The 230,686-nt window shown below is 73.4% G+C and carries 205 protein-coding genes, 4 tRNA genes and 2 pseudogenes (2 of these 211 only partly in view); 126 read left to right on the forward strand and 85 right to left on the reverse strand.

Annotation, left to right across the window (positions count from 1 at the left end; translation table 11 throughout):
* On the forward strand, window positions 1–220 hold the 3' portion of the coding sequence (locus KG102_RS01080; RefSeq protein WP_208289655.1) for a hypothetical protein. The gene continues 920 nt to the left of window position 1, outside the view; only the last 220 of its 1,140 coding nucleotides appear in the window; its start codon lies beyond the left edge, outside the window; the stop codon is at window positions 218–220.
* An 18-nt stretch (window positions 221–238) separates the two neighbouring features.
* Here KG102_RS01080 and KG102_RS01085 read toward each other — a convergent pair whose 3' ends face one another.
* The 3 genes from KG102_RS01085 to KG102_RS01095 all read right to left on the reverse strand — a co-directional run bounded on the left by KG102_RS01085 (window position 239) and on the right by KG102_RS01095 (window position 2,289).
* Window positions 239–574: a hypothetical protein gene (locus KG102_RS01085; protein ID WP_208289654.1), complete on the reverse strand. Its 336-nt coding sequence runs from the start codon at window positions 572–574 to the stop codon at window positions 239–241.
* Between the two features lie 291 nt (window positions 575–865).
* The gene (locus KG102_RS01090) at window positions 866–1,540 is read right to left on the reverse strand and encodes a recombinase family protein (RefSeq protein ID WP_322972665.1); all 675 of its coding nucleotides are present in this window, start codon (window positions 1,538–1,540) and stop codon (window positions 866–868) included.
* 308 nt (window positions 1,541–1,848) lie between these two features.
* Window positions 1,849–2,289 carry a hypothetical protein gene (locus KG102_RS01095; protein ID WP_208289653.1) on the reverse strand — a complete coding sequence of 147 codons (441 nt, stop codon included), beginning with the start codon at window positions 2,287–2,289 and terminating at the stop codon, window positions 1,849–1,851.
* A 319-nt stretch (window positions 2,290–2,608) separates the two neighbouring features.
* Here KG102_RS01095 and KG102_RS01100 point away from each other — a divergent pair, with 319 nt between their 5' ends.
* From KG102_RS01100 to KG102_RS18885, 3 genes are all read left to right on the forward strand, one after another.
* A complete protein-coding gene (locus tag KG102_RS01100; protein ID WP_208289652.1) occupies window positions 2,609–3,019 on the forward strand; it encodes a hypothetical protein in 411 nt (136 codons plus the stop codon).
* A 192-nt stretch (window positions 3,020–3,211) separates the two neighbouring features.
* The gene (locus KG102_RS01105) at window positions 3,212–3,865 is read left to right on the forward strand and encodes a hypothetical protein (RefSeq protein WP_208289651.1); all 654 of its coding nucleotides are present in this window, start codon (window positions 3,212–3,214) and stop codon (window positions 3,863–3,865) included.
* Between the two features lie 812 nt (window positions 3,866–4,677).
* Entirely contained in the window at window positions 4,678–4,803 is a 126-nt protein-coding gene (locus tag KG102_RS18885) for a hypothetical protein (protein ID WP_255547342.1), read from the forward strand.
* Between the two features lie 535 nt (window positions 4,804–5,338).
* Here KG102_RS18885 and KG102_RS01110 read toward each other — a convergent pair.
* Both KG102_RS01110 and KG102_RS01115 read right to left on the reverse strand, forming a co-directional pair.
* Complete coding sequence (locus KG102_RS01110; protein ID WP_208289650.1) at window positions 5,339–6,283, reverse strand: family 43 glycosylhydrolase; 945 nt, start codon at window positions 6,281–6,283, stop codon at window positions 5,339–5,341.
* A gap of 52 nt (window positions 6,284–6,335) precedes the next feature.
* Window positions 6,336–7,385 (reverse strand): LacI family DNA-binding transcriptional regulator, encoded by a 1,050-nt coding sequence (locus KG102_RS01115; RefSeq protein ID WP_249667412.1) that lies wholly within the window; start codon window positions 7,383–7,385, stop codon window positions 6,336–6,338.
* Window positions 7,386–7,594: 209 nt separating this feature from the next.
* Between KG102_RS01115 and KG102_RS01120 the strand changes: the two genes are divergently transcribed.
* The 6 genes and pseudogenes from KG102_RS01120 to KG102_RS01145 all read left to right on the forward strand — a co-directional run bounded on the left by KG102_RS01120 (window position 7,595) and on the right by KG102_RS01145 (window position 14,798).
* The gene (locus KG102_RS01120) at window positions 7,595–8,965 is read left to right on the forward strand and encodes an ABC transporter substrate-binding protein (RefSeq protein ID WP_208210273.1); all 1,371 of its coding nucleotides are present in this window, start codon (window positions 7,595–7,597) and stop codon (window positions 8,963–8,965) included.
* A 1-nt stretch (window position 8,966) separates the two neighbouring features.
* Window positions 8,967–9,923, forward strand: coding sequence for a carbohydrate ABC transporter permease (locus tag KG102_RS01125; protein ID WP_208210272.1), 957 nt, complete (start codon window positions 8,967–8,969; stop codon window positions 9,921–9,923).
* Window positions 9,923–10,747 carry a carbohydrate ABC transporter permease gene (locus KG102_RS01130; RefSeq protein WP_208289649.1) on the forward strand — a complete coding sequence of 275 codons (825 nt, stop codon included), beginning with the start codon at window positions 9,923–9,925 and terminating at the stop codon, window positions 10,745–10,747. The genes KG102_RS01125 and KG102_RS01130 overlap by 1 nt, the downstream gene beginning before the upstream one ends.
* Window positions 10,744–11,703 carry an alpha/beta hydrolase gene (locus KG102_RS01135; protein ID WP_208289648.1) on the forward strand — a complete coding sequence of 320 codons (960 nt, stop codon included), beginning with the start codon at window positions 10,744–10,746 and terminating at the stop codon, window positions 11,701–11,703. The genes KG102_RS01130 and KG102_RS01135 overlap by 4 nt, the downstream gene beginning before the upstream one ends.
* A 24-nt stretch (window positions 11,704–11,727) precedes the next feature.
* Window positions 11,728–13,236: pseudogene (gene gtfA / locus KG102_RS01140) on the forward strand (sucrose phosphorylase); the annotation flags it as partial.
* Window positions 13,237–13,316: 80 nt separating this feature from the next.
* Window positions 13,317–14,798 carry an RNB domain-containing ribonuclease gene (locus tag KG102_RS01145; protein WP_249667413.1) on the forward strand — a complete coding sequence of 494 codons (1,482 nt, stop codon included), beginning with the start codon at window positions 13,317–13,319 and terminating at the stop codon, window positions 14,796–14,798.
* Here KG102_RS01145 and KG102_RS01150 read toward each other — a convergent pair.
* From KG102_RS01150 to KG102_RS01160, 3 genes are read right to left on the reverse strand one after another with little or no spacing between them, the layout of a single operon-like run.
* Window positions 14,780–15,502 (reverse strand): glycosyltransferase, encoded by a 723-nt coding sequence (locus KG102_RS01150; RefSeq protein WP_249667414.1) that lies wholly within the window; start codon window positions 15,500–15,502, stop codon window positions 14,780–14,782. The genes KG102_RS01145 and KG102_RS01150 overlap by 19 nt on opposite strands.
* Window positions 15,499–16,860, reverse strand: coding sequence for a PIG-L family deacetylase (locus KG102_RS01155; protein WP_208289646.1), 1,362 nt, complete (start codon window positions 16,858–16,860; stop codon window positions 15,499–15,501). The genes KG102_RS01150 and KG102_RS01155 overlap by 4 nt, the downstream gene beginning before the upstream one ends.
* Window positions 16,854–17,873: an acyl-CoA dehydrogenase family protein gene (locus tag KG102_RS01160; RefSeq protein ID WP_208289645.1), complete on the reverse strand. Its 1,020-nt coding sequence runs from the start codon at window positions 17,871–17,873 to the stop codon at window positions 16,854–16,856. The genes KG102_RS01155 and KG102_RS01160 overlap by 7 nt, the downstream gene beginning before the upstream one ends.
* Window positions 17,874–18,019: 146 nt before the next feature.
* Here KG102_RS01160 and KG102_RS01165 point away from each other — a divergent pair, with 146 nt between their 5' ends.
* The 3 genes from KG102_RS01165 to KG102_RS01175 all read left to right on the forward strand — a co-directional run bounded on the left by KG102_RS01165 (window position 18,020) and on the right by KG102_RS01175 (window position 19,852).
* Entirely contained in the window at window positions 18,020–19,051 is a 1,032-nt protein-coding gene (locus KG102_RS01165; RefSeq protein ID WP_208289644.1) for a hypothetical protein, read from the forward strand.
* Window positions 19,052–19,103: 52 nt separating this feature from the next.
* Window positions 19,104–19,697 (forward strand): YdeI/OmpD-associated family protein, encoded by a 594-nt coding sequence (locus KG102_RS01170; protein ID WP_208289643.1) that lies wholly within the window; start codon window positions 19,104–19,106, stop codon window positions 19,695–19,697.
* A gap of 66 nt (window positions 19,698–19,763) precedes the next feature.
* A tRNA-Ser gene (locus KG102_RS01175) sits at window positions 19,764–19,852 on the forward strand.
* Window positions 19,853–19,875: 23 nt separating this feature from the next.
* Here KG102_RS01175 and KG102_RS01180 read toward each other — a convergent pair.
* The gene (locus KG102_RS01180) at window positions 19,876–21,090 is read right to left on the reverse strand and encodes a low temperature requirement protein A (RefSeq protein ID WP_208289642.1); all 1,215 of its coding nucleotides are present in this window, start codon (window positions 21,088–21,090) and stop codon (window positions 19,876–19,878) included.
* A gap of 96 nt (window positions 21,091–21,186) precedes the next feature.
* On the opposite strand from KG102_RS01180, the gene KG102_RS01185 reads away from it, so the two are divergent.
* Window positions 21,187–21,259 (forward strand) — tRNA-Arg (locus KG102_RS01185).
* A 68-nt stretch (window positions 21,260–21,327) separates the two neighbouring features.
* Here KG102_RS01185 and KG102_RS01190 read toward each other — a convergent pair.
* Window positions 21,328–21,486: a hypothetical protein gene (locus KG102_RS01190; protein ID WP_208210263.1), complete on the reverse strand. Its 159-nt coding sequence runs from the start codon at window positions 21,484–21,486 to the stop codon at window positions 21,328–21,330.
* A 203-nt stretch (window positions 21,487–21,689) separates the two neighbouring features.
* Here KG102_RS01190 and KG102_RS01195 point away from each other — a divergent pair, with 203 nt between their 5' ends.
* The 3 genes from KG102_RS01195 (at window position 21,690) to KG102_RS01205 (ending at window position 25,106) form a co-directional block, all read left to right on the forward strand.
* Window positions 21,690–23,495, forward strand: a complete 1,806-nt coding sequence (locus KG102_RS01195) for an FAD-binding protein (RefSeq protein ID WP_243884667.1) — start codon at window positions 21,690–21,692, stop codon at window positions 23,493–23,495.
* Complete coding sequence (locus KG102_RS01200; protein ID WP_208289640.1) at window positions 23,492–24,400, forward strand: LLM class flavin-dependent oxidoreductase; 909 nt, start codon at window positions 23,492–23,494, stop codon at window positions 24,398–24,400. Before KG102_RS01195 ends, KG102_RS01200 begins: the two co-directional genes overlap by 4 nt.
* Window positions 24,401–24,554: 154 nt before the next feature.
* Window positions 24,555–25,106 (forward strand): M15 family metallopeptidase, encoded by a 552-nt coding sequence (locus KG102_RS01205; protein ID WP_208289639.1) that lies wholly within the window; start codon window positions 24,555–24,557, stop codon window positions 25,104–25,106.
* 4 nt (window positions 25,107–25,110) lie between these two features.
* Here the strand turns inward: KG102_RS01205 and KG102_RS01210 are convergent, their stop codons facing one another.
* A complete protein-coding gene (locus KG102_RS01210; RefSeq protein WP_208289638.1) occupies window positions 25,111–25,503 on the reverse strand; it encodes a phage holin family protein in 393 nt (130 codons plus the stop codon).
* Between the two features lie 153 nt (window positions 25,504–25,656).
* On the opposite strand from KG102_RS01210, the gene KG102_RS01215 reads away from it, so the two are divergent.
* A complete protein-coding gene (locus KG102_RS01215; protein ID WP_208210258.1) occupies window positions 25,657–28,128 on the forward strand; it encodes a glycogen/starch/alpha-glucan phosphorylase in 2,472 nt (823 codons plus the stop codon).
* Between the two features lie 180 nt (window positions 28,129–28,308).
* Window positions 28,309–28,725 (forward strand): DUF5997 family protein, encoded by a 417-nt coding sequence (locus tag KG102_RS01220; protein ID WP_249667416.1) that lies wholly within the window; start codon window positions 28,309–28,311, stop codon window positions 28,723–28,725.
* A gap of 153 nt (window positions 28,726–28,878) precedes the next feature.
* On the opposite strand, the gene KG102_RS01225 is transcribed toward KG102_RS01220, so the two are convergent.
* Genes KG102_RS01225 through KG102_RS01235 form a run of 3 tightly spaced genes read right to left on the reverse strand, consistent with a single transcriptional unit; the run spans window position 28,879 to window position 31,207 of the window.
* A complete protein-coding gene (locus KG102_RS01225) occupies window positions 28,879–29,679 on the reverse strand; it encodes a LysR family transcriptional regulator substrate-binding protein (protein ID WP_208289637.1) in 801 nt (266 codons plus the stop codon).
* A complete protein-coding gene (trmB, locus tag KG102_RS01230; protein ID WP_208289636.1) occupies window positions 29,676–30,410 on the reverse strand; it encodes a tRNA (guanosine(46)-N7)-methyltransferase TrmB in 735 nt (244 codons plus the stop codon). Before trmB ends, KG102_RS01225 begins: the two co-directional genes overlap by 4 nt.
* Window positions 30,411–30,421: 11 nt before the next feature.
* Window positions 30,422–31,207 (reverse strand): VOC family protein, encoded by a 786-nt coding sequence (locus KG102_RS01235; RefSeq protein WP_208210255.1) that lies wholly within the window; start codon window positions 31,205–31,207, stop codon window positions 30,422–30,424.
* Window positions 31,208–31,297: 90 nt separating this feature from the next.
* Here KG102_RS01235 and KG102_RS01240 point away from each other — a divergent pair, with 90 nt between their 5' ends.
* On the forward strand, window positions 31,298–32,281 hold the full coding sequence (locus KG102_RS01240) for a cation diffusion facilitator family transporter (RefSeq protein WP_208289635.1): 984 nt from the start codon (window positions 31,298–31,300) through the stop codon (window positions 32,279–32,281).
* Between the two features lie 40 nt (window positions 32,282–32,321).
* On the opposite strand, the gene KG102_RS01245 is transcribed toward KG102_RS01240, so the two are convergent.
* Window positions 32,322–33,266 carry an alpha/beta hydrolase gene (locus KG102_RS01245; protein ID WP_208289634.1) on the reverse strand — a complete coding sequence of 315 codons (945 nt, stop codon included), beginning with the start codon at window positions 33,264–33,266 and terminating at the stop codon, window positions 32,322–32,324.
* Window positions 33,267–33,381: 115 nt separating this feature from the next.
* Here KG102_RS01245 and clpB point away from each other — a divergent pair, with 115 nt between their 5' ends.
* Window positions 33,382–35,970 carry an ATP-dependent chaperone ClpB gene (gene clpB, locus KG102_RS01250; RefSeq protein ID WP_208210252.1) on the forward strand — a complete coding sequence of 863 codons (2,589 nt, stop codon included), beginning with the start codon at window positions 33,382–33,384 and terminating at the stop codon, window positions 35,968–35,970.
* 22 nt (window positions 35,971–35,992) lie between these two features.
* Here the strand turns inward: clpB and KG102_RS01255 are convergent, their stop codons facing one another.
* Window positions 35,993–37,441 (reverse strand): outer membrane protein assembly factor BamB family protein, encoded by a 1,449-nt coding sequence (locus KG102_RS01255; protein ID WP_208289633.1) that lies wholly within the window; start codon window positions 37,439–37,441, stop codon window positions 35,993–35,995.
* A gap of 37 nt (window positions 37,442–37,478) precedes the next feature.
* Here KG102_RS01255 and KG102_RS01260 point away from each other — a divergent pair, with 37 nt between their 5' ends.
* Together KG102_RS01260 and KG102_RS01265 are read left to right on the forward strand one after the other, a co-directional pair.
* Window positions 37,479–38,540, forward strand: a complete 1,062-nt coding sequence (locus tag KG102_RS01260; protein WP_208289632.1) for a Gfo/Idh/MocA family protein — start codon at window positions 37,479–37,481, stop codon at window positions 38,538–38,540.
* Between the two features lie 5 nt (window positions 38,541–38,545).
* On the forward strand, window positions 38,546–39,163 hold the full coding sequence (locus KG102_RS01265; RefSeq protein ID WP_208289631.1) for a TetR/AcrR family transcriptional regulator: 618 nt from the start codon (window positions 38,546–38,548) through the stop codon (window positions 39,161–39,163).
* Window positions 39,164–39,205: 42 nt separating this feature from the next.
* On the opposite strand, the gene KG102_RS01270 is transcribed toward KG102_RS01265, so the two are convergent.
* From KG102_RS01270 to KG102_RS01295, 6 genes are all read right to left on the reverse strand, one after another.
* Window positions 39,206–39,745 (reverse strand): hypothetical protein, encoded by a 540-nt coding sequence (locus tag KG102_RS01270; RefSeq protein ID WP_208289630.1) that lies wholly within the window; start codon window positions 39,743–39,745, stop codon window positions 39,206–39,208.
* A gap of 153 nt (window positions 39,746–39,898) precedes the next feature.
* Window positions 39,899–42,136 (reverse strand): aryl-beta-d-glycosidase, encoded by a 2,238-nt coding sequence (locus KG102_RS01275; protein ID WP_208289629.1) that lies wholly within the window; start codon window positions 42,134–42,136, stop codon window positions 39,899–39,901.
* A gap of 63 nt (window positions 42,137–42,199) precedes the next feature.
* Window positions 42,200–42,832 (reverse strand): septum formation family protein, encoded by a 633-nt coding sequence (locus tag KG102_RS01280; RefSeq protein ID WP_249667417.1) that lies wholly within the window; start codon window positions 42,830–42,832, stop codon window positions 42,200–42,202.
* Between the two features lie 32 nt (window positions 42,833–42,864).
* On the reverse strand, window positions 42,865–44,100 hold the full coding sequence (locus KG102_RS01285; protein ID WP_208289628.1) for a DUF4190 domain-containing protein: 1,236 nt from the start codon (window positions 44,098–44,100) through the stop codon (window positions 42,865–42,867).
* A 72-nt stretch (window positions 44,101–44,172) separates the two neighbouring features.
* A complete protein-coding gene (locus tag KG102_RS01290; RefSeq protein ID WP_208289627.1) occupies window positions 44,173–44,964 on the reverse strand; it encodes an exodeoxyribonuclease III in 792 nt (263 codons plus the stop codon).
* 47 nt (window positions 44,965–45,011) lie between these two features.
* A complete protein-coding gene (locus KG102_RS01295; RefSeq protein ID WP_208210244.1) occupies window positions 45,012–45,602 on the reverse strand; it encodes a TetR/AcrR family transcriptional regulator in 591 nt (196 codons plus the stop codon).
* Between the two features lie 70 nt (window positions 45,603–45,672).
* Here KG102_RS01295 and KG102_RS01300 point away from each other — a divergent pair, with 70 nt between their 5' ends.
* Both KG102_RS01300 and KG102_RS01305 read left to right on the forward strand, forming a co-directional pair.
* Window positions 45,673–47,982, forward strand: coding sequence for an MMPL family transporter (locus tag KG102_RS01300; RefSeq protein WP_208210243.1), 2,310 nt, complete (start codon window positions 45,673–45,675; stop codon window positions 47,980–47,982).
* 10 nt (window positions 47,983–47,992) lie between these two features.
* Window positions 47,993–48,304: a hypothetical protein gene (locus tag KG102_RS01305; protein WP_208210242.1), complete on the forward strand. Its 312-nt coding sequence runs from the start codon at window positions 47,993–47,995 to the stop codon at window positions 48,302–48,304.
* Window positions 48,305–48,327: 23 nt separating this feature from the next.
* Here the strand turns inward: KG102_RS01305 and KG102_RS01310 are convergent, their stop codons facing one another.
* The 7 genes from KG102_RS01310 to KG102_RS01340 form a co-directional block, all read right to left on the reverse strand.
* Window positions 48,328–49,122 carry a hypothetical protein gene (locus KG102_RS01310; protein WP_208289626.1) on the reverse strand — a complete coding sequence of 265 codons (795 nt, stop codon included), beginning with the start codon at window positions 49,120–49,122 and terminating at the stop codon, window positions 48,328–48,330.
* Complete coding sequence (locus KG102_RS01315; protein WP_208210240.1) at window positions 49,119–49,607, reverse strand: hypothetical protein; 489 nt, start codon at window positions 49,605–49,607, stop codon at window positions 49,119–49,121. Before KG102_RS01315 ends, KG102_RS01310 begins: the two co-directional genes overlap by 4 nt.
* The gene (locus tag KG102_RS01320; RefSeq protein ID WP_208210239.1) at window positions 49,598–49,993 is read right to left on the reverse strand and encodes a hypothetical protein; all 396 of its coding nucleotides are present in this window, start codon (window positions 49,991–49,993) and stop codon (window positions 49,598–49,600) included. The genes KG102_RS01315 and KG102_RS01320 overlap by 10 nt, the downstream gene beginning before the upstream one ends.
* On the reverse strand, window positions 49,990–50,970 hold the full coding sequence (locus KG102_RS01325) for a hypothetical protein (protein ID WP_208289624.1): 981 nt from the start codon (window positions 50,968–50,970) through the stop codon (window positions 49,990–49,992). The genes KG102_RS01320 and KG102_RS01325 overlap by 4 nt, the downstream gene beginning before the upstream one ends.
* 156 nt (window positions 50,971–51,126) lie before the next feature.
* Window positions 51,127–52,650, reverse strand: a complete 1,524-nt coding sequence (glpK, locus tag KG102_RS01330) for a glycerol kinase GlpK (protein ID WP_208289623.1) — start codon at window positions 52,648–52,650, stop codon at window positions 51,127–51,129.
* Window positions 52,651–52,741: 91 nt separating this feature from the next.
* Complete coding sequence (locus KG102_RS01335) at window positions 52,742–53,428, reverse strand: MIP/aquaporin family protein (RefSeq protein ID WP_243884634.1); 687 nt, start codon at window positions 53,426–53,428, stop codon at window positions 52,742–52,744.
* A gap of 118 nt (window positions 53,429–53,546) precedes the next feature.
* The gene (locus KG102_RS01340; RefSeq protein ID WP_208289622.1) at window positions 53,547–55,355 is read right to left on the reverse strand and encodes a glycerol-3-phosphate dehydrogenase/oxidase; all 1,809 of its coding nucleotides are present in this window, start codon (window positions 55,353–55,355) and stop codon (window positions 53,547–53,549) included.
* Window positions 55,356–55,501: 146 nt separating this feature from the next.
* On the opposite strand from KG102_RS01340, the gene KG102_RS01345 reads away from it, so the two are divergent.
* Complete coding sequence (locus tag KG102_RS01345; RefSeq protein WP_208210234.1) at window positions 55,502–56,491, forward strand: sugar-binding transcriptional regulator; 990 nt, start codon at window positions 55,502–55,504, stop codon at window positions 56,489–56,491.
* A gap of 59 nt (window positions 56,492–56,550) precedes the next feature.
* Complete coding sequence (locus tag KG102_RS01350; RefSeq protein ID WP_208289621.1) at window positions 56,551–57,054, forward strand: amino-acid N-acetyltransferase; 504 nt, start codon at window positions 56,551–56,553, stop codon at window positions 57,052–57,054.
* A 122-nt stretch (window positions 57,055–57,176) separates the two neighbouring features.
* Here KG102_RS01350 and KG102_RS01355 read toward each other — a convergent pair whose 3' ends face one another.
* Window positions 57,177–57,662 (reverse strand): DivIVA domain-containing protein, encoded by a 486-nt coding sequence (locus tag KG102_RS01355; protein WP_208289620.1) that lies wholly within the window; start codon window positions 57,660–57,662, stop codon window positions 57,177–57,179.
* A 28-nt stretch (window positions 57,663–57,690) separates the two neighbouring features.
* Window positions 57,691–58,593, reverse strand: a complete 903-nt coding sequence (locus KG102_RS01360; RefSeq protein WP_249667419.1) for an HhH-GPD family protein — start codon at window positions 58,591–58,593, stop codon at window positions 57,691–57,693.
* Window positions 58,594–58,724: 131 nt separating this feature from the next.
* Here KG102_RS01360 and KG102_RS01365 point away from each other — a divergent pair, with 131 nt between their 5' ends.
* On the forward strand, window positions 58,725–59,315 hold the full coding sequence (locus KG102_RS01365; RefSeq protein ID WP_208289619.1) for a flagellar basal body-associated FliL family protein: 591 nt from the start codon (window positions 58,725–58,727) through the stop codon (window positions 59,313–59,315).
* Window positions 59,316–59,319: 4 nt separating this feature from the next.
* On the opposite strand, the gene disA is transcribed toward KG102_RS01365, so the two are convergent.
* The 4 genes from disA to radA form a co-directional block, all read right to left on the reverse strand.
* Window positions 59,320–60,396, reverse strand: coding sequence for a DNA integrity scanning diadenylate cyclase DisA (gene disA / locus KG102_RS01370; RefSeq protein WP_208210231.1), 1,077 nt, complete (start codon window positions 60,394–60,396; stop codon window positions 59,320–59,322).
* Window positions 60,397–60,467: 71 nt separating this feature from the next.
* Window positions 60,468–61,538, reverse strand: coding sequence for a LacI family DNA-binding transcriptional regulator (locus KG102_RS01375; protein WP_208289618.1), 1,071 nt, complete (start codon window positions 61,536–61,538; stop codon window positions 60,468–60,470).
* 68 nt (window positions 61,539–61,606) lie between these two features.
* Entirely contained in the window at window positions 61,607–61,831 is a 225-nt protein-coding gene (locus tag KG102_RS01380) for a hypothetical protein (RefSeq protein ID WP_208210229.1), read from the reverse strand.
* Window positions 61,832–61,982: 151 nt separating this feature from the next.
* Window positions 61,983–63,401, reverse strand: a complete 1,419-nt coding sequence (gene radA / locus KG102_RS01385) for a DNA repair protein RadA (protein ID WP_208210228.1) — start codon at window positions 63,399–63,401, stop codon at window positions 61,983–61,985.
* A 73-nt stretch (window positions 63,402–63,474) separates the two neighbouring features.
* Between radA and KG102_RS01390 the strand changes: the two genes are divergently transcribed.
* From KG102_RS01390 to KG102_RS01405, 4 genes are all read left to right on the forward strand, one after another.
* Complete coding sequence (locus KG102_RS01390) at window positions 63,475–64,119, forward strand: TetR/AcrR family transcriptional regulator (RefSeq protein WP_243884633.1); 645 nt, start codon at window positions 63,475–63,477, stop codon at window positions 64,117–64,119.
* Window positions 64,116–65,042 carry an ABC transporter ATP-binding protein gene (locus KG102_RS01395; protein ID WP_208289617.1) on the forward strand — a complete coding sequence of 309 codons (927 nt, stop codon included), beginning with the start codon at window positions 64,116–64,118 and terminating at the stop codon, window positions 65,040–65,042. Before KG102_RS01390 ends, KG102_RS01395 begins: the two co-directional genes overlap by 4 nt.
* Complete coding sequence (locus KG102_RS01400) at window positions 65,039–66,649, forward strand: ABC transporter permease (RefSeq protein WP_208289616.1); 1,611 nt, start codon at window positions 65,039–65,041, stop codon at window positions 66,647–66,649. Before KG102_RS01395 ends, KG102_RS01400 begins: the two co-directional genes overlap by 4 nt.
* Before the next feature lie 63 nt (window positions 66,650–66,712).
* The gene (locus tag KG102_RS01405; RefSeq protein ID WP_208289615.1) at window positions 66,713–67,468 is read left to right on the forward strand and encodes a hypothetical protein; all 756 of its coding nucleotides are present in this window, start codon (window positions 66,713–66,715) and stop codon (window positions 67,466–67,468) included.
* A gap of 16 nt (window positions 67,469–67,484) precedes the next feature.
* Here the strand turns inward: KG102_RS01405 and KG102_RS01410 are convergent, their stop codons facing one another.
* The 5 genes from KG102_RS01410 to KG102_RS01430 form a co-directional block, all read right to left on the reverse strand.
* The gene (locus KG102_RS01410) at window positions 67,485–67,892 is read right to left on the reverse strand and encodes a VOC family protein (protein WP_443623131.1); all 408 of its coding nucleotides are present in this window, start codon (window positions 67,890–67,892) and stop codon (window positions 67,485–67,487) included.
* A gap of 93 nt (window positions 67,893–67,985) precedes the next feature.
* Complete coding sequence (locus KG102_RS01415; protein ID WP_208289614.1) at window positions 67,986–69,479, reverse strand: sensor histidine kinase; 1,494 nt, start codon at window positions 69,477–69,479, stop codon at window positions 67,986–67,988.
* Between the two features lie 2 nt (window positions 69,480–69,481).
* Window positions 69,482–70,219 carry a response regulator transcription factor gene (locus KG102_RS01420; protein ID WP_307802843.1) on the reverse strand — a complete coding sequence of 246 codons (738 nt, stop codon included), beginning with the start codon at window positions 70,217–70,219 and terminating at the stop codon, window positions 69,482–69,484.
* Between the two features lie 63 nt (window positions 70,220–70,282).
* Window positions 70,283–70,930: a TetR/AcrR family transcriptional regulator gene (locus tag KG102_RS01425; protein ID WP_208210223.1), complete on the reverse strand. Its 648-nt coding sequence runs from the start codon at window positions 70,928–70,930 to the stop codon at window positions 70,283–70,285.
* 50 nt (window positions 70,931–70,980) lie between these two features.
* Window positions 70,981–71,601: a helix-turn-helix domain-containing protein gene (locus KG102_RS01430; RefSeq protein ID WP_208210222.1), complete on the reverse strand. Its 621-nt coding sequence runs from the start codon at window positions 71,599–71,601 to the stop codon at window positions 70,981–70,983.
* 67 nt (window positions 71,602–71,668) lie between these two features.
* On the opposite strand from KG102_RS01430, the gene KG102_RS01435 reads away from it, so the two are divergent.
* The 3 genes from KG102_RS01435 to topA all read left to right on the forward strand — a co-directional run bounded on the left by KG102_RS01435 (window position 71,669) and on the right by topA (window position 76,426).
* Complete coding sequence (locus KG102_RS01435) at window positions 71,669–72,610, forward strand: NAD(P)/FAD-dependent oxidoreductase (protein WP_208289613.1); 942 nt, start codon at window positions 71,669–71,671, stop codon at window positions 72,608–72,610.
* A gap of 83 nt (window positions 72,611–72,693) precedes the next feature.
* On the forward strand, window positions 72,694–73,635 hold the full coding sequence (locus tag KG102_RS01440) for a phosphatase PAP2 family protein (RefSeq protein WP_249667420.1): 942 nt from the start codon (window positions 72,694–72,696) through the stop codon (window positions 73,633–73,635).
* A gap of 70 nt (window positions 73,636–73,705) precedes the next feature.
* Window positions 73,706–76,426: a type I DNA topoisomerase gene (topA, locus tag KG102_RS01445; protein ID WP_208210219.1), complete on the forward strand. Its 2,721-nt coding sequence runs from the start codon at window positions 73,706–73,708 to the stop codon at window positions 76,424–76,426.
* 12 nt (window positions 76,427–76,438) lie between these two features.
* Here topA and KG102_RS01450 read toward each other — a convergent pair whose 3' ends face one another.
* Window positions 76,439–76,906, reverse strand: a complete 468-nt coding sequence (locus KG102_RS01450) for a hemerythrin domain-containing protein (protein WP_208289611.1) — start codon at window positions 76,904–76,906, stop codon at window positions 76,439–76,441.
* A gap of 354 nt (window positions 76,907–77,260) precedes the next feature.
* On the opposite strand from KG102_RS01450, the gene KG102_RS18680 reads away from it, so the two are divergent.
* The 7 genes from KG102_RS18680 (at window position 77,261) to KG102_RS01485 (ending at window position 84,337) form a co-directional block, all read left to right on the forward strand.
* Window positions 77,261–78,985 (forward strand): DUF222 domain-containing protein, encoded by a 1,725-nt coding sequence (locus tag KG102_RS18680; RefSeq protein WP_249667421.1) that lies wholly within the window; start codon window positions 77,261–77,263, stop codon window positions 78,983–78,985.
* Window positions 78,986–79,096: 111 nt separating this feature from the next.
* Window positions 79,097–80,104 carry a Gfo/Idh/MocA family protein gene (locus KG102_RS01460; protein WP_208289610.1) on the forward strand — a complete coding sequence of 336 codons (1,008 nt, stop codon included), beginning with the start codon at window positions 79,097–79,099 and terminating at the stop codon, window positions 80,102–80,104.
* Window positions 80,105–80,142: 38 nt separating this feature from the next.
* A complete protein-coding gene (gene tmk, locus KG102_RS01465) occupies window positions 80,143–80,784 on the forward strand; it encodes a dTMP kinase (RefSeq protein WP_208289609.1) in 642 nt (213 codons plus the stop codon).
* Window positions 80,781–81,920 carry a DNA polymerase III subunit delta' gene (locus KG102_RS01470; protein ID WP_208289608.1) on the forward strand — a complete coding sequence of 380 codons (1,140 nt, stop codon included), beginning with the start codon at window positions 80,781–80,783 and terminating at the stop codon, window positions 81,918–81,920. Before tmk ends, KG102_RS01470 begins: the two co-directional genes overlap by 4 nt.
* Before the next feature lie 136 nt (window positions 81,921–82,056).
* Complete coding sequence (locus tag KG102_RS01475) at window positions 82,057–83,634, forward strand: alpha/beta hydrolase (protein WP_243884631.1); 1,578 nt, start codon at window positions 82,057–82,059, stop codon at window positions 83,632–83,634.
* Between the two features lie 85 nt (window positions 83,635–83,719).
* Entirely contained in the window at window positions 83,720–84,274 is a 555-nt protein-coding gene (locus tag KG102_RS01480; RefSeq protein WP_208289607.1) for a hypothetical protein, read from the forward strand.
* Window positions 84,265–84,337 (forward strand) — tRNA-Thr (locus KG102_RS01485). Before KG102_RS01480 ends, KG102_RS01485 begins: the two co-directional genes overlap by 10 nt.
* 183 nt (window positions 84,338–84,520) lie before the next feature.
* Here KG102_RS01485 and KG102_RS01490 read toward each other — a convergent pair.
* The 3 genes from KG102_RS01490 to KG102_RS01500 form a co-directional block, all read right to left on the reverse strand.
* Entirely contained in the window at window positions 84,521–84,811 is a 291-nt protein-coding gene (locus KG102_RS01490; protein WP_208289606.1) for a hypothetical protein, read from the reverse strand.
* Window positions 84,812–84,898: 87 nt separating this feature from the next.
* Complete coding sequence (locus tag KG102_RS01495; protein ID WP_208289605.1) at window positions 84,899–85,246, reverse strand: DUF952 domain-containing protein; 348 nt, start codon at window positions 85,244–85,246, stop codon at window positions 84,899–84,901.
* Between the two features lie 25 nt (window positions 85,247–85,271).
* Window positions 85,272–85,808 (reverse strand): hypothetical protein, encoded by a 537-nt coding sequence (locus KG102_RS01500; RefSeq protein WP_208289604.1) that lies wholly within the window; start codon window positions 85,806–85,808, stop codon window positions 85,272–85,274.
* Between the two features lie 122 nt (window positions 85,809–85,930).
* Between KG102_RS01500 and KG102_RS01505 the strand changes: the two genes are divergently transcribed.
* The 4 genes from KG102_RS01505 to KG102_RS01520 all read left to right on the forward strand — a co-directional run bounded on the left by KG102_RS01505 (window position 85,931) and on the right by KG102_RS01520 (window position 89,348).
* Window positions 85,931–86,989: an RDD family protein gene (locus KG102_RS01505; RefSeq protein ID WP_208289603.1), complete on the forward strand. Its 1,059-nt coding sequence runs from the start codon at window positions 85,931–85,933 to the stop codon at window positions 86,987–86,989.
* Between the two features lie 177 nt (window positions 86,990–87,166).
* Entirely contained in the window at window positions 87,167–88,147 is a 981-nt protein-coding gene (locus KG102_RS01510) for a DUF4214 domain-containing protein (protein WP_256440404.1), read from the forward strand.
* A gap of 219 nt (window positions 88,148–88,366) precedes the next feature.
* A complete protein-coding gene (locus tag KG102_RS01515) occupies window positions 88,367–89,035 on the forward strand; it encodes a LiaF transmembrane domain-containing protein (RefSeq protein ID WP_208210208.1) in 669 nt (222 codons plus the stop codon).
* Window positions 89,036–89,039: 4 nt separating this feature from the next.
* Window positions 89,040–89,348 carry a hypothetical protein gene (locus KG102_RS01520; RefSeq protein ID WP_208289602.1) on the forward strand — a complete coding sequence of 103 codons (309 nt, stop codon included), beginning with the start codon at window positions 89,040–89,042 and terminating at the stop codon, window positions 89,346–89,348.
* On the opposite strand, the gene KG102_RS01525 is transcribed toward KG102_RS01520, so the two are convergent.
* Complete coding sequence (locus KG102_RS01525) at window positions 89,345–90,052, reverse strand: DUF5701 family protein (protein WP_243884629.1); 708 nt, start codon at window positions 90,050–90,052, stop codon at window positions 89,345–89,347. The genes KG102_RS01520 and KG102_RS01525 overlap by 4 nt on opposite strands.
* A gap of 26 nt (window positions 90,053–90,078) precedes the next feature.
* Entirely contained in the window at window positions 90,079–91,053 is a 975-nt protein-coding gene (locus KG102_RS01530; RefSeq protein WP_213363023.1) for a hypothetical protein, read from the reverse strand.
* A gap of 59 nt (window positions 91,054–91,112) precedes the next feature.
* Between KG102_RS01530 and KG102_RS01535 the strand changes: the two genes are divergently transcribed.
* Window positions 91,113–92,327, forward strand: coding sequence for a M15 family metallopeptidase (locus tag KG102_RS01535; RefSeq protein WP_208289600.1), 1,215 nt, complete (start codon window positions 91,113–91,115; stop codon window positions 92,325–92,327).
* Between the two features lie 3 nt (window positions 92,328–92,330).
* Here KG102_RS01535 and KG102_RS01540 read toward each other — a convergent pair whose 3' ends face one another.
* From KG102_RS01540 to KG102_RS01555, 4 genes are read right to left on the reverse strand one after another with little or no spacing between them, the layout of a single operon-like run.
* Entirely contained in the window at window positions 92,331–93,764 is a 1,434-nt protein-coding gene (locus tag KG102_RS01540) for a DHA2 family efflux MFS transporter permease subunit (protein WP_208289599.1), read from the reverse strand.
* On the reverse strand, window positions 93,748–94,818 hold the full coding sequence (locus KG102_RS01545) for a DNA polymerase domain-containing protein (RefSeq protein WP_208210203.1): 1,071 nt from the start codon (window positions 94,816–94,818) through the stop codon (window positions 93,748–93,750). The genes KG102_RS01540 and KG102_RS01545 overlap by 17 nt, the downstream gene beginning before the upstream one ends.
* A gap of 39 nt (window positions 94,819–94,857) precedes the next feature.
* Window positions 94,858–97,770, reverse strand: a complete 2,913-nt coding sequence (locus tag KG102_RS18940; RefSeq protein WP_307802841.1) for a helix-turn-helix transcriptional regulator — start codon at window positions 97,768–97,770, stop codon at window positions 94,858–94,860.
* Complete coding sequence (locus KG102_RS01555) at window positions 97,752–97,994, reverse strand: hypothetical protein (RefSeq protein ID WP_208210202.1); 243 nt, start codon at window positions 97,992–97,994, stop codon at window positions 97,752–97,754. Before KG102_RS01555 ends, KG102_RS18940 begins: the two co-directional genes overlap by 19 nt.
* Before the next feature lie 325 nt (window positions 97,995–98,319).
* Between KG102_RS01555 and KG102_RS01560 the strand changes: the two genes are divergently transcribed.
* From KG102_RS01560 to KG102_RS01575, 4 genes are all read left to right on the forward strand, one after another.
* A complete protein-coding gene (locus KG102_RS01560) occupies window positions 98,320–98,724 on the forward strand; it encodes an ATP-binding protein (protein ID WP_249667422.1) in 405 nt (134 codons plus the stop codon).
* 201 nt (window positions 98,725–98,925) lie between these two features.
* Complete coding sequence (locus KG102_RS01565) at window positions 98,926–100,440, forward strand: chromosome partitioning protein (protein WP_208289598.1); 1,515 nt, start codon at window positions 98,926–98,928, stop codon at window positions 100,438–100,440.
* A 95-nt stretch (window positions 100,441–100,535) separates the two neighbouring features.
* Window positions 100,536–101,123: an RNA polymerase sigma factor gene (locus tag KG102_RS01570; RefSeq protein WP_208289597.1), complete on the forward strand. Its 588-nt coding sequence runs from the start codon at window positions 100,536–100,538 to the stop codon at window positions 101,121–101,123.
* A gap of 264 nt (window positions 101,124–101,387) precedes the next feature.
* Complete coding sequence (locus KG102_RS01575; protein ID WP_208289596.1) at window positions 101,388–102,815, forward strand: hypothetical protein; 1,428 nt, start codon at window positions 101,388–101,390, stop codon at window positions 102,813–102,815.
* An 81-nt stretch (window positions 102,816–102,896) separates the two neighbouring features.
* On the opposite strand, the gene KG102_RS01580 is transcribed toward KG102_RS01575, so the two are convergent.
* Complete coding sequence (locus KG102_RS01580) at window positions 102,897–104,792, reverse strand: glycosyl hydrolase 53 family protein (RefSeq protein ID WP_208289595.1); 1,896 nt, start codon at window positions 104,790–104,792, stop codon at window positions 102,897–102,899.
* A 55-nt stretch (window positions 104,793–104,847) separates the two neighbouring features.
* Window positions 104,848–106,848, reverse strand: coding sequence for a beta-galactosidase (locus tag KG102_RS01585; protein WP_208289594.1), 2,001 nt, complete (start codon window positions 106,846–106,848; stop codon window positions 104,848–104,850).
* 195 nt (window positions 106,849–107,043) lie between these two features.
* Between KG102_RS01585 and KG102_RS01590 the strand changes: the two genes are divergently transcribed.
* The 5 genes from KG102_RS01590 (at window position 107,044) to KG102_RS01610 (ending at window position 112,357) form a co-directional block, all read left to right on the forward strand.
* The gene (locus tag KG102_RS01590) at window positions 107,044–108,366 is read left to right on the forward strand and encodes an ABC transporter substrate-binding protein (RefSeq protein ID WP_208289593.1); all 1,323 of its coding nucleotides are present in this window, start codon (window positions 107,044–107,046) and stop codon (window positions 108,364–108,366) included.
* A gap of 140 nt (window positions 108,367–108,506) precedes the next feature.
* On the forward strand, window positions 108,507–109,364 hold the full coding sequence (locus tag KG102_RS01595; protein ID WP_208211086.1) for a carbohydrate ABC transporter permease: 858 nt from the start codon (window positions 108,507–108,509) through the stop codon (window positions 109,362–109,364).
* Between the two features lies 1 nt (window position 109,365).
* Entirely contained in the window at window positions 109,366–110,268 is a 903-nt protein-coding gene (locus KG102_RS01600; protein WP_208289592.1) for a carbohydrate ABC transporter permease, read from the forward strand.
* Window positions 110,269–110,300: 32 nt separating this feature from the next.
* The gene (locus KG102_RS01605; RefSeq protein WP_208210193.1) at window positions 110,301–111,317 is read left to right on the forward strand and encodes a LacI family DNA-binding transcriptional regulator; all 1,017 of its coding nucleotides are present in this window, start codon (window positions 110,301–110,303) and stop codon (window positions 111,315–111,317) included.
* 98 nt (window positions 111,318–111,415) lie between these two features.
* Window positions 111,416–112,357, forward strand: a complete 942-nt coding sequence (locus tag KG102_RS01610) for a 5'-3' exonuclease (RefSeq protein WP_208289591.1) — start codon at window positions 111,416–111,418, stop codon at window positions 112,355–112,357.
* A gap of 98 nt (window positions 112,358–112,455) precedes the next feature.
* On the opposite strand, the gene KG102_RS01615 is transcribed toward KG102_RS01610, so the two are convergent.
* Window positions 112,456–112,971 carry a hypothetical protein gene (locus KG102_RS01615; RefSeq protein ID WP_208289590.1) on the reverse strand — a complete coding sequence of 172 codons (516 nt, stop codon included), beginning with the start codon at window positions 112,969–112,971 and terminating at the stop codon, window positions 112,456–112,458.
* A 114-nt stretch (window positions 112,972–113,085) separates the two neighbouring features.
* Here KG102_RS01615 and KG102_RS01620 point away from each other — a divergent pair, with 114 nt between their 5' ends.
* The gene (locus KG102_RS01620; protein ID WP_208289589.1) at window positions 113,086–113,664 is read left to right on the forward strand and encodes a ribonuclease H family protein; all 579 of its coding nucleotides are present in this window, start codon (window positions 113,086–113,088) and stop codon (window positions 113,662–113,664) included.
* Window positions 113,665–113,723: 59 nt separating this feature from the next.
* On the opposite strand, the gene KG102_RS01625 is transcribed toward KG102_RS01620, so the two are convergent.
* The 4 genes from KG102_RS01625 to KG102_RS01640 form a co-directional block, all read right to left on the reverse strand.
* Complete coding sequence (locus KG102_RS01625) at window positions 113,724–114,191, reverse strand: DUF3806 domain-containing protein (RefSeq protein WP_208210189.1); 468 nt, start codon at window positions 114,189–114,191, stop codon at window positions 113,724–113,726.
* A gap of 155 nt (window positions 114,192–114,346) precedes the next feature.
* Window positions 114,347–118,492: a S8 family serine peptidase gene (locus tag KG102_RS01630; protein ID WP_208289588.1), complete on the reverse strand. Its 4,146-nt coding sequence runs from the start codon at window positions 118,490–118,492 to the stop codon at window positions 114,347–114,349.
* Between the two features lie 151 nt (window positions 118,493–118,643).
* Window positions 118,644–119,228: a protein-L-isoaspartate O-methyltransferase family protein gene (locus KG102_RS01635; RefSeq protein ID WP_208289587.1), complete on the reverse strand. Its 585-nt coding sequence runs from the start codon at window positions 119,226–119,228 to the stop codon at window positions 118,644–118,646.
* A gap of 41 nt (window positions 119,229–119,269) precedes the next feature.
* Window positions 119,270–119,623 (reverse strand): hypothetical protein, encoded by a 354-nt coding sequence (locus KG102_RS01640; RefSeq protein ID WP_208210186.1) that lies wholly within the window; start codon window positions 119,621–119,623, stop codon window positions 119,270–119,272.
* A gap of 128 nt (window positions 119,624–119,751) precedes the next feature.
* Between KG102_RS01640 and KG102_RS01645 the strand changes: the two genes are divergently transcribed.
* From KG102_RS01645 to KG102_RS01665, 5 genes are all read left to right on the forward strand, one after another.
* Window positions 119,752–120,939 carry a M15 family metallopeptidase gene (locus tag KG102_RS01645; protein WP_208289586.1) on the forward strand — a complete coding sequence of 396 codons (1,188 nt, stop codon included), beginning with the start codon at window positions 119,752–119,754 and terminating at the stop codon, window positions 120,937–120,939.
* 55 nt (window positions 120,940–120,994) lie between these two features.
* Window positions 120,995–122,176 (forward strand): AAA family ATPase, encoded by a 1,182-nt coding sequence (locus KG102_RS01650; RefSeq protein WP_208210184.1) that lies wholly within the window; start codon window positions 120,995–120,997, stop codon window positions 122,174–122,176.
* 65 nt (window positions 122,177–122,241) lie between these two features.
* Window positions 122,242–122,679: an OsmC family peroxiredoxin gene (locus KG102_RS01655; protein ID WP_208210183.1), complete on the forward strand. Its 438-nt coding sequence runs from the start codon at window positions 122,242–122,244 to the stop codon at window positions 122,677–122,679.
* Window positions 122,680–122,895: 216 nt separating this feature from the next.
* Window positions 122,896–125,856, forward strand: a complete 2,961-nt coding sequence (locus KG102_RS01660; protein WP_208289669.1) for an FAD-binding and (Fe-S)-binding domain-containing protein — start codon at window positions 122,896–122,898, stop codon at window positions 125,854–125,856.
* Between the two features lie 208 nt (window positions 125,857–126,064).
* Window positions 126,065–127,459 carry a restriction system modified-DNA reader domain-containing protein gene (locus tag KG102_RS01665; protein WP_208289585.1) on the forward strand — a complete coding sequence of 465 codons (1,395 nt, stop codon included), beginning with the start codon at window positions 126,065–126,067 and terminating at the stop codon, window positions 127,457–127,459.
* A 4-nt stretch (window positions 127,460–127,463) separates the two neighbouring features.
* Here the strand turns inward: KG102_RS01665 and KG102_RS01670 are convergent, their stop codons facing one another.
* From KG102_RS01670 to KG102_RS01690, 5 genes are read right to left on the reverse strand one after another with little or no spacing between them, the layout of a single operon-like run.
* A complete protein-coding gene (locus tag KG102_RS01670; RefSeq protein WP_208210181.1) occupies window positions 127,464–128,432 on the reverse strand; it encodes an alpha/beta hydrolase in 969 nt (322 codons plus the stop codon).
* A gap of 10 nt (window positions 128,433–128,442) precedes the next feature.
* Window positions 128,443–129,399 (reverse strand): zinc-binding dehydrogenase, encoded by a 957-nt coding sequence (locus KG102_RS01675; protein WP_208289584.1) that lies wholly within the window; start codon window positions 129,397–129,399, stop codon window positions 128,443–128,445.
* 29 nt (window positions 129,400–129,428) lie between these two features.
* Window positions 129,429–130,136 carry a maleylpyruvate isomerase N-terminal domain-containing protein gene (locus tag KG102_RS01680; RefSeq protein ID WP_208289583.1) on the reverse strand — a complete coding sequence of 236 codons (708 nt, stop codon included), beginning with the start codon at window positions 130,134–130,136 and terminating at the stop codon, window positions 129,429–129,431.
* 40 nt (window positions 130,137–130,176) lie between these two features.
* Window positions 130,177–131,448, reverse strand: coding sequence for a homoserine O-acetyltransferase MetX (gene metX / locus KG102_RS01685; protein ID WP_208289582.1), 1,272 nt, complete (start codon window positions 131,446–131,448; stop codon window positions 130,177–130,179).
* A 4-nt stretch (window positions 131,449–131,452) separates the two neighbouring features.
* Window positions 131,453–132,772: a bifunctional o-acetylhomoserine/o-acetylserine sulfhydrylase gene (locus tag KG102_RS01690; protein WP_208289581.1), complete on the reverse strand. Its 1,320-nt coding sequence runs from the start codon at window positions 132,770–132,772 to the stop codon at window positions 131,453–131,455.
* Between the two features lie 458 nt (window positions 132,773–133,230).
* Here KG102_RS01690 and KG102_RS01695 point away from each other — a divergent pair, with 458 nt between their 5' ends.
* Window positions 133,231–134,622, forward strand: coding sequence for a C40 family peptidase (locus KG102_RS01695; RefSeq protein WP_208289580.1), 1,392 nt, complete (start codon window positions 133,231–133,233; stop codon window positions 134,620–134,622).
* Window positions 134,623–134,732: 110 nt separating this feature from the next.
* Here the strand turns inward: KG102_RS01695 and KG102_RS01700 are convergent, their stop codons facing one another.
* Together KG102_RS01700 and KG102_RS01705 are read right to left on the reverse strand one after the other, a co-directional pair.
* The gene (locus tag KG102_RS01700) at window positions 134,733–135,719 is read right to left on the reverse strand and encodes a hypothetical protein (RefSeq protein WP_208289579.1); all 987 of its coding nucleotides are present in this window, start codon (window positions 135,717–135,719) and stop codon (window positions 134,733–134,735) included.
* A 176-nt stretch (window positions 135,720–135,895) separates the two neighbouring features.
* Window positions 135,896–136,393, reverse strand: coding sequence for an inorganic diphosphatase (locus KG102_RS01705; protein ID WP_056085756.1), 498 nt, complete (start codon window positions 136,391–136,393; stop codon window positions 135,896–135,898).
* Between the two features lie 163 nt (window positions 136,394–136,556).
* Here KG102_RS01705 and dacB point away from each other — a divergent pair, with 163 nt between their 5' ends.
* The 20 genes from dacB to KG102_RS01815 all read left to right on the forward strand — a co-directional run bounded on the left by dacB (window position 136,557) and on the right by KG102_RS01815 (window position 159,867).
* Window positions 136,557–137,969 (forward strand): D-alanyl-D-alanine carboxypeptidase/D-alanyl-D-alanine endopeptidase, encoded by a 1,413-nt coding sequence (gene dacB / locus KG102_RS01710; protein WP_208289668.1) that lies wholly within the window; start codon window positions 136,557–136,559, stop codon window positions 137,967–137,969.
* Between the two features lie 9 nt (window positions 137,970–137,978).
* A complete protein-coding gene (locus KG102_RS01715; RefSeq protein WP_208210174.1) occupies window positions 137,979–139,028 on the forward strand; it encodes a zinc-dependent metalloprotease in 1,050 nt (349 codons plus the stop codon).
* Window positions 139,025–140,017 (forward strand): tRNA lysidine(34) synthetase TilS, encoded by a 993-nt coding sequence (gene tilS, locus KG102_RS01720; protein WP_208289578.1) that lies wholly within the window; start codon window positions 139,025–139,027, stop codon window positions 140,015–140,017. Before KG102_RS01715 ends, tilS begins: the two co-directional genes overlap by 4 nt.
* A 55-nt stretch (window positions 140,018–140,072) precedes the next feature.
* Window positions 140,073–140,627: a hypoxanthine phosphoribosyltransferase gene (hpt, locus tag KG102_RS01725; RefSeq protein WP_208210172.1), complete on the forward strand. Its 555-nt coding sequence runs from the start codon at window positions 140,073–140,075 to the stop codon at window positions 140,625–140,627.
* A gap of 109 nt (window positions 140,628–140,736) precedes the next feature.
* On the forward strand, window positions 140,737–142,764 hold the full coding sequence (ftsH, locus tag KG102_RS01730; protein ID WP_208210171.1) for an ATP-dependent zinc metalloprotease FtsH: 2,028 nt from the start codon (window positions 140,737–140,739) through the stop codon (window positions 142,762–142,764).
* Between the two features lie 10 nt (window positions 142,765–142,774).
* Entirely contained in the window at window positions 142,775–143,419 is a 645-nt protein-coding gene (gene folE, locus KG102_RS01735) for a GTP cyclohydrolase I FolE (protein ID WP_208210170.1), read from the forward strand.
* Between the two features lie 104 nt (window positions 143,420–143,523).
* A complete protein-coding gene (folP, locus tag KG102_RS01740) occupies window positions 143,524–144,396 on the forward strand; it encodes a dihydropteroate synthase (RefSeq protein WP_208289667.1) in 873 nt (290 codons plus the stop codon).
* 2 nt (window positions 144,397–144,398) lie between these two features.
* Window positions 144,399–145,685 carry a 2-amino-4-hydroxy-6-hydroxymethyldihydropteridine diphosphokinase gene (gene folK, locus KG102_RS01745; RefSeq protein WP_208289666.1) on the forward strand — a complete coding sequence of 429 codons (1,287 nt, stop codon included), beginning with the start codon at window positions 144,399–144,401 and terminating at the stop codon, window positions 145,683–145,685.
* The gene (locus tag KG102_RS01750) at window positions 145,685–146,176 is read left to right on the forward strand and encodes a DUF3180 domain-containing protein (RefSeq protein WP_208210169.1); all 492 of its coding nucleotides are present in this window, start codon (window positions 145,685–145,687) and stop codon (window positions 146,174–146,176) included. The genes folK and KG102_RS01750 overlap by 1 nt, the downstream gene beginning before the upstream one ends.
* 19 nt (window positions 146,177–146,195) lie before the next feature.
* Window positions 146,196–146,705: a PH domain-containing protein gene (locus KG102_RS01755; protein WP_208289577.1), complete on the forward strand. Its 510-nt coding sequence runs from the start codon at window positions 146,196–146,198 to the stop codon at window positions 146,703–146,705.
* Window positions 146,702–148,297, forward strand: a complete 1,596-nt coding sequence (locus KG102_RS01760) for a PH domain-containing protein (protein WP_249667424.1) — start codon at window positions 146,702–146,704, stop codon at window positions 148,295–148,297. The genes KG102_RS01755 and KG102_RS01760 overlap by 4 nt, the downstream gene beginning before the upstream one ends.
* Window positions 148,297–149,262 carry a Rossmann-like and DUF2520 domain-containing protein gene (locus KG102_RS01765; protein WP_208289664.1) on the forward strand — a complete coding sequence of 322 codons (966 nt, stop codon included), beginning with the start codon at window positions 148,297–148,299 and terminating at the stop codon, window positions 149,260–149,262. The genes KG102_RS01760 and KG102_RS01765 overlap by 1 nt, the downstream gene beginning before the upstream one ends.
* Window positions 149,259–150,137 (forward strand): pantoate--beta-alanine ligase, encoded by an 879-nt coding sequence (gene panC / locus KG102_RS01770; protein ID WP_208289576.1) that lies wholly within the window; start codon window positions 149,259–149,261, stop codon window positions 150,135–150,137. Before KG102_RS01765 ends, panC begins: the two co-directional genes overlap by 4 nt.
* Before the next feature lie 29 nt (window positions 150,138–150,166).
* Window positions 150,167–150,598 (forward strand): aspartate 1-decarboxylase, encoded by a 432-nt coding sequence (gene panD / locus KG102_RS01775; protein ID WP_208289663.1) that lies wholly within the window; start codon window positions 150,167–150,169, stop codon window positions 150,596–150,598.
* Entirely contained in the window at window positions 150,535–152,289 is a 1,755-nt protein-coding gene (locus KG102_RS01780; RefSeq protein WP_208289575.1) for an L-aspartate oxidase, read from the forward strand. Before panD ends, KG102_RS01780 begins: the two co-directional genes overlap by 64 nt.
* 190 nt (window positions 152,290–152,479) lie before the next feature.
* Window positions 152,480–156,763: an endo-1,4-beta-xylanase gene (locus KG102_RS18695; protein ID WP_249667427.1), complete on the forward strand. Its 4,284-nt coding sequence runs from the start codon at window positions 152,480–152,482 to the stop codon at window positions 156,761–156,763.
* Between the two features lie 74 nt (window positions 156,764–156,837).
* Window positions 156,838–157,743, forward strand: coding sequence for a carboxylating nicotinate-nucleotide diphosphorylase (gene nadC / locus KG102_RS01800; protein ID WP_208289574.1), 906 nt, complete (start codon window positions 156,838–156,840; stop codon window positions 157,741–157,743).
* 9 nt (window positions 157,744–157,752) lie between these two features.
* The gene (gene lysS, locus KG102_RS01805; RefSeq protein WP_208289573.1) at window positions 157,753–159,273 is read left to right on the forward strand and encodes a lysine--tRNA ligase; all 1,521 of its coding nucleotides are present in this window, start codon (window positions 157,753–157,755) and stop codon (window positions 159,271–159,273) included.
* A complete protein-coding gene (locus KG102_RS01810) occupies window positions 159,270–159,467 on the forward strand; it encodes a hypothetical protein (RefSeq protein WP_208210163.1) in 198 nt (65 codons plus the stop codon). Before lysS ends, KG102_RS01810 begins: the two co-directional genes overlap by 4 nt.
* A 67-nt stretch (window positions 159,468–159,534) precedes the next feature.
* A complete protein-coding gene (locus tag KG102_RS01815; protein WP_208210162.1) occupies window positions 159,535–159,867 on the forward strand; it encodes a histone-like nucleoid-structuring protein Lsr2 in 333 nt (110 codons plus the stop codon).
* A 59-nt stretch (window positions 159,868–159,926) separates the two neighbouring features.
* Here the strand turns inward: KG102_RS01815 and xylB are convergent, their stop codons facing one another.
* A complete protein-coding gene (gene xylB, locus KG102_RS01820) occupies window positions 159,927–161,330 on the reverse strand; it encodes a xylulokinase (RefSeq protein WP_208210161.1) in 1,404 nt (467 codons plus the stop codon).
* A 97-nt stretch (window positions 161,331–161,427) separates the two neighbouring features.
* Complete coding sequence (xylA, locus tag KG102_RS01825; RefSeq protein WP_208210160.1) at window positions 161,428–162,615, reverse strand: xylose isomerase; 1,188 nt, start codon at window positions 162,613–162,615, stop codon at window positions 161,428–161,430.
* Between the two features lie 77 nt (window positions 162,616–162,692).
* Here xylA and KG102_RS01830 point away from each other — a divergent pair, with 77 nt between their 5' ends.
* The 7 genes from KG102_RS01830 to KG102_RS01860 all read left to right on the forward strand — a co-directional run bounded on the left by KG102_RS01830 (window position 162,693) and on the right by KG102_RS01860 (window position 174,050).
* The gene (locus KG102_RS01830) at window positions 162,693–163,907 is read left to right on the forward strand and encodes an ROK family protein (RefSeq protein WP_208289572.1); all 1,215 of its coding nucleotides are present in this window, start codon (window positions 162,693–162,695) and stop codon (window positions 163,905–163,907) included.
* A 41-nt stretch (window positions 163,908–163,948) separates the two neighbouring features.
* A complete protein-coding gene (locus tag KG102_RS01835; protein ID WP_249667429.1) occupies window positions 163,949–165,016 on the forward strand; it encodes a lactonase family protein in 1,068 nt (355 codons plus the stop codon).
* A gap of 40 nt (window positions 165,017–165,056) precedes the next feature.
* Window positions 165,057–165,386, forward strand: a complete 330-nt coding sequence (locus KG102_RS01840; protein ID WP_249667430.1) for a YciI family protein — start codon at window positions 165,057–165,059, stop codon at window positions 165,384–165,386.
* Entirely contained in the window at window positions 165,383–166,648 is a 1,266-nt protein-coding gene (locus KG102_RS01845; RefSeq protein ID WP_208289571.1) for an RNA polymerase sigma factor, read from the forward strand. Before KG102_RS01840 ends, KG102_RS01845 begins: the two co-directional genes overlap by 4 nt.
* A gap of 111 nt (window positions 166,649–166,759) precedes the next feature.
* Window positions 166,760–171,811 carry a glycoside hydrolase family 3 N-terminal domain-containing protein gene (locus KG102_RS01850; protein WP_208289570.1) on the forward strand — a complete coding sequence of 1,684 codons (5,052 nt, stop codon included), beginning with the start codon at window positions 166,760–166,762 and terminating at the stop codon, window positions 171,809–171,811.
* Window positions 171,812–171,945: 134 nt separating this feature from the next.
* On the forward strand, window positions 171,946–173,256 hold the full coding sequence (locus KG102_RS01855) for a glycosyltransferase (protein ID WP_208289661.1): 1,311 nt from the start codon (window positions 171,946–171,948) through the stop codon (window positions 173,254–173,256).
* 53 nt (window positions 173,257–173,309) lie between these two features.
* On the forward strand, window positions 173,310–174,050 hold the full coding sequence (locus KG102_RS01860; RefSeq protein ID WP_208210155.1) for a phosphoglyceromutase: 741 nt from the start codon (window positions 173,310–173,312) through the stop codon (window positions 174,048–174,050).
* Between the two features lie 66 nt (window positions 174,051–174,116).
* On the opposite strand, the gene phoU is transcribed toward KG102_RS01860, so the two are convergent.
* Window positions 174,117–174,782 carry a phosphate signaling complex protein PhoU gene (gene phoU, locus KG102_RS01865; RefSeq protein WP_208210154.1) on the reverse strand — a complete coding sequence of 222 codons (666 nt, stop codon included), beginning with the start codon at window positions 174,780–174,782 and terminating at the stop codon, window positions 174,117–174,119.
* Window positions 174,783–174,992: 210 nt separating this feature from the next.
* On the opposite strand from phoU, the gene KG102_RS01870 reads away from it, so the two are divergent.
* The 7 genes from KG102_RS01870 (at window position 174,993) to pstB (ending at window position 181,592) form a co-directional block, all read left to right on the forward strand.
* The gene (locus KG102_RS01870; RefSeq protein ID WP_208210153.1) at window positions 174,993–175,475 is read left to right on the forward strand and encodes a DUF1269 domain-containing protein; all 483 of its coding nucleotides are present in this window, start codon (window positions 174,993–174,995) and stop codon (window positions 175,473–175,475) included.
* A gap of 99 nt (window positions 175,476–175,574) precedes the next feature.
* Complete coding sequence (locus KG102_RS01875) at window positions 175,575–176,774, forward strand: sensor histidine kinase (protein WP_208210152.1); 1,200 nt, start codon at window positions 175,575–175,577, stop codon at window positions 176,772–176,774.
* Window positions 176,771–177,490, forward strand: a complete 720-nt coding sequence (locus KG102_RS01880; RefSeq protein WP_208210151.1) for a response regulator transcription factor — start codon at window positions 176,771–176,773, stop codon at window positions 177,488–177,490. The genes KG102_RS01875 and KG102_RS01880 overlap by 4 nt, the downstream gene beginning before the upstream one ends.
* 126 nt (window positions 177,491–177,616) lie before the next feature.
* Entirely contained in the window at window positions 177,617–178,726 is a 1,110-nt protein-coding gene (gene pstS, locus KG102_RS01885; RefSeq protein ID WP_208289569.1) for a phosphate ABC transporter substrate-binding protein PstS, read from the forward strand.
* Between the two features lie 120 nt (window positions 178,727–178,846).
* Window positions 178,847–179,848 (forward strand): phosphate ABC transporter permease subunit PstC, encoded by a 1,002-nt coding sequence (gene pstC / locus KG102_RS01890; RefSeq protein WP_208210149.1) that lies wholly within the window; start codon window positions 178,847–178,849, stop codon window positions 179,846–179,848.
* Entirely contained in the window at window positions 179,848–180,801 is a 954-nt protein-coding gene (gene pstA / locus KG102_RS01895) for a phosphate ABC transporter permease PstA (RefSeq protein WP_208289568.1), read from the forward strand. The genes pstC and pstA overlap by 1 nt, the downstream gene beginning before the upstream one ends.
* A gap of 11 nt (window positions 180,802–180,812) precedes the next feature.
* The gene (gene pstB / locus KG102_RS01900) at window positions 180,813–181,592 is read left to right on the forward strand and encodes a phosphate ABC transporter ATP-binding protein PstB (protein ID WP_208210147.1); all 780 of its coding nucleotides are present in this window, start codon (window positions 180,813–180,815) and stop codon (window positions 181,590–181,592) included.
* 56 nt (window positions 181,593–181,648) lie between these two features.
* Here pstB and KG102_RS01905 read toward each other — a convergent pair whose 3' ends face one another.
* Window positions 181,649–182,152, reverse strand: coding sequence for a hypothetical protein (locus tag KG102_RS01905; RefSeq protein WP_208210146.1), 504 nt, complete (start codon window positions 182,150–182,152; stop codon window positions 181,649–181,651).
* 276 nt (window positions 182,153–182,428) lie between these two features.
* On the opposite strand from KG102_RS01905, the gene KG102_RS01910 reads away from it, so the two are divergent.
* From KG102_RS01910 to KG102_RS01920, 3 genes and pseudogenes are all read left to right on the forward strand, one after another.
* Entirely contained in the window at window positions 182,429–182,911 is a 483-nt protein-coding gene (locus KG102_RS01910; RefSeq protein ID WP_208210145.1) for a CarD family transcriptional regulator, read from the forward strand.
* Between the two features lies 1 nt (window position 182,912).
* Entirely contained in the window at window positions 182,913–183,659 is a 747-nt protein-coding gene (gene ispD, locus KG102_RS01915) for a 2-C-methyl-D-erythritol 4-phosphate cytidylyltransferase (RefSeq protein ID WP_208289567.1), read from the forward strand.
* Between the two features lie 32 nt (window positions 183,660–183,691).
* Window positions 183,692–184,087: pseudogene (locus KG102_RS01920) on the forward strand (2-C-methyl-D-erythritol 2,4-cyclodiphosphate synthase); the annotation flags it as partial.
* On the opposite strand, the gene KG102_RS01925 reads toward KG102_RS01920, so the two are convergent.
* Window positions 184,009–185,064: an EamA family transporter gene (locus tag KG102_RS01925; protein ID WP_443623130.1), complete on the reverse strand. Its 1,056-nt coding sequence runs from the start codon at window positions 185,062–185,064 to the stop codon at window positions 184,009–184,011. The pseudogene KG102_RS01920 and the gene KG102_RS01925 sit on opposite strands and share 79 nt — an antisense overlap.
* A 195-nt stretch (window positions 185,065–185,259) precedes the next feature.
* On the opposite strand from KG102_RS01925, the gene KG102_RS01930 reads away from it, so the two are divergent.
* Window positions 185,260–185,484 (forward strand): hypothetical protein, encoded by a 225-nt coding sequence (locus KG102_RS01930; protein ID WP_208289565.1) that lies wholly within the window; start codon window positions 185,260–185,262, stop codon window positions 185,482–185,484.
* Window positions 185,485–185,621: 137 nt separating this feature from the next.
* On the opposite strand, the gene KG102_RS01935 is transcribed toward KG102_RS01930, so the two are convergent.
* The 3 genes from KG102_RS01935 to KG102_RS01945 all read right to left on the reverse strand — a co-directional run bounded on the left by KG102_RS01935 (window position 185,622) and on the right by KG102_RS01945 (window position 189,980).
* Window positions 185,622–186,572 carry an NADP-dependent oxidoreductase gene (locus KG102_RS01935; RefSeq protein WP_208289561.1) on the reverse strand — a complete coding sequence of 317 codons (951 nt, stop codon included), beginning with the start codon at window positions 186,570–186,572 and terminating at the stop codon, window positions 185,622–185,624.
* Between the two features lie 87 nt (window positions 186,573–186,659).
* Window positions 186,660–188,552, reverse strand: coding sequence for a glycoside hydrolase family 127 protein (locus tag KG102_RS01940; protein ID WP_208289560.1), 1,893 nt, complete (start codon window positions 188,550–188,552; stop codon window positions 186,660–186,662).
* A gap of 78 nt (window positions 188,553–188,630) precedes the next feature.
* Window positions 188,631–189,980: a D-arabinono-1,4-lactone oxidase gene (locus KG102_RS01945; protein WP_208210139.1), complete on the reverse strand. Its 1,350-nt coding sequence runs from the start codon at window positions 189,978–189,980 to the stop codon at window positions 188,631–188,633.
* Window positions 189,981–190,147: 167 nt separating this feature from the next.
* Between KG102_RS01945 and KG102_RS01950 the strand changes: the two genes are divergently transcribed.
* The 5 genes from KG102_RS01950 to rlmB all read left to right on the forward strand — a co-directional run bounded on the left by KG102_RS01950 (window position 190,148) and on the right by rlmB (window position 195,838).
* Window positions 190,148–190,777 (forward strand): TetR/AcrR family transcriptional regulator, encoded by a 630-nt coding sequence (locus KG102_RS01950; protein WP_208210138.1) that lies wholly within the window; start codon window positions 190,148–190,150, stop codon window positions 190,775–190,777.
* Entirely contained in the window at window positions 190,774–192,024 is a 1,251-nt protein-coding gene (locus KG102_RS01955; RefSeq protein ID WP_208289559.1) for an MFS transporter, read from the forward strand. Before KG102_RS01950 ends, KG102_RS01955 begins: the two co-directional genes overlap by 4 nt.
* Window positions 192,021–193,205, forward strand: a complete 1,185-nt coding sequence (locus KG102_RS01960; RefSeq protein ID WP_208210136.1) for an alanine racemase — start codon at window positions 192,021–192,023, stop codon at window positions 193,203–193,205. Before KG102_RS01955 ends, KG102_RS01960 begins: the two co-directional genes overlap by 4 nt.
* Before the next feature lie 177 nt (window positions 193,206–193,382).
* Entirely contained in the window at window positions 193,383–194,828 is a 1,446-nt protein-coding gene (gene cysS / locus KG102_RS01965; RefSeq protein WP_208289558.1) for a cysteine--tRNA ligase, read from the forward strand.
* 2 nt (window positions 194,829–194,830) lie between these two features.
* A complete protein-coding gene (gene rlmB / locus KG102_RS01970) occupies window positions 194,831–195,838 on the forward strand; it encodes a 23S rRNA (guanosine(2251)-2'-O)-methyltransferase RlmB (RefSeq protein WP_208210134.1) in 1,008 nt (335 codons plus the stop codon).
* Here rlmB and KG102_RS01975 read toward each other — a convergent pair.
* The 5 genes from KG102_RS01975 to KG102_RS01995 form a co-directional block, all read right to left on the reverse strand.
* Window positions 195,835–197,142: a DUF4032 domain-containing protein gene (locus KG102_RS01975; protein ID WP_208210133.1), complete on the reverse strand. Its 1,308-nt coding sequence runs from the start codon at window positions 197,140–197,142 to the stop codon at window positions 195,835–195,837. The two genes, rlmB and KG102_RS01975, sit on opposite strands and share 4 nt — an antisense overlap.
* Window positions 197,143–197,240: 98 nt before the next feature.
* The gene (locus tag KG102_RS01980) at window positions 197,241–198,368 is read right to left on the reverse strand and encodes an ABC transporter ATP-binding protein (RefSeq protein ID WP_208210132.1); all 1,128 of its coding nucleotides are present in this window, start codon (window positions 198,366–198,368) and stop codon (window positions 197,241–197,243) included.
* A 185-nt stretch (window positions 198,369–198,553) separates the two neighbouring features.
* Entirely contained in the window at window positions 198,554–200,176 is a 1,623-nt protein-coding gene (locus KG102_RS01985) for an outer membrane protein assembly factor BamB family protein (RefSeq protein WP_208289557.1), read from the reverse strand.
* Window positions 200,177–200,230: 54 nt separating this feature from the next.
* Window positions 200,231–201,004: a trehalose-phosphatase gene (gene otsB / locus KG102_RS01990; protein ID WP_208210130.1), complete on the reverse strand. Its 774-nt coding sequence runs from the start codon at window positions 201,002–201,004 to the stop codon at window positions 200,231–200,233.
* On the reverse strand, window positions 200,997–202,445 hold the full coding sequence (locus tag KG102_RS01995) for an alpha,alpha-trehalose-phosphate synthase (UDP-forming) (RefSeq protein ID WP_249667432.1): 1,449 nt from the start codon (window positions 202,443–202,445) through the stop codon (window positions 200,997–200,999). The genes otsB and KG102_RS01995 overlap by 8 nt, the downstream gene beginning before the upstream one ends.
* 95 nt (window positions 202,446–202,540) lie before the next feature.
* On the opposite strand from KG102_RS01995, the gene KG102_RS02000 reads away from it, so the two are divergent.
* The 4 genes from KG102_RS02000 (at window position 202,541) to KG102_RS02015 (ending at window position 205,907) form a co-directional block, all read left to right on the forward strand.
* A complete protein-coding gene (locus KG102_RS02000; protein ID WP_208289556.1) occupies window positions 202,541–204,268 on the forward strand; it encodes a serine/threonine-protein kinase in 1,728 nt (575 codons plus the stop codon).
* A 62-nt stretch (window positions 204,269–204,330) separates the two neighbouring features.
* Window positions 204,331–204,828, forward strand: a complete 498-nt coding sequence (locus KG102_RS02005) for a hypothetical protein (protein ID WP_208289555.1) — start codon at window positions 204,331–204,333, stop codon at window positions 204,826–204,828.
* A gap of 41 nt (window positions 204,829–204,869) precedes the next feature.
* Complete coding sequence (locus KG102_RS02010) at window positions 204,870–205,775, forward strand: DsbA family protein (protein ID WP_208210127.1); 906 nt, start codon at window positions 204,870–204,872, stop codon at window positions 205,773–205,775.
* 55 nt (window positions 205,776–205,830) lie between these two features.
* Window positions 205,831–205,907, forward strand: a tRNA-Thr gene (locus KG102_RS02015).
* 22 nt (window positions 205,908–205,929) lie between these two features.
* On the opposite strand, the gene KG102_RS02020 is transcribed toward KG102_RS02015, so the two are convergent.
* The 3 genes from KG102_RS02020 to KG102_RS02030 all read right to left on the reverse strand — a co-directional run bounded on the left by KG102_RS02020 (window position 205,930) and on the right by KG102_RS02030 (window position 209,108).
* Complete coding sequence (locus tag KG102_RS02020) at window positions 205,930–206,550, reverse strand: pentapeptide repeat-containing protein (RefSeq protein WP_208210126.1); 621 nt, start codon at window positions 206,548–206,550, stop codon at window positions 205,930–205,932.
* A 62-nt stretch (window positions 206,551–206,612) separates the two neighbouring features.
* Complete coding sequence (gene phoA, locus KG102_RS02025) at window positions 206,613–208,325, reverse strand: alkaline phosphatase (RefSeq protein ID WP_208289554.1); 1,713 nt, start codon at window positions 208,323–208,325, stop codon at window positions 206,613–206,615.
* A gap of 111 nt (window positions 208,326–208,436) precedes the next feature.
* On the reverse strand, window positions 208,437–209,108 hold the full coding sequence (locus tag KG102_RS02030; protein ID WP_208210124.1) for a response regulator: 672 nt from the start codon (window positions 209,106–209,108) through the stop codon (window positions 208,437–208,439).
* A gap of 102 nt (window positions 209,109–209,210) precedes the next feature.
* On the opposite strand from KG102_RS02030, the gene KG102_RS02035 reads away from it, so the two are divergent.
* The 4 genes from KG102_RS02035 to KG102_RS02050 all read left to right on the forward strand — a co-directional run bounded on the left by KG102_RS02035 (window position 209,211) and on the right by KG102_RS02050 (window position 212,530).
* Entirely contained in the window at window positions 209,211–210,377 is a 1,167-nt protein-coding gene (locus KG102_RS02035; protein WP_208210123.1) for a sensor histidine kinase, read from the forward strand.
* 206 nt (window positions 210,378–210,583) lie between these two features.
* Entirely contained in the window at window positions 210,584–210,997 is a 414-nt protein-coding gene (locus KG102_RS02040) for a hypothetical protein (RefSeq protein ID WP_208210122.1), read from the forward strand.
* A gap of 31 nt (window positions 210,998–211,028) precedes the next feature.
* Window positions 211,029–211,703 carry a S24/S26 family peptidase gene (locus KG102_RS02045; RefSeq protein WP_208289553.1) on the forward strand — a complete coding sequence of 225 codons (675 nt, stop codon included), beginning with the start codon at window positions 211,029–211,031 and terminating at the stop codon, window positions 211,701–211,703.
* Complete coding sequence (locus KG102_RS02050; protein ID WP_208210120.1) at window positions 211,700–212,530, forward strand: hypothetical protein; 831 nt, start codon at window positions 211,700–211,702, stop codon at window positions 212,528–212,530. Before KG102_RS02045 ends, KG102_RS02050 begins: the two co-directional genes overlap by 4 nt.
* Window positions 212,531–212,537: 7 nt before the next feature.
* Here the strand turns inward: KG102_RS02050 and KG102_RS02055 are convergent, their stop codons facing one another.
* A complete protein-coding gene (locus tag KG102_RS02055) occupies window positions 212,538–213,335 on the reverse strand; it encodes an SGNH/GDSL hydrolase family protein (RefSeq protein WP_208289552.1) in 798 nt (265 codons plus the stop codon).
* Window positions 213,336–213,520: 185 nt separating this feature from the next.
* Here KG102_RS02055 and KG102_RS02060 point away from each other — a divergent pair, with 185 nt between their 5' ends.
* A complete protein-coding gene (locus tag KG102_RS02060) occupies window positions 213,521–213,928 on the forward strand; it encodes a hypothetical protein (protein WP_208210118.1) in 408 nt (135 codons plus the stop codon).
* 50 nt (window positions 213,929–213,978) lie between these two features.
* On the opposite strand, the gene KG102_RS02065 is transcribed toward KG102_RS02060, so the two are convergent.
* Window positions 213,979–214,656, reverse strand: a complete 678-nt coding sequence (locus tag KG102_RS02065; RefSeq protein ID WP_249667433.1) for a uracil-DNA glycosylase — start codon at window positions 214,654–214,656, stop codon at window positions 213,979–213,981.
* A 169-nt stretch (window positions 214,657–214,825) separates the two neighbouring features.
* Here KG102_RS02065 and KG102_RS02070 point away from each other — a divergent pair, with 169 nt between their 5' ends.
* Both KG102_RS02070 and KG102_RS02075 read left to right on the forward strand, forming a co-directional pair.
* Complete coding sequence (locus tag KG102_RS02070) at window positions 214,826–215,173, forward strand: DUF3263 domain-containing protein (RefSeq protein ID WP_208210116.1); 348 nt, start codon at window positions 214,826–214,828, stop codon at window positions 215,171–215,173.
* Between the two features lie 96 nt (window positions 215,174–215,269).
* Window positions 215,270–215,848: a LytR C-terminal domain-containing protein gene (locus KG102_RS02075; RefSeq protein ID WP_208210115.1), complete on the forward strand. Its 579-nt coding sequence runs from the start codon at window positions 215,270–215,272 to the stop codon at window positions 215,846–215,848.
* A 57-nt stretch (window positions 215,849–215,905) separates the two neighbouring features.
* Here the strand turns inward: KG102_RS02075 and KG102_RS02080 are convergent, their stop codons facing one another.
* Window positions 215,906–217,396, reverse strand: a complete 1,491-nt coding sequence (locus KG102_RS02080; RefSeq protein WP_208210114.1) for a glycoside hydrolase family 15 protein — start codon at window positions 217,394–217,396, stop codon at window positions 215,906–215,908.
* Between the two features lie 248 nt (window positions 217,397–217,644).
* Here KG102_RS02080 and groL point away from each other — a divergent pair, with 248 nt between their 5' ends.
* The gene (groL, locus tag KG102_RS02085; RefSeq protein WP_208210113.1) at window positions 217,645–219,273 is read left to right on the forward strand and encodes a chaperonin GroEL; all 1,629 of its coding nucleotides are present in this window, start codon (window positions 217,645–217,647) and stop codon (window positions 219,271–219,273) included.
* A gap of 174 nt (window positions 219,274–219,447) precedes the next feature.
* The gene (locus KG102_RS02090; protein WP_208210112.1) at window positions 219,448–221,031 is read left to right on the forward strand and encodes an OmpA family protein; all 1,584 of its coding nucleotides are present in this window, start codon (window positions 219,448–219,450) and stop codon (window positions 221,029–221,031) included.
* A 3-nt stretch (window positions 221,032–221,034) separates the two neighbouring features.
* Here the strand turns inward: KG102_RS02090 and KG102_RS02095 are convergent, their stop codons facing one another.
* A complete protein-coding gene (locus KG102_RS02095; RefSeq protein ID WP_208289551.1) occupies window positions 221,035–222,261 on the reverse strand; it encodes a pyridoxal phosphate-dependent aminotransferase in 1,227 nt (408 codons plus the stop codon).
* Between the two features lie 215 nt (window positions 222,262–222,476).
* On the opposite strand from KG102_RS02095, the gene urtA reads away from it, so the two are divergent.
* The 6 genes from urtA (at window position 222,477) to KG102_RS02125 (ending at window position 228,030) form a co-directional block, all read left to right on the forward strand.
* Window positions 222,477–223,736, forward strand: coding sequence for an urea ABC transporter substrate-binding protein (urtA, locus tag KG102_RS02100; RefSeq protein WP_208210110.1), 1,260 nt, complete (start codon window positions 222,477–222,479; stop codon window positions 223,734–223,736).
* A 70-nt stretch (window positions 223,737–223,806) separates the two neighbouring features.
* Window positions 223,807–224,691, forward strand: coding sequence for an urea ABC transporter permease subunit UrtB (gene urtB, locus KG102_RS02105; RefSeq protein WP_208210109.1), 885 nt, complete (start codon window positions 223,807–223,809; stop codon window positions 224,689–224,691).
* The gene (gene urtC, locus KG102_RS02110) at window positions 224,688–225,794 is read left to right on the forward strand and encodes an urea ABC transporter permease subunit UrtC (protein WP_208289550.1); all 1,107 of its coding nucleotides are present in this window, start codon (window positions 224,688–224,690) and stop codon (window positions 225,792–225,794) included. The genes urtB and urtC overlap by 4 nt, the downstream gene beginning before the upstream one ends.
* Window positions 225,791–226,615: an urea ABC transporter ATP-binding protein UrtD gene (gene urtD / locus KG102_RS02115; protein ID WP_208289549.1), complete on the forward strand. Its 825-nt coding sequence runs from the start codon at window positions 225,791–225,793 to the stop codon at window positions 226,613–226,615. The genes urtC and urtD overlap by 4 nt, the downstream gene beginning before the upstream one ends.
* Window positions 226,608–227,303 (forward strand): urea ABC transporter ATP-binding subunit UrtE, encoded by a 696-nt coding sequence (urtE, locus tag KG102_RS02120; protein WP_208289548.1) that lies wholly within the window; start codon window positions 226,608–226,610, stop codon window positions 227,301–227,303. Before urtD ends, urtE begins: the two co-directional genes overlap by 8 nt.
* Window positions 227,304–227,325: 22 nt before the next feature.
* Window positions 227,326–228,030, forward strand: a complete 705-nt coding sequence (locus KG102_RS02125) for a GntR family transcriptional regulator (protein ID WP_208210105.1) — start codon at window positions 227,326–227,328, stop codon at window positions 228,028–228,030.
* On the opposite strand, the gene KG102_RS02130 is transcribed toward KG102_RS02125, so the two are convergent.
* Complete coding sequence (locus KG102_RS02130; protein WP_208210104.1) at window positions 228,031–228,594, reverse strand: hypothetical protein; 564 nt, start codon at window positions 228,592–228,594, stop codon at window positions 228,031–228,033.
* A gap of 286 nt (window positions 228,595–228,880) precedes the next feature.
* Between KG102_RS02130 and uca the strand changes: the two genes are divergently transcribed.
* Window positions 228,881–230,686 carry the start of an urea carboxylase gene (gene uca, locus KG102_RS02135; protein ID WP_208289547.1) on the forward strand. The gene runs 1,812 nt beyond the window's last position, so the window shows 1,806 of its 3,618 coding nt (coding positions 1–1,806); it begins with the start codon at window positions 228,881–228,883; the stop codon falls past the right edge of the window.

Here is a 230,686-nt window from a genome sequence, read left to right on the forward strand (position 1 = left end):
CTGGCTCCGCCTGCCGACGAAGGGCAGCGCGCAGGTGTACTACGACTCCGACGCGCCTTCGGCGAAGGCGCTTGCACGCAACGCTGCGAGCTGGGTCAAGACGAAGGACAACCCCGCACTTGCCGTGAGCCTCATCCGCAACGGTGTCACGGCTCTGAATGCCAACTTCCTCGTGGGCGGCCAGTCAGGGTCACGCTTCAACTGGGTGGGCTCCTGGTAGCACGTGCCGGTGGCGGCGTCAGCGGTAGGTCGGCTGCGTGCTCCACCACCGCTCGAGGAGCTCGTGGATCAGAGCGTCGTTCGGCTCGAACCGGACGCCGACCTCCGCGCCCCACGCCTCGGCGTAGCGCTCGAACTCGCGTATGGCCACCCACCCATCCACCAACGACGGTAGGAGCGAAGTCGTGGCAGCCGCCGGTGCCGCCATTGGCGACTTTGCCATCTTCACGCCACGGCGCAGAAGGTCGGCCTCGAATCTAGCGGTCTCGTCACCACCGGCGAACCTCACGCGGCCGACCGACCAAGGACAGTCGGCGGGGATCGGTCGGGGCCGGATCTCGTAGTCGTCGGTCACGGATCTGCTCCTCAGGTCTGGTCAGGGGACACGGAGACTGGTCAGCGCGCGGGCGGCGTCCTGGTTCAACCAGGGTGCTCGAGCGAGCTGCGGATGCGCGCGGCATCGGCGTCGGCGATCTCGTCGGTAAGGGTGATCGGCTCGGCGGCCGCGTTGTACATCGTCATGAAGGCAGGCCCGAACTCGTACGGAGCACGGCCTGCCGCGCTGACGTCAATGTCGTAAGTGTCCCGCCGTCGTCGTGCACCGTGACGAAGACGGGCAGCCCGACCGTGTAGGTGCGAGGCGCGGTCATGAACGGGCCTCCGGCTCCGTGCCGCTCGCAGTAGGTGCGAGCACCGGACACGGCGGCAGAGCGCGATACAAGGTCGCAGTGCCAACACCCAGCTCTTTCGCAATGTCCGGTACGGTCCGCTCGAGGGGGTCCCGCAGGTGTGCCGCATAGGCGACCTGGTCGTCGGACAGTGCCCGAGGACGACCCACGCCGCGACCGTCGCCCTTCGCCTCACGAACAGCGCGGGCGTGAGCTATACGTTCAGCGTTATAGACCCGCTCAAGCTCTGAGAAGAGGCCCAGGAGAGCGAGCGCTAAGCGTGCCGTCGCCGAGTCGTCGGCGGTGTTGATGGGGATCGGGTCCGCGAGCGTGCGCATCCCGATACCCCGCTCGCGCAGGTCGTGGACGATGTTCAAGGTGTCGCGAAGACTTCCACCCAGGCGGTCAAGCGTGTAGCACAGCACCAGATCCCGAGGGCGCGCGTACGTCAGCAGCGCCTGAAGGCCAGGACGGGCGGTGTGCGCACCGGTGGCCTTGTCGACAAAGACGCGCTCCGGCGCGACGCCCGCGGATTCGAGCGCGGCGATCTGCCGGTCGAGGTGCTGGGCGGTCGTTGACACTCGCGCATAGCCCAACAGTGCACCGTGGTCGTGTCCAAGGACACGGCGATGCGGTTCCGCCCGCGGGCTCAAGGCGGAGGAGCTGCCGGTCTAGCTTCGTGGTCGCCTCGTGGGAGCCATCGTCTGCCGCTCTGGCACGCCGAAGTGCCAAAGACGGGGCGTTTCGGGTCCTAGTCGCGGAGGACGAGAGAAGGTGCGATTCGGAAGCAGGGATTGCGGCGCGACAGCCTCGCCCAGCACAAGACGCTGCCGCGCAGCACGTTTTCGGCGGCACACCCAGACGGATCGGCCGTGCACCCGTTGACAGAGGCGCGCGAGGTGCTCGCTGAGCTCAACGCGGAGCGGGTCATCGCTCGTAAGTCGGCGCGTTTCGCGGGACCTCAGGGGTGCTCCGCCATCACATCCTCGAGAACGGCCTTCCAGACGAGGGCGCCCGGCCACGCCCAAATCTCCGACGTCGGGTGCAGCCCCAGCAGCGTTGGGTAGCGCTCTTCAAGGGGGTTCGTGCCGAGTCCGACAAGTGGCTGGTCGAACCTGGCGTGCTGGTGCGCTGTCAGGTCGAGGAACAGGTCGTCACGGACCAACCAGTCGTGGCGAGGCATTCCCTCGAGCGTTGATGCGTTCCACAGCGTCCACTCTCCGAGGCCTGCTTCTCGCAAGAGCTCGTCGCCGGCAAATGACGCCCACGTGCATGACCCCCGCGGGAAGGACTTCACACCTTCGACGTTCCGAGACCGGTCGGTAGACGCCGCCGCAACGAACGCCGTTGCAAAGGCGTCCAGTCGCCGTAGCTCGTCGTTGTCGCCACCGGACCAGATCACGATCGCGACCCTAGCGCCCGACCCTGCACTCGCCCCTGTGATGGCGCTTACTCCTTGAACGGGCAGGACGGCGCGAGTCGGGCGGCGCGCCGGCGGTCCCGCTTCGGGAGATTGACCCGTGCGCCGGGTCGCGGCGTGTCTATCAACTGGACCACCTTCCCGGCAATGACGCAGGAGTCGGCGACGGTCGCACGCAACGGTCGCTGCCTTGGCCCAACTCGCGACCGCACGCCCCGGCGGCGCACCTCCTGCCCCTTCGCTGCCTGGCGTTGCCAGCGAGACGTCGACACGGCCCGTGCAGCGGAGTACAAAACACCTCATGACCGACCTTTCGTATCCGCCGGCGACTGTCACACGTCGTGAGTTCTTCGTACCCCCGGGCAGCACCGGCGCGCACGCGCTGGAGAAGTGGGAGGCGTTCAAGGAGGGTGGAGGATTCTTCCCGACGACCGAGCGGAAGATTCAGCGCTTGGTGTACTCAAACTGGCGCGGGGAGACGACGTCGGAGGTCGGCTACCTCGAGAACGACGACATAGCCGAGTGGTTGACAACCGCGATCTACGAACCTGATGGCGATTACCCGTTCATGGTGTGCATCATCCGGATCGCGAGTGGGACTGTCGTTCAGCGCAACCCTCCGATCCTCATCAGCCGAGGCGACATTCACGAGGTAATCGACTTCCTCGATCAAACGCCCGCCGCCACGCTCGACGACACCGATTCAGCCTGAACCCGACCGAACGAGCCGCAGGGCCAGGACCTCGCTGGTACGCCCAGAACCACCTGGACTCGCGGCGCAACATCTACAGGGGCGGCGGCGGTACCCGCGCCGGTCAGGCAGTCGCAGCCGATCTTCGGGTGTCCCGGCTCCGGTTGTAGGTGAGAGGCACATCGGTGTTGACATCTCCGAGACGATGTCTGCGTGATCCCGACCGTCTTCGATCCACTAGAGCGTCCGACGCCACGCCTGGTGCACTTCACGGGCCGGCCGCGCGGCGACTCACCGCTGCCAGGGGACGTCGCACATCTGAACGCTGAACAGCGTCTCGCCTCGATTCTCGTGTCTGGGCAACTGCGGGCGTTCCCGGTGTACGGCACGGTTGACGTTCCTGTCATCGGCGCGTCGGACATCTCGCCGGCGGACCTCGAAGCGGCATTCCGAACCGGCCTCAGCACCCGCGGCCCCTTCGAGCCCTGGGCGCTAGTCCTCAGCCGAACATCTATGTGGGTCTCAGGTGCGCGACCGGTTCTTTATGCGGACTACGCGGAAGCCCCGAAGATCCGCGCGGCGCTGGATGAGCGTTCGCCAGGCCGTAGTGCGCTCGTCCAGCGCATCGACCTCATCATGTACAGGTCCGACTGGACGCACGAGCGTGAGTGGCGCTGGATCGCGGGCGCTGCACGCGAACGAATCCCTGTGTGGCCTCAGCTCGACGCAGTCATCGTCGCTCAGAAGGGCTGGCAGCCTCCTGGGCTGGGGGCACGCCCTGACGCTGCGAAGGTGCAGCGCTGGTGGTGGTCTGGGACCCACCTCATCGACGACGGCCTGATCACCGAGCCCTCGCCGTACGAGTAGGACGCCCTCGTCCGATCAGGTAGACGAGTCGGACCGCGAGGATGCTGGATGCGCCCCTCTCGCTACCAGGACTCTGAGAGCGGCGCCGCGCTAACGATGCTCCATCGCACCATTAAGAGAGCGCGGATGAGCGAGCGGACGAAGAGCAAGGGCGCACGCTTCCGTGAGTGGATCGCCGGCGAGAAGACGTTTTCCGTGCTCATCCTGTTGCTGTCGGCCTTGCTTGGCTTTGCTCTCGGTCTCATTCCGGGGGCAGTCGAGCGCTCCGACGATGCTCGTGCGCGAGAGATAGCCCCAGGGGTTAGAGATCACTGGGTTCGACTTCGCCGACGCCGACGCGCTGGCCCTCGCCGCCGGCGCCGACACGGACGCTTCGGGGCTCGCCGCAAGCATGTTGCTCACGAACCGTGCCGAGCAGGCGGTAACGGTAGTTCGACTCTCATTCGCACGCGGCGACGACGAGTACACCGTCCGATTCGCGACGCGCCAAGATTGCAAGGGCGGATCAGTCACGCTCGCCCCGGGCGGCGCGTCCGCAGTTCAAGTCTTCGTGGAGGTGCCCGGGACTGTGCTTCAGACATCGCTCAGAGCAAGGTCTACGGGAGCCTGATCGCAACGACGGCCACCGGAGAGGAGATCGTCGTGTTGCAGGGCGCTGCCGTCATTCCTCGGGGTGAAGATGAGGACTTAGGGACTCTGTCTTTCGATTGCTCGGCCGACTGGATTTACGGCTGATGTCTCGAGGGCGAGCCGGGCTCTTCTAGCGACAGCGCCGAGGTGGGGACGGCACCACCGAGCACATCACCCTGACGGTGCTGTTCGGCCAGGAAGCCGACTGGGATGCCATCGACGACGTCGCCCTCGACGCCCTGCCCGATGGCGATCTGGATGCCGCACCCATGGTGCGTGTGTGGGTGGCGCCCTGGCAGACGTGCTAACAATGCCACGAGCCCAGGCCGCTGGCTGAGTCCACTAGTTCGGCTTGAAGCGGAGGTCCCGTGCAGACGCCCTGGGAGTCACAGCTCATACCGCGACGTTTTCTTCAAGCCTGAGCCCCGCCCTGGGGCTGAGCTGCGCGTCGCGGGCCTGTACGGGAGTGCAGCTCGTTTGAAGGCGGGACATTCCTGAAAGGCTTGGCTGATCGGTGGTCGACGGTGCGGTCGACGTGCCGGACGTGCTCCAGCTGTCAAGGTGCAGGTCAGCCGTGGGACACGGTAACGATCGGGAAGTGCAGGGCCTCGCATCTAGCCACCTGGTGCCGGTGTCAGCGGGCGCCGGTGCACTGGTCGGATGAGCAATCCCCGCCGACCCCGACCCCAGTGGTGTGCCCGTGCGCCACGATGGTGCCCGCTGATCGGCCGCGCCAGCCGGCGCCCCTGGATCTGCCATCTGTGCCGAGCCGGGAAGGCCCCGGCATGAGCCCTGAACAGATCGTGCTCCCGTGGCTTTCGGCGCACCCTGATCGCGAGTACGTCAGGGCGTCACGACGAGCGAGGTCCCGGCCCAGCTCACCGCCATGGGATCGCTGATGCTGCCCACGAAGGTCCCGTCAGCGGCGTCGTTGTGGAACGCGAGCAGGAGCCAGCGGGCGCTGTCCCGGCGCCGCACGAGCCGGCCGCTGTACAGGTCGCTCCCCGTCAGCGGTTGCGCGTTCGCGATGTCGAAGGGACCCAGCGGGCCGGCGCCGCGTGCGACCCAGACACCGGCCGATGTCCCGTTCGTGCGGGTGTCCGCAGACGTGGCGAGGCACGAGAAGACGACCACCCACGTGCCGTCGACGTCCTCGACCTGGGCGACCTCCAGGTGTCCGAAGCCGTCCTCGGGCGCGGTCAACGGTGCGCGCAGCTCCCACCGGCGCAGGTCCGGCGACCACGCGTGCCCGAGGGCTCCCCGGGAGTCGGCCGGACCGGTGCGGGCGCGAGCCGTGACGAGCATGTGCCAGCCGTCGCCGTCCGGGTCGGCGAACACCCACGGGTCGCGGAACGCCTCCTCGGCCCACTGGCCGTCCTCGAGCAGCTCGTACCAGCGGGGGTCCGCGCGCAGGACCGGGTTGTCAGGGCTCTTGGTCCAGGTCGTGAGGTCGGCCGACGTGGCGTAGCCGATGGTCTGGACATTGCCCCCGAGGGTCATCGTCGCCCCGGTGTAGAACATGAACCACGTGCCGTCCGGGTGCCGAACGACCGATCCCGTCCAGGTGGCGAGGTCGTCGAACGCGGGGGAGTCGCCGCGCACGAGGGCATCCGCGACCCGGGTCCAGCTGGTCAGGTCGGTCGAGACAGCGTGCCCGACGGACGCGCGGTGGTGCCGTGCGTCGGGGTCGCCCAGCGCTCGCGAGGCGTAGAGGAAGAACAGGTGGTAGCTCTCGCCGTCGTCCGCGAGCCAGAAGTCCCACACCCACGAGTCCGGAAGCTCGAGCACGGTGGAGATCCTCTCGGACTGGAGGAGACGGGTGCGGGGGCGGGCGACCTGGCTAGCGACGGGCGGCGACGGATCCTCTGGCGTGCAGCGGCAGGGGGTACCGGTGAACCGCAGCGGGCACCGTGCCGGGCCCGTCCCGCACCACCTCGATGAGGAGCTCGACCGCCCGGCGTCCGAGCTGCTCGTGAGGGATCGCGAAGGACGACAGGCCCGGGCGGAGCCATTCGGCCATCGGGTAGTCGTCGAACGACACGACCGACACGTCGTCCGGGATGGCCAGGCCGGACTCCTGGAGGGCCTGGTAGGCGCCGAAGGCCAGCCGGTCGTTGAAGCAGATGAGGGCGCGCGGGTGGGGATGTCGATCGAGCAGGTCGCGGGTCGCCTGCCAGCCCTGCGGCGGCAGCCAGTCCTGGCAGAGGTGCGCGGAAGCCGGTTCGAGACCGGCGGCGCCCAGGACCTCGCGGATCCCCGCGAGACGTTCGACGCCGGCGACCGTGTCGGGGGGCACGTCGTCCGGCGTCGGTCCGGCGCCGATCAGGTGGATCTCGCGGTGTCCGGCCTCCAGCAGGAGGCGAGCGGCGGCCCGACCGGCGTCGACCTCGTCCGGAACCACGGCCGGAGCAGCCGTGGGCTCGGCGGCGAGCATGTTCAGCAGAACCGTGGGGACGCGGTCCAGCAGCTCCGGCACGGATCGGGTCCGTGTGAACATCGAGGTCAGGATGATGCCGTCGACCTGGCGGTCGTGCATCGCCTCGAGCAACGCCACCTCGATCTCGGGGTCGCCCTCGGTCTCACCGATGAAGAGCATGAAGCCGTGATCACGGGCGGCTTCGATCGCGCCCTTGATCATGTCGCCCGCGAGCTGGGAGGTGGCCACGGTGTCGGAGACCAGGCCGAGGGTCCGCGTCGTGCCTTTGCGCAGCCCGATCGAGACGATGTTGGGCCGATACGCCAGCTCGGCGGCCGCACTGCGCACGCGCTCCTGGACCGCCCCGGAGATGCGCAGCTCGGCGCCGCGGCCCGACAGCACGAGGGAGGCGGTCGTGGACGAGACGCCCGAGGCGCGCGCGACATCCGCCAAGGTCACGCGCGTGCGGCTCACCACTGACTCCTCTCGTCGCCACGGATCCTAGATGTGTGACGAGCGTGACCTGCGACGTCGCTCAGCCGGGCGCATTCCGGGCGTGATCGATCTGTAACCGCGTCCCGCTTGACATCCCGTCGGCCGGATCGCAAGTATCGGTCGTGCTAAGCCGATTTAGCAACCGGTGTGATTCCCCCCGGACCGCTTCGTAGAAGAAGGAGACACCGTTGTCTCGAGCCAGTCAGAGGACGCGCCGCCTCACGGCCGCAGCGTCCCTGTGCCTTGCGAGCCTCATCACCGTCACCGCGTGCAGCGCCCCCGGCGGCACGACGAGCGACGACCCGGAGCCGACCGCTGGCGGCACGAACGCAGCCGGTGCACCGAGCTGCGGCGAGGACGACGTCGTCCTCAGCACGTACATCGAGACGGGCTTCCCCCTGCCCAAGGCTCTCGCCGACGAGTTCACGGCCCAGTACCCCAACGTGACCTTCGACATCCGCGAGGACCAGTTCGCGGTCATCACGCAGAACGCACCCCGCGTCCTGGCCGACTCCCCGCCGGACCTGATGCGCCTGCCGCAGGTGTCGGAGCTCGCGACGGACGGCCTGCTGCTGGACCTCGACCCGTACGCCGAGGCGTTCGGGTGGGACCAGTGGCCGGCGTCGCAGCTCACGCAGATGCGCGTCGACGAGGACGGCCGACGCGGCAACGGCCCGCTGTACGCGATGGGCCTGAACCAGTCGATGACCGGCATCTTCTACAACAAGGACCTCGCGGCGCAGATCGGTATGACCGAGCCGCCCGCGACCCTCGCGGAGCTCGACGCCGTCCTGCAGAAGGCCAAGGACGCGGGCATCACCCCGATGGCGCAGTTCAACGGCGGTGCCACCGGCGGGTTCGCGTTCCCGCTGCAGGGCCTCATGGCCTCGTACGGAGACCCGGCCGCGATCAACGACTGGACGTTCCAGCAGGCCGACGCGCGGATCGACACCCCGGAGAACCTCGAGGCCGCCGAGCACCTCGACTCGTGGATCAAGGCGGGCTACTTCGCGGACGACGTGAACGCCATGGACTACGCGACGATGATGAGCCGGTTCATCGACGGCAAGTCGCTGCTCATGTTCAACGGCGACTGGGAGTCCGGGAACCTCGACGCCCAGATGGCCGGCAAGGTCGGGTTCTTCCTGGTCCCGCCCGTCGAGGCGGATGGCGAGGTCGGCGCGATGTCCGCCCCGCTGACCTACGGCGTCTCGTCCCAGGCCAAGAACCCCGACTGTGCCGCCTTCTTCCTGGACTGGATCGCGACCAACGAGGAGGCGCGCACGATCGGCGTCGAGATCGGTGGCTCACGCCCCATGGGTCCCGCCGACGGGTTCATGCCCGAGGTCGACGAGACCTCGGTGACCGCCCAGACGCTGGCGGCCGGTACGACCATCGGCGAGGACGACGGGGCGATGGAGTTCATCGCCAACGCGACCGGTGAGATCTACGCGAAGAGCTGGACTCCGAACCTGCAGAAGCTCGTCGCCGGCGAGCAGACGCCCGAAGGCCTCCTGACCGCCGTGCAGGCCGACTACGAAGCACAGATCGGCGGCTGACATGACAGCGACGACCGGGACAGCCGGTCGCCGCGAGACGGTCGAGCAGTCGACCAGCATCGACGGCAGGCGCCGCGCCCTCAAGGCGCGGCGCCTGCGCCGAGGCTGGATCGCGCTCTCCCTCGTGGCACCAGCGGCCCTGTTCTACGGCGTGTTCGTCCTGCGGCCGCTCGTCCTGACCTTCCAGTACTCGTTCTACGACTGGAACGGTGTGGGACCCGCGACGTGGGTCGGCGCCGACAACTACACGCGGCTCCTGCGCGACGAGGCCATGCTCGGCTCGATCGTCAACGCGCTCGAGCTCATCATCTACTTCTCGTTCGTGCCCGTCGTCCTCGGGCTGTTCACCGCGGCGACGATCCGCAAGTTCGCGGCGAGCCGACTGGCGGTCGTGTCCCGCACGGTGCTCTTCCTCCCGCAGGTCATCCCGCTGGTCGCGGCCGGCATCATGTGGACCTGGCTGATGGCCTCCGACGGCGTGGTCAACCAGCTGCTGCGCGCGGTCGGGCTCGGGGACCTGGCGCGGCCGTGGCTCGGCGACTTCGACGCCGCCCTGCCGGCAGTCGGGGTCATCGGCGCCTGGGTGGCGCTCGGCCTGTGCATGCTCCTGCTGCTCGCCGGCATGACGAAGATCGACCCCGCGCTGTACGAGGCGGCCCGCATCGACGGCGCCGGCGCGATCCGCGAGTTCTTCTCGATCACCCTGCCGAGCCTGCGCCAGGAGATCGGCGTGTGCGTCACCGTCACCGTGATCGCCGCCCTCGCGAGCTTCGACATCATCTACATCTCCACCCAGGGAGGTCCGGGCAACAGCACCCTCGTGCCCGGGCTCGAGATCTACTACCTGGCGTTCTTCAGCCGCGAGATCGGACAGGCCTCCGCGCTCGCCGTGGCGTTCATGGTCCTCGTGCTGGCCATCGTCCTGCCCATCCAGCGACTCACGAAGGACAGTGACTGATGGTCGTCTCCCGTCGCGAGAAGTGGGTCGGCAACGCCCTTCTCGTCCTGCTCATGGCCGTGACGATCCTCCCGTTCTTCACGCTCCTGATCACCGCTCTGCACCCGTCCGGCACGTACCCGTCGGGCCTCGAGATCCCCGAGACCCTGCACTGGGAGAACTTCGCCGCCGCCTTCCAGTCGGCGCACATGGAGAAGCTGCTCTGGTCGAGCGTGCTCATCGTGATCGGCGTCGTGCCCGTCGCCCTGCTCATCTCCACGCTCGCCGGGTTCGCGCTGGGTCACCTGCGCCCGCCGGGGCACCGCTGGATCTTCCTGGCGTTCCTGCTCGGCCTGACGCTGCCGTTCCAGGGCGTCATCGTCCCGCTGTACTTCCAGATGCGTGACTTCGGCCTCCTGAACACGCGGTGGGCGATCATCCTTCCGTTGATCGGCCTCTACATGCCGTTCGCCGTCATGTGGATGCGGGCGCACTTCGTGAACATGCCGCAGGACCTGTCCGAGGCCGCGCGGATGGACGGCGCGAGCACGTGGGCGCTGTTCTCCAAGATCCACCTGCCGCTGTCCATGCCGGCGCTGTCGTCCCTGGCGATCCTGCTCTTCCTGTGGACGTGGAACCAGTTCCTCCTCGCCGTCGTGCTCGTCGACGACTCGACCAAGCGCACGATGGCCGGTGCGCTCGGTGCGTTCCAGGGCCAGTACGGCACCGACATCCCGCTGCTGTGCGCGGGGTCCCTGCTCATCCTGACGCCGACGCTGATCGTCTTCCTGGTCTTCCAGCGACAGTTCGTCTCCGCCCTGCTCCAGGGCGCGGTCAAGGGATGAGCGTTCGCCTGCCCCCGTTCGACCCCGAGATCGCGGCAGTGATGCTGGACAAGGCGGAGCTGGTCGTCACCGCGCTCGCACCGGACGAGATCGGTGCGCTCCGCGCCCGCGCGACGCCACCCGACATCCAGGCCGTGGTGGCGGCCGCCGCGTGCACGGTCAGCGAGCACCACGCCCCGGGCCCGGACGGTGACGTCCGGGTGCTGGTCGTGCGTCCGGAGGGGGTGCCGGAGCCCGTCCCCGTCCTGCTCCACCTGCACGGCGGGGGACTGGTCGTCGGGGACGTGGCAGACAACGTCGACATGGCGCTGGACGTCGCACCCGGGTGGGCCGTCGCGTCGGTCGAGTACCGGCTGGCACCGGAGAGCCCGTATCCGGCGGCCGTCGAGGACGCGTACGCGGCGCTCGTCTGGCTCGTCGCCAAGGCGTCGGACCTGGGAGTCGACCCGCAGCGAGTCGTCGTCACGGGCGTGAGCGCCGGCGGTGGCCTCGCTGCGGCTCTGGCGCTCCTGGTGCGCGATCGTGGTGGCCCCCCTCTGCTCGGCCAGCTGCTCGTGTACCCGATGCTCGACGACCGCAACGACAGCCCGTCCACGCACCAGATGGCAGGTGCCGGGTCGTGGGACCGGACGGCCAACGCAACGGGGTGGGGCGCATACCTCGGCGCAGCCGCGGGCGGACCCACCACACCCCCCTACGCGTCCGCGAGCAGGGCCGACTCGCTCGGCGACCTGCCCCCCGCGTTCATCGACGTGGCCTCGACCGAGACGTTCCGGGACGAGTGCGTGCAGTACGCCGCCAGGCTGTGGGCCGACGGTGGTGACGCCGAGCTGCACGTCTGGCCCGGTGGGTGCCACGGGTTCGACGGCCTGGTGCCCACGGCTCGGCTGTCGCGCGCGGCCCGCGCGGCGCGCGCGAGCTGGCTCACGCGCCTGCTGGCCCGCAGGCACGGCTGACCACGTGCCGCGTACCCAGATCGGACAGACAATGCCAGTACCGACCCCGACGGAGTCCCGCACGTGAGCAACCACGGTCCTCAGCTCATCACCTACGCCGATCGGCTGGCGGGGGACGTCGCCGGCCTGACCGCGCTGCTCGACGGGCCGCTGGCCGGGGCGTTCGACGGCGTGCACGTCCTGCCGTTCTTCACCCCGCACGACGGTGCCGATGCGGGGTTCGACCCGAGCGACCACACGATGGTCGACCCGCGCCTGGGGACGTGGGAGGACCTGCGCCTGCTGGCGCAGGGCCGGACCGTGATGGCCGACGTCATCGTGAACCACGTGTCCGCCCTGTCCGAGCAGTTCCTGGACGTGCGCGAGCGCGGCGACGCGTCGCCGTGGGCGCCCATGTTCCTCACCCTGTCGTCGGTGTTCCCCGACGGAGCGACCGAGGCCGACCTCGCGCGGATCTACCGGCCCCGGCCCGGGCTGCCGTTCACGGCCATGCGGCTCGGGGGCGAGCGCCGGCTGGTGTGGACGACGTTCACCCCGGACCAGATCGACATCGACCTGCGGTCGACGGAGGCGTGGGACTACCTGGACTCCGTCGTCGACGCCCTGCTCTCGGCCGGCGTCACCCAGCTCCGGCTCGACGCGGTGGGCTACACCGGCAAGCAGGCGGGGACCGACTGCTTCATGACGCCGGCCACGGACCTCTACACGGACCGGATCGTGCAGCGGGCGCACGCCCAGGGCGCGACCGTGCTGGTCGAGGTGCACGGGCACCACACCCAGCAGATGGAGATCGCCCGCAAGGTGGACCTCGTCTACGACTTCGCCCTGCCGCCGCTGGTGCTGCATGCGCTCACGGCGAGCGACCTGGCGCCGCTGGCGCACTGGCTGCACATCCGCCCGACGAATGCGGTGACGGTCCTGGACACCCACGACGGGATCGGGATCGTGGACGTGGGGCCCTCCGACCTGCGTCCCGGCGAGCCCGGCCTGCTGACCCCGGAGCAGATCGACGTCCTGGTGGAGTCGATCCATGACAACAGCGGCGGCACCTCGCGCATGGCGACGGGTGAGGCGGCGTCGAACCTCGATCTGTACCAGGTCAACTGCACGCTCTACGACGCGCTCGGGCGCGACGACCGCCGCCACGTGCTGGCCCGCTTGATCCAGCTCTTCGTGCCCGGAACCCCGCAGGTCTACTACGTCGGCCTGCTCGCCGGCGCCAACGACATCGACCTGCTCGAGCGCACGGGGGTGGGCAGGGACGTCAACCGCCACCACTACACGGCCGACGAGGTGGCGACGGAGCTCACCCGCCCTCCGGTGCGCGCCCAGCTGGAGGCGCTGCGGGTGCGCGCCACCCATCCCGCCTTCGGGGGCTCCTTCTCGTGGGAGACCCACGGCACCGGGGCGTCGCTGCGCTGGACGTCCGGCGACGACTGGGCCGAGCTCGACCTCGACGTCGCCGACGCCTCCTACGCCATGACGGTGAGCGAGGGGGACGGCGCGGTGCAGGTGCTCGCGGCGGGCCGGTAGCGCGTACCGGGTGCTCGCGCGGGCACCGGGCGCAGGGCGCCCGGCGGGCATCCCGGCGACCGGGCACCTAGGCTCACGGCGTGCCCCGACGACACGTCCAGCTGCCCGCCCGCCCGCCGCAGGAGGCGCAGGGCGAGACGGTCGACGTCCTGGTCCGGCGGGGTCTGGACGACCTGCGCCGCGAGCTCGACGTGCCCGCGGAGTTCCCCGCGGACGTGCTCGCGGAGGCCGCGTCCGCGGCCGCCGGTGGACCGGCGGGCGAGCGGTCCGACGCCACGGACATCCCGTTCGTGACCATCGACCCCGAGGGCTCCAGGGACCTGGACCAGGCGGTCCACATCGAGCGTCTCGGTGACGGCTACCGGGTGCGGTACGCGATCGCCGACGTCGCCGCGTGGGTGCGACCCGGCGGGGCGATCGACCGCGAGGTCCGCGAGCGCGTCGAGACCCTGTACGCGCCGGACGGCCGGACGCCGCTGCACCCGCCCCTGCTGTCCGAGGGTGTCGCGAGCATCCTGCCCGACCAGGTGACCCCGGCCCTGCTGTGGACGATCGACCTGGACGCGGACGGTGCACCGCAGGACGTCACCGTGCGACGCGCGTCGGTGCGCAGCCGCGCGCAGCTGACGTACACGGGTGCGCAGGCGGCTCTCGACGACGGCTCCGCGGACGAGTCCCTGCAGCTCCTGCGCGAGGTCGGCACGCTGCGGCTGACCGCGGAGGTGGCGCGCGGCGGCATCACGCTGCCGACGCCCGAGCAGGAGGTCGAGCAGGGTGCCGACGGGGTCTGGACCCTCACCAGCCGCGCGCCGCTGCCCGTCGAGGAGTGGAACGCGCAGATCTCGCTGCTCACGGGCATGTGCGCCGCCCGGCTGATGCTGGACGGACGCGTCGGCATCCTCCGGACGCTCCCGGAGGCGGACCCCCGCGACGTCGAGCGGCTGCGCCGGTCGGCGCGTGCGCTCGGGGTGCCGTGGCGTGCGGGGGTGACGCCCGGTGACGTCATCCGGGACCTCGACGCGGCCGACCCCGCACACGCCGCACTGCTCACGGACGCGACCGCCCTCCTGCGCGGGGCGGCGTACGTGGCGTTCGACGGCGAGCTGCCGGCGTTCGTCGCGCACACCGCGATCGCGGCGCCGTACGCGCACACCACCGCCCCGCTACGCAGGCTGGTCGACAGGTTCGTCGGCGAGACGTGCGTGGCGCTCTGCGCCGGTGAGCCGGTCCCCAGTTGGGTGCGCGACGCCCTGCCCGAGCTGCCCGGGCTGATGGCCGGTGGCGACAAGCGGGCCGCCGAGTACGAGCGCGGGTGTCTCGACCTGGTGGAGGCTGCCCTCCTGGCCGGGCACGTCGGCGAGGTGTTCGACGGTGCGGTCGTCGATGTCCGGGAGGACCGGGACGCGGGCGTCGTCCAGCTGCGCGACCCGGCGGTGCGCGGTCGCATCGAGGGTGTCGGGCTTCCGCTGGGCGAGCACGTCCGGGTCCGGCTGACCGAGGCGTCCGTCCCGCAGCGCACCGTCCGGTTCGAGCTCGCCGAACCTCAGGCCGACTCGGCCTGATCCTCCGGGGAGCCGAATCGCGACCGCAGGTAGCCCGCGTAGCCGCCGGGGGTGCGGCCGACCAGGCGCCCCGAGGTGAGCACGTCGCAGGCGTCCGTCGCGACGACCCGCGCGCCGTCCCGGACCAGCGCGGCCACCAGGTCGACGTCCTCGTGCTCGGGCAGGTCGGGGAAGCCGCCCGCCCGCAGGTAGGCGTCCGCCCGGACGCCCAGGTTGGCGCCGTGCACGTGGCCGTTCGGCCGACCGCGCACGCGGGTGGCGCGCCACGCGGCCAGCTGGCTCGCGGTGAGCTCGGCCGGATCCGGGCGCACGGTCCCGACCACCACGTCGGCGCCGGCGTCGGCCAGCCGGACCTGCTCGAGGATCCACCCCTCCGGGACGGCGGAGTCCGCGTCGGTGCTGGCGACCCACGTCCCTCGCTCCGGGGCGGCGGACCGTGCGAGCGCGTCGCACACCCCGGCCGCCCGCGCCGCTCCGGCGCGTCCGGCGCCGAGCTCGACCAGCCGCAGGTCCCGGTGCCCGAGCGCCACCGTGCGGGTGCCGTCGGTGCACCGGTCGAGCACCAGCACCAGGTCGACCGTCAGGTCCGGGCGCGCCAGCCGGGCGGCCCGCCGGGCCACCTGCAGCGCGTCCAGGCACCTGCCCACCAGCTGCTCCTCGTCCCGGGCCGGGACGACGACCGCGACGTGCTCGATGCGCCTCACGCGAGGCCCGTCCGCTCGGCGACCGAGCGCGGGTCGTCGCCGTACACGTCGAGCAGCAGGTCCGCCTCGCGGTGCTCGGCCAGCAGGCTGAGGTCGAGGGTGCGACGCAGCACGCGGTGCACCTCGTCACCGCCGAGCGGGTAGGCCTCCACCGGATGACGCCAGTGGCACGCCAGGAGCGTGCCGCCAGGGGCGAGCGTGGCCCGCAGGTCCGCCAGCACCCGCTCCAGCGTCGGGCGGGAGAAGTAGTAGCCGACCTCGGACAGGACCACCAGGTCGAACGGACCCGCCGGGACGGCATCCGCGACGTCCGCGACCTCGACGCGTACGTGGGGCAGGCCGGCGACCCGGGTGCGGGCGCGCGCGACCGCCTCCGCGGACACGTCGACGGCCAGCAGGTGGTCGGCCCGCCCGGCGAGCTGCTGCGTGAGCACCCCGATGCCGCAGCCGATCTCCAGCACCCGCCCGTACCTCGCCGCCGGCAGCGCGGCGAGGGTCAGCGCGCGCTTGCGCTCCTCGTACCAGCGGTCGGTGTACCCCCAGGGGTCCTCGTGCCGGTCGTACGTCGCGTCGAAGAACTCGCCCGGCAGCGTGTCCCGGGCCTCGCCCGCCGCGACGACCACCTCGACGTCACGGTCGAACGTCCGCAGGAACGCCGGGTGCAGCGTCGGGGCGTCGCGCGGGTCGGACGACAGCGCGGTCACCTGCGTGACGTGCGCGGCCACCGCGCGCTGCTTGCGGACCACCGACCGGTCCGAGAGCTCGACCACCCGCATCCGGTCCCAGGGCACCCGCGCGTCGTCGGGCGTCGCCCAGTGCCACAGCCACAGCGGGTACTCCAGCAGCGTGCACCCCAGCTCGTCGGCCAGCGCCGCGCAGATCTCGCCGACGATCCGGTGGTCCCGGTGCCCGTCGCCGCGCCACGGAGCCACGAGCTGGTCGACCTGCGCGCCGTCGGACAGCAGGCCGCGCAGGTCGTCCTCGATGGCGTCACGGGCCTCGCGCAGGCCGCCGTCCGCGTGCCCGAGCATCGTGATCGCCGAGTCCGGCGACAGCAGGTGCACCGCCTCCACCACCTCGGCCCAGCGACGGGTGGCCAGCGCGTCCGGGTCGAGCGTGGGCGAACCGGGGTGGGAGGCGGCGCCGTCGGACACGATCACGACGTCGGCCGGGTGCCCGGCGTCGGCCAGCTCCGCGAGGATCCCGCCCGCGCCCAGCGTCTCGTCGTCGGGGTGCGCCGCGACCACGACCGTGCGGCCCGTCCGGCGCAGCGCGAGCGCGGGGAGGGCGCCCAGGCGCGGGTCGGCGGACCACCGACCGGCGGGCGTGCCGGGCGCGCGGCCGTCGAACGTCACCACGGTGCCTCCCGTGACGCGAGCGCCGTGCCGAGGGACGCGTCGTCGCGCTCGGCGTGCTGCTGGCGCACGTAGACCTGCAGGTCGGCGACGCGCTTGGCGTGCTCCTCCTCGAGTGCGAGCGGTGCCGGGCCGAGGGCGTGCCCGACCCGGGCGACCACGTCCTCGCACACGAGGGCCACCGTCGCGCGGACGCGCTTGGCCAGCAGACGCCCCTCGGGGGCGCCCAGGGTGTGCGCGTCGACCAGGGCCGCCGCCTCGGCCAGTGCCCGCCGGGCGTCCTCGAGCCGGTGGTCGACCGCGCCGAGGTGCATGGCGAGGAGCGGGTCGTCGCGCCGCGCGGCCTCCGCGTGCAGGCGCCGGCCGAGGCCGACCGCGCCCCCGAACCAGCACGCGGCGACGCCGATGCCACCCCACCAGAACCCGGGCCGCTCCAGGTACCAGCCGGGACCGCCGACGGGTTTCGCGGGCACGTCGTCGAACGCCACGGGGGTGCTCGGGATCTCCGCCAGGCCCCGGGAGACCCAGGCCTGGTCGACCAGGCGCACGCCGCTCTGGCGCAGGTCGACCGCGAACAGCCCGCGCCCGCCGTCCGGCAGGTGCGCGGTGACCAGCGCCGAGTCCAGCACGCCGGCCAAGGAGCACCAGGGCTTGGTGCCGCGCAACCGCCAGCCGTCGTCGCGCTCGGCGTCATCGCGCCCGGCGTCGACCCGCACGCCCGGACCTTCGGCCGCGAACACGCCCCAGGTCCCGCCGCTGTCGGGGATGCCGGCCTGGGCGAGGATCGCGCGCGCGTCCAGGTGCGGCTCGACCGCCCGCGCCACGCCGAGGTCGGCGGCGCCGAGCGTGGCGAGCAGCTCCCAGAGCCGCGCCGTGGCGCCGCCGCCGGGCACGAGGTCGGTGGACCAGGTCGGGACGACGCGCAGCGCCTCCTCGACCGTCCCGGGCACGTCGGCGACCGCCGGAGTCGCGAACGGGGACAGGCTCACGTGGCCGGACAGGCTCGTGCCGACCATCGTTGCCGCTCCGTGGTGCCAGGTCGGTCCGCTCGTCGATCCGACGTGACAGGATCATCACCGCGACCCGCCGATCGCGCGAGCCGAGCCGTACGAGCGGCGCCGTGGCAGGGTCGGAGAGTGCACCCCGGCGCAGGGCGGAACCGATGAGCGAGCTCGACGACGTCGCCGACGACCTCTACTCCGGGCCACCCGCCGAGTTCGTCGCCCGCCGCGACGCCGCGGTCAGGGCCGCCCGCGCCGACAAGGACCGGGAGCTGGCCACGGCCATCGGCGAGCTGCGCAAGCCGACCGTGTCCGCCTGGCTGGTCAACCTCCTCGTGCGCAGCGACGCCGCCCTCCCCGCGCAGATCGTCGCGCTCGGTGAGGGGCTGCGTGATGCGGAGCGGTCGCTGGACGGACCCGCCCTGCGCGACCTGTCGAAGCAGCGCCGCCAGCTGGTCCGCTCCCTGGTCGCGCGCGCCCGTGGCCTGGCCAAGCCGTCCGGTCAGAAGATCGGCGATGCGGTCGTGCAGGAGCTCGACGCCACCCTCACCGCCGCGCTGGCCGACCCCGCCGTGGCCCGCGACGTCCTGTCGGGACGCCTCACCGCCGCGCGCGAGTACGCGGGGTTCGGCGCCGCGGACTCGGCAGAAGGGGACGCGGCTGCTCCGGCCCCTGCCCCGAAGCCGCCCAAGCCCGCGAAGAGCGCCCCGGCGCGCGGGAAGCTGCGCCTCGTGGGGGAGTCGGAGCGTGCCGAGCCGACGAAGGAGACGGGTGAGTCGGCCGCCGAGCGGGACCGCCGCCGCCGCCGCGAGGAGCGTGAGCAGCGAGCCCGCGATGAGGCGCAGGCCGCGTGGGAGCAGGCCGAGCGCGCGGCGGCCGAGGCCCGGCAGCGTCACGACGCCGCGGTCGCGGCCCGCGAGGAGAGCGCGGCCGAGGTGGCTCGGGCCGAGGAGGCCGCCGCCCGCGCCCACGAGGAGGAGGACGACCTGGTCCGCGCGCTCGCGGAGGCCCGGCGCCGCCTCGCCGCCGCCGGCAAGGCCGCGACGATCGCGGACAAGGAGGTCGGGACCACGCAGCAGACCCTGCGGGCCGACGAGCGCGAGCTCGCGACCGCCGAGCGTGAGCTCCACCGCGCCGAGCGCGCCCGCGACTCGGCCGCCGCCACCCGCGACGCGGTCACCTCCGAAGCCTGACCCCCGGCCACCCCACGGTCGGGAAGGATGGTCGGCGACGTCAGGAGGAGCCATGGCAGGCAGGGACGACGCTCCGCGGGTGCACGTGGAGTCCGTCGAGGAGTGGCGCGACTGGCTCCTGGCTCACCACGCGACCGAGCCGGGGGCCTGGTTGGTGTCCTGGAAGGCGTCGACCGGTCGGCCCTGCGTGCAGTACGAGCGCGCCGTCGAGGAGGCGCTCGCCGTCGGCTGGATCGACTCCGCCGGCCGCACGCTCGACGACGAGCGCCGGATGCTCTGGTTCACCCGCCGCAAGCCCGGCAGCGGCTGGGCGCGCACCAACAAGGAGCGCATCGTCCGGCTCGAGGCCGAGGGGCGCATGACGCCGGCCGGCCGGGCGGTCATCGACGCCGCCAAGGCCGACGGTTCCTGGACCCTCCTGGACGACGTGGAGAACCTCGTCGTGCCCGACGACCTGGCCGCGGCGTTCGACCGGCACCCGGGGTCGCGGCAGAACTTCGACGCGTTCCCCCCGTCGGCGCGTCGCGCCATCCTCGAGTGGATCGTGCACGCCAAGCGTGAGGCCACCCGGACGGCCCGGCTCCAGGAGACGGCGCGGCTGGCGGCGCAGAACCTCCGCGCCAACCAGTGGAAGCCCAAGGAGTAGGCATCGCCGCAGGTCAGCGACCGCTTTGGTAGTGAGCCTCCGGCGCAGGTACCCTGTGCTGGACCTGGAGACGTCGCATAGCCCGGTCTAGTGCGCGACCCTGCTAAGGTCGTGAAGGCGCAAGCCTTCCGTGGGTTCAAATCCCACCGTCTCCGCTCAACAGTTCAGCTCGAACCCCTCAGGGTTCGGGCTGTTGCTGTGTACGGGCCCGCACGACGTCGCCGACGATCACCGCGAGCAGCACGCCGTTCGACAGCCAGTTCAGGCCGAGCGGCGTCAGCACATCGCGTAGGCCGAACAGCGCCAGCACCAGCACGACGCCGGCCAGGTGCGCCGCGGACCACCGGCCACCGGTCGCCCGTCGGAAGAACGCGTTGCCCAGCAGGTACACGGCCGCGGCTCCGCAGATGAGCCCGGCGGTCCACGTGTCGGTGTGCCCGACGGGGTGCAGGAGCACGAGCTCGTCGGCGACGGCGGTCAGGACGATGCCCGCGATGAGCAGGAACGGGACGTAGGTGTAGGCGGTCTGGGCGACCATCCCGGGGTCGGCGCGGGAGGACAGGTAGGCGGTGGCCGAGTGCTCCGACCGGTCGAAGAACAGCAGCCACATGAGCACGGTGCTGGCGAACGCGGCGAGGAACGCGAGCAGCGTCGTCGCGTCGAGCTCGAGCTCTGCGAACGCGGTGCCGGTGACGATGATCGACTCGCCCAGGCTGAGGATGAGGAACAGCGACACGCGCTCGGCCATGTGCGACCCGCGCACGGCCCACGTGGTCGGGTCCGTCGGCCCCATCCCGGGCACCCAGAACAGGGCACGCGGACCGGCGGCGTCCAGCAGGGCCGCGACGGCCCAGAGCGCCAGCCGCGTGGTGTCGTCGGCGAGCGCACCCGCGATCCAGAACGCCCCGGACACGCTCACCCACACCGTGATCCGCACGAAGTTGACCGCGTTCTCGGGCCAGTGCCGGCCCATCGCCCACACGGTGAACAGCGTGCGACCCACCTGGATGAGCACGAACGGGACCGCGAAGAGCAGCGCCTTCCCGTCGAACGCCTCCGGGATGGCGCTCGACATGAGCAGCCCGAGCAGCATGAGGACCAGCAGCATCGTGCGGACCGGCACCTTCTCCGGGTCCAGCCAGTTGGTCACCCACGTGGTGTCGATCCACAGCCACCACACCGCCCAGCCGAGGACCAGCGTGTGCAGCAGCGTGGTCAGGTCCGGGTGGGCGATGAGACCGTGCGACAGCTGCGTGATGGCGAACACGAACACGAGGTCGAAGAAGAGCTCGACGTACCCCACCCGGCTGCCGTCGTGGGCGTCCCCCTGCCGCAGCACGTTCGCGCGCATGCCCCACCGGCCGCCACCGGTGCGCTGCGAGCTCGACGCCATGGGCGCGATCCTGTCACGGGACGTGCGCCGCTTCACGGCCCGGTTTGGGGGAGCGGCCACCGACCTGTATCGTCATCTGCGGCCCTGCGGGGCCATGCGCCCGTAGCTCAATGGATAGAGCATCTGACTACGGATCAGAAGGTTGGGGGTTCGAGTCCCTTCGGGCGCACAGCGAAAGAGGCCCGGTCCGCTCAGCGGATCGGGCCTCGTTCTGTCTGCTGCCTGCTGCCTGGGGGGCTACCGGCGGGCGCGCAGCGGGTGCAGGTGCGGCCGGTGACGGTGGGGGGCTCGCGCCGCCTTCCCGGACTTCTCGAGGTGGGTGCGGTGCTGCTCGAGGCGCACCTCCAGCTCGTGTTCCTGGTGGCGGTACATGGCGATGGCGAGATCGGGGTGCACGGGGGTTCTCCTCATTGAGCAACCGGTGGTGATGACGTGGCTCGTGGCCGACACCCACTGTCCTCGCTCCGGGCGGTCGGCGCAGCAATCCGCACCGCGTGTCACCCGGTCGCCGCGCCGGCGCCGTCGGCAGGGGGAACATCCAGGCTCGGTCCTAGGTTCAACATATCGTCTGTGCAACATACGATATGGGAGTGGCCGATATGGAGCTCGAGCTCGGGATCGCCGTGGACGCGGGGCCCGACGCGGGGCCGCTCGCGCAGCGGGCGGAGGCGGCAGGTCTGGACCTGGTCGTGGTGCGCGAGGGCGCGGCCCGCCTGGACCCCTGGACGACGGCGGCGTGGGTGGCGGGCAGCACGGGGCGGATCCCGGTCGGCGTGTCCCACGGCCCGGCGGGTCCGGCGGGGTACCCCGCGGTGGTGGCCAAGGCGCGGCAGAGCCTCGACGTGCTCTCGGGTCCCCGCCTGATCGACGCCGAACCCGGCTGGGTCGTCGCCCCGGCGGGTGCGCACGTCGCCGAGCTGCGGGACCTCGCCCGGACCGGGCTGCCGGTGGTCGTGCCGGTGACCGCCGTCGAGGACGTCGACCGCGTGGCGGCGCTGGCGGGGGACCGCAGCGGCGGTCCGCGGCGTTCGGCGGCGGCACGGTCCCGCCGCCGGGACGGCATCGACTACGACGGCGTGCCGGAGACGCTGCGCGACACCGCGGTGGAGCCGGGGGACCGCGGCTACCGCGCGGTGAGCTCGAACTACCTGCGCGGGGGCGCGCCCGGACTGGTGCTGCGGCCGCGCACGCCGGAGCAGGTCGCGGACGCGGTCGCGTTCGCGCGCCACCACCCGCACGTGCCGCTGGGCGTCCGCAGCGGCGGGCACGGCATCAGCGGCCGGTCGACGAACGACGGCGGGTTGGTCATCGACGTCGGCGCGATGAGCTCGATCGAGGTGCTCGACGTCGATCGCCGGCTGGTGCGGATCGGTCCCGGCGCCACCTGGAAGCAGGTGGCGGCCGCCCTCGACCCGTACGGGTGGGCGCTCGGCTCGGGCGACTACGGCGGTGTCGGGGTGGGCGGGCTGGCCACGGCGGGCGGGATCGGGTACCTGTCGCGTGCGCACGGGCTGACGGTCGACCACCTGCGCGCGGTCGAGCTGGTGCTCGCCGACGGCAGCCTGGTGCGCGCCGCCGCACACGAGCGCCCCGACCTGTTCTGGGCGGTCCGGGGCGCGGGTGCGAACTTCGGCATCGCCACCGCGTTCGAGTTCGAGGTCGACGAGGTGGGCGATGTCGGCTACGCCATCCTGGCGCTGGTCACCCCCGACATCGAGGCGTCGCTCCTGCGGTTCGGGGAGCTGGCCACGCAGGCACCCCGGGACACCACCGTCTTCCTGGTCACCGGCCGGCCGCGTCACGGCCAGTCCGTCATCCAGCTCTATGCCATGGTCGACTCGTCGGACGCGGACGTCATCGTCGGGCGGCTCACGCCGTTCCTCGAGCTCGGTGACCTGGCGCAGCAGGAGGTGGCCGTGACGCGGTACGCGGGCGTGATGGCCCGGGCGCACGACGTCGGCCCGGACGGCCACCAGGGCACGGGCGAGCCGGTCTCCCGGTCCGCGTTCGCGCCCCGGATGACCCCGGAGCTCGCGCACGACCTCGGGGAGCTGCTCCGCACCGGACGCGTCTTCTTCCTCCAGCTGCGCACCATGGGTGGGGCCATCGCCGACGTGCCGTCCGCCGAGACGGCCTTCGCCCATCGTTCGCCGGACTTCCAGCTGACCGCGATGGGCACCGAGCACGCGTCCCTGGACCCGGCCTTCGACCGGCTCGCCCACCACTTCGACGGGCTGTACCTCAGCTTCGAGACCGACCTGCGACCCGAGCGCCTCGCCGACGCGTTCCCGCCGCTGGTGCTCAGCCGACTGCGCGACGCCAAGCGGCGCTACGACCCCGACAACCTCTTCCGTGACAACTTCACCGTCGACCCGCTCGGCGGGCGACCGAAGGAGAGCTCATGACCGACTACGGGCACGACCTGCTGTTCGGCACGTTCACGACCCCGAGCGTGGCCGGCGCGCAGCAGGTGATCGACCTTGCCGTCACGGCCGACCGCGCCGGGCTGGACCTGGTCACCTTTCAGGACCACCCGTACCAGCCGGCGTTCCTGGACACCTGGACCCTGCTGTCCTACGTCGCCGCCCGCACGAAGAGCGTGCGCCTGAGCGGCAACGTGCTGAGCCTCCCGCTGCGCCCGCCGGCGGTGCTCGCCCGGGCCGTCGCCTCGCTGGACCGCCTCAGCGGCGGGCGGATCGAGCTCGGCCTCGGCGCGGGAGCGTTCTGGGACGGCATCCAGGCGATGGGCGGACGCCGGCTCACCCCCGGTCAGGGCGTCGACGCGCTGCGCGAGGCGGTGACGCTCATCCGCGACACCTGGGACACCGACACGCGCGGCGGCGTGCGGCTCGACGGCCGGTACTACCAGGCCGCCGGCGCCAAGCGCGGTCCGGCGCCCGCGCACGACGTCGACATCTGGCTCGGTGCCTACAAACCGCGGATGCTGGCGCTGACGGGGGAGGTCGCCGACGGGTGGCTGCCCACGTTCGAGTACCTCGACGACGGGCTCGCCTCCCTCCCGGAGCTCAACGCGCGGATCGACGACGCCGCGCTCGCCGCGGGTCGCGCACCGCAGGACGTCCGCAGGCTGATGAACGTCATGCGCGTCGAGTTCGCGCCCTCGGGTCGGGGGCTGCTCGCCGGGCCACCGGCGCTGTGGGTGGAGCAGCTCACGGACCTGGCCCTGACGCACGGCATCACGGCGGTCCTGATCGGGGGCGACGACGCCGTCACCCTCGAGCGGTTCGCCGCCGAGGTGGTCCCCGCGGTGCGGGACCAGGTCGGTCTGGAGCGGGCCGCGACGACCTGACGTCCGGTGCGGGTGGCGCGACGGGATCGAGGGACCCGCGTCGGGGGCCCGCCCGGGGGCGGAGCTCCCTAGGTCGGCGGGGCGACCTCACGCCGCCGGACGTCAACCCGTGGGTCCACGCGCGCCGGCCGCCCGGCTCCGCACAGTGGCGACCATGACTCGCTCCCTCGGCCCACGTGCCGCACCGGACCGCCGCCGCCGCACGCGATGGGCGGCCCTGGCCCTGGCCGGCACGCTGGCCGCCGGGGCCGCGTTGGTCGTGCAGGACCTCGGCGGCGCGTTCCCCACCGATCCGCCCCCGCCCCCGTCGGCCATGTCCGCCACGACTCCCACCGGCCTCGACCCCGAGCTCGAGCGGCGGTTCGGGGACGCCCAGGGGGCCGCTGCGGCCGACGGGGTGACGCTGACCCTGACCTCGGGCTGGCGCTCCGCAGCGCAACAGCAGGCGCTGGTCGACGACGCGATCGAGCGGCACGGGTCGCTCGAGGAGGCACGCCGCTGGGTGCTGCCGCCGGAGTCGTCCGCGCACGTGCAGGGGACGGCGATCGACGTCGGTCCGACGGAGGGAGCGCTGTGGCTCGGCGAGCGCGAGGTCGAGTTCGGCCTGTGCCGGACGTACGCCAACGAGCTGTGGCACTTCGAGCTGCTCGCCGACGGGGCCGACCGCTGCCCGGACCAGCTCCTGGACTCGTCTGGCGGCTGGTGAGGCGTCAGGCCGTCGCGTCCTTCTTCTGCACCCGGTTGCGCAGGAAGATCAGCGGGAGGATCAGCGTCGCGAGCATCGTGACGATCCAGACGGTGAGCGAACCGAGCACCCAGGCGGTCGCGCCGTCGATGGTCAGCCCGTCGCTGATGAGCGACGCCACGAACAGCGCCACCACGGTGGAGACCAGGCCGACCGCACCGGTCAGCGCGTTGGCGTACTTGCGCGACATCACCAGGAACCAGGGCGTCAGGACGCTCTGCAGGACCGCGAACACGACGACCGCCACCACGAAGCCGGACGCCCGGACGGTGAAGCCGTCGACGACGAGCGACGCGATCCACAGGCCCAGGGCTGCCGAGGCCAGGAAGATCAGGGCGCGGATGAGAAAGACGACCATCGGACGCACCCACTTCGTCGTCGGTGACGGGCGCAGGACGGCTCCGGGGCCCTCTTGTCACCCTAGGGAGCAACCCCGCGTGTGACCAGACCGTTTGTTACGAGTGGTCGCATCGCGCTGGACCTCTCCGGGGAGCCCGCTAACGTGAGGAGGGTGACGGACAACAAGACACTCATCGCCACCCCCGAGCACACCGTGGACGGCTTCGTCCGCGAGTTCTTGCGGGAGCTGAACTTCGGTCAGGGCACGGACCTCGCGCGGGCGTCGGTGAACGACAAGTACCTCGCCATGGCGCGCACCGTTCGCCACTACCTGATGGTCCGGTGGCTGGCCACGCTGAAGCGGCAGGGTGAGCTCCAGGCGAAGTCGGTGGCGTACCTGTCGGCGGAGTTCCTGCTCGGCCGGCAGCTGGACAACGCGCTGCTGGCCGCGGACCTCGACGAGGTCGTCGAGGAGGGTCTGGCGTCGCTGGGCATCGACCTCGCCGAGCTGCGTGAGGCGGAGGTCGAGCCGGGTCTGGGCAACGGCGGCCTCGGCCGGCTTGCGGCGTGCTTCATCGACTCGCTGGCGACGATGAACGTACCGAGCATCGGCTACGGCATCCGGTACGAGTACGGCATCTTCCGGCAGACGTTCGTCGACGGCTGGCAGGTGGAGAAGCCCGACAACTGGCTGGCGCTGGGGTCCCCGTGGGAGTTCCCGCACCCCGAGTCCGCCGTGACGGTCGACTTCGGCGGGCACACCGAGCACTACGAGCAGGACGGCGTCACGCGCTCGCGGTGGGTGCCGGGCTGGAGCGTCCTCGGTGTCCCCTACAACTACATGGTTCCCGGGTACGAGAACGGCCGCGTGAACACGCTGCGGCTGTGGAGCGCCCGTGCCACGCGCGCCTTCGACCTGGAGATCTTCAACGCCGGCGACTACGCGCAGGCGGTCCGGGCGCAGACGTTCGCGGAGAACATCTCCAAGGTGCTGTACCCGGAGGACTCCACGCCGCAGGGCAAGGAGCTGCGCCTCCAGCAGCAGTACTTCTTCGTCGCGTGCTCGCTGCGGGACTTCATCGAGCAGGTGCTGCCCGAGGACTTCGACCTGCACAAGCTGCCCGACCGCATCATCTTCCAGCTCAACGACACCCACCCCGTCATCGCGATCCCCGAGCTCATGCGGCTCCTGGTCGACGAGCGCGGCTGGGACTGGGACGAGGCGTGGGCGGTCACGCAGAAGTGCTTCGCCTACACGTGCCACACGCTGCTGCCGGAGGCCCTGGAGGTCTGGTCGGTCGAGCTCCTGGGCAAGCTGCTGCCCCGCCACCTCGAGATCATCTACCGGATCAACGAGGGCTTCATGGCCGAGCTGCGCGAGGCGTACCCGGACGACGAGCTGCGCGTGCGTCGCATGTCGATCATCGCGGAGTACCCGGAGCGGGCCGTGCGCATGGCGTACCTGGCCACCGTCGCCGGCTCGAAGGTCAACGGCGTCGCCGCCCTGCACTCGCAGCTGCTCAAGGACAAGGTCCTGCGCGACTTCTCCGAGTTCTTCCCGGACAAGTTCACCAACGTCACCAACGGCATCACCCCGCGGCGGTTCGTGCGGCTGGCCAACCCCGGCCTGTCGGAGCTGATCACGTCGGCGATCGGTGACGGCTGGGTCACGGACCTGGACCGGCTCAAGGAGCTGGAGCCGCTTGCCGACGACGCCGGCTTCCGGGAGGCGTTCCGCGCGGTCAAGCGCGCGAACAAGCTGCGCCTGGTCGACGTGCTCGCGGAGCGCGACGGCATCCGGGTGGACCCGGACACGATGCTGGACGTCATGGTCAAGCGCCTGCACGAGTACAAGCGCCAGACGCTCAAGCTCCTGCACGTGGTCACGCTGTACGACCAGGTGAAGTCCGGTGCCGTGCGGATCGAGGACATCACCCCGCGCACCTTCGCGTTCGGCGCCAAGGCAGCCCCGGGGTACCGGATGGCCAAGCAGACGATCGGCCTGATCAACGCGGTCGGCCGCACGGTCAACAACGACCCCGCGCTGCAGGGCCGGCTCACGGTCGCGTTCCCGGCCAACTACAACGTCACGCTCGCGGAGAAGCTCATCCCCGCGGCGGACCTGTCGGAGCAGATCTCCCTGGCCGGCAAGGAGGCGTCGGGCACGGGCAACATGAAGTTCGCCCTCAACGGCGCCCTGACCATCGGCACCGACGACGGCGCGAACGTCGAGATCCGTGAGCTGGTCGGCGACGACAACTTCTTCCTGTTCGGGCTGCTCGAGCCGGAGGTCGCGCAGATCGTCGAGGCCGGGTACCGCCCGAGCGCCTACTACGAGGAGAACCGCTCGCTGCGGCACGCCCTGGACCTCATCGCGTCCGGTGAGTTCTCGGGCGGCGACCGCGCGACGTTCGAGCCGATCGTGTCCAACCTGCTGTCCGAGGACCGGTTCCTGGTGCTGGCGGACTACCAGGCGTACATCGACGCCCAGGCCCGGGTCGACGAGGCGTACGCGGACACCGACGCCTGGACGCGCTCGGCGGTGCTCAACGTGGCCCGGTCCGGCTTCTTCTCCTCGGACCGCAGCATGCGCGACTACATCGACCGCATCTGGCACACGTACCCGGTGCCCCCCGAGCGCTGACGAGGAGTGCATCGGAGGGTGGGGGCGCGCCAGCGCACCCGCCCGCAGCGGAACGCATCGGCAGCGCGACCATGAGAACGAAGCGCTGACCCTCTCCACCCCCAGCGTCCGAGCAGATGGCGGTCATAGCCCACATCTGCTCGGACGCTGTGGTGTCTCGGCGGGGCCTACCCTGGTGCAGTGACACCGCCCAAGAAGTCCCAGGAGATGAAGGCGTCGACCGCCGCCGCCAAGCTCGACGTGTACCTGCCGGCGACCCCGGAGGACTTCCAGAACCGGATGATCACGCGCGAGGAGCTCACGGAGCTGCAGCGCAACCCTCCGCAGTGGCTGGTGGACCTGCGTCGTGAGGGGCCGCACCCCCGCAGCGTCATCGCCGGTCGGCTGCGCATCTCCATCAGCGGGCTCGCGCGCGGCGGGATCACCGAGGCGCTGACCACCGAGCAGATCGAGGCCCTGCAGGCCGACCCGCCCAACTGGCTGGTGCGCGAGCGCGAGATCGCCGCGCAGGTCCGGCTCGAGGAGCGGCTGCAGGAGTCGCGCGAGGCCGATCGCAAGGCCGAGGCGGACCGCAAGGCCGCCAGCGGCAAGGGCTGATCAGAGCCCGCCGCGGGGCGGGTACCAGCACGGGGGTGTCGCGGTTGAGCGACTCCCCGCGGAAGTACGGCCGCAGGGACGCCCTGGCGCATGCGACCGCCCAGAACAACCTGGGTCGCGTTTCGACCCTGCCAGACGCGACTGGTGTTGTTCTCAGCGGCCGGGGCGAGGGCGACGGGGGTTGGGCTTCTTCGACGACGTGCCCTTCGACGAGCTCTTCGACGAGCTCGGTGCCGATGTGCCCTTCGACGACGAGCTGCCCGACGCGCCCTTGCCCGACGCTCGTGCGCCCGAGGCACCGCGCTGCTTCGGCGGCTCCGGAGGTGGTGGTGCGCCGCGGCCGCGCGAGCTCGTCGCGGTGCGGCCGCGGACGATGCCGATGAACTCCTCGGTGAGGTCGTCGTACCGGTCGGTCACCCACGCGAGCCCGATCGCCGACCCGGGAGCGTCCCGCACGGGACGCGCGACGAGCCCGCGGCGCTGGTGCAGCCGACCCAGCGACTGCGGGAGCACCAGGACGCCGACGCCGGCGGCGACCAGGTCGACCGCGTCGGCGGTGGTGTCGACGGCTCCCCCCGCGAACCGGGTGCCGGGCGGGTCCGTCCAGCGCAGCTGGTCGTCGAGGGGCACGACGAGGGTCTCGTCCTCCAGGTCGGCGGCGTCGACCTCGTCGACCACGCTGATCACGTGGTCCTTGGTCACCATGACGACCGTGGCCTCGGTGTACAGGGGGATGGTCGACAGGTCGTCGCCGTCCGCGGGCAGGCGCACCAGCGCGGCGTCGGCGGCGCCGGCACGCAGCAGCGGCACGGCCTGGTCGGGCGAGGTGTGCACGAGCTCGATCGGCACGTCGGGCAGCCGCTCCTGCCACACGCGCAGCCACCGGTCCGGGTTGACGCCGGGCACCAGGGCGATGCGGAACGCGGGCGCGGGGCGGTCCGGGGCGGTGCTCATCGGACCCTCCGGAACACCAGGTCGCGGACCTCGTGGCCCAGGTCCAGACCGCGCTGCTCGAACTTGGTGACGGGGCGGTGCGCGGGGTGCGGCGCGAAGCCGTCGGTCGTGTTCTCCAGGAACGGGTCGGCCGTGAGCACCTCGAGCATCGCGTCGGCGTAGTCCACCCAGTCGGTCGCGCAGTGCAGGGTGCCGCCGATCCGCAGCCGCGAGCGCAGCAGCGCCACGTGCGACGGCTGCACGAGGCGGCGCTTGTGGTGCCGGGCCTTGGGCCACGGGTCGGGGAAGAACGCGTGCACGGCGTCGAGCGACTCCTCGGGGAGCACGCTGCGCACCAGGTCGAGCGCGTCGCCGTGCGCGATCCGGACGTTGGTGAGGCCGGCCCGGTCGATCAGCCCGAGCAGGTGCGCGACACCGGGCAGGTGCGCCTCGACCGCCAGGTAGTCCCGCGCCGGGTCCGCGGCGGCCATCGCGGCGGTCGTCTCGCCCATGCCTGAGCCGATCTCCAGCACCACGGGCGCCGACCGCCCGAAGAGCGCCCGGGTGTCCAGAGCGCCGTCGCGCAGCGGGACGGGTGAGCGCGGGTCGTGCACCGAGAAGCCGAAGCGCGGCCACAGCCGGGCCAGCGCGTCCTCGCGCCCGGCACTGAGCGGCGCGCGGCGGGGATGGAATGTGCGCAGCGGCTCGTGCGGGCGGGAGGCCACGTGCCGGAACGCGTCGGACGGGGTCACGAGGGTCCAGCCTAGGCGCCGCCGGCCACCGGACCCATCAGCGCGAAGACCTCCCCGAACGGTCCGGCCACGATCGCCATGCGGCCGAACGGCGTGTCCGTGGCCGGGCTGACCACCGTGCCGCCCAGCTCCGCCACCTGCGCGGCCGACACCTCCGCGTCGGCGACGCCGAAGTAGAGGGTCCACGCGGCCGGCGCGTCGGCCCCCGCCTGCGGGCCGTAGCCGCCGACGCCGGCGAGCGGTTCCCCCTCCAGCGACACGGACGCGTACTGGAACCCGGGCGCGCTCAGGTCCTCGACCGTGTACCCGAACACCCGCTGGTAGAAGGCGAGCGCGCCGGGCTGGTCGTGCACCATGACCTCGCACCACACCACCGCGCCGGGCTCGTCCACGACGTCCCAGCCGGTGTGCGTGCCGGGCTCCCAGACGCCGAACACGGCCCCGGCGGTGTCGGCGAAGAGCGCCATGGCGCCGAGGTCCATGATCCGCATCGCGGGAACGATCTCCTTCCCGCCCGCCTCGGTGATGGCGGCCGTGGTCGCCGCGAGGTCGTCGGCGGCCAGGTACACGCACCAGGCGGGCGGCCCGGGCGGGTCCGCCTCCATGGGCTCGCCCATCCCGACGACCCGTCGGCCGCCGACGTGCGCCTGCGTGTAGAAGCCGAGCTCCGGGCCGCCCACCTCGAACTCCCACCCGAGCAGCGGCCCGTAGAACGCGCGGGCGGTCGTCAGGTCCGGGACGGTGATGTCTGCCCAGGCCGGGGTGCCGGTCGGCCAGGCGTCGTGATGAGTGGTCATGGACCCACCCAACACCCCACCACCGGCCGGTGCGCGTCGACCGGCGGCCAACCAGAGACAACCGGGTGACGCCTGTGGTAGCCACGTCTCATGGCCGACGCACCGGACGGCGAGTCACCGGTCGACATCACCGGGCAGCCCCCCGGTCCGGACACCCACGCGGAGAGTGCGCTCACGGTGGCGGTCGCGTTCGGCGCCAACCTGCTGATCGCGATCGCCAAGACCGGCGCAGCCGTCGTCACGGCGTCGGCCTCGATGCTCGCGGAGGCGGCGCACTCGTGGGCGGACACCGGCAACGAGATCTTCCTGATCATCGCGCAGCGCCGTGCCGCCAAGGCCGCGGACGCCGACCACCCGTTCGGGTACGGGCGGGAGGTCTACGTCTGGTCCCTCTTCGCGGCGATCGGCCTGTTCGCGGTGGGGGCGGGCGTCTCGATCACGCACGGGATCTCCGAGCTCGCGGACCCGGAGCCGGCCAGCGACTTCGGCGTCGCGTACGCGGTGCTCGCGGTGGCGTTCGTCCTCGAGGCCATCTCGTTCCGGCAGGCGACGCGGCAGGCCCGGCAGGGGGCCGCGACGCAGCACCAGGACCTGCTCGACCACGTCCTGGCGACCTCCGACCCGACGGTGCGCGCCGTGTTCTTCGAGGACGCGGCGGCGCTGGTCGGCGTGGTCGTCGCGGCAGCGGGGATCGGGTTGCACCAGGTGACCGGGTCGCCCGTGCCGGACGCGGTGGGCTCGATCCTGGTGGGGATCCTGCTCGGGGTCGTCGCGGTCGTGCTGATCGACCGGAACCGCCGGTTCCTGGTCGGCCAGGTGGTGGACCCGCAGGTGAGGGCAGCCGCGGTGCGGTCCCTGCTCTCGTTCACCGAGGTCGAGCGGGTGACCATGCTGCGGCTCGAGTTCGTCGGCGCCCGGCAGGTGTACCTCACCGGCGCGGTGGACCTCGCGGGGAACATGACCGAGACGGACACGGCACGCGTGCTGGCCTCGCTCGAGCGCCGCCTGGCCCGGTCGCCCGCCGTGGTGGGCGCGACCCTGACGCTGTCCCTGCCCGAGGACCCGGCCCTGTGAGCGAGGGGGTGCGCGTCGCGGCGGACGGCCGGTCCCCCGATCAGGGCAGGCGGGCGTCCAGGAACGCCAGCACCTCGCCGACGTAGGTGTCGCGGGCGGGCGCCGGGGACAGCGCCAGGTCGTGCGCGCCACCGGGGATCTCGACGAACGTGACGTCCGGGCCGAGCAGAGGTGCGCGCTCCTTGATGTGCGCGACGTCGAGCACCGAGTCGGTGGTCACCAGGGCGTCGTGCCACGCGTCGTCCGGACCTGACGCGTCGGACGCCAGCACGAGCACGGGGACGTCGATGTCCAGCCCGCGGGCCACCCTGGCGTGCCCACGGCGGACCGTCCGGGCGAACCCGGCCCGTGCCGGGAACCCGTCGAACGGCTTCCACGCCAGGTCGTACGACCACTCGCCGCCGGTGCTCTGGTGCAGGGCGCGGCCGTAGTACGGGTCGATCCCGCTGACGACGAGGTTCGGGGCGACCTTGCCGACGACGTCCAGCACGCCGGTGAACACGGTGCGCTCGAACCACGAGCCCCGCAGGTCGAGCCATGGGCTGTTCAGCACGAGCGCGTCGATCAGGCCCTCGCCGCGGCGGGAGTCGGCCCACAGGGACGTGACGAGCCCGCCCATCGAGTGGCCGAGCAGGACGACCTCGTCGTGGTCGGCGCGCAGGAGGCGGATCGCGGCGTCGAGCTCCTCGGCGAACGCGCCCAGGTCCGTGACGTGGTTGGGCGGTCGGCCGTCGCGGATCGAGCGCCCGTAGTCGCGCAGGTCGAGCGCGTAGACGTCGTAGCCGTGCGCGGCCAGGGCGTCACCGAGCGCGGCGTGGAAAAAGTAGTCGACGAAGCCGTGCACGTACAGCAGTGCGCGTCGCGAGGGCGATCCGGTCCGGTGCACGAGCGTCGCGACGGGGTCCGGGGAGCCGCCGTCGGGACGCAGGGGGAGGGTGCGCGCGGTCCAGCCCGCACCGAGCACGTCGAGGGCGTCGTCGGTCATGGCGCGAATCGTGCCACGGACCCGCCCCACGGGTGGCGGGCAGAGTTGAGTGGAATAGACTCAACTTCGGCCGTCGTTGCGATGAGCAGACACGACACACTTCTCAGGAGGTCATGTGGACGCCAAGTTCACCACCAGGTCCCAGGAGGCACTGGGCGACGCCATCCAGCAGGCGTCGGCCGCCGGCAACCCGCAGCTCGAGCCGGCGCACCTGCTCAACGCACTGCTCCAGCAGGAGGGCGGTGTCGCGAACGGTCTGCTCGACGCGGTCGGTGCCGACCGCGGCGCACTCGGTCGCGCCGTGCGCGGCATGCTCGTCAACCTGCCCACCACCAGCGGCTCCACCGTCGCGCAGCCCACGGCCTCGCGGGCCACGTCGACCGCGCTGGAGGCCGCCTCGTCCGAGGCGCGCTCGCTGGGCGACGACTACATCTCCACCGAGCACCTGCTGCTCGGTCTGGCCGCCGGCCAGTCCGGCGTCGCCGACGCCCTGCGTGCCCAGGGCGCGTCCCGAGACGCGCTCGCGGCCGCGCTGCCCGCGGTGCGCGGCTCCGCGCGCGTCACCACGCCGAACCCCGAGGGCACCTACAAGGCGCTCGAGCAGTACGGCGTGGACCTGACGCAGCGCGCACGCGACGGCAAGCTCGACCCGGTGATCGGCCGTGACGCCGAGATCCGCCGCGTCGTGCAGGTCCTGTCCCGGCGCACCAAGAACAACCCCGTCCTCATCGGCGAGCCCGGTGTGGGCAAGACCGCCGTGGTCGAGGGGCTCGCCCAGCGGATCGTCGCGGGCGACGTGCCCGAGTCCCTGCGCGGCAAGAAGCTGGTCGCGCTCGACCTGGCCGCGATGGTGGCCGGTGCCAAGTACCGCGGCGAGTTCGAGGAGCGGCTCAAGGCCGTGCTCTCGGAGATCACCGGCTCCAACGGCGAGGTCGTCACGTTCATCGACGAGCTGCACACGGTCGTCGGCGCGGGCGCCGGCGGCGAGGGTGCCATGGACGCGGGCAACATGCTCAAGCCCATGCTGGCGCGCGGCGAGCTGCGCCTGGTGGGCGCGACGACGCTCGACGAGTACCGCGAGCGCATCGAGAAGGACCCCGCGCTCGAGCGGCGGTTCCAGCAGGTCTTCGTCGGCGAGCCGTCCGTCGAGGACACGATCGCCATCCTGCGTGGGCTCAAGGAGCGCTACGAGGCGCACCACAAGGTCACCATCGCCGACTCGGCGCTGGTTGCCGCCGCGACCCTGTCCGACCGGTACATCACCGGTCGCCAGCTTCCGGACAAGGCGATCGACCTGGTCGACGAGGCCGCGTCGCGCCTGCGCATGGAGCTGGACTCGTCGCCGATCGAGATCGACGAGCTGCAGCGCGCCGTCACCCGGCTCGAGATGGAGGAGGTCGTGCTCTCCGAGTCCGACGACCCCGCCTCGGCCGAGCGCCTGGAGCGGCTGCGCAAGGACCTGGCCGACCGGCGCGAGGAGCTCGCGGCGCTGACCGCGCGGTGGGAGAAGGAGAAGGCCGGGCACAACCTGGTCGGTGACCTGAAGGCCCGCCTGGACACGCTGCGCTCCGAGGCCGACCGGCTGCTGCGCGAGGGCGACCTCGCCGGTGCGGCGCGCATCCAGTACGGCGAGCTGCCCGCGCTCCAGCAGGAGATCGCGGCGGCGGAGGCGGTCGAGGACGCGGTCGACGCCGCCCCGGACGGCCCGCCGATGATCGCGGAGAAGGTCGGTCCCGACGAGGTCGCCGAGGTGGTCGCGCAGTGGACCGGCATCCCCGCCGGGCGGCTGCTGGAGGGCGAGACCGCCAAGCTGCTGCGCATGGAGGAGGTCATCGGCCAGCGGCTGATCGGGCAGCGTCCCGCCGTCGCGGCCGTGTCGGACGCGGTTCGCCGGTCGCGCGCGGGCGTCTCCGACCCCGATCGGCCCACGGGCTCGTTCCTCTTCCTCGGCCCCACCGGCGTCGGCAAGACCGAGCTGGCCAAGGCGCTCGCGGACTTCCTGTTCGACGACGAGCGCGCGATGGTCCGCATCGACATGTCCGAGTACGCCGAGAAGCACTCGGTCGCCCGGCTCGTCGGCGCGCCCCCCGGTTACGTCGGCTACGAGGAGGGCGGCCAGCTGACCGAGGCCGTGCGGCGCCGGCCGTACTCGGTGGTGCTGCTCGACGAGGTCGAGAAGGCGCACCCCGAGGTGTTCGACGTGCTGCTGCAGGTGCTCGACGACGGGCGCCTGACCGACGGCCAGGGGCGGACGGTCGACTTCCGCAACGTGATCCTGGTGCTCACGTCCAACCTGGGCTCGCAGTTCCTGGTGGACCCGATGCTGTCCGACGAGGAGAAGCGCGACACGGTGATGGCCGCCGTGCGCGCGGCGTTCAAGCCGGAGTTCCTCAACCGGCTCGACGACGTGGTCCTGTTCGACCCGCTGTCGCTGGAGGAGCTCGGGCAGATCGTGGAGCTCCAGGTCGCCGCGCTGGCCGCGCGGCTGAAGGGCCGTCGGCTCACGCTCGAGGTCTCACCGGCCGCCCGCGAGTGGCTGGCGATCGAGGGGTTCGACCCCGCGTACGGTGCCCGTCCGCTGCGGCGGCTGGTGCAGCGCGAGATCGGCGACCGCCTCGCCCGGCAGATCCTGGCCGGGGAGATCAAGGACGGGGACACCGTCGTGGTCGACCGCGGCGAGGACGGGCTCGTGGTCGGGCGCTGACCGGCCGGGCTGGGCTGACCCGTCAGCCCAGCCCCACCATGCCCTGCTCGCCGGCGCCGACCAGGTAGCGGCCCGCCGCGAGGGCGAGGTAGACGCCGTCGGGCGTCGCCAGGCGACGCACGAGCGTGCCGTCCCTGCGGTCCAGGACCGTCACCGTCGCCGCGCCGTCCTCCGCGTCGGCGGACTCCACCAGCAGGATGTGCGCCCCGTCGGTCAGCAGCTCGGCGGAGCTCCCGTCGGCGACCCCCGGAGCGGTCCAGCGGCTGGCGCCGGTGCGCGCGTCCAGGGCGACGACCCGCTCGCCAGCGCTCAGGTAGACCGTTTCCTCGAGGATGAGCACGGTCTCCCGCCAGCCGGACGAGGCACCGACGTCGGCGGCCCAGAGCCGCTCACCGGTCCGGCCGTCCCAGCCGTACGCCTTGTCACCGATCGACACCTCGAGCCCGGGCACGCTGCCGTCGTCGACTGCCCGTTCGAGCAGCTGGCCGCGCACCTCGAGGGGTGGCCGGCCCGGGCGGAACACCCGTTGGAGCCGCCCGACACCGTCCGGATCCGGGCGGTCCAGGTAGAACCGTCCCTGCGACGTCATCCCCCAGCTGTCCGTCTCGGTGTCCTCCTCCACCCGCTCGCCGGACGCGGACACGAGCACGGCGCCGCCGGTCAGGTTGAGCACGACCGCCAGGTCGCCGATCCCCGTGATGAACGTGCTCCCCGGGTCCACCACCCCGCGCACCGGGTCGGCGTGCCGGTACCGCCAGAGCTCCTCGCCGGTGAGCGGGTCGGTCGCGACGACGACGAGGTGGCGGTCGTCGCCGATCGTCGCCGCGGCGACCAGCCCCGGCAGGACCGCGATCGAGACGGTCGGGATGATCGGGTGGTCGGCGAGCACGCGTCCGTCGGCCAGGTCCAGGACCACCACCCGCGACCCGGTGGGCATCTGCGCACCGTCGCCACCGTTCTCGGAGCTGCTCAGGTCGCCCTCGATCACGAGGCAGACCACCCGTTCCGGCTCGACGCCGGGGTCCGCGGTGCACATCGCCCCGCCGGGCGTCGGCGGGTCCGCGTCGGGACCCGTGAGGGGCGTGGACCAGGCGCGCTCGCCGGTGCGCAGGTCGAGTGCGTCGTAGGACGTGGCGCCGCCGGCCGACCCCACGGCGCCGTGCAGGCGGTCGTTCGCGACGGGGCCGTCCACGGCGGGCGCGGTCATGCCGTCCGCGAGCCGCCACCGGACCTCGAGCCTCTCGCCCAGCGGGGCGATCGCCCCCGGCAGCGCCGCGATCCGCGCGTCCGCGGCGCGGGACCGGGCGTCGGCTACCTGCTGTACCCCCAGGGCGATGCCCACCGCCGCGACCGGAACCGCCCACAGCCACCACCGGCGGCCTCGTCGGGCGGCCGGTTGCGGCGCCGGCGACTCGGTCGGTTCGTCCGACTCGACAAGGTCGACCGGGGTGAGGGGGCCGCGACGCGCCATGGCCGGAGAGTACCGCCGCGCCTGGCAGGCTGCGGGCATGTCATCCGACCTCCTCCTGCCCGAGCCGCGCGTCGCCGACCCCCGGGAGGCACCCCCGCTGCGCTGGGGCGTGCTGGCGCCCGGGTTCATCGCCGGCCGGTGGGCGCACGCCGTCCGCACGCACACCTCGCAGCGGGTCGTCGCCGCGGGGTCGCGGTCGCTCCCACGGGCGCAGGAGTTCGCCGACGCCCACGGGATCGACCGGGCGTACGGGTCCTACCAGCAGCTGGTCGAGGACCCCGACGTCGACGTCGTGTATGTCGCCAGCCCGCACAGCCACCACCGCGACCAGGCGCTCCTGGCGATCGAGGCCGGCAAGCACGTGCTGGTCGAGAAGGCGTTCACCCGCAACGCCGCCGAGGCGCGCGAGCTCGTCGACGCGGCCCGGGCCGCCGGCGTGCTGCTCATGGAGGCCATGTGGACCCGGTACCTGCCGCACACCGACGTGATCCGACGCCTGCTGGCGGACGGCGCGCTGGGCGACGTGCACCGCGTGGCCGCCGACTACGGCGTCCGCACCGCGCCGGACCCGTCGCACCGGCTCCTGGACCCGGCACTGGCCGGTGGCGTGCTGCTGGACCTCGGGGTGTACCCGCTGGCGTTCGCGTCGTTCGCCGCGTCGGCCGCGCGCCCCACGAGCGTCCAGGCGACCGGGGTTCTGGCGTCCACCGGCGTGGACGCCCAGGTGTCGGCGATGGTCGGGTACGGACCCGACCTGCAGACCTCGGTCTTCACGTCGCTGCTCGCCGCGACGCCGCACACCGCCCAGATCGCCGGCTCGGCCGCGCGCGTCGAGGTGGGGGAGCAGTTCTACCTTCCGACGACCGTGACGCTCGTGCGCGACGGGCAGCGGGCCACCTGGGACGACAACCGCATCCACGGGCACGACGGCCTGTGCTTCCAGGCGGCGGCCCTCGCCCGGTATGTCGCCGAGGGCAGGACCGAGTCCCCGTGGCAGCCGCTCGACGAGACGGTCGCGATCCTCGAGACCGCCGACGAGATCCGCCGACAGCTCGGCGTGGTCTACCCCGGGGAGGACGCGACCGGGCTGGCATCCTGAGGCCCATGACCACCGAGGCCGGCTCCCCGCGGTCGGGCGGCTACGCCAGGGGTCGCGCCACCCGCGCGGAGATCCTCGACGCCGCCATGCGGCTGTTCGGCGAGGTCGGGTACCGCACGGCCTCCCTGCGGGAGGTGGCCGCCCGCGTCGGCATCTCCCACCCCGGCCTGCTGCACCACTTCCCCAGCAAGGCGGCGCTGCTCGCGGCGGTCCTGGAGCGGCGCGACGAGGTCGACGAGGCGGCGTTCCAGGCGGACCTGGCCGCCGGGCACGAGTACGTGGAGGCGCTGACCCGGGTGATCGAGCGCAACGCGTCGCGCCCCGGCATCGTCGAGCTGTACGCGACGCTCTCCGCCGAGGCCACGTCGCCTGGGCACCCCGCGCACGCCTACTTCCAGGAGCGCTACCGGCGCGTGGTCGACCGAGCGGTCGGCGAGTTCGAGCGCTGGCGCGACGAGGGTCGGCTGCGGCCCGGTCTGGACCCGGAGACCGCCGCCCGGCTCACCGTCGCGGTCCTGGACGGCATGCAGATCCAGTGGCTGCTGACGGCGGACGCCCCGGACGCCCGTCCGGACATGGCGGCCGCCCTGCGGGCCCAGCTCAACGCGGTGCAGGCCCCCTGAGGTCGGTTGTTGCAACCACCGAGCTGGGCCGCAACCACGGCCTCAGACGCCGTCGACCAGGTCGGACCAGAACGGGATGCCGTGAGTCGCGGGCGGGACGGGGCCGGAGCGGCCCAGGAACTCGCGGGCCAGGTAGTCGGCGAGGTCGGAGCCGTAGTGGATGACGTCCGTCCCGTAGACCGAGAACACCGGCACGCCGCGCGGGGCGGGAGCTGCCGGTAGGTAGCGGTGGCCCCAGACCGGGACCATCCGCGGGACCGCGGCAAGGTTCTCGCGGGCCGCGGTCTCCCGGTCGGCCGGTGCGTCGCCCCACGACGCCGGCCAGAAGTCGCCGCTCAGGACGTCGGAGATGACGCTCTCGACGGGCCACGCGAGGCTCTGCCGCAGCGGCTCCTCGTCGTCCGACAGCCAGTCCGGCCAGTGGTCGCCGACGGGGACCGCGAGCTCCAGCAGCGCGCGGTGGTCGGCGCAGAACGTGAACCCGAACCGCCGCTCCACGTCGGCGATCTCTTCGGCGGTCAGCGCCGGGTCGAGCCACACACCTGCGGCGTCCAGGTCAGCCAGCACGCCCTCGAGATCCATGCCCCGAGTGTCCCAGCCGCCGACGCCGACCCCTGCCGCTGGCCGCTGCCACCGGCCCGCTGCCACCGGCCGCGTCGCCGAGATCGTGGGTTCCGCACGAGATCGTCAGCTCGGAGTGTCGTTCTCACGCCGAAGCCACGATCTCGCGGGCGGTCAGCTCGCCGCTGCCTGGGCCACCAGGGCGTCCAGCCGGGCGCGGTCGAAGCCCGGGATGCCGAACTCGGCGATGACCTTGGCGGGCATCTGCAGCATCATCGCCGCCATCGTGTCGTCCAGGGGCAGGTCGGCCGGCGGCACCAGGGCGGCCTGCATCAGCGGTCCACCGACGGGGTGGGCGAACCACTCCTCGATCGTCGACATCGAGGTGAGCGGGCTCCACAGCGGCTCGCCCTCGACGTGGAGCGAGACCGACCCTCGGATGTCGCGCGACGACGCACCGGCCTCCACGACGAACTCGCCGCCCTCGACCACCCAGCGCCGCAGCCCGGGGTGCCAGTACGACAGGTCCCGGGCGGTCAGGGCGAATGCCACCTCGCGCGACTCGCCGGGCTCAAGCGCCACCTTGGCGAACGCCTTGAGCTCGCGCGTCGGGCGCAGGACAGCGGCCCGTGGGTCCCGCAGGTAGACCTGGACCACCTCCGCGCCGGCGACCGGCCCCGTGTTGGTGACCGTCACGGTCACGGTGACGTCGGACCCGTCGACCGTCGCGTCCAGGGAGTCGTAGGAGAACGTCGTGTACGACAGCCCGTGGCCGAACGGGTAGGCCACGTCCATGGCACGCGTGTCGTACCAGCGGTACCCCACCAGCACGCCCTCGCCGTACCGGACGACACCCGCCTCGCCGGGGAAGTTCCCGAACGCCGGGGTGTCCTCGATCCGGTGGGGGATCGTCTCGGCCAGCCTGCCGGACGGGGTGCGGATGCCGAGCAGCAGGTCGGCGACCGCCGATCCGCCCGCCTGGCCGCCGAGCCACGTCTCGAGGATCGCCGGGACGAGGTCGTGCCAGCCGGACACGCCGACCGCAGACCCGTTGGCGAGCACGACGACGACCCGGGGGTTGACCGCGGCGACCGCCCGCAGCAGGGCCACCTGGTTGTCGGGCAGCTCGAAGCGGGGCCGGTCGTAGCCCTCGGACTCGTCGGGCGCGGGCAGCCCGACGAACGCGACGACGGTCCCGGCGTCACGGGCCACCGACACGGCCTCCGCCAGGAGGTCGTCGTCGTCGCCGGCCGGACCGCCCGGGATCGTGAAGCCCGCCGCGAACGGGACGTCGTCGCCGACCGAGCGCAAGGCGTCGAGCGCGGCGTCGAGCCGCGTCGGGTTGACCTGCGACGACCCGGCGCCCTGGTAGCGGGGGGTGCGGGCGAACTCGCCCACGACCGCGACGCCGTCGGTGGACGGGAGCGGGAGCAGCGCGCCCTCGTTCTTGAGCAGCACCGAGCCCGCGGCCGCGGCCTCGCGGGCCAGGTCGTGGTGGGCGTCGACGTCGAACGAGGCTGCCGACGAGACAGCGGGCAGGCCCCTGGCGACGAGCCGGAGCACCCGTCGCACGGACGCGTCGAGCACGGACTCGTCCAGCGAGCCGTCGCGGACCGCCGCCACGATCTCGTCGTCGGGACCCGGACCCGCGCCGGGCATCTGCAGGTCGAGCCCCGCGGCGAGCGCGGGGACCCGGTCGTGCACCGCCCCCCAGTCGGACACGACGAGCCCCTCGAACGCCCACTCGTCGCGCAGGATCTCCGTGAGGAGCCAGTGGTTCTGGGACGCGTACGTGCCGTTGACCTTGTTGTACGCGCACATCACGGTCCACGGCTGCGCGTCCTTCACGACGCGCTCGAACGCCGGCAGGTAGATCTCGCGCAGGGTGCGCTCGTCCACCTCGGCGGACACGCGCATGCGGTCCGACTCCTGGTTGTTCGCGGCGTAGTGCTTGAGCGACGTGCCGACGCCCTGGCTCTGGATGCCGCGCACCAGCGCGGCGCCCAGCACGCCGGCCACCACCGGGTCCTCGGAGACGTACTCGAAGTTGCGACCGCACAGCGGCGTCCGCTTGAGGTTGACCCCCGGGCCGAGCAGGACGGCGACGTCGTTGGCCCGCGTCTCGCGGCCGAGCGCCTCTCCGACGCGCGTCAGCAGGTCGGCGTCCCAGGACGAGCCGAGGGCCGCCGCGGTGGGGAAGCAGGTGGCGGGCACGGACTCGCCCAGGCCCAGGTGGTCGGGGTTGTCCGACTGCTTGCGCAGGCCGTGCGGGCCGTCCGAGACCATGACCGCGGGGATGCCGACGCGCTCGACGGCCGTCGTGTGCCAGAAGTCGGAGCCGGACGTCAGCGACGCCTTCTCCTCCAGCGTCAGCTGGGCCAGTGCGCGTTCGACATCGAAGACCTGCGTCATCGCGGGTCCCTCCTCGTGGGTCGGTAGGGACACGCTAGCCGATTACCTACCGCGTGGTAAGTGTCACGGCTGGCTCACTGTGCCGTCGAGGAACGAGCCGGTGACCTGACCGTCGACGAACGCCAGGCAGAGCCCCACCCGGTCGCCGTCGGCCCACGAGCGCTCGGTCGGCGCCCACGTCACGGTGCGGACCCCGGCGGCCACCTCGGTGTCGTCGAGCACGCACGCACGGGCCACCCGGGCGTCGGCGGCCTGCTGGCCGGGCCACACGGCGTCCTGCGCGAAGAGGAACTCGGTGATGACCTGGGCCTGGTGCGGGTCGGCGCACGGCACCACCCGCACGGTCCCGACCGACCCGTCGGCGGGCAGCGTCTGCACGCAGCTGCCGGTGACCAGCTGCTGCGCGTGCGCGTCACGAGGGGCGGACAGATCCGCAGGCAGCGGCTGCGTGCCCCGCCACGTCAGCACCGCGGCGGTCCCGACCACCGCGAGCGCCACGGTCCCCACGAGGCCCAGGACGCCGCCGGCCAACGCGATGCCGCGACCACGGGTGTGCCGCGCCGCCGTGCGACGCAGGGCGACGACGGCGAGTGCGACGGCCACCGGCCCGAGACCCAGCAGAGCGACGACCAACGACCAGACGGCCGTCGGCTCCAGTCGCGCGCGCGGTTCCACCCACCCCGGTGCGTAGTGCACCGGTGGGTGGGTGTACGGGTCCGCCGGGTCGCTCAGGACTGGGTCCCGGCGAGCTGGAGGGTCTGCGTCACGGCCGAGCCGGTCATGCCGGGCTCGTCCCCGTAGAAGACGCAGTAGGCGGTCACGCGGCCGGCGGAGAAGTCGTCGGGGTGCGGGTAGTAGACGTCCATGGTGCCGTCCGAGAAGTAGAACGGCAGCAGGCCCTCGGTCAGCTGGTCGCACTCCGTCCAGGCGGCGTCGTAGGCCGGGTCCGTCACCTCGAGGTCTAGGCTGACCGGCCCCGACATCGTGACCGTCCCCACGACCTCCGCGTCGTGCGGCGCGGCGCAGTCGACGGGGTCGGTGTCCGCCATGTCGTACTGCAGCGGGTAGGTGGTCAGGCACGTGCCGACGGCCAGGTCGGTGCGCAGCGTGTAGTCGGGCAGCGCGGAGCCGGCGTCGGGCGCGGCCGTGCTCTCGGTTCCCTCCTCGATCCCGCTGGCGGGGTCGTCCCAGAAGTCGTCCTGCGAGCCGCTCGTGCCCGCGATGAGCAGGACGAAGAACACGATGTACGCGAGGATCGCGAGCATCGCCAGGACGCCGACGGCGCCGACGGCAATACCGGCGATGGCCCACCCGCGGCCCGCCTTGCCCGAGGTCTTGATCCGACGCAGCGCCGCGATGCCGAGCCCGATGCCGACGGGACCGGGCAGCCCGCCGAGGAAGAACAGGCCCGCGGCGCTCGTGACGAACGACGCGATCGCCATGCCCTCGGTGGGCGGTGTCGCGTAGGGCTGGCCGTAGCCGTAGGGCTGGGCACCGTACGGCGTCTGGCCGTACCCGGGTGCCCCGTACTGAGGTGCGCCGTACTGGGGCGACCCGTACGGCGGTGCGCCCTGAGATGCCCCCTGCGGAGGTGCTCCGTACTGCGGTGCGCCGTACTGGGGTGCTCCCTGCGGTGCCCCGTACGTGGGCCCCGTGTACTGCGGCGCTCCGTACTGCGGCGCTCCGTACTGCGGTGCCCCCGGCTGGGGGGCGCCGGGCGCGGCGGGTGCCCCGCCGGGCTCTCCGTCGGGGGTCGGCGCCGGGACCGTGTACGGCGACGCCGCCGAGGTCGGCCCGCCGTACGGGGCGGTGGGGGCCGTCTCCCCGACCGGGGTGCGCACGGCCTCGTAGCCGCTGGGCGGCACGGCCTCGTAGCCGCTCGGGGCCGGCGAGGGATCGGTCGAGGTCGACTCGGGGGGTGCGTAGGGGTCCGGGACTGCCGGCCCCCCGGTCTCGTTGCTCATGCGCGAACGCTAGCCCACAGCGCGACCACGAGGTCCGGCCAGCCCGCGGAGATCACCCGCGCGCGAGCCGCCTCAGTCCGCGATCTCGAGCACGACCGGCACGTGGTCGGACGGTGCCTTGCCCTTGCGCTCGTTGCGCTCGATGGTGGCGCCGGTGACGCGTGCGGCGAGCGCGGGCGTCACGTAGGTCAGGTCGATCCGCATGCCCTCGTTCCGGGGGAACCGCAGCTGCTGGTAGTCCCAGTAGGTGTAGGTGTGCTCGGCCGGCAGGTGGACGCGGGACACCTCGGTGTACCCGGCCTCGGCGATCGCGGTGAACGCCTCGCGCTCCGCGGGGCTCACGTGCGTGCTCCCGGCGAACCGGGCGATGTCCCAGACGTCGGTGTCCAGCGGCGCGATGTTCCAGTCGCCGACGAGCGCGACCTGCGCCTGCGCGTCCGCCGCGAGCCAGCCCTGCGCGGCGTCCCGCAGGCGCGCGAGCCACTCCAGCTTGTACGCGTAGTGCGGGTCCGCCAGCTCGCGACCGTTCGGCACGTACAGGCTCCACACCCGCACGCCGCCGCACGTGGCTCCGATCGCCCGTGCCTCGGCCGCCGCGGGGTCGCCCCAGGTCGGCATGCCCGGGAAGCCGATCTCGACGTCCTCGAGGCCGACCTTGGAGATGATCGCGACGCCGTTCCACTGGCTGTGACCGGCCGTCGCGACCTGGTACCCGAGCGCCTCGAAGCCCTCCCGCGGGAACTGCTCGTCCTTGCACTTGGTCTCCTGCAGAGCGAGGACGTCGACGCCCGTCCGCTCGAGGAAGGCGAGGGCGCGGTCCGCTCGCGCGCGGATCGAGTTGATGTTCCAGGTGGCCAGGCGCATGGGGCAGGACGCTACCCGGCCACACCCACCACCCCGTGCCGGGGTGGTCAGCCCTGGGTCGGCCAGCCGGCGACCGCCGACCACGCCCAGTCGGCGACCTCCTGCGGCGGGGGCAGCGGGTCCCGCTCCAGCCAGGCGACGAACACGCCGATCACCGATCCCGCGATCGCGGCCGCCGCGATCGGGCGGGGGATGGCCGCGAGCGCAGGAGGGGCGCCGTGCCGCTCGAGGCCCTCGAGGGCCAGCGCACCGATGCGGCGGCGCAGCCGGCTCACGGCGACGGGGGAGCCGTGCTCGCCCAGGACGCTGCGGTACAGCGCGAGGTTGTCGGCGACGTGGGTGGCGTACCGGACGAGCACCTCGGGGGTCTCGCCGCTGACCAGGCTCGGGTGGATGGTGCTGAGGTCCGCACCCACCAGCGCGGCCTGCGCGTCGAGCGCGTCGGACAGCAGCGTGTCGGTGTCGGTGTAGTGCTGGTAGAAGGTGCTGCGGTTCACGGTCGCGCGGTCGGCGACGTCTGCGACGGAGATCTCGTCGAGGCTCCGTTCCCGGGCCAGCGCCAGCAGTGCATCCTGGAGGAGCCGGCGGGTGCGCAGCACGCGGGGGTCCACCCGGGCGCCGTCGTCCTGGCTCGTCACGGGTCCATGATGCCACCGGCGTCTAACCAACACGTGTCGGGTAGAATGCAGCGTCAACCGAGGAGTGAACATGGCACGCGTGCTGGACCGTCTGGGCCGGGGAAGCTACCGCCACCGTTGGATCGTGCTCGTCGCGTGGCTCGTGGTGCTCGCCGCGGCCGGCGCCGGTGCGCTCGCCTCGGGGCTGAGCCTGTCGAACTCGTTCACGATCCCCGGGACCGAGTCGGACCGTGCGCAGGCGCTCGTCGCCGAGCGCCTCGGCGACCAGGCCGCCGGGGTCGGGTCCAGCAGCAGCGCGCAGGCCGTGCAGGAGGACGAGCCGTCCAGCGCGCGCGTCGTGGTGGCCGCGCCGGAGGGGGAGTCGTTCCTCGAGGGCACCGGGATCCCGGACGTGCTGACCGCGCTCGCGCCGATCTCCGCCGCGCAGGACGTGGTCGGCGTGTCCGACCCCGTCACCAGCCAGGCCGTGGCCCCGGACGGCAGCGTCATGTACGTCGACGTGCAGTTCGCCGTCGGCCCGCAGGACGTGCCGACGGCGACCACGGACGTGTTCGAGGACGTCGCCGACGCGCTCGAGGCGGAGGGCTACGAGGTCGCCCTGTCCGGCGGCCCGTTCACCGCGCCCCTCAAGCTGGTCGGTCCCACCGAGGCGCTCGGCCTCGTCGTCGCGCTCGTCGTCCTGGTGGTGACCTTCGGGTCGCTGCTCGCGGCCGGCATGCCCATCCTCACCGCCCTGCTCGGCGTGGGCATCGGCGTCGCCGGCGTCCTGGCCGTGGTCAGCGACGTGTCGTCGGCCACCCTGACGCTCGCGCTGATGCTCGGACTCGCGGTGGGCATCGACTACGCCCTGTTCCTGCTCTCCCGGCACCGCCAGCAGCTGGCCGACGGGATGGACCCGATGGTGTCCGCCGGTCGTGCCGTGGGCACCGCGGGCAGCGCCGTCGTGTTCGCCGGCATCACCGTCGTCATCGCGCTGGTCGCGCTCGTCGTCACCGACATCCCGTTCCTGGCGACCATGGGTCTGGCCGCCGCGGCCACCGTCGTCATCGCGGTCCTCGTGGCCATCACGCTCCTGCCCGCGATCATGGGCTTCGCCGGCGAGCGGCTGCGTCCGCGGGGCCGGGCGCAGCGGCAGGCCGAGCGCTCCCGCGAGGGCCGCAACCGGTGGGGCGTGCTCGTCACCACCCACCCGATCGTCACGCTCCTGGTCAGCGCGGCGGTGCTGCTCACGATCGCGGTCCCGGCGCTCAGCATGCGGCTCGGCCTGCCCGACGCCGGCCGCGAGCCCGAGGGGTCGGGCGACCGCCGCGCGTTCGAGCTGCTCGCCGAGGGCTTCGGCCCGGGCTTCAACGGCCCGCTCGTCGTGCTCGTGGACGCGGCCGAGGACCCGAGCGCGCTGCCCGGTGCGGTCCAGTCCGTCGTCGCGACGGTCTCCGAGCTCCCCGACGTGGCCTACGCGTCCCCGGTCGCGGCCCCCGGTGCCACGGCCAGCGAGGGCGCCGACGCGGCGCTCGTGATCGTCATCCCGACCGGCGCCCCGGACTCGGAGGAGACCGCGGAGCTGGTGCACGCCATCCGCGACGCGCGCCCGGACCTCGAGGCGTCGACCGGCACCCAGCTGTGGGTCACCGGCTCCTCCGCCGCCAACATCGACATCACCGAGAAGCTGGCCGACGCGTTCCCGGTTTTCCTGCTCATCGTGGTGGGGCTCGCCTTCGTCCTGCTGCTGGTCGCGTTCCGCTCGCTCCTGGTCCCGGTCACCGCGGTGCTCGGGTTCCTGCTGACGATCGCGGCGGCGTTCGGTGCGACGACGGCCGTGTTCCAGTGGGGCTGGCTGGCCGGCGCCTTCAACGTCGACTCCTCCGGCCCGCTGCTCAGCTTCCTGCCGATCCTGGCCGTCGGCGTGCTGTTCGGACTGGCGATGGACTACCAGGTGTTCCTGGTGTCCCGGATGCGCGAGGAGCACGTGCACGGCGCCGACCCGCTGACGTCGGTGCGCCTCGGGTTCGCCCACGGCTCGCGCGTGGTGCTGGCGGCCGCGCTGATCATGATCTCGGTGTTCTCCAGCTTCGTGTTCACCGGCTCCGCGACGATCGGCCCGATCGCCTTCGCGCTCGCGATCGGCATCCTGTTCGACGCGCTCGTCGTGCGGATGACGATCATCCCCGCCGTGATGGCGCTGCTGGGCGGCTCGGCGTGGTGGCTGCCGCGTTGGCTCGACCGCATCATCCCGAACGTCGACATCGAGGGTGCGGCGCTGGACCGCGCGGGCTCGCACGCCGCGGCCGCCCCGGTGGACGAGGTGCCCGAGGGCACGCACTCCGGGTCCCACGCAGCTCACGGTGCCCATGCCGAGACGGGGACGCCTCCGCGCGGCTAGCCTGCTGCGCGTGGCCGATCCCGAGGTTCTCCGGGCGGAGGCGCGCCAGCTGCGCGCCGCCGCGACACGCATCCGTCAGCAGGGCTTCTCCCTCGACGACGATGTCCAGTCGATCCAGCGGAACTATCCGCTGCCGTCGGAGAGGCTGTGGAAGTCCCCGCACGCGACGCGGTACGCCGAGGAGCTGGTCAAGGCCGGCACCGACCTGGCGACGGTGGGACGTGACGTCGACCGGTTCGCCGACGACTGCGAGGAGGAGGCCCGCCGGCGGGACCGCGAGGCCGACCGGCTCGAGGCGGAGGCGGCGGTACCGCCGGCGTAGCTCAGGTCAGGACGGCGACCGGGTCAGCCCCGGACGGCCACGGCGGTCTGCTCGACCAGGTGCGCCCACAGCTGTGCGGCCGGGATGCACTGGAAGCCGACGTGCCCCGGCTCGTCGGCGCTCATCAGCAGGAAGTGCCCGGCGGCGCCCGCGTGCACCACGGCGAGCCCGTCCGGCGAGCCGCTCGACCGCAGGGTCCACAGGAACCACGGCTGGCTCCACACGTACTGCAGGTGCGCGTCCGCGCCGGGCGGCGGCGGCGTCTCCGGCTCGTCGACCCGGGTCAGGACGGTCTCCTCGAGGATCGTCTCCGGGGCGGTCGCCAGGCTCCAGGCGGGAGCCAGACCCACCCAGGACGCCACGAGCGCCGGGATGCCCGAGGAGTCGACGAGGTCCAGCGCCACGGAGCCGGCCGCCTCGAGGATGGCCTCGCCGTGCGGGGTGTCCTCGATCGACGCGGGGGACGCGGTCGCCACGGCGAGCCCCAGCCCACCGCCCAGGTAGACGTCCAGCGTCAGCGGAGCCCGGCCGCGTCCCGACTCGACCCGCATCCGCGCCTCGGCCTGGGTGAGCAGCCCGGCGACCATGCGCCCGTCGGACGTCAGCTCGGTGCCCTCCATCAGCCCGGCCTCGGTCAGGGTCGGTGTGGCCGTGACCTTGCGCAGCCGCGCCGTGGCGGCCCGCGCGAGCACCTCGAGGTCCTCCCGCGGGAGCGACGGTCCGCTCGGGCGGTACGGCTGTCGCGCGCCGATGCGGGAGAGGTCCTCGAGCTCCTCGCCGATCGAGAGCAGGTACGGGTCGAGCCGGGGGAGGGTCATCGCGTCTCCTGGGTGGCCAGGGCCGTGCCGGCCAGGTGCTCGAGCACGGGCCCGACCTGGGTCAGGTGGGCGACGTCGCACGTCGCCGTCAGGGTGACCACCTCGCCGCCGCGCAGCGCGACCCACTGCCGGACGCACAGCGGCACCGGCCCGGCCTGGTAGGTGAACTCGAGCCGCCGACCGGTGGTCCCGTCGGGCAGCGGCCACAGGTCGTAGGCCACGACGTGCACGTCGTCGGCGACGGACATCGCGGCGGCGACCGCCTCGGTGCCCAGCAGCCGGATGTCCGCGTCGTCGGCGGCGTCGACGACGATGGCGCTCAGCGAGGGCCGGAACGTCGTGCCGTCCGCGACGGCGGTGCCGGCCGGTCCGGCGACCGTCAGGCTCAGGCCCGGCTGGTCGACCACCTCCCACCCGTCGGGCACCGGCACGACCACGCCGTCGATGCTCTCGGTGCGCCCCGTCGTCGCCTCCGTCATCGCCACGCCTCTCCCTCGAGCTCGCCCGCCGTGCGTCGGGCCATCAGCTCCCGCATCCAGCGGGGCCGGAGCCGGGTCGGCATCCAGAACAGACCGACGATCCCGACGGCCCACGACAGGAGGCCCGAGACCGCGACCGCGAGCCCGACCGCGTCCCAGACCGTCCAGCCGAGGCCGGTCAACCATAGGCCCGCGACCACCAGCAGGGTCCCGCCGCCCAGCCACGCCAGCGCGAGGGCGACGAAGGGGCTGAGGATGTACGCCGTCGCGATGGACCGGCCGTACCCGGCGTAGTTGGCCAGGCCGAGCGCCAGGAACACGGCTGCGCACGCCAGGACGACGGCCAGCCCGGGGCCGGACACCGACGCGGGCAGGTCCGCGGCGGCGGTCACCCGAAGACCGACTTCCACGCGCTGCCGATCTTCTCGCCGACGACCTCGGCGCCCTCCTTGAGCCCCTGGCCCACGGCCTTGCCCGCCTTGCTGCCCACGAACGCACCGATCGCGCCGCCGACGATCGCCCCGCCGACCGTGCCGACGAAGGGGATCGGGACGAAGGAGCCCACGGTGGCGCCGAGCTGGGCGCCCAGGAGCCCGCCCGCGACCGCACCGCCGCCCTCGGTCGCGGCGTTGTACCCCGCGCTGGCCACTCGCTGACCGGTGCTCCACTCGGGGTGGTACTTCTCGTCCTGCTCCCACTGCGACATGTAGGAGTCGTACACGGTCAGGCCGGCGCCGAGGGCGCCGAGCGTCCTGCCGCCGATCTTCGCCCAGGTGGGCGGGCGACCCAGGCCCGGGTTGGTGACGAACGTCGGCTTGCCCGGCTGGTGCCAGTCGTCGGCCAGCTTGGCGAGGCGCTTCACCTCGGGGTCCGCCATGCTCCCCTGCGGCACGACGAGCCCGTTCGGCAGCGTGACGAACGGCTTGCCGCGCCACTCGACGTCCGGTCGCGGCAGGTTCAGCGACGGCAGGGGCGAACCGTGGCGCGGCACGTGGAGGGAGAACCGCCGGTACCGCTCCATGAGGGCGCCGGCCGTGCCGAGGACGAACGCGCCGAACTCGTCGGAACGCGCCGTCTTCTCGAGGTTCTCGCCGGCCGTCTTGTTGCCGTCCCAGCCGAGCTTGCTGAAGTCCGGCAACCAGAACCCCTTGGTCGCCAGCTGCTGGATCGGGCGCTCGTCGTCGACGTAGGTGATGACCAGCTCGCGTGCCCAGCCGGCCAGCTCAGCCAGGTCTCCGGCGGTGGCGTCCACGCGGCCGGTGAACACGGGACGCCGACCCACCAGGTGGTCAACGGCGTCGATCTCGCTCTGCAAGGTGGCGGCGCTGCGGGACAGTCCCTGCGCGACGAGCAGCGTCGCAGCACTCATGGCCAGGACCTTGTCAGGGTCGATCGAGACGACCACGCGCGGCTCCCTTCGGGGCGATGATCAACGGCTCGGAGGCTAGCGGACCGGACGAGCCCGCGTGGGGGAACGACGAAGGCCGGGGGACACTGCCACCCCGGCCCCCGTCGTAGACCCGCGTCAGACGACGTCGTCGTCGACCCAGTCGAAGGTCTTGGTGACGGCCTTCTTCCAGAGCCGGTACTGCCGGTCGCGCTCGTCGGCGTCCATCGTCGGCTCCCAGCGCTTGTCCTCGGCCCAGTTGTCGATGACGTCCTGCTCGCCGTTCCAGAACCCCACCGCGATGCCGGCCGCGTAGGCCGCGCCGAGCGCGGTGGTCTCCGCGATCTTGGGCCGGATGACCGTGACGCCGAGGATGTCCGCCTGGAACTGCATGAGCAGCTCGTTCTGGACCATGCCGCCGTCGACCTTGAGCTCCGTCAGGTCGACCCCCGAGTCGGCGTTCATGGCGTCCAGCACCTCACGGGTCTGGAACGCCGTGGACTCGAGCGCCGCACGCGCGATGTGCCCCTTGTTGACGAACCGGGTCAGACCGACGAGCGCACCGCGGGCGTCGGAACGCCAGTACGGGGCGAACAGGCCGGAGAACGCCGGCACGAAGTACGCGCCGCCGTTGTCGTCCACGGTCGCCGCCACCTTCTCGATCTCCGGCGCCGTCTTGATGAGCCCGAGGTTGTCGCGCAGCCACTGGATCAGCGACCCGGTCACGGCGATCGACCCCTCGAGCGCGTACACGGTCGGCTGGTCGCCGATCTTGTAGCAGACGGTGGTCAGCAGGCCGTTCTTCGACGGGATGGCCTCCGTGCCGGTGTTGATCAGCATGAAGTTGCCGGTGCCGTAGGTGTTCTTGGCCGTCCCGACCTCGAAGCAGGCCTGCCCGAACGTGGCCGCCTGCTGGTCACCCAGGATGCCCGCGATCGGCACGCCCGGCACCATGCCGCCGGCCCGGCCCACGCCGTACACCTCCGACGACGACCTGATCTCGGGCAGCATCGACATGGGGATGCCCATGTCGGCGGCGATCTCCTCGTTCCACGTCAGCGTGTCGAGGTTCATCAGCATCGTGCGGGACGCGTTCGTCGGGTCCGTGACGTGCACGCCGCCGTCGACCCCGCCGGTCATGTTCCACAGCACCCACGAGTCGGTGTTGCCGAACGCGAGGTCGCCTGCCTCGGCCTTGGCGCGGGCACCCTCGACGTTGTCCAGGATCCACTTCACCTTCGGACCCGAGAAGTAGGTGGCCAGCGGCAGACCGACCTTGCTCTTGTAGCGGTCGGCGCCGCCGCCGAGGGCGCCGAGCTCCTCGGCGATCTTCTGCGTGCGGGTGTCCTGCCAGACGATCGCGTTGTAGATCGGCTTGCCCGTGGTGCGGTCCCAGACCACCGCTGTCTCGCGCTGGTTGGTGATGCCGACCGCCGCGATGTCGCGGTAGGTGAGGTTGGCGCGGGTCAGGGCGAGGCCGACGACCTCGCGGGTGTTCTTCCAGATCTCCTCTGCGTCGTGCTCGACCCACCCGGCGCGCGGGAAGATCTGCTCGTGCTCGGTCTGGCCGGTCTGGACGATCTGGCCGGAGTGGTCGAAGACGATCGCTCGGGTGCTGGTGGTGCCCTGGTCGATGGCGAGGACGTACTTGGTGTCGGGCATGGCGGGAGTTCCTCCGGGGAGTCAGGCACTGTCCGGGCGACGCTCGTCGACGCTGACGAGGCCGCCCGGACGGCGATGGCAGGTACGGGTGTCAGACGATGTAGACGGAGGCGACCAGGCCGCCGATCGCGCCACCGACGAGGGGGCCGAGGAACGGCACCCACGAGTACGCCCAGTCGCTCGACCCCTTGCCGCGGATCGGCAGCAGGGCGTGGGCGATGCGCGGACCGAGGTCGCGGGCCGGGTTGATGGCGTAGCCGGTGGGGCCGCCGAGGCTGGCGCCGATACCGACGACCAGGAGCGCGACGGGGAGCGCGCCGAGCTCGGCCGGGGTCTGGGCGAACGCGAGGATGACGAACACCAGCACGAACGTGGCGATGACCTCGGTGATGAAGTTCCACGCGTACGAGCGGATCGCGGGGCCGGTGGAGAAGACCGCGAGCTTGGTGGCGGGGTCGGCGTCCTCGTCGAAGTGCTTCTTGTAGGCGAGGAACGCGAAGGCCGCGCCGAGGGCGGCACCGGCCATCTGGGCGACGACGTAGAGGAAGCCGTTCTGCACCGTGACGTCGATGCCCGGGGCGAACTCGTCCGCGCCGCTCGTCCAGATGCCCATCGTGACCGCGGGGTTCAGGTGCGCCCCGGACTTGTAGGCGGTGTACACACCCGCGAAGACCGCGAGGCCCCATCCGAAGTTGATGAGGAGCCATCCGCCGTCGAAGCCCTTGTTCCTCGGAAGCACGACGTTCGCGACGACGCCGGCGCCGAGCAGGATGAGCATGCCGGTCCCCATCACTTCCGAGAGGAACGCGTCTCCTATTGTGTAGTCCACTGTCGACCCTTTCTGACGGACGTCGTTGTCACGTGCGCCCCGCGGATGGCCACGGGGAAACCTGCGGTCAGGTGCCGGCCGGCCCCGACGCCCCCCTGTCGTCCGGCGACCCGGGCTTGGTGCCGCCCGCCACGGGTGCGTCGCCGAGCATCGGGGCGATGTCCGCGGCTCGCAGTCGGACCTTCTCCGCCTCCGCGTCGTCCACCTCCAGCGCGGCGTCGTCCTCGGCCTGCGCCCGCGCGCGGTACGCCTCGATCTCCCGGGTGCGCCGGCTCTCGTCCCAGCCGAGCACGGGCGCGATGAGGTCGACGATCTCCTCGAGGGCGCCGACGCCCCGGTCGGCCTGCTCGTAGTTGAGCCGCGTGCGGTGCATGAGGACGTCATCGAGGTGCAGCGCGCCCTCGTGGCTCACCGCGTAGACGATCTCGGCGCCGATGTACGCGTCCGCGTGCGCCAGCGGCTTCGCCAGCGCGGGGTCCGCCTCGACCAGGTCGATGAGCTCGCCGAGCAGGGAGCCGTACCGGTGCAGCAGGTGGTCCATCCGCGGGCGGCTCCACCCGAACTTCTGGGCGATCGCGCGCGCCTGGCGCTGGAACACGGCCAGGCCCTCGGCCCCGACCAGCGGCAGGTCGTGCGTGATGGACGGCAGGGTCGTCGCGCGGCTCCCGATCGCGAAGTCGACCGCGTCCTTGGCCATCACGCGGTACGTGGTGAGCTTGCCGCCCGCGATGACGGTGAACCCCGGGGCGGGTGCGGCGACGGTGTGCTCGCGGGACACCTTGGCCGAGCTGGTGCCCTCCTTGACCTGGGGCTGCAGCAGCGGGCGCAGGCCGGCCCAGGTGCCGATGATGTCCTCGCGGGTGATCGGCCGGGACAGCACCGTGTTGGCGTGCTCGATCACGTAGTCGATGTCGGCGCTCGTCGCGACCGGGTGGGTGAGCTCCTGCTCCCACGGGGTGTCCGTGGTGCCGATGACCCAGTACCGCGACCACGGGATGATGAACAGGACCGACTTCTCGGTCTGCAGGATCAGCCCCACGTCGCCGGAGATGCGGCTGCGCGGCACGACGATGTGCACGCCCTTGCTGGCCAGCACCCGCAGGCCGCCCTCCGCACCGGCGAGCGACTCGGTCTGCTCGGTCCAGACGCCCGTCGCGTTGATGACGGACCGGGCGCGGACGTCGATCCGCTCGCCGGACTCCAGGTCCATCACCTCGGCCCCGGTCACCGCGCCACCCTTGGTCGTCTGCAGGTCGAGCACCTGCGTGCGCGACGCCGCCTGCGCGCCGTAGCTCACCGCGGTGCGCACGAGGGTCTCGACGAGCCGGGCGTCGTCGACCGTCGCGTCCCAGTACTTGACCGCGCCGATGGCGGCGTCGTGCCGCAGGTCGGGGAACAGCCGCTCCATGCCCTTGCGGGTCAGGTGGCGGTGGATCGGCAGCGCGCGCTTGGAGCCGTTCACGGACGCGAGGGTGTCGTAGAGCGCGACGCCCGCACCGACGTAGGCGCGTTCCCACACGCGGTGCTCCAGCGGGTACAAGAAGCTCACGGGCTTGACCAGGTGCGGCGCGAGCCGGTTGATCAGCAGGTCACGCTCGGTGAGCGCCTCACGCACCAGGTGGAAGTCGAGCATCTGCAGGTAGCGCAGGCCGCCGTGCACCAGCTTGCTGGACCGGCTGGACGTGCCGCTGCCCCAGTCCTGTGCCTCGACGATCGCGGTGGACAGGCCGCGGCTCACCGCGTCGAGCGCGATCCCGGCGCCGGTGACGCCACCGCCGATGACCAGGACATCGAGCTCGTTGCCCCGTTCGGCGCTCGCGCGCATGGCGTCGAGCGCGTCCTGTCGTGCATGGGCCGTCAGCGGCGCAGTCCTCATCCGTCTACCCCCGGTGGTTCTGGTCTGTCGTCGCTCTCGTCCGCTCGCCCGGTACGGGCCCGCTCGCTATCGTCGTCATCAGGCGAACGAACGCGCAACCGGACTGCACATATGTGCACCGAACCGTTCGCGAGAGGGGGCGCGAGATGTACATGGAGCGCGAGCAGGACGTGTTGCGGGCGGCGTCGATGTACTACCTGCAGGACATCAAGATGGAGGTCATCGCCCGGCACCTCGGCACCTCCCGGTCCACGGTGTCGCGCCTCATCAAGCGCGCCCGGCAGTCGGGCCTGGTCGAGATCACGCTGCGCCCGGCGAGCACCCGTGCACCGGGGCTCGGGCGCACCATCGCCGCGACCTTCGGCATCGACACGTACGTGGTGCCGGTGCCGGACTCCGCGAGCCACATCGAGCGCCTCGACCAGGTCTCGATCACCGCCGCGCGGCTGCTGTCCTCGTGGTTCGACTCCGACATGGTGCTCGGCGTGGCGTGGGGCACCACGCTGGCGTCGGTCTCGCGGTACCTGGCCCCCAAGCCGACCCGCGGCTCCGCCGTGGTCCAGCTCAACGGCGCCGCGAACATGCGCACCAGCGGGATCGAGTACGCCAGCGACCTGATCTCGACGTTCGGCACCGCGTTCGGCGCGGCCGTGCACCACTTCTCCGTGCCCGCGTTCTTCGACTACCCGGACACCAAGGCGGCCATGTGGCGCGAGCGGTCCGTCCGGCGGGTGCTCGACATGCAGCGGCGTGCGGACATCGCGGTGTTCTCGGTCGGGGCGGTCGCCGGGGCGGTGCCGTCGCACGTGTACTCGGCGGGCTACCTCGACGAGGCGGACGTGCTGAACCTGCACGACGAAGGGGTCGTCGGGGACGTGTGCACCGTCTTCCTGCGGGCCGACGGGTCCTGGCAGGACGTGCACCTCAACGAGCGCGCGACCGGTCCGACGCCGGTGGAGCTGCAGCGGATCCCGCGCAGGGTCTGCGTGGTGGCGGGCGACAACAAGGCGGCGCCGCTGCTCGCGGCGCTGCGGGCGGGCGTGGTGACGGACCTGGTGGTCGACGAGATCACCGCCACGGGGCTCCTGGAGGCGGCCGACCCGCCCCAGCCCCGGCGGCTGCGCACGCGGGTGTGACGCGTCTCGGGAGCCGAGCCGTCCCGGGCGCCCGGCCGGCACGCCAGTAGGTTGGCGGGATGTCCTACCGTGTCCGCCCCGCCCTGCCGGTCGACGTCCGCGACATCCGTGCACTCGTGGAGCCCTACGCCGCCGAACGCATCCTGCTGGCCAAGGAGTGGGTCGGCTACTACGAGGCCGTGCAGGAGTTCGTGGTCGCCGAGGCCGACGACGGGTCGATCATCGGCTGCGGTGCCCTGCACGTGATGTGGCAGGACCTCGCCGAGATCCGCACGCTCGCCGCCGACCGGGCCCACCGCGGCACCGGGGTCGGGCACACGCTGCTCGATGCGCTGCTCGAGCGCGCGCGGGAGATGGGTCTGCGCCGGGTCTTCTGCCTGACGTTCGAGGTGCCGTTCTTCCAGTCGCACGGGTTCCACGTCATCGAGGGCACGCCCGTGACTCCCGACGTGTACCTGGAGCTGCTGCGCTCGCACGACGACGGTGTCGCCGAGTTCCTCGACCTGGCCAGCGTCAAGCCGAACACCCTGGGCAACACGCGGATGCTCATCGAGCTGGCCTGAAATCACCCGGGGTGCCCGGCGCCGCGTCGGGCACGCTGAGCCGGTGAGCACCTACCTGGCGACCGAGCGCCCGACCCTGCGTCCGTCTACCGCCGACGAACCAGCCGCCGGACCTCGCGCGGTCAGCCCAGGACGAGCTCGATGCCGGTCGCGGTGCTGCGGACGTCCGCGACGCTGTGCGTCCGACCGTCCGGGAGGCGCACGACGACGGCGTCGGGCGCGCCGGCCGGGCGGCGGGAGTGGGCCATCTGGACCTCCATGACCAGGGCGGACGTGCTGATCACGGGAGCGGTTCGGACCGTCGCCATGGCCGACGGCGCGTCCACGACGACGTCGGCGGGGGGCGCCTGCGTCAGCCGCTCGCGCACCCGCGCCAGGAAGTCGTCGACCTGGTTCTGGTCGTACCCCTCACGGAACTTGGTGGGCTGGAAGCGCACGGTGGCCAGCTCGTCGGCGGTGACGGCATCGTCGGTGAGCTGCCCCGTCTCGAGCGCGCCGAGGGTCCGGGTCACGCGGTCGAGGAAGTCGTCCACCTCGTCCTGGTCGTAGCCCTCCCGGAACTTGGTGGGCTTGAACTTCTGGTTGACGACGTCGGTGGCGCTGAGCATGTCGCGCATGCTGTCACGGCGCGCGGCGTCAGGCCGGCAGGCGGTACGTCGGTGCGTCGTCGTCGCTGGTCGCGGGGTCCCGCGCGACCAGACCGTCGATGACCAGGGCGTCGACGCAGCGGGCCAGCTGGCGGGCGTCGGGCCACACGGCGTCGACCGCCGCGGCCGGCACGGGTCCGAGGGCCTCGCGCAGCAGGGCCATCACCCGGCCCCGCACCTGGCGGTCCGTGCCCGTGAACGCCTGGGTCCGGCGTCGTCCGGCGAGCTCGTCGGCGGGCCGGCCGGCGCGGTACCAGGTGCACACGTCGCGCACGGGGCAGGCGTCGCAGCGGGGGGACCGGGCGGTGCAGACGAGGGCCCCGAGCTCCATGGAGGCGGCCGCCCAGCGGGCCGCGGTCGCGTCGTCGTCGGGGACGTACCGGGCCGCCGCGCGGACCTCGCCGACCGTCTGGCTCGGCGCGGGCAGGGCGACGCCCTCGACCGTCCGAGCCAGCACGCGGCGCACGTTCGTGTCGAGCACCACCGAGCGGCGGCCGTACGCGAAGGCCAGCACGGCGGCGGCCGTGTAGGAGCCGACGCCTGGCAGGGCGAGCAGCTCGGGTTCCGACGAGGGGACGACGCCGTCGTGCCGCTCGACGACCGCCCGGGCGCACTCCTGCAGGCGCAGCGCCCGGCGCGGGTAGCCGAGCCGGTCCCACGCCCGCAGCACGTCGGCCGTGGACGCCGCCGCCAGGTCCGCGGGCGTCGGCCAGCGCGCCATCCACGACCGCCACGCCGGCTCCACGCGGACCACCGGCGTCTGCTGCAGCATCACCTCGCTGACCAGGACACCCCACGCGGTGCGGTCGGGCGCGCGCCACGGCAGGTCCCGGGCGTGCACGTCGAACCAGGCGAGCACGGGCTCGCGCAGCTGCGTCGGGGTGGGTGGCACCGCAGCATCCTGCCTCACCCGGCGCGCGTCCGGCCGCCCACCGCGCGTCGGCCGGGCAGGCGGGTGGGAGTGCCTCTACGGTGGTCGCGCCGCGGTTCGCGCGGTGCAGCCGAACGGTCGTGGGGGGATGCATGAGCCAGCCAGGACGCCTCCCCGCGCGCGTCTACTGGGTGCGCCGGCTCGTGGTGCTCGGCATCCCGCTGGCGATCATCGCCGTGGTCGTCTGGCTGCTGGTGGGGCGCGGATCGGACGAGGACCCGGCACCCGTCGGGCAGACGCCGTCGGCGCCGGCGCAGGAGCCGCAGAGCGAGACGCCGGCCGAGGGCGGCGTCCCCGACTGCGACGCCTCCGGCCTGGTCCTGGCGATGACGCCGGACGCCACGTCCTACGCCCCCGGGGTGAGCGCGACGTTCAGCGTCTCGATCACCAACAGCGGCGCGGACCCCTGCCTGGTCGACGCGGGGGAGGTGCAGCGCGAGATCGTGATCACCTCGGGCACGGACCGCATCTGGTCGAACCGCGACTGCATCGTGCCGGGGACCGAGACCCGCACGCTCCTGCTGCCGGGCGGCGGCACGGACACCACCCCGTTCGCGTGGAACCGGGTCCGCTCGGCCGAGGGCTGCCCCACGGGCCTGCCGACGCCGGGCGCCGGGACGTACTCCGCGCAGCTGAACTTGGCCGGGGCGGGCGCACCGGCAGCGGTCTTCGGGCTCGGCTGAGCGGCTAGACGTACCGCTCGAGGATGCTGGACTCCGCGAGCCGCGACAGGCCCTCGCGCACGGCGCGGGCGCGCTGCTCGCCGACGCCGTCGACGGCCATGAGGTCCTCGATGCCCGCCGCGAGCAGCTTCTGCAGGCCGCCGAAGTGCGCGACGAGCCGGTCGACGATGGCGCCGGGCAGGCGCGGCACCTTGGACAGCAGCCGGTACCCGCGGGGTCCGGCGGCCGCGTCGAGGGCGTCTCCGCCGCCCGGCAGGCCGAGGACGCTGGCGATGCGCGCGTTGTCGAGCAGCTCGGTCGAGTCCAGCTCGGCCAGCGCGTCGAGCACCGTGTCGACGTCGCGCCGGCTGGTGTCGACGTAGTCGCGGATGATCAGCGCGCGGTCCGAGCCGATGCCGCCGACCAGCTCGTCCAGCTGCAGGGTGAGCAGGCGGCCGTCGGTGCCCAGCTCCACGACGTAGCCCTCGATCTCCTCCGAGATCCGGCGCACCATCTCGAGGCGCTGCACCACGGCGGAGACGTCGCGGACGGTGACCAGGTCCTCGATCTCGAGCGCGGACAGCGTCCCGCTGACCTCGTCGAGCCGTGACTTGTACCGCTCGAGGGTGGCCAGGGCCTGGTTGGCGCGGGACAGGATCGTCGTGGAGTCCTCGATGACGTGCCGCTGGCTGTCGACGTACAGCGCGATGATCCGCATGGAGGCCGACACCGAGATGACCGGGAGGCCGGTCTGCTTGGCGACGCGCTCAGCGGTGCGGTGCCGGGTGCCCGACTCCGACGTCTCGATGGTCACGTCCGGCAGCAGCTGGACGGCCGCGCGCAGGATCCGGGAGATGCCCGCGTCGACGACCACCGCGCCGTCCATCTTGGCGAGCTCGCGCAGCCGGGTGGCGGAGAACTCGACGTCGAGGACGAAGCCGCCGGAGCAGATGCTCTCGACCGTCTGGTCGAAGCCGAGGACGATCAGCGCGCCGGTGCGACCGCGCAGGATCCGCTCCAAACCGTCGCGAAGCTCGCCGCCCGGGGCGACGGCGGCGAGGGTCGACCTCAGAAGGTCGTCAGGGGCGTGCGGATGCGGCACGGTTGCATCGTAACGACGTGCGGGGACAGCGGTCGCCGCGACCCGCGCGCCGGGCCGCGGGTCTGCCGGCTTCACCCGCTCCGTCCGCCGTGCGCGGGCGGCGCGGTGCTCTCGCGGACCACGAGGTCGACCGGGATCTGGTGGTGCTCCGGGATGGGCGGCTCGCCGGCGCGGAAGCGGGCGATCGCGGCGGTCAGGGCGCCCGCCGCGGCCTTGCCCTTGGCGGCGAAGTCCTGGTGCACCGTGGTGAGGGCGGGGCGCAGCCGGCGGGCGAGGGGCGAGTCGTCGTAGCCGACGACCGAGACGTCCTCCGGCACGCGCAGCCCCAGCTCGTCCGCGGCGTGCACGACGGCCGCCGCCATCAGGTCCGAGAAGCACAGGACCGCGGTCGGCCGGTCGGGTCCGGCGAGCACCGCCCGGGCGCCCTGCGTCACGTAGGGCTCGACGTTGTCGTGGACCTCCATCGTGGCCGGGGTGACGCCCGCCGCCTCGAGCGTCTCCACCCACCCGGTCTGGCGCTCGCGCCCGACGTACCCGGATCCGGCGGTCCGGGTGTCGGGCGCCCATCCGGGGGGCGCGGTGGAGTTCATCGTGAGGATCGTGATCCGGCGGTGTCCCAGGTCCAGGAGGTGCTGGGCGCCGAGCCGGGCACCCTCCCGCTCGTCGAGGTGCACGCTGGAGGCATCGCCGACCGCGTCGCCGTCGACGAACACGAGCGGCAGCCGGCGGCGGACGAGCCAGTCGACCGCCGGGTAGTCGCCCGCGCACCCGTAGACCAGGGCGCCGTCCATCGGGATGTCGCGGGCGGGGACCATGCCCTGGCTGATCGACGGCAGCAGCACGACCGCCGTGCCGGTGGGGGCCAGCTCCTCGGCGACCGCCCCGAAGAAGGCGGCCGCGATCGGGTCCAGGAACGCGGTGCCGAGCGACTCGGTCAGCAGCACGCCGACCGCGCCGGTGGTGCCGCGCGCGAGCGCGCGGGCGGAGGGGTCCGGCCCCACGTACCCGAGGTCGGCCGCGGCCTCCAGGATGGTCCGACGCATCTGCGCGGAGAGCTGGTCGGGCCGGGAGAACGCGTTCGAGACGGTCATCCGGCTGACCCCGACCCGGTCCGCGATGGTCTGCAGCGTCACGCGGGACACGACGCCACCCTGTTCCGCTCCATGCGGGACAGGGTAGGTCGCCGGGGCCGGTCCCGGCGGGGCGACGGTCATCGGGCCGGGTGACCGACCTCGCCGCCCGCGGGCGCGACCGCGTCCGCGAGGTGGTGCAGCGCGCCGGCCAGGGTGCGGCGCGTGCGCGGGGCCCGCGTGCGGCGGGCTCGCTGCCGAGGTTCCGGCTCGGGCTCCTGCGGGGCCCATGGGCGAGCGCTCTCGGCCTCGCGCCGCGCGGCCGTCACGCCGAGCAGCAGCCCGAGGTGAGGGGTGTCCATCATGGGGGTTCTCCTGCCGATCGCTGGGTTCTGTACCGCTAAAGTAGCGCCGCGTTCTATACCGGTCAAGAGATTAATGAGACCTGGAGCACGACCCGTTGGCGGTGAGGGCTGGGCCGCGCGGGCTCAGCGGAGCGGGCTCGGCGGCGCGGGCTCAGCGACCGGCCGGCACCATGTCCGGCACCAGCCCTGCGGCGGTCACGGCCTCGCCGAGGTCCGCCGCCGTCAGCACCGTCAACCCGGCCGGCGGAGTGGCCCCGTCGAGGGCGCCCGCGGGCACGATCGCGCGCGTGAAGCCGAGCCGTGCCGCCTCGGCGAGCCGCCGGCCGACGCCCGACACCGTCCGGATCTCCCCGGCCAGCCCGACCTCCCCGATGGCCACGAGCCCCCGGGGCAGCGGCACGTTCTCCCGCGAGCTCACCGCGGCGAGGGCCAGCGCGAGGTCCGCCCCCGGCTCCACCACCCGGGCGCCGCCGATGGTGGAGACGTACACGTCCTGGTCCGCCAGCCGCGCGCCCAGCCGGCGCTGGAGCACGGCGAGCACCATGGCCAGGCGGCTGCTGTCGACGCCGCTCGTGGTCCGCCGCGGGTTGGGCACCGCGCTGGGCGCTACGAGGGACTGCACCTCGACCACCAGCGGCCGGCGCCCCTCGAGCGTGACGGTCAGGCAGGTGCCCGGCACCGCGTGCAGCGCCTGGGAGATGAAGAGGCCGCTCGGGTCGGCCAGCCCGACGATCCCCGACTCCGACAGGTCGAAGCAGCCGACCTCGTCGGTGGGGCCGTAGCGGTTCTTGGTGGCGCGCAGCATCCGCAGGCGGGAGTGCCGCTCGCCCTCGAACTGGCAGACGACGTCCACCAGGTGCTCGAGCGTGCGGGGTCCCGCGACCGAGCCGTCCTTGGTGACGTGCCCGATGAGCACGACGGGCAGGTCCCGCGCCTTGGCCGCCTGGATGACCGCGCTCGCCACCTCGCGGACCTGCGAGACACCACCGGCCGTGCCCTCCACCTGCGCGGACGCGATCGTCTGGATCGAGTCGAGCACGAGCAGGTCCGGGTCGACCAGCTCGATGTGGCCCAGGACTGTGCCCAGGTCGGTCTCGGCGGTGAGCAGCAGCTGCGGGTCGAGCGCGTGGATCCGGCCCGCCCGCAGCCGGACCTGCGCGGTGGACTCCTCGCCCGTGACGTACAGGACCTTGCGCCCGGTGCGTGCCGCGCGCGCGGCGACGTCGAGCAGCAGCGTCGACTTGCCGACCCCCGGCTCGCCCGCCAGCAGCACCACGGCGCCCGGCACGAGCCCGCCGCCGAGCACGCGGTCCAGCTCGTCGACCCCGGTGGGCCTGGCACGCGCGGACTCGACGTCGATCTGGTCGATCGGCCTGGCCGGCGAGCGCATCGGGGAGGTCGCCACCGTGCGGGGCGCGCCGCCACCGGGGCCGGTGTCCTCCAGGACCGAGCCCCACGCCTGGCACTCGCCGCACCGGCCGACCCACTTGGTCGCGGTCCACCCGCACTCCGAGCAGCGGAAGGCCGGGCGGGCGGTGCGGTCGGGCCGCTTCGAGGAGGTCGAGGTCACGCAGGCACGCTAACCGCAGGGTCTGACACAAAGCTCTTGCACCCAGGCTGAACGCATGTTTAGTCTGCTAAACATGCGTTCAGACGACCTCACCGCCCGGGCCCGGATCCGCGATGCCGCCATCGCGCGCTTCAGCAAGGACGGCTTCCGGGCGCCGGTGCGCGCCATCGCCGACGATGCGGGGGTCAGCCCGGCCCTGGTCATCCACCACTTCGGCTCCAAGGACGCGCTGCGCGCCGAGTGCGACGAGCACATCCTGACCGTCATCCGCGAGGACAAGGCGGCGGCCCTCACCCACCTGTCGCCCGGCGAGACCATCGGCCTGCTGGCCCGGGTGCCCGAGTACAGCCCGCTGTTCGCGTACGTGGTGCGCAGCCTGCTGGACGGCGGCGAGCTCGCGGCGCACTTCGTCGACGGCATGGTCGACGACGCCGCGGCCTATCTCGAGGCGGGCGAGGCGGCCGGGACCGTCCGGCCCTCCGCCGACCCCCACGGGCGCGCCCGGCAGGCCGTCGCGGCGCAGGTCGGCCTCATCGTCATGGCGCAGCTGGACGCGGCCGCGGGTCGCGGCGTCGCGCCCACCGATGCGCCCGCCGAGGCGATGGAGGCGATGTTCGACCAGCAGATGCTCGCCGGTCTGGAGCTCTACACGCACGGGCTGTTCACGGACAGCTCGTACCTGGATGCCTACCTGGAGTACAAGGAGAAGAAGCCATGACCGACGCCATCGTGGTCAGCGGGCTCGTCAAGACGTTCGGCGCCAAGCGCGCCCTCGACGGGTTCGACCTCACGGTCCGCACAGGGGAGGTGCACGGCTTCCTCGGTCCCAACGGGGCGGGCAAGTCGACCACCATCCGCGTGCTGCTCGGGCTGCTGCGCGCCGACGCGGGCGACGTGCGCCTGCTGGACGGCGACCCGTGGCGGGACGCCGTCGCGCTGCACCGCCGGCTGGCGTACGTCCCCGGTGAGGTCAGCCTGTGGCCCAACCTGTCCGGCGGTGAGGCGATCGACGTGCTCGGGCGCCTGCGCGGTGGGCTGGACCCCGCGCGGCGAGACGCTCTCATCGACCGGTTCGAGCTGGACCCCCGCATCAAGGGCCGCGCCTACTCCAAGGGCAACCGCCAGAAGGTCGCGCTCGTCGCGGCGCTCGCGGCGGACGCCGAGCTGCTGGTCATGGACGAGCCGACCAGCGGCCTCGACCCCCTGATGGAGGTGGTGTTCCAGCAGGTGGTGCAGGAGGCCGCCGCCGAGGGGCGCACCGTGCTGCTGTCGAGCCACATCCTGGCCGAGGTCGAGGCGCTGTGCCGGCGCGTGACGATCATCCGGCAGGGCCGCGCCGTGCAGAGCGGCTCCCTGGAGGAGCTGCGCAGCCTGACGCGCACCACCGTGACTGCCGGGCTGCGCGACGCCGACGAGGCGGAGCGCGCCCTGGCCGGCGTCGAGGGGGTGCACCACGTGCAGCGCGACGACAGCCGCGTGACGGTCGACGTGGACACCGCCGCGCTGAACGAGGTCCTGGCCCGGCTGACCGCCTTCGGGGTGCAGTCCCTGACCGCGCACCCCCCGACGCTGGAGGACCTGTTCCTGCGGGAGTACAGCGACGAGCTCGCGACGCTCGGGCTGGGGGGCGGGTCACGATGAGCACCGTCGCCGCGCCGTCGAACGAGCTCGCCGGGACCGGCGCGCTGGTCCGGGCCGCCCTGCGCGCCGACCGGTGGCGGACCGTCGTCTGGGCAGTCGCGGTCGCAGGGCTCACCCAGGTCTCGGTCGCCTCGCTCGCCGAGCTCTACGTGACCCCCGAGTCGCGCGCCGGCCGCGCCCAGCTGATCTCCTCGCCCGCCGCGACCGCGCTCGCCGGACCGGGGTACGGCCTGGACGACTACACCGTGGGCGCGATGACGGCCAACGAGCTGGGCCTGTGGGTCATGCTCCCGGTCGCGATCATGGCGCTGCTCACCGTGACCCGGCACCTGCGTGCCGCGGAGGAGAGCGGTCGGCTCGAGCTCGTGCGGTCGGGTCCGGTGGGCCGGGACGCCCCCGTGGTCGCCGGGCTCGTCGCCGCCACGGTGGCGACGCTCGTGGTCGGCGGGCTCACCTTCGTCGCGCTGCTCGCCGCCGGGCTCGACGTCGTCGGCTCGCTCGCGCTCGCGGGCGGCATCGTCATGGTCGGGCTGGTGTTCGCCGGCGTCTGCGCGGTCACCTGCCAGCTGACGGCGCACGCCCGCACCGCCAGCTCGCTGGCGATGGCGGTGCTGGGCGTCGCGTTCCTGCTGCGGGCGGTCGGGGACGTCCGGGGTCCCGAGGGGACGAGCGCGCTGACGTGGCTGTCCCCGTTCGGCTGGGCCCAGGCCACGCGCGCCTACGTCGACGAGAGGTTCTGGCCGCTCGCGATCGGCGTCGTGGTCGCGGGTGCCCTGGTGGTGCTGGCCTTCTGGCTGGTGGGCCGGCGTGACCTGGGCACGGGTCTGCTCGCGGAGCGGCTGGGCCGGCCGCGGGCGTCCGCGCGGCTCACGGGGATGGTCGCGCTGACCGTGCGCCGCCAGCTCGGCGCCATCCTGTCCTGGGGCCTCGGGATCGTCGTGATGGGCGCCTTCATCGGTCTGCTGGCGGGCGAGCTGGTGGACTTCATCGCCGAGGAGACGCAGGTCGTTGAGCTCTTCCCGACGGGTCCGAACGGCGCCGCGGCGTCGGCCTTCGCGCTCTACATGGTGGTCCTCGCCGTCGCGACCGGTGCGTACGTCGCGTCGTCGGTGGGCGCCGCGCGGGCCGAGGAGACGGCCGCCCGGGGCGCGATCGTGCTGTCCGGGCCGGTCTCGCGCGTGCGGTGGCTGGGGTCCCAGGTGGCGGTGGGCGCGGCCGCGGCCGTCGTGATCCTGGTGCTGACCGGGCTGGTCATGGGGCTGACCGCCGCCACGTCGATGGGCGACGCCTACGTGGGGAAGCTGGTGGGTGCCGCGGCGGTGACGCTGCCTGCGGTCGGCGTCGTCCTCGGGGTCGCGGTCGTGGTGATGGGCGCGGCTCCCCGTGCCTTCGGGCTGGTCTGGGCGTACGTCGCCTACGTCGGGGTGGTCGGCCTGTTCGCCGAGCTGCTGCCCGACGGTTCCGACGTCCTGTCGCCGTTCGCGTACACGCCGCGGCTCCCCGCCGAGGCCATGGACTGGCCGCCGGTCCTCGGGCTCACGGCCGTCGCGGTCGCGCTGCTGGCGCTCGGGCTGGGCGCTTTCCGGCGTCGCGACGTCGTGGGATGACCATCCGTCGGTAGGCTGCGGGCGTCCGGCGAGGGGCCGGGCGACGTGAGCAAGGGATCCTCGATGAGCGACACCGGCCGTCCCGGCCCCGACCGACCCGCCGTGCCGCCCATCTCGAGCTGGCAGGCACCGCAGCGCACGACCCCGACCGGTGCGGCGGACGGCGCCGAGGGTGACCAGCCGGGTACCGAGCAGACTGCCTCGTCCGGCCGCCCGGCCTGGCTGGTCCCGGTCGCCATCGGCGCGGCCGTGCTGGTGATCGCCGCGATCGTCATCGCGATCGTCCTGGGTTCGAACGGCGACGGTGACGACGCGGAGCCCGCGGCCGGTTCCACGGTCCAGCTACCGTCGCCGACGCCGACGGTCGCACCAGCGGCCCGCCCCGCGACCACGGCCTTCGCCGCCGCGCTGCCGCCGACCGTCCTCCAGTACGCGCTCGCGACGTCGGTGCCGGACACCGACTGGCAGGCCGCAGGTGCGCTCGAGGCCTACACGGAGACCTACACCGACGGCGCCAGCGGCACCGTCACGGTCCGCAGCGGCCAGTGGGAGACCCCGGAGGAGGCCGCCGCGTTCGCCGCGACGCTCGTCGCCGCCCTCCCGGCCGCTCCTACGCCGGACCCGTCCGCGTCCCCGACCGGCCCGGCCCTGCCGCAGACCGGCGAGGTCACCGCGGCCGGCGCCGCCGCCGGCACCTACTCCATCGCCGACGCCGGCGACGGGACGGGACTCGCGGTCTGGACCAACGGGACGACCGTGTTCCAGGCGACGGCACCCCTCGCGGACGTCGTCGACCTGTACAACGCGTTCCCGCTCTGAGCGACGGGCGCGCGGCTCAGCTGGCCTCGACGACGGACAGGATGTTGCCCGCGGGGTCGGTGAACCAGGCGATCAGCGGACCGCCGCTGCGCAGGACGTAGTCGTCGTCGGTCTGCGCGGGCGTGCCCTCGTACCGCTCGAACTGCACGCCGCGTTCCCGCAGCTCACCGACCGTCCCCGGCACGTCCTCGACGGGGAAGTTGAGGACCGTGTACGTCGCGGGCGTGTGCCCGCTGCCCTTGGGGTAGATCAGCACGTCGTGGCCGTCGAGGTGCACGAAGAGCATCCCGTTCTCCTCGGTGACGTCCAGCCCGAGGAGGTCCGAGTAGAACGCCTTCGCGGCCGGTACGTCGTCGGTCGAGAACCCGCTGAAGGCCCTGCTGAGATCCGCCATCACCACTCCCTCGTCGGTGCGCTGCTTCATGGGTGCGCTGCTCGTGCTGCCGAGCCCCCAGACTCCCGCGCCGCCACGCCTCCTGGCCACCCCCCACGTCCGCGCAGGGCGCGCAGCGGGACGTCAGGACGCGGTGGCGGGGAGGGTGACCGTGAACGTGGTGCCGGGGTCGCTGGCGACCGTGATCGTGCCGCCGTGGGCGGTGACCACGGCGTGGGCGATCGCGAGGCCCAGGCCGGTCGAGCCGGTGGCGCTGTTGCGTGACGCGTCGCCGCGGGTGAACCGCTGGAACAGGCTGTCGCGCAGGGTTGGTGGGATGCCGGGGCCGTCGTCGGCAACCTGCACCACGACCTGGTCGCCGCAGCGGTGGACGCCGACGGTCACGGTCGTGCCGGGGGGCGTGTGCAGGCGCGCGTTCGACAACAGGTTGGCCAGCACCTGGCGCAGGCGGTGCTCGTCCCCGGTCACGACCGCCTCCTGCGACGGCAGGTCGAGGTGCCAGTGGTGGTCGGGGCCGGCGGCGTGCGCGTCGGCGACGGCGTCGACGGCGAGCCCGGTGAGGTCCACCGGCTCGGCCCCCAGCGGCCGGCCGGCGTCCAGGCGGGCGAGCAGCAGCATGTCCTCGAGCAGCGCGGTCATCCGCTCCGACTCCGACTCGACGCGGGCCATCGCCTGCAGCGCGCCGGGCGGCAGCTCGTCCGGACCGCGGCGGACCAGCTCGGCGTACCCGCGGATGGAGGCGAGCGGCGTGCGCAGCTCGTGGCTCGCGTCGGCGACGAACTGGCGCACCTGCGACTCCGACTCGTGCCGGGCGGCGAGGGCTCGCTCGACGTGCCCGAGCAGCTGGTTGAGCGCGGCGCCCACCTGACCGACCTCGGTGTCCGGATCGGTGTCCTCGGCGGGCACGCGCTCGGCGAGGACCACCTCGCCGCGGTCCAGGGGCAGCTGCGTCACCCGGTTCGCCGTGCCGACCACGCGGTCCAGCGGTCGCAGCTCGCGACGCACCAGCACCAGGCCGCCCGCCGCCGCGGCCAGCAGCGCGAACGCGGCGACGACCGTCTCGACGGCGACGAACGAGGCGAGGGTGCGGGTCACGGAGGCCGCGGGGAGCCCGGTCACGTCCGTGCTGCCGTCCGGGGCGGTGGTCGCCATCACGCGGTACCGGCCCAGTCCGGGCAGCGTGATCGAACGCGCCTCGCCGTCGGTCGGGACCGCGAGCAGCTGCTCCGTCTGTGCCTCGTCGAGCGCGACCAGCGCGCCGTCGTCGGCGACATGGCTGGCCTGCGCCGGGGTGAGGTCCGTCGGGTCGGCACCCCGCGGCACCTGGGCGGTGACGGTCCCGGCGTCCTGACCGGGCCGGAACGGGCCCGGCTGGTCAGCGGGCTCGCGGCCGTCGTCGGACCTGCCGCGGGGCAGGTCCACGCCGCCCTGCCGGACCGGGCCCTCGACCGTGCGGCGGTGGGTCGCGGCGAGCCTGTCGTCGAGCTGGGTGAGCAGGGAGCCGCGCAGCGCCAGCGTGGAGATCGTCCCCATGGCCGCCGCCACGACGGCGACGAGCACGACGACGATGGCGACCAGCCGTCGACGCAGGGTCCACCGCCGGCGGGTGGCGGCCATGCTCAGGTGGCGGGCTTGAGCACGTACCCGACGCCGCGCACGGTGTGCAGCATCGGCTCGCGGCCCTTGTCGATCTTGCGGCGCAGGTAGGACACGTACAGCTCCACGATGTTCGCCTGGCCGCCGAAGTCGTACTGCCAGACGCGGTCGAGGATCTGCGCCTTGGACAGGACACGCCTCGGGTTGCGCATGAAGTACCGCAGCAGCTCGAACTCCGTGGCGGTGAGGTGGATGTCCTCGCCCCCGCGGCTCACCTCGTGGCTGTCCTCGTCCATGACGAGGTCGCCGACGACGAGGGTGGCCTCGTCGCGCGAGGACACGGCGCCGGCGCGGCGCAGCAGGGCGCGCAGGCGGGCGACGACCTCCTCCAGGCTGAACGGCTTGGTCACGTAGTCGTCCCCACCGGCGGTCAGACCGGCGATCCGGTCCTCCACCGCGTCCTTGGCGGTGAGGAAGAGCACGGGGACGTCGGGGTGGGTGGCCCGGACCCGGCGCAGCACCTCGATGCCGGACAGGTCCGGGAGCATGACGTCGAGGATGATGACGTCGGGGTCCAGGGTGGTGGCGGCGCGGATGGCGGCGTGGCCGGTCAGAGCGTGCTCCACCTGCCAGCCCTCGAAGCGCAGGGCGGTGGACAGCAGCTCGGCGAGGGTCGGCTCGTCGTCGACCACCAGCGCGCGGACGGGGGTGCCGTCAGCTCGGGACAGCACCTCGGGGCGGCGGGTCGCGGTCGTGGTCATGCCCTCAAGGGTGGCGGGCGTACCTGCCGAGTCGCTGGAGCCGTCCTGTGAACTTGCTGAGGATCAGTCCAGCGGGCGGGGCCGGTCGGCGCCGAGCAGGGCGGCGGCCAGGATCGCCTCGATGGCGAACTGGGTGGACGTCGGCAGGTCGACGTCGTCGTCGAGCAGCCACTGCACCTGGAGCCCGTCCATCACGCCGATGATCGCGCTGGCGGCGGACTCCGCGGTCTCCCGGGGCACGTCCGGGCCGACGGCGACGATGGCGGCGGCGATCTCCGCGCGCAGCACCTGGAAGCGGTGGGTGACCCAGCCGCGGGCGGGGTGGTTCTCGGTCACGGACTCGCCGGTGAGGACCGAGTAGCCCTGCACGATCCCGCGGCGCTCGACGTTCTTGCGCGCCGTGCGCACGAGGTGGCGGAAGAGCGCGATGCCGTCGGGGATGTGCTGACCCTCGAGGTCGCGGACGTCCTCCTTGTCGCGGTACTCGAGGACCTCGACGAGCAGCTGCTCCTTGGACCCGAAGTGGTGCAGGACGCCGGCGTGCGTGATGCCGACCTGCTCGGCGACCTCGGCCAGGGAGCCGTTCTTGTACCCCTTGGAGCCGAACGTGTTCGCGGCGGCCCGCAGGATCTCCGCCCGCCGCTCGGCCGTGGCCTGGCGCGGCTGCCGCACGCGGCGCTCGGGCGCGGCGGGACGGGCGACGTCTTCCATGACGAAAACCCTACTGTGATCAAGCAAACTTACTGACTGGTCAGTAAGGCCTATGTTTCGTCGGGCCGCTGGCCGGGGGTGGGGGAGCCCTGTGTGCTGCGCGGACGTGCGCGCAGGTGCACGCGCTCGCCCTGGGTCCCGAAGATGCTGAGCAGCTCGACCGGCTCCGCCGTCTCGTTGCCGAACCAGTGGGGCACCCGGGTGTCGAACTCGGCGGCCTCGCCCGGCGGCAGGACCAGGTCGTGCTCGCCGAGCACCAGGCGCAGGTGGCCGTCGATGACGTACAGCCACTCGTAGCCCTCGTGGGAGTTGAGCTCCGGGTCGGGGTGGGGACCGCCCGGCGCGATCACCATCTTGTAGACGAGCATCCCCCCGGACCGGCGGGACAGGGGGATGACCGTCATGCCGAACTCGGTGACGGGCCGCGGGTGGATGCGGGGGTCGCCGGTGGCCGGGGCGCCGACCAGCTCGTCCAACGGCACGCGGTACAGGCCGGCCAGCGGCACCAGCAGCTCCAGCTGCGGGCGTCGTGAACCGGACTCCAGGCGGGACAGCGTGCTCACGGAGATGCCGGTGGCGTCCGATGCCTGCGCGAGCGTGAGCCCGCGCTGCCGACGGACCGCCCGCAGGCGTGGGCCGACCGTGCGCATCATCCGATCGACGTCGTCCATGCCCGACAGTTTGCCACTTCGGCAACGATGCTTGCCGGTCCTTCGCTGCCCGGCTGAGCATGGCGGCATGAGCGAACAGGTGGATGTCGTGGTCGTGGGTGGCGGTGCCGCGGGGCTGAGCGCGGCCGTGACTCTGGCGCGGGCTCGCCGCTCGGTGCTGGTGGTCGACGACGGCACTCCGAGGAACTCATCCGCCGCCGGGGTGCACGGGGTGCTGGGGCAGGAGGGCGTCCCGCCCCTGGTGCTCCTGGAACGCGGCAGGGCCGAGCTGGCCGGGTACGGCGGGTCCGTGCTGGCGGGCCCGGTGGTGGCGGCGCGGCGAGCGGACGGCGGGTTCCTCGTGACCCTCGCCGACAGGACGTCCCTGCAGGCGCGACGGCTCCTCGTGGCCACCGGCCTGGCGGACGAGCTGCCCGACGTCCCCGGCCTGCGCGAGCGGTGGGGACACGACGTGCTGCACTGCCCGTACTGCCACGGTTGGGAGGTGCGCGACCAGCCGATCGGCGTGCTCGGCACCTCCGAGCGGTCGGTGCACCAGGCCCTGCTGTTCCGGCAGTGGTCCGACGACGTCGTCCTGCTCCAGCACACCGCCCCGGACCCGACGCCTCAGGAGGCCGAGCGCCTCGCCGCGCGCGGGGTGCGCGTGGTGCCCGGGCGCGTCGTGGAGGTGCTCGTGAGCGACGGGCGGCTGTCCGGCGTCCGGCTGGAGTCCGGCGAGGTGGTGGCGCGGTCCGCGCTGACGGTCATGCCGCGGTTCGCCGCGCGCCTCGACGGGCTGACCGGTCTCGGCCTGACGGCGGTGCCGCACGAGACGGGCGTCGGTCAGCACATCGCGTCCGACCTGATCGGGGCGTCGTCCGTGCCCGGCGTCTGGGTGGCCGGTAACGCGACGGACCCGATGGCGCAGGTGACCTCGGCGATGGCGGCAGGCACGAGGGCCGCCGCGGCGCTGAACTGGGACCTGATCTCCGAGGAGACGGACGGTGCGGTGACGGCCGCCGCGCGCTGACGGCGCCGCGCGGTCTGTCGACGAACGGACGCGCGTCCGGCACGACGCGTCACGGACGGGCGTGTGTGACCTACCGTGGTCCGGTGAGCGACACCCTGCCTGACACCGTGCGACCGACCCCCGACACGGGGGACCGCCGGGGGTCCGTCGTCGCGGTCTCGTTCGTCGTGGCGGTCCTCTCGTTCGCGGGGGTCTTCGCGCTGTGGCGCGTGTTCGTCGACACGCTGGCCGGCCAGCAGGTGGAGAACGCGGCGCTGCAGGGTGCGCTGTACGGGCAGACGCAGCTGTGGCGCGTCGCCGAGCGCGTGCTCGACGTGGTGTCGGTCGGGTTCATCGCGATCGTCCTCATCGCCGCCATGCTGATCGCCGCGGTGCGCCGCCGCTGGTCGCTGGCCATCCAGGTCGCTGTCCTGATGATCGGCGCCAACCTCACCACCAGGGTGCTCAAGAACTGGATCTTCGACCGCCCCGACATCGGCATCGAGGCCAGCTACGGCAACACGCTGCCCAGCGGTCACACGACGGCCGCCGCGTCGGTCTCGGTCGCGCTGCTGCTCGTCGTCCCGCCCCGGGTGCGCCCGTGGGCGGCGGTGCTCGGCGCCGGCTACACGACCGCGACCGGCGTCTCGACGCTCATCGGCCAGTGGCACCGGCCGTCGGACGTGGTGGCGGCGGTGCTCGTGGTGCTCGCGTGGACCGCGATCGCCTCCGCCCTCGTCGCGCGGGCCCCCGCCCGGGCGTCGACCGCGACCGGTCAGCTCCGCCTCGGCGGGGACCCGATGGCGGCCGCGGCGACGATGCGGGCGGTGCTCGCCGGGCTCGTCTCGGTCGGAGTCGTCGCCGGCGCGGCGTCGGCGTTCGCGCTCTCGCACACGTGGGACAACCGGGCGGACCTCGATGCCAAGACCGAGCAGGTCACGGCCTATCTGGGGGGTGCGGCGGGCACGCTGACCGCGTCGTGCCTGGCGTTTGCGGTCATGCTGGTGCTGCGGCAGGCCGCAACATCGCGATTGCCTCGTGGTTGACGCGACACCGTAGAGTCCCCCACGTCGCCCGGGTCGACCGACCCGGCGAAGTCTGAGAAGGGCCTGATCGATGTCTGCAGGGCGCAAGCTCGTGATCGTGGAGTCGCCTGCCAAGGCGCGCACGATCGCCGGGTACCTGGGCGAGGGGTACGACGTCGAGGCGAGCGTCGGGCACATCCGCGACCTCCCCCAACCCTCCGAGCTGCCGGCGGACATGAAGAAGGGTCCCTTCGGAAAGTTCGCCGTCGACGTCGACAACGGCTTCGCCCCCTACTACGTGGTCGACGCGGACAAGAAGAAGAAGGTCAGCGAGCTCAAGAAGCTCCTGAAGGACTCGGACGAGCTCTTCCTGGCCACCGATGAGGACCGCGAGGGCGAGGCCATCGCCTGGCACCTGCTGCAGGAGCTCAAGCCCAAGGTCCCGGTCAAGCGCATGGTGTTCCACGAGATCACCCCCGAGGCCATCCAGCGCGCCCTGGCCAACACCCGCGAGCTCGACGACCGCCTGGTCGACGCCCAGGAGACCCGCCGCATCCTCGACCGGCTCTACGGGTACGAGGTCAGCCCCGTGCTCTGGCGCAAGGTCCGCCAGGGGCTGTCCGCCGGCCGCGTGCAGTCCGTCGCCACGCGCCTGGTGGTCGAGCGCGAGCGCGAGCGCATGGCGTTCGTCGCCGCCGACTACTGGGACGTCACCGGCACGTTCGCGGTCGAGGACTCCGCCGAGCCGGCGTTCACGGCACGGCTCACCTCGGTCGACGGCCGTCGCGTCGCCACCGGTCGGGACTTCGCCGACGACGGCCGCCTCCGCTCGGCCGACGTCGCCCACCTCGACGAGGCCCGCGCCACGTCGCTCGTGTCCGGCCTGGCCGAGGCCGACTTCTCCGTCGCGAGCCTCGAGACCAAGCCCTACACGCGCCGGCCGGCCGCGCCGTTCACCACCTCCACGCTCCAGCAGGAGGCGTCGCGCAAGCTGCGGATGGCGTCGCGCCAGACCATGCGCACGGCGCAGAGCCTGTACGAGAACGGCTACATCACCTACATGCGTACGGACTCGTCGTCGCTGAGCACGCAGGCGATCGACGCCGCGCGCCGGCAGGCGTCCGAGCTGTACGGCGCCGAGTACATCCCGGACGCACCGCGCGTCTACGCGAGCAAGGCCAAGGGCGCCCAGGAGGCGCACGAGGCCATCCGGCCCGCCGGCGACCACTTCCGGACCCCCGCGCAGGTGGCCAAGGAGCTGTCGGGCGACCAGTTCCGGCTGTACGAGCTGATCTGGAAGCGCACCGTCGCCTCGCAGATGGCCGACGCCCGCGGGCAGACCGCGTCCGTCCGGCTCGGTGCCAGGGCGGCCGACGGCACCGACGTGCTGTTCTCCGCCTCCGGCACGGTCATCACGTTCCGCGGCTTCCTCGCCGCGTACGAGGAGGGCCGCGACGTCTCGCGGTACTCCGAGGACGCGGAGGCTCCCGCCGAGAAGGAGGACGCGCGGCTGCCGAAGATGGCCGAGGGCGACCCCGTCTCGGCGTCCGACCTGAGCGCCGACGGCCACCGCACGTCCCCGCCGCCGCGGTACACCGAGGCCTCGCTGGTCAAGGCGCTCGAGGAGCGTGGCATCGGTCGACCGTCCACCTACGCGGCGACGATCTCCGTCATCCAGGACCGTGGGTACGTGACCGGCCGCGGGCAGGCGCTCGTGCCGTCGTGGCTCGCGTTCGCCGTGACGCGGCTGCTGGAGGAGAACTTCGACTGGCTGGTCGACTACGACTTCACGGCCGAGATGGAGGAGGACCTCGACGCGATCGCGGCGGGGGACAAGGACCGCGTGGCGTGGCTGTCGCGGTTCTACTTCGGCGACGGGTCGGGCGACGAGGAGGGCGAGGGCCTGCGGGACCTCGTCGCGAACCTCGGCGACATCGACGCCCGCGAGGTCAACTCGATCCCGATCGGCGACGGCATCGTGCTTCGGGTCGGCCGGTACGGGCCGTACCTGGAGGACTCCGCCGCGGAGCCCGGCGAGGACGGCAACCCGCGCCGCGCGTCCGTGCCGGAGGAGCTCGCTCCCGACGAGCTGACGGTCGAGAAGGCCCGCGAGCTGCTCGAGACGCAGCCCGAGGGTGACCAGGTGCTCGGCACCGACCCGACGACCGGAACAACGATCGTCGCGCGCAACGGCCGCTACGGCCCGTACGTGACCGAGCTCCTGCCCGAGCCGGAGATCGACCCGTCGCTGTCTGCGGCCGCCCAGAAGCGCGCCCTGGCTGCCGCTCCGAAGCCGCGGACCGCGTCGCTGTTCAAGTCGATGTCGCTGCAGTCGGTCACCCTGGACGACGCCCTGATGCTGCTGTCGCTGCCGCGCGTGGTCGGCGTCGACCCCGAGACGGGCGTCGAGATCACCGCCCAGAACGGCCGCTACGGCCCGTACCTGAAGAAGGGCACCGACTCCCGCACGCTCGCGTCGGAGGAGGCGCTGTTCACGACCACGCTCGAGGAGGCGCTGGCCATCTACGCGCAGCCGAAGCGCGGTCGCGGGGCCACTGCCGCGCCGCCGCTGCGCGAGCTCGGTGACGACCCGACCTCCGAGAAGCCGATCACGGTCAAGGAGGGGCGCTTCGGCGCCTACGTCACGGACGGGGTCACCAACCGGACCCTGCCGCGCGACCTGACGCCCGAGACGATCACGCGCGAGCAGGCCATCGAGCTGCTCGCCGAGAAGCGCCTGTCCGCTCCCGCCAAGAAGAAGGCGCCCGCCAAGCGCGCCCCTGCCAAGAAGAAGGCGACCGCCAAGAAGTAGCCGCGACGTCGGTCAGACGTCGCGGCCGAACAGCTGCTCGGCGATGAGTGCCGGTCCGGCGAGCCCGTCCAGCGCGGCGACGACGGTGCGTTCCTCCCAGCGGAAGTGGGACTCGAGGATCGCCGCCAGTCCGTCGATCTGGCCGCGCACCCGCGTCGGGTCACCGGCGGGGTTGGTGAGTACCTCGTCCAGTCGCTGCAGGATCTCCGCGACGACGGCGTGGTCGCGCGCGAGCCCGTCGAGCGTGTCCCGCAGCTCCGGGTACTGCGCCGCCAGCGCCGGGAACGCGGTCCGGTCCTCGCTCGTGTGGTGGCGGCTGATGGCGCCGCAGAACGCCGCGCAGTGCAGCCGGAGGTCCGGCGTCAGCCCGGGGCTCTCGTCCAGGCCGTCGAGAAGCCGGTCGAGCTCGTCCCGCAGGCGGTCGTGAACCTCGACGAGCTCCTGACCCCAGGCGGCGAGGCGGTCAGGGACGGGCGGCACCCGGATATCCCACAGCGTGCGGGGTGAATGTGTCAATGGGCACTGCAGAATAGCCGTCGCAATCGGGCAGGTACACGGGCTCCTGTGGAATTCCGGGGCTGTGGGCGGCTCGATGGAATGTCCTTTGCTGCGACGCGTCATTGTCGTCCCTGCTGGCTGACGCCCGCCTGCAGAGCGGGATCCCGGGGTCGGCGCCTCGAGCAGCACGCGTCGACCCGTGTAAACGCCCCTGCGCGCGGACGCCTTCTGTCGACGACCGATCGCATTCCCGGGGCACGCCCCTCGCGCCCGAATGAATGTCGGTGGTCGATGCAATGCTTGCCGAAGCAGAGACATTCCCGGTGGAGGTGAACGGTGTCGATCGACGAGGTGTCCTCAGGTGCCGGACGCACCCCCGCCCGCACCGCCGCCCGCACCCCCGCCCGCACCCCCGCCCGCTCCGCCACCCGCACCCCCGCCACCGGTTCCCAGGGCAGTGCGCGCACGCCGGAGCACGATGCTGTCGCTCGCAGTGCTGGTGCTGGTTCTGTTGGTGTGGTTGCTGACGGGGCGGACGGCGACGGCGGCGCCGATGCTCCTGGGGTCACTGGTGGTCAGGTCGCTGGCGGTGGGACGGTCGCTGGGGCGGTGGCGGCACTGGCGGCGTTGACGGCGGCGGTCGATGCGTTGGCGGCGGTGTCGGATCCGACCGTGCCGGGTGGCCGGTTGGAGGGTGCGGCGGCGGTCGACGTGGTGCGTGAGGCGTTGGCGTTGGCGGGTCGGTTGTCCGCGATTGCGGCGCGGGTGGTGCCGGTGGTGGAGGCTGACGGGTGGTGGGCGGTGGACGGTGCCCGGTCGATCACGACGTGGGTCGCGGCCCAGGGGCGTTTGAGCCATGGGCAGGCGGGTCGGGTGGTGGCCCTCGGGCGGGCGTTTCGTGATGACCTGCCGGCGACCGCGCGGGACGCGGTCGCCGGGGTGGTGGCGCTGGAGGCCGCGCACGCGATCGCGGCCGCCGCCAACACCCCGGTACGCCGCGCCGCGTTGGGCGCACCGGTGGGGCAGTGCGGTGAGGAGTTCCTGGTGGCCCAGGCCCGGGCGCTGCCGGTGGCCCAGTTCCGGGTGCTGGCGCGTCGGTGGGCCGCGGCGGCGGACCCGGCCGCGGACGAACGCGGGTATGCCCAGGCGGTGGACCGGGAGTTCCTGGAGCTGTCCCAGACCGTCGAGGGGTGTCACCTGGCCGGGTTCTTGACCAGCGAGCACGGGCACGCCCTGGCCGCGGCGTTGCACGCGCTGGGCGGCCGGTCGGCGGACCAGGCCGGTCAACCCGCGGCGCGGCGCCGGGCCGGGGCGTTGGTGAACCTGACCCGCCTGGTCCTGGACCGGGACCTGACCGGCGCCACCGGCACCCACCGCCCGCACATCACCGCCGTGGTCGACTACCCCACCTTGCACCGCGCCCTGGACCACGCCCCCGGCGCCCCGGCAACACCGATCCCGCCGGCGGAGGAAGGAGGGACGGCCGTCCGAGACGCGACGGCACGAGACGCGACGGTCGGGGACGCGATCCCCGCGGACACGGGGCTACCTGATCCGGCGGACGACCAGTCAGCCACTGGGTTGCATGGCGCAGCCCTGCCCACGCCCCGGCCGGCGCCGACCCGGGACCGAGCCCCGGCGCCGGTCGCGGAGCCCGACCGGTTCGCGGTCGCCGACCTGGTCGGCACCGGACCCATCCCCGACACCGTCCTGGCCCGACTGGCCTGCGACTCGGCGATCACCCGCGTCGTGTTCGGACCTGCTTCCCAGATCCTGAACGTCGGGCGCACCGAACGCACCTACACCGGACCCAAACGCACCGCGATCATCGCCCGCGACCAGCACTGCCAATACCCGACCTGCGACGCCCCACCCGCCCTGTCCGAGATCCACCACACCCACCACTGGCACCGCGACCACGGCACCACCGACACCCACACCGGCATCCTGCTGTGCTGGCACCACCACACCACCGTCCACGACCGAGCCATCGAGATCACCCGCCACCCCCACGGCCACTGGACATTCACCGACCGCCACGGCCACCCGCTACGCACCTGAGGCTCGACGTCCGGCGGGACCCGCCCGCTGACCCGGCGCGGCCGGGCGCGACGTTCGTGACCCCGGGTGACAGGTCATCGCGGCGGCGTCGTGCGCGCTAGGTTGTCGCCCATGGCAGACCGCGCTGAAGACCCTCGTTCCGCTCCGCCTATCCGCTGGGGGATCCTCGGCGCCGGCAACATCGCTGCGACGTTCTCGTCGGCCGTCAACGCGCACACCCGCGCCCAGCTGGTGGCCGTGGGGTCGCGCAACCGCGACCGCGCCGAGCGGTTCGCCACGGCGCACCACATCCCGACCACGCACGTGGGCTACCGCGAGCTGGTCGAGGACCCGCAGGTCGACGCCGTGTACATCGCGACGCCGCACTCCGAGCACAAGGAGCAGGCGCTGCTCGCCATCCGCGCCGGCAAGCACGTGCTCGTCGAGAAGGCGTTCACGCGCAACGCGGGCGAGGCCGAGGAGGTCTTCGCCGCGGCCCGCGCCGCCGGGGTGTTCGTGATGGAGGCGATGTGGACGCGGTTCCTGCCGCACGTCTACGCGCTGCACCAGGTGATCGACGCCGGTGAGATCGGCGAGATCATCAACATCACGGCGGACCACGGGCAGGCGTTCACGTTCGACCCCAAGAGCCGGCTCTTCGACCCCGCCCTCGCGGGCGGTGCGCTGCTGGACCTCGGGGTGTACCCGGTCTCGTTCGCGCACGACTTCCTCGGCGTCCCGGACGTGGTGCAGGCGGTCGGGCAGCTGACCCAGACCGGTGTCGACGGCCAGATCTCGATGGTGCTGTCGTACGGGGAGCGCGCGCAGGCGACGCTCTCGACCACGCTGTGGTCCAAGACGCCGACGACCGCGAGCATCTCCGGCACTGACGGTTTCATCGCCGTCCGCGGCGGATTCTTCACGCCGACGTCGTTCCGGGTGCAGCGCCTCGACGGCCGGGTCTGGGAGTTCGACCAGCCCAGCGCCAAGGGCCTGCAGTACGAGGCCGCGGAGGTCGCCCGGCAGGTGGCCGCCGGGGCGACCGAGAGCCCGCGACTCACGTGGGCGAACACCGTCGAGGTCATGCGGACGATGGACACGGTCCGGGCCCAGATCGGCGTGGCGTACCCGGGGGAGTAGGGCCGGGCGTGTCCCCGGCGGCGGCTACCCTGACGCACGTGAACCCGCCCGACGCTGCCACCCCTCCGGGGCTGTTCCTCTCCTTCGAGGGTGGCGACGGCGCCGGCAAGTCGACGCAGGCTCGACTGCTGGGGGACTGGCTGACGTCGCTCGGGCGTGAGGTCGTACTGACGCGCGAGCCGGGCGGGACCGAGCTCGGCGTGCTGCTGCGCGACGCGGTCCTGCACGGCGACCACGTCGACGCCCGCACCGAGGCGCTCATCTACGCGACGGACCGCGCGCACCACGTCGCCTCGCTGGTCCGCCCGGCGCTGGCCCGCGGGGCGGTGGTCGTGACGGACCGCTACCTCGACTCGTCGGTGGCCTACCAGGGCAGCGGCCGGGACCTGGGCGCCGACGAGGTCGAGCGACTGTCGCTGTGGGCGGTCGACGGTCTGCTGCCGGCGGTCACCGTCCTCCTGGACCTCGATCCGGTCGCCGGCAAGGCGCGGCTGACCGGGGACCCGGACCGGCTCGAGCGGGCAGGCGACGACTTCCACCGCCGGACGCGCGAGGCGTTCCTCGGACGCGCCGCGGCCGAACCGGCGCGCTGGCTCGTGCTCGACGCGACGAGGCCGGTCGACGAGCTCGCCGCCGCCGTCCGCGATCGGGTCGCACCGCTCCTCGGGGTCGCGCCGTGACCAGCGTCTGGGACGACGTCGTCGGGCAGGAGCCCGCGGTCGAGGTGCTGCGGCACGCGATCGAGGACCCCGCCGCGATGACGCACGCGTGGCTCCTGACCGGTCCGCCCGGCTCCGGGCGGTCCAACGCGGCGCGCGCGTTCGCCGCGGCGCTGCAGTGCGCGTCCGGTGGCTGCGGCGTCTGCCACGACTGCACGACCACCCTGCGCGGGCTGCACCCGGACGTCACGGTCGTGGCCACGGAGGGCGTCTTCATCCGTGCGGAGACGGCGCGCCCGCTGGTCGAGCTCGCGCAGCGCTCGCCCTCGCAGGGCCGGCACCGCGTCATCATCATCGAGGACGCCGACCGGCTGAACGACACCAGCGGAAACTCGCTGCTCAAGGCGATCGAGGAGCCGGCGGGCCGCACGGTGTGGATCCTGTGCGCCCCGAGCCCGCAGGACGTCCTGGTCACCATCCGCTCCCGCAGCCGGTCCGTCGCGCTGCGGGTGCCGCCGGTCGACGCCGTCGCGGCGCTCCTGGTCTCGCGCGACGGCATCGACCCGACCGTCGCGGCGATCGCGGCGCGGGCCGCGCAGAGCCACGTCGGGATCGCCCGTCGGCTCGCCCGGGACCCGGATGCGCGGGCGCGGCGGTCGGCGGTGCTGGGCATCGCGGCGAAGATCCGCGGCGTCGGCGATGCCGTGCTGGCGGCCGGTGAGCTCGTCGAGACGGCGCAGGCCGACGCCAAGGCGGCCACCGAGCAGCGGGACGCCGAGGAGAAGGCGGCACTCCTGCGGTCGATGGGCGCCGAGGGCGCCGCGACGCTCCCGCCGACGCTGCGCACCCAGGTCCGGCAGCTGGAGGAGGACCAGAAGCGTCGGGCCACCCGGGCGCAGCGCGACGTGCTCGACCGCGCGATGGTCGACCTGCTCTCGCTCTATCGCGACGTGCTGGTGGTGCAGCTGGGCGCGGGTGTCGAGCTGGTGAACATCGAGCACGAGGCGTCCGTGCGTGCCCTGGCCGAGGCGAGCACACCGGAGCAGACGCTGCGGCGGATGGACGCCGTCGGCCAGGCGCGCACCCGGCTGGCCGGCAACGTCGCCCCGCTCCTCGCGGTCGAGGCGATGGCTGTGGCGCTGCGGCCGCAGGGATAGCAGCGGCGCCGTCCGCTCCGGTCCGGACGTACCGAGAGGGACCGTGCGGATCGAGGACTGTGCAGATCGGGTGATGGTCGGACCGTGCGCGCGGACCGGGCAACGGGCCTTCAGCATCGGCGGCTACCGTGGGGGCATGCCGCTTTCCGACCGCCTCGCCATGCCCGCGCGCGCGGCACGCGACCCGCGGCACCGCCCCGCCGTCGCTCTGTCCGCCCTCCTGGTCTGCGTGCTGCTGCTCGCCGGGTGCGTGCCACCCAAGAACCAGGCGGCCGGCCCGACCCCGGGAGCAACCTCCGAGGCGCCGGGGGCTCAGGGACCGGCCGAGCTCGCGCGGTTCTACGGGCAGGAGCTCGAGTGGACCACGTGCGCGCAGGGCGAGTGCGCCACCGCGCAGGTGCCGATGGACTACGCGGACCCGGATGGGCCGTCGATCGGGATCGCCCTCGCGCGTGCCCGGGCGACCGGCGGAGAGCCGATCGGCTCCCTGCTGCTCAACCGCGGTGGGCCGGGAGCGTCGGGCGTCGACTTCGTGCAGCAGGTCTCGGGCATGGTCGGCACGGAGGTCAAGCGGCAGTACGACCTGGTCGGGTTCGACCCGCGCGGCGTGCAGCGCTCCAGCCCGGTCGAGTGCGTCGACGGGCCGGGTCTCGACGAGATCCTCGCGTACGACGCGGACTACTCGACCGACGCCGGCATCCAGGACGTCATCGACATGTACGGGGAGCTCGGTGCCGCCTGCCTGGAGAACACGGGCGAGGTGCTGGGTCACGTCGACACCGTCAGCGCGGCGCGCGACCTGGACGTCCTGCGCGCGGTGCTCGGTGACGACACGCTGGCCTACCTCGGCTTCTCCTACGGCACGGCGCTCGGCGCCACCTACGCGGCGCTCTTCCCGCAGACTGTCGGCCGGCTGGTGCTCGACGGTGCGCTCCCGCCCACGCTGACCTCCGCGGAGGCGTCGCAGGGTCAGGCCGTCGGCTTCGAGAACGCGCTGCGCGCCTACGTCGCCGACTGCCAGGCGGGCCCGCGCTGCCCGCTGGACGGTTCGGTCGACGACGGACTCGCTCAGATCCGGGAGATGCTCGACCGGGCCGAGGCCAACCCGCTGCCGACGGGCTCCGCGCGCGACCTGACCCGGTCGCTCGCCTTCTACGGCGTCGCGCTGCCGCTGTACGCGCAGTCCCTGTGGCCCTACCTGACGCAGGCCCTGACGCTGGCCATCGACCAGAACGACGGGTCGGCGCTGCTGCAGCTCGCGGACCAGTACTCGGACCGCTCGCCCGACGGCACGTTCAGCACCAACTCCACCGTCGCGTTCTACGCGATCAACTGCCTGGACAGCCGCGACTCCGCGGACGTCGCCACGATGCGCGCCGAGGCGGCCCAGATCGAGGACGCCGCACCGACCGTCGGGTACTTCTTCGGGTACGGCGCCACCGTGTGCGCGCAGTGGCCGGTCGCCGAGGTGGGCGGTCTCGAGTCGTACGCCGCCGAGGGCGCGGCCCCCATCCTCGTCGTCGGCACCACCAACGACCCGGCGACGCCCTACAGGTGGGCCGAGGAGCTGGCCGACCTCCTGTCGTCGGCCGTGCTGCTGACGTACGAGGGCGAGGGCCACACCGCGTACGGCTCCTCCAACGCGTGCACCGACGATGCCATCGACGCCTACCTGCTCACCGGGACGGTCCCCGCGGAGGGCACGCGCTGCTGACCGCGCGTCCAGTTGCTGCTCGCCACCCGGCGGGCGACAGTGGCTCGATGGCAGCCATCACGCGCGGACTGATCGCGGGCACGGCGTGCTGACGCGCCTCGACGACGCCCCCGCGCGACGGCGGCCCCGTGCCGGCCTGGTGCTCCGGTCGCTGCTGCTCGGGTGGGCCGCAGGCGCCCGCTCGTCCCTCGGGCCGGCGGCCCCGACGATCGCCGGTGACCATCACCCGGTGCTGCGCGCCGGGGCGGCGACGGCCGTCGCGGGGGAGCTGCTCGTCGACAAGCTGCCCGTCGCACCCAGCCGGCTCGCGTACGGCGGAGCGTTCGTCCGGGCAGCGTCGGGGGCCGTCGGCGCCACCCTGCTCGCCGCGCGGGACGGGTCCCGCCCGTTCGCTCCCGCGCTCGCGGGCGCCGCGGGCGGTCTGGCGGGCGCCTACGGCGGCGTGGCGTGGCGCGGGTGGGCGGCCGGGCACGTGCCCGACTGGCAGGCAGCCCTCGCCGAGGACGTCGTCGCCCTGACCGCGGCAGCGCTCGCGTGCGCTCCCGGCCGGCTCCGACCGCCCGCTTTGGAGGGCCGGGGGTCCTCCGGGTACAGTGGGCGGGCTCGCCGGGGTCCGCGGACCGCGACGACGCCGCCTTAGCTCAGTCGGCAGAGCGTCTCACTCGTAATGAGAAGGTCAAGAGTTCGATTCTCTTAGGCGGCTCAGACGGAAAAGGCCCCGCCACCAGCCAACCGGCTGGGGCGGGGCCTTCGCTATGTGAAGCGCCGGGGTGAGATTTGTAGCCAAGTCTGTAGCCGATCCGTTCCGGGCGTTCTGAATAGGTCGGCCGGACGCGGTCGGCCGGAACCCACCCAAAAGCCACTCGCGGTCGTTCCCGAGGGTCTGCTACCGGTCGGAGACTTCCCAGAGCTCGAGCACGACGTCGTAGCCTCGGCCTAGTGCATCCTGCAGGGCGCCCCGCAGGCGCACCGCTTCTTGTGCGTGCCCCTCAGCTACTGCCGGGTCGTCCCAGCCGCGCTTCCAGTCGTAGTGCTCGTTAAACACGCGCGCCCATGTCTTGAGTTCCGTCGCGAGAGGTTCGTCGATCGGTACGTCGCCTTCCTGCGCCGGGCCATCGGAGACCCACAGGGGCCAGTCGACGGTGTACTCGTTCATCAGCCGGACACGCACCGTCATTCTCAGCATCCTCCCCCGGGGAACGACGTGATGACGAGGGTGTTATTGCGCGAGATGATGACTCATGCCGCTCGTGCCGCGTCCCGGTCAGAACCGGAACGCACCCGAGGCGTCGACGGCCGCCGGGCGCACCGCCGTCACGAAGCCCGGCTCGATCGGGCCGTAGACGTGGGGGTAGAGCTCGCCGTCGCCCCCGTCCTCGTCCACCACCCGGGTCCCGGCCGCTCGGATCCTCTCCGGGTCCAGCACGAGGACGCACAGGTCGGCGTCGTCGTCGCCATGGACCGCCTTCGCGACGGCACTGATCTGGTGCGGGTACGAGGCGTGGATGAAGCCGACCTCGTCGAGAAAGGCACCTCGGGTGGACACTCGGTAGGTGCCGGAGGCCAGGGCGGCCTCCCAGTCGTCCCGGTGCGCGACATGCAGGATCTCCATGCCGGAAGTACACCAGGCGTCGACCTCAGGACGTCGGGCGCGCCCACTGCGCCGGCCGCAGGTACCACCACGACGAGACGGCGAGGACCACCGCGGACGCGACCACCGGCGTCGCCACCGGCCCCAACCACGTCACCGGGATCAGGAAGAACACGTCGGTGTCGGCGAGGCTCGTCGGCCAGCCGGTGAGCACCCGCAGGAAGAGGTAGTAGGTGAGGTCCCACACGGTGAACGCGATGAAGAACGCGGCCACGCCGTGCCAGAACCCGCGACCGGCCAGCACCGCGACCGCGGCCAGCATGAGGATGGTCGCGGCTTCCCGCACCGTCTCGGCGCGGGCCAGGTCGGGGTCGACGAGCATCGGCTGCACGGGGTCGACGAAGCGGATCACGCCCAGGTCGAGGTACACCCGCCGCACGGGGGCGTCGTAGTCCAGCTGTGGGCCGAGCACCAGGCGCAGGTAGTGGACGACCGCGGCCTCGACGTAGCCGAACCCGATCCCGAACGCGACGACTGCGCCGTAGCGCACCCAGCGAGCCCGCGAGATCCCGGCCGTCCCCATTCGCGCATCGTGCCCGCTGCCCGTGCCGAGCGCGAGACGGCACCGCGCCGCACGCGCGTCGGCTCCCCGCGGCGCCATCCATTCCCGGGACGGAGAGCCCTGTGACCTGCCAGAATTCGGCCGTGACCGTCGCGCCGGTGCTGCCTGCGGACCCCGTTGCGCCCGCCGACGCACCGCCGCTCGCCCCCTGGTCCCGCCGGGTCGTTGCCGCCCTGCTCGACGGCTCGATCCTGGGCGGCGCGACCTGGGTCGTGCTGGGAGCCGGCGGCCTGGCGCCGGACCTGACGCCCACGTTCACGCAGGGCCCGGCCGGCGACGTCGACGCGGTCGCCTGGTTCACGAGCCCGTGGCTCGTCGCGCTCCTGCTCGGGATGCTCGCGCTGCAGGGCTGGACGGGGGCCACCCCCGGCAAGCGGGTGGCGGGTGTCGCGGTCGTGCGGGTGTCCGACGGGCTGCCGGCGGGTGTCCTCGTGTCGGGCGTGCGCGTGGTGGCACACGTGCTCGATGCGTTCCTGATGATCGGGTACCTGCGGCCGCTGTGGCACGAGCGCAGGCAGACGTTCGCGGACTCGATCGCCGGGACCGTGGTGATCCAGACCCGCGAACCCCCGGCCCACCCCTGGTTCGCCCCGGTCCGGCACGCGCCCTCGGCGCTCGGCTCGACGAGCGTGAGCGTGCTGGCGCTGGCCGCGTGCGCGCTGGGCGTCGGCTTCTCCATCACGTCGACGTCGACGTCGACCGGCAGCTCGTGGGAGTCGACGGTGCCCTGCGTCGCGGACGGCACGGTCGCGACGCGGTCCGCCGTCGCGGTCGTCTCGCGCACCGGCGGCAGCACCACGCGCGAGCACCGTCTGTGGATCAGCAGAACGACCGACTCCGACGAGGAGTCCGCGCTGGCCGTCCGGTGGACGTGGACCGCCACGGACCGGGACCTGGTCGGCGCGTTCTACGAGACGGACATCCGGCGGGCCGACGGGTCGACGATGGAGGTGTCGCAGGAGCTGCCGTCGACCGGCTCGGCGTCCGAGGTCCTCGGGGTCGCCCCCGCGACCATCGAGGCGGACGACCTGCAGAACGCCGGCTCCGGGTGGACCGCGCAGACCCGGCTGGTCGTCGGCGGCGAGGTCGTCGGATCCTGCACGTTCGACAGCGCCGACTGGGACGCCATGAGACGCGGCTGACGCGGACACGCCGTGCCAGAACCTGCGCATCGCAACCGGCCCACGAGCGGTCGAGGACTCGATACGCTCCCCTCACGTCATGGGCCCGAGGCAGTGCCCGCGGTAGCGGCTGCGGAAGGGTCCGGCGTCGGACACGGTGACACCGCCGCGCCTGCTCCTGCTCCCCCTGGAGTCCACGTGCGTCTCGCTCGCCCGGCCGTTGCGCTCGTCGTCGCCAGCCTGCTGCTTCCCGGCGCGGCAGAATCGGCTTCCGCCTTGACCCTCGAGGGCGCCAATGCCAACGAGAAATACGTGATCTCCGTGTACGAGGACCTCTTCGGTCGCGCGCCGGACCCGACGGGCCGGACGACGTGGACGACCGCGCTGGGAGCGGGCACGCCTCGCATCGCGGTCGCCAACTCGATCACGTCGTCGGTGGAATTTCGGTCCGGGTTGATCATCGACGCGTACGAGGAGTACCTCGGCCGTGGACCCGACGCCCCGGGGCTGCAGTTCTGGCTCCGGAACATGGCCGGGGGTATGACCATCGAGCAGCTGCACTCCGGGTTCATCGCATCCGACGAGTACTGGGCGCGCGCCGGTGCGACCGGTGCAGGCTGGGTCAGTGCGCTGTACGTCGATGTCCTCGGCCGTGAGGCGGGCGGCTCGGAGGTCGCCTTCTGGCTGGACGAGCTGAACCGGGGAGCGACCCGTGCGCAGGTGGCGATGGGCTTCCTGCTGTCGACCGAGTACCTGTCGTCGGTCGTCGACGGCTACTACTGGTGGCTGCTGGGCCGCGGCCTGGACCCGAGCGGTCTGGGGACGTGGGTCTCTGCGATCCAGCAGGGTGCACGCGACGAGCAGGTCATCGGCGGGATCATCGCCTCCGAGGAGTACTGGGCCAACGAGACGTCCCGTCCGTTCGTCGGGTACATCATCCTGTCTCCGAGAGAGGAGACGAGCGTGCCCCTCGGTACCGGGTGGACCTACACCGTCGAGGCGTACGAACCGAACGGTGCGCCCATCGGCGACGTCACCGACGAGGCCCACATCACGTGGGACGGCCAGCCGTGCACCCTGGGGTACTGCCAGCCCACATCGGTGGGCCCGCACGAGATCCACGCGGTGCACCGGGGCGTGAACGCCCGGTCGACGCTGACGGTCGTCCCTGCCCAGTGACCCGCGGGCCGTCAGCGCCGGGCTCCCGGGCGGTGAGCGGGAGACGGCGTCCGGAAGATCGTCGTGTCCGGCATGGGTGTGTGCCCGGCTCCGGGTGGACCGCGCAGACCCAGCTGGTCGTCGGCGGCGAGGTCGTCGGATCCTGCACGTTCGACAGCGCGACCGGGACGCCACGAATCGCGGCTGACCTGCGCCTGCGGCACCAGTACCGTGGCTCCCATGGATCGTCGTCGCCCTCCCGTGCAGGTGCTCCTCGGTGTGCTCATCGTCGCGGTCGGGGTGATCGCACTGCTGACCCAGCTCGACGTCCTCAGCGTGGACCTGGGTCAGCTGTTCTCCGACTGGTGGCCGCTGATCATCATCGGCGTCGGCCTGGCTGCGCTGATCGCCGCCCCGCGCGCGTGGTTGGGGCCGACCGTCATCATCGTGGTGGGACTGCTCTTCCTGCTGCAGTCGCTCGACGTCCTCGACGTGAACTTCTGGGAGATCCTCTGGCCGGTCGCGGTGATCCTGGTGGGGCTCTCGCTGATCACGAACTTCGGCAGCCAGTCGGTCGATGACGACGTCATCAACTCCACGGTCTTCTGGTGGGGGTCGGACCGCAAGACGCGCTCGCAGCAGTTCAAGGGCGGGACGCTGACCGCCATCATGGGTGGCATCGACGTCGACCTGCGCGAGGCGGACATCGTCGACCGGGCCGAGATCTCGATCTTCACGTTCTGGGGCGGGGTCGAGCTCAAGGTGCCGCCGACGTGGCGCGTGCGGACCAGCGGGCTGCCGATCCTCGGCGGCTGGGAGGACAAGACGACGCTCCCGCTGCAGGACGGCGCCCCGGAGCTCGTCGTGCGCGTGACCACCATCATGGGCGGGGCCGAGATCAAGAGCTGAGACCGTGCCCTCCTACCGGGTGGTCGCCGCGATCGGCCTGCTGCAGCCGGGCGTCGCCGCCCCCGACGTGCTCCCTCAGGCCGTCGCCGTCGCCGAGGCGATGACGACGGTCGAGGCGTTCGACGTCGCGGTCGTGCGCGGCCAGGCACGGGTGACCGTGCGGTACCAGGCCGACGACGACCAGAGCGCCCGACGCATCGGGTGGGCGGTGCTCGCGCGGCTGGACGAGCTGGCGGACATCAGCGGGCGCAGCGTCACCCGGCGGTTCGGCTCGCGGTGGTACCCGGTGCGCGCGCAGACGGGCAGCGGCTAGGCCGCGAGCCGGTCGGTGGCCGACGCCGAGCCGAGCCACGAGTGCGGGTTGCGGTCCCAGCACCAACCGAGCTTCGGCCGGCGCTCGCTGATCCAGACCGCCGGCACGCGCTGGTTGCCACCGGTGCGTGAGGCGAGCAGGGAGAAGCACTTGTTCGGCCGCAGCATGTCCGGCCGCACGACGACCAGCGCGACGCCCTCGGCCATGGTCAGCGGCGTGCGTCCCCGCGCCGTGATGGTGGCGAGCGCCTGCTCCGGCGGCACACCGCAGAACTCCGAGCCGGTGTCGATGCCGCGCAGGAGGTACGGCCCGGCGGGGACGTCGACGCCGGGGATCGGCCGATAGGTGGGGGCCTCGACGCGGTCGATGACGCTGATCCCGAGCTGTCGGCCGCGGCGCATCGCGGGTACGAGGTCGTTCACGTCGAGCCCCGGGATCACCAGGACGAACGGCACGGCGTCGCCCTCGACCGCCGCCGGCACCGCGGGGGCGTCCGCCGCGCCGGCCAGCGGCGCCAGCCGGTCGCGGAACGCCGTCGCGTCCTCGCCCAGCAGCGCCGGGATGCCGAGGTCGACGTAGGCGGCGATCTGGCGCTCCAGCTCCGCGCGGGGGTCCGCGGTCGGGTCGAACGCGGTGGCCGCCGCCGACGGGGGAGCGGTCGCCGTGGGGAGGTTCGGGTCGATCGCGGTGACGGGGACACCCATGGGTGGATTCTCGCGCACGACCGGCGTCAGAGCAGCGGGTCGCCCTGCCCCAGGACCAGCGGCTCGCCGACCGCGCGCGCGGGCCGGGCGCGTCCCGCGCCTCCCGAGGTGGCCGCCGAGTAGCGGTGGGCGACGAGCAGGCTGGGCGCGCCCGCGTCGGACGCCTCGACGAGGACGGCGCGCTGGCCGACGGAGGCGGGCTCATCGTCGCCCGGGAGGCGGCCCGACCACGCCACCGCGGCACGGGCTGCTCCGGTGCTGCGCACCCAGGCCCGCGCGGCGCGCAGCGCCTGCGTGGGATCGCCGCCGAAGCGGCGCACGTCCGGACCGTGCGTGGGGGAGCCGTCGACCACCGCGAACGGCGCCGTGCCGTCGCCCGACGCGAGCGTCGCCTCGAGCGCCTGGTCGAGCACCCCGAGCGCGATGTCCTGCGCGGCCGGGGACGGGGGACGGGGAAGGTCGGCAGGCGTCCGGAAGACCGGCGCGGCGGCCGCCGCGACTGCAGCCCCCGGCGGGGTCCGCGGGCTCGGCACCTCAGTGCCGGACTCGGGCGTCAGGTGCGCCGCGGCGGCGGCGACGTACTCGGCCACCCACTGCGGGCCGCAGCCGGCCTGCCAGCGGGCCGCCACGTCCGCCAGGGGCAGCGCCGCGTCCTGCCCCGAGGCGGACACCACGGCGGGGGTCGGCGCGTCGCCGGCCGTCCGCAGCGCCCAGCGGGCACCGGGCACGCGGGCCACGACGAGGTCGCCGACGCCCACCCCCAGGGCCATCACCATCGCCTGCGGAACCGGCGCCGGTGGTCCGGCGGCCCACCCGCTGCGCGCCCCGTGCAGCAGCGTGCCGACGGCGTGCGCGTCCGCGACGTCGGTCCCGCTGGAACGCAGGTAGGTGCGGGCGCGGTCGAGATGAGCCAGCTCGTCGGCGGTCAGCGGGCGCACACCCGGGACCGTGCCGTGAGTGTCGGACGCAGCACGGGCCAGCGTCGGACGCACCTCGTTCATGGGGTCGGGATCGGCCGCGGGCGGGGTGTTCTTGAGCGTGGCGCGGGGGGTTCCACCGGATGGCGGCGGCCGCGTCGGCGGCTACCCTGGCAGGCGATCCGCACGGGTGCGCCCGTCCACCGCTGGTTCCTGGAGCAGTCACCATCCGCCGACCGTCACGCAGCATCGTCGCCGCCGCCACCGCCGTCCTCCTGGTCGGCGGGGCGGGGAGCGCCTGGGCCTGGACCGAGCGCGAGGACCGGGCCGCGGCCGCCCTCGCCGCCCAGGAGCGCGCGGCCGACGCCCGCGAGGTGCTGGCGCTCGACGCCGCTGCGGCTCGCGCGCAGACCGCGGCGGCGGCGCGGTTGCAGGCCACGGTCGTGCTGACCGACGCCCGCAGCGTGCTCTCCGCTGCCGCCGAGCAGGCGCGCACGACGCTCGCGGCGACGCAGGACGCGGTCCCCGACGACGCGGTCCGGCAGGAGCTGGCGGCCGCGCTGGCGACGGTGGACGCGACCCTCGCGGCCACGGATCCCGCGACGACCGACGCCACCGCCGGCGACAGCGCCACGGCCGGCGACAGCGCCACCACCGGCGACAGCACCACCGCCGGCCACAGCGCCACCACCGGCCACAGCGCCACCGCCCTGCGCACGCTCGCCGCCGCGCTCGCCGCCGCGGAGGTCGCCGTCTCGGCCGCGCACCAGGAGTGGCAGGCGCAGGAAGCCGAGGCCGCCGCCGCCGCCGCGGCGGCTGCGACGACGCCGACCCCCAAGCCCGCCGGAAAGCCCAGCAGCGGATCGGCCCCGGCGGCACCCTCGTGCGGGACCACCTACACCGGCCCGCCGTTCTACACCTCGCCCGCGACCGTGGGCGGCGACGGGTCGAACGGCAGGCTCTCGCCGGACGCGCTGACAGCGATCTCCTGGGACGTCGACCCCCGCGGCACGCCCTACTACCTGACCAACGCGGCCGCCGCGGCGCTCGAGCGGCTGAACGGGGCGTTCCGCGCGGCCTTCGGTCACAACCTCGACCTCGACCTCACCTACCGCGACTACGACACCCAGGTGGCCATGCGCGAGGCGCTGGGCTCGGTCGCCGCCAAGCCGGGCACGTCGACGCACGGCACCGGCCTCGCCCTCGATGTTCCCGAGCTGCCCTGCGAGTACGGCTGGGACACCCCGCAGCGGAACTGGCTGGTCAGCAACGGACCCTCGTACGGGTGGGTCTCGCCGTCGTGGGCGGGCCGCAACGGCTCCAACCCGGAGTACTGGCACTTCGAGTTCCGCGGCTGAGCGTCACGTCACGTCGACCGGCCGCACGGCGTCGGTGCGGGACGGCACCGTCAGCAGCGAGATCACCCCGCCGCCCGCCAGCAGGCCCGCGCAGACGAGCATTGCCGTGCGGTGGGCCGGCTCGAGCGTGCTCGGGTCCGTCAGCGTCGCGCCCACCCCGGCGACCAGCGGCAGCACCGCGATGGCCAGGAGGCCCGCCACGCGCGCGACGGCGTTGTTGACCCCGCTGGCGACGCCCGCGAGGTGGTCCGGCGCAGCGGCCAGCGCGGTCGTGGTGAGGGGGGCGACCGTCGCGGACAGGCCGAGCCCGAACACGAGGATGCCCGGGAGCACGTGGCTCAGGTAGGGCGAGTCCGGTCCGATGCCCGCGAGCAGCACCGCGCCGACCGCGCACACCAGCGGCCCCACGGTCATCGGGATCTTCGGCCCCATGGTCATGCCCAGGGCGCCGGCCCGCGGAGACAGCAGCAGCATCAGCACGGTCACCGGCAGGGGCGCCAGGCCGGCGGCCAGCGGTGAGTAGCCGGCCACCACCTGGAGGGTCACGACGAGGAAGAAGAACAGCCCCGACAGCGCGGCGTAGATCAGCAGCGTGGCGGCGTTGGTGCCCGCGAACGGGCGCCACCGGAACAGGCCGGGAGGCAGCAGGGGAGCGGTGGCCCGGGACTCGGCGACGAGGAACGCGGCCATCGCGAGGACACCGGACGCCAGGGCGCCGACGACCAGCGCGTCGGCCGTCCCCCTCTCCGTCCACGCGGTGAACCCGTAGGTCAGCCCCGCGAGCCCGAGCGCGCCGAGCACCGTGCCGGCCACGTCGAGCGTGGTGGCCGCGTCGGCGTCGGCGCTCTCCGGCACGTGTCGCACGGTCACCGCGACCACCACGACCGCGAGCGGCAGGTTGATGCCGAAGATCCACCGCCACGTGGTGACCTCGACGATCCAGCCACCGAGGAACGGTGCCACCGCGCCCGCGATGCCGCCGAGGCCCGACCACGCACCGATCGCGCGGCCGCGGTCGGGGCCGCTGAACGTCGACTGGAGGATGGCCAGGGAGCCCGGCGTGAGCAGCGCGCCGCCGACCCCCTGGAACGCGCGCGCCGCGTTGAGCACCCCGATCGTCGGTGCCACGGCGCACAGCACGGACGCGACCGCGAACCACACGACGCCCACCAGGAAGACCCGCCTGCGGCCGAACCGGTCCCCGAGCGAGCCGCCCAGCAGCAGGAACGCGGCGAGCGTCAGCGCGTAGGCGTTGACGGTCCACTGCAGGTCTGCCGTGGTGGCGCCCAGGTCGTCGGCGATCGTGGGGAGCGCGATCGTCACGACCGTCGCGTCGATGAACGCGATCGCGGAGCCGAGCACGGTGGCGAACAGGACCCAGCGCCCGCGCGCGGAGGCGTAGACGATGCCGTCCGCAGGGTCAGCGGGGGCGGTCACGGTCCTTGCTCGGCTGCACGCGCTTGGGCTCGCCGGGCATCTTCGGGTACTCGGGCGGGTAGGGCAGGTCGCCCTCGCCGTCCTCGCGCTCCTGGCGCTCGGCCAGCTCCAGCAGCGACTCGATGGACCCGCGCGGGGCCGCGTGCCCCACGAGCGCGGCGAACAGGTCGCCCACCTGCGCGAACCTTTCGGGCATCGTCGTCACGTCGAAGTCGTTCGGGTGCACGTCCGCGACCTCGTCCCAGCGCAGCGGTGCGGAGACGGTGGCGCGGGGGTTGGTGCGGATCGAGTACGCCGAGGCGATCGTGCGGTCCCGGGCCATCTGGTTGTAGTCGATGAAGATCTTGCGGCCGCGCTCCTCCTTCCACCACTTCATCGTGACCTCCTGCGGCATCCGCCGTTCGAGCTCGCGACCGAACGCGATCGTGGCGCGGCGGGCGTCGACGAACGACCAGCGGGGCTCGATCGGCACGAACACGTGGATCCCGCGCCCACCGGACGTCTTGGGGGTCCCTTCGAGCCCGTGCTCGGCCAGCAGCTCACGCACGCGGGGCGCGACGCGGGCGGCGTCGTCGAAGTCGGTGCCCGGCTGGGGGTCCAGGTCGATGCGCAGCTGGTCGGGGGCGTCCACGTCGTCGCCCAGCACGGGCCACGGGTGGAACGTGAGCGTGCCCAGGTTGGCGGCCCACGCCACGACGGCGAGCTCGCTCGGCGCCACCTCGTCCGCCGTGCGACCGCTGGGGAACGCGATCCGCGCGGTCCGGACGTACTCCGGTGCGCCCTGCGGGACGCGCTTCTGGTAGAACGCGTCGCCCGTGGAGTCCATCCGGGTGGCCAGCTTGGCGCCCTCGAACACGCCCTTGGGCCACCGCTCCAGCGTGGTCGGCCGGTCCAGCAGCGCTCCGAGGATGCCGTCGCCGACGGAGACGAAGTACTCGACGACGTCGAGCTTGGTCAGGCCGCGCTCGGGGAAGTAGATCTTGTCCGGGCTGCTGACACGGACCGTCCGGCCGCGCACGTCGAGCTCCACCGCAGGCGTCTTCGTCGGAGACATGGCTCTCAACCTAGGGGCTGGGATCCGGCGCTGCCCAGGTCAGCCCGCACCGAGCAGCCCTCGCTGGTGCGCGACCGAGACGGCCTCGGCCCGTCCCGAGACGCCCAGCTTGGCCAGCAGGTTGGAGATGTGCACGGAGACCGTCTTGCCGGAGATGAAGAGCTTCTCGCCGATCTGCCGGTTGGACAGCCCCTGCGCCACGAGGGCGAGCACCTCCGCCTCGCGGGGGGTCAGCACGTCGACCCCGCCCACCCGGACGCCCGGCAGGTCCAGCCGGCCCCGGCGCGCGAGCCCTCGCACGGCGGTCGCCAGCGGCACGGCACCCATCGCGTCGGCGTCGCCCAGGGCGAGGCGGGCCTCGTCGCGGGCCGCCTCGCGATCTCCCGCCTCCAGGAGCGCCTCGGCGAGGCGGAACCGGCTGCGGGCGATCTCGTAGCGGTACCCGTAGTCGAACTCCGCGACGGTGGCCCGCCACAGCGCGACGTCGTTGACGCCCGTGAGCCGCGAGTGCTCGGCGTGCGCGCGCGCCAGCCAGGCCCGCCCCTCGGGGCCGAGCCGCCCACCGCGCGGCCGGCCGCGCTCCGCGGTCGTCCGCGCGCGCTCCAGGAGGCGTTCCCCCAGCGCCAGCCGCTCGGAGACGTCGCGTCCCAGGAGCCGTTCCTGTGCGGCGGCGTCCGCCAGCGCGCTCATGGCCAGCGCGACCAGCCAGATGCCGCCGAGGAAGTAGTCCGACCACGCCCGCCACAGGTGCTCCAGGAGCCGGAGCGCGAGCGTGATCGCCTCGTCGAGCTCCCCGCGCCAGGTGTGCGCGTCGATGGTGCAGCCGCCGGCCACCAGGGCGATCAGCCCGTCGCGGGACCAGCTGGGCTCCAGCGCGTTCCCGCGCTCCACCACGTCGTCGTCCCCGCGGGCCGCGGCCGCGTACAGGTTCATCGCGATCAGCGTGTCCGCCAGCTCCTCGGGCACCCCGCCGATGGCGGCGGGGGTCAGGTCGCCGGAGACGTACCCGATGAGCTGCGTGAACATGCGCAGCTCGACGCCGTAGACGCTCCACGTCATGCCCAGGGACCGGGCACGCTCGACGCCGTCGGCGGTCACCTGGCGGGCCGCCGTCAGGTCGCCCGCGTAGTACCGGTTGCTCGCCAGGTTGTACATGGTGCGCAGCTCGGTGGCGTAGTCGCGGGCTTCCCGGGCGCGGCTCAGCGCGGTGGTCAGCAGCCCGGCCGCCCGTTCCTCGTCGTCGACCACCAGCACCGCCAGGGTGGTCAGCGCGTCCGACTCGGCATCGGCCGCCCCCGCCGACCGTGCCAGCTCGACGGCGAGGGTCGCGCTGGCCTCCGCCTCGTCGTCGAGGTCGGCGTTCAGGGCGCTGCGCGCGTACGTGGCCAGCGCCCAGGCGCGCGCGGGCGTGGGGCTGTCCGGCAGGTCCGCGAGCGCCCGCGACGACTGCTCGAGCGCGTCGTGCACGTCCTCGACCCCCAGCAGGTACCGCGCGAGGACGGTGCGCAGCTGGGCCTGACGGGGGACGTCGGACGCCGTCTCCTCGACCGCGGCACGCGCCAGCTGCACCGCCCGGTCCACCTGCCCCGCGCGGCTCGCGGCCGCGGCGGCGGCCACGAGGACGTCGACGTGGTCGCTGCCCAGGGACCCGGCGACCTCCGGCACCGCCGCCCAGAGCCGCAGCACCACCTCGAGATGGCGCAGCTCCTCCGCCGGCGCGAGCACCTCGCGCGCCTGGTCGGCCGCCTCCAGGGACGCCTGCAGCGCGGTCGGCAGGTCCGGTGCCTGCAGGGCGTGCGACGCCAGCTGCGACGAGGGGCCCAGGCCCGGGTCGTCCCGCAGGACCCGCAGGTAGGCCCGGTGCAGCGCCGCCTGCTCGCCGGGGAGCAGGTCGGTGTACACCGCCTCGGCCAGCAGGGCGTGCCGGAACGCGATCAGGCCGGCCTCGCCGACCAGCACGTGGTGCGCGACCGCCTCCCGTAGCGCCGCGTCGACCCCGCCGGGGGCGGCGAGCTGAGGATCCCCGTCCGCGGCGACGGCCGCACGCAGGAGCGGCTCGGACACCCGCCGCCCCGCCGCCGACGCGATGCGGGCCAGGCGCTGGACCGTCGGGTCGAGCACCTCCAGGCGCGCGCGCAGGATGTCGGCGAGCGACCACGGGAGCTCGTCGGCCCCGGTGCCGGCCTCCAGCAGCTCCTCGGCGAAGTACGCGTTGCCCTCGGACCGGTCGATGACCCGGCGCAGCGTGGACTCGGGCAGCGGGGAACCGTGCAGGGCTGTGGTGAACTCGCGGACCTCGTCATCCGTGAACGGCGACAGGTCCAGACGCTCGACGCGGGCGTGCCGGCCGAGCTCCGTGGCGACGGGCCGCCACGGGTGGCGCCGGTGCAGGTCGTCCGTGCGGTAGCTGGCCACGACGAGCAGGTGCTGGTCGCGCAGCCGCGAGACGAGGAAGCGCAGCACGTCCCGGCTCGACGCGTCGGCCCAGTGCAGGTCCTCCAGGATCAGCAGGAGGGGGTGCCCGGGGCGGCCGACTGCGCCCAGCACCTCCACCAGGCCCTCGAACAGCTGGAGCCGGTTGGAGTGGTCGTCGGGAGCGCCGCCCTGCCCCGCCGGGCCGGGCAGCAGGCGGGCGAGCGCCGGGCGGTTGGCCACGACCGCGTCGACCGCGACGGGGTCGAGCGCCTGCAGCTGCGAGAGCGCCTCCGCGAAGGGCAGGTACGGGAGGCCGATCTCTCCCAGGTCGACGCAGTGGGACAGCACGACTCGGGCGCCCGCGGCCTCCGCCTGCTCGGCCACGTGCCGGAGCAGCCGGGACTTGCCGACGCCCGCATCGGCGCCGATCAGGACCGCCGTGGGCTCGTTGACGCCCGCGCGCTGCAGCGCCAGCGTGAGCTGGTCGACCTGCGCCGCGCGGGCGACGAACGGTGTGCTCATCGAGCCGCGTGCCATGTCTCCGATCCTCGCAGCAGCCACCCACGCGCCGCACGCACCGATCGGCGACGCTGGGTGGGCTGCGAGTCGTCGACGCGGGCGTCGACGCCGGACCGGTCGCCCGGCTCGTCGCGGGGCTCGTCGAGCTCCTCGGCGGGCGGGATGCGGCGCAGCGCCGTGAACAGGCGCTCGTGGCGGTAGGCGAGCTCGGCGTCGAGGGCGGGTCCCCAGAAGTCGGCCATGGTGTCCTCCTCATCGCGCCGGACGACCTGCCCGGCTCTCGTTGTCGAGTACGACACTCGCCGTGAGGGGCGTACCCCCGGATCGGTCGGTCGACCGGTCCTTCGCCGCGGCCTCGCCGCAGATCGGTCTGAGGTGGGCTCCCTGCCGTCTGAGGAGCCTCAGATGCCGATAGATACCCGTGACCTGCGGGGGAGCGACCCCGTCGGCGCCTCGTGCCGCCGGGTCGTTCACCCGGACGCGTGGCGTTCCCCCGGGCGAGAAGGCGCCGTGTCGGGCAGGCTGGGGCGCGTGGGAGACGTCCGAGACCTCCGGAGTGCAGCCAGCGTGCGTCGTCGCGACGCGCGCGCCGTCGACCGTGAGCTCGTCGTCGAGGCGGGCCGCACGGCCCCCCGGGCTGCCCGGCACTGGGTGATGCGGACCATCGCCGAGGCCGGGATCGGCGGAGCCTCCAACCAGGTGATCGAGCTCCTCACGGGCGAGCTGGTGTCCAACGCGGTCGTGCACGGGCCCGAGGCCGCACAGATCCGCATCCAGCTGCACATCGACGGGCAGGACGTGCGCGTCGGCGTGCGCGACACGGGTGGCGGCACCCCCACGGTCGGTCATCCCGAGCCGACCGCGCCGAGCGGACGTGGCCTCGCCCTGGTCGAGGCGCTGTCCTCCGACTGGGGCACCCAGCTCCACGACGACGGCAAGACGGTCTGGTTCGAGGTCCGCGGCGACGAGTGACGGGCCGACACGCCCGGGACGTCCGAGTGTGTCCGAACTCGCGTCCGCCCGTCCCCGTCCCGTCCTCGTCCCGTGCCCGCCCGGCGCGCTGAGCCGCCCCCCGCAGTCGGCAGCGCGCTGGCCTGCGTCTGCGCGATGCGCGCGAGGCCCGTGCGGCGTAGTTTCGGGGGCGGACGATCGGGAGCGAGGGGCAACCACACCATGAGTGACGCCAGCGACGGCAGCGACGGCACGCCAGTGACGACGAAGATGCCGGACATCCGCGCGGAGGTGCGGGACGACGGCACCGGAGAGATCTCGATCGACGGCGTCGTCGAGCGGGTGCGGATGGCGAACCTCGCCGAGGCGGGTGCGGCCATCACGACGCGCATCGCCGCGCTCGCGGGCACCGTCGGACGGCCCGTGCCCGTGCAGGTCCGCGACCCCGACGGCGTCTGGTCGCTGATGATCCACCCCGACGGCCTGGTCGACGAGGCACCCGCGCTCATCGACGGCGACGGCTCTGCCGACGGTCCGGCCGACCGCGACGGATCCACCGGTGCGGTGTCGTCCTCGCAGCAGGCGGCGTTCACCGGCGGAGACTCGGCAGCGCCGAGCGTGCCCGCCACGCTCCCCCCGCTCGCGGAGGGCACCCCCAGCACCCCGGCCCGAGGACCCGCGGCGACGCGGGGCAGCACGTCCCGGCCGACGGGCGCGTCGGCCGACGAGGACGGCGTCCCGGCGTCCGGTGGCGCCGGTGGCCCCGCCGCGACCGTCGGGACCGGATCCGGATCGACGCCGCTGCCGACGCTCGACGACCTGCTGGCCGCGCGCCACCCCGTCCCGGCCTCCGGTCCCGCCGAGCACGGGTGGCGTGCCGGGGTCCGACGGCTGACGTTCGGAGTGGTCTCGCCGGCACCGGGGCCCGTGGAGCGTCGTCGGCGGGTCGACTCGGCCTCCGTGCGCCGCACGCTCGACGGCCCGAAGACGGTCGTCGTGATCAACCCCAAGGGCGGCGCCCACAAGACGACGGCGACCATGCTGCTGGCGGCCACGTTCGGCCTGCAGCGCGGCGGGTACACCCTCGCGTGGGACAACAACGAGACGCGCGGCACGCTCGGCTGGCGGTCGTCGCACGCCGACCACACCCGCACGGCCGTGGACCTGCTGAACGCCCTGCCGTCGCTCGGTCCGCAGGGCACGGTCCGGATCGGTGACCTGGACGGCTTCGTGCGCACGCAGCCCAGCGAGCAGTTCGACGTGCTGGCGTCCGACGAGAACTCGGCGTCGGCGTCGTCCGTGGACGCGGACTCGTTCACCGCCCTGCACCAGGTGCTCTCCCGCTTCTACCGGGTGCTGGTCATCGACACGGGCAACAACATGCGCGCCTCGAACTGGCAGGCGGCCGTCGGGGCGGCCGACCAGATCGTCGTGGTGTCCACCGTGCGCGAGGACACCGCCCAGTCGGCCGCGTGGGCGCTCGACGCCCTGCGTGCCACCGGCCACGAGGAAGCGGTCCGCCGGGCCGTCACCGTGCTGTCCGCGCCGGAGCCGAAGGTGGACAAGGACCTGCAGAAGCGTCTGCGGTCCCACTTCGGCGCCCTCACCCGCGCGGTCATCGACGTGCCGCACGACCGGGCGCTGGTCTCGGGCGGACCCATCGACTACGACTCCCTCGACCTGACCACGCGTGACGCCTGGCTGCGGGTGACCGCCGTGGTGGCCGACGGGCTCTGAGCCGTTCCGGGCACGCGGGCGCCCGGGTCGTGCAAGAAGCGGGACGGTCGCGACAGAGTGCAGGTGTAGGCCACCCGACCAGACCAGGGAGCACCGTGCCGTCGCGGACACCGAGCACGCCGAACGGCGAGACCACCCTCTCGCCCGACGCCCCGCCGGACGACACGGACCCGGCGGAGGCCGGCGCGTCCGGTCCCGACCCGTCGCACGACGCCGTCTGGTTCGAGGCGCTCGTCCGGCAGCACGCCACCGCGGTGCACCGGTTCGTCGTGCGGCGCGCCGGCCGTGACGAGGCGGAGGACCTGGCCGCCGACGTGCTCACGGTGGCTTGGCGGCGCCGGGCCGACGTCCCGGACGGCGCCGAGCTGCCCTGGCTGTACCGCACGGCCGGCTTCGTCGTCGCGAACCACCGTCGCAAGGGTCGCCCTGTCCCGGTCGGCGACGTGCCCGAGGAGCTCGACTCCGACGACCCCGCGGTCCGGGCGGTCCAGGAGGAGCGCGTCCGCGAGGTGCTGGGCGCCCTCAGCCCGCGGGACCGGGAGATCCTGCTGCTCAACGCGTGGGAGGGCCTGTCCGGCGAGGAGCTCGCCCACGTGCTCGGCATCGGCCGCGGCGGCGCGGACGCCGCGCTGAGCCGCGCCCGGGCCCGCCTCCGTGAGGTCTGGGCGGCCGCCGAGGCCTGAGCCGGACCGGCGGCCGGCGGCGGCGCGCGGCGGCGGCAGGCGGCTGGCGGCGGGCGGCGGGCGGCGGCCGCGAGATCGTGGGTTCGGCGCGAGATCGTGGCTGCGAACCCCCGCGCTCGTGCCGAACCCACGTTCTCGCGCCCGGAGCGGGAGCGGGGACGGCCGGGCGAGCGGTGCAACGCGGGGTGAACCCGTGCAAGCGCGGAGGCCGCCGGGACACATGAGGGGTAGAGAGCGATCCACCCAGGACCAGGAGGCAGGACCGTGGACGACCGCACCGAGAACGGGACGACCGACGGCATCCCCGACGGCACCGCCGACGACACGGCGTTCGCCCGCCTGCAGGCGGCCGACCCCGCCGCGGGTGCGACCCCGGACGTGCCCGCGCTGTACGCCGCCGTCACCCAGCGCACCGGCGTCCCCGTGGCCGCGCCTGCCGACGAGCTCGCCGCCCGCCGCTCCCGGCGCGCGCCACGCTGGCTGCAGGTCGCGGCCGCGGTCGCGGGCGTCGCGGTGATCGGCGGGGGCGGCTACGCGTACGGCGTGAACAGCGCGCCGACCCAGGCGGTGCTGCCGGCGATCACGCTGGAGAGCGCCGCCGGCGGCCGCGCGGACACGGCCCCCCAGGCGGCGTCCATGGCGGGCGGCGCGGTCGACACCAAGATGATGTACCCCTGGTGGGGCGGTCGGACGGTGTTCGCGGCCAGCGGGCTGTCCGGCGAGGGTGGCTCGGGCGGCGCGTGGGGCTTCGACGCCGCAGGCGTCTACTCCGAGGCGACCGCGGCGGCGGCAGCCGCGGCGCTCGGCGTGCCCGGGCAGCCGAGGCTCGAGTACGGCACGTGGTCGGTGGGTCCGAACGACGGCTCCGCGGCGTCCGTGTCGCTGTCGGCGGACGGCCTCGCGAGCCTGTCCTACTACGACCCCACCCGGGACCCGTGGAACTGCGTGCGCTCGGCGCCGGACAGGATCGAGGAGCCGAGCACGGGCGGGGCCGACGAGCCGAGCACGGGCACGGCCGAGGAGGGGTTCGCCGTGCCGGAGACCGGCATCGTGGGCGGTCCCGGGTGCAGCACCGCGGCGCCGGCGCCGACGGGGGACGCGGCGATCGACCGGGCGAAGGAGGCGCTGTCCGCCGTCGGCGTCGACCCCGCCGGGTACGAGCTCGCCGCGTCGACCGACCCGGGCAGCCCGCAGGTCACCAACGTGTCGGCCAGCCAGGTGCTCGACGGCCAGCTGACCGGCGTGACGGCGAGCGTGACGGTCGTGGCCGACGGCGTGCAGTCGCTGTACGTGCCGCTCGCCCCGCTGGTCGAGCTGGGCAGCTACGACGTGGTGAGCCCGACCGACGCGGTCGCCCGGCTGGACGACCCGCGGTTCGGTGCCTCGGGGGGCGGCGGGGTGATGCCGCTCGCGGCCGGGGGTATGCGCACCGCCGACGACGCGGCGTCGTCGTCGGAGCCGCAGGCCGCGGTGGAGCCGACCGTCCCGGCCACGCCCCAGGCGGGCAGCCCGCTGGCGTGGCCGGTGCAGGAGGTCACGCTCGTGTCCGCCCGGCTCGGGGTCGCCCTGACCACCCTGCCGACCGGCGCGTCCGTGCTGGTGCCGACGTATGAGCTCGCGGACGCCGACGGCGCCACGTGGAGCGTCATCGCGGTGGTCGACGACCAGCTGGACTTCTCCGCGGTGGGCTGACCGGCACGACGAAGGCCGGCCGACGTCGGAGGGGACGTCGACCGGCCTTCGTCGTGCCCGCGGGTCCGCGCGGTCCGACGGCTACCGCCGGACGGTCAGCGGTCGGGACGTCGACCCGAGGACCGACAGGTCGCCCGCGTACTGCGCCGTGAGCACGTGGGTGCCGCGAGGGAGCGGACCGAGCCGGACGTCGACGGCTCCGCGGTCCCGCGCCCGCAGCAGTGCGCGCCCGACCTCGACGCCGCCGTCCCGGACGACGACCAGCCCGGTCGGCGCCGTGCGGCCCGCCCGGACCGACACGTGTGCCACCGTCGCGGCCGCGTGCTGCCCGCGCCCGCGTGCCACACGCAGCGACGTGGTCGACGCCGCCCGCGCGGCGGGCGCCACGGGATCGGCCTGCAGCTCGGCCGCGACGGGCAGCAGCCGCCCGTCGAACCCGAACATCGCCTGGTTCTCCCAGGCGTTCCCGGACGTGGGGTCGGCCGGGTCCCAGCCGTTGCCCGCGACCGAGGTCCACGCCGGCTCCCAGTAGACGGTGCCGAGGCCGCGTCCGCCGGGCGCCGAGGCGACCACGTCCTGCACGGCCCGCAGCGCGGAGGCCTGACCGGCCGGCGTGGCCGGGTAGCCGGCGACGAGCTCGTCGGGGGTGTTGAGGATGTTCTCCCAGGCCGGGGTGTCGTCGTCCAGGGTGAACGGGTACGCGGTCTCGACGACCACCACGTCGCGGTCGTACCGGTCGGACAGCGTGGTGACCGCCTCCTGCAGGTCCGCCAGCGACCCGTGCCAGTACCCGTAGTAGGACAGCCCGATCACGTCGAACGGCACGCCGCGCGCGGTGACCTCGTCGAACCACCAGGTCAGGGAGCCGATCCCGTTGTTGATGTTGGTCAGGTGCAGGATCGTCCTGGTGGTGGGGGAGACCTCCTTGACCGCGTCGTGGCCGGCCGTCAGGAACGCCGCGAGGTTGTCCCACTGGGCGCCCGGCACGTCGTCCGACGGGTCGACGTCCCACGTCTGCCCCCACGGCCACAGCATCCCGGGATTGATCTCGTTGCCCACCTGGACGTAGTCCGCGGTGATCCCCGCCGACTTCAGGGCGGTGAGCACCTCGACGGTGTGGTCGTGCACGTCGACGGCCAGCTGGGCGGCGTCATGGGTAGCCCAGGCGGCGGGCACGCCCTGCGCGCCGGGGTCGGTCCAGCGGTCGGAGTAGTGGAAGTCGACCATCAGCGCCATGCCCGCGGCCTTGATCCGCTTCGCGGTGGCGACCACGTGCGTGACCTCGTTGTACCCGTCGGCGGGGTCGACCCAGACCTTCAGCCGGCCGAGGTTCATGCCGGCGTCGGCGAGCAGCCGCACGGGGTCCCCGGGCGCGCCCGTGGCGGAGGCGTAGGTGGCTCCGGCGTCCTCGTTCTTGGCCAGCCCGGACAGGTCGCCGCCGCGGATGGCGCGCGTCACCTGCCCGGGGGCGAGCGAGACGTCGTCGACGCTCGCCCACGCGTTCGCGGGTCCGTCGGTGTCCACGGAGATGGTGCACGCCCCGCCGACCACGTAGGCGGACACGGACAGCCGGACCCACGCGTCGTCCTGCAGGGTGCCCGGCAGCGTGGTGGCGTCGTCGACGCCGCAGCCGGTCAGCCGCAGCGACGTGGCGTCCAGCCCGCCGGACTTGACCCACGCGCTCACGGTCCACCAGCCGTCGGCCAGCCCTTCGACGCGCTGGGACGTGCTCACCCGGTACCGCGACGCCGACCAGTGCGTGAGCCGCGAACCGTCGCGCCCGCCGCTCTCCACGGCGGCGCCCGTGCCGGTGACCGTCCAGCCGGTCAGGCCCTGCTCGAACCCGGCGTTGTCGACGACCCCGGGCGTCGGGTCGGCGGCGGGGACCGGCGCGGGGGGCGGCGAGCCGGCGGTCAACGCCAGCACCGTCCCGAGCGCCGCGGCGCAGGACCACCAGAACCGTGCATGAACCCTCATCCTCGTCCTCCTTGACGTGGTGGCGGCCGACGGGCGGGAGCGCCCGCGGGGTGGTTCAGCTGGTGCGGCCCTCCTCGACGACGACGACGCCGCCCGCGGGGACCTTGACCGACCCGTGCGCGACGTCGCCGGTGAGCAGCAGGACGCCGTCGGCGGGGATCGCGACGGGCTCGTCGCCGTGGTTGATGGCGATCACGTAGTCGGCGTCGGCGCCGTGCCGGCGGACCACCTCGACCTCGTCGGGGAGCCCGCTGGGGGCCAGCCCGGCGTCGGCGTAGACGGGGGCCATGACGGTCTCGAGCGCGTCGGCGTCGAGCGCCGTCGACACGTACCACCCGACGCCGTCGCCGTGCTGGTGCCGGGTGATCGCGGGTCGGCCGGCGGCGGGGCCGTCCGCGTAGGCGGAGACCACCCGCGCACCCTCGAGGGCCAGGTCCTCGGTCCAGGTCCTGGCGACGAGACCGTTGTCGAGGTGCACCCGGCCGCCCTCGCGCAGCGGCAGGAACTCCTCGACGGTCAGGCCCAGCGCGTCGCGCAGGGGAGCGCCGTACCCGCCCACGTGCACCGCGTCGGACTCGTCGACGATCGCGGAGAAGTACGAGGTGAGCAGCGTGCCGCCGCCGGCCACGTACCGCGTCAGGTTCTCGCTGGCGGCGGTGCTGAGCAGGTAGGAGGCCGGGGCCAGGACGAGCCGGTACGGCGCCAGGTCGGCGTCCGGCAGGACGAAGTCCACGGTGAGCCCGTCGCGCCACAGCCGGTCGTAGTACGCCATGACGCGCTCGCGGTGGTCGAGGTCCACGCTCGGGCGCCACTCGAGGTCCTGCGCCCAGAACGACTCCCAGTCCCACAGGATCGCGACGTCGGCGTGCACGCGGGAGCCCAGCACCGGGGTGAGCCGCTGCAGGTCCGCGCCGAGCGTCACCACCTCGCGCCACACCCGCGACGACGTGCCCGCGTGCGGCAGCATCGCGGAGTGGAACTTCTCCGCACCCGAGCGCGAGGCGCGCCACTGGAAGAACAGGATCGCGTCGGCCCCGCGCCCGAGGTGGCTGAACGCGTTGCGGGCCATCTCCCCGGCGCGCTTGGCGACGTTGCGGGGCTGCCAGTTGACCGCCGACGTCGAGTGCTCCATGAGCATCCACGGCCGGCCCTGCGCGACGGACCGCGTGAGGTCGGCGACGAAGGCCAGCTGCACGTGGCCGCGCTCGTCGGCGGCCGTGAGGTAGTGGTCGTTGGAGACGACGTCCACCTCACGGGCCCACTTCCACAGGTCGATCGACGGGCACGACCCCGCCTGGAAGTTGGTGGTGACCGGGATGTCGGAGTGCGCACGGATGGCGTCGCGCTCGGCGACGAACGCCTGCCGCAGGGCGTGGTCGCTGAACCGGGCGAAGTCGAGGCGCTGCGCGGGGTTGACCACACTGGGGGCTACCGACGGCGGGTTCACGTGGTCCCACGACCCGTAGCGCTGACCCCAGAACGCCGTTCCCCACGCGTCGTTGAGCGCGTCGAGCGAGCCGTAGCGCTCCTGCAGCCATCCGCGGAACGCGACCGCGGCGGACGCCGAGTAGTCCTCACCCACGGGTGCGCCGTACTCGTTGTGCACGTGCCAGAGCGCGACCGCGGGGTGCCGGCCGTAGCGCTGCGCCAGCTCGGAGGCGATCCGGGTGGACGCGCGCAGGTAGGCGGGGTGGCTCGGGCCGGCCAGGCCGCGTGACCCGAAGCCCAGGACGGTGCCGTCGCGCGTGACGATCCGCGCGTCCGGGTAGGTGGCGAAGAACCAGGCGGGCGGCGACGCCGTCGGCGTTCCCAGGTCGACCCGGATGCCGTTCTCGTGCAGCAGGTCGATCAGCCCGTCCAGCCAGCCGAACTCGAAGACGCCCTCGGTCGGCTCGAGCAGGGCCCAGGAGAAGATCCCGATGCTGACCAGGTTGACGCCGGCCTCGCGCATGAGGGCCACGTCCTGCGCCCAGACCTCCTGCGGCCACTGCTCCGGGTTGTAGTCGCCGCCGTAGGCGATCCCGTCGAGGCCGAGAGGCCAGGGGTAGTCAGGCATGACGCTCCATCGGGTCGAAGTCCTTGTGCACGGTCCCGGTTCTGCGACGCCGTACAACGAGGAGATAACACCACCTTCCTCCCTGTTGACAAGGCGCGAACCGGGTTGACTACTGTGAGCGTGCACAGCCAGAGGCGACCGTCAGAGGGCGCCCGTCCGGCGCGACGACGCGGCGGACCATGACAAGGAGGTCAGATGCGCCTGCACCATGGCATGAGGCTCGCGGCCGTCGTCGCGGCGACGGCCCTGCTCGCCACCGCGTGCTCGTCGGGGGACGACGGTGGTTCGGACGACACCGAGAGCGCCGGCGGGAAGGTCGAGCTGACGTTCTGGACCTGGGCGCCCGGGATGGACGAGGTCGCTGCGGCCTGGAACGCGGCCAACCCGGACATCCAGGTGACCGTCAACAAGCAGGACGGTGGCGACCCGGCGGTCACCAAGCTGCTGACCGCCATCAAGGCCGGCTCGGGAGCCCCGGACATCTTCCAGACCGAGTACCAGAAGATCCCCACGCTGGTCTCGTCGGACGCACTCCTGGACATCGCGGACGTCCTGCCCGAGGGCACGGCCGACCACTTCGCCGACGGCACCTGGGAGTCGGTGACCCTCGGCAGCGACGCCGTGTACGGCGTGCCGCAGGACTCCGGCCCCATGGAGCTGTACTACCGGGCCGACATCTTCGAGCAGTACGGCCTGGAGGTCCCGACGACGTGGGAGCAGTACGCCCAGGTCGCCGAGCAGCTGCACACCGCCGACCCGACCAAGTACCTCGGCACCTTCTCCGCGACCGACGCCGGCTGGTTCACCGGCCTGGCGCAGCAGGCCGGCGCCTCGTGGTGGGGCATCGACGGTGATGCCTGGTCGGTCGAGATCGACGCCGAGCCGACGCAGAAGGTCGCGCAGTACTGGGGCGACCTGGTGGAGCGGGGCGTCATCGACAACAAGCCGATGTACACCCCCGAGTGGAACGCGGCCCTCAACGACGGCACGCAGGCGGCCTGGGTCTCCGCGATCTGGGCGCCCGGGGTGCTGGAGGGCAACGCCCCCGACACCGTGGGCAAGTGGGCCATGGCGCCGCTGCCGCAGTGGAACGAGGGTGACGAGGCCACCGGCAACTGGGGCGGCTCGGCGTCGTCCGTGACGTCGCAGTCGAAGCACCCCGAGGAGGCCGCGGAGTTCATCGCCTGGATGAACACCAGCCAGGAGGGCGTCAACATCCTGGCCCAGGAGGGGGGTCTGTACCCGGCCGACATCCCCGGTCAGGCCGAGGCGCTCGCGGCGCCGCCCGCGTTCTTCCCCAACCAGGCGGACTTCTACACCGTGGCGTCGCAGATCGCCGAGACGGTGCAGCCGTTCACCTACGGCCCGAACGTCAACGTCGCCTTCTCGGCGTACAACGACGAGTTCGCCAAGGCCGCGGAGTCCCGGAAGGCCTCGGCGTTCGTGGACGCGGTCGCCAAGATGCAGAGCACCACGCTCGGCGACCTCGAGAACGCCGGGTTCACCGTCACCGAGTGACCCCACCCGCGGCCGCCCGTCGATCCCCGGCGGGCGGCCGCGCGCACCCTCGATGGAGAGGAGAGGCTGTGACCACCGTCGCCGCCGTCCCGAAGAAGCGCACCGGGCGGGCCGCCCCGTACGTGTACCTCGCCCCGGCGATGGTCCTGTTCACGCTGTTCCTCGCGCTGCCCATCGGGTACGCGTTCTACCTGAGCCTGCGCACGGTCAAGGTCAGCGGCCTGGGACTGGGCAAGGGCGCGCGCACCGAGGTCTGGGCCGGCCTCGACAACTACGCGCGTGCGCTCTCGTCTCCCGACTTCGTCGCCTCGGTCGGCCGGGTCGCCGTGTACGGCCTCGTCCTCGTGCCGACGATGCTCGGCCTCGCGCTGCTGTTCGCCCTGCTGCTCGACTCGCGCCGCACCCGCGCCACGGGGTTCTCGCGGACCTCGATCTTCCTGCCGTACGCGGTGCCCGCCGTGATCGCGTCGCTGCTGTGGGGCTTCCTCTACCTGCCGCGGGTGAGCCCGTTCTACTACGTGTTCGACCGGCTCGGGTGGGAGGTCCCCGACATCCTGGCGCCGGGCCTGGTGACGTTCGGGATCGCGAACATCGGCCTGTGGGGCGGGGTCGGCTTCAACATGGTCGTCATCTACACCGCGCTCAAGGCGATCCCGACCGAGCTGTACGAGGCGGCGCGGCTGGACGGTGCCTCGGAGGTGGCGACCGCGCTGCGGATCAAGATCCCGATCGTCATGCCGTCCCTGATCCTCACGTTCCTGTTCTCGATGATCGCGACCCTGCAGGTGTTCGCCGAGCCGATGACGCTGCGGCCCCTGACCAACACGATCTCCACCACGTGGAGCCCGCTGATGCTCGTCTACCGCGACGCCTTCACGCGCGGCGACATCTACTCCGCCGCGGCGACGTCCGTGGTGATCGCCGTGGCCACGTTCGCGCTCTCGTTCGGCTTCCTGCGCCTGGTGCAGGGGCGTGCCTTCAGCCAGGAGAACAACTGACATGGCCTCGACCCTGACCTCGTCGCCCGCGTCGGTGCGCCGCCCCGCCGGCCCGCCGGCACCGCGCCCGCGACGGGTGCGTCCGTCGGTCCTGTCCACCGCGGTGCTGCTCGTCGGCGCCGCCTACTGCCTGCTGCCCGTGGTCTGGGTGCTGACCGCCTCGTCGAAGAGCGCGGCCGAGCTGTTCACCACGTTCACGTTCGCACCCTCGACCCACCTGTGGGAGAACGTCCAGGACCTGTCCGCCTACCGCGGCGGCCTCTACTGGCGCTGGATGCTCAACACGGCGCTCTACGCGGGCGTCGGCGCCCTGCTGTCGACGGTGGTGTCCGCGATGGCGGGCTACGGCCTGGCCAAGTTCTCGTTCACCGGCAAGGAGCTCATCTTCAACATCATCCTGGCCGGGGTGCTGGTGCCGGGCGTCATCCTGGCGATCCCGCAGTACCTGCTGCTGGCCGAGGTGGGGCTGACCAACACCTACTGGTCGGTGCTGCTGCCCAGCATCATCAGCCCGTACGGCATCTACCTCGCGCGCATCTACGCCGCGTCGTCGGTGCCGGACGACATCGTCGAGGCGGCCCGCACCGACGGCGCCCGGGAGTGGCGGATCTTCACCGGGATCTCGGTGCCGATGATGGTGCCCGGCCTGGTCACCGTGTTCCTGTTCCAGTTCGTCGGCATCTGGAACAACTACATGCTGCCGTTCATCATGCTCGGCGACGACAAGCTGTTCCCGATCACCGTCGGCCTGTCGGGCCTGCTCAACCAGGGGGCGTCGCAGCCCGCGATGTACACCTCGGTGATCACCGGGGCCCTGCTGTCGATCATCCCGCTGGCCGCGCTGTTCCTGACGCTGCAGCGCTACTGGCAGGTCGACCTGGCCGCCGGTGCGGTCAAGGCCTGAGCGTGCCGCCGGGCGCCCTAGAGTTCCGTTCGATGGACCCCACCCCTCAGCCGCGCAGGCGCCCGACGATCCGTGACGTCGCCGCCGCCGCCGGCGTGTCCCGCGGCACGGTCTCGCGCGTGATCAACGGCGGGCACTGGGTGTCGCCGGAGGCGCTCGCCGCGGTCGAGGAGGCCATCCGCACCACGGGCTACTCGGCGAACCAGCACGCCCGCTCCCTGGTGACGGGTCGCTCCAACTCGGTCGCGTTCCTGCTCACCGAGCCGCAGCACCTGCTGTTCGAGGACCCCAACTTCTCGATCCTGCTGCGGGGCGCCGCGCAGGCGCTGGCCCTGCGCGGGATGCCGTTGCTGCTCATGGTCGCCGGCACCCCGGAGGAGCAGCGGCAGGTCTCGACGTACGTCGGCGCCGGGCACGTCGACGGGGTGCTGGCCATCTCCTCGCACGCCGGCAACAAGCTGCTGGACGAGCTGGTCCGCCAGGGCATCCCGATGATCGCGTGCGGGATCCCCCTGGGCTACGAGGGCAGCGTCGGCTACGTCGCCGCCGACGACCTGGCGGGGGGCCGCCGGATGACGCGCCACCTGCTCGAGCGCGGGCGCACCCGCGTCGCGACGATCACCGGTCCGCTGGACACGCCGGGCGGCCGGCTGCGGCTCGAGGGGTACCGCCAGGAGCTCGGGGCCGCGTACGACGAGTCGCTCGTGGCGCACGGCGACTACTCGCGCGACGGGGGAGCGGCCGCGATGCGCGTGCTCCTCGACCGGCGCCCCGACCTCGACGCGGTGTTCGTCGGCTCCGACCTCATGGCCGCCGGCGCCCTCCAGGTGCTGCGCGAGGCCGGCCGGTCGGTCCCCGGTGACGTGGCCGTCGGCGGGTTCGACGACTCCGGCCTGGCCGCGACCCTCGACCCACCGCTGAGCACCATGCGTCAGCCGCTGGAGCGGATCAGCGCGGAGATGGTCCGCCTGCTGATCGAGGTCATCGAGGGCGGCGAACCCGCCGCGATCACCCTCCCCACGTCCCTGGTGGTCCGCGCCAGCACCTGACGGCACGCGCTCGCGGTCGAGAACACCGTGGGTCGCGTTCTGGCCCGCCGGAGCGCGGCCCAGGTTGTTCTCGCGCGGTTGCTGACAGACTCCCACCCATGGCCGAGAAGCTGCTGCTGCTGGACACCGCCTCGCTGTACTTCCGGGCGTACTTCGGGGTCCCCGACTCCGTGAAGGCACCGGACGGGACACCGGTCAACGCCGTCCGCGGGCTGCTGGACATGATCGCCCGCCTGGTCACCGACCACCGCCCGACGCGGCTGGTCATGTGCTGGGACGACGACTGGCGCCCGCAGTTCCGCGTGGACGCGATCCCGTCGTACAAGGCGCACCGCGTCGCGGCCGAGGTGCCCGGTACGACGGGGGCCGAGGAGGTCCCGGACACCCTGGCCCCGCAGGTCCCGATCATCGTGGAGGTGCTCGCCGCCCTGGGGATCGCGCGGGTCGGCGTCCCGGGCTACGAGGCCGACGACGTCATCGGCACCCTGGTCGCCCGCGAGGTCGCCAAGGCGCACCCGGCCCCGGTCGACGTCATCACGGGGGACCGGGACCTGTTCCAGCTGGTCGACGACGCCGTCCCGGTGCGGGTGCTCTACACGATCCGCGGCATCAAGGACCTGCTGGCCGTCGACCAGTCGGTGCTGAAGGAGAAGTACGCCGTCGCGACGGGTGCCGGGTACGCCGACATGGCCGTGCTGCGCGGGGACCCGAGCGACGGGCTGCCCGGCGTCGCCGGGATCGGGGAGAAGACCGCGGCGCAGCTGGTGCACCGGTACGGCTCCCTCGACGGCATCCTCGCCGCGCGCGACGCCGGCGACCCGGGGCTGACGGCGACGCAGCGCAGGCGGCTGGTCGAGGCGGCGGACTACCTGGCGGTCGCGCCAGCCGTCGTCCGCGTGGCACCCGACGCGCCCGTCGGCGACGTCGACGACCGGCTGCCCGGCGTCGTCGCCGACGCCGACGCGCTGGTCTCACTGGCCCAGCGCTGGGGACTGACGTCCAGCGTGAAGCGCGTGGTGGACGCCCTCGCGCTCGGCTGAGCCCGCGGCGCGGCGGGCCAGGGCGCGGCCGCGCGGGTGCCGTCATCGGCGCCGCGGCGCTCGGTGCGCGCCTGCGCCTGCCGCGCGCGTGACCCGCGTCAGTCCTTCAGGAACACGTTGGGGCCAGCCTCGTGCCAGCCGGCCGGGGCGGGCTCTCCCGCGCTCAGCAGCATGAGCTCGTCGTCGACGGTCAGGTTCACCACGCCGTCGTCGGTGGGCGCGCACCCCGTCGAGGGCAGGTCGCCGGCGGGCACGGTCAGCACGCACAGCAGGTGGGTGCGGGAGACGCCGGCGTAGTAGCGCGCGTCGGCGGTCTGCGCGACGAGCCGCGTGCTGGCCGGATCGATCAACGTCCCCGCCACGTCGTCGGCGGCGACCACGTCCGCCGGACCCTGCGGGCGGCCGAACACGGCGAGGGTCGTCGCCGGATCGACCGCGACGACGTCGGCCGGCACCTGGGCGAGCCGCACCCAGACGACGCCGCCCGCGACGAGGGTCGCGGCGGCGACGAGTGCCAACCCCGTGAGCAGGCTCGAGCGACGGCGCGCGCCGCTCTCGTACCCGAACTCGGTGAAGGTCTCGGCGAAGAAGTCCGCGTCCTCGAACGTCGTCATGTCGACACATCGGCGCGCGTCGCCGACGACGTGAGCGGGTGCACACCGGATGACTCCGTTCGGGCCAGCGCGACTGGTCGGGCAGGCACCCCCGGCGAGGCAGAATCAGGCCCCGTGATCACGGTCAGCACGGACGGCTCCTGCCTGCGCAACCCGGGAGGGGCGATCGGGTGGGCGTGGGCCAACCACGACGGGACCAGCGCCAGCGGCGGCCACGCGTCCGGGACCAACCAGATCGCCGAGCTCATGGCCGTCCTGGAGGCGATCCGCTCGCACCCGGGCGACGAGCCGCTGGTCATCCAGGCCGACTCGCAGTACGCGATCAAGTGCGCGTCGGTGTGGGTGCACAGCTGGAAGCGCAAGGGCTGGCGCACGGCGAGCGGCGGGCCGGTGCAGAACCTGGCCCTGATCCAGTCCATCGACGCCGCGATCGCGCAGCGGTCCGGCGCGGTCACGTTCGTCTGGGTGCGCGGGCACCGCGGTGACCAGTTCAACGAGCGTGCGGACGAGCTCGCGGGCATCGCCGCGCGCGGCGTGCGCGACGGCGACCCGGCGCCCGCGAACGCCGCCCCCCTCGTCACCGCCCAGCCGACGCCGGCCGCGGAGCTGACCACGGCCGCCCAGCCGACGCCCGCCGCCCAGCCGACGCCCGCCCAGCCGACGCCGGCCGCGGAGCCCGACGTCCTGTTCTGAGTCGGGCCGCGGCTACCGTCGACGGTCGTCGTCGGCCGCCTCGGAGTGCGGGCCGACCGTCAGTGGTCGGTGGGCTGCGCCGCCGCCGCGAGGATCGCCGCGGCGCCGGAGGAGGCCTCGCGGACGTACTGGCCGATCCAGCCGACCGGCGCGCTTCCCCAGACCTGCGCGACCGCGGCCAGGGGGAACACCACCAGGTCGTGGGTCGGGTGCGTGAGGACCAGCTCCGGGGAGGAGTCGTCGCGCGCGGAGCCCCACACGAGGCCCGGAACCTGCCGCGCGACGAGGTCGCCGACCGACACGCCGAACGCGTGCACCAGCGACTCAGGGTCGGTGCGGTCGGTCGACTGCAGCCAGATGCCCTGGACGCGGTCGAACAGCTCCCCGAGGGTCGTGGTGTCGACCGTGCCGGCGCACAGGCCGGAGATGATCTCGCGGTGCTGCGCGGCCCACACCAGCTCGGCACTGTTCAGCGGCTCGACCTCGACGGAGCGGCCCTCGTCCGCCGGCGTGTGCGGCTGCGGCACCACCGACCCGTCGGTCGGTCTGGAGGCGCGAGAGAAAGGTCCCATGCCGTTACGTCGGCGCCGACGACCCCGCACTTGAACTCCCTTCCCACACCCGTGCGAGGGCCGCGCCGACCCGGAGGTCGACGCGGCCCTCACCGCCGGAGCCTGGTGGCTCAGCGCCTGATGAGCAGCGTCTGCGCCGCGAGCGTACCGAGGTAGCCCTTGTCACCGCTGTAGTACGCCAGCACCACGGCCGAACGCTGCGCCGCGGGCAGTGTCACGGTCGCCGTGCCGTTGGTCAGCGGCACGGTGGCCACCCGCTGCAGCCCGACCGTGAACACGACCGACCCGGTCGGCGCCGGGGCGCCGGTGGGTCCGGTCACCGTGGCGGTGACCGTCGCCCTGGTGCCCTTGGTCACCGTCCACGAGTCCGCGGACAGCGCCGCCGACGACACCGCCGGGAGCACCCGGTACGACCGCTGGCTCGTCGAGCCCGTGACGTCCGCACTGCCGGCGTACACGGCGGTCAGCTGGTGCGTGCCCGCGGCCAGGTCGGCCGGGAGGGCGATGGTCGCGGTGCCCTTGAGGCCGGAGACGGTCAGCGGGCCGGACGCGAGCGTCACACCCTTCTCCTTGATCTCGACCGTGCCCGTCGGCGCCGCGGACGCGCCCGTGACGACGACGGTCGCCGTGGTGACCGTGCCGTACGTGGCCGAGTTCTTCGACAGCGTGATCGCCGTCGTGGAGCTCGACGCCGTGACGGTCACGGGAACCGCGGCGGAGGTGGACGGCGCGTACAGCCCGCTGTCCGGGGTGAACGTCGCGGTCAGCGAGTGCTTGCCCGCGCCGAGCTTCACCTTCACGCTCGCCGTGCCCGCCGAGACGGCCGCCGAGCCGATCTCGGTCTCCCCGTCCAGGAACCTCACGGTCCCGGTGGCCTCGGCCGGCGCGACGGTGGCCGTGAGCGTGAGCTCCTGGCCGGCCTTCTTCCCGCCCGTGACCGCCAGCGTCGTGGTCGTCGGCGTCGCCGCCGGGACCGTCACGTCGACCACCTGCACCCGGGAGACCGGGTCGGCGTTGTGGTGCTGGAACACCAGCAGCTTGCCGTCGGTCGCGCCGGTCCCCTTGTGGACGCCGATGGTGGCGCCGTCGGCCCCGAGCGAGGAGAACGAGCCCGGGATGTCGTTGTCGAACCAGAACGGCGGGTCGTACGGGTTCACCGTGAACGACTCGGCGGTGTCGAGGACGTTGTCCTGCGCCGCGTAGTTCGAGTAGGTCCAGACGTCGATGGTCGGGGTCGACCCGGCGGGGATCCCCGCGGTGCCGAGCCTGATCGGCGCCACCAGCACGTTGCTGTCGAACACGCCGGCGTCGATGCTGCCCGAGAACCCGTTGATGAGCTGCACGCCGACGTTCCTGCCGCTCTCGTACTCGAACGTCGCGGCCACGGTGACGTCGGAGTCGGCGTTGAGCTTCTGCACCACCGTCTCGAGGTCGTAGGCGCCGTCACCGTCGACGTCGATGTCGATGATCGGGATGACGTAGCTGCCGAGCGTGGACCACTCGCCGTCGGTCGCGATGCCGATGCCGAGCAGACCCGTCGACGGGTCACCCCCGGCGGCGGCGACGACCGGTGCGGTCGAGGCCCAGCCCACGTAGCGGATGTCACCGGCGGCGGCTGCCGACGGCGAGGTGACGAGCCCCGGGACGTCCTCGAGCTTCGGGCTCGTGACGGCGAGGTTCAGCGGCGTGGTCAGCGAGAACCAGCCGCCCGACGCGACACCGCGGCCGGTGATCGCCAGGTCGGCGGTCTGCGCAGCGGCGTCGGCGAAGGTCACCGGGCTGGCCGAGAGGTCGGAGACGAGCCTCGGGGCGGCCTGGAGCGGGACGCGCAGCTCCTGGGCGCCGGACGTGAGGACGAGCCGACCGGAGACCTGGGCGACGTACTCGCGCGGCACGCCGGCCTGGAGCTCCACCGACGTCGGGTCGAGCTCGCGCTCGAGCGTGGCCGGGTCGGCCGTGAGCGTGAGCGTGACGACGGCCGAGCGGCCCGGCGCCAGGGTGATCGAGGCCGGGCTGGCCGTGATCGTGGCGCCGCCGGCGGTCGACGAGCTGGACACCGACGTGGCGTACCGCTTGCTCGTCGTGCCGAAGTTCTTCACGGTCACGGTCTTCTTGGCGACCACCGTGGTGTCACCCACCGGCACGACGCCCCAGGTGACCGAGGTCTGCTCCGGGTTCTGCGTGTTGTAGGCGATGACGTCCGTCGTGACGGCGTCGAACGCGTCGACCCGGCCCGACCCGACCCGCTCGGGGCCGTACGCCGTGCCCGTGCCGCCCGGGCCCGTCCAGATGTCGTGCGTGGCGGTGTTCACCACGGCCGACTTGACCTGCGCGGCCTCCCAGCTCGGGTGCGCCGCGCGCACCAGCGCCGCGATGCCGGCGACGTGCGGGCTGGACATCGAGGTGCCGGACAGGGAGTGCGGCTCGTTGCCGGCGCCCGAGGCGGCGGACAGGATCTGCGTGCCGGGGGCGGCGACGTCGGGCTTGCCGTGGCCGAGGGAGCCGTGGACGCCGCGCGACGAGCCCGAGTTGAGCATGTCGCCCGCGATGTCCTCGATGACCGTGGCGGCGAGCGACGGGCCGATGTGGACCGTCAGCGTGCCGGCCTCGATCTGCGGCAGCAGCCGGTCGGTGGTCGCGGCGGTCATCTGGAAGCCGGGGATCTGGGCGTTGCCGGCGATGCCCGCGGCGAACGGGGTCAGCTCCGTCGGGAGCAGCACGCCGACCGCACCGGCGGCCGTCGCGTTGTTGAACCGCACGGCCGAGCCGCAGCCCCGGGCCGTGTCGTCGTCGTTCCACCACAGGTAGGCGATCTTGCCGGCGACGGCAGCGGCCTGGGTGGGCGTGAACGGCGTGCAGCCGTCGAAGTTGCCGCCGGGGTTGCCGACCGGTGCCGTCACGTCGGGACCGCCGTAGGCGACCGAGTTCTGCCCGGAGTGCAGGCCGACGAGCGTCGGGTCGGCGGACTCGACGACCTCCAGGCCGTCGTACGTCTGGGGTGCGCCGACCGAGTTGGCGACGGTCAGGGAGCTCGCGGAGTTGCCCGGGCTGCCGCCGATGTCGGTGACGTCCCCGGCGTTGCCCGACGAGATCACCATGAGGGTGCCCAGCGCGCTCAGCTCGTCGATCAGGAGGTTGTCGGGGTCGTCGGCGGGGGAGCCGTCGCTGCCGAGCGACATGTTGACGATGTCGAGGCGGTCGCCCAGGTCGCCGTCACCGTTCGGGTCCGCTGCGCGGTCCAGCGCGAGCGAGGTGAGGTTGGTCGATCCGCCGATGTCACCGAACACCTTGAGCGCGTAGATGCCCGCGCCGGGTGCGGTGCCGGGGCCGACGACCCAGTCGGACACGTCCGTCAGGTCGCCGTAGTCGCCGCGGAAGGTGGTGCCGTCCGGCTGGACGCCGAAGCCGGCCGCCGTGCCGGCGACGTGCGTGCCGTGCCCGCTGTTGGGCGACAGGTAGCTGGAGTCGATCGGGTTCTCGTCGGGCGTCGGGATGGGGCTCGAGCCGGGGAACTCCGACTGGGGGTCCGCGTCGTAGATCGGGCCGGCGAAGTCGTAGCCGCCGATGAACTTGGTGGGGTCGAAGGTGCCGGCCGGGGCCGGGGCGGAGCCGTCGGCGCCGTACGCCTGCTCGTACGCCTCGACCGTGCCGGGGCCGCCGAAGTCGGCGTGGGTGTAGTCCAGGCCGGTGTCGATGATGCCGATGCGCACACCCTCGCCGGTCTGGCCCGTGTCCTGCCACACCTGCAGCGCGCGCGTGAACTCGACGTTGTGCGCGTTGGTCACGGTCTTGGTGCTCACCCGGTAGACGGCGACCACCTCGGGGGAGTCGGCCAGGGCCCGGATCTGCGCGGCGTCGCCGGTGACCAGCGTGCCGGCGACGAGGTTGGTGAGCGTCGCGATCTTCTTCGGCGCGGCCGACCCGGCGGAGCGGGCGCTGAGCTGCTCCGGGACGACGGCGTCCGCGATCGCCTCGGTCTCCGCGGCGGCCGCCTTGACCTCTGCGGGCGAACCGCCGTCGGCGGTCACGTCGCTGGCCGACCGGGCGTCCAGCTGGACGAACGCCGTCACGGGCCCGTCGGCGTCGGCGAGGCCTCGGGCGAGCTTGCCGTCGAGCCGGCCGTCGATGGCCTGGGAGTCGCCCGCGGTCGGGCGGTCGGGTGGCGGTGTTGCCGATGCGCCCCCGGCGCCCAGCAGTGCAGTGCTGACCGCGACGGACAACGCGGTGACGGCGGCGAGGACGGGTCGACGTGGCATGTGCGCATCCCTGGCTTCGAGGAGGACCGGGCGCGTGTGCAGCGGCGTGACGGCAGTCACAGGGGAGCACACGCTCGGTGCACGTTACTGGTAGGTACGCCGATTCGTCACCCCTGTGCCGGAAGGTTCGTTTCGCCGGTGCGGGGAGCGCTCAGCGCAGGGGCACGAACGAGTACGAGCCGTGGGTGCTCACCTCGGTCAGGTCGCCCCGCCGGACCACCAGGTGCATGGTCGAGGCGACCGGGATCACGAGGCGCCCACCGTCGGCAAGCTGGTCCACCAGGACGGTCGGCAGCGCCCGCGGAGCGGCCGAGACGAGGATCCGGTCCCAGCCGCCGGGGACGGGTCGACCGAGCGTCCCGGGGGCCGCCGTCGCCACGTGCGCCCACGGCAGGTCGCAGGCGTCGACGTTGCCGGCACCCCAGGCGGCGAGCTCCGGGTCGAGCTCCAGCCCGAGGACGGAACCGTCGGGTCCGACGAGCCGCGCGAGCAGCGCCGTCGTCCAGCCGGAGCCCGCCCCCACGTCGAGCACCCGTGCGCCGACGGGGACCTCCAGCAGCCTGAGCATCGCTGCGACCGTGCTCGGCTGCGAGCCCGTCTGGCTGTGCCACAGCGGGAGCGCGCGGTCCTCGTGCGCGTGGGCGCGCTGCTCGGGTGGCAGGAACCGCGCGCGGGCGAGCTCGCGCATCGCGTCGGCCACGTCGGCGGCGCGCCCGGGGTCCGCACCCTCGCGCATGGGTCGAGCCTACGGGCGGGAGCGCCCCTGGGCTCGAGGCCCTAGCTGCCGGAACGCGCCCCGGTGGGCATGGGCACCACGGGGATCGCCCCCGTGCGGGGGACGTCGGCGGCGGACGGGGCGGGGATGAACTTCGGCTTCCTGCCGGGGCGGCCCCGCTCGCGGCGCAGCTCGATGCCCTCGAGGGTGGTCGCCCGCCAGACGGCGCCGCCGTTGAGCCGTCCGTCGGGCGGCGGCAGCCACGGGACCTTGCGCGACAGCCACACGCGGATGGTGGCGTGCTCGACGCCCAGGCGGTCGGCGATCCTGGCGATGTCGTAGAGGTCGTCGAGGCCGCGGACGGGCGGCTGGGGGGCGCCCGCGGCGGGCGGTTCAGGCGGGGGGTCGGACGGCACGGGGGAATCGTAACGGGCCCACCCTGTGGATCCTGTAACGGAGCCGTGACTGGATCCACACGAGATCTCCTCCCCCCAGAGGCCTCAAGTGTCCTGGACGGCCGTCCGAAGAACTTAACGTGTTACGCGTGAGTAACAATTTCCCGTCTCCCGCCCGGCAGCCCGCCGGTCGGCACGCCGTCGAGCGCCCCGCACCCGTGCGCACGTCGAGTCGTCCCGCCCGGCTGGCGAAGGCGGCGGTGCTGACCGCGCTCGCCCTCAGCATGGGCGCCGTGGTCACCACCGCTGCGGCGAACCCGCAGGGTGATGGGAGCGAGACCATCGCGGCCGCACAGTCCCGACCGTCGACCGCGGCTCGCCAGGTCGAGGAGGCCCGCGCCGGTGCCGTCGACGTCGCGACCGACGCCATCGCCGTGGCCGAGACGGTCCAGGCCGAGGCGACGCAGGTGGCGATCGACGCGGCGCAGCTCGAGGCGCTCGACGCCGCCACCGCGCGGCTGGACGAGCTCGTGGTCGAGGCGACCGGTGACGAGGCCCGCGGCGCCGCGGCGACCCGCTCCGGCGACCGGGACGCCACCGCCGACACGGAGGGCGCCGTCGTCGTCCCGCCCGCCGCCGTGGCGAGCCCGGACGCGATCCCGGACCCCGCAACCGTCTTCGAGCAGACGCCCGCACCCCCGCAGGTGCGGACGATCCCGCCCACCACGGGCAAGGAGGACGCGACCACCGCGGAGCTGCGTGAGGCCGTCGCCGCCGTGGCCACCCTCGCGACCACCGTGCGACAGAGCGCCGAGGCCAAGAAGGTGGCGGACGCGGACGCCGCGGCAGCCGCCGCGGCCGCCGAGGCAGCAGCAGCCGCCGAGGCGCAGGCCCAGGCCACCGCCCAGGCGCAGCGCGCCGCGTGGAAGGCCTCACTGCTCGGGTACGCCAACGGCCGGATCCCCGACTCCGCACTCTGCAGCGCGAACTTCGACGCGTCGGCGCTCCTGCGCTGCGACGCGGCCGAGCAGCTCAACCTCCTGAACGCGGCCTACCGCGCCCACTTCGGCACCGACATGGTCGTCAGCGACTCGTACCGCTCGTACGCGGGCCAGGTCGCCTGCAAGCGCACCAAGGGCTACCTGTGCGCGGCACCGGGGACGTCGAACCACGGCAGCGGCGTCGCGATCGACTTCGGTGGCGGCATCAACGCGTTCGGCACCGCCCAGCACGCCTGGATGGTCGCCAACGGCCCGGGGCTCGGCTGGACGCACCCGGCCTGGGCGCAGCGCGGCGGCAGCAAGCCCGAGGCGTGGCACTGGGAGTACGTCGGCTGATCTCGCCGCGTGCGGATCGGACCGCGCACCGCGTCGCGGCTCTACGATCGGGCGCATGAGCACCTCGGCCGGGCCGGGACGGACGTGGCCCCTGGTGGGCCGCGCCGCCGAGCTCGACGACCTCGACGACCTGCTGTCGACCGCCGCCGACGGCGTCGGCGTGACGGTGCTCCTCGAGGGTGAGGCCGGTGTCGGCAAGAGCAGCCTGGTCGAGGCGCTGCGCGGCTCCGCTCGCCTGCTCGCCGTCGAGCTGCGCACGGCGCACGCCTCCGCGCTGCGGGCGGCACCGTTCGCGCTTTTGTCGGACGCGTTGCTGGTCCGCCCGAGCGGCGTGGGCCGCGGACCCGAGCGGGCCGTCGGGCGCGGGCAGGTCGAGGCGGAGCTGGCCGACCTGCTCGACGCCATCGCCGCGGACCCCGCGTCCTCGGTCGCCCGGCACGACCGGGCCGCCGAGCTGTTCGCCGCGCTGCTGCGCCGCCACGGGGACACCCACCCGTGGGTGCTCGTGCTCGAGGACGTCCACGAGGCGGACGCGCCCTCGCTCGAGGTGCTGCTGCGGCTGGCGCACGAGGGAGCGGTGCCCCGGGCGCTCGTCGTGCTGACGATGCGCCCGGTCCCGTACCGCCCCGAGCTCGCCGCGCTGGTCGCCGCGTGGACCCGTGCCGGAGCCCGGTACCTGGAGCTGCGGCCGCTGACCGCGCGCGCCACCGTGGAGCTGGCGGAGAGCCTGGCCGGCGGTCCGGTCGGCCCGTCCCTGCGCGGCACGCTCGCGACGGCCGGCGGGAACCCGCGGCTCATCGCGGACGTCGTGCGGACGGCGCGGTCCGCGGGTGCCCTGGTCACCGCCGACGGCGTGCTCGACCCGGCCGGTGCCCAGTGGCTGGAGCCGCTGGACGAGGTGGTCCGGGAGCGCGTGGCGTACCTGGGTCCGGAGGTGCTCGCGCTGCTCGGTCAGGCCTCGGTGCTGGGCACGTCGTTCGTGATCGCGGACCTGGCCGCGATGGCGGGGGACCCCGTCGCCGACTGCTGGCGAACCCTGCGGCACGGCCTGGCCGCGGGGGTCGTCCGTGCGCGTGGGGACCGGCTCGTCTTCGGCCACGACCTGGTGCGTGGCGCCCTCTACAACGGGCTCGAGCCCGACCACCGCCGCGCGCTGCACGCCCGCGCCGCGTGGGCCCTGCGGAGGGCCGGCGCGCCGTCGCGGGTCGTCATGGGGCACCTCGAGCGCGCGCGCTGACCGGCTCCGCGCCTAGCGTGGGGGTGGCGGGCAACCAGCCCGTGCTGCCCATGACAAGGAGCACCATGCCTACGCGCACCGCACGCACCGCCTGGAACGGGACCCTGCAGGAGGGCGGTGGCCAGGTCGAGCTCACCAGCTCCGGCGCCGCCACGTTCGACGTCTCCTTCCCCAAGCGCGCGGCCGAGAACGCCGACGGCACGACGAGCCCGGAGGAGCTCATCGCCGCGGCCCACTCGTCCTGCTTCGCCATGCAGCTGTCGGCCGTGATCGCCGAGGCCGGTGGCACCCCGGTGTCCCTCGAGGTCGGCGCCGACGTCACCCTGCGGCCCGACCCGGCCGGCGGGTTCCGCATCTCCGGCATCGCCCTGACCGTGCGCGGCGAGGTCGAGGGTCTCGACGCCGACGGCTTCCGCGCCGCCGCCGAGAACGCCAAGGCCACGTGCCCGGTGAGCAAGGCCCTGACGGGCACCGAGATCACCCTGGACGCCTCCCTCGCATGACCCACCCCGCCCATCGCGGCGTCCGAGCATGTGGCTGCCCCGGCGCTCACGTCCTCGGACGCTGCGCGGGGGGGCCCGTGACCATCCCTCGGTGAGGTGTGCGGGGGAGCGGGGTCGCGGTGGGAGACTGCCCGCGTGGTGGCCGTGACCGAGACAGTGCCCGGGGATGTAGGTAGCGCCGACGTCGTGCGGGCGCTGCGGTCCGCGCTGCGCGGGATGGTCGACGACAGCACGCGCCGACGCGCCGAGTACTCCACCGACGCGTCCAACTACCGGGTCGTGCCGCAGGTCGTCGCGTTCCCGCAGGACCCCGACGACGTGCTCGCCGCGCTGGAGGTCACCCGGGCGCTGGGCGTGCCGCTGACCGCACGCGGCGGCGGGACCTCGGTGGCGGGCAACGCGGTGGGCACCGGCGTGGTGCTCGACTTCTCCCGGCACGTCAACCGGATCCTCGAGATCGACCCCGACGCCCGGACCGCCCGGATCGAGCCCGGCGTCATCATGGCCAGCCTGCAGAAGGCCGCGGCTCCGCACGGCCTGCGGTTCGGCCCCGACCCGTCGACGCAGGCGCGCGCGACGCTCGGCGGGATGATCGGCAACAACGCGTGCGGACCCCGCGCGGTCGCCTACGGCAGGACCGCCGACAACGTGCTCGCGCTCGACGTGGTGGACGGCACCGGCCGGCGGTTCGAGGCCGGTGCCGGTCCCGGCGCGCTCGACGTCGTCCCGGGTCTCGACGCGCTCGTCCGCGCGCACCTCGACGTCATGCGCACCGAGCTGGGCCGTTTCGGCCGGCAGGTCTCGGGGTACTCGCTCGAGCACCTGCTGCCGGAGAAGGGCACCGACCTGGCCAAGGCCCTGGTCGGGACGGAGGGGACCGTCGCCACCCTGCTCGGTGCCACCGTGCGGCTGGTGCCGGTCGCCGCGGCGCCGGTGCTGGTGGTGCTCGGCTACCCCGACATGCCGTCGGCCGCCGACGCGGTCCCCGCCCTGCTCGCGCACGCGCCGCTCGCGATCGAGGGCATGGACTCCCGGCTGGTGGACGTGGTCCGGCGGGTGCGTGGCGCGGCGGCCGTCCCGCAGCTGCCGGCGGGCGGCGGCTGGCTCATGGTCGAGGTGGGCGGTGACACGCTGGACGAGGCCCTGGGCCGGGCGCACGCGCTCGCCGCCTCCTCGGGGACGTCGGCCGTCGGCCTGTTCCCGCCCGGACCCGAGGCCGCCGCGATGTGGCGCATCCGCGAGGACGGGGCGGGTCTGGGCGGGCGCACACCGTCCGGGGAGCAGGCGTGGCCGGGGTTCGAGGACTCGGCCGTGCCGCCGGAGCGGCTCGGCGCGTACCTGCGCGAGCTCGAGGCGCTGATGGCGTCGCACGCGGTCGACGGCCTGGCGTACGGGCACTTCGGCGACGGGTGCGTGCACCTGCGTCTCGACATCCCGCTGGAGCGCTCCGGGGACCCGCTGCGCGCGTTCATGACCGACGCGGCGACGCTCGTGGCGAGCCACGGGGGCTCGCTGTCCGGCGAGCACGGCGACGGCCGCGCGCGCTCGGAGCTGCTGCCCGTCATGTACTCCCCGCAGGCGATCGACCTGTTCGGCGCCTTCAAGGACCTGCTCGACCCGCGCGACCTGCTCAACCCCGGGGTGCTGGTGCGTCCGCGCCCGCTCGACGCCGACCTGCGCCGACCGTGGGCCCGCCCGCTGCTGGCCGACGGTCACGGGTTCTCGTTCGCGCACGACGCCGGCGACCTGACCACGGCGGTGCACCGGTGCGTCGGCGTCGGCAAGTGCCGCGCGGACAGCACCGCGACCGGCGGGTTCATGTGCCCGTCGTACCTGGCGACGAAGGACGAGAAGGACTCCACCCGCGGCCGCGCGCGCGTGCTGCAGGAGCTGGCCAACGGCACCCTGGTGACGGGCGGCTGGGGCTCGCCGGAGGTGCACGAGTCGCTCGACCTGTGCCTGTCCTGCAAGGCGTGCTCGTCGGACTGCCCCGCCGGGGTGGACATGGCGCAGTACAAGTCCGAGGTGCTGCACCGCACCTACCGCGGGAGGCGCCGCCCGATCACCCACTACCTGCTCGGCTGGCTGCCCCGCTGGGCGCGTCTGGTGACCGGCGTCCCCGGCCTGGCGGCGCTGGCCAACGCGGCGCTCGGCGTCCGCCCGGTGGCCAAGGTCGTGCTGGCCGGCGGTGGCATGGACGCGCGCCGCCAGATGGTGACGTTCGCACGGCAGCCGTTCCGGGCCTGGGTCCGCGCGCAGGGCCGCGGCAGCGTCACCCTCACCCGCAGCGCCCGAGGAAGTGAGCGCCGGGACGACCAGATGCTCGGACACAACGAGGTCGAGAGCGCGGACGTCCGAGCGGGCGAGCGCCCCGACGACCACGTCCTCGGACGTCCGGGCGAGGGGCCCGGGGGCACGGGGACCGGGGGGCGCAAGCCGCAGGTCGTGCTGTGGACCGACTCGTTCTCCGACACGCTCTCGCCGTCGGTGGCCCAGGCGGCGGTCGCCGTGCTCGCCGACGCGGGCTACGAGGTGCTCGTCCCGCAGGAGAACGCCTGCTGCGGGCTCACCTGGATCACGACCGGCCAGCTCGACGGGGCCCGGCGCCGGCTCACGCACCTGCTCGGCGTGCTCGGCCCGTTCGCGGTCAACGGCATCCCCATCGTCGGTCTGGAGCCGTCGTGCACCGCGGTCCTGCGCTCCGACCTGCGCGACCTGCTGCCGGACGACCCCCGTGCGGTCGCGGTCGCCCGGGAGACCCGCACCCTGGCCGAGCTCCTCACCGCGCCCAGCCCCATCGGCCCCGGCGACCGCTGGCGGGTGCCGGACCTGTCCGACGTCACCGCGGTCGTGCAGCCGCACTGCCACCACCACTCGGTGATGACGTGGACCGCCGACCGCCGGCTGCTCACCGACGCGGGCGCCCAGTTCTCCGCGCTCGCGGGCTGCTGCGGGCTGGCCGGGAACTTCGGCATGGAGAAGGGGCACTACGAGGTGTCGGTCGCGGTCGCGGAGAACGCGCTGCTGCCCGCGCTGCGTGCCGCCGGTCCGGGCGACGTCTACCTGGCGGACGGCTTCTCGTGCCGCACGCAGGCCGACCACCTGGCCGGCGTGCAGGGTATGCACCTGGCCGAGCTCCTCGCCGCGCACCTGCCGGCCCGCACGCCCACCGCCTGAGCCCTGGACGCGGTCGCAGGTGGGCGCGCGGTGCACCGGCGGCGCGGCATCCGGGTGATGTGACCGATCTGGGACAGGCCGCTGCGATCGACGGGCTGACGTGCTCGGCACGCTGTGGGACAGTGTGGGTCGCAGGCGCGCCGGACCGGCGCGCGGGCGACGACGGGATCGTGCAGCGCGCGGCGGCGTGCCAGGAAGGCCGGGACAGATGCCTCTCTTCGAGCTCGACGACGGCCGACCGCGCCTCGTCCAGCCGATGCAGCCCCTGACCGGATCGTTCGCGCAGGAGTGCGCCGCCCTCCTGACCCACCACCTCGCCGCCCTCGCCGGTGAGCCGCTCTTCGCGGTCCGGTCCCGCACGGGTGCGCCCGACCACGCGGACCTTCCCGAGCTGCTCGCGCTCGACGCCGCGGGGCACCCCGTGGTCATCGACGTGGCGCAGGTGGTCGACGACGACGCGGTCATCTCCGCCCTGCGGCACGCCGGCGCGGCCGCCCGGATGACGACCACGGACCTGGCCCGCGCGTACCACCCCGACCCCAGCCGGTTCGCGGTCGACTTCGCGGCGTTCCGCGAGCAGGCGGCGTTCGGCACGCACACCACCCGGCGGGAGGGCGTGCGCCTGGTGCTGCTGTGCTCGGAGGTCGCCGCCGAGGCGGGCGACACGCTCGGCTTCCTGCGCAGCCCCGGCCGGCACGTCGACGTCCTGCAGGTCGGCGTGGTCCGCGGGGTCGACGACCGACGCCTGCTCGACGTGTCGCCGCTGGCGACGTACGAGGGCGCCCGGCGCTCCGTGGAGCCGACGGCACTGCGGCTCGTCCGTTCGAGCGAGGGGTTCACCGCGGGTGTGCCGTACGAGCCGCACGTGCCCGCGGGACCGACTCGCACGCCGGCGACGGGGGAGCTGCGCGCCGTCACGCCGCCGCCGGCCACCCCCGAGCCGCCCGCTCCCACCCGCCTGCGCGCGCCCGCGACCGAGCCGACGCCACAGCCCGCCGCCGACAAGCCACGAGGGTCCACGACCGTGCACGAGGCGCCGACCACGCTGACGCCCGTGGTCGGGCTGCGGTCCGCCGCCGACCAGACGACGCCGCGCACCCCGCCCAGAGACCGCGACGACGTGCTGGGCGCGCGGCCGTCCGCGGCGCCGTCGCCGCCGCTGCCCATCTCCTCGAGCTTCCCGACGATGAACCCGCCCCGGCTGCGACCGCCGGCGCCCACCACGACGGCCAACCCGAGGGTCCCGCCGCCCGCCCCACCGGCACCCACACCCCAGGCGGCGCAGACGCAGGTCTTCGCCCCCGTGCGCGAGCCGCGGTCCGATGTCGTCCCGCAGGCGGTCCCGGAGCTGGCCACGCTGGCCAAGAGCCGCCGTGCGATCACGACCCTGGTCTGGGTCCGCGCGCGCCGCGGTCAGCGGCTGCTTGCCGTGCTGCGCACCGACGGGCTGATCGAGCTGCCGTCGGGTGAGGTGTTCGCCGATCCCGACGAGGCCGCGTCGGCCGCCGTGACCGCCGAGAACCCGGTCGACGGCTGGCGCACGTGGCGGCTCGGCGAGGGCGGCCCGACCCTCGCGGAGGCGACCGGCATCCTGCGTCCCTGACCGGTCAGCCCCACCCGTACGCGGCGACCCAGCGGTCGATCTCCGCGTAGAACCGAGTGCGGACGGGCTCCGGGGACAGGGTCAGGTCGTGCACGCCGCCACGGATCCGCACGATGGTCACGCACGGTCCCAGCTGCACGGCCCGGCGCGCCAGCAGCTCGACGTCGAGCACGACGTCGGCGTGGCGCATGTCCTCGCTCCAGCGGGGGCTGATCACGGACCGGCTCGACGCGCACATGAGGATCGGCTGCGGGATCGACAGCCCCCGCGCCACCCGCGCGTGCCCCGCCATCACGGCGAGCAACCACCCGGCCCGGACCGGGAACGACGGCGTCGGCCGCCACGCCGTGTTGTAGGTCCACTCGCCCCCGCTCTGGCTGCTCAGGGTGCGCGAGTAGTAGCCGGGATCGATGTTGGGCAGCGGCGCCTTGGGCTGGAACCGGGCGATCTGCGCGATCGCGGGGGCGCTGATGTGGCGCACCGCCGACGACCCCTGCAGCTCGAGGTACGGGCTGTTGAGCACCAGGCCGCTGAGCGCTCCGGGGTGCCGGTCGGCCCACAGCGCCGCGACCAGGCCACCCGTCGAGTGCGCGTTGATCATCACCCGCGCGCGCGACCCGAGGTCGCCGGCGATGACGTCGAGCGCGGCCTCGATCTCCTCGTCGTAGGTGGCGAGGTCGTCGACGTACCCGGGCGTCTGCCCGGGCCGCAGGCTGCGACCGTACTTGCGCAGGTCCAGGGCGTAGAACGCGGCTCCCCGGCTCTGCCAGTACTCGGCCAGCCCGGTCTGGAAGAAGTAGTCCGACCAGCCGTGGATGTACAGGACGGCGCGGGAGGGGCGCACCGGGTCGGCGAGCGGGGGTGCGTACCGGACCAGGCTGGCCACGACGTCGCCCTCGTCGTCGGGCCTCAGCTCGAGCGTGCGGACGCGGTAGTCGGGGCCCAGGATGTCGGGGCCCCACTCCGCGCTCACACCGGTCCCCTCACGGCTCCAGGACGATCTTCCCGAACTGGGTGCCCTCGACCATGCGCCGCACGGCGTCGCGGGCGTCGGCCAGCGCGAACGTCGAGTCGACGAGCGGCCGCACGCCGGTGCGCGCCAGGAACGCGAGCAGGTGCTGCAGGTCGTCGCGCGTGCCCATCGTCGTGCCGACGACCGTGATCTCCTGGAAGAAGATCCGCGTCAGCTCGGCGGGCTCGGCGTCGCCGCTCGTGGCGCCCGCGACGACGATCCGCCCGCCCGGCCGCACCGAGCGCACCGAGTGCGACCAGGTCGCCCTGCCGACGCTCTCCAGCACGACGTCGGCCCGGGGGACGCGCGCACCGGGCTCCACCGCGGCGGCGGCGCCGAGCGTCAGCGCGCGGGCCCGCCGGTCCTCGGACCGGCTGGTCACGATCATCTCCAGACCGGCCGCCGCACCGAGCAGGACGGCCGCGGTGGCGAGACCCCCGCCGGCCCCCTGGACGAGGACCCGCTGCCCGGGCGTCGCGCCGCCCGAGCGGAACAGCATCCGGTAGGCGGTGAGCCAGGCCGTCGGTAGGCACGCGGCCTCGACGAAGGAGAGCTCCGCCGGCTTGTCGACGAGGTTCCAGGTGGGCACGGCGACCTGCTCGGCGAGCGTGCCGGGGTAGCGCTCGGAGAGCAGGCTGCGCGGCTCGTCGGGACCCACGCCGTGCCCGCTCGCCCCGCCGATCACACCGTGCACGACGACCTCGCGCCCGTCCGCGGTGACCCCGGCGGCGTCGGTGCCCAGGATCATCGGCAGCCGCTCGGCGCGGATTCCGACGCCGCGCAGGGTCCACACGTCGTGGTGGTTGAGCGCGGCCGCCCGCACGTCGACCACCGACCAGCTCTCGCGCGCCTCCGGTGCCGGTCGCTCGCCGACCTCCAGCCCGCTCACGGGATCGTCGGAGAAGCGGGCGGCGTAGGCGGCGATCACCGGCCCAACGTATCTGGCCCGCGCGCCGGCTACAGGATGGGCAGCATCCGCCCGAGGTCCGGCACCGCGTCGGAGGTGTAGCGCGGGTGCAGCGCGACGGCCAGCTCGTCGACGTCGTACGGCTGCCGGCCGGCGGCGAGCCGGACCCAGGTGCGGGGGTCGGCGACCTCCAGGCTCCAGCCGCCGCGCGCGACGACGATCTCCAGGAGCGCGTCGGCGACGAGCTGCAGGGCGCCCGGGTCGACGGGGTCCGACCCGCGCGGCACGGACCTCGCCAGGTCGTCGGCGTGCACGACGAGCTCGAGCACGCGCGAGACGGCCATCGTGCTGAGCAGCACGGGGCCGCGGCGTGCCTGCACGACGAGGTCGTCGGGACCCAGCTCGTCGAGCCGCTCGAGCGCGGCGAGGGCCCGCGCGTCGACCTGTCCCAGCGGGTCGTCCGCGATCTCGACGGCCAGCGCCCGCGTGGTCTGCGCGATGTCCGCCGCCCGGTCGGCGTACGTGCCCACGTACTCGCCGAGCGTCAGCGGGACGGTGCCGTCCGGCAGCGGGACGCAGACGGCGAGCGCCTCCATCGCGCGGCCCAGGTGCGCGACCAGCTCGGCCACCGTCCAGCCGTCCAGCACGGAGGGATCGTCCGCGACGTCGTCGTCGACCACGTCGGTCACCCAGGACCGCAGCAGCGTCCACTGGGCGTGCAGGGCGGCGCGGGCGTCGGCGAGCTCGGCGGAGGGCATGGCGACATGGTGCCGCAGTCGTCCGGCCGGGCACAGCCGGTTACGGTCGGGCGCTCCGCTGCAGGAACTCGTGCACGAACGCGCCCACCACGTCCTCCTCGATGAGGAAGCCGTCGTGGCCGTAGGCGGAGTGGATGGTGCGCAGCGGCTCGGCGCCGGGGATCCCCGCCGCGATCCGCTCCGACTGGGCGGGCGGGAACAGCCGGTCGGAGTCCACCGCGACGACGAGCGCGCGCGCGGTGATCGACCCGAGGGCGGCGTCGACCCCGCCGCGGTCGCGGCCCAGGTCGTGCGTGATCATCGTGCGGGTCAGCACCACGTAGGTGTTGGCGTCGAAGCGGCGGCTCAGCTTGTCGCCGTGGTGGTCCAGGTACGACTGCACCGCGAACCGGCCCCCCTCGAGCGGCTGCTCGCCGCCCTGCGGGATGCGGCCGAACCGCTGGTCCAGCTCCGCCGCGCTGCGGTAGGTCTGGTGCGCGATCTGCCGGGCCAGACCGAGGCCGGCGTGCGGTCCGTCGCCGTCGGGCGCGTCGTAGTAGTCGCCGTCGCGGTAGCGCGGGTCGGCGCGGATGGCGGCGAGCTGCGTGTGGAAGCCGGCGATCTGGTCCCCGGACGTCTGCGCGGCGGTGGCGATCGCGGCGATGGACTCGACCCGCTCGGGGGCGCCGGCCGCCCACTCCAGCACCCGCAGCCCGCCCAGCGACGCCCCGATCACCAGCGCCCAGGCGTCGATGCCCAGCAGGTCGGACAGCCGGATCTCCGCGGCGACCTGGTCCCGCACGGTCAGCAGGGGGAACCGGCTGCCCCAGGGGCGGCCGTCGGGCGCGGGGGAGGCGGGTCCGGTCGAGCCCTGGCAGCCGCCGAGGACGTTGGGGGCGACGACGAACCAACGGTCGGTGTCGATCGGCGCACCGGGCCCAACCATCGACGACCACCAGCCGGGCGTCGGGTGCCCGTCGCCCGCCTCACCGGTGACGTGCGAGTCGCCGGTGAGCGCGTGCAGCACCAGGACCGCGTTGCTGGCGTCCTCGTTCAGCTCACCCCACGTCTCGTACGCCAGGCGCACGGCCGGCAGCCGGCCGCCGGACTCCAGCTTGAGCGGTCCCAGGTCCGCGAGCTGCCGACGCCCCATCGGGTCACCGTCGCGCCAGGCCGCGCTCGCCGGGACGGGCGGCTGGTCGGCCTGCGGTGGGCGGGATCCGAGGGTGCGCGGTCGGGCCGGGGAGAGCGTCACGTCGGGGCTCCTCGTGGGGCGCGCCGCCGGGCCGCCGGTGCCCGTCCTGGGCTCCGACGGCGTCGGCGGCGTGCTCATGCGGTCAGGCACTCTTCGCGGCGCGGAAGCCGGCGTCCAGGTCGGCCAGGATGTCGTCGATGTGCTCGATGCCCACCGCGAGCCGGACCAGACCGGGGGTCACCCCGGACAGCGCCTGCTCCTCGGGTGTCAGCTGGCTGTGCGTGGTCGACGCGGGGTGGATGACGAGGGAGCGCACGTCGCCGATGTTGGCCACGTTCGAGTGCAGCTCGAGCGCCGACACGAACGCCTGGCCGGCCTCGGTGCCGCCGTCGAGCTCGAACGCGAGCACCGCGCCGGCGCCGCGCGGCGAGTACTTCAGCTGGGCGGCGTGCCACGGGCTCGACTCCAGGCCGGCGTAGTGCACGGTGCGCACGTCGTCGCGCGCCTCGAGCCACGCGGCGACCTTCTCGGCGTTCTGCACGTGGCGCTCGATCCGCAGCGACAGCGTTTCGATGCCCTGCGCGATGAGGAACGCGTTGAACGGCGAGATGGCGGAGCCCAGGTCGCGCAGCAGCTGCACGCGCGCCTTGAGGATGAAGGAGAGGTTGACGCCGAACGCGCCGCCGACGCCGAGGTCCCGCGCGAACACCAGACCGTTGTAGGACGGGTCCGGGGTGTTGTAGTTGGGGAACCGCTCGGGGTGCTGCGCGAAGTCGAACGAGCCGCCGTCGACGATCGCGCCGCCGATCGCGGAGCCGTGGCCGCCCAGGTACTTCGTCGCGGAGTGCACCACGATGTCGGCGCCCCACTGCAGCGGGTTGATCAGGTACGGCGTCGCCACGGTGTTGTCGACGATGAGCGGGACACCGGACGCGTGCGCGACCTCGGCGACGAGCTCGATGTCGAGGATGTCGGCCTTCGGGTTGGGGATCGTCTCCGCGAAGAACAGCTTGGTGTTCGGGCGGACCGCGTCCCGCCACGCCTGCGCGTCGTGCGGGTCGGTGACGAACGTGGTCTCGATGCCCAGCTTGGGCAGCGTGTAGTGCAGGAGGTTGTACGTGCCGCCGTACAGGGACGGGCTGGCCACGATGTGGTCGCCGGCCTCCGCGATGTTGAGGATCGCGAGCGTCTCGGCCGCCTGGCCCGACGCGACGAGCAGCGCGCCGACGCCGCCCTCCAGGTTGGCGATGCGGTTCTCGACGACCTCCTGCGTGGGGTTGCCGATGCGCGTGTAGATCGGGCCGAGCTCCTTGAGGGCGAACCGGTCGGCGGCCTGCTGGGCGGAGTCGAACACGAAGCTCGTCGTCTGGTAGATCGGCAGCGCGCGGGCGCCGGTCGCGGGGTCGGCGCTCTGGCCGGCGTGGATCTGGCGGGTCTCGAAGCTCCAGCTCTCGTTGCTCATGGTGCTGCTCTCCGTCGTCGATAGGTCTGTCAGGGATCGATAGATCCGCGGAGGGCCTCGGGCAGCCGACATCCGTCCCGCGGAAGGGGTGGGAGTGGCGCACGGGTCGAGCCGTGGCGGGTGTCAGGGCCGTCCGACGAGGACGGCACGCTGCCCGCGGGGACAGCCGAGCGTGCGCTGGGTCAGCGACACATTCGGCGGGACATGGGCCGACGATAGATCGATGTGTCCGAGCAGTGGAACCGCCGTCTCAGCCATTGGTACGGCGGTCGGGTGATGTGCCGGTCGTCGCGGCGAACGGGTGATCTCGCCGGGATGTCGCCCGGTTCGTCCCGAACCACATCCGTGTGACTCATGTGACTGATGTGACAGATGTTCTCTTATGAGGTTTGCGCAGGTAGCGTCGCTGGAGGACGGTCGCCACGGACCGTCCGCCGAACGTCGGGGAGGACGTCCAGGTGAGCAACCGCACGAAGCGCAGGGCCTCGCGGGGCCTGGTCGCCGGCGCGCTCGTCGCGACCCTGCTCGTCGTCGGGGCGCCGAGCGCGCTCGCGGACCCGACCCCGCCCTCCGGGCAGGACGTGCAACGGGCGCAGGGCGCGGTGCGGTCGGCCGAGCGCTCCGTGGCCGCCATGGAGGTGCGCCTCGCCCAGCTGAGCGCCGAGACCGACGCCGCCCAGGTGGCCCTCCTGCGGGCCGGCGACGCCTACACCCGTGCCATCGCCGATGCCGATGCCGCCCAGCACGCCTCCGACGACGCCGTCGTCCGCTCGAAGGACGCGGCCGCGAGCGCCGAGGACGCGCGCCGCCAGCTCGTGGCGATCGCCCGCGAGCTGGCCCGCTCGGGCGGGTCGACCGACCTGCTGCAGGCGATGCTGTCGTCCGACGGCTTCCAGGACGTCGCCCGCCGCAGCACCTCGCTCGACCGCATCAGCGGCAAGGCCGACGAGGCCGTGCAGAAGTACCGGGCGACGCAGCTGGTCGCCTCGACCCTCGCCGCGCGCGCCGCCGAGGCCGCCGCCGAGGCCACGGCCACCAAGGCCGCCGCCGCCGACGCGCTCGCTGCTGCCGAGCAGGCGCAGCAGGACGCCGCCGACGCACAGACCTCCGCCGCCGCCGAGCGCGACGGACTCATCACCTCGCTGGCCGCCGCCCGCCAGACGAGCGCCGAGGTCGAGCGCGCCCGTCAGGACTTCGTCGACCAGCAGCGCCGCGACCGCGAGGAGGCCGCCGCCCGCGCCGCCGCCCTGCGCCCCGTCGCCGCGCCGCCGACCGCCACCGCGCCCGGCGCCACCACCCCGCCCGCGACGACGACCCCGCCGGCGACGAACAACCCCGCTCCGGCCCCAGCACCAGCACCAGCACCTGCACCGGCCCCTGCACCTGCACCTGCCCCAGCACCTGCACCTGCACCTGCCCCCGCTCCGGCCCCGGCGCCGTCGAACCCCTACGGGCTCGGCACCGGCCGCTCGCGCGGCTCGGCCGATGCCGGCGCCGCGGCGCTTGCCTGGGCGCAGACGAAGACCGGCCTGCCGTACATCTGGGCCGCGGCCGGACCCGACGGCTACGACTGCTCCGGCCTGTCGATGAGCGCCTGGCGCGCGGCCGGGGTCAACCTGTCGCGGACCACCCGCGACCAGTACAAGCAGGTCCTCAAGATCAGCTACAACGACCTGCGGCCGGGCGACCTCGTCTTCTGGTCCGACGACCCCAACGACCCGAACGACATCTACCACGTGGCCATCTGGGCCGGGAACGGCAAGATCATGGAGGCCTCCAAGCCGGGCGACCCCCTGCGCACCACCTCGATGCGCTGGTCCAAGACCATGCCGTTCGCCGGCCGCCCGTAACCCCTCCCGCACCTCCCCAACGTCCGAGCAGATGTAAGCCCTGACCTCCATCTACTCGGACGTTGCAGCTCAAGACCCCTCAACGTCCGAGCAGAAGTAGGTCCCGGCCTCTATCTGCTCGGACGTTGTGGTGCGTCGGGGCGCCAGCCGGCTCGTTGCAGGGCTCGGTCGACGGCGTCGAGGTACGGCGCCGGGTCGATCCGGAGGCCGAGGCTCGGGACGCGCAGCACCACGTCGCCGCTGAGCGCGATCTCGTTGTGGCGCAGGCTGTCCTCGACCCACCGATCCGGTCGTAGATGGCCGACTCCGTCGATCTCCACAGTCACCCGCCAACGCCGCCATCGGACGTCGAGAAACGCCCGTCCGCCGGGGTGCGAGACGACAACCTGGCGGTCTGGCTCCGGAAGACCGCGGCGACGGCACAGCGCAGCGAAGTCGAGCTCGTTGAGGGAGTGCACCCCGTCGCGCACCTCCTCGACGACGGACCGAAGCAGGCACCGCCGCTTGTCGCGCTGCACACGTTCCAGTACCTCCCCGATCGCCTCGGCGGTCGTCAGCCGCTGCTGGACGGCGGCAACGAGGTAGAGGGACGCCTCCCGGTCGCTACGTGCCCAGAGGGACGCCTGGACGGTGGCCACCTCCGGGCGCGTGCGGACGATGCCCGAGGTGAGTGCGTCCTCGTCGCGCCATCGCCTCGTCTCGTGAACCCGGACACCGGGCGGGGGAGGGAGGGGTCGAGAGGACTTCGGAGCGGCGACGTGGATGAACCCGTCGTCGACGATGCCCCGCAGCCCGGCGGCCTGCAGTGCTGTCACTCCGGCCAGCGCCGCTCGTGGAACGTCATCTCCGGCGCACCGGGGCGAGCACTCGAGCACCGCCAGCCACCAGTCCGCCCTGTCCTGGGGCCCGGGTGGCGCAACGGCGAGCGTGTACCGGCCGACGGGTCGCCACCGTTCGGCGCTCATCTCCGCGTGCATCTGTGCCGTCGTGATGCCGAGGCCGCGGACCTGGGACATCGTCAGGAGACCGGCCTGGTGGGCGGCGCGTCCGGCGACGAGCGCACGTCGCCGAGCGCGCGCTGAGCGGTCCGGAACCATGCACGTACCGTCCGCGCCTCGGTGTCGGGGGTGGATCCACCGGGTGCGGTCTGTGCATGCGGCTGCCGCCACAGGGGCTGTGGGCGGCGAGAGAGACACCAACGTCCGAGCAGATGAGGCCCAGGGCCTACATCTACTCGGACGTCAGCGAAGAGAGTTGGGGAGAGCGGGGACGCTCAGTGGCTGTAGTAGTTCGTGTCGATGGCGCGCTGGCGGCTGCGCTCGATCTCCGCCTCCGCCTCCGAGCGACCGACCCAGTGCGCACCCTCGACCGACTTGCCGGGCTCGAGGTCCTTGTAGACCTCGAAGAAGTGCTGGATCTCCAGCCGGTGGAAGTCGGACACGTCGTCGATGTCCTGGCGCCACGCAGCGCGCTGGTCGCCCGTCGGGACGCAGAGCACCTTGTCGTCGCCGCCGGCCTCGTCGCGCATGCGGAACATGCCCAGCGCGCGAGCGCGGATCAGGCAGCCCGGGAACGTCGGCTCCTCCAGCAGGACCAGCGCGTCCAGCGGGTCGCCGTCCTCGCCGAGGGTGCCCTCGATGAAGCCGTAGTCGTCGGGATAGCGGGTCGAGGTGAACAGCATCCGGTCGAGGCGGATGCGCCCCGTGGCGTGGTCCACCTCGTACTTGTTGCGCTGGCCCTTCGGGATCTCGATCGTGACGTCGAACTCCACAGCTCTCCTCCGCCCCACGTCCGCGCCCAAGATCCGGGACCGCCGGTCGCGACACTCGTCGTCGTGCGGCGCGCCGGGGTGTCTGGGCGCCATTGTCTCGGACAGTAGTCTGACGCACCGCGGGACGGGGCGTCCCACGGTGCAACGAGCGAGGCGGGTGACGATGACCACAGCGGCGAGAGTCATCGGCACGTGCGTGCTCGTCGTGGCGCTGGCCGGCGGGGCGTACGTGACCGCCGACGCGTACGACGTCGTGCCCGGGATGGTCACCCTCGAGGACCCGCCGCCCGACCCCCTGCCGTTCCCGACGGCACCGGGCGCGGTCGAGCCGGTGGGCGCGGCGTCGGCGCTCGCGGACCTGGACCCGCAGGCCCCGCTGCCCGCGGCCGCGAACGTCCAGGCGCTGGTCGACGGCCTGGTGCGCGACCCGCGCATGGGCCCGAGCGTCGGGGTGGTCGTCGCCGACCAGCTCACCGGTGACGTGCTCGGCGCGCACCTGCCCGCGGAGGGCCGCACGCCGGCGTCGACCGCCAAGCTGGTCACCGCGGTCGCGGCGCTGAGCACGCTCGGCCCCGACGTCACACTGCCGACCAGCGTGGTCCGCGGACCGGGCAGCAGCATCGTCCTCGTCGGTGGCGGCGACATGATGCTGGCCGCCGGGTCGGGCGACCCCGACGCGGTCGTGGGGCACGCCGGCCTGGCCGATCTCGCGGCGCAGACGGCCAAGGCGCTGCAGCTCGAGGGGGTCACCACGGTGAGCCTCGGCGTCGACGACTCGCTGTTCGCCGCTCCGGCCCTGAGCCCCACGTGGAGCCCCGCCGACATCGCCGCAGGGTTCGTCGCGCCCGTGACGGCGCTCGCCGTCGACATCGCCAAGATCCGCCCGGGTGAGTACCCGCCGCGCCACGGCGACCCGTCGCTCGCGGCCGCGGTCACGTTCGCCCAGCGGCTCGCCGAGGTCGGCATCACGGTCGACGGCTCCCCGCGGCGCGCGGGCACGCCGGAGGGCGGGCGGGAGATCGCCGTCGTGCGGTCGGCGCCGCTGGACGGCATCGTGCACTACTTCCTCGACACGTCCGACAACACGATCACCGAGGTGGTCAGCCGCCTGGTGGCGGTCGACCAGGGGCTGCCCGCCTCGTTCGAGGGCGCCACGGCAGCCGTGCTGCACGCGACCGCTGTCGCGGGGATCGACACGACCGGGGCCCGGCTGTCGGACGCGTCCGGCCTCGGCGCCGGCTCCGTCCTGCCGCCCGACCTGCTGGCCGGGCTCCTGCGACAGGTCACCGATCCCGCGCACGGCGTGCTGCGCGACGTCGCCACGGGCATGCCGATCGCGGGCCTGACGGGCACGCTGTCGGACCGCTACACGCAGTCGTCCGCCCGCGGGCTCGTGCGCGCCAAGACGGGCAGCCTGCCGCACGTGACGTCCCTCGCGGGCACGGTGCTCGACGCCGACGGCCGCCAGCTGGTCTTCGTCGTGCTGGCCGACGCGACACCCGACGGGGGTCAGTGGGGGCCGCGCGCGGCGATCGACTCGTTCGTCACCGCGTTGTCCGGGTGCGGCTGCGGTTAGTTTGACCGGGTGGACAACCCCCGAGGACTCGTCGACTGGGAGCTCGCCGCCCGCATCGCCGCGCGGCTGGCCGCTCCGGGGCCTGTCGCGGGCCGCACGGAGCTCACCGAGCTGGTCGACGAGCTGCGTGACGCCGCCGGCCGCGCCGCCGGGCACGCGTCCGCGATCACCGGCCTGAGCGCGGCGGACGGCCGCCCGCCCGAGGAGGTCTCCACGGTGCTCGTGGTGGACCGGCCCGGCTGGGCGCGGGCCAACGCCGAGGTGTTCGCCGCCATGACCGGCCCGCTGGCCGCGACCCCGCAGCGGTCGGGTGCGGCGCGGGCGTCGGCCGTCCAGGTCGGTGGGGTCCTCGCCCTTCTGGCGGGCAAGGTGCTCGGGCAGTTCGACCCGTTCACGTCCACCAGCGGTCACGGCCGGCTGCTCCTGGTCGCGCCGAACGTGCTGCACCACGAGCGCAGGCTCGCGGCGGACCCGAGCGACTTCCGGCTGTGGGTCGCGCTGCACGAGCAGACCCACGCGTTGCAGTTCGCGGCGGCCCCCTGGCTGGCGGCCCACCTGCGGGGCAGGGCCGGGGAGCTGATGGCGGACCTCGCGCAGGACAAGGGGGCGCTGCCGCGCCTCGGGGACCTGGCGCAGGCGGTCACCCGCGCCGTCACCGGCTCCCAGGACGGCGTCGGGGTCCTCGACCTGCTGTCCGTCGGGCAGCGCGGCGTGTTCGAGGAGGTCGGCGCGGTCATGGCGCTGCTCGAGGGCCACGCGGACGTCGCGATGGACGAGGTGGGACCGGGCGTGGTGCCGAGCGTGCGCGCGATCCGCGCGGGCTTCGAGGCGCGGCGCGACGAGGCGGCGAGGGCGCGTGGGGCCGACCGGCTGCTGCGCCGGCTGCTCGGCCTCGACACCAAGCTGGCCCAGTACCGCGACGGCGCGGCGTTCGTGCGCGCGGTGCGCAAGGACGTGGGCCTCACCGGGTTCAACGCCGTGTGGACCTCCGCGGAGCACCTGCCGCTGCCGGGGGAGATCGCGGACCCGTCGGCCTGGGTGCGTCGGGTGCACGGATGACGGGTCCGGCCCGGCCGGTCGCCGCGGTGCGCTCCGCGGTCGCCGCAGCGGTCGGCGACCTGCCGCCGGGCGCGCTGGTGCTGGTCGCGTGCTCGGGCGGCCCGGACTCCCTGGCGCTCGCGGCCGGGGCGGCGTTCGTGGCGGAGCGGTCCGCGCGCACCGGGTCGCCCTGGCGGGCGCGCGCCGTGGTGGTGGACCACGGGCTGCAGGGCGGGTCCGCCCACGTGGCCGACGAGGCCGCCGCTGCGTGCCGGGGTCTCGGCCTGCCCGCGGACGTGGTCGCGGTGACGGTCGACGGCACCGGTGAGGCCGCGGCGCGGACCGCGCGGTACGCGGCCCTGGAGCGGTCGGCCGACGCGCTCGGCGCCTCCGCGGTGCTGCTGGGCCACACCCTCGACGACCAGGCCGAGACCGTGCTGCTGGGCCTGGCCAGGGGGTCCGGTGCGCGCGCGCTCGCGGGCATGGCGCCCGCCCGGGGGCGGTTCCGTCGGCCGCTGCTCGGCCTGCGCCGGACCGACACCCTCGGCGCGTGCGCCGCGCTGGGGCTCACGCCCTGGCACGACCCCACCAACGACGGCACGCACGCCGACGCCGCGCTGCGCAGCCGCGTCCGCACGGAGGTGATGCCGGTGCTCGAGCGCGTGCTCGGCCCCGGGGTGGCCGAGGCGCTCGCCCGCTCGGCGGACCAGCTGCGCGCGGACGCGGACCTGCTCGACGTGCTCGCCCAGGACCTGCTCGCGTCGGCGCGGGCGGCCGACGGGCTCGACGTCGACGTGCTGACGGCCGCCGCGCCGGCCCTGCGCACGCGCGCGCTGCGGTCGGCCGCGATCGCCGCCGGCAGCCCTGCCGGAGCGCTGGGTCACGCGCACGTGCAGGCACTCGATGCGCTGATCACGCGCTGGCACGGGCAGGGCCCCGTGGCGCTCCCCGGCGGCATCGCAGCCCACCGGTCGTGTGGCAGGCTTGCCCTGGGCCCGGCTCCTGGTTGATCGGCGGGCGCGCTGTGGCTGGCACAGTACGGGCGGAACAAGAGGAGCAACTGCGGTGGACCCTGCGGACATGGGCGACGACCTCGAGCGCGTGATGCTCTCCGAGGAGCAGCTGCACCAGCGGCTCGACGAGATCGCGGCGCAGATCGACGCCGACTACGCCGGCAAGGACCTCCTGCTCGTGGGTGTGCTCAAGGGCGCGGTCATGGTCATGGCCGACCTCGCCCGGCGCCTGCACTCGACCGTGCAGATGGACTGGATGGCGGTGTCGTCGTACGGCTCCGGGACCAAGTCCTCGGGCGTCGTGCGGATCCTCAAGGACCTCGACGCCGACCTGACGGGCCGGCACGTGCTCATCGTCGAGGACATCATCGACTCAGGGCTGACGCTGTCGTGGTTGCTGTCGAACCTGCGCTCGCGCGGTCCGGCGTCGGTGGAGATCGCGACCATGCTGCGCAAGCCCGAGGCGTCCAAGGTGGAGGTCGACGTGCGCTACGTCGGCTTCGACATCCCCAACGAGTTCGTCGTCGGGTACGGCCTGGACTACGCCGAGAAGTACCGCAACCTGCCGTTCGTCGGCACGTTGGCCCCGCACGTCTACGGGGCCTGAGAGCAAGTGCGCCCTCGGTGAACACGTCCGGGGTTCCCCAGGAACTCCGTGTAACTTCGAGGCCACCTGTCCCGCGAGTGGAGGTTGAGGGGCTGCGCCCCTATCGCCCATGAATGTCAAGCGACTAGCCCGTGGCCCCATCCTGTGGGTCGTCATCGCCGTCATCCTGCTCTACATCGGCGCGTCCACGCTGGCGGCCCCGAAGATCAGCAAGATCGACACGTCGGTCGGCCTGTCGCTGATCACCGAGGGCAAGGTCGAGCAGGCGAAGATCACCGAGGGTGTCCAGCGCGTCGACCTGACGCTCAAGGACGACCTCGAGCAGGGCGAGGACAACCTCGGCAAGCTGGTCCAGTTCAACTACGTGACGCCGCAGGGCGAGTCGGTCGTGAACGCGATCGCGGACGCCGACCTCGAGGGTGGCTACACCTCGGTCGTCCCGCAGACGCCGTGGTGGGCGAGCCTGCTGAGCTTTGCGCTGCCGCTGCTCATCCTCGTGGGCATCTTCTGGTTCCTGATGTCGAGCAGCCAGGGCGGCGGCTCGCGGGTCATGAGCTTCGGCAAGTCGAAGGCGAAGCTCGTCAGCAAGGAGTCCCCGCAGGTCACGTTCGAGGACGTCGCGGGCGTCGACGAGGCGGTCGAGGAGCTCCAGGAGATCAAGGAGTTCCTCGCGGAGCCGGCCAAGTTCCAGGCCGTCGGCGCCAAGATCCCCAAGGGCGTCCTGCTGTACGGCCCGCCGGGAACCGGCAAGACGCTGCTCGCCCGGGCGGTCGCCGGCGAGGCGGGCGTGCCGTTCTACTCGATCTCCGGCTCGGACTTCGTCGAGATGTTCGTCGGCGTGGGTGCCTCCCGCGTCCGGGACCTGTTCAACCAGGCCAAGGAGAACGCCCCGGCGATCATCTTCATCGACGAGATCGACGCCGTCGGCCGCCACCGCGGCGCGGGCATGGGCGGCGGTCACGACGAGCGCGAGCAGACGCTCAACCAGATGCTCGTCGAGATGGACGGCTTCGACGTCAACGCGAACGTCATCCTCATCGCGGCCACCAACCGGCCCGACATCCTGGACCCCGCGCTCCTGCGCCCCGGCCGCTTCGACCGCCAGGTCGCCGTGGACCCGCCCGACCTCAAGGGCCGCGAGCGGATCCTGCGGGTGCACTCGCAGGGCAAGCCGATGGCGCCGCACGTGGACCTGGGCGTCGTCGCGCGCCGGACCCCGGGCTTCACGGGTGCCGACCTGGCCAACGTGCTCAACGAGGCCGCGCTGCTGACGGCCCGCACGGGACAGCAGACGATCACGGACCACACGCTGGACGAGGCGATCGACCGCGTCATCGCCGGTCCGCAGAAGCGCACGCGGGTGATGAACCCCAAGGAGATCAAGATCACCGCGTACCACGAGGGCGGTCACGCCCTGGTCGCGGCGGCGCTCCGGTACACGGACCCGGTCACCAAGGTCACGATCCTGCCGCGTGGCCGCGCGCTCGGGTACACGATGGTCATGCCGACCGAGGACAAGTACTCGACCACCCGCAACGAGCTGCTGGACACGCTGTCGTACGCCATGGGCGGGCGGGTCGCCGAGGAGCTCGTCTTCCACGACCCGACGACGGGCGCCAGCAACGACATCGAGAAGGCCAGCTCGACGGCCCGCAAGATGGTCACGCAGTTCGGCATGAGCACCCGGCTGGGCGCCATCAAGCTGGGCCAGGAGTCGAACGAGGTGTTCCTGGGCCGCGACATCGGCCACCAGCGCGACTACTCGGAGGACGTCGCGGCGGCGATCGACCTCGAGGTGCGCGCGCTGATCGAGCAGGCGCACGACGAGGCCTGGGAGATCCTGGTCCAGTACCGCGACGTCCTGGACGCGCTCGTGCTGGAGCTGCTCGAGAAGGAGACGCTCAACCAGGAGGAGCTGGCGACGATCTTCAAGCCGATCACCAAGCGCCCCCCGCGCCAGGTGTGGCTGTCCAGCGACCAGCGCGCCGTCTCCGACCGCCCGCCGGTCATGACGCCCGCCGAGCGGGCCGCGCAGAACGGCCACCCCGTCATCCCTGAGGACGAGGCCGCCGCGGCGACCGCGCACCCGACGGAGAAGATCATCGAGGTCCCGCCGTCGCAGACGCCGGACGTGTAGGGCCGTCGGCATGGAGGCGCAGGCGCAGGCGCACGGGGACGGCGTCCCCTCGACCATCGGTCCGGTGACGTTCACCGGTGCGGCCATCGGCGAGTACGACGAGGCCCGGGTCGCGGCCGCCGTCCGCGAGCTCCTGCTGGCGGTGGGGGAGGACCCCGACCGCGAGGGTCTGCGGGAGACTCCTGCGCGGGTCGCGCGGTCCTACCGGGAGATCTTCGCGGGGCTCTACCAGGAGCCGGCGGACGTCCTGACCACCACCTTCGACATCGGTCACGAGGAGATGGTGCTGGTCAAGGACATCGAGGTGTACTCGACCTGCGAGCACCACCTGGTGCCGTTCCACGGCGTCGCGCATGTCGGCTACATCCCCGCGACGGACGGGCGGATCACGGGCCTGAGCAAGCTGGCCCGGCTGGTCGACGTGTACGCCCGACGCCCGCAGGTGCAGGAGCGGCTGACGGCGCAGATCGCGGACGCCCTGGTCAACGAGCTGCGGCCGCGCGGGGTGATCGTCGTCGTGGAGTGCGAGCACCTCTGCATGTCGATGCGTGGCGTGCGCAAGCCCGGGTCGCGCACGGTGACCTCCGCGGTGCGCGGACAGATGCGGGACGTCGCGACGCGGGCCGAGGCCATGAGCCTCGTCCTGGGTCGCTGACGCCTTCGCGGACACCCCCTAGGCTCGGCACCGTGACAGCCCCCGGTCCCTCCCACCCGGCACCGCTGCCGGCCCGGGTGCGCAGCCTGGACCGCACGCTGGTCATGGGCGTCGTCAACGTGACCCCCGACTCCTTCTCCGACGGCGGCCGGTGGTTCACGCCCGGCGCCGCGGTGGCACACGGTCTGCAGCTGCTCGCCGACGGCGCCGACGTGCTGGACGTGGGCGGCGAGTCGACCCGGCCGGGTGCGCGCCGCGTCGCGGTGGACGACGAGCTCGCCCGCGTGCTGCCCGTGGTCGAGGAGCTGGTGGACCGCGGTGCGGTCGTGAGCGTGGACACCACCCGCGCGGTGGTGGCGCGGGCGGCCGTCGCGCGTGGCGCCCTGATCGTCAACGACGTGTCGGGCGGTCTGGCGGACGAGGCGATGCACGCCGTCGTCGCCGAGACCGGTGCGGTGTACGTCGCCATGCACTGGCGCGGTCACGCCGACGTGATGGACGACCTCGACGACTACGACGACGTGGTGACGGACGTGCGCCGCGAGCTGGCGCAGCGGGTCGACGCGCTGCGCGCGGCGGGCGTGCGGGACGAGCAGGTGGTGCTGGACCCGGGCCTGGGCTTCGCGAAGGCGGGCAGCAGCAACTGGCCGCTGCTCGCCCGGCTCTCCGAGCTGGTGGCCGACGGGTTCCCGGTGATGGTCGGTGCTAGCCGCAAGCGCTTCCTCGGCCACCTGCTGGCGGGCCCCGACGGCGAGCCGGTGCCGCCCCTGGCGCGCGACGGCGCCACGGCCGCGGTGACGGCGCTGGCCGCCGCCGCGGGAGCCTGGTGCGTGCGCGTGCACGAGGTGGCAAGCTCCGCGGACGCGGTGCGTGTGGCGGCGGCGTGGCGGGGTGCGCGGGCGACCAGCACCGTGAGCACGGTCGAGGACGAGCTGCCCGTGGACGAGGACGCACGAACCGGATGGAGCACGCGGTGACCATGAACGACGAGGGCCGGCAGGACGTGCTGGACACCAGCGGGCGTCGCCTCGACCAGATCAAGCTGTCGGGGATCACGGCGCGCGGCTACCACGGCGTGTTCGAGCACGAGCGGCGGGAGGGGCAGACGTTCGTCGCGGACGTCGTCGTCCACCTGGACACCCGGCGCGCCGCGGCGCGGGACGACCTCGCGCACACCCTGGACTACGGCGCGCTGGCCGAGCAGGTGGCCACGGTGCTGGCCGGCGAGCCGGTGGACCTGGTCGAGACGGTGGCCGAGCGCATCGCCGCGACCGTCATGGCGTCGAGCATCGTGCAGGCCGTCGACGTGGCCGTGCACAAGCCGCACGCGCCCATCGAGGTGCCGTTCGGCGACGTGGTGGTCGCCATCCACCGCGACCGCACCAAGCTGCCGGCCGCCGAACCGTACGCGCCGCGGCCGACCGAGGCGCCCGCGCACCCGAGGTCCGTCCCGCCGTCGACCGCTACGCTCCCGGTCACCCCCGCGCCCGGCGCACCCGCGGTCACCGCCGGCGTGGTCGCCTGGACCGAGGCGGGTGTCCCCGCGCCCGGCGGGCTGTCCGAGCAGGGTCCCGACACCCCGTCGACCGAGCCGCCGGCGTCGTCGACGGACGCGACGGTGGTCGTCGGTGAGCTCGTCACGGACGTGCTCGACCAGGCGCCCGACGGTCCGGTCGACGTCGTGCTGGCCCTCGGCGCCAACCTCGGTCCGGCGCAGGAGACTCTGCGCGAGGCCGTGACCGAGCTCGCGAGCACGCCGGGCATCGAGGTGGTCGACGTCTCGCCGTTGGCGCGCACGTCCGCGGTCGGCGGTCCCGACCAGCCGGACTTCCTCAACGCGGTCGTGCTGGCCTCGACGACGCTCGCCCCGCGCGAGCTGCTGCGCGCCACGCAGGCGATCGAGCTGGCGCACGGGCGTGAGCGGCACGAGCACTGGGGACCGCGCACCCTGGACATCGACATCGTGGTGTACGGCTCGGTCCTGGCCGTGACGGACGACCTCGAGCTGCCGCACCCGCGAACGCACGAGCGCGCGTTCGTGCTGCAGCCGTGGGCGCAGGTGGACCCGGACGCCGTCCTGCCGGGGCTGGGCGGGGGACCCGTCGGCGCGCTGGCCGCGACGGCGCCCGACCGCGACGGTGTCCGTTGGCTCGCGCTCGACTGGCTGACCAACGCCATCCCGGCGGTAGGCAACGACACGGGCGCCGTTCCCGCCGGGCCGGCGTGGGACCGGGTCCGGACCGGGCCGGACGCCCCGGACGCCTGATGCAGCGCACTCGCTGGCAGACGCTCCTGCTCGTGACGGTCGTCGCCGCCGCCGTCACGTGGATCCTGCTGCGCGCGATCGCGGGGCGAGGCGGGCTGCCGCCGTCGGTCCCGCCGCTCGTGGTGGTCGTGGAGCTGCTCATCGCTGCCGTGGTGTTCGGGCTGGGCTGGACGGTGCGTCAGTTCCTGCGCGGCAAGCGCCCGCTCCTCGACCCCATCCGGGCCGCCCGGACGGTGGTCCTGGCCAAGGCGTCGTGCTACACCGGCGCTCTGCTGGCCGGCTGGTACGGCGGGCAGGTGCTCGTCCTCGTCGGCGAGCTCGATGTGCCGGGCAACGGCGGCCGCGCGGTCGCGGCCGGCGTCGCCACCGGGGGGGCCGTCGTGCTGGCCGTGGTCGGCCTCGTGGTCGAGTGGTTCTGCCGGGTGCCCCCGCCGGAGGCCGGCGAGCAGAGTGCCGGTGAGCACTCCGCGACCGATCCCAGTGCAGGTTGAGCGGTGGGAAGATGTCCGCATGACATCCGACGCCGTGCCCGGCACGAGTGAGCCGTTCGACCCCGCCGACGTCACGTGGACGCCGGTCTCGCGTCGGCTCATCGGCGCCCGGCTGACGGTCACCGCGATCTGGCTGACACCGGTCCTCCTGCTGACGGTGCTGCTCGCGGTCCTCGTCGGCGGGGCGTGGCTGTGGGTGTTCCCGGCGCTCGTCGTGGTGCTCGGCGCCTGGATCGCCTGGGTGGTCCGCCGGCAGGTGGGCGCGATCGCGTACGCCGAGCGCGCCGACGACCTGCTGGTGCGGCGGGGGATCGTGTTCCGCTCGCTCGTCGTGGTGCCCTACGGCCGGATGCAGTACGTCGACGTCAACGCCGGCCCGCTCGCTCGCCGGTTCGGGATCGCCTCCGTGCAGCTGCACACCGCGTCGCCGGCCACGAGCGCGTCCATCGACGGCCTGCCGCCGCGCGAGGCGGCCCGCCTGCGCGACCGCATGGCGTCGCGCGGCGAGGCGCGGCTGGCGGGGCTGTGAACGACGCGGCAGACCTGGACACCACCAGCGACGAGGAGATCACCGGCTGGCGGCGCATGCACCCGGTCACGCCGGCGCTCAAGGGCTGGAAGGTCCTGGTGGCGGTCCTGGCCGTCGCCTGGTTCCAGGTGGGGGAGAACCTCGACCAGGCCATCGACCTGCTGCAGGGCAGAGCGTTCCTGGTCCTGATCGGCGTCATCGTGCTGATCGCCCTCATCGGGTTCGGCTACTCGGCGATCGCGTGGCGCATGACGCGGTTCGCGGTCACCGACGAGGCCGTCCACCTGCGCACCGGCATCCTGTTCCGCCAGCAGCGCCAGGCCCGGCTCGACCGGTTGCAGGCCGTCGACGTGGTCCAGCCGCTGCTCGCGCGGCTCGTCGGCCTCGCGGAGCTGCGGCTCGAGGTCGCCGGCGGTGCCGGGTCCGCGGTGTCGCTCGCGTTCCTGCGCGAGTCCGAGGCGGAGGCACTGCGTGCGGAGCTGCTGGCGCTCGCCGCGGGGCTGCGCCGGCCGGTCGCGGCACCGGTGACCCCGGCGTCGCCCGGGATCGAGCAGGCGCCCGGGGCCGAGCCGGACGTCGCAGCCCCGGCCCCGGTCGCGCCGCCGCAGCCCTTCGAGGTGGCTCCCGAGCGTCAGGTCTACGAGCTGCCCATGGGCAGGCTCGTCATGGCGACCCTGCGGTCGGGCACCGTGCCGATGCTGTTGCTGGTCGTGGCGGGCGCGGTCGCCACGGCGATCGCGGCGCAGGACCTCGGAGCCGCGTTCTTCCTCGTCGCTCCGCTCTTCGGCCTGGTCACGTTCCTGTGGAGCCGCATCAACCAGGGCGCCAACTTTCGCGCCGCGATCTCCCCGGACGGCATCCGGCTGCGGCACGGGCTCACGGAGGCCCGCGCCCAGACCGTGCCGCCGGGCCGCGTGCAGGCGATCCGCCTGCGGCAGGGCCCGCTGTGGCGCGGCCCGGACTGGTGGCGGGTCGAGATCAACGTGGCCGGCTACGCCAGCGACACCGAGCGCGAGGAGCGCGGCACGGTGCTGCACCCGGTCGCCACGCGCGGCGAGGCGATGACCGCGCTGTGGCTCGTGCTCCCGGACCTCGGGGTCGACGACCCGACGGCCCTCGTCGAGGCGGCGATGAGCGGCTGGGACGACGACGGCGGCTTCACCCCGGCTCCGCGGCGAGCCCGCTGGGTGGACCCCGTCGGCTGGCGCCGGCACGGCGCCCGCGTGACGCAGCGGGCGCTCGTGACCCGCTCGGGTCGGTTCTGGCGCAGCATCGACGTGGTGCCGCACGAGCGGACCCAGTCGCTCGGGCTCGCGCAGGGACCGATCCAGCGCCGGCTGGGGCTGGCGTCGTTCGTGCTGCACTCCACCCCCGGACCGGTGTCCCCGCGCGTCCGGCACCTGGACGGCCGCGTCGCGGCCGCCCTGCTCGACGAGCAGGCCGAGCGCGCCCGCAGCGCGCGGGCGACCGCGACCCCGGAGCAGTGGATGCGCGCGGTCGGCGTGCCCGCGGCACCCGCGGTTCCCCGAGACCCAGAGACGCCCGCGGCTCCCGCCGTGCCCGCTGCGCCGGTCACCGGAGCGGACGCGTGATCCCACCGGACCCGGCGAGCCGTCCGGGACGGCTGGGCGTGGGCGTGGTCGGACCCGGCCGCGTCGGCGCGGTGCTCGGCAGCGCCCTGCGCGCGGCCGGCCACCCGGTGGTGGCCGTCTCGGCCATCTCCGAGGCGTCGCGCGAGCGCGCGCAGACCCTGCTGCCCGGGGTGCCCGTGCTCGACGTCCCCGAGGTGGTCCGGCGCTCCGAGCTCGTCCTGCTGACGGTCCCGGACGACGCCCTGCCCGACCTCGTGCGCGGGCTGGCGGACCTCGGCGCGTGGCAGGTCGGCCAGATCGTCGTGCACACGTCGGGGCGGTTCGGCGTCGACGTGCTGGCGCCGGCGCGTGCCGCAGGGGTCATCCCGCTCGCGCTGCACCCCGCGATGACGTTCACCGGTACGTCCCTCGACCTGTCCCGGCTGGTCGGCTGCTCGTTCGCGGTGACGGCGCCCGGCCCGGTGCTGCCCATCGGCCAGGCCCTGGTCGTGGAGATCGGCGGCGAGCCGGTGGTGCTGGCCGAGGAGGCCCGCGGGCTCTACCACGCGGCCCTCGCGCACGGCGCCAACCACCTCGTCGTGCTCGTCGCCCAGGCCGCCCAGGCGCTGGCGGCGGCCGGCGTGGCCGATCCCGGCCGCATGCTGGCTCCGCTGCTCGAGGCGGCGCTGGACGGGGCGCTGCGCGCGGAGTCGACAGGTTCGGGCGCGATCGCCGCCCTCACGGGTCCGGTGCGGCGGGGGGACGCCGGGACGGTCCGCGAGCACGACGCGGCGCTGACGGCGTTCGCCGCGCAGAGCGGGGCCGTCGACGTCGTCGCGGCCTACCGGGCCCTGTCCCGCTCCGCCACGGGGCGGGCGCTCGCGGCGGGCCTCATCTCGCCCACCGCCGCACAGCAGCTGCTCGACGGCATCACCGACGACCCCGGCCCGGCACACGGCGGACCGGCCGCGCAGGAGGACGAATGACCACCCAGACCTCGACGCCCACGCTCGCGCACACGCGCGACGAGCTGGCTGCGGCGCTCGCGGAGCAGGACGGGCGCCCGGCACCGGGCTCGTCGCGGCCGTACCGGCGCGCGGTGGTCATGACGATGGGTGCGCTGCACGCCGGCCACCTCTCGCTCGTCGCCCGGGCCCGCGAGCTGGCCGACGCGGTGGTCGTGACGATCTTCGTGAACCCGTTGCAGTTCTCCCCGTCGGAGGACCTCGCCCGCTACCCCCGGGACCTGGACCGCGACGTCGCGCTGCTGTCCGGCCCCGGGCTGCTGCGCCCCGAGGACGTCGTGTTCGCCCCCGACCCGCAGGTGGTCTACCCGGACGGAGACCCGGTGGTCCGCGTCAGCGCGGGGGCCATCGGCGACGTGCTCGAGGGCGTGAGCCGTCCCGGCCACCTCGACGGGGTGCTCACGGTGGTGCTCAAGCTGTTGCACCTGACCCGCCCGGACGTCGCCCTGTTCGGGGCCAAGGACGCGCAGCAGCTGGCCGCGGTGCGACGGATGGTGCGCGACCTCGACGTGCCCGTCGCGGTGCACGGTGTGCCGATCGTCCGCGACGACGACGGGATCGCGCTGTCCAGCCGCAACGCCTACCTCGGCGGCGAGGAGCGCCGTCGGGCGCTCGCCCTGTCCCGCGCGCTGCGGGCCACCGGCACCGCCGAGCAGATCCGCGCCGCCGCACGCCAGGCCCTGCAGGAGACCGACGTCGACTACGTCGCCCTGGTCGACCCCGAGACGTTCGCCGAGGTGCCCGCGGACTTCGTGGGCGAGGCGCTGCTGCTCGTGGCGGCGACCGTCGGGACCACACGGCTCATCGACAACGCACTCGTGGAGGTGGGCGCGTGACGGCGTCGAGGAGCACGCTCGTGCGGACGATGATGACCGGCAAGATCCACCGCGCCCGCGTCACGGCGGCCGACCTGCACTACGTCGGGTCCGTCACGGTCGATGCGGAGCTGCTCGCCGCCTCGGACATCCTGCCCGGCCAGCAGGTGGACGTCGTCGACGTCACCAACGGCGCCCGCCTGACCACGTACGCGATCGCGGGCGAACCGGGGTCCGGGCAGGTCTGCATCAACGGCGCCGCCGCGCACCTGGTGCACCCGGGCGACGTCGTCATCCTCATCGCCTACGGCCAGCTGTCCGACGAGGAGGCGCGGACCTACCAGCCGCACGTCGTCCTGGTGGACGACGCCAACCGGATCGCGGATGTCGGGGACGACCCCGGCCAGGTCCCGGACGGATGGGACGGGCTGGAGCCGAGCGGGCTCCCGCTGGCCGAGGGCCGCGCGACGGTCGGACGGTGACGCGCCTCGCGTCCCGGCTGGCGGCACCGGAGCCCGGCTGGACGGTCGAGGCCGACGCGGTCGTCGTCGGCTCCGGCATCGCGGGGCTGACGGCCGCGCTCGAGCTGCGCACCCGGGTGCCGCGGGTCCTCCTCGTCACCAAGGACGTCCTGGCCTCCGGGTCGACCGTCTGGGCGCAGGGGGGCATCGCCGCCGCGCTGCACCCGGAGGACTCCCCGGCCGCGCACCTGCAGGACACCCTGGTCGCCGGGGCGGGGCTGTGCGACCCGCGTGCGGTCGAGGTGCTCGTGACCGAGGGCCCGGCCCGGGTGCGCGAGCTCGTGGCACGCGGCGCCGTCTTCGACACGGGCGCGGACGGCAGCATCTCGCTCACGCGCGAGGGTGGGCACCACGCCGACCGGATCGCGCACGCCGGCGGGGACGCGACGGGCGCGGAGATCTCCCGGGCGCTGGTCGCCCAGATCGAGGCGGTGCGCGACGACCCGGGCATCGAGGTGATCGAGCACGCGCTCGTGCTCGACGTGCTGACGGGTCCGCCGGGACCGGACGGTTCCCCCGGCCGCGCGTGCGGCGTGACGCTGCACGTGATCGGCGAGGGGCAGCGGGACGGCGTCGGTGCCGCGCTGGGCCGCGCGGTCGTGCTGGCGACCGGCGGCATCGGCCAGGTCTTCCGGTCGTCGACCAACCCGGTGCAGGCGACGGGCGACGGGATCGCCGCGGCCCTGCGCGCGGGAGCCGTGCTGGGCGACATCGAGTTCGTCCAGTTCCACCCCACGGTCCTGTGGCTCGGCTCGGGCGTGAAGGGCCAGCTCACGCTGGTGTCCGAGGCGGTGCGCGGCGAGGGTGCGCTGCTGGTGGACACGGACGGGTTCCGGTTCATGCCCGACGTGCACCCGATGGCCGAGCTGGCGCCGCGGGACGTCGTCGCCCACGCGATCGTGCGCAGCATGGCCCAGACGGGTTCGGACCACGTGTGGCTGGACGCGCGGCACCTGGACGCGGAGTTCCTCCGGCTGCGGTTCCCGACGATCAACGACCGGCTGCTGGAGCACGGCATCGACATGGCCACCGACCTGGTCCCCGTCGCGCCCGCGCAGCACTACCACTCGGGCGGCGTCGTCACGGACCTGCTGGGGCGCAGCAGCGTGCCGGGCCTGTACGCCGTGGGGGAGGTGGCGTGCACGGGGGTGCACGGCGCCAACCGGCTGGCGTCGAACTCCCTGCTGGAGGGCCTCGTGTTCGCCACCCGCGCCGCGCGGCACATCGCCGCCCAGGTCACCGACGGCGCGCTGCCGCCGCTCGCGCCAGTGGCGCGGCCGGGTGCCGAGGCGCTCGTGGCCGCCGCGGCGCGTGCGCGGGTGCAGCGGATCGCGTCGGAGGGCCCCGGGCCGCTGCGCTCCGGCGACGGGCTCGGCCGCGCCATGACCGCGCTCGGGGCCGTGCCCACGGACGCGCACCTGCGCACCGACGACGGTCGCCGGCTCGCCGCGCCGCAGGTGGCCGAGTGGGAGACGACGAACGTGCACCAGGTGGCCACGGTCCTGACCGCAGCGGCGCTGGAGCGCGAGGAGAGCCGCGGCGGGCACGCGCGCAGCGACCACCCGCTCCCCGTCGACGCGTGGCAGGTCCGGCTGGACATGTCGCTGAGCCCGGACGGGACGCTGGTCTCGCGGCGGTCGTCGCCCGCCTGAGGCGTTCCCCGACACTATCGGTGTCGCCAGCGATATGTCCGGAACTTTCGATAGTTCCAGGTCTGGTATTGCGCCCAGAGCGTGCTTAACCTGCTCAGGATCCCAGAGCAGTGGTCCTCGCCCGCGCAAAGGAGCGTTCATGAGGCACGCACGAGTTCGACGTCGGCCCCTCGAAACTATCGGGGTCGCGGTGACCGCGCTCGTGCTCGCCGCGGTCCCCGCCGTCGTGGTCAGCTCCGCGACGCCGGCGGCTGCGGTGGACACGACCCTGATCTCGACCGACTTCACCGACGGCACGCTCGGTGCCTGGGAGGCCAGCGGCCTCGGCGCCGAGCAGCTCACGGTGGTCGACGTGGAGGGCGACAACGCCCTCCAGGTGGCCGGCCGGTCCGAGGACTTCCACGGCATCCAGACCCCCGCCGGCCTGTTCACGGACGTGGAGCCGGGCACCGAGCTGACGTTGTCGATGCGCGCACGGCTGGCGCCGGGGACGGCCGGGTCCGCCGGGGTGCGCCTGGTGGTGAAGCCGGCGTACACGTGGGTGGGCAACACCACGATGACCGCGGACGCGTGGACGACCGTCACGGGCACGTACACCGTGGCCGCCGACGCGGACACCGCGGCGCTGCAGGTGTACGTCGGCACCGGCGCCCTCGACGCGCCGTACACCTACCTGCTCGACGACATCGTGATCACCGGCAGCACCGGTGAGGGCCCGGGCGAGACGCCGGACGTCCTGCCCGGTGGCGCGCTGAACCCGACGCCCACGCCCGTCACCGGGGCGCAGGGCACGGGCGACCGGGCCGCGCTGACCTTCGACGACGGCCCCAACGGCGCCGACACCACCGCGCTGCTGGACTTCCTGGCGGAGCGGGAGCTGCAGGCGACGTTCTGCGTCATCGGCCAGAACATCCAGGCCCCGGGCGGGGCCGACATCCTGAAGCGGATCGTGGCCGACGGGCACACCCTGTGCAACCACGGCACCTCGTACGAGCCCTTGGACGGCACGCAGGCCGAGGTCGCGGCCGACCTGGCCGACAACCTGACGATCATCCGGACCGCGCTGGGCGACCCGTCGGCGCAGGTCCCGTTCTTCCGGGCCGCCAACGGCGTCTGGACGACCGCCAACCAGAATGCGGCCGTCGCGCTCGGCATGCAGCCGCTGGCCGTCATCAACACGATCAGCGACTGGGAGACGCAGGACGAGGCGACGCTGACAGCCAACCTGCGCTCCGCGATGGTGAGCGGTCAGCTCGTGCTCGTGCACGACGGCGGGGGGAACCGCGCGGCCTCGGTCGCGGCCACCAGGACCGTGGTGCAGGAGCGTCTCGACGCGGGCTGGACGTTCACGCTGCCCGCCGTCACGCTCGCGCCCAGCCAGCCGCCGGGTACCGCCGTGATCAGCGCCGACTTCGAGGACGGTCTGCAGGGCTGGGCCCCGCGGGCCACCGACACGGGCCAGGGCACCCTCGCCGTCACCGACGAGTACGCGCACGGCGGCGCGCAGGCCGCGCTGCTGACCGAGCGGACCTCCCAGGGCCACGGCATCGGCTTCGACGCGACCGGCGTGCTCATCCCCGGCACCCGCTACGAGTACTCGGCGTGGCTGCGGTTCGCGCCCGGGCAGACCGTCGACGACATCTGGCTGAGCATGGCCCGGACGGTCGGCGACAGCACGTCCTACGACACGATCGCGCAGTTCACCGGCATGTCGGACGGCGAGTGGGTCCAGGTCTCCGGGAACTTCCAGATGGCGGCGGCCGACTCGGCGCTGCTGTACTTCGAGACCGCGTACGACGGCGGGGACACCGGCAACACGTCCGACTTCCTCGTCGACGACATCGAGGTCAAGGTCCAGGACCCGCTGCAGGTCGAGGACCTGACGCCCATCAAGGACACCGTCGACTTCGCGGTCGGCGCGGCGATCGACAGCCGTGAGCTGACCGGGGCGCCGTCGGAGCTGCTGCTCAGGCACTTCGACCAGGTCACCTCCGAGAACTACATGAAGCCGGAGGCCTGGTACGACGCCGAGCAGACGTTCACCCCGCACCCCGAGGCCGACGCGCTCATGCAGTACGCGCAGGACAACGACGTGCGCGTCTACGGCCACACCCTCGTGTGGCACAGCCAGACCCCGGCCTGGTTCTTCCAGGACGCGGCCGGCGCGCCGCTGACCACGAGCGCGGCGGACCAGCAGGTGCTCAGGGACCGGCTGCGGACGCACATCTTCGACGTCGCGCAGCACCTGAGCGACACCTACGGCGAGTTCGGCAGCGACACCAACCCGCTGGTGGCCTTCGACGTGGTCAACGAGGTGGTCAACGACGGCGGCGAGTTCGCCGACGGGCTGCGCCGCAGCGAGTGGTTCCGCATCCTGGGCGAGGACTTCATCGACCTCGCCTTCCAGTACGCGGACGAGGCCTTCAACGACGAGTACGCCGCGGCGGGCACCGACCGGCCGATCACCCTGTTCATCAACGACTACAACACCGAGCAGGGCGGCAAGCAGGCCCGCCTGCACGCGCTGGTCGAGCGGCTGCTCGCCCGCGGCGTGCCGGTCGACGGCGTGGGCCACCAGTTCCACGTGAGCCTGGCCATGCCCGTCGAGGCGCTCGAGGCGGCGCTGGTCGCGTTCGAGGACCTCGGGCTGACGCAGGCGGTCACCGAGCTCGACGTCACGACCGGGACCCCGGTGACGGACGGGAAGCTCATCGAGCAGGGGTACTACTACCGCGACGCGTTCCGGGTCTTCCGGGAGCACGCCGACGACCTGTTCTCGGTCACCGTCTGGGGCCTGACCGACGGACGCAGCTGGCGTGCGGACGCCGGGGCACCCCTGGTCTTCGACGACCTCCTGCAGGCGAAGCCCGCCTACTACGGGATCGTCGATGCCGAGCTCCCGGCCCGGCAGCGTGCGGCCAACGTCTTCCAGGACGACGTCCCCCTGGACGACGACGTCACGACCGACCTGCGGTGGTCGCAGCTGCCGCTGCACACGATCGACGCCGGGACCGCGTTCCAGCTCCGCTGGGCACCGGACCACCTGACGGCGTTCGTGCAGGTGGACGACGCCACCGTGGAGGCGTCCGACGGCATCGAGATCGAGTACGCCGGCCGGACCGTCACCTTCGCGCGGGACGGGTCGGGCGACGTCGAGGGGGTCGTCACGGAGCGCGAGGGCGGCTACTCGGCCGTCGTGCGGCTGCCGCTGGCCACCCCCGTGGCGGAGGGCGGCACGGTGCCCTTCGACATCCGGGTCACGGACGGCACCGAGACGACGCCGTGGAACACGCCGGGGGCCATCGGCAACCTCACGCTCGTCGAGCCGCTGTCGTACGCCGAGGTCACCGAGGCGGGCACGGCACCGGCGATCGACGGCGACGAGGACGCCGCCTGGGCCGACGCGGGCACCGTCCGCACGGAAAAGCAGACCAACGGCACCGGCGGCGCCGTGGCCGAGGTCCGCACGCTGTGGCAGGACAACACGCTGTTCGTGCTCGCCGAGGTCACCGACCCGGTCGTGGACGTCTCGGGCTCCGACCCGTGGATCCAGGACTCCGTCGAGATCTACGTCGACCCCGGCAACTACAAGAACGGCGCCTACCGGTACGACGACACCCAGATCCGGATCAGCGCCGCCAACGCGGTCTCGTTCGGCACCGGTGACGAGGCGTTCCAGCGCAACCGGGTGGTCAGCGCCACCCGGCTCACCGAGACCGGCTACGTGGTCGAGGCGTCCATCAGCCTGCTCGAGGACGGTGGCGCCGGGAGCTTCCACGGCGTGGACTTCCAGGTGAACGACGCCAGTGGTGGCGCCCGCACCTCGATCCACAACTGGGCCGACCCCACCGGCGCGGGGTACCAGAGCACCGCGCGCTGGGGTGTCGTGCGGCTGGTCGAGGCCGAGCCGACCATCCCGTCGTCCACCACCACGCTGACGGCCTCCCGGTCGAGCCAGGTCTTCGGCTCCTCCAGCCGGGTGGTGCTCACCGCGACCGTGACGGCCGACGTGCCGGTCGCGGGGACGGTCGAGTTCGTCTCGGGCACCACGGTGCTCGGCACGGGGACGTTGCAGGGCGGCACGGCCACGCTGCGGCTACCGGCCTCCACGCCGGCCGGTAGCTACCAGGTGGTCGCCCGGTTCGCCGGCGACGCCGGGGTGACGGGCTCGGAGTCGGCGCCGGTGACGGTCGTGGTGGCCAAGGTGACCACGACGACCGGTCTCACGGTGACCCCCGGCTTCCTGTTCATCCCGTCGTTCGCGGTGGTCACCGTCGCCGCGGACAACGGGAAGGCGCCGTCGGGCACCGTCGAGATCCGTGAGGGCGGCACGGTCGTCAAGCGCCTGAAGGTGGTGCTGGGGATCGCCGTCGGCACGGTCCCGTCGGGCCGGCACACGTACACGGCGACGTTCGTCCCCAGCGACGCCGCCAACGTCAGCGCCAGCACCAGCGCACCCGTGCGCACGCGCTGACGGCCGGCACCGAGGCCCGCGTCCCCCCTCCGGGCGCGGGCCTCGGTCGTGTCCGCGGCCGGTAGCGTGACGCCGTGATCGCGCCGACTGCTGCCCTGGACCCTGCCTGGATCGCCCGCACGGTCGCGGTGGCGCTCGACGAGGACCTGGGCCTGGAGCCCGGTCGGGACGTCACCACGCAGGCCACGATCCCGCCCGATGCGACCGGCGCCGCCGACCTCGTCGCGCGTCAGGACGGTGTGGTGGCGGGCCTCGTGGTGGTGCCCGAGGTCGTCGCGCAGGTGGCCGGCCGGCTCGGGCTGCCGGTCCCGACCGTGGACCAGCGCGTCCCCGACGGCACCCGCGTGGCCCGGGGAGACGTGCTGGCGGTGCTGCGCGGCCCCGTGCAGGTGCTGCTCGTCGCCGAGCGCACGCTGCTCAACCTGGCCTCCCGCGCCTCGGGCGTCGCCACCCACACCCGCCGCTGGGCCGACGCCCTCGACGGCACGGGCGCCCAGGTGCTCGACACCCGCAAGACGACCCCCGGCCTGCGCGCGCTGGAGAAGTACGCGGTGCGCTGTGGCGGTGGCACCAACAAGCGCATGGGCCTGTTCGACGTCGCGATGGTCAAGGACAACCACGTGGTGGCGGCGGGATCGGTGTCGGCGGCGATCGCGGCGGTCCGGGAACGGTTCCCCGACGTGACCGTCCAGGTCGAGGCGGACACCCTGGACCAGGCGCTCGAGGCGGTCGCCGCGGGCGCGCGGTTCCTGCTGCTGGACAACATGGCGACGCCGCTGCTGGCCCAGGTCGTCGCGGCGGTGCGCGCCACGGCGGACGGCGTCGAGCTGGAGGCGACCGGCAACCTCACGCTGGACCGCGCGCGGGAGGTGGCGCAGACGGGGGTCGACTACCTGTCCGTCGGCGGCCTCACGCACTCGTCGCCGATCCTCGACCTGGCCCTCGATCTGTCGCCGGGGCTCACAGGAGCGCGCCGGTAGGATCGTGGGGTGAGCGAGACGCCCGAGAGCACCCCTGCAGCCGACGACGCCCCCGAGCAGATCCGGGTCCGGCGCGAGAAGCGGGACCGGCTCCTGGCGTCGGGCGTCGAGGCCTACCCGGTCGGCGTCCCGCGCACCCACACGATCGCGCAGGTGCGCGCCGAGCACCCGGACCTCGAACCGGGCCAGGAGACGGACGACGAGGTCGGCGTGGCCGGCCGCGTCGTGTTCATCCGGATCGGCGGCAAGCTCTGCTTCGCCACGCTGCAGGACGGCGAGGGCAACCGGCTGCAGGCCATGTTCAGCCTGGACGCCGTGGGCCAGGAACGCCTCGCGGCGTTCAAGACCGACGTCGACCTCGGCGACCACCTGTTCGTGCACGGCCGCGTCATCAGCTCGCGCCGCGGCGAGCTGTCCGTCCTCGCCGACTCGTGGCAGCTGGCCGCCAAGGCGCTGCGGCCGCTGCCCAACCTGTACGACGGCGTGGAGCTGTCCGAGGAGGCGCGCGTCCGGCAGCGCTACGTCGACCTCATCGTGCGCCCGAAGGCCCGCGAGACGGCCCGGCAGCGGCCCGCGGTGCTGCGCTCGCTGCGGGACAACTTCCACCGCCGCGACTTCATCGAGATCGAGACGCCGATGCTGCAGACGCAGCCCGGCGGTGCGGCGGCCCGGCCGTTCGTCACGCACATGAACGCCTTCGACATCGACCTGTACCTGCGGATCGCGCCGGAGCTCTTCCTCAAGCGCGCGCTGGTGGGTGGGCTCGAGCGCGTCTTCGAGATCAACCGCAACTTCCGCAACGAGGGCGCGGACTCCACGCACTCGCCCGAGTTCGCGATGCTCGAGGCGTACGAGTCCTACGGGGACTACAACACCATGGCCGCGCTGACCAAGGACCTGGTGCAGACCGCCGCCCAGGACGTCCTGGGCACCACGGTCGTGGTGATGCCCGACGGCGAGGAGTACGACCTCGGCGGCGACTGGACCGAGCTGACGATGTACGGCTCGCTGTCGGAGTCCCTGGGGGAGCAGATCACGCCGGAGACCAGCCTGGACGCGCTGCTGGCCTACGCCGACAAGCTCGGCGTCGAGACCGACCCCGCGCGGGTGAGCCACGGCAAGCTGGTCGAGCAGCTGTGGGAGCACCAGGTGGGCGACCATCTCTTTGCACCCACATTCGTGCGTGATTTCCCGGTGGAGACGAGCCCTCTCACGCGTGATCACCGCACTATCCCCGGAGTCGTCGAGAAGTGGGACCTGTATGTGCGCGGGTTCGAGCTCGCGACCGCCTATTCCGAGCTGGTCGACCCGGTCATCCAGCGCCGCCGGTTCGAGGCGCAGGCGCTGCTCGCCGCCGCCGGTGACGACGAGGCGATGCGCGTGGATGAGGACTTTCTCACGGCGGTCGAGTACGCCCTGCCACCCGCGGGTGGGCTCGGCCTCGGGATCGACAGGTTGCTCATGGCACTGACCGGCCTGGGTATCCGCGAGACCATCCTGTTCCCGCTCGTGAAGCCGCTGAGCTCATGAACACGCTGCTCACCGCGCTGATGGCGCTGCTGCCCTCGATCGGGGTCGGCCTGCTCTTCTGGTTCGCCATCCGGGCTCTCGTGAATGCAGACCGCACCGAGCGGGCTGCATTGGCCAAAATGGATGCCGAGGAACGCGAGGCAGAACGCGCCGCTTCGCGCAACAATGCCGAGGATTCTCGTCCCCCCGTTTGACGGACATATCGCCTGGTGCGATAGTGAACGCGACAGCATTCCTCACATCTGCCAGATGGAGCACGCAATGGCGCAGAAGGTTCAGGTCCTGCTGGTCGACGACATCGACGGCGGAACCGCCGACGAGACCGTGACGTTCGGGCTCGACGGTGTCACGTACGAGATCGACCTGACGACCGATCACGCGACCGAGCTGCGTGACGCGCTGGCTCAGTGGGTCGGGCACGCCCGCAAGGTGGGCGCCCGCACCGGTGCACGGTCGACCCCCAGCCGCGGGCGGCGTTCCTCCACGGGGGACGCGCAGGCGATCCGCGAGTGGGCCAAGGAGAACGGGCACCACGTCTCCGAGCGTGGGCGCATCTCCGCGGAGGTCAAGGCCGCGTACGACGCGTCGCACTGACGCATACCCAGCACGCAGCACGAGAGCCCGGCACCCACGGTGCCGGGCTCTCGTCATGCTCAGGCGGGTCGGGTGCCCGTGAGCTCGCGCACGGCGGCGTACTGCTCACGGATCCGCGGCACCGGGTCCCCGGTGCACGTGGTGGCCTCCGTGCCGGAGCTCCACGCGGGGGGCGTCGCGTCGCCGGAGAGCACCCAGGCCGCCTGTCGGGCGGCGCCGTCGGCGACGTACTCGCCCGGTGTGGGCACGCGGACGTCGAGGCCGAACACCGAGGGGGCGATCGCGCGCACGGCGGCCGACTGCGCACCGCCGCCGATCAGGAACAGCCGCTCGACCGCGACCCCCTGTGCGCGCAGCGCGTCGATGCCGTCGGCGAGCGCGCAGAGCATGCCCTCGACGGCTGCCCGCGCCAGGTGCGCCGGCGTGGTGTTGGCCAGCCGCATGCCGTGCAGGGCCCCCGTCGCGTCGGGCTTGTTCGGCGTGCGCTCGCCCTCCAGGTAGGGCACGAGGACGAGCCCGTCGGCACCGGCGGGTGCGGACAGCGCGAGCGCGGACAGTCCCGCGTGGTCCACGCCGAGCATCCGCGCCGCGGCATCCAGCACCCGCGACGCGTTGAGGGTGCACGCCAGCGGCAGGAACGCGCCGGTGGCGTCGGCGAAGCCGGTCACCAGGCCGGAGCCGTCGGCCGTGGCCCGCGACGCGATCGCGGAGACGACGCCGGAGGTGCCGATCGAGATCGCCACGTCGCCGGGCTGCAGCCCCAGGGCGAGAGCCGCGGCGGCGTTGTCCCCGGCACCCGGACCGAGCACGGCGCCGCCGGCGGTGCGGGGGCCGCGCTCGTACGGACCGAGCACCCGGGGGACCAGGGCGTCGTGGCCGAGGGCGAGCTGGAGCAGGTCCGGCCGGTAGTCCTCCGTGGCGGGGGACCAGTACCCGGTGCCGGAGGCGTCCGAGCGGTCGGTGACCAGGGCGTCGAGCCCGGTCGCGCCCGCCAGGCGCCAGGTCAGCCAGTCGTGGGGGAGCGCGACGGCCGCGACGCGCGCGGCGTTCTCGGGCTCGGCGTCCCGCAGCCAGCGCAGCTTGGTGACGGTGAGGGAGGCGACGGGCACGGAGCCGACGGCGTCGGCCCACGCCTGCGGGCCGCCCAGCTCACCGATCAGGTCCAGCGCGGCCTGGGCCGAGCGCGTGTCGTTCCACAGCAGCGCGTCACGGACCACCTCGCCCCGCGCGTCGAGAGCGACCATCCCGTGCTGCTGGCCGCCGACGGAGATCGCCTCGACGTCGTCGAGGCCCCCCGCCCGGACGATCGCCGACTGCAGGGCGTCCCACCAGTACCAGGGCGCCACCTCCGTGCCGTCCGGGTGGGCCGCGCGCCCGGAGCGCACGAGGGCTCCGGTCTGCGCGTCGCGGACGACGACCTTGCAGGACTGCGTCGACGAGTCGATGCCGGCGACGAGAGCCATGGTCTACCTCCAGGGTGAACCCGCAACGTCCGAGCAGAGGAGGCCCAGGGCCTCCATCTGCTCGGACGCAGGGAGTGAGTGGTGCGGGTGGGACAGGTCAGCGGGCGCCGAGCGCGTGCTCGAGGGCCAGCTGGTTGAGGCGGACGAAGCCGAAGCCGCGCGCGCCGACCGCGTCGACGTCGAGGTCCTCGTACGCGGAGCGGTCGTTCAGCAGGTCGGACAGGGTCTCGCCCTCAGACAGCGTCGGCTGCGCGAGCTCGAGCACGCCGGCCTCCTCGAGCGCGGCCTGCACCTCGGGGTCGGCGCGGAAGGCCTGCGCGCGCTCCTTGAGCAGCAGGTACGTCGACATGTTCGCCGCGGCCGAGTCCCAGACGCCCTGGAAGTCCTCGGTGCGCGACGGCTTGTAGTCGAAGTGGCGCGGGCCGTCGTAGCGGGGGCCGCCCGACGGGAAGCCGTTCTCGACCAGGTCCACCGTGGCGAACGCGGAGAACAGGTCGCCGTGGCCGAACACCAGGTCCTGGTCGTACTTGATGGACCGCTGGCCGTTGAGGTCGATGTGGAAGAGCTTCTCCGCCCACAGCGCCTGCGCGATGCCCGACGTGTAGTTCAGGCCGGCCATCTGCTCGTGACCCGTCTCCGGGTTGAGGCCGACGATGTCGCCGTGCTCGAGCTTGGAGATGAACCCCAGCGCGTGCCCGACCGTGGGGAGCAGGATGTCGCCGCGGGGCTCGTTGGGCTTCGGCTCGATGGCGATCCGGAGGCCGTAGCCCTTCTCCTTGATGTACGCCGCGACGGTGTCGATGCCCTCGGCGTAGCGGTCGTGCGCGGCGTTGAGGTCCTTGGCGGAGTCGTACTCGGCGCCCTCGCGGCCGCCCCACATCACGAAGGTGTCGGCGCCGAGCTCGGCGGCCAGGTCGACGTTGCGGACGACCTTGCGCAGGCCGTAGCGGCGCACCCGGCGGTCGTTCGACGTGAACGCGCCGTCCTTGAAGATCGGGTGGCTGAACGTGTTGGTGGTGACCATCTCGACGGTGATGCCGGTCTCGTCGAGAGCGCCCTTGAAGCGGGCGAGGATCCGGTCACGCTCGGCGGCGTCCGAGCCGAACGGGACGACGTCGTCGTCGTGGAAGGTCACGTGCGCGGCGCCCAGCTCGGCCAGCTTGTGGACCGACTCGACCGGGTCCAGCCACGGGCGCGTGGCCGAGCCGAACTGGTCCTGGGCGTTCCAGCCGACCGTCCAGAGGCCGAACGAGAACTTGTCTGCACGGGTGGGCTGCGCTGCCATCACGCGTCTCCTCATCGAGATGAATCCGGTTTAGTTTGCCGGATGAATTTATCCCGTCCCGCCGGTAGGGTCAAGCCATGCCGACGACCGAGCACCGCGACCCGTCGCGGGTGGCGCGGCAGGCGCAGATGCGCGACCAGAACCTCGGCGTGGCCCTGCGCGGCATCGTCGACGCCCCCGCACCGGTGTCGCGCGCGCAGCTCGCCGCGGCGGAGGGGCTCGCCCGCGCCACCGTCTCCGGGCTCGTCGACCACCTCATCGAGGCGCGACTCGTGCGCGAGCTCGACCCCGCCCAGACGCAGCGCGCCGGGCGGCCCGCCGTCCCGCTCGCCCCCGCGCGGGGGACCGTCGCGGGCGTCGGGATGGAGATCAACGTCGACTACCTCGGCGTCCGCGCGATCGACCTGTCCGGTGACGTCCTGGCCGAGCACGTGGAGCTGGACGACCTGCGGGGCGCCGACGCCGGCGCGGTCCTGGACCGGCTGGCCGCCCTGGCCGCCCCGGTGGTGCAGGACCTGCAGGCGCGGGGGATCCGCGTCGCCGGCACCGCGCTCGCGCTCCCCGGCCTGGTCGACCGCGTCACCGGGCCGCTGCGCGTCGCCCCGAACCTCGGCTGGCGGGACGTCGACGTGGTGGCGGCCGTGTCCGCGCACCCCGCGCTGGCGGCCCTCCCGCCGCGCGTCGCCAACGAGGCCAACCTGGCCGCGCGCGCGGAGGCGCACGCCCGCGGCGGCTCGCCGAGCTTCGCCTACGTGTCCGGCGAGGTCGGCATCGGTGGCGCGATCGTGCTCGACGGCGAGATCGTCCCCGGCCGGCACGGCTGGAGCGGCGAGATCGGGCACATCGTCGTCGACGCCTTCCGCGGGCCGCGCGCGTCCGACGGCAGCCTGGAGGCGCTGGCCGGTCAGGACGCGATGCTGCGGGCGGCCGGGCTGCCGCAGACCGCCCGGCTCGACGCGCTGCTCGACGCGCTGGCCACCGGCGACGCACGCGCGTCCGCCGCCGTCGCCCAGGCTGCTCGGGCGCTCGGCGTCGCGCTCGCGTCGGTGGCCAACGTGGTCGACGTCGGCGAGGTGGTGCTCGGCGGCACCTTCGGCCAGCTGTTCGACCACGTGCACGACGAGGTGGCCGCCCGGCTCGACGAGCTGGTGATCTTCGCGCCCTGGTCGCCGCTGCAGGTCTCGCCCGCACGCGCCGGCCAGTACCCGGCGATGACCGGCGGCGCCCTCGCGGCCCTCGCCCGCCTCCTCGCCGACCCGGCCCAGTGGCTCCGCCAGCAACCCACCCCCTGACCCACCCACCCACGCGACGCTCGGCCGTAGGCTCCCTCGTCGTGAGCGCGCAGCAGAACCCCCTGTGGATCGGTACCTACCCCGCGGCCGGTGCCGGCACGCCCGTCGGCCAGGGGGAGGGGATCTGGCGGGTGGACCTCGACCCCGCGACCGGTGGGCTGAGCAGCGCGCGGCTGGTGGTCGAGACCCCGTCGCCGAGCTTCCTCGCGCAGCGCGGCTCGGTGCTGTACGCCGCCAACGAGCAGGCGGACGGCACGGTGAGCGCGTTCGACGTCGTCGGCGACTCGCTCCTGCACCGCGCCACTGTCCCGTCCGGCGGCGCCGACCCCTGCCACCTGCTGCTCGACGACGACGCGTCCGCGCTGCTCGTCGCCAACTACTCGTCGGGCACCCTCGCGGTCCTGCCGCTCGACGCGGACGGCGGGTTCGCGACGGGCGGCCCCGACCAGGTGCTCGGGCACACCGGCTCGGGTCCCGACGAGGGCCGTCAGGAGTCGTCGCACGCGCACTTCGTCGCCCTCGACCCCGGCGGGTTCGTGCTGGTGGTGGACCTGGGCACCGACGAGATCCGCCGCTACCGACGCGCGGCCGGCCGGCTGGTCGAGGACGGCATCGCGGCCGTGCTGCCCGCCGGCACGGGCCCGCGTCACCTCGCGTTCGGCGCCGACGGCCGGTTCGCGTACGTGGTGGGGGAGCTGGACGTGACGGTCCGCGTGCTGGCGTGGGCCGACGGCGCCGGCACGCTGGTGCAGACGCTGCCGGCCACCACGACGCCGGCCCGGTCGGGCGGCCGGGTGCTGCCGTCGCACGTCGCGCTGGACGGCGAGCGGCTGCTGGTGGGCGTGCGGGAGGCGGACGTGCTCGCACGGTTCACCGTCCGCGCCGACGGGCTGCTCGACCCGGTGGCAGACGACGCGTTGCCCGGCAGCTGGCCGCGGCACTTCGCGGTGGTCGACGGCTGGACGGTCGTCGCCGGGCAGACGTCCGACGATCTCGCGGTGCTCGCCGCGGACGGCAGCGCCGTCGGTACGATCCCGATCCCCGCACCGGCCTGCATCGTCCTGGGCCACGGTGTCGGACAGGGGGAACGCCGTTCGTTGCAGGAGTGAGCCGCCCACCAGGGGCGCCCCACCACAGGAGATGGTCCACGTGCAGTACTTGTTCTCGGTGATCGACCACGCCACCGGCTCGGCCACCCCGGCCGAGATGGAGGCCATCGACGTGTTCAACGACCGGCTCGTGGCCGACGGCCACTGGGTGTTCGCGGCAGGGCTCGACGCGCCCGACACGGCCACGGTCGTGGACGGTCGGGGTGCGCAGGTGCTGGTCACCGACGGTCCCTTCGTGGAGACGAAGGAGCACGTCGCGGGCTTCTGGCTCATCGAGGCTCCTGACCTCGACGTGGCGCTCGAGCTCGCCGCGGCGGGGTCGGCGGCGTGCAACCGCCGGGTCGAGGTCCGGCCGTTCCTGGCAAGGTGACCGCGATCGACGCCGCCCAGGCGATCTCCCGCGTCCACCGGGAGCAGTGGGCCCGGATCGTGGCGTCGCTGACGCGGCGGTTCGGTGACCTGGACATCGCCGAGGAGGCCGCCGCCGAGGCGTTCGCGAGCGCGGTCGAGCGGTGGCCCACCGACGGCGTGCCCCCGAACCCCGGCGCCTGGCTGACCACCACGGCCAACCGCAAGGCCATCGACCGGATCCGCCGCGAGAGCAAGCGCGAGGACAAGGAACGGGGGGCGCGGATGCTGTACGACGACGGCCCGCGCGAGCCCGTGGGTGCCGTCGACGACGAGCGCCTCCGGCTGATCTTCACGTGCTGCCACCCGGCGCTCGCGATGGAGAGCCGCGTGGCGCTGACGCTGCGCCTGGTCGGCGGGATGACGGTGCCCGAGATCGCCCGGGCGTTCCTGGTGCGCGAGGCGGCGATGGGGCAGCGGATCACGCGCGCCAAGGCGAAGATCGCGGCGGCCGGCATCCCGTACCGGGTGCCGCGGGCGCAGGACCTGCCGGCGCGGGTCACGGGCGTCCTGGCCGCACTGTTCCTCGTCTTCAACGAGGGCTACCTGGCCAGCGGCCCCGACACCGATCCCGTCCGCGCGGACCTGACCGCCGAGGCGATCCGGCTCACGAGGATGCTCCGGACGCTCCTGCCCCAGGACGGGGAGGTGGCCGGCCTGCTCGCGCTCATGCTGCTCACCGAGGCGCGGCGGCCGGCCCGGATCTCGGCGAGCGGCGAGCTGGTGACCCTCCATGAGCAGGATCGCGGCGCCTGGGACGCGGAGCTGATCGCCGAGGGGCACCGCCTGGTGCGCGAGCGGCTCGGCACCGGGGCGGCGCCGGGCCGCTACCAGGTCCTGGCCGCGATCAACGCGGTGCACACCTCCGCCCGCGACGCTCGCGACACCGACTGGTCGCAGGTCGTCGCCCTCTACGACCAGCTCGTCCGCATCGACCCGTCGCCGGTCGTCGCGCTCAACCGGGCGGTCGCGGTCGCGGAGCTGGACGGCCCGGACGTCGCGCTGGCCCTGGTCGACGGGCTGGGGACGCTGGTCGGGTACCACGCGTTCCACGCGACCCGCGCGGAGCTGCTGCGTCGGCTGGGCCGCGGCGCGGACGCCCGGGCGGCGTACGACGAGGCGATCGCGCTCGCGGGCAACACCGCGGAGATCGCGTACCTGAGGCGTCGCCGGGACCAGCTCGTACCGCCCGGCGCGCCCCGGAGGTCCGTTACGGAATCGTGATCTAGGGGACTTACCGCCCAGTAAGTGCTTGTGATTGTCTGGCGAGGCCGACCGCACGGAAAGGGCAACGAGGCCCGCGACCGAGGCCGGCCGCGTCTCGAGGGAGTGACCGTGCGCCGAGCCGACCGCCCGAACCCCGTCCCCGCCGGCCTCACCGCCCTGGCCCTGGTCATGCCGCTCGCGGTGGTCGCGCTCGCCACGCCGGCGCTCGCCGCACCGGGCGACCTCGCCCGGACGGGAACGGCGACCGCCTCGCAGTTCCAGTCCGACGCCGACGGCACGTTCCCTCCGGACGCGGCCATCGACGGGGACCCGGCCACCCGGTGGGCCAGCGGCAACGGCCCCGACGAGGACGTCCCGTACGCCCAGTGGGTGCAGGTCGACCTCGGCGCGGAGGCGTCCGTCGACCACGTCGTGCTGGCGTGGGAGGCCGCGTTCGCCGCGGGCTACGAGGTACAGGTGGCGACGACGGCGCCCGACGACCCGGCGTCCTGGACCGCGGTGCACGCGGAGGAGGCGGGCGACGGCGGCACCGACGACGTCACGTTCGCGGCCACCGACGCCCGGTACGTGCGGGTGCACATGACCCAGCGCACGAGCTTCGACTGGGACCCCGCCCGCCCCCACTGGTACGGCTACTCACTGTTCTCGTTCGAGGTCTACGGCACGGCGACGCAGACGGCGGTCGCCTTCGCCCGGTCCACCACCACCGTCCGCGCGGGTGAGACGGCCACCGTCCCGCTGATCCTGGCGTCCGCCGCGGAGGCCGACGCCACCGTCCGGGTGCGGTCCACCGGGGGCACGGGGGTGGCCGGGACCGACTACACCGCCGTCGACGAGACCGTCACGTTCCCGGCCGGCAGCACCGAGGCGTCCGTGTCCGTGCCGACGGTCGACCACGGCCCGCTCGGCCAGGTGCGCACGGTCGAGCTGACCCTCTCCGAGCCGTCCGACGCCCTCGTGCTCGGCGGCCGGACCAGCACGTCGGTGACCATCGCGCCGCACGGCGAGCTGCCGGACGTCGGCGGCGTCACGGTGCTCGACGACTTCGAGTCCGGTGTCCCGGCCGGGTACACGACCTGGGGCGCCAGCGCGCCGGTCACCCCGGTGCTGAGCACCGGCCCGGTGGACCGGGGCGGCAACGGCCTGATCGCCACCGTCGGGGCTGAACCGGCCGCGGGGGACTGGTTCGGGTTCACGCACGACATCGCCGCCACCGACTGGTCGGCGCACGACGGCTTCACGTTCTGGTTCCTGGGCACCGGCGAGGGCGGAGAGCTCCGGTACGAGCTCAAGAGCGGCGGCCAGCTGTTCGAGCGGTCGGTCACGGACGACACCGCGGGCTGGCGCCAGGTCAGCGTGGCGTTCTCCCAGCTGCGCCTCAAGGGCACCCCGGCCTCGGACGCCCGGTTCGACCCGTCGGCGAGCACCGGCTTCGCGGTGACCCTGACCGACCTGGGCGCCGGGGCGTGGGCCTTCGACGACCTCGGGCTGTACGACCGCGTCAGCACGATCGAGGACGCCGAGGGCGAGGTGCCCCTGGCGGAGCCGGGCTCCACGGTCGGCATCTTCACGTGGGGCTCGGCGGCGGACCTGGTGCGCCTCGGGGTCACGGAGCAGGAGCGCGAGGGGCTACCGGCGGACAACCACGTGCTGTCCGGCGACTACCAGATCCCGTCGGGCGGGTGGGGCGGGTTCAGCCAGAACCTCGCGGCCGGCCAGGACTGGAGCTCGTTCCGCGGCATCCGGCTCGCCTGGTACGCGTCGCAGCCGACGCGCCCCGCGAGCCCGACCGCCGGCGACGACATCAAGGTCGAGCTCAAGGACGGCGGACCGGACGGCGAGCACTCCGAGGTGTGGGCCGCCACGTTCAAGGACAACTGGTCCAGCGACGGCAGCCGCTGGAAGATCGTCGACCTCCCGTTCTCGCAGTTCACGCTGAGCGGGTACCAGCCGGGTGACGCGGCGACGCGCAACGGCACCCTCGACCTGACGTCGGCCTGGGGCTACGCGATCACGATGGTGCCCGGCACGGCGACGACCGTCTCCTGGGCCGTCGACGACGTCCAGCTGTACGGCTCCGCGGTCCCCGCGCCGACGGCCACGGTGGACTCCGACGACGTGGTCCTGGTCGACCCCGGCGCGACGGCGCAGGTCCCGGTGGTCCTGACGACGACCGACGGCCAGCCGCTTCCCGCGGACGTCACCGTCGACTACGCGAACGGTGCCGGCACCGCCGTGGCCGGCACGCACTACGACGCGTTCAGCGGCACGCTCACGTTCCCCGCGGGGGCCGCGTCCGGTTCGGCGCAGACGATCGAGGTGGTGACGCACGCGACCGACGCGGTCGACGACGCCCGCACGCTCACGGTCGACCTGAGCGCCTCGGGCGCCGCCGTCGGCACCACCCCGCGGGTCGTCCTCAACGCCGTGGGCGCCCCCTACCTGGACGCGTCCCGGCCCACCGACGAGCGCGTCGACGACCTGCTGGGCCGGATGACGCTCGCCGAGAAGGTCGGCCAGATGACCCAGGCGGAGCGCCTCGGCCTGCAGTCGCCCACGCAGATCGCGGACCTCGGCCTCGGCTCCGTGCTCTCGGGCGGCGGCTCCGTGCCGGCCCAGAACACGGCCGCCGGCTGGGCGGACATGGTGGACGCGTTCCAGCGCCAGGCCCTGTCCACGCGCCTCCAGATCCCGTTGATCTACGGCGTCGACGCGGTGCACGGCCACAACAACGTGGTCGGCGCGACGATCTTCCCGCACAACGAGGGGCTCGGGGCCGCGCGCGACGCCGACCTCGTCGAGCAGGTGCAGCGCACCACGGCGCAGGAGGTCCGCGCGACCGGCGTGCCGTGGACGTTCGCGCCGTGCCTGTGCGTCACGCGTGACGAGCGGTGGGGCCGGTCCTACGAGTCCTTCGGCGAGGACCCGGCGCTCGTGACGGCGATGGCGGGCGCCGCGGTGGTCGGGCTGCAGGGCACGGACCCGAGCGACCTGTCCGGGCCGGACAAGGTGCTGGCCACCGCCAAGCACTGGGTGGGCGACGGCGGCACCACGTACGACCCCGCGCTCGCGGGCTCCGGCTACCCCATCGACCAGGGCGTCACCCACGTCGAGAGCCTCGACGAGCTCCGGCGGCTGCACGTCGACCCGTACGTGCCCGCGCTGGACGCGGGGGTCGGGTCGATCATGCCGTCGTACTCGGCGGTGTCGGTGGCGGGGGCGGACCCGATCCGGATGCACGAGCACGGCGCCCTCAACACCGACCTGCTCAAGGGTGAGCTCGGCTTCGACGGCTTCCTGATCAGCGACTGGGAGGGCATCGACAAGCTGCCCGGCGGCACCTACGCCGACAAGGCCGCGCGCTCGGTGAACGCGGGCCTCGACATGGCGATGGCGCCGTACAACTTCGGGGCGTTCATCACGGCCATCACCGACAAGATGGGCTCGGGCGACGTCGCCCAGGAGCGGGTCGACGACGCCGTCCGGCGGATCCTCACCCAGAAGTTCGCGCTCGGGCTCTTCGACGTCCCGTTCGCCGACCGCTCGCTGGCGGCGGACGTGGGCTCCGACGCGCACCGGGCGGTGGCGCGCGAGGCGGCGGGCAAGTCGCAGGTGCTGCTCAAGAACACGGCCGACCTGCTGCCGCTGGCGGCCGACACGAAGCTCTACGTGGCGGGTTCCAACGCCGACGACCTGGGCAACCAGGCCGGCGGCTGGACGATCTCCTGGCAGGGCGGCTCGGGCGACATCACGCCGGGCACGTCGATCCTCGAGGGCATCCAGGCCGCGAACTCGGCCGTCACGTACTCCGAGGACGCCTCGGCGCCCGTGGGAGACGCGCAGGTCGGCGTCGTCGTGGTCGGCGAGACGCCGTACGCGGAGGGCCAGGGCGACGTCGGGAACAACGGCAAGTCGCTCAGCCTGAGCGCGGCCGACCGGGCCGCGATCGACACCGTCTGCGGCGCGCTCGAGTGCGTCGTGCTGGTCGTGTCGGGCCGCCCCCAGCTGGTCACCGACCAGCTCGGTGACATCGACGCCCTGGTCGCCTCGTGGCTGCCGGGCACCGAGGGCGCCGGCGTCGCCGACGTGCTGTTCGGCACCCGGCCGTTCACCGGCCGCCTCCCCGTCAGCTGGCCCGCAGCCGCGGACCAGGTCCCGGTCAACGTCGGCGACGAGACGTACGCGCCGCTGTACCCCTACGGCTGGGGGCTGCGCACGGACGCGCAGCGCGACCGGCTGACCGCGCTCGCCGGGACCCTGACGGGCGACGCACAGGCAGCGGTGCAGGCTGTCCTCGACGCGCCGATCTGGGCCGGCTCGGCGCTCGACCCGGCCCGGACGGCGCAGGCGGTCCGGCTGCTGTTCGCCGCGGCCGAGGAGCTGAACGGCACCGAGCGTGACACGGCGGCCGCTGCGGGCACCGTCGTCTCGCTGGTGCGCGATCTCGCGCAGGCCGCCTCGGGTCCCGACGACGCCGCCACCACCGCCGACGCGGAGCACGCGCTCATGTCCGGCGACGCGAGCGGCGCGGTCGACCTGCTGGCCGACGTGCTCGGCGTCTCGACCGCCCCGCCGGTCGCGTCGACGACCACGCTGTCGCTGAGCTCGCCGGTCGTGGCGTTCGGGAACCCGGTCACCGCGCGCGTCACGGTCAAGGCATCCGGCGGCGCGCCGGCGGGGACCGTGCAGGTGCTCGTCGACGGCACGCCGGTGGCCACCGCGACCCTGACCGCCGCCGGCACGGCGAGCGTCCGCCTCCCCGCGGACGTCGCCACCGGACGGCACCGGGTCACCGCGGTCTACGCAGGTGCCCCCACCGCCGACCCGCCCGTCACGGGGTCGACGTCGGCGGCGGCGACGCTGACCGTGACCAAGACGCTGCCGTCGGTCCGCACCGACGGCACCGACTGGACCGTGGGCCGCAGTGACCCGAAGGTGGTCCTCGTCCAGGTGGCCGGGGTCGCGGGCTTCACGCCCACCGGAACGGTCGACGTCTGGGTCAACGGCTCGCGCAGGGGCTCGGCCACGCTCGACGCCCGAGGTGCCGCGGAGGTCACCCTGCCGGCCGGCACCCGGACCTCGCTCGTGCTCGTCACCTATGCGGGTGACCGGACCTACCTGCCGTGGATCGGAGCGCCGCGCCTGCTGGTCGTGCGGTGAGCCCGGACGGGTGACCTGCGGGGGAGCCCCGCGCGCACCCGTGAGGTGAGCGTGCGTCCCGTGCGTGAGAATGGGTGCTGACCCGTCCGCGAACAGGAGCGCCCGTGACCCTCGAGCACGTCCCGCGCGTCGCCATGCTGTCGGTGCACACGTCGCCGCTCGACCAGCCGGGCACGGGCGACGCCGGCGGGATGAACGTGTACGTGCTCGAGCTGTCCCGCGCACTCGCCGCCCGCGGCGCGCGCGTGGAGATCTTCACGCGGGCGACGTCCTCCGACCAGCCCGAGACGGTCGTCCTGCCCGGAACCGACGCCGACGGGCGGCCGATCGTCGGCGAGGACGTCCGCGCGGTCCTGCTCGCGCAGGACGTCGAGCCCGGCGTCGTGCCGCCGATCCTCGTGCACCACGTCGCCGCGGGACCGTTCGAGCGGCTGGACAAGAACGACCTGCCGGCCGTCCTGTGCGGCATGGCCGCGGGGGTGCTGCGCTGGGAGGCGGCACGCCGGCCGGGCTGGTACGACGTCGTGCACTCCCACTACTGGCTGTCGGGCCAGGTCGGCCAGATCGCGGCCGACCGCTGGGAGGTGCCCCTGGTGCACACCGCCCACACGCTGGCTCGCGTGAAGAACGCGTCCCTGGCGCCGGGCGACGACCCGGAGCCGACCCAGCGTGTGGTCGGGGAGGAGCAGCTCGTCGCCACGGCGGACGCGCTGGTGGCCAGCACGCCGGTGGAGGCGGAGGAGCTCGTCGAGCTCTACGGGGCCGACCCCGACCGCGTGCACGTGGTGGAGCCGGGCGTGGACCTCGACCGGTTCGTCCCGGGCGACAAGGCGTCCGCGCGGCGCGCGCTCGGCCTGCCCGCCGACCGCGAGATCGTGCTGTTCGCGGGCCGCGTGCAGGCGCTCAAGGCCCCGGACGTCCTGGTCCGCGCGCTCGGTGTGCTGCGGGCCACGGGCCGGCCCGTACCGCTGCTCGTCGTCCTGGGTGGCCCGTCCGGCCGGTCGAGCGCGGTCCGGGAGCTCCGGGCGCTCGCGACGGTGGTCGGCGTCCCCGACGACGTGGTCGTGCACCCGCCCGCCGACCGCGACACGCTGGCGACCTGGTACCACGCCGCCGACATCGTGGCGATGCCGTCGCGCAGCGAGTCCTTCGGGCTCGTCGCCGCCGAGGCCCAGGCCAGCGGCGTGCCGGTGATCGCCGCCTGCGTGGGTGGGCTGCGCACCATCGTCGACCACGACGTCTCCGGACGGCTGGTCCGCGGCCACGACCCGGTCGTCTGGGCCGACGTCATCGCCGACGTGCTGGCCTCCGCGGACGACCGCGCCAGGTACGCCGTCGGTGCCCGGCGGGTGGCCGAGCGGTTCGGCTGGGAGACCACCGCCGACCAGATGCTCAAGGTGTACTCGGTCGCCGGAGAGGTGCGGGCGTCGCGCGTCTCGGCGTGACCGTGGACCGGACGTCCCAGGCCGGTCGGCGCGCGCTGATGCAGGATGGACCCATGACCTACACCCTCGTGCTGCTCCGCCACGGCGAGAGCGAGTGGAATGCGAAGAACCTCTTCACCGGCTGGGTCGACGTGCCCCTCTCGGAGAAGGGTGTCGCGGAGGCCAAGCGCGGCGGGACGCTGCTGACCGACGCGGGCGTGCTGCCCGACGTCGTCCACACGTCGCTGCTGCGCCGCGCCATCACCACCGCCAACCTCGCGCTCGACGCCGCCGACCGGCACTGGATCCCTGTCAAGCGCTCCTGGCGCCTGAACGAGCGGCACTACGGCGCTCTGCAGGGCAAGGACAAGAAGCAGACGCTCGAGGAGTACGGCGAGGAGCAGTTCATGCTCTGGCGCCGCTCCTACGACGTCCCGCCGCCGCCCATCGAGCTGGGCTCGGAGTACTCGCAGGACTCGGACCCGCGCTACGCCGGTGAGCCGATCCCGCGGGCGGAGGCCCTCGAGCAGGTCCTCGTCCGCGCGCTGCCGTACTGGGAGTCGGAGATCGTCCCCGACCTGCAGTCCGGCAAGACCGTCCTGGTCGCGGCGCACGGCAACTCGATCCGCGCCCTGGTCAAGCACCTGGACGACGTGGACAGCGCGACGATCGCCGGGATCAACATCCCCACCGGCATCCCGCTGCTCTACACGATCGACGAGGAGACGCTGAAGCCCACCAACCCGGGCGGCACGTACCTCGACCCCGAGGCCGCCGCGGAGGCCATCAAGGCCGTCGCCAACCAGGGCCGCTGACCCGACACACCACGACGTCCGAGCAGAAGTGGGCCGGGACCCACATCTGCTCGGACGTTGCTGTCGTCAGGGGGCGGTGCGGTCCAGCTCCGGGCGGGGGGAGCCCGTCACCAGGTAGGTCACCCGTCGGGCGACCGAGACGGCGTGGTCGCCGAACCGCTCGTAGTACCGACCGAGCAGCGTGACGTCGATCGTCTCCTGCGTGGTGCCGGACCACGAGCCGCCGAGCAGCGCCGCGAAGGTGTCCTCGTGCAGCTCGTCGAGCAGGTCGTCGTCCTGCTCGATGCTCTCGGCCAGCAGGACGTCCCGGGTGCTCAGCAGGGTCGTCGTGCGGCGGCCGACCCGGACGGCGGCGTCGTGCATCTCCGCGAACGTGCCGGAGAGCGCCTGCGGCACGGCGTTGCGCGGGTAGCGGCCGCGCGCCACCTGCGCCACGTGCCGCGCCAGGTCGCCCATGCGCTCGAGCGAGGCGCTCATGCGCAGCGCAGACACCACGATCCGCAGGTCGGTGGCCACGGGCTGCTGCTGGGCCAGGAGCAGGACGCACCGCTCGTCGAGGTCCCGCTCGATCGCGTCGATGGCCAGGTCGTCGGCGATCACCGACTCCGCGAGCGCGAGGTCGGCCGTCAGCAGCGCGATGCCGGCGTTGGAGATGGCGTGCTCGACCCGCCCGCTCATCGTGACCAGGTCCTCGCCCAGCTGGTGCAGCTCGGCGTCGAAGATCTCCCGCATGTGCTCCCTCTCGTGCCGCGCCGGCAGGTGCCGCGCGCAGCGTCAGGCTGCCACCGGGAGGTGAACATCCGGGCGCGGCCAGGTGAACGGACGACGGCGGTTGAGGTCCCTGCGGGCAGGACAGGACGATTCGCGGTGGTTCGCCCTGTTCGGGGCGGGGCGGCAGCGCCAAGATGGGGTGCACGCTCGACCAGCAGGAGGGGAACGACGATGACGACGTTCACGGCATGGAAGTTCGACACGGCCGACGGGGCGCAGAAGGCGGCCAACGCCCTGCGGGCGGCGCAGGGCGACGGGCTGGTCAAGATCGTGGACCACGCGGTGATCAGCTGGCCGCAGGGAGCCGACAAGCCCTCGATGCACCACTCGCACGAGGACCAGTGGCGGGGCACCGGCTGGGGCGCGTTCTGGGGGCTGCTCTTCGGAGGGCTGTTCTTCGTGCCACTGCTGGGGGCCGCGGTGGGTGCGGCCGCGGGTGCGGTCAGCAAGGCCGTCGCCGCGGTAGGGATCTCCGAGGACCAGATGGAGGCGATCCGGTCGCAGATCACGGTCGGCACGTCGCTGCTGTGCGCCGTCACGGAGAACGCCGACCTGGACCGGCTGGGCGAGCGGCTGCACGGCCTGCACAGCACCCTCGTGGCCACCAACCTCACGGACGCGGAGCGGTCCCTGCTGATGGAGACGTTCGACTGAACCGTCCGGATGAACGGGCGGTGAACGCTCGGCGGCGGGCCGGTCGCGGGGGAGCCCGGCGGCGCGTCGTGCCGTCGTGCGCGCCCTAGGGTGAGACGCGTGAGCGGGATCGACGACGGGCTGATGCTCCTCCTCGCCGGCGGCCTGGGGCTCCTGGTGGGTGTCTGGGCGACCCTGGCGTTCCGGTGGAGCGAGCGGTCGCAGCGCGAGGTGCCGGCCCAGCCGGCGCCCGTGCTCGACGACGGCCTGGTGCGCGTGCTCACGGTGCTGCGCTCGGCCGCGGTGGTGCTCGACGAGTCCGACCGCGTGGTGCGGGCCAGCGCACCGGCCCACGCGATGGGCATCGTGCGCGACGGCCGGATCGCCCCCGCCGCGATCCGGGATCTCGTGGCCGCCGTGCGCCGCGACGGCGTGATCCGCGACGAGGTGCTCGAGGTGCCGCGCGGCCCCGTCGGGCCCGGGACGCTGATGGTGCAGGTGCGCGTCGCGCAGGTCAGCGCGGCGCACCTCGTCGTGCTCGCCGAGGACCTGACGCAGGCCCGCCGGCTGGAGGCGATCCGGCGCGACTTCGTCGTCAACGTCTCGCACGAGCTCAAGACGCCGGTGGGCGCGCTTGCGCTGCTGGCCGAGACGGTCCAGGACGCCGCCGACGACCCCGAGGCGGTGCGCCGGTTCGCCGGGCGCATGCAGACGGAGGCGACGCGGCTGTCGGCCCTGGTCCACGAGATCATCGAGCTGTCGCGGCTGCAGGTGGCCGGCGCGCTCGGCCAGGTGGGACTCGTGGACGTCGACCAGGTCGTCTCCGAGGCCGTCGACCGCGCGCGCACGACGGCCGAGGCCAAGAAGGTGCGCCTCGACATCGGCGGCGAGCGCGGCACGCGCGTGCTGGGGCAGCACGACCTGCTGGTGACCGCCGTGCGCAACCTGGTGGACAACGCGGTCGCGTACTCCGGCGAGGCGTCGCGCGTGGGCGTCGGCGTCCGCACCGACGGAGACCTGGTCGAGATCGCGGTGGTCGACGAGGGCATCGGGATCGCCCCGGCCGAGCAGGAGCGGGTGTTCGAGCGGTTCTACCGGGTGGACCAGGCGCGGTCGCGGGACACCGGGGGCACCGGTCTGGGCCTGTCGATCGTCAAGCACGTCGCCGCCGACCACGGTGGCGACGTCACCGTGTGGTCGCAGCCCGGTCGCGGGTCCACGTTCACCCTGCGCCTGCCGCGCGCGGAGGAGCACACGAGCGTGACGGCGCTGCCCGCCACCGACGACGAGGGAGCGCACGTGCGCCGGAGCGCCTCATGACCCGGATCCTGCTGGTCGAGGACGAGGAGTCCTACCGTGACCCGCTGACCTACCAGCTGGAGCGCGAGGGCTTCGAGGTGGTGACCGCGGCGACGGGACCCGAGGCGCTGTCGATGTTCGAGGAGCACGGCGCGGACCTGGTGCTCCTCGACCTCATGCTCCCGGGGCTGCCCGGCACCGAGGTGTGCCGCCGGCTGCGCCTGGTCAGCGACGTGCCCGTCATCATGCTCACGGCCAAGGACGACGAGATCGACAAGGTGGTCGGCCTCGAGCTGGGTGCCGACGACTACGTCACCAAGCCGTACTCGTCGCGCGAGCTCCTGGCCCGCGTCCGGGCGGTGCTGCGCCGCCGGGAGGCCTCGGTCGCCGCGGTCGGCCCGGCGCCCGCCGCGGACGCGGACGCCGACGAGCTCCTGGTGGCCGGTCCGGTGCGGATGGACGTGGAGCGGCACGTCGTGCGCGTGCGCGGCGAGGTCGTGGGGTTCCCGCTCAAGGAGTTCGAGCTGCTCGAGCTCCTGCTGCGCAACGCCGGCCGCGTGCTCACCCGCGGCCAGCTCATCGACCGGGTCTGGGGCTCTGACTACGTCGGCGACACCAAGACGCTCGACGTCCACGTCAAGCGCATCCGCGCCAAGATCGAGGTCGACCCCGGCAACCCCACGCTGCTGCTCACGGTCCGGGGACTGGGCTACAAGCTCACCGACGACGGCGAGTAGCCCTCCGAGGAGTACGGCCACCGTTCACCTGGGGTTCACCCTCTGCCGTCCACCCGGTCACGTCGGCTTCCTACCGTCGGCATCGCCGCGCACACCGGTGCGCCCGATGGACAGGACGGAACACACGTGAAGCTCTCCCTCCACGGCCGGACCGGCGCGATCGCCCTCACGGGCATCCTCGCGCTCACCCTCACGGCCTGCGGATCGGACGACCCCACCGGGTCCGGGAACGCCTCGACCACGCCCGAGCAGTCCACGCTGAGCGGCGAGCTGAACGGCGCCGGCGCCACGTCGCAGGAGAAGGCGATGGACGCCTGGCGCGCCGGGTTCCAGAGCGCCAACCCCGACGTCACCGTCAACTACGACCCCGTCGGTTCCGGCGGCGGGCGCACGCAGTTCCTCGACGGCTCGGTCGAGTTCGCCGGCTCCGACTCGGCGCTGAGCGAGGAGGAGCTCGAGTCCGCCACCGCCACGTGCGGCACCGAGGCGGTCGACCTGCCCGTGTACATCAGCCCGATCGCGGTCGTCTTCAACCTCGAGGGCATCAGCGAGCTGAACCTGTCGGCCGCCACCCTCGCGGGCATCTTCGACAACACGATCACGACCTGGGACGCGCCGCAGATCGCGGCGGAGAACCCGGGTGTGACCCTCCCGGCGACGGCCATCACGCCGGTGCACCGCTCGGACGAGTCGGGCACGACGAAGAACTTCACCGACTACCTGGCCGACGCGTCGGGTGGCGCGTGGGCGTACGAGGCGGACGGCAACTGGCCGGTCGAGGGTGGTGAGTCGGCGCAGGGCACCTCGGGCGTCATCCAGACGGTCCAGGGCGGCGAGGGCACCATCTCGTACGCCGACAACTCCGCGGTCGGCACGCTCGGCGTGGCCAGCATCCAGGTGGGCGAGGAGTGGGTCGCCCCGTCGGAGGAGGGCGCCGCGGCCGCGGTCGACGCCTCGCCGCGCGACGAGGAGCGTCCCGAGCACGACATCGTCATCGAGATCGACCGCGAGACGACCGCGGCCGGTGCGTACCCGCTGATCCTCATCTCCTACGGCCTGGCGTGCCTGCAGTACGACACCGCCGAGAAGGCCGACCTGGTGAAGGGCTTCTTCGGCTACGTCGTCAGCGCCGAGGGGCAGGCCGCCGCCGAGGAGGCCGCGGGCTCCGCGCCGCTGTCCGACACGCTGCGCGCCGACGTCCAGGCCGCGATCGACGCGATCACCGCGGCGGCCTGACGCCCCTGAGCGGTGGGGGTGGTCACGCCGCCCCCACCACCCCGCCGGTGGCGGTCCGTCTCGGGGGGAGACGGGACGCCACCGGCGGACGCACGACCCACGACGAGACGCAGGAGAGACGTGACCAGCACCCAGAGCCCGCCGACGCCGAGCACGGCGCTCGAGCCGCCGGCCGTGCGGCGGCGCACCCGCGTGGTCGACCGCGGCGCCAGCAAGGCGTTCCGGTGGACCGCCACGGGGGCCGGTGCCCTCATCCTCCTGGTGCTCGTCGCGGTCGCCGCCTTCCTCGTGCTGCGTGCGTGGCCGGCGCTGACCACCCCGGCGGCCGAGCTGACCGAGAAGGTCAGCTGGATGGGCGACGCGACGTCGCTGGTCGCGTTCGTCGGACCCCTGATCTTCGGGACGATCCTCGCGGCGGCGCTGGCCCTGGTGATCGCCACGCCGGTCGCCCTGGGCATCGCGCTGTTCATCTCCCACTACGCACCGCGCCGGCTGGCCGCCGGCCTGGGCTACCTGGTCGACCTGCTCGCCGCCATCCCGTCCGTCGTCTACGGCCTGTGGGGGGCCTTGGTGCTGGCGCCGATGGTCAAGCCCGTCTGGGCGTGGCTGAACGAGTACCTGGGCTTCATCCCGTTCTTCGCGGGCACGGCCTCCCCGACCGCGCGGGTGCTCCTGACGGTGGGGATCGTGCTCGCGGTGATGATCCTGCCGATCATCACCGCGGTCAGCCGCGAGGTGTTCCTGCAGACCCCGCGCCTGCACGAGGAGGCCGCGCTGGCGCTGGGCGCCACCCGCTGGGAGATGGTGCGGACGGCCGTGCTGCCCTTCGCGCGCTCCGGGATCGTGTCCGCCGCGATGCTGGGGCTCGGCCGTGCGCTCGGCGAGACCATGGCCGTCCTGATGATCCTGTCGCCCGGCTTCCTCTACTCGTTCGAGCTGCTCGCCGCGGGTCAGCAGCAGACGATCGCCGCCAACATCGCGGCCCAGTTCCCCGAGGCGAACCCGCTCGGCGTCTCCGCCCTGATCGCCACGGGCCTCGCGCTGTTCGTCATCACGCTGCTCGTCAACATGGCCGCCCGCGCGATCGTCGCGCGCCGCAAGGACTTCTCGGGAGCCAACTGATGACCGCCCCCGCCGTCGGCACCACCGACAACGTCGAGCTGCGCGCCCTGCTGCGCCAGGTGGACCCCCGCAGGCACCGCACGGACCGCGTCATGCGGGTCCTGATCACCGGCGCCTTCGTGGTGGCGATGCTGCCGCTGGTCTCGGTCACCTGGACCGTGCTCGCCAACGGCTTCGAGCGGTTCGACGTGTACTTCCTCACGCACTCGATGCGTGGGGTGTTCGGCGGCATGGACGCGGGCGGGATCTACCACGCCATCGTCGGCACCCTGGAGGTCACGCTCTTCGCGACGCTGATCTCGGTGCCCATCGGCCTGCTCACGGCGATCTACCTGGTGGAGTACGGGCGCGGCGCGCTGGCCCGCGCGGTGACGTTCTTCGTCGACGTGATGACCGGCATCCCGTCGATCGTCGCCGGCCTGTTCGCCTACGCGCTGTTCGCCGTGCTGCTCGGCCCGGGGATCCGGATGGGTGCCGTGGGCTCGGTCGCCCTGAGCGTGCTGATGATCCCGGTCGTCGTGCGCTCCTGCGAGGAGATGCTCCGGCTGGTCCCCAACGAGCTGCGGGAGGCGGCTCTCGCCCTGGGCGTCCCCCGCTGGCTGGTGGTCGTCAAGGTCGTGCTGCGCACCGCGGTGGCCGGCATCGGCACCGGCATCACCCTCGCCATCGCCCGCGTGATCGGGGAGACCGCCCCGCTGCTCATCACCGTCGGCGTCATCGACTCGATCAACTTCAACCTGTTCGAGGGCCGGATGATGACGCTCCCGGTCTACGTCTACCGGCAGTACTCGCAGGGCCTGGTGCCGTGCACCCCTGGCGCCGCCGACTGCATCACGACCATCAACTACGACCGCGCCTGGGCTGCCGCGCTGACGCTGATCCTCATCGTCATGCTGCTCAACCTGCTCGGCCGCCTCATCACCCGCTTCTTCGCCCCCAAGAACCTCGGCTGAAAGACACCCCCATGGCACAGCGCATCGACGTCAAGGACCTGAACATCTACTACGGCGACTTCCGGGCCGTGGCCGACGTGGCGATGTCCGTCGAGCCCCGCTCGGTGACGGCGTTCATCGGCCCCTCCGGCTGCGGGAAGTCGACCTTCCTGCGCACGCTGAACCGGATGCACGAGGTCATCCCCGGGGCGCACGTGCAGGGCACCGTGGCGATGGACGGCGTGGACCTGTACGGCACCGACATCGACCCGGTGGCGGTCCGCCGCCAGGTGGGCATGGTGTTCCAGCGCCCCAACCCCTTCCCCACCATGTCGATCGCCGAGAACGTGCTGGCGGGCATCCGGCTGAACAACCGGCGCATCTCCAAGGGGGACGCGCAGGACGTCGTCGAGGCCTCGCTGCGCGGCGCCAACCTGTGGAACGAGGTCAAGGACCGCCTCGACCGCCCGGGCTCCGGGCTGTCGGGCGGTCAGCAGCAGCGGCTGTGCATCGCGCGCGCCATCGCGGTCAAGCCCCAGGTGCTCCTGATGGACGAGCCGTGCTCCGCCCTGGACCCGATCTCGACGCTGGCGATCGAGGACCTCATCGCCGAGCTCAAGTCGGACTACACGATCGTGATCGTCACGCACAACATGCAGCAGGCCGCGCGCGTCTCGGACCGGACGGCGTTCTTCAACCTCGCCGCGACGGGGGAGCCGGGCCGGCTGGTCGAGATCGACGACACGTCGACCATCTTCTCCTCGCCGCGCGAGAAGGCGACGGAGGACTACATCTCGGGCCGCTTCGGCTGAGTGCGGGCACGCAGCAGGGGCCGTCCCGTGGGGCGGCCCCTGCTGGTGCGTGCGGGTCAGCTGGTGGGGCTGGGGACCGCCGTCGCGTACTCCGGGAGCGTGCCGTCGAGCACCGGCACCTCGACGGAGATCGAGCCGTCCTGAGGCGTCGACAGCGTCACGGACACGGTGGAACCCGGGGCGGCCTCGAGCACGGGGAACGTCACCTCGGCGAAGCCGTCCTCGGGGTTGCGGCCCACGCCGAGGAGCACGGTCTCCTTGGCACCGACCGTCACGATGGTCTCGTCGTCGCCGATGGCGACGGTGACCAGGCGGTCCTCGGAACCGTCGTTGATCAGGCCGCCCTGCATCGCGCCCGGGTCGCCCTCGGCCGCGGAGAGCACCAGGAGGTTGCTGCCCACCACGTCGCCGAGCGTGACGCGCACGCCGTCGGACGCGGAGTACTTGGCCTGCGTGGTGATGGGGTTCGTCGCGGAGCAGCCCGCGAGCACCAGGCCGACGGCGGCGGCGCCGGCGACGAGGGCGGCAGCCCGGAGGGTGCGGGGGCGGGGCGAGGTCACGGTGACTCCTCGGGACGTCGGGCGCGGCGGGCTGGTCGGCGGTGCTCCGCCGGTGCAAGCCTAGCCGCCGCCCGCGGGGCCGACCGGTCCGCCGGACGTGACGCGTGCCGGTGCGGGCGCCGTCCCCGCGGCTCGTCCGCCCGCTCGGGGCGCTCGCGGACGCGCCGGCGTCCTGCCGATGACCTGCCGATGACCTGCGCAGATGGCGGTATTCACGCGGCAAACCGGGAAAATGGGCGTGGTAGGATACCCCTCTGCGAAAGGGGACACCTGCAGATGACTTTCACTGTTGGGGAGACCGTTGTCTATCCGCACCATGGTGCGGCATTGATCGAAGAGATCAGGACCAGGACCATCCGCGGCGAGGACAAGCTCTACCTCAAGCTCAAGGTCGCTCAGGGAGATCTCACCATCGAGGTTCCCGCTGAGAACGTGGACCTGGTCGGTGTGCGTGACGTCGTCGGTCAGGAAGGTCTCGACAAGGTGTTCGAGGTCCTCCGGGCGCCGTACACGGAGGAGCCGACCAACTGGTCGCGCCGCTACAAGGCGAACCTCGAGAAGCTCGCGTCGGGCGACGTCATCAAGGTGGCGGAGGTCGTCCGCGACCTGTCGCGCCGCGACGCCGACCGCGGCCTGTCCGCGGGAGAGAAGCGCATGCTCGCCAAGGCCCGCCAGATCCTCGTCTCGGAGCTCGCACTCGCCGAGCACACCGAGGAGGAGAAGGCCGAAGCGATCCTCGACGAGGTCCTCGCGTCCTGACGTGAGCGTCGCTGCGGTCCTGACTGCCGCCGGGAGCGGCAGCAGGCTCGGTCATTCCCTCCCGAAGGCCCTCGTGCCTCTGGGAGGCCAGTCGCTCGTCGCGCACGCTGCCCGGAACCTGCTGGCAGCGCGCGCGGCGGGCGACGATCGCGTCCGGGTGCTTGTGGTCACGGCGCCCGCGTTCCACGTCGACGCCATCGCGCGCGAGCTCGCCGACCTGACGGACCAGGTCGCCCTGCTCGTCGTCGCCGGTGGGGCCACCCGGCAGGCGTCCGTCGCGGCCGGGCTGGCCGCCCTCGTGGCGGATCCGCGCGGCGCCGAGGCGGACGTCGTGCTCGTGCACGACGCGGCCCGACCCCTCGCGCCCGCGTCCCTGGTCGCCCGCGTCATCGACGCGGTGCGCGACGGTCACCCCGCGGTGGTCCCCGGCGTGCCGGTCACGGACACCATCAAGCGGGTCGCGCCCCACCGCGGCGTCACCGTCGAGCCGGTCCTGGAGACGGTTCCCCGCACGGTGCTGCGCGCCATCCAGACGCCGCAGGGGTTCACCACGGAGCTGTTGCTGCGGGCGCACGCGCACGGCGCCGAGGACGCGCACGACGAGGCCCTGTCCGCCTCCGACGACGCGGGACTGGTCGAGCGCCTGGGCGAGCCCGTGTGGGTGGTCGCGGGCGACGCGCGCGCGGCGAAGATCACGACCCTGCGCGACCTGCAGGTCGCGGACCTGCCGACGGAGAGCGACGAGTGAGCACACTGCCCCGCACGGGGATCGGCATCGACGTGCACGCGTACGCCCCCGAGCCTGCCTCGGGCGCCCCGTCGGAGCCCGTCCTGCACCTGGCGGGCCTCGCGTGGCCGGGGGAGCGGCCCCTGGCGGGACACTCCGACGCCGACGTCGCGGCGCACGCCGCCGCGGACGCGCTGCTGTCCGCCGCGGGCCTGGGCGACCTCGGGTCGAACTTCGGCACCTCCGAGCCGCGGTGGGCCGGAGCCTCCGGGGCGGTCCTGCTCGGTGAGGCCGCGCAGCGCGTGCGCGCGGCCGGGTTCGTCATCGGCAACGTCGCCGTCCAGGTGATCGGCAACCGGCCGAAGATCGGTCAGCGGCGGTCGGAGGCGGAGTCGGTGCTGTCCGCCGCCGTGGGTGCGCCGGTCAGCGTCTCGGCCACGACCACCGACGGGCTCGGGCTGACCGGACGCGGCGAGGGTGTCGCGGCCATCGCCACCGCGCTGGTCGTGGGCGCGTCGGACTGACTCGGCCCTGCCGTCGGCGTGCGCCGGCGCGTGCTGCCCAGCAGCACGCCCACGATCACCAGCGCGCCCCAGGCCAGCTCGGTCGGTGACGTCCGCTCCCGCAGCAGGAGCCACGACGCGCCGATGCCCACCACGGGCACGAGCATGGAGAACGGGGCCACCGTGCTCGACGGGTACCGGCCCATGAGCGCGGACCACAGGCCGGACCCGATCAGCGTCGCGACGACGACCGTGAACGCGAGCCCGGCCACGGCGAGCAGCCCCTGAGCGCTGTCCAGCCCGCGGAACGACTCCGCGATCCGTGCCGGACCCTCGATCGTCAGCGACAGCACCAGGAGGGGCAGCGGCGGGACGACGGACATCCAGAGCATGAGCCGGAACGGCTCGCCCGGGTCCGCCTGCATGGCGAGCCGGTTGCCGAGGTTGCCGACGGCCCAGCCGAGCCCGCCGCACAGGGTCAGCAGGACCGGCAGCAGCGCCGCGCCGCCGTCCAGGCTCGCGCGGTGCACCGCGATGCCTGCGAGGCCGGCGACGGCCAGCAGGATCCCGGCGACCTGCCGGGCCGTGAGCCGTTCGCGCAGGAACGCGCCGGCCAGCAGGACGGTGAAGGGCGCCGACGACTGGAGCACGAGCGACGCCAGGCCCGTCGGCATGCCGCTGGACATCGCCAGGTAGAGGAAGGCGAACTGGAGCACGCCGAACCCGAGGCCGTACAGGGTGATCCACCGCCATGGCGCGGCGGGGCGGGACACCAGCAGCACGGTCGGGACGGCGATGAGCGTGAACCGGAGTGCGACCAGGAAGAAGGGCGGGAACTGCTCGAGCGACACGTGGATCGCGGGGAAGTTCAGGCCCCAGCAGACGGCGACGAGGACGGCGAGCAGGCGGTCGCGGATCGGCACGGACCGAGCATGCGCCGGTGGGGCGCCGGCGCACCAGCGTTTTGGCGCCGCGGGCCCGCACGCGGGTGCTCGGTGAGCTCCGCGCGACGGCTCCGCCCGGCGACACGGACCACTCCCGGCGTGTCTTCGGGGGGTCCCCGGCGCGTCCGAAATGGGGGGTAGCGTCCGGTCCTCCCGGGCAGGTACCGTCCCCGCGTGACACAGTCGTCGGAGGCCAGGACCGAGGCGCTCCCCGTCGTCGTGGGAGCGCTCACACACCGTCTGCCCGCCCGTCCGGCCGGGAACCACCCCGTCCGGGTCCGGGTCCGTGTCCCGCTCGACGTCCTCGAGGCGACGAGCGCCGGGCTGCGCGGGCTGGACGACAAGCGCCGCAGCGAGGCGGCAGAGAATCCGCCCTCGCCCCCGTCGCAGGGGGGCTGACCGAGGGCGGGACCGACGCGCCACGGCGCGCCGTGGCCGAGCCGGGGAGGCTCGGCCACGGAGGTGGTGCTCAAGCCCGCGCGGTCGGGGAGCCCCACGCGGACACCGTGTCAGGCAGTGGCGAGGCTGCCCGTCCCCTAGGGGATCAGGATGAGCTTGCCGGCGCTGTGCCCGGCCATGCCGTCGCGGTGCGCACGGGCCGCGTCCACGAGGGGGTAGGTGCGCGCCACGCGCACGTCGAGCGTGCCGTCGGAGGCGAGCTCCGCGAGCTGGGCACGCGCGGCCTCCCGCACGGCGGTGCCGGGGTCCGCGCCGGCCCCGCCACCGAGGGCCTTGATGCCGAGGTCGCGGGCGCGGGCGAAGCCGGCGATCGTCGCGACCCGGGCCCGGTCGGCCACCAGCTTCACGGAGGTGTCCAGCGCCTCGTCCGTGCCCACGGTGTCGATCGCCACGGTCACGGGGCCCGTCTGGCGGGCGGCCTCCTGGATCCGGTCGAGCAGACCCTCGCCGTACGCGACCGGCGTCGCACCCAGGTCACGCAGGTCGTCGTGGTGCCGCGGCGAGGCGGTCGCGATCACTCGTGCGCCCCGCAGGACCGCGAGCTGCACGACCATCCGGCCGACGCCGCCGGACCCGCCGTGCACGAGCACGACGTCGCCGTCCCGAGCCGCGGTCGCGGTCAGGGTGTGCACGGCCGTGGTCCCCGCCAGCAGGAGCCCGGCGGCCGCCGGCCAGTCGAGGGCGGGCGGTCGGCGGACGGTCACCTGCTCGGACACCACGATCTGGTCGGCGTAGCCGCCGCGCACCCGCCAGGCGATGACCTCGTCACCGGGCGTCAGCCAGCGCACCGACGGGCCCACGGCGCTGACCACCCCGGACACCTCGTAGCCCAGGCGCATCGGCAGCTTGGCGGGGTCGGTGCCGTACACCCCGGCGTAGCCCTTCCAGTCGGTCGGGTTGACGCCCGCAGCGCGCACGTCGAGGAGGACGTTCCCCGGACCGGGCTCGCCGGGGTCGACGTCGATGACGCGCAGGACGTCCGGACCGCCGTACGCGCTCGCGACGACGGCTCTGCTGGTGAGGGCCACCGGCACACTCTGCACCGTTCGCCGGTCCAGGACCAGAGTGCAACCGACCCCAGCGGCCTCGTCACCCCGTCGAGTGAGCGCCTGCGCTCACGCCACGGGCAGCCACACCCGCATCGTCGACGGCCCGCGGTTGGCCCAGTCGTGGTAGGCGGTCAGCGGGACGTCCGTGCGGGTCACGGGCTGCTCCGGGTGCGCCGACCCGTACGGCCAGGCGACATCGGCCGGTGCCGTCGTGCGCAGCGTCGCGAGGACCCGCCCGTCCACCTCCCGCAGCCCCGCGCCGACGTCGAGCCGCACACCCGAGACGTCGGCGTGCCCCGCCAGGTCGACGGACTCCAGGCACAGGACCTCCGGGCCGCGCTCGACGGCGACGCACCCGCGGACGGCGTCGATGCGCGGGTCGGGGTGGGAGATGCGGGGGTGCATCGGCAGGTGGAGCTCGACCACGTCGCCGGCGGCGAACCGCCGTCGGACGGACACGGTCCCCGGGGGTGCCGGCTGGGCGGCGTCGGGCGTGCGCAGGGTCGCTCCGCGCGCCCAGGCGGGGACGCGCAGCGTGAGCGTCCAGGGCCGGTCCTCTGCGCTGACCACCGTCGCCCGGACCACCCCCTCGCGGGGGTAGTCGGTCTCGACGTCGAGCTCGACGCGGCGACCGTCGGCCAGGCGGGTGCGGATGCGGGCGGGGGCGTACTGGTGCAGCTGGAGGCCGTCGTCGTCGGTGGTCGCCACGTACGCCGCGAGGCTCGCCAGCGTGCGGGCGACGTTGGGCGGGCAGCAGGAGACCGCGAACCACGGCGCCCGCAGCGACGACGACGCCCGGGGGCTCGGCGCGTCCGCGGGTGGCACCGTCCCCGGGACCCGCTGGTGCAGCGTGTTCGTGTAGTAGTACGCGGTTCCCTCGTGCGACGGCGAGGTGGCGACCACGTTGTAGAGCGTCCGCTCGATCAGGTCGGCGTACCGCGGCAGGCCCTGGGCCAGCAGCAGGCGCCACGAGAACATCACGGAGCCGACGCCCGCGCAGGTCTCGCTGTAGGCACGGTCGGCGGGCAGGACGAAGTCCTCGCCGAACGACTCGCCCTCGTGCTGCGAGCCCTGCCCGCCCGTGACGTAGGTGCGGCGGGCGACGGTGTTCTCCCACTGCGTCGTCAGCGCCGCGAGCAGCCCCTCGTCCGCGGTCTCCACGGCGACGTCGACCGCCCCCGCCGCCAGGTAGTTCGCCCGCACGGCATGCCCTCGCAGGACCGTCGCGTCCCGCACCGGCACGTCGTCCTGGTAGTACGCGCGGCCCAGGCCGACGTCCGCCAGCGTGCCCGTGCCGCGGCGCTCGACGAACAGCGCGGCCTGCTCGACGTAGCGGCGGGCGGTCGTCCGGCCCAGCTCGACCAGCGCGGGCTCGACCTCCGGGTGCCCGCAGACCGACGCGACGCCGCCCGGCCCGAACGTCTCGACCACGTGGTCCGCCGCGCGCAGGGCGATCCCCAGCAGGCCGTCGTCGGCGTCGGGACGCGTCCGCGCCCGGGCCACCGCCGCCTGGAACAGGTGGCCGTAGCAGTAGAGCTCGTGGCCCCACTCGAGGTCGCTGTAGCGGGGGCGCTGACCGGGCCGGCCGAAGTTCGTGTTGAGGTAGCCGTCGGGCTCCTGGGCGGCGCCCACCCTGCCGACGATCGCGCGGAACCGGGCGTCGAGGACCTCGTCGTCGGTGCGGCCGACCTCCCAGGCCATGGCCTCGAGCAGCTTGTAGACCTCGGAGTCGGAGAACTCCCGTCCGGCGCGGCGACCGGCCGACGTCCCGGCCGCGGCCGCGTCGAAGTTGCCGATCCAGCCCTCCCGCTCCATCCAGTGCTCGATGTGCCCGAGGCTCGCGGTGGCGTTGACGGCCTGCCGCTGCGCCCAGAAGCCACCGGTGATCTGCACCTCGTCGAGCCCGAGCGGACGCAGTGCGCCGCGTGAGGGGGCGACGGGCGTCGCGGTCCGGTCCATCGTCCGTCCTGTCGGCAGGGGGAACGTCGTGCGCACCAGCCTGCCGCCCGGGCGCGGGTTCCGCAGGTCGGTCCCGAGCTACCCCGCGTCGCGCGGACTGCCCAGCAGCCGGTCCAGGTAGGGGTTGCTGAAGACCCCGTCGGGGTCCGCCTGCGCCCGGACGCGCTGGGCGTCGGCGAACCGCGGGTACAGCTCGGCCAGCCGCTCGGCCTCGAGCCAGTGCATCTTGCCCCAGTGCGGGCGCCCGTCCACCTGGGCGACGATCCGCTCGACCGCGTCGAAGTAGCGCGCGTACGGCAGCCGGACGTACTGGTGCACCGCGATGTAGGCCGTGTCGCGACCGTGCGCCGTGGAGAGCCACAGGTCGTCCGCCGCGGCGAACCGCACCTCGAGGGGGAACGGGAGAAGCTCCCCGCTCGACTCGATCCAGGAGACGATCTCGCGCAGCACCGGCGCCACCTGGTCACGTGGCAGTGCGTACTCCATCTCGCGGAACCGGACCCGGCGTGACGAGACGAAGACGGAGGCGGACGGCGCGGTGTACCGGCGCCGGCTGATCGTCCGGGTGGCGATGTCGTTGACCGACCGGGTGAGCGACGGCGCCAGGGTCGCGATCGAGTTGGCCAGCGCGAAGGCGCCGTTCGCGATCACCTCGTCCTCCAGCCACCCGCGCACCCGGGGCAGCGGCAGCTCGACGTCGTCGGCCACCCGGTTGTTGCGCTTGGTGAGCGTGCGGTCGGTGTGCGGGAACCAGTAGAACTCGAAGTGGTCGTTGGCCTCGACGAGCCCGTCCGGCCCGTCGAGCTGCTCCAGGACGTCGCCGAGCAGCCACGGCTCCTCGCGAGCCTCGAGGCGGTACGCCGGGACGACCTCGAGCGTCACGGTGCCGAGCACGCCGACGGTGCCCAGGCCGAGGCGGGCCAGCTCGAACAGCTCGGGCTCCTGCGTCGCGGAGGTCTGCACGACGTCGCCGGTCGCCGTCACCAGCTCGGCACCGACGACCTGCGTCGCGAGCCCGCCGAGACGCGCGCCGGTGCCGTGGGTCCCGGTCGAGATCGCCCCGGCCAGGGTCTGCTTGTCGATGTCCCCGAGGTTGCGCATGGCCAGGCCGCGCTCCGCGAGCAGCGCGTTGAGCGCACCCAGCCGGATGCCGGCGCCGACCGTGACGTGCGTCGAGCCGTCGGCCTGTGACACGACACGCTCAAGAACGTCCAAGGCGTCCACACGAATGTGCACGCCGTCCGTCGTGGCCACCGGGGTGAAGGAGTGCCCGCTGCCGACCGCCCGTACGCGCAGCCCGTCGGCCACCGCCCGACGGACGTCCGCGGAGAGTTCGTGCAGGTCACGAGGGTGGCAGACGCGCTGCGGGGTGGCGGTGGCGGTGCGCGCCCAGTTGCGCCAGACACGGGTGGCCAGCGGTTGTCCCATAATGCCGAACCCTCGTCCTGGGCACTCGTCCAAGTCAAGTGCCACATTTCCTTGACTATCGTGACAAGTGCTATTGAAATGTGCACCTGGGGGAGGCGGGGTCCTACCCATCGCGGCCGTGCCGGTCGCTGGTGGGAGGTCGTCGCCAAGAGGGAGGGATCGCCGTCATGAACCGTTTGCCTGTGGCCGAGAGGCGCGAGCAGCTCATCGAGGCTGCGCTCGCCGTCGCAAGCAGGGACGGCATCGACGCCGCCACCGTGCGTGCCATCGCCGCCGAGGCGGGGGTCTCGCTCGGGGTCGTGCACTACTGCTTCCAGGACAAGGACGAGCTGCTGCGCGCGATGGCCCACGCCATCACGACCGCCAACCTGGAACGCAGCCTGGGCGAGGCGCTCGCCGAAGCCCAGACCGCCGAGTCGGTGATCGAGCGCGCCCTGGACGCCCTCTGGACCGGGATCCGCGAGTCGCGCGGCCCGCAGCTGCTCAGCTACGAGCTGACCACGTCCTCGCTGCGCCACCCCGAGCTCAACCAGGTCGCCATCGAGCAGTACCGGGGCCAGTGGGCGGCCGCCGAGCACGTGCTGGAGCTCGTCGAGCGGTCGGCGCAGGTCAGCTGGTCCGTACCCCGCGGTGCCCTCGCACGGACCGTCGTCGCCATGATCGACGGCTACTCGCTGGCCTGGCTCGTGGACGGTGACAGCGAGGCGGCGCTGTCGGGCCTGCAGCGGATCGGTCGGTACCTGGCCACGGTCACGGTGCCGGCCCCGGTGGCGGACACCGCCGCGACCCCCGCGTGACCGCGACCCTGTCCGAGACGGCCCGACGGGCGCGCGTCGCGGCGTCGAGCGGGTTCGCCGCCCAGGGCTTCGTGTACGCCACGCTGCTGACCAACCTCAACAGGTTCAAGGACCGGTACGGCGTCGACGACGGGCAGATCACGCTCGTGGTCCTCGGCGTCTGCGTCATGGCGGCGCTCGGCACCCTGGTGGCCGACCGGGTGGCACGGACCGAGAGCGGGAGCCGCGCCGTGCTCGGTGTGGGGCTGCTCGTCATCGCGGCGGCGGTCGTCGTCGCCTCCGTCGCGCCGGGCTTCGGCGTGCTGGTGGCCGGGTTCCTGGTCTTCGGCGTCGGCATGGGCATGGTGGACGCGGGCACGAACATGCAGGCCGTGGCCATCCAGCACGAGTACGGGCGGTCGCTGCTCACCGGGTTCTACGCGTCGTGGTCGGTGGGCGGCATCATCGGCGCCGTGCTCGTCGCGGTCACCGCCGGTCGGGTGCCCGACGAGCCCGTCGCGGTGGCCACCCTGACCGGCGCGCTCGTCGCGGGCGCCGCGTCCGTGCTCGTCCTGGCTTCCGGATGGCGGGGCGCGACCGTCGCGGTGCGCGCGGACGGCGTCGCCAGGCCTGACGAGGCCCTCGCCTTCCCCGCCGCGGACGGGAGCAAGCCCCTGGTCCCGTGGGGAGCCGTGGTCCTGCTCGGGCTCGGCGTGGTCGCGTTCTACGTCGCCGACACCGCGATCTCCACGTGGAGCACGATCTACCTCGACGACGTCATGCTCGCCTCCGCATCCTTCGCGCCCCTCGGCTACGCCGCGTACCTCACCACCACGCTCGGCTCCCGGCTCGCCGGGGACCCGCTGGTGCGCCGGTGGGGACGGGTCGTCGTCCTGCGCGGTGGCGCGCTCGTCGGTGCCGCCGGGCTGGTGCTCGTCGTCGCGGCGCCGGGACAGTGGGCCGCGCTCGCCGGCTTCGCGGTGGCCGGTGCGGGCCTCGGTGTCATCGCGCCGCTGTGCTTCTCCGCGGCGGGCGACGTCGCTCCGGGGCACGCGGACGCGGTGGTCGCGCGGCTCAACGTCTTCAACTATGTGGGCGCGGTGCTCGGTGGCGTGCTCGTGGGCGCGATCGGCAGCACGTCGTCGCTCGGGCTCGGGTTCATCGTCCCGATCGTCCTCGTGGTGGCCGTGGCGGTCCTGGCCGGCCGGTTCGGTGTGGCGCGACGGGTCGGGACGCCCGCGACGGCCGGCTCAGGAGCAGGTGGGTGACGCGCACCCTGGGTGAGCGCCTCGACCAGGCGACACGGGGCCTGGCTGCGCCGCTGGCCGTCCTGGACGCCGACGCCCTGGACGCCAACGCCGCCGACCTCGTGCGGCGCGCCGCCGGCACGCCGATCCGGGTCGCCAGCAAGTCCGTCCGCGTGCGCGGCGTCCTCGAGCGGGTGCTGGAGCTGCCGGGGTTCGCCGGGGTGATGGGGTACTCGGTGCGCGAGGCGCTCTGGCTCGTCGGTCAGGGGTTCGACGACGTCCTCGTGGGCTACCCGAGCGTCGACACCGGCGCGCTGGACGCGCTCGCCGCGGACCCCGTCGCCGCCGCCGCGGTGACGCTGATGGTCGACGACCTGTCCCAGGTGGAGTTGGCCGCGCGCGCCGCCCGGGGCCACGGCACGACGCTGCGGCTGTGCCTCGACGTCGACGCGTCCCTGAGGCTGCGGCTCGGTCCGGTGACCGCGCACCTGGGTGTGCGGCGCTCGCCGGTCCACTCGGCCGTCGACGCCGCGCGGCTCGCCTCGGCGGTCGCCGACCGGCCCGGCGTCGACGTGGTCGGCGTCATGTTCTACGAGGCCCAGGTGGCGGGGCTGCCCGACTCGTCACCGGCCGTGCGGGCGGTCAAGCGACTCTCCATCCGAGACCTGGCCGTCCGCCGCGCCGCGGTGGTGACCGCCGTACAGGACGCGGTGGGCCACGAGCTGTCGCTGATCAACTCCGGGGGCTCCGGCTCGGTGGGCACGAGCGCTGCCGACCCCGTGGTCACCGAGGTCACCGCGGGCTCCGGACTGTTCGTCCCCACGCTGTTCGACGCGTACCGCTCCTTCACGCCCCGGCCGGCCGCGTTCTTCGGGCTCGACGTCGTGCGCGTCCCCGGCCCCGGGTTCGCGACCGTCTTCGGCGGCGGGTACATCGCCTCCGGTCCGGCCACCACGTCTCGTCAGCCGAGGCCGGTGTGGCCGTCCGGGTTGGCGCTGACGGGCCGCGAGGGTGCCGGGGAGGTGCAGACGCCGCTGCGGCTGTCCGGTGGAGCGGACCTGCGCGTCGGGGACCGGGTCTGGTTCCGGCACGCCAAGTCGGGCGAGGTCATGGAGCGCTTCGAGCAGGTGCACCTGGTCCGCGGCACCACGATCGAGGCCACGTTCCCCACCTACCGCGGCGAGCACCAGACCTTCGGCTGACCTCGACCCAGCCGTGCGCCGCGCGGAACCCCGTAGCGTCCGAGCAGATGGAGGTCATGGCCTACCTCTGCTCGGACGTTGCGCATGGGGCTCCCGTAGCGTCCGAGCAGATGGAGGTCATGGCCTACCTCTGCTCGGACGTCCGGTGGTGGAGTGGGTGCCCGGTAGCCTTGACTGGTGACCCTGCGCCTCTTCGACACCGCGACCCGGACGGTGCGTGACTTCGTCCCGCTCGTACCGAACGAGGTGGGCATCTACCTGTGCGGTGCCACGGTGCAGGCACCCCCGCACATCGGGCACCTCCGCTCGGCGATCGCGTTCGACGTGCTGGTGCGCTGGCTGCGCCGCACGGGCCACCGCGTGACGCTGGTGCGCAACGTGACCGACATCGACGACAAGATCCTCGCCAAGGCCGCCGACGCGGGGGAGCCGTGGTGGGCCTGGGCGACCGCGAACGAGCGGGCGTTCAGCGCGGCCTACGACGCGCTCGGAGTGCTGCCGCCCAGCCACGAGCCGCGCGCGACGGGCCACGTGCCGTCGATGGTCGAGCTCATGGACCGGCTCGTCCAGACCGGCCACGCCTACACGACCGGCCTCGGCGACGTGTGGTTCGACGTCCGCAGCTACCCCGAGTACGGCGCCCTGACCAACCAGCGGGTGGACGACATGGTGCCCGCGCCGGACGGCACGGTGGACGACTCGATGAAGCGGGACCCCCGCGACTTCGCGCTCTGGAAGGCCGCCAAGCCGGGCGAGCCGGCGACCGCCTCCTGGGACACGCCCTACGGGCGGGGTCGGCCGGGCTGGCACCTCGAGTGCTCGGCGATGGCGCAGCGGTACCTCGGCGAGTCGTTCGACATCCACGGTGGCGGCCTGGACCTGCGGTTCCCGCACCACGAGAACGAGCAGGCGCAGTCGCGGGCGGCCGGCTACGGGTTCGCGCAGTACTGGCTGCACAACGGCTGGGTCACCCAGGGCGGCACCAAGATGAGCAAGTCGCTCGGCAACGGGCTGCTGGTCACCGCGGTGCTCGCCAAGGAGCGGCCGGCCGTGCTGCGGTACGCGATGACGGCGGTCCAGTACAGCTCGATGCTGGAGTGGACCGACGACACCCTGCGCGAGGCCGAGGCCACGTGGGACCGGCTGGCGGGCTTCGTCGAGCGCGCCGCGGAGAAGGTGGGCGTGGTCGACGACGCCGAGGTGGCGGCCGTCGAGCTGCCCGCCGACTTCGTGGCGGCGATGAACGACGACCTCAACGTGCCCGCCGCGCTCGCCGTGGTGCACGAGCACCTGCGCACCGGCAACTCCGCCCTCGCGGTCGGCAACCTCGGCGGGACCCGCAATGTCCTGGTCAAGCTCCGGGCGATGCTCGACGTCCTCGGGCTGGACCCGGGCGGGTCGCAGTGGCGCGCGCACGGGAGCGACGCCCGCTACGCCCGGGCGCTCGAGGCCGTCGTCGCCGCCGAGCTGGAGGCGCGCGCCCAGGCGCGGGCCGCCCGTGACTTCGCCACGTCCGACGCGATCCGCGACCGCCTGGCAGCCGCCGGCATCGTCGTCGAGGACTCACCTTCCGGAGCGCGCTGGTCGCTGGCCGCGCGCGCCGACACTTCTGAGGAGAACTGAACATGGCCGGAAACTCTGAGCGCCGCGGAGCCGTCCGCAAGGGCGCGTCCAAGAAGGTTGCCAGCGCGGGCACGGGTGGCAAGAACCGTCGGGCCCTCGAGGGCAGGGGGCCGACGCCCAAGGCGGAGGACCGCGAGTACCACCCCGCGCACAAGGCGAAGCTCGCTGCCGAGCGGCGCGCGGTCGCAGGCACCCGCGGCACGTCGGGACGCCAGTCGGCCGGCGCGAGCCGGAGCGCGGGCGGCGCCAAGGGCGGCCGCAAGAGCTCGACGCACGAGATCGTCTCCGGCCGGAACTCCGTGGTCGAGGCGATCCGCGCGGGCATCCCCGTGTCCACGGTCTACATCGCCTCGCGGCTGGAGGCCGACGACCGCACGCGCGAGATCATCAGCGCCGCGGGGAACTCGAACTACCCGCTGCTCGAGGTGAGCCGCGCGGAGCTCGACCGGCTGACCGACGGCTCCGTCCACCAGGGCGTGGCCATCCAGGTGCCGCCGTACGAGTACGCGGACGACGACGACCTGCTGGACGCGGCCGCGGAGTCCGACCGCCCGGCGCTCATCGTCGCGCTCGACGGCGTCACCGACCCGCGCAACCTCGGGGCCGTGCTCCGGTCGGCGGGCGCGTTCGGTGCGCACGGCGTGCTGGTGCCCGAGCGCCGCGCGGCCGGCGTGACCGCGTCGGCGTGGAAGGTCTCCGCGGGTGCCGCGGCGCGCGTGCCGGTGGCCCGCGTGACCAACCTGGTGCGGACCCTGCAGGGCCTCAAGGCGGCCGGCGTGTTCGTCGTCGGGCTGGACGGCGGCGGGGACGTCTCGATCACCGACCTGCCGTACGCCAACGACCCGCTGGTGCTCGTCGTCGGCTCCGAGGGCAAGGGGCTCTCGCGGCTGGTCCGCGAGCAGTGCGACGCGATCGCGTCGATCCCGATCGCCTCGGCCGTGGAGTCGCTGAACGCCGGAGTGGCCGCAGGCATCGCCCTGTTCGAGGTGGCCCGCCAGCGGTCGAGCTAGCCGATGAGCTGGTCGCCGTCGATCTCGTCGTCGGCACCGTCCCGGGCCCCCGGGCCGTCGTTCTCCGGGATCTCGCCGGCCTGCACGCCGAGGACCGCCCGCTCGTCCGGGCGGGACGGCAGGATGTTCTTCACGTAGCTCTTCACGGCCTGCTGCATGGGCACGTCGCGGCCCTCCTGCTCCGACAGGAACCAGCGGTGGTCCAGCAGCTCGTGGTAGATCTGCGCGGGCTCGAGCTTGCCGCGCAGCTCCCGCGGGACGGCGCGGACGGCCGGCTCGAAGATGTCGGTGAGCCAGTCGTGCGCGACGAACGACTCGTCCTCGCGCTGCCGGTCGGTGGCCGCCCGGTACTCGTCGAGGTCGTTGAGCAGCCGGCGCGCCTGGTTCTCCTGCACGTCGAGCCCCGTGAGCCGCATGAGGCGGCGGGAGTGGTGCCCGGCATCGACGACCATCGGCTGGATCCGCACGCTGGTCCCGTCGACGTCCGTGGTGATGTTGAGCTCGCCCACGTCGAAGCCGAGGTCGTTGAGGCGGTCGATGCGGGCCTGCACGCGCCAGCGGTCCCCGAACGTGAACGACTCGGACTCCGTCAGGGCGCGCCACAGCTCGCCGTACCGCTCGGCCAGGGCGTCCCCGATGGCCACGGCGTCGACGTCCTCCTCGAGGAACTCGCCTGCCTGCAGGTCCATGAGCTCGCCGATGATGTTCACGCGCGCAACCTCGAGGTCGTAGCCGCGCTGACCGTCGGACAGCTTGTCGTGCAGGTCGCCCGTCTCGGCGTCGACCAGGTACGCGGCGAACGTCTCGGCGTCCCGGCGGAACAGGGTGTTGGACAGCGACACGTCACCCCAGTAGAAGCCGACCAGGTGCAGACGGACCAGGAGCACCGCGAGGGCGTCGATGAGACGGGTGGCCGTGTCGGGGCGCAGCGACTGGTTGAACAGCGCCCGGTAGGGCAGCGAGAACTGCAGGTGCTGGGTGATCAGCACGGCCTCGAGCGGCTCGCCGTCGGGGGAGCGGCGCCCCGTGATGACCCCGACCGGCTCCACGCTCGGCACGTCGAGCCGGCGCAGCTGCCGCAGCAGCTCGTACTCGCGGTAGGCGACCGTCTCGCCGATCTCCTTGACCGCGATGACCCGCCCGGACATCTTGGCGAAGCGCACGATGTGGCGGGAGATACCGCGGGGGAGCGCTGCCAGGGTCTCGGCCGGCCATTCCTCGAGGGGGACGTCCCACGGCAGGTCCAGCAGTGCCGGGTCCGGCGAGGCCGCGGTGATCCGGAGGCGCTGCGACGTCGGGCTCATGGGAACGATCCTCTCAGAGTGGGCCGACAGGTCGTGCCCACGACAAGACAGGGCGGTCCCGGCCGGAGCCGGGACCGCCCTGTCGGGTGGTGCAGAGGTCAGACGGCCATGCGCTCGCCGGAGCCCGCGTGGAAGAGGTGCGTCTCGCCCTCGCGGATGCGGATGTGGATGGTCTCGCCCTTCATGGGCACCTGGCGCGGGTCGACGCGCACGATGACCTGCGCGTCGCCGGCGCCGGAGTGCACCGCGTCGGCGTGGCCGAACTCGTTGGTCAGCGCGCCGTAGACGAACGCGTCGGAGCCGAGCTCCTCGACGATGTTGACCTCGACCGGGATGCCGTCCGGCGTGCCGGCGGGCACGACGTCGAGCGACTCGGGACGGAAGCCGACCGTGACGTGGTTCTTGTCGTCGTCGGTGAGCTGGCCGATGACCGAGCGCGGCACGGCGACCCGTGCGCGGCCCAGGTTGGCGAAGCCGTCGAGCACGGGGAACGTGCCGATGTTCATGGCCGGCGAGCCGATGAAGCCGGCGACGAACACGTTGGCCGGGGTGTCGTACATGTCGCGCGGCGTGCCGACCTGCTGCAGGAGGCCGTCCTTGAGGACCGCGATGCGGTCACCCATGGTCAGGGCCTCGGTCTGGTCGTGCGTGACGTAGACGGTGGTGACACCGAGACGACGCTGCAGCGACGCGATCTGCGTACGGGTCTGGACGCGGAGCTTGGCGTCGAGGTTCGACAGCGGCTCGTCCATGAGGAACACCTGGGGCGAACGCACGATGGCACGACCCATGGCGACGCGCTGACGCTGGCCACCGGAGAGGGCCTTCGGCTTGCGGTCGAGGTACTGCGAGAGGTCGAGGATCTTGGCGGCCTCTTCGACGCGCTGGCGGATCTCCGCCTTCGGGGTGCCGGCGATCTTGAGCGCGAAGCCCATGTTGTCGGCGACCGTCATGTGCGGGTACAGCGCGTAGTTCTGGAACACCATCGCGATGTCGCGGTCCTTGGGCTGGACGTCGGTGACGTCGCGGTCGCCGATGAGGATGCGACCCGCGTTGACGTCCTCGAGGCCCGCGAGCATGCGGAGCGAGGTGGACTTGCCGCAACCGGAGGGGCCGACGAGGACGAGGAACTCGCCGTCCTCGATGTGCAGGTCGAGCGAGTCGACCGCGGGGCGCTCCGTGCCGGGGTATACCCGGGAAGCCTTGTCGAAAGTGACCGTAGCCATGGCTGATCAATCCCTTCACCGGCAGGTACGTGCCGGACGATCCGTCGTGAAGAGTGTCAAGAGTGTCCTCGATGACACGGGCTAGGTGGGAGGTCGCCCTCTGGTTCGCCCGCCGTCATCATGCCATATGGCCACGGCCGCACCCGCCGGGGCGTGACTCATCCCACACCTGCGCAGCACGGGGTTCAGCCCAGCACCGCGACCGTGCCGCTGTTCATCCACACGTACAGCCGCGGGTCGCGCCACCCGGCCTGGAAGCCCTGGACGAAGACGGGCGAGCGGTCCCCGGCGACCTCCTGCGCCAGGTCGGCCGTCCACGCGAGCGCCCCGTCGTGCAGGGCGAACGCGTCCAGCGTGATGTCGGGCCCGGGGACCAGCAGGTAGCGGCCGTCGGTCGACATCTGCTCCGGCTCGTGGTCGAGCTCCGTGCGCCACAGCGCCTCGCCCGTGGCGGCGTCGACCGCGCTCAGCGCGTCCGTGGTGGCGACGTACACGGTCCCGTCGAGCAGCAGGGAGCTCACCACGATCCCGGGCACGTGCCAGAGCCGCTCGCCCGTGCGGGCGGACCGGCCGTTGATCCCGTCGGGGCCGCCGGCCGTCAGACCGGCGGTGAGCACGACCTCGGGCGCGGAGCCGTCGTCGACGGAGAGCCAGCTCGCGGTCTCGTCGACGCGCACCCGGTCGCCGTCCGGCAGCACGAGCGTCCCGCGGTACAGGCTCGACGGCGCCCACGTGCTCTCGATGAAGACGCCGGCCCGCGCCACCTGCAGCCAGGAGGCGGACCCCAGCGGGGCGTCGAGGACGGGCTCGCCCGCCGTGCTCAGCACCCACGCGCGGGTGTCCACCGCGAGCAGCAGGTGGCCCTGGTGGGCCTCCAGGGTCGGGGCGCCGGCCGGGTCCGACTCGCGTGCGAAGTCGTCGTCACCGTTGTCGCCGTCCACGACGGCCGTCGACGGCGTGGTCCACGTCCACAGCGGCGCGTCGGTGACGACGTCGTGCGCGGTGAGCGTCCACCGCGCGGAGCGGGCGCCGCCCAGCGTGGAGGTCCCGTCGTCCGGGAGTCGTTCGGCGACAACCAGCGCGTCGTCGGTGAACACCATCACCGTCCGGCCGTCGAGCCGCCGGTCGGACAGCACCCGGCCGTCGTCGGGGTCGAGGACCCACACCGAGGACGGCGGGACGCCCCCGACACCCTCGCCGAACTCGTGCGAGGTGCAGCCGACGACCGGATCGGAGCCCCGCGGCACGGTGGTGCAGGTGATCCACAGCTCCGGTGCCGAGGTGGTCCACGCCGGCTGCGGCGCCGGGAGGTCGACGGGGGTGCGCCAGGCCACGGTCCCCGTGTCGGGGTCGAGGCCGACGATCTGTGCGGCGCCCGCGTCGTCCTGCGTCCCGCCGACCAGGAGCCCGTCGACCAGGGTGCCCGACCGCAGCACCGACCCGAGGCCCGGGTCGGCACGCCACAGGACGCCGATGGACGGGTCGGCCGGCGGGACGACCCCGGGGATGGCGGCGAGCTCGGCGAGCCGGGTGGCCTCCCGCTGGTTCACGACGAGCTGGGTGGCGAGGAGCGCGCCGAGGGTCACGGCGACGGCCGGCAGGAGCCACCGGGCCCGCCGGCGCAGCCAGGTCCGGGCGGCTCGCACGGCGTCGCGCTGCTCGTCCGGGCCGTCCTCGTCGAGCTCGACGTCCACCACGCGACCGGACCGGCGCAGCGGCGGGCGCCGGTCGGTCGGGGGACCGGGGCGCGCCGGGGCGCGCTCGTCCCTGTCCTCGACGAGCTCGACCTCGTGCATCCGGCCGGGCATGACTGGCACGCTACGCCTGGACCCTGCGGGCCGACAGCGGTGCGGGAGGGTTCCTCAGAGCCGGTCGGCGAGCGCCGTCAGGGCCGCGACGACCTCGTCCGGACCGGCCACGCGGTACCGGGCGACCGTCGCGCCGGGGCCCACCTTGACCGTCACGTCGTCCTCGCGCAGCGCCTCGAAGGCGTGCTCGTCGGTGACGTCGTCGCCGGCGTACAGGACCACCGGCGCGCCCAGCTCGTCGCGCAGCGCGGTGAGCGCCTCGCCCTTGCTGGCCCGCAGCACCGAGATCTCGACGACGTCCTTGCCGTGCAGGACGCCCGAGCCGAGCCGGGCCCCGAGCGCGATCGCCTCGCGCACGGCGGGCTCGGCGTCCCCCGCCTGCGCGAGCCGCGTGTGCACGACGACGGCCGTGGGCTTGGTCTCCACCCACACGCCGTCGCGGCCGCTGGCGATCCGCGCCGCCTCGGCGCCCAGGGACGCGAGCCGGTCCGCCTGCTCGTCGGTGAGCTGGACGACGTCGCGGTCCAGGCCGAACGTGGTGACGCGTGCCCGCTCGGCGCCGTGGCTGCCGATGAGGAACGTGCCCGGGGGGACCTGCGCCAGGTCGTGCAGGTCGTGCATCGCCCGACCGGACACGAGCGCGAGAGCGACGCCGTCGGTGCCGGCCAGCCGGGCGAGCGCGTCGACGCCCGCGGGCAGGATGCGGGATGCCGACGGGTCGTCCTGCAGCGGCGCCAGCGTGCCGTCGAAGTCCAGGGCCACCAGCAGCGGTCGACGGTCCGCGTCGGCGGCCAGCTGCGCGAGCGCGTCGGTGAGCTGCTCAGTCACGGGTGGCTCGCACGGGGACGGCGTTCAGGGCGGCGAGGAAGTCCTGCGACCACGCGACGACGTCGTGGCCGAGCACCCGGCGGCGCAGCCGGCGCATGCGCTTGCGCGACTCGCGCGCGTCCATGTGCACGGCGTACGTGATCGCGTCCTTCATCCCGTCGATGTCGTGCGGGTTCACCAGGACCGCACCGGTGAGCTCGTCGGCGGCGCCCGTGAACTCGGAGAGCACCAGGGCCCCGCGGTCGTCGGACCGGGCGGCGACGTACTCCTTGGCGACCAGGTTCATGCCGTCGCGCAGCGCCGTCACCAGCATCACGTCGGCCGCGAGGTACAGCGCGGCCATCTCCTCCATCGGGAACGACTGGTGCAGGTACTGCACGGGCGCGTGCCCCACCTGCCCGTAGTCGCCGTTGATCCGCCCGACCAGCAGCTCCACGTCGTCGCGCAGCTGCTGGTACGCGCCGACGTTCTCCCGGCTCGGGCTGGCCACCTGCACGAGCGTGGTGCTCTGCGGGGAGAGTCGGCCGTCCAGCAGGAGCTCGCCGTACGCCTTGATGCGGTGCCGGATGCCCTTGGTGTAGTCGAGCCGGTCCACGCCCAGCAGCAGGTACTCCGGGTCGCCCAGCTCGCGCCGGATCTGCCGGGCGCGCTCCCGCACGGCCTCGGTGCGGGCGAGCTGGTCGAACGCGTGCGAGTCGATCGAGATGGGGAAGGCGGCCGCGCGCACGTGCCGGCCGCGGCCCGTGTGCCCGTCGGACTCCGAGAGCGTGATCATCTGCCCCCGGGTGGTCAGGTCGGTGAGGCGGCGCACGACCCGCACGAAGTTCGCGGCGTCGCCGGCCCGCTGGAAGCCGACCAGGTCCGCGCCCAGCAGACCCTCGATCACCTGCAGCCGCCACGGCAGCTGGGCGAACAGCTCGAGGGGCGGGAACGGGATGTGGTGGAAGTAGCCGATCCGCAGGTCGGGTCGCAGCTCGCGCAGCATCTTGGGGACGAGCTGCAGCTGGTAGTCGTGGACCCACACGGTCGCGCCCTGCGCGGCCTGGTCGGCGGTGGCCTGCGCGAAGCGCCGGTTGACCCGCTGGTAGGCGTCCCACCAGAGGCGGTGGTACGCCGGGGGCTCGATCACGTCGTGGTAGAGCGGCCACAGCGTGTCGTTGGAGAAGCCCTCGTAGAACCGCTCGATGTCGTCCTCGGACAGCGTCACCGGGATCAGCTCGGTGCCGTCCACGTCGAACGGCTCCAGCTCCAGGTTCGGCGAGCCGCCCCAGCCCACCCAGGCGCCGGACGTGCTCGCCATCACGGGCGCGAGCGCCGTGACCAGCCCGCCGGGGGACCTGGTCCAGGTGGGTTCGCCGTCGTCGTCCAGGCTCACGTCGACGGGAAGACGGTTCGCGACGACGACGAAGTCGTAGCCGTGCGCGGGCACGTCGGAAGGCACGTGATCAACTCCTCGGGTCGGTTCGACCCTATCCGGGCAGGTGGCCCAGCGCGTTGTGGGGCGGTCCGGCGAGGCCCGGCGGATACGGTGCGGGGATGGAGCGGATCGGTCTGACACCCGGGTCGGAGATCGGTGGCTACACGGTGGTCGCGCCGCTCGGCTCGGGCGGCATGGGCACCGTGTACCGCGCGGTCGACGGCGGCGGCGACGCGGTCGCGCTCAAGCTGCTGCACCCGCACATCGGCTCGGACGCCGCCGCGCGCGACCGCCTGCGCCGCGAGGTGCACGCGCTGCAGCGGCTCCGGCACCCGGGCGTCGCGGCGATCCTCGACGCCGAGGCGGACTCCACGGAGGCCTTCCTGGTCACCGAGCTGGTGGCGGGCGACAACCTCGAGGAGCACGTGCGCGAGCGCGGGACGCTGGACACCGAGGAGCTCCTGGAGCTGGCCGAGGGGCTGCGCGACGCGCTCGTGGCGGTGCACGGCGCGGGGGTGGTGCACCGCGACCTCAAGCCGTCGAACGTCATCGTCGGCGACGACGGCCCGGTGCTGATCGACTTCGGCATCGCGCAGGCGGCCGACGACTCGCGCCTGACCGCCGAGGGCCTGGTGCTGGGGACCCCGGGGTACCTCGCCCCTGAGCTGCTCGACGGTGCCGAGCCGGACGCGGCGTCCGACTTCTGGGGCTGGGCCGCGATCCTGGCGTTCGCCGCCACGGGGCGCCCCCCGTTCGGCAGGCGCCCGCTGGAGGCGGTGCTGGCCCGGGCCCGGTCCGGGGAGGTGGATCTCGACGGGGTGGGGCCGCTCACGGCCGCGACGCTGCGGCGCGCGCTGGCCCCCGCCGTGGCCGAGCGCACGTCCCCGGACGACGTCATCGCCGCGCTGACGCTGGTGGTCGCGGAGGGTGAGCCGATCGCCGACGAGACCGACACCGCCGTGCTCGTCGCGGACACGACCGTGCTGGGAGCCGAGACCACCGTCCTGGACCCGGAGCCGTCGACCGCGGCGGTGGCGCCCGCCGGGCCGCGCGCCCCGCTGACCCCGCCCCTCGTCGTGGCGAACGACGGGCACACCCGCGCGTTCGATCCGCAGGCGGACGCCGTCGTCGGCACGGACGCCGACGACGGGTGGGACGACGACCCCGAGGGCGTCGACTGGATCGAGGACGACCTCGACGCGTCCGAGGAGCCCGAGCCCGAGGGGTCGGGGTATGTCCGCCCGCCCGCCCGGCGACGGTGGGGGACCCTGCTGGCCGCCGCCCTGGTGCTGGCTTCGGCGGGTGCGCTGTACCCGGGCGTCACGCTGCTCGTGTTCACGGTGCTCGTGGTGCTGGTGCGCGCGGTCGGCTCGACGGTCGAGGCGATGCACGGCCGCCGGGAGCGCTCGGGCGTCCGCCGCTCCGACCACGCCGTCGCCGTGGCCACCGGGCCGTGGCACCTGCTGCGCGCCCTGGTCGGCCTCGTGCCCTCGCTCGTGGTCGGCGCCAGCGTGGTCGTCATCGCGCTGGGCGTGTCCTGGTGGCTCATAGGTGACGGGCACTGGGTGGTCGGCGACTCGCCCTCGGGCCAGGCGCCGCAGGGGGTGACCGCCTCGATCCTCGTCGGGCTGATCGTCCTGCTGGGGGCGGCCGTCGTGTGGTGGGGACCGCTGTCGCTCATGACCAGGACCGGGGCCCGCCGCGTGCTGGCGGTCGTCGCTCCCGGGCGCACCGGTGCGCTCGTCGCCACCGTGCTGCTCCTGGCCGTGGCCGCGGTGCTCGTGGCACAGGTGCTCACGGGCTCCCCGATCACGTGGGCCCCCCTGCCCACGCCCGTGCTGCCCTGACGGGTGCGATCCGGCACCCCGTGCGCGCCCTGATCCCCAGGCCGGGCCCCTACGCTGGGCGGATGACCACCCGACGAGGACAGCACGGCGCCGCCGCGCGCCTGTCCCTCGTCGTCCCGCTCGTCCTGGCCGGGCTCGCCGCCGTGGTCGCCGGGCAGGGGCGGGTCCTGCTGCACGACTGCGTCAGCGCCGGGGGCGCTCTCGGCCCCCTGGGGCTGCGCCTCGCGGTGCTGCGCGACGCCGCGGACTGCCCCGAGGGCGCCTACGGCCTGGGCCCGATGTCGCAGGGCGCCGTCGTGCTGCTGAGCGTCGCGGTGCCGGTCGCCGCCCTCTACCTGGTGCTGACCGCGTGCGGCATCGGCCTCGGCGCGCTGCTCGTGCGTGCGGCGCGCCAGGTGCGCCTGCTGGTCGGCCGCGCCCTGCGCGGTGCGCTGCGCCCCGCGCGACCACTGCCGGTCGACACCCGTGTCCGCCTGGTGCCGCGGGCGTTCGTCGCGTCCTGGACCGAGCGGGTCCTCCTGGGCAGCATCGCGCGACGGGGTCCGCCGACGCCGGCCTGACCCCCGCCGCCCGCCCGACCCTCGTCCCACCAGGAGCACGCATGCCCACCAACGACCCACGTCCCACCAAGGCCGTCCGACGCGACGAGGCCCGCGCCAAGGCCGCGCTCATGCGCAAGGAGCAGGAGCGCAAGGCCAAGCGCAACCGGATCCTCGCGATCAGCGGTCTCGTCGTCGCCGTGGCCGCGCTCGTCGCCGTCGCCTTCACGATCGTCAACCAGAACAAGGCCAACCAGGTGGCCAACGCGGACGTCGTCTACGGCCAGGACGCCGAGAACGTCGTCGCGCCGGCCCTGGCCGACGTCACGTCGCCCGCCCCGGCCGACGAGCAGGGTGGCATCCCGGTCAGCGGCACCACCGCCGAGGACGTCGGGGTCGTCGGCGAGGGCGACGTCGACCTCACCGTCTACTTCGACTACATGTGCCCCTACTGCGGCGAGTTCGACGAGATCAACGCCGACGACATGGACGCGATGCTCGAGGAGGGCGGCGTGACCATCACGTACCACCCGGTCTCGATCCTCGACCGCCTCGCCGCGGGCAGCTCGTTCTCCACCCGCGCGGTCAACGCGACGGCCATCGTCGCGGACAAGTCCCCGGAGCACTTCACCGACTTCGTCAACGCGATGTTCGACGAGCAGCCGGAGGAGGGCACCTCGGGTCTGTCGGACGCCGAGATCGCGAAGATCGCGCAGGACGTCGGCGTCCCCGCCGAGGTCACCGACACCTTCACGGACACGGTCAGCGGCACGTTCGACACCGACTCCGAGCAGGGTGTCGAGGGCACGTGGCGGACGTTCGCACCGTGGTCGGCCGCGACCACCAACCAGGCCGGCACCGACATCCCGGAGTTCTCGACGCCGACGGTGCTGATCAACGGTCAGCCGTTCACGGGCTGGCAGCAGCCGGGTGCCCTCAAGCAGGCGGTCGACGCCGCCAGGTCCTGACCCTCGGACGACCGGGCGCCCCTCACCGGGGCGCCCGGTTATCCTGGGCGCGCCCGCCTCCTTAGCTCAGTCGGCCAGAGCACCTGTCTTGTAAACAGGGGGTCATCGGTTCGAATCCGATAGGGGGCTCCACGTCGGACGAGCGGTCCGCGGGTCAGTCGACCCGCACGTCCAGGCCCATCGCCTCCACCAGCGTGACTGCCTGCGGCAGCGTGATGATCGCGCCGGTCAGCGTCACGGTCGCCGGGTCGATGCCGGCCAGGTTGCTGCCGCGCAGGTCGCAGCCGGTCAGGTCCGCGCGCTCGAGCCACGCGCCGGACAGGTCGCAGTCGCGCAGGGTGCCACCGGCGGCGCGGACGCCCGTCAGGTCGGCCTCGCGCAGGCGGACCCCGGTGAACGTCGCGGTCTGCAGGTCCGCCTTCGACATCCCGCAGAAGGACCAGTTGCCGCCCTCGACCTTGGCGATGTCCCAGGTGCAGTCCTCGAACCTGGAGCCGATCAGCTTGCAGCGCTCGAAGCGCACGTCGAAGAACGTGCACCGGACGAACGTGCAGTTGATGAACGCGGCGTCCGTGTGCACGGAGGCGTTGAACCGCACGCCGCGGAGCACGCACTCCTCGAACACGGCGCCGACGCCGGACGACTCCGTGAGGTCCAGGTCGATCAGCTCGACGTTGCGGAGCTCCTGACCGGACAGGTCCCGGGCGTACCAGTCCTCGCCGCGGAGGGTCGAGGTGGTGCTCGGGACGGCGTTGCCGCCGCGCTGCTCTGCCATGCGTCGATCATGGTGCACGCCGACGCCCCGGGAGACCTTCCCCGGGGCGCCGGCGTCGGTGCTCAGCGGTTCGCGATGGTGATCGCGACCAGCTTCTGGGTCGTCTGCCCGTCGATGCCGACGGCGTCGATCTTGAGCGTGTAGGACCCGTTCGGGTAGTCCCGGGTGTCCAGCACGAGGGTGGGTCGCTTGCCGGCCTGGCTGCTGCCGGGTGCCTTGGTGTTGTCCGTGATCCAGGTGCCACCCTGGTTGAGCTCGATGTAGGTGTAGCGCGGCTCGGTGTCGAGCGTGACCTTGACCGTCTGGCGGCCGCGCAGGATCGCGCCCTCGGTCACGTTGACGTTCTGGATCACCGGTGCCGCGGGAGACGGCGCGGCCGGGTCGAGCCGGAGCGCGTCCCGGATGGTGAAGAACACGTCCGTCTGGTCGGTGAGGCCCACGACGTTGGCCGCCCGCGGGCCGTAGGCGGCGATGCGCACCTGGGACCCCGTGTGGTCCTGCGAGCCGCCGGCCTCGGAGGTCCCGTAGGCGACCGTCATCGGCTTGCCGTCGGCGGTGAGCAGGGTGCGCGTCAGGCCCGGGGTGGTCGTGTTCGGGTAGACGATCTGGCTGGAGTGCGCGTGGTCCGCCGTGACGATGACCAGCGTGTTGCCGTCCTTCTTCGCGAAGGCCAGGGCCGCCTGCACGGCCTCGTCGAGGTCGACGGTCTCGCCGATCTGCCCGCACGGGTTGGCGGCGTGGTCCTGCTTGTCGATGCTCGCGCCCTCGACCTGCAGGAAGAAGCCCTTGCGGTCTCCCGTGAGCAGGTCGATCGCCTTCGTCGTCATCGCGGCGAGCGTGGGGCTCGTCGCGACGTAGGCCGGGTTCGGCGTGCACGTGACCGCGGGCTCGGTGCCGCCCGTGCGGGTGGCGAGAGGGCCCACCCAGCGGGTGGCCATGTTCCCCGGTGCGAACAGGCCCAGCACCGGCGTGGACTGGTTCGCCTGGGTGACCGCGCTCAACCCCGCCGCGTCGGTGACCACCTGGTAGCCGCGGTCCTTGGCCTGCTGGAGGAGGGTCTTGCCGGCCCACGGACCGGCCACGGCCGACTCGTTGAACGACGTGGCGCCGCCGCCCAGCGTCACGTCGGCGCGGTTGCCGATGAGCTGCTCGGTGATCGAGCCGAGCCCGCCGTTCTGGAGCGCGTTCGCCGGGCACTTCGCGGTCGTCGACGACGGTGCGTAGCAGCCGCGGTCGGTGACGTGCGCGACCTGCACCGCGGGCGTCGCGTCCTGCAGCTCGGCCGTGCTCACGTTCCCCGTGCGCAGCCCGTTGGCCCGCGCGATCTCGAGCAGGGTCCGCTGCGGTGTCCCCGCGATGTCCACCGAGATCGCGCCGTTGTAGGTCTTGGTGCCGGTCGCCCACCCGGAGCCCGAGGCCGCGGAGTCGGTGACGTAGTCGGGCAGCCCGTCCGCCCTGTCCAACGCGTACGTCGTGTACTGCCCGGTCAGCGGCAGGGCGTCCAGACCGGCGAACCGGCCCGCCGCGCCGAGCGCGTAGTTGCGGGCGACCGTGATCTCCGAGTCGCCCATGCCGTCACCGATGAGCAGGATGACGTTCTTGGCGGCGCCCCCACGCAGCTGGTCCTTGACCGCCGCCGTCTGGTCTCCGGTGAGCCGACGTGCCTCGCCGTTCGCGGTCAGGCTGCCGGTGGCCGCCCAGGCCGTCCCGGCCCCCAGCAGCAACGCCGCCCCGACCACTGCCGCGCCGAGCGGGCGCAGTCCTCGTGTCCCCATCGTTGGTCCCTTCCGGTGTTCCCCCTGGCGACGAGGCGTCGCGGGACGAGTCGACCGGGTGAACGTGGACGGGAGGTGTGGTGCGCATGAGCGGCGGACGAACAGGAACGGTCAGCCGACGGGGCCGGTCTCCTCGAGGAGCCTGAGGGCGGCGGTCACCCGCGGATTGCGCTGGGGGTCGGCGTCGATCCCGAGCGTCGCGTACATCGCGTTGACGTGGTTCTGCACGGACTTCTCCGTGATGCCGAGGCGTTCGCCGATGCCCGCGTTCGACAGCCCGGAGGCCAGGAGCCGGAGCACCTCGTACTGGCGGTCCGTGAGGCGCGCGACGTCGGAGCCGGCCCGCGGCGTGACCCGCGCGAGGAGCTGCGGATCCAGGACGGTCTTGCCGACGGCGGCGGCGCGGACCGCGTTGACCAGCACCTCCTCGCTCGTCGAGGACGTCTTGGACAGGTAGCCCCAGCCGGCCGCGACGTCCGCGGGCAGGTCGAGGAGCAGGTCCATCGCATCGTGCGCGGACAGGAGCAGGATGCCGAGCTCGGGCATCTTGCGCCGCAGCGTGACGCCCAGGGCGATCCCGTTCCCGTCCGGCAGGTCGATGTCCATGATCACGCAGTCGACGGTGCCGGGCCGCAGCCGACGCGCAGCCTCGGCGGCCGTGCCGACGGCAGCGACCACCTGCAGCCCGGCGGTCCGGGACAGCGTGTGCTCGAGCATCGACCGGAACAGGGGCTGGTCCTCGACGACGGCGACGCGCAGCGGGGTGGTGCCGTTGTCAGTCATCGCGGCAAGTATCGTCGGCCGCTGTGCCCCGCGTCCCGCGCAGGGCCGGTACGCGTGTGACCCGTACGGGTGATATGGGCAACTGTCGACGGAGGGAGCGCGATGATCGTGTCTCCCGCCGACTCCGCGGCCGCGGTGGTCCGGCGCCGCACGGATGGTCGCCAGGACCGCATCACGCTCCTGCGGGCGACCGCGATCATCGCTGTCGGGTACGGCGCGGGCGCCGCTCTGCAGTCCACCTACGTGTACGCGACGCTCGTCCCCGAGTGGCTGGCGGTGCCCATCAGCGCCCGGCTCGGGGCGAACGCGGTCGCGGTCGTGGTGCTCGTCGGCGTGCTGGCCGTCCTCCAGGCGCACCGCACGCGGCCGTGGCCGTGGACGGCGCTGTGCATCGCCGCGGCGGCGGTGGTGGCCGGCATGGCCCGGTACCTGGCGCAGCTCGCCTTCGGTGTGTACGACGAGCCCAGTGCGGCGACCCGCGACGCGGAGGTGCTCAGTGGCTTCCTGCTGGGCGCGATCTCCGCCGGGCTCGGGATGTGGACGGTGGCCACGCGCCGGACCGCACGGGCGCGCACCCGGGCGGCGACGCGGGACGCCGTGCACGTCGAGCTCGCGCTCAAGGCCCTCGAGCAGGAGGAGATCCGCGTGCGGCGCGCGGTGGCCGAGGGCCTGCACGGCACGCTGCAGTCGAAGATGATCCTGATCGACGCGCGCCTCGGCGACGTCCTGAGCCGGGCCCAGGCGCTCGACGAGGGCGACGCCGAGTCGCTCGCGTGGGTGCGCCGCGAGCTCGACGAGGCCCGCGAGATCGACGTCCGCCAGATGAGCCGGCTGCTGTACCCGGAACGCGTGGAGCTCGGCCTGGTGCCCGCGCTGCGCGCGCTGCTCGGGCGCATCCCGGCCAGCGTGGCCACGCGGCTGACGGTGAGTGACGCCGTGCGGGCGATCGACGACCCGACGGACTCCGTCCTCACGCTCAGCGAGCGGCTCCTGGCGATCCGCGTGGTCGAGGAGGCCGTGACCAACGCCCTGAAGCACGGGCCGGCGTCGTCGATCACCGTGACCCTCGACGTGGCTCAGGACGTGCTGCACGTCAGCGTCCTGAACGACGGGGAGCTCTACGTGCCGGCCACCGCGGGTGCGCCGTCGGGCACGCAGCAGCTGAGCACGCGCCTGTCGTTCGTCGGCGGTCGCCTGGCGCTGACCCCCGGGCCCGAGAAGGGCGCGCGGCTCGAGGCCTGGCTCCCGCTGGGGGCGGGCGCGGAGTAGCGCGCAGGGCTGCGTCCGGCTTGACCGGAACGCCGCCTTTGACCGGGGTGAAAGAACCGGACATCCCGGGCCACCCGGGTGCTGCCACCCCCGGTGTTGGACGCGTGACCAACTCGGCGAGCCTACGTTCGCCACGACCGCCCACCGGCGCGTCACCGGTCGGCAGGTTCCGACCCGGCACTCATGTCGATCAGGAGATCTCCACCATGGCTTCCATCAAGTCGAAGAAGTCCCGCAAGGGCCTCGCCGTCGCGCTCGCCGTCCTCGGCGTCGCCGGCCTCTCGCTCGCGTCCGCGTCGCAGCTGTCGCTGAGCGGCACGCCCCAGCTCCAGGCCGGGGTGAACAACGTCGCCGGCTGCCAGACCACGCCGATCGCCGTCGCCTTCACCACGCCCACGATCGCGGGCGGCGAGTACAAGTCCACCTCGATCACGCTCAGCAGCTTCGACGCCGCCTGCACCACGGCCGGCGCGAAGTTCAAGGTCGCCCTGCTGGACACGAACGGCGCGGTCGTGCAGGAGACCGCCGCCGCGAACGTCGCCACCGGGGTTGCGACGATCGCGCTCACCACCGCGACGCCGAACACCATCGGCAAGGTCGCCGTCACGATCTTCAGCTGATCTCGACGGCCGATCGCGACACCGAGACCTCGTGACCGAGACGGGTCCGCCCGCCACACCCGACGCGCCGCTGGTGCGTCGGGTGTGGCGTGCTGCCGCCTCGGTCGTGATGTGGCTCGGCGTCGCGGCGGCCGCGTGGCTCCTCTGGCCGACGAACCTCGGCGGGTGCACCACGCTGACCATCGTCTCGGGTGAGTCGATGGAGCCGACGTACCAGACCGGCGACCTCGTGGTCACGCGCTGCGGGCAGCCCGCGGTCGGCGACGTGGTCCTCTACGAGCCGGTCGACCAGGGCGGCGGCCGCATCATCCACCGCCTGGTCGGCGGCGACGGCGAGAGCGGCTGGAAGGTGCAGGGCGACAACAACACCTGGGTCGACCCGTTCGTCCCGACCGACGCCGAGGTGCTGGGCATCGCCCGGCTGCACGTCCCGAGGCTCGGCATGGTGGCGACGATCCTCGCGACGCCGTTCGTGTGGGGCTCGCTCCTCGTCATCGCGCTGGCCGTCCTCGTGTGGCCCCGCGGCGAGGACGACGAGGAGCCCGCCGAGGACGGCGCCAGCGACGAGCCGTCCGACGAGGCGTCCGACGAGGCGTCCGTCGATCCCGAGGCCGCTGCTGACCGTGAGCCCGCCGCCGACCCCGCTTACCCCGCTGCCCCTGCCCGCGCCGACCCGGCGCTCGCGACCGCAGGGCGACTGCCGTGACCCGCCGGATGCCGCGGCCGGGACGCCGGACCGCGCTCGCCGCCGTGGTCGGCGCCCTGCTGCTGGCTCTGGTCGGCTCCTCGCTGGCCCAGGCCTCGGCCGTCTCGATCACCACCCGGCTCAAGCCGTTCACCACGAGCCAGAGCCGCTGCACGTCCCAGGCCGTCGGCGTCACCAACGTGGCGATCGCGGGCCCGACCGCCCGCGTCGTGGTCAGCGGCCTCGACCCCGCGCGGTGCGCCGGCCAGCCGCTCGCGGTCACCGTGTACGACCCCGCCGTCACCACGTGGCCCGCCGCGCGCCGGCTCGAGGTGACCGGCGCCGTCAGCACGTCGACCGCGACACTGACGGCGCCCACCGGCACGTTCACCCCCGCCGCCGGGCTCAAGGTGCGCGTGACGGTCGGCGGCTGGGAGGTCCCGGCCACCTGGACCTACACCACGCCGATCCCCCTCGTCAGCTGCACGGTCCCGGGCAGCACGTCGGCCACCTGCTCCGCCACGATCACCACCGTGGCGGGCGGCAACCCGGGCGAGTACCTCAGGACCATCCGGGTCACCGGCAGCGAGCTCTACTTCACCAGGTGGCAGGTCACGCTCAACCTGTCGGACCCCGCCCTGCCGTTCGTCGCGAGGTCGCTGCTCGACGTCGGGTCCGACCTGGTGCTGATCGGCACCTCGGGATGCGACGCGAACCCGCGGACGGTCACGGTGGAGGGCTCGAGCTCCTGGGCGTACGACTACACGTCCCTCTGGGTCCCGCGGACCTTCCAGGTGCGCGGGTACGCCGCCAACCAGGCGACGCCCATGCTGCTGAACTGCCCCTGAGCCCTGCTCAGTCGAGCGGCGAGAGGTCCGGTCGCTTGGGGACGCGCTGGTCACCGGACGACCTGCCGCGCAGCCGGCGCGTCGCCCACGGGTAGACGTGGGCGCGCACCCACGCGGCGTCCTCGCGGGCCTTGCGCATCCGCGGCGTCGGCCGCAGGGGCGTGAGCGGGTCGTCCCAGTCCTCCTGGTCCGGGGCCAGACCCAGGCCGACGAGGGCCGCCTGCGCCACGCGGGCGTGCCCCTCGGTCGTCAGGTGGATCCGGTCCTCGCTCCACATCCGCCAGTCGCGCAGCGAGCGCATGCCCCAGACGTCCACCACGTACGCGCCGTGCCGGCGCGCAATCGACCAGATGTGCGAGTTGTAGATCCCGACGCGGCTGCGCGTCGCCCGCATCAGCGGGCTGTCGACCGCATCCATCCCGGTCGCGAGCAGCACGTCCACCCCGGCCCGCCGCAGCCGGACGACGGCGTCCTCGAGGTTGCGGGCCATCCGGTCGACGTCGGCCGAGGGCCGCAGGGTGTCGTTGCCGCCCCCGACCAGGCTCACCAGGTCGGGGCCCAGCGCGAGCGCGGCGGGCACCTGCTCGACCAGGATCGGCCGCAGCAGCCGTCCGCGGATCGCGAGGTTCGCGTACTGCAGCGGCGGCTCGCCCGCGGCGGACCGGCGCGCCGAGAGGTGCGCCGCGAGGAGGTCGGCCCACCCGCGCTGCGGCGCCTCGGGGCCGTCCGGAGAGTCCCACAGGCCCTCCGTGAAGGAGTCGCCGAGCGCAACGTACCGGGACCAGGGCGGGGTCTGGTTGCTCACCGGGACATTGTGCCCGTGCGCACGGACTCCTCAACCGGGACCTCCGCCGACCGATCGACGGGGGTGAGGACCCTGCCCCGGTGACGGGACGGGGTGCGTCGCAGCGAACGTGCTGCGACGCCGGCGACCCGCAGGATGCAGGCGACGCCTCCACGCGCAGGACCGCGCCCATGGAGGGGAGCGTCATGACGTCGACCCGTTGGCGGGTGCGACCGCCGTCCGAGCGCCTCTTCTGGGCGAGCTCGCTCGCGGCGCTCGCCGTGGCGGGCATGCTGGCCGCCGAGCGCTTCGCGGACCAGACGGTGGTCCCGGGGGCCGCGGGATCCGGCTGCGACGCCGCGAGCGTCGACTGGGGCTACGAGGTCGAGCTGAGCCCCGGCACGGGCTCCTACTCGCTCGCGGGGGCCCGCTTCGACCACGTGCCGGAGGGGTGCGCCGGGCAGCAGGCGGTGATCTTCTACCGCGACGACGAGGAGGTGCAGCACCGGTCCAGCGTGGTGCTGTCCCCGGGCGTGGTGGACCACCTGGACCGGGACGTGTGGACGGCGCACACCCTGACCGCCGCGTCCTGGGGCATCGTCGCGGGGACCTGAGGGCCGCGACGGCGCGGCAGCGCAGGAACAACGCAGGAACAGCGCAGGGCTCAGGGCAGGGACCAGTCGACGGGGTCGGCCCCCTGCGCCACCAGGAGCTCGTTCACGCGCGAGAACGGCCGCGAGCCGAAGAAGCCGCGGCTGGCCGACAGCGGGCTCGGGTGCACGCTCTCGACCGTCGGCACGGCGCCCAGCGCAGGCTTCAGCGCCTGCGCGTCGCGGCCCCACAGCACCGCGACCAGCGGCCCGCCGCGCTCGACGAGGGCGGCGATCGCCCGGTCGGTGACCGCCTCCCACCCGCGGCGGCGGTGGGACGCCGGCTCACCCGGCCGGACCGTGAGCACCCTGTTCAGCAGCATCACGCCCTGGTCGGCCCACGGCGACAGGTCCCCGCTGCTGGGCGGCGCCACGCCCACGTCGGCCACGAGCTCGGTGAAGATGTTGACGAGGGAGCGGGGCAGCGGCCGGACGTGCGGCTGCACGGAGAACGACAGCCCCATCGGGTGCCCCGGCGTGGGGTAGGGGTCCTGTCCCACGATCAGCACCCGGACGTCGGCGAGCGGTCGGCGGAACGCTCGCAGCACCGCGTCACCGGCCGGCAGGTACGCGCGACCGGCGGCCACCTCGTCGCGCAGGAACTGGCCCGCGGCGCGCAGCTGCGGCTCGACGGGGGCGAGGGCGACGGCCCAGTCGGGCGCGACGAGCTGGTCGAGGGCTGCGGCGTTCACGTCGGCGAGGCTACCCAGTGGCGGCGGGCGCCGTCGGCGCGCGGCACACGGGGGACGACGCGCCGACCGTAATGACAGCCGTGTCATTACCGCCGTACGATGGCGCACGTCGCACAGACCCGTCGGGTGTGCGGCACGAGAGCAGCCGCGAGAGAGCACTGGAGGACGCATGGACGCCGCGACGATCACCATCGGATCGCTGCCGCAGGCCGGCGCCCGGTCCGAGGGCCACGCGGAGCACGGGCTCACTGGGCAGGGGCGCACTGGGCACGGGCTCTCCGAGCGCGACGAGCAGGTCCTCGCCTTCGAGCGGCAGTGGTGGAAGTACGCGGGTGCCAAGGAGTCGGCGATCCGCGAGCTGTTCGACATGTCGGCCACCCGGTACTACCAGGTGCTCAACGCCCTCATCGACGACCCGGCGGCCCTCGCGCACGACCCCATGCTGATCAAGCGCCTGCGTCGGATGCGCTCCTCGCGGCAGCGCGCCCGCACCGCCCGCCGCCTCGGCGACTCCTGATCCGGCGACGGCAGCGGACGTCGTCGCACGTGACACGGCACGTGCCCGCCCCTGGGTGGACCCGGGTCCGCCGCATGAGCCGTTAGCCTGTCCGCCGTGAGCAAGGCGGAGTACTCCTATCCCGAGGACGAGTTCGACGTCCCCTCGAATCCCGACGTCCCCCGCGGGGTCCATCGCGCACCGCGGTCGGCGTGGAGCAGGTGGTGGCCGTTCGCCGTCGTTCTCGTCGTCGCTCCGGTGCTCGCGTTCACCCTGGTGAACCTGGCGGCGCGGGACGGCAACCTCCCGGCACTCCCCGGCACGTCGAACCCGGCGGTGGAGCCGTCACCCGAGGCGCCGACCGAGGGCGAGACCGCTGCGGAGACGCCGCCGGTCGAGGAGCCCGTCGCGCCCCAGCCCGTCATGGACACGCCGATCGTCGTGCTCAACGCCGCCGGGATCGGTGGCCTCGCCGCGGAGCAGGCGGAGGAGCTCACGACCGCCGGCTTCACCGCGGTCACCACGGGCAACATCGAGGCGACGACGGACGACTCGGTCGTCTACTACGCCTCCGAGGACCAGAAGGTGACGGCGGACCTGGTGGCGCAGACGCTCGGGGTGGCCACCGTGACGGCCGGCGCGCCCAACGGCGGCACCGCGATCACCGTCGTCCTGGTCACGGACCCGGACGCCTGACCGGAGCGCCCGACCGGGACGCCTGACCGGGACGCCTGACCGCCCTGACTCTGCGCCTCACCCGGCGGCGTCGGGTCGGGACTCCAGCGCGTCGAGCGCGAGGAGCACGCACGCGGCGCTCCAGCCAAGAGGCGCCACCGCCGCGGGCGAGCCGTCCGCGAGGACCTTCTCCGGCAGCGACCCCGACGGCGTGCGGTGCTCGTCCAGGAACGTGAGCCACCCCTCCGCGCGCTCCCGGTCCCCGTTCTCGGCCGCGACCCAGGCGTACAGCGAGGTCTGGGGCGTCCACGAGACGCCGTCCTGGCGCCAGCCCGCACCCGGCGCGAGCCCGTTGGCGGGACGCAGCATCGTGGTCGCGGACGCCCGCCACGCCTCCTCGACGCCCGGCACCGCGGTCGTGACGAACGGCGGCAGCAGGAACGCGCTCGCCGCGTCGGCGTGGCCGCCGACCGCGTACCGGGCGAACCCGGTGCCGCCGAACGCGCGGACCACGGCGGCCTGGGTGCGGACCGACGCGTCCCGGGCGTCCCGGGCCAGCGCGTCGTCGCCGGTCAGCACGAGCAGCTCGGACGCCTGCTGGAGGCCGGCGACCAGCGGCGCCACCGTGCCCAGGGTCAGGGAGTCCTCGGGCACCTCCCAGTAGTCGGGCGAGGCGGGCGGCAGGCCGTCGTGCGCGACCAGGTCCATCGCGTGGCGGGTGGAGCGCTGCAGGAGGGGGCGCAGCCGGGTGGCCGCCGCGGCGCGCTCGCCGGGGTCGGCGATCTCCGCGAGCACGAGGCCGGCGGACCACAGCGCCCAGCCGGTGCCGTCCGTCTGGATGCCGCGCTCGTCCGGGGGCCCGGAACCGTCCGGGAGGTACCGCGCCTGGAAGGAGCCGTCCGGAGACTGCACCCGCTCCAGGAAGCCGAGGATCTCCAGGGCGTCCGGGACGTGGCCGGTCCGGGCCAGCGCCACGGCGACGAACGACGCGTCGCGCGGCCAGACGTACCGCCACTTCTGCGACCACGCGGCGACGGCCGCGCCGTCCGGGAGCTGGAGCGTGTGCAGGTCGAGCAGCGCCGCGCGCGCCATGTCCTCGTACGGCCCGCCGAGGCCGGGGACGGTGCCGGAGGCGAGCCAGGCGCGCTGGCGCTGCGCGACCGTGGCCGCCGCGCTCGCCGTCGCGCCGTGCCCCGTCCACGGCGCCCCGGCGACGACCTGCTGGAGGGTCCTCGCCGCGGGGTCGACCACGTGCGTGCCGGGCAGGAACGTGGCGTCGGTGCCGACCGCGAGGGGTACCCGCAGCCCCCCGGGGAACGTGGTCAGGCCCTCGAGGTACAGCGGGATCGTCGCGTACGCGGGGTTGGGCGGGCCGAAGACGGCCGCGGTGGCGGGGGGCGCCGTCGCGAGCGCCCCGGTGGGGACGGTGGCGACGAGCGCGGTGGTCGCCGCCACGACGAGCGCCGTGCCCACCAGCCCACCGGCGCGGCGGGACCGGTGCAGGTGGCGCGCGCGGCGCACGGGCACGACCGTCCCGCGGGCACGCCGAGCGGCAGTGACCGCGCCCACGTCGTGATGGTGCACACGCGCACGATAGCGGCCGCGGGGCCGGCGCAGGCCCTGCTCTGGGCGAACGCTGCTTGCACTCTCGGGGGTCGAGTGCTAACCATTGGACTTAGCACTCTCCGGTGGAGAGTGACAGAATCACCACGGCCGTCCGGTGAGGGCCGTCGCACGCGGGACAAGACCGCGGGTGGCGCGTCCGTCCGTCGCGGGCACCGTCGGCCGAACCGAACCCAGTGAAGGATCACAGCCCCATGGCCAAGATCATTGCCTTCAACGAGGAAGCCCGTCGCGGCATCGAGCGGGGACTGAACATCCTCGCCGACACCGTCAAGGTGACCCTCGGCCCGAAGGGCCGCAACGTCGTCCTGGACAAGAAGTGGGGCGCCCCCACGATCACCAACGACGGCGTCTCCATCGCCAAGGAGATCGACCTCGAGGACCCCTTCGAGAAGATCGGTGCCGAGCTCGTCAAGGAGGTCGCCAAGAAGACGGACGACGTCGCAGGCGACGGCACCACCACCGCCACCGTGCTCGCCCAGGCGCTCGTGCGTGAGGGTCTGCGCAACGTTGCCGCCGGCGCCAACCCGATCGCGCTGAAGAAGGGCATCGAGAAGGCCGTCGAGGCCGTCACCGCTGCCCTGCTCGCGCAGGCGAAGGACGTCGAGACCAAGGAGGAGATCGCCGCCACGGCCGCCATCTCCGCCGGCGACCAGGCGATCGGCGACCTGATCGCCGAGGCGCTCGACAAGGTCGGCAAGGAAGGCGTCATCACCGTCGAGGAGTCCAGCGCGCTGGGCCTCGAGCTCGAGCTCACCGAGGGCATGCGCTTCGACAAGGGCTTCCTGTCGGCGTACTTCGTCACCGACCCGGAGCGCCAGGAGGCCGTCCTGGAGGACGCCTACGTCCTGCTCGTCGAGTCGAAGATCTCGAACGTCAAGGACCTGCTGCCGCTGCTGGAGAAGGTCATCCAGGCCGGCAAGCCGCTGTTCATCGTCGCGGAGGACGTCGAGGGCGAGGCCCTGGCCACGCTCGTCGTCAACAAGATCCGTGGCCTGTTCAAGTCGGTCGCCGTCAAGGCCCCCGGCTTCGGCGACCGCCGCAAGGCGATGCTGCAGGACATGGCCATCCTCACCGGCGGCCAGGTCGTCTCCGAGACCGTCGGTCTCAAGCTCGACACGGTCGGCCTCGAGGTCCTCGGTACGGCGCGCAAGATCGTCGTCACCAAGGACGAGACCACCATCGTCGAGGGTGCGGGCGACAACGCCCAGATCCAGGGCCGCGTCTCGCAGATCCGTGCCGAGATCGAGAACTCGGACTCGGACTACGACCGCGAGAAGCTCCAGGAGCGCCTCGCCAAGCTCGCCGGCGGCGTCGCCGTCATCAAGGCGGGCGCGGCCACCGAGGTCGAGCTCAAGGAGCGCAAGCACCGCATCGAGGACGCCGTCCGCAACGCCAAGGCGGCCGTCGAGGAGGGCATCGTCGCCGGTGGTGGCGTGGCGCTCATCCAGGCCGGCAAGACCGCGTTCGAGGGCCTCAAGCTCGAGGGCGACGAGGCGACCGGTGCTGCGATCGTGAAGCTCGCGATCGAGGCCCCGCTCAAGCAGATCGCCATCAACGCCGGTCTCGAGGGCGGCGTCGTCGCCGAGAAGGTGCGCAACCTCCCCGTCGGTCACGGCCTGAACGCCGCGACCAACGTCTACGAGGACCTGCTCGCCGCGGGCGTCAACGACCCGGTGAAGGTCACGCGCTCCGCCCTGCAGAACGCGGCGTCCATCGCCGCACTGTTCCTGACCACCGAGGCCGTCGTGGCCGACAAGCCGGAGCGCAACCAGGCCCCGGCCGGTGGCGGCGGTGGCGAGGACTTCGGCGGCGGGTTCTGACCCGCAGCTGACATCGCTGAGGGGTCATCCCCAAGCAGAGAGCGGGCCGGTCACCTTCGGGTGGCCGGCCCGTCCTGCTGTCCCTGCCTGCGGAAACGCGCCTCGTGACGCCCTCGGGCATGGCACCATCTCGACGTGCTCGACCGCCGGGCGCGCCGATCCCAGGAGTGCAGAGTGCCCCACCCAGCCCGCACGACGGTCCGGACGTCGCTGTCCGCGGTCCTCGCCGTGCTCGCGTGCGTCGCGTGCAGCCCCGACGAGCCGCCGGTGCCGCCGCAGACCGACCGCCCGAGCGCCAGCCCGACGCCCGCCGCCGCGGACCCGGTGACGGCGGAGGTCGTGCTCGGGGGCGAGCCGATGTCCCTCGAGATCGGCCCGGTCGCGGTCACGGACGACGTCGGGGTGCTGCGGATCGCAGGTCCGGCCGACGCGCAGCTGCAGACCGGTCTCTGGGACGTGTTCATCTCGTCGAGCCCCGGCGCGAACGGTGTGCGACTCGTGGACCTGGCGGAGGGGACCGTCGCCACGCCGGCGCGCACGGCGAACGACAGGGCACTGGCCACGTGGGTGATGTCCGTGGGTGGCCCCGCGACGGACGCCGCCGCCGAGGCCGCGGGTGAGGAGACACAGGTGCAGTACGTCGCCTTCGCGGCGCCCACCACCGCGACCGTCGGCGTGCTGCTTCCCCATGGCGGCGGCCTGGTGCAGGGGGTGCCCGTCACCGAGGCGGAGGACGCTGGGGTGCTCACGATCCCGGTGTCCGAGATCCATGAGGATGCCGTGGCGACGGCGCCGGTCGCCGCCCTGGACACGTACAGCGAGTCGGCCGGCGGGCAGGTGCGGACCCGGAGCACGGAGGAGACCGTCACGGTGGCCATCGGCTCGGACGTGCTCTTCGGCGTCGACTCGGCCGACCTCGGGCCGCAGTCCGACGCTGCCCTGACGGCCGCCGCGCAGCAGGTCGCCGCGTACGACGGGGGATCCCTCGCGGTCGTCGGCCACACCGACGACGTCGCGGACGACGCCTACAACGAGGCCCTCTCGGAGCGCAGGGCGCAGGCCGTGGCGGACCGGCTCGCCTCGATCGCCGACCTCGGCGCGTTCGACGTGTCGGTGGAGGGCCGCGGCGAGAGCGAGCCGGCCGCCCGCGGGACGTCGGACCAGGAGCGCGCGGTCAACCGGCGGGTCGAGCTGGTGCTGACCACGCTGCAGGAGCAGGCGACGCAGACCTCGGAGGCCCCGGCGGGCACGCTGCCGGAGACGACCGGACCGGTGGCCTCCGGCGAGGGCACCGTGACCATCGACTCGGGCAACGGCGTGCCGGTCGACATCGGGGTTCGTGAGGTCCGCCGGGTCGGCAGGTTCCTCGTGGGGAGCGTGGAGGTCAGCAACACCGCGGGCGCGCAGAAGGCGGACGGCTCCCTCTTCTCGGCCGGCCCGTGGGGCGCCCGGGGCTCGCTGGACGCGGCGCTGCTGCAGGCCGCCACGAACCTCACCCTCGTGCACGGCGAGCAGCGGTTCTACCCCGTCGACTACCTGGTGGGCGAGGAGCGTCGCTCCCCGCTCGCCGACCGCATCGTCGACGGACCCGAGCCCGGCACGACGATCCGGGTGACGGTGGTCTGGCCCGACCCCGGGACGGAGTCGGTGGTCGTGGACTCCCCGGCGCAGCGCAAGGAGTTCACGGACACGGTCTCCATCGACCTGGGGGTGCAGCCGTTCCGGATCACCGACGTGCCGGTGGTCGAGGAGTCGTAGGGCTCACTGCCGGTAGCTGGACAGGAAGTTGCCCATGCGCTCCACGGCCTCGGCCAGGACCCGCGCCTCCGGCAGCGTGACGATGCGCAGGTGGTCGGGGGTGGGCCAGTTGAAGCCGGTGCCCTGCACCAGCAGGATGTGCTCGCTGACCAGCAGGTCGTAGACCAGGCGGGCGTCGTCGCGGATCTCGTGCACGTCCGGGTCGAGCCGCGGGAACAGGTACAGGGCGCCGTCGGGGCGGACGCAGTCGACCCCGGGGATCGAGGTCAGCCCGCGCCACGCGACGTCGCGCTGCTCGTGCAGCCGGCCGCCGGGCGCGACGAGTGCGTCGATGCTCTGGATCCCGCCGAGCGCGGCCTGCACCGCGTGCTGGGCGGGCACGTTGGGGCACAGCCGGGTCGAGGCGAGCAGGGTGATGCCCTCGAGGAACCCGGCCGCGTGCTCCCGCGGGCCCGTGACGACCATCCAGCCCGACCGGTAGCCGGCCACGCGGTACGTCTTGGACAGGCCGTTGAACGTCAGGCACAGCAGGTCGGGGGCCACCGCGGCCATGGGGATGTGCTTGGCGCCGTCGAACAGGATGCGGTCGTAGATCTCGTCGGACAGCAGCAGGAGGCTGTGCTCTCGGGCGATCGCCGCGATCCCCTCCAGCACCTCGCGCGAGTAGACGGCGCCCGTGGGGTTGTTCGGGTTGATCACGACGATCGCCTTGGTCCGGGGGGTGACCAGCGACCGGATGTGCTCCAGGTCGGGCTCCCAGCCGGCGGACTCGTCGCAGCGGTAGTGCACGGGCACCCCGTCGGACAGCGAGGTCATCGCGGTCCACAGGGGGTAGTCGGGCGACGGGATGAGCACCTCGTCGCCCTCGTCTAGGAGCGCCTGCATGACCATCGTGATGAGCTCGGAGACGCCGTTGCCCAGGTAGACGTCGTCGACGTCGATCTCCGGGAAGCCGGGTTCCGTCTCGTACCGCGTGACCACGGCGCGGCGGGCGGACAGGATCCCGCGCGAGTCGGTGTAGCCGTGCGCGTGCGGGATCGCGGCGATGACGTCGCGCACGATCTGGTGCGGGGCCTCGAACCCGAACGCGGCGGGGTTGCCGGTGTTCAGGCGCAGGATCGTGTGGCCCTCGGCCTCGAGCCGGACCACCTCGTCCAGGGCGGACCCCCGGATCTCGTAGAGCACGTTCTTGAGCTTCGACGACTGGTCGAGGGGGCGCAGGTGCGGCATCCGTCGAGGGTATCTCCGGCACCGTGACGCAACCGGGACCGGTCCGAAACAGACCGTTTACGGGGGCCGACCCCTCCCGGAAACACCCCGTCCCTAGGTTCATCACCCATGGGCACAGGGATGTATACAGCGCGGGACACAGCGCGGTGTCGCGTGCTGCCCGGGGCCCGAGTCCGGCACTGCCCCAGAGCTTCCCTCAGCGAAAGGCATCTCCGTTGACCAGATTCCGCACGCGCGCTCTCGCCCTCCCGGCGGCCGCCCTGGCCGTCACCCTCGGCGTCGCCGGCTGTGGCGCCCGCACCTCCGACGACCCGGGCGCCGACAGCTCGGCGTCGTCGGCGTCCTGCGTCGACACGTCGGGCGACACCGTCAAGATCGGCTTCCTCAACTCGCTGTCCGGCACCATGGCGATCTCCGAGCAGACGGTTCGGGACTCCCTCGACCTGGCCGCCGAGGAGATCAACGCCGGCGGCGGCGTGCTGGGCAAGCAGCTCGAGATCGTCGCGGAGGACGGCGCCTCCGAGCCCACCGTGTTCGCCGAGAAGGCCGAGAAGCTCATCTCGTCCGACTGCGTCGCCGCGGTGTTCGGCGGCTGGACGTCCTCGTCGCGCAAGGCGATGCTCCCCGTCTTCGAGGCCAAGGACTCCCTGCTCTTCTACCCGGTCCAGTACGAGGGCCTGGAGGCGTCGCCGAACATCTTCTACACGGGCGCGACGACCAACCAGCAGATCCTGCCCGGCATGGAGTACCTCAAGGAGCAGGGCAAGACGAAGGTCTTCCTGGTCGGGTCCGACTACGTCTTCCCGCGCACGGCCAACAAGGAGATCGTCGCCTGGGCCGGTGCCAACGACGTCGAGATCGTCGGTGAGGAGTACGCCCCGCTCGGGCACACCGACTTCGCCACGATCGTGAACAAGCTCAAGGGCTCGGGCGCCGACGCGGTGTTCAACACCCTCAACGGCGACTCCAACGTCGCGTTCTTCAAGGAGTACAAGAACGTCGGCCTGGCCGCGGACACGCTGCCCGTCGTCTCGGTGTCCATCGCCGAGGAGGAGGTCGGTGGCATCGGCATCGACAACATCGTCGGCCAGCTCACCGCGTGGAACTACTACCAGACGGTCGAGAGCCCCGAGAACACCACGTTCGTCCAGGCGTTCAAGGCCAAGTTCGGCGACGACCGCGTGACGTCCGACCCGATGGAGGCGGCCTACACGTCGCTCTACCTGTGGAAGGGCATGGTCGAGAAGGCGGAGTCGTTCGACGTCGCCGCCGTGCAGGAGGCCGCCGACGGCGTGACCTTCGACGCCCCCGAGGGCACGGTCACGGTCAACGGCGACAACCACCACATCGCCAAGACCGCGCTCATCGGCAAGATCGGCCCGGACGGGCTCATCTACACCGAGTGGTCGTCGGACGGCCCCATCGAGCCCGACCCGTTCCTCGAGGGCTACGACTGGGCCGAGGGCCTCTCCTGACACCGGGTGACCCGGCGCCCGCGGTGGGCGCCGGGTCACCACCCCTCTCTCACAGGAAGGACGGGTCCGGATGGACGCCCTCGTCTCACAGCTCTTCGCGGGCCTCAGCCTGGGCTCGGTGCTGCTGCTCGCGGCGCTCGGCCTGGCGCTGACGTTCGGTCAGATGGGCGTCATCAACATGGCGCACGGCGAGTTCATGATGGCCGGCGCGTACACGGCGTTCGTCGTGCAGAAGGTCGTCGCCGACGCGGGGGTGTCCCTGCTGGTCTCGCTCCTCATCGGGTTCCTCGTCGGCGGTCTGCTGGGCCTGGTCCTGGAGATCACGCTCATCTCGCGGATGTACACGCGGCCGCTCGACACGCTGTTGGTCACGTTCGGCGTCGCGCTGGTGCTCCAGCAGCTGGCCCGCGACGTGTTCGGCGCCCCGAACGTCGACGTGCGTGCCCCCGCGTGGTTGTCCGGCGCGGTGCAGATCCTGGGCGTCGGGATCCCCAGGACCCGGCTGTTCATCCTGGCGCTGGCCCTGCTGTGCGTGCTCGCCCTGTCCCTCGTGCTCAAGCTCAGCCCGCTCGGGCGTCGCATCCGCGCCACGGTGCAGAACCGCGACCTGGCCGAGACGTCCGGCATCTCGACGCGTGCGACCGACCGGCTGACGTTCTTCGTCGGCTCCGGCGTGGCCGGCGTCGCGGGCGTGGCGCTCACCCTGCTCGGGTCGGTCGGCCCGACGCTGGGCACCAACTACATCGTCGACGCGTTCCTCGTGGTGGTCGTCGGCGGCATCGGCCAGCTCAAGGGCGCCGTGATCGCGGCGTTCGGCCTCGGGCTGCTGCAGGCCGGCTTCGAGTACTCGACGACCGCGAGCATCGCGAAGGTCCTGCTGTTCGTCGTCATCGTCGCGTTCCTGCAGGTCCGGCCGCAGGGACTCGTCTCGGTGCGCACGCGGAGCCTGGCGTGACCGGCCTCTGGAAGCACCCGCGGGTGCGGCTCTGGGGTGGCCTGGCGATCGCTGCGGTGCTGCTGTTCGGTGCCGCGCCGGCGCTGCTGTCCGACTTCCGGCTGAACCTGCTGGCCAAGTTCTGCTGCCTGGCCATGGTCGCGGTCGGCATCGGCCTGGCCTGGGGGCGCGGCGGGATGCTCGTGCTCGGGCAGGGCGTCTTCTTCGGCCTCGGCGGCTACCTGATGGCCATGCACCTCAAGCTCTCCGACGCCGGCCCCGGTGGCGTGCCCGACTTCATGCTCCTGTACGGCGACGGCACGGTGCCGAGCTGGTGGGAGCCGTTCCGGGACCCGGTCGTGACGATCGTGGCGATCCTCGTCCTGCCCGCGCTCGTCGCGACCCTCCTGGGGCTCGCGGTGTTCCGGCGGCGGGTCCGGGGCGCCTACTTCGCGATCCTGTCCCAGGCGCTCGCGGCCGCGTTCGCCATCCTGCTGGTGGGCCAGCAGAAGGTCACCGGCGGCACCAACGGGCTGAACGGCTTCCGGTCGTTCTTCGGCTTCACGCTGTCGGACCCGGTGAACAAGCGGATGCTCTACTTCATCGCGGCGGGCGTGCTGCTGGCGATGGTCCTGGTGGTGCGGCTCGTGATGAGCTCGCGCTACGGCGAGCTGCTCGTCGCGGTGCGCGACCAGGAGAACCGCGTCCGCTTCCTCGGCTACGACCCCGCGCTGGTCAAGGTGGTCGCGTACGCGATCGCCGCCTGCTTCGCGGCCATCGGCGGTGCCCTGTTCACGCCCATCGTCGGGATCATCTCGCCCGCCGACGTGGGCGTCGTGCCCTCCATCGCGTTCCTGGTCGGCGTCGCGATCGGCGGCCGGGCCACGCTGCTCGGGCCGGTGCTCGGCGCGATCGGGGTGTCGTGGGCCGAGACGACGCTGTCCGAGTCGTTCCCGTCGTTCTGGATCTACTTCCAGGGCGCGCTGTTCATCCTCGTCGTCGCGTTCCTGCCCAACGGGCTCGCGACGATCGGCAGCCTGCTGCGACGACGACGCGCCCGGGACCCGGAGACCGCGCCCGACCCGGCGCCCGCCACCCTCGAGACTGCGGGGACACCCTCATGACCGGATCGCTGGACCCCGACGCGCTCGAGCAGGTGATCGCGTCCGACGAGTCCCGGTTCCGCCACGACTACCTGGAGATCCGCGACCTGCGGGTCGTGTTCGACGGGTTCGTCGCCGTGGCCGGGGTCGACCTGACGGTGACGCAGGGCGACCTGCGGTTCCTCATCGGCCCGAACGGGGCCGGCAAGACCACGATCGTCGACGCCATCACCGGGCTCGCGCCGGCCACCGGGTCGATCAGGTTCGGTGGGGTCGACCTGCTGGGCAAGCCGTCGCACAAGGTGGCCCGCGCCGGGGTCGGGCGGACGTTCCAGACCGCCAGCGTGTTCGACGAGCTCTCCGTGCTGCAGAACCTCGACATCGCGGCCGGGGCCCGCCGGTCCGGCCGGGTGCTGATGCGTCGGCGGTCCGCGGTGCCGGAGGCCGTCGAGGCGGCGCTCGAGACGGTGGGTCTGACACACCTGCGGGACCAGCCCGCGGGCGTGCTGGCGCACGGGCAGAAGCAGTGGCTCGAGATCGGGATGCTGCTGGTGCAGGACGCCCGGCTGCTGCTCCTCGACGAGCCCGTCGCGGGCATGAGCCACGCCGAGCGCGAGGAGACCGGGCTGCTCCTGCAGCGGATCGGTGCCCAGCGCACGGTGGTGGTCGTGGAGCACGACATGGAGTTCCTGCGCAGCTTCGCCTCGTCGGTGACCGTGCTCCACCAGGGGTCGGTGCTGAGCGAGGGGACGGTGGCGCAGGTGCAGGCGGACCCGAAGGTGGTCGAGGTGTACCTGGGCCGCGGTGCGGGTTCTCGAGGAACAGGGGTCTCGGATGCTTGAGCTCACCGGCGTGCACGTCGGCTACGGGCGCACGGCCGTGGTGCACGGGGTCGACATCGCTGTGGCCGACGGTGGCGTGACCGCGATCATGGGCCACAACGGCGCCGGCAAGACGACGCTGCTGCGGGCTGCCGTCGGGCTGCTGCCGGTGCGGAGCGGACGCGTGACGCTCTTCGGCGAGGATGTCTCGCGGCTGCGACCGCACCAGCGGGTCCGCCGCGGGCTCGCGTACGTGCCGCAGGGCCAGCAGTCGTTCGGGCAGCTGACCGCGCGGGAGAACCTCCAGCTCGTCGTGGACGGCGCGGGGTCGGCCGGGGCGTCGCGCATGGCGGACGCGCTGGACCTGTTCCCGGCGCTGCGCGACCTGCTCGGGCGGCGCGCGGGCCTGCTGTCCGGGGGGCAGCGCCAGCAGCTCGCCATCGCCCGCGCGCTGCTCACCGGGCCACGGGTGCTGATCCTCGACGAGCCGACGGAGGGCATCCAGCCGTCCGTCGTGCAGGAGATCGAGGACGCCATCGGCACCCTCACCCGGGCCGGCGACCTGTCGGTGCTGCTGGTCGAGCAGCACGTCGGGTTCGCGCTCGCGGCGGCCGGTCAGTACTACGTGCTCGAGTCCGGCCGGGTGACGCGCTCCGGTGCCGGCGGCGCCGACCAGGAGGCCGACGTGCGCGCGGCGATGGCCCTGTGAGAGAGGTCTACGCTTCGTGACCATGAGCACGGGCGGGACGACGGAGCTGCCGCAGGACCCGCGCCCCCTGCGCGACGTCGTCTACCAGCGGCTGCGCGACGAGATCCTCAACGGCCGCATCTCGCCGCGGGAACGGCTGACCGAGCCCAAGCTCGGCAAGCTCTTCGAGGTGTCCCGGACCCCCGTGCGCGAGGCCCTGTCGCGGCTGCTGTCCGACGGGCTCGTGGAGCGGACCGACTTCGGGTACGCCGTCGTCGTGCCCAGCTTGGAGGACCTGCGCAACCTCTACGAGCTGCGGATCACCCTGGAGCTGCGCGGGATCGGCCGGGCGATCGAGAACCCGCAGGTCCGCCACGACGAGGACCTGCTGCGGGCCGAGCGGGACAGGTGGGCCGAGCTGCGCGACGCCCCGCCGGAGCCTGACGCGAGCTTCGTGCTGTTCGACGAGGGGTTCCACCAGGTGCTCTCCCGCTCGTCCGGCAACACCCAGCTGACCGGCGCGCTGGTCACGGTGAACCAGAAGATCCGGGCGGTGCGCATGCACGACTTCGTCGAGCCGGACCGCATCACCGCGACCATCGACGAGCACCTCGAGATCCTCACGCTGGTGCTGGCGCGCGAGCTGCCGTCGGCGCTGACCGCCCTGCACAAGCACGTGGGGGAGTCGCTGGAGGTCGTCATGGAGCGGGCGACGCGCTCGATGACGCGCATGGCTCTCGCGGGCTGACTAGCCGCCGACGTCGGTGCAGTCCGTCCCGCTGTAGCAGACGGGTCGGTCCGGAGGTGGGGGAGTCGGCTTCGGGACGGTCGTGCGGAGCCGGTCCAGCGGGATGATCCCGTCGCGGTGCGGGGGTCTGGGCGGGTCCGTGGGCGAGATGCTCGCGCTGCACGGCGTCTGCTCGGAGGTGATGGTGCCGGGCCGCTCCTGCGTCGCCGGTTCGATGGTGACGTCGAGGCAGACGCTCGCGTGCACCGTCCTCGGCCAGATGATGCCCAGCTCCGCCCTCACCTCCAGGCCGACCTCGGCACGCGTCTGTCCGTCCTCGTCCATCGCGACGAAGAAGAATGTCGGCCCGGTCTCCCGGTTGAGCTCGTTGAGGGCGCGCAGACCGTCGCTGTGGGGGTGCCGACTCCGGAGCTCGCCGACCCGGTCGTGCAGGCTCGCCCTGCTCGACGTCAGCGCCTGCGACAGCGCGCGGTCCTCGGGGTCCATCGCCCACACCCGTTCGGCCTCGGCGAGGGTCCGGGCGGCCCACAGCGCCGCGGCCCCGACCAGCAGGGTCGTGGTCACGATCACGACGCGTCGGCGCGTAGGTCCTCGTCGTAGCTCCATGCGTCTCCCGTTGTCGTCCGGCCCGATCACGATGTCGTACGCGGATCACGTAACGGCCACGGCGAGGCAACGATGCGGGCCTGCTTGCCGCAGCCTGACGTGGGAAGCAGGTGTAACGCAGCGTTTACGCGCGGGCGCGGGGTGAGAAACACAGCGTCCCTACGGTGCCGGATACCGGGGTGTATACATCCCGCGCCGGGCGCTCTACGGGGTGGCCGGTCCACGCTCGCACCCGGGGGACTTCGTGTTCGACACCCTGCTCGTGGCCAACCGTGGCGAGATCGCCGTCCGCATCCTGCGCAGCGCGCGCGAGCTCGGCCTCAAGACCGTGGCGGTCTACTCGGACGCCGACGCGGCCGCCCCGCACGTGCGCCTGGCCGACGTGGCGGTGCGCCTCGGGCCCGCGGCGGCGGGCGAGAGCTACCTGCGGCCGGAGCTCGTGCTCCACGCCGCGGCCGAGACCGGCGCCGGCGCGATCCACCCGGGCTACGGCTTCCTGTCCGAGAACGCGCAGTTCGCCCGCGAGGTCGAGGCAGCCGGCATCGCGTTCGTCGGACCCACGCCCGCGCAGCTGTCGGTGTTCGGTGACAAGCACCGGGCGCGCGAGGCGGCGCAGGCGGCGGGGGTGCCGCTGGTCGCGGGCAGCGGGCTGCTGGGATCGGTCGACGAGGCGCTCGCGGCGGCGTCCGTGGTGGGCTACCCCGTCATGGTCAAGGCCGTCGGCGGCGGCGGGGGGATCGGCATGCAGGCGTGCGCCGACGCCGACGAGCTGGCGGCCGCGTTCGCCCGGGTGCAGCGCCTGGCCGCGGCGAGCTTCGGCAGTGCCGGGGTGTTCCTGGAGCGGTTCGTGTCCCGCGCGCGGCACCTGGAGGTGCAGGTGTTCGGGGACGGTGCCGGGCGGGTGGTGAGCCTGGGCGACCGGGACTGCTCGCTGCAGCGTCGCAACCAGAAGGTGGTCGAGGAGGCCCCGGCGCCCGCCCTGCCCGACGAGGTCCGCGCGATGCTGCACGAGTCGGCCCGTGCGCTGACCTCGTCGGTGCAGTACCGGTCCGCGGGCACGGTCGAGTACGTGTACGACGTGGACCGCGGCGAGGCGTCGTTCCTCGAGGTGAACACGCGCCTGCAGGTCGAGCACCCGGTGACCGAGGCCGTCACGGGTGTCGACCTGGTGGCGTGGATGCTGCAGCTGGCCCAGGGCGATGCGTTGTTCCTGGACGGGCTCCCCGACGCGGGGCCCACGATCGAGGGGCACGCCGTCGAGGTCCGCGTGTACGCCGAGGACCCCCGCAAGGACTACCAGCCGAGCGCCGGGCTGCTCACGGAGGTCGTCTACCCCGACGACCCTGCGGTGCGCGTGGACGCCTGGGCCGAGACCGGTCAGCAGGTGACCAGCCACTACGACCCGATGCTGGCCAAGGTCATCGTGCACGCCCCGGACCGGGCCGCGGCGTTCGCGGCGTCGGGTCGCGCGCTCGCGGGCACGCGGTTCACCGGCGTGCAGACCAACCTGCCCCTGCTGCGCGAGGTCGTCGGCCTGCCGGAGGTCCTGGCCGCCGAGCACACGACCGGCACGCTCGCGGGCGTGACCGACGACGAGCCGTACGTCGACGTGGTGCGACCGGGGGTCATGACGACGGTGCAGGACTGGCCGGGCAGGCTCGGGCTCTGGGACGTCGGGATCTCACCGTCGGGTCCGATGGACGACCTGTCGTTCCGGCTGGGCAACCGCGCGCTCGGCAATCCCGAGGGTGCCCCCGGGCTGGAGTGCACGCTGACCGGTCCGCGCCTGCGGTTCAGCCACGAGACGGTGGTCTGCGTGACGGGTGCGCCCGCGCCGGTGACCGTCGACGGGTCGCCGGTGCCGCAGTGGGAGCCCGTGACCGTGCCCCCCGGCGGCGTCCTCGACGTCGGCGCACCGCACGACGCCGGCCTGCGCACCTACGTGCTGCTGCGCGGAGGGCTCGACGTCCCCCTCTACCTCGGGTCGGCGTCGACGTTCTCGATGGGTGGCTTCGGCGGGTACACGGGCCGCGCGCTGGCGGTGGGCGAC

The sequence above is a fragment of the Cellulomonas fengjieae genome, assembly GCF_018388465.1.
GTDB classification, from domain to species: Bacteria; Actinomycetota; Actinomycetes; order Actinomycetales; family Cellulomonadaceae; genus Cellulomonas; species Cellulomonas fengjieae.

Coding starts and splice junctions, on each gene's coding strand:
- KG102_RS01100 (WP_208289652.1), top strand. CDS start 2,609: ATGACCGACCTTTCGTATCCGCCGGCGACTGTCACACGTCGTGAGTTC.
- KG102_RS01125 (WP_208210272.1), top strand. CDS start 8,967: ATGACAGCGACGACCGGGACAGCCGGTCGCCGCGAGACGGTCGAGCAG.
- KG102_RS01130 (WP_208289649.1), top strand. CDS start 9,923: ATGGTCGTCTCCCGTCGCGAGAAGTGGGTCGGCAACGCCCTTCTCGTC.
- KG102_RS01135 (WP_208289648.1), top strand. CDS start 10,744: ATGAGCGTTCGCCTGCCCCCGTTCGACCCCGAGATCGCGGCAGTGATG.
- KG102_RS01160 (WP_208289645.1), bottom strand. CDS start 17,873: ATGGTCGGCACGAGCCTGTCCGGCCACGTGAGCCTGTCCCCGTTCGCG.
- KG102_RS01165 (WP_208289644.1), top strand. CDS start 18,020: ATGAGCGAGCTCGACGACGTCGCCGACGACCTCTACTCCGGGCCACCC.
- KG102_RS01170 (WP_208289643.1), top strand. CDS start 19,104: ATGGCAGGCAGGGACGACGCTCCGCGGGTGCACGTGGAGTCCGTCGAG.
- KG102_RS01180 (WP_208289642.1), bottom strand. CDS start 21,090: ATGGCGTCGAGCTCGCAGCGCACCGGTGGCGGCCGGTGGGGCATGCGC.
- KG102_RS01195 (WP_243884667.1), top strand. CDS start 21,690: ATGGAGCTCGAGCTCGGGATCGCCGTGGACGCGGGGCCCGACGCGGGG.
- KG102_RS01200 (WP_208289640.1), top strand. CDS start 23,492: ATGACCGACTACGGGCACGACCTGCTGTTCGGCACGTTCACGACCCCG.
- KG102_RS01205 (WP_208289639.1), top strand. CDS start 24,555: ATGACTCGCTCCCTCGGCCCACGTGCCGCACCGGACCGCCGCCGCCGC.
- KG102_RS01210 (WP_208289638.1), bottom strand. CDS start 25,503: ATGGTCGTCTTTCTCATCCGCGCCCTGATCTTCCTGGCCTCGGCAGCC.
- KG102_RS01225 (WP_208289637.1), bottom strand. CDS start 29,679: ATGAGCACCGCCCCGGACCGCCCCGCGCCCGCGTTCCGCATCGCCCTG.
- KG102_RS01235 (WP_208210255.1), bottom strand. CDS start 31,207: ATGACCACTCATCACGACGCCTGGCCGACCGGCACCCCGGCCTGGGCA.
- KG102_RS01240 (WP_208289635.1), top strand. CDS start 31,298: ATGGCCGACGCACCGGACGGCGAGTCACCGGTCGACATCACCGGGCAG.
- KG102_RS01245 (WP_208289634.1), bottom strand. CDS start 33,266: ATGACCGACGACGCCCTCGACGTGCTCGGTGCGGGCTGGACCGCGCGC.
- KG102_RS01255 (WP_208289633.1), bottom strand. CDS start 37,441: ATGGCGCGTCGCGGCCCCCTCACCCCGGTCGACCTTGTCGAGTCGGAC.
- KG102_RS01260 (WP_208289632.1), top strand. CDS start 37,479: ATGTCATCCGACCTCCTCCTGCCCGAGCCGCGCGTCGCCGACCCCCGG.
- KG102_RS01265 (WP_208289631.1), top strand. CDS start 38,546: ATGACCACCGAGGCCGGCTCCCCGCGGTCGGGCGGCTACGCCAGGGGT.
- KG102_RS01270 (WP_208289630.1), bottom strand. CDS start 39,745: ATGGATCTCGAGGGCGTGCTGGCTGACCTGGACGCCGCAGGTGTGTGG.
- KG102_RS01275 (WP_208289629.1), bottom strand. CDS start 42,136: ATGACGCAGGTCTTCGATGTCGAACGCGCACTGGCCCAGCTGACGCTG.
- KG102_RS01285 (WP_208289628.1), bottom strand. CDS start 44,100: ATGAGCAACGAGACCGGGGGGCCGGCAGTCCCGGACCCCTACGCACCC.
- KG102_RS01290 (WP_208289627.1), bottom strand. CDS start 44,964: ATGCGCCTGGCCACCTGGAACATCAACTCGATCCGCGCGCGAGCGGAC.
- KG102_RS01300 (WP_208210243.1), top strand. CDS start 45,673: ATGGCACGCGTGCTGGACCGTCTGGGCCGGGGAAGCTACCGCCACCGT.
- KG102_RS01310 (WP_208289626.1), bottom strand. CDS start 49,122: ATGACCCTCCCCCGGCTCGACCCGTACCTGCTCTCGATCGGCGAGGAG.
- KG102_RS01325 (WP_208289624.1), bottom strand. CDS start 50,970: ATGAGTGCTGCGACGCTGCTCGTCGCGCAGGGACTGTCCCGCAGCGCC.
- glpK (WP_208289623.1), bottom strand. CDS start 52,650: ATGCCCGACACCAAGTACGTCCTCGCCATCGACCAGGGCACCACCAGC.
- KG102_RS01335 (WP_243884634.1), bottom strand. CDS start 53,428: ATGCTCATCCTGCTCGGCGCCGGCGTCGTCGCGAACGTCGTGCTTCCG.
- KG102_RS01340 (WP_208289622.1), bottom strand. CDS start 55,355: ATGAGGACTGCGCCGCTGACGGCCCATGCACGACAGGACGCGCTCGAC.
- KG102_RS01345 (WP_208210234.1), top strand. CDS start 55,502: ATGTACATGGAGCGCGAGCAGGACGTGTTGCGGGCGGCGTCGATGTAC.
- KG102_RS01350 (WP_208289621.1), top strand. CDS start 56,551: ATGTCCTACCGTGTCCGCCCCGCCCTGCCGGTCGACGTCCGCGACATC.
- KG102_RS01355 (WP_208289620.1), bottom strand. CDS start 57,662: ATGCTCAGCGCCACCGACGTCGTCAACCAGAAGTTCAAGCCCACCAAG.
- KG102_RS01365 (WP_208289619.1), top strand. CDS start 58,725: ATGAGCCAGCCAGGACGCCTCCCCGCGCGCGTCTACTGGGTGCGCCGG.
- KG102_RS01380 (WP_208210229.1), bottom strand. CDS start 61,831: ATGATGGACACCCCTCACCTCGGGCTGCTGCTCGGCGTGACGGCCGCG.
- KG102_RS01390 (WP_243884633.1), top strand. CDS start 63,475: ATGCGTTCAGACGACCTCACCGCCCGGGCCCGGATCCGCGATGCCGCC.
- KG102_RS01395 (WP_208289617.1), top strand. CDS start 64,116: ATGACCGACGCCATCGTGGTCAGCGGGCTCGTCAAGACGTTCGGCGCC.
- KG102_RS01400 (WP_208289616.1), top strand. CDS start 65,039: ATGAGCACCGTCGCCGCGCCGTCGAACGAGCTCGCCGGGACCGGCGCG.
- KG102_RS01405 (WP_208289615.1), top strand. CDS start 66,713: ATGAGCGACACCGGCCGTCCCGGCCCCGACCGACCCGCCGTGCCGCCC.
- KG102_RS01410 (WP_443623131.1), bottom strand. CDS start 67,892: ATGAAGCAGCGCACCGACGAGGGAGTGGTGATGGCGGATCTCAGCAGG.
- KG102_RS01415 (WP_208289614.1), bottom strand. CDS start 69,479: ATGGCCGCCACCCGCCGGCGGTGGACCCTGCGTCGACGGCTGGTCGCC.
- KG102_RS01420 (WP_307802843.1), bottom strand. CDS start 70,219: ATGACCACGACCGCGACCCGCCGCCCCGAGGTGCTGTCCCGAGCTGAC.
- KG102_RS01425 (WP_208210223.1), bottom strand. CDS start 70,930: ATGGAAGACGTCGCCCGTCCCGCCGCGCCCGAGCGCCGCGTGCGGCAG.
- KG102_RS01430 (WP_208210222.1), bottom strand. CDS start 71,601: ATGGACGACGTCGATCGGATGATGCGCACGGTCGGCCCACGCCTGCGG.
- KG102_RS01435 (WP_208289613.1), top strand. CDS start 71,669: ATGAGCGAACAGGTGGATGTCGTGGTCGTGGGTGGCGGTGCCGCGGGG.
- topA (WP_208210219.1), top strand. CDS start 73,706: ATGTCTGCAGGGCGCAAGCTCGTGATCGTGGAGTCGCCTGCCAAGGCG.
- KG102_RS01460 (WP_208289610.1), top strand. CDS start 79,097: ATGGCAGACCGCGCTGAAGACCCTCGTTCCGCTCCGCCTATCCGCTGG.
- KG102_RS01475 (WP_243884631.1), top strand. CDS start 82,057: ATGCCGCTTTCCGACCGCCTCGCCATGCCCGCGCGCGCGGCACGCGAC.
- KG102_RS01490 (WP_208289606.1), bottom strand. CDS start 84,811: ATGACGGTGCGTGTCCGGCTGATGAACGAGTACACCGTCGACTGGCCC.
- KG102_RS01495 (WP_208289605.1), bottom strand. CDS start 85,246: ATGGAGATCCTGCATGTCGCGCACCGGGACGACTGGGAGGCCGCCCTG.
- KG102_RS01500 (WP_208289604.1), bottom strand. CDS start 85,808: ATGGGGACGGCCGGGATCTCGCGGGCTCGCTGGGTGCGCTACGGCGCA.
- KG102_RS01515 (WP_208210208.1), top strand. CDS start 88,367: ATGGATCGTCGTCGCCCTCCCGTGCAGGTGCTCCTCGGTGTGCTCATC.
- KG102_RS01525 (WP_243884629.1), bottom strand. CDS start 90,052: ATGGGTGTCCCCGTCACCGCGATCGACCCGAACCTCCCCACGGCGACC.
- KG102_RS01530 (WP_213363023.1), bottom strand. CDS start 91,053: ATGAACGAGGTGCGTCCGACGCTGGCCCGTGCTGCGTCCGACACTCAC.
- KG102_RS01535 (WP_208289600.1), top strand. CDS start 91,113: ATGGCGGCGGCCGCGTCGGCGGCTACCCTGGCAGGCGATCCGCACGGG.
- KG102_RS01545 (WP_208210203.1), bottom strand. CDS start 94,818: ATGTCTCCGACGAAGACGCCTGCGGTGGAGCTCGACGTGCGCGGCCGG.
- KG102_RS18940 (WP_307802841.1), bottom strand. CDS start 97,770: ATGGCACGCGGCTCGATGAGCACACCGTTCGTCGCCCGCGCGGCGCAG.
- KG102_RS01555 (WP_208210202.1), bottom strand. CDS start 97,994: ATGGCCGACTTCTGGGGACCCGCCCTCGACGCCGAGCTCGCCTACCGC.
- KG102_RS01565 (WP_208289598.1), top strand. CDS start 98,926: ATGAGTGACGCCAGCGACGGCAGCGACGGCACGCCAGTGACGACGAAG.
- KG102_RS01580 (WP_208289595.1), bottom strand. CDS start 104,792: ATGAGGGTTCATGCACGGTTCTGGTGGTCCTGCGCCGCGGCGCTCGGG.
- KG102_RS01585 (WP_208289594.1), bottom strand. CDS start 106,848: ATGCCTGACTACCCCTGGCCTCTCGGCCTCGACGGGATCGCCTACGGC.
- KG102_RS01590 (WP_208289593.1), top strand. CDS start 107,044: ATGCGCCTGCACCATGGCATGAGGCTCGCGGCCGTCGTCGCGGCGACG.
- KG102_RS01595 (WP_208211086.1), top strand. CDS start 108,507: ATGGTCCTGTTCACGCTGTTCCTCGCGCTGCCCATCGGGTACGCGTTC.
- KG102_RS01600 (WP_208289592.1), top strand. CDS start 109,366: ATGGCCTCGACCCTGACCTCGTCGCCCGCGTCGGTGCGCCGCCCCGCC.
- KG102_RS01605 (WP_208210193.1), top strand. CDS start 110,301: ATGGACCCCACCCCTCAGCCGCGCAGGCGCCCGACGATCCGTGACGTC.
- KG102_RS01610 (WP_208289591.1), top strand. CDS start 111,416: ATGGCCGAGAAGCTGCTGCTGCTGGACACCGCCTCGCTGTACTTCCGG.
- KG102_RS01615 (WP_208289590.1), bottom strand. CDS start 112,971: ATGACGACGTTCGAGGACGCGGACTTCTTCGCCGAGACCTTCACCGAG.
- KG102_RS01630 (WP_208289588.1), bottom strand. CDS start 118,492: ATGCCACGTCGACCCGTCCTCGCCGCCGTCACCGCGTTGTCCGTCGCG.
- KG102_RS01635 (WP_208289587.1), bottom strand. CDS start 119,228: ATGCGCGAGGGTGCGGACCCCGGGCGCGCCGCCGACGTGGCCGACGCG.
- KG102_RS01650 (WP_208210184.1), top strand. CDS start 120,995: ATGAGCACCTCGGCCGGGCCGGGACGGACGTGGCCCCTGGTGGGCCGC.
- KG102_RS01655 (WP_208210183.1), top strand. CDS start 122,242: ATGCCTACGCGCACCGCACGCACCGCCTGGAACGGGACCCTGCAGGAG.
- KG102_RS01660 (WP_208289669.1), top strand. CDS start 122,896: ATGGTCGACGACAGCACGCGCCGACGCGCCGAGTACTCCACCGACGCG.
- KG102_RS01665 (WP_208289585.1), top strand. CDS start 126,065: ATGCCTCTCTTCGAGCTCGACGACGGCCGACCGCGCCTCGTCCAGCCG.
- KG102_RS01680 (WP_208289583.1), bottom strand. CDS start 130,136: ATGCCCTCCGCCGAGCTCGCCGACGCCCGCGCCGCCCTGCACGCCCAG.
- metX (WP_208289582.1), bottom strand. CDS start 131,448: ATGAGCACGCCGCCGACGCCGTCGGAGCCCAGGACGGGCACCGGCGGC.
- KG102_RS01690 (WP_208289581.1), bottom strand. CDS start 132,772: ATGAGCAACGAGAGCTGGAGCTTCGAGACCCGCCAGATCCACGCCGGC.
- KG102_RS01700 (WP_208289579.1), bottom strand. CDS start 135,719: ATGGTTCCGGACCGCTCAGCGCGCGCTCGGCGACGTGCGCTCGTCGCC.
- dacB (WP_208289668.1), top strand. CDS start 136,557: ATGACCACAGCGGCGAGAGTCATCGGCACGTGCGTGCTCGTCGTGGCG.
- tilS (WP_208289578.1), top strand. CDS start 139,025: ATGACGGGTCCGGCCCGGCCGGTCGCCGCGGTGCGCTCCGCGGTCGCC.
- ftsH (WP_208210171.1), top strand. CDS start 140,737: ATGAATGTCAAGCGACTAGCCCGTGGCCCCATCCTGTGGGTCGTCATC.
- folE (WP_208210170.1), top strand. CDS start 142,775: ATGGAGGCGCAGGCGCAGGCGCACGGGGACGGCGTCCCCTCGACCATC.
- folP (WP_208289667.1), top strand. CDS start 143,524: ATGGGCGTCGTCAACGTGACCCCCGACTCCTTCTCCGACGGCGGCCGG.
- folK (WP_208289666.1), top strand. CDS start 144,399: ATGAACGACGAGGGCCGGCAGGACGTGCTGGACACCAGCGGGCGTCGC.
- KG102_RS01750 (WP_208210169.1), top strand. CDS start 145,685: ATGCAGCGCACTCGCTGGCAGACGCTCCTGCTCGTGACGGTCGTCGCC.
- KG102_RS01755 (WP_208289577.1), top strand. CDS start 146,196: ATGACATCCGACGCCGTGCCCGGCACGAGTGAGCCGTTCGACCCCGCC.
- panC (WP_208289576.1), top strand. CDS start 149,259: ATGACCACCCAGACCTCGACGCCCACGCTCGCGCACACGCGCGACGAG.
- panD (WP_208289663.1), top strand. CDS start 150,167: ATGATGACCGGCAAGATCCACCGCGCCCGCGTCACGGCGGCCGACCTG.
- KG102_RS01780 (WP_208289575.1), top strand. CDS start 150,535: ATGGGACGGGCTGGAGCCGAGCGGGCTCCCGCTGGCCGAGGGCCGCGC.
- KG102_RS01810 (WP_208210163.1), top strand. CDS start 159,270: ATGAACACGCTGCTCACCGCGCTGATGGCGCTGCTGCCCTCGATCGGG.
- KG102_RS01815 (WP_208210162.1), top strand. CDS start 159,535: ATGGCGCAGAAGGTTCAGGTCCTGCTGGTCGACGACATCGACGGCGGA.
- xylB (WP_208210161.1), bottom strand. CDS start 161,330: ATGGCTCTCGTCGCCGGCATCGACTCGTCGACGCAGTCCTGCAAGGTC.
- xylA (WP_208210160.1), bottom strand. CDS start 162,615: ATGGCAGCGCAGCCCACCCGTGCAGACAAGTTCTCGTTCGGCCTCTGG.
- KG102_RS01830 (WP_208289572.1), top strand. CDS start 162,693: ATGCCGACGACCGAGCACCGCGACCCGTCGCGGGTGGCGCGGCAGGCG.
- KG102_RS01855 (WP_208289661.1), top strand. CDS start 171,946: ATGCTGTCGGTGCACACGTCGCCGCTCGACCAGCCGGGCACGGGCGAC.
- KG102_RS01860 (WP_208210155.1), top strand. CDS start 173,310: ATGACCTACACCCTCGTGCTGCTCCGCCACGGCGAGAGCGAGTGGAAT.
- phoU (WP_208210154.1), bottom strand. CDS start 174,782: ATGCGGGAGATCTTCGACGCCGAGCTGCACCAGCTGGGCGAGGACCTG.
- KG102_RS01870 (WP_208210153.1), top strand. CDS start 174,993: ATGACGACGTTCACGGCATGGAAGTTCGACACGGCCGACGGGGCGCAG.
- KG102_RS01880 (WP_208210151.1), top strand. CDS start 176,771: ATGACCCGGATCCTGCTGGTCGAGGACGAGGAGTCCTACCGTGACCCG.
- pstA (WP_208289568.1), top strand. CDS start 179,848: ATGACCGCCCCCGCCGTCGGCACCACCGACAACGTCGAGCTGCGCGCC.
- pstB (WP_208210147.1), top strand. CDS start 180,813: ATGGCACAGCGCATCGACGTCAAGGACCTGAACATCTACTACGGCGAC.
- KG102_RS01910 (WP_208210145.1), top strand. CDS start 182,429: ATGACTTTCACTGTTGGGGAGACCGTTGTCTATCCGCACCATGGTGCG.
- KG102_RS01940 (WP_208289560.1), bottom strand. CDS start 188,552: ATGGACCGGACCGCGACGCCCGTCGCCCCCTCACGCGGCGCACTGCGT.
- KG102_RS01945 (WP_208210139.1), bottom strand. CDS start 189,980: ATGGGACAACCGCTGGCCACCCGTGTCTGGCGCAACTGGGCGCGCACC.
- KG102_RS01950 (WP_208210138.1), top strand. CDS start 190,148: ATGAACCGTTTGCCTGTGGCCGAGAGGCGCGAGCAGCTCATCGAGGCT.
- rlmB (WP_208210134.1), top strand. CDS start 194,831: ATGGCCGGAAACTCTGAGCGCCGCGGAGCCGTCCGCAAGGGCGCGTCC.
- KG102_RS01975 (WP_208210133.1), bottom strand. CDS start 197,142: ATGAGCCCGACGTCGCAGCGCCTCCGGATCACCGCGGCCTCGCCGGAC.
- KG102_RS01980 (WP_208210132.1), bottom strand. CDS start 198,368: ATGGCTACGGTCACTTTCGACAAGGCTTCCCGGGTATACCCCGGCACG.
- KG102_RS01985 (WP_208289557.1), bottom strand. CDS start 200,176: ATGCCCGGCCGGATGCACGAGGTCGAGCTCGTCGAGGACAGGGACGAG.
- KG102_RS02000 (WP_208289556.1), top strand. CDS start 202,541: ATGGAGCGGATCGGTCTGACACCCGGGTCGGAGATCGGTGGCTACACG.
- KG102_RS02005 (WP_208289555.1), top strand. CDS start 204,331: ATGACCACCCGACGAGGACAGCACGGCGCCGCCGCGCGCCTGTCCCTC.
- KG102_RS02010 (WP_208210127.1), top strand. CDS start 204,870: ATGCCCACCAACGACCCACGTCCCACCAAGGCCGTCCGACGCGACGAG.
- KG102_RS02020 (WP_208210126.1), bottom strand. CDS start 206,550: ATGGCAGAGCAGCGCGGCGGCAACGCCGTCCCGAGCACCACCTCGACC.
- phoA (WP_208289554.1), bottom strand. CDS start 208,325: ATGGGGACACGAGGACTGCGCCCGCTCGGCGCGGCAGTGGTCGGGGCG.
- KG102_RS02030 (WP_208210124.1), bottom strand. CDS start 209,108: ATGACTGACAACGGCACCACCCCGCTGCGCGTCGCCGTCGTCGAGGAC.
- KG102_RS02035 (WP_208210123.1), top strand. CDS start 209,211: ATGATCGTGTCTCCCGCCGACTCCGCGGCCGCGGTGGTCCGGCGCCGC.
- KG102_RS02040 (WP_208210122.1), top strand. CDS start 210,584: ATGGCTTCCATCAAGTCGAAGAAGTCCCGCAAGGGCCTCGCCGTCGCG.
- KG102_RS02060 (WP_208210118.1), top strand. CDS start 213,521: ATGACGTCGACCCGTTGGCGGGTGCGACCGCCGTCCGAGCGCCTCTTC.
- KG102_RS02070 (WP_208210116.1), top strand. CDS start 214,826: ATGGACGCCGCGACGATCACCATCGGATCGCTGCCGCAGGCCGGCGCC.
- groL (WP_208210113.1), top strand. CDS start 217,645: ATGGCCAAGATCATTGCCTTCAACGAGGAAGCCCGTCGCGGCATCGAG.
- KG102_RS02095 (WP_208289551.1), bottom strand. CDS start 222,261: ATGCCGCACCTGCGCCCCCTCGACCAGTCGTCGAAGCTCAAGAACGTG.
- urtB (WP_208210109.1), top strand. CDS start 223,807: ATGGACGCCCTCGTCTCACAGCTCTTCGCGGGCCTCAGCCTGGGCTCG.
- urtD (WP_208289549.1), top strand. CDS start 225,791: ATGACCGGATCGCTGGACCCCGACGCGCTCGAGCAGGTGATCGCGTCC.
- urtE (WP_208289548.1), top strand. CDS start 226,608: ATGCTTGAGCTCACCGGCGTGCACGTCGGCTACGGGCGCACGGCCGTG.
- KG102_RS02125 (WP_208210105.1), top strand. CDS start 227,326: ATGAGCACGGGCGGGACGACGGAGCTGCCGCAGGACCCGCGCCCCCTG.